At 72.9% G+C, this 227210-nt stretch carries 194 protein-coding genes, 1 tRNA gene and 2 pseudogenes (1 of these 197 running past the window's edge); 101 read left to right on the top strand and 96 right to left on the bottom strand.

Annotated elements, in window-relative coordinates; all coding sequences use genetic code 11:
• Positions 1–433, bottom strand: the 5' portion of a protein-coding gene (locus ACLIBK_RS06590; RefSeq protein WP_415386439.1) for a lysophospholipid acyltransferase family protein. 389 nt of this gene lie to the left of the window's left edge; the window shows 433 of its 822 coding nt (coding positions 1–433); its start codon is at positions 431–433; the stop codon falls past the left edge of the window.
• A gap of 212 nt (positions 434–645) precedes the next feature.
• Here ACLIBK_RS06590 and ACLIBK_RS06585 point away from each other — a divergent pair, with 212 nt between their 5' ends.
• The 15 genes from ACLIBK_RS06585 (at position 646) to fabG (ACLIBK_RS06515) (ending at position 13682) form a co-directional block, all read left to right on the top strand.
• Positions 646–1398 (top strand): class I SAM-dependent methyltransferase, encoded by a 753-nt coding sequence (locus ACLIBK_RS06585; protein ID WP_415386472.1) that lies wholly within the window; start codon positions 646–648, stop codon positions 1396–1398.
• 183 nt (positions 1399–1581) lie between these two features.
• Positions 1582–2262, top strand: coding sequence for a methyltransferase domain-containing protein (locus ACLIBK_RS06580; RefSeq protein WP_415386438.1), 681 nt, complete (start codon positions 1582–1584; stop codon positions 2260–2262).
• Between the two features lie 101 nt (positions 2263–2363).
• Entirely contained in the window at positions 2364–3203 is an 840-nt protein-coding gene (locus tag ACLIBK_RS06575) for a MipA/OmpV family protein (RefSeq protein WP_415386437.1), read from the top strand.
• 10 nt (positions 3204–3213) lie between these two features.
• Positions 3214–3474: a hypothetical protein gene (locus tag ACLIBK_RS06570; protein ID WP_415386436.1), complete on the top strand. Its 261-nt coding sequence runs from the start codon at positions 3214–3216 to the stop codon at positions 3472–3474.
• A gap of 29 nt (positions 3475–3503) precedes the next feature.
• Positions 3504–3665, top strand: a complete 162-nt coding sequence (locus ACLIBK_RS06565) for a hypothetical protein (protein WP_415386435.1) — start codon at positions 3504–3506, stop codon at positions 3663–3665.
• Positions 3666–3732: 67 nt separating this feature from the next.
• Positions 3733–3999 carry a phosphopantetheine-binding protein gene (locus tag ACLIBK_RS06560; protein WP_415386434.1) on the top strand — a complete coding sequence of 89 codons (267 nt, stop codon included), beginning with the start codon at positions 3733–3735 and terminating at the stop codon, positions 3997–3999.
• Positions 4000–4031: 32 nt separating this feature from the next.
• Positions 4032–4631 (top strand): hypothetical protein, encoded by a 600-nt coding sequence (locus ACLIBK_RS06555; RefSeq protein WP_415386433.1) that lies wholly within the window; start codon positions 4032–4034, stop codon positions 4629–4631.
• The gene (locus ACLIBK_RS06550; protein WP_415386432.1) at positions 4624–6009 is read left to right on the top strand and encodes an AMP-binding protein; all 1386 of its coding nucleotides are present in this window, start codon (positions 4624–4626) and stop codon (positions 6007–6009) included. Before ACLIBK_RS06555 ends, ACLIBK_RS06550 begins: the two co-directional genes overlap by 8 nt.
• Positions 6006–6323: a hypothetical protein gene (locus ACLIBK_RS06545; protein WP_415386431.1), complete on the top strand. Its 318-nt coding sequence runs from the start codon at positions 6006–6008 to the stop codon at positions 6321–6323. The genes ACLIBK_RS06550 and ACLIBK_RS06545 overlap by 4 nt, the downstream gene beginning before the upstream one ends.
• Positions 6320–7900 (top strand): LolA-related protein, encoded by a 1581-nt coding sequence (locus tag ACLIBK_RS06540; RefSeq protein ID WP_415386430.1) that lies wholly within the window; start codon positions 6320–6322, stop codon positions 7898–7900. The genes ACLIBK_RS06545 and ACLIBK_RS06540 overlap by 4 nt, the downstream gene beginning before the upstream one ends.
• Positions 7897–10263, top strand: a complete 2367-nt coding sequence (locus tag ACLIBK_RS06535; RefSeq protein WP_415386429.1) for an MMPL family transporter — start codon at positions 7897–7899, stop codon at positions 10261–10263. The genes ACLIBK_RS06540 and ACLIBK_RS06535 overlap by 4 nt, the downstream gene beginning before the upstream one ends.
• An 8-nt stretch (positions 10264–10271) precedes the next feature.
• Positions 10272–11504, top strand: a complete 1233-nt coding sequence (locus tag ACLIBK_RS06530; protein ID WP_415386428.1) for a beta-ketoacyl-[acyl-carrier-protein] synthase family protein — start codon at positions 10272–10274, stop codon at positions 11502–11504.
• A complete protein-coding gene (locus tag ACLIBK_RS06525) occupies positions 11497–12345 on the top strand; it encodes a beta-ketoacyl synthase chain length factor (protein WP_415386427.1) in 849 nt (282 codons plus the stop codon). The genes ACLIBK_RS06530 and ACLIBK_RS06525 overlap by 8 nt, the downstream gene beginning before the upstream one ends.
• A 61-nt stretch (positions 12346–12406) precedes the next feature.
• Positions 12407–12874 carry a phosphotransferase gene (locus ACLIBK_RS06520; RefSeq protein ID WP_415386426.1) on the top strand — a complete coding sequence of 156 codons (468 nt, stop codon included), beginning with the start codon at positions 12407–12409 and terminating at the stop codon, positions 12872–12874.
• Positions 12875–12962: 88 nt separating this feature from the next.
• Positions 12963–13682 (top strand): 3-oxoacyl-ACP reductase FabG, encoded by a 720-nt coding sequence (fabG, locus tag ACLIBK_RS06515; protein WP_415386425.1) that lies wholly within the window; start codon positions 12963–12965, stop codon positions 13680–13682.
• A 357-nt stretch (positions 13683–14039) separates the two neighbouring features.
• Here fabG (ACLIBK_RS06515) and ACLIBK_RS06510 read toward each other — a convergent pair whose 3' ends face one another.
• Positions 14040–16016 (bottom strand): caspase family protein, encoded by a 1977-nt coding sequence (locus ACLIBK_RS06510; protein ID WP_415386424.1) that lies wholly within the window; start codon positions 16014–16016, stop codon positions 14040–14042.
• Between the two features lie 305 nt (positions 16017–16321).
• On the opposite strand from ACLIBK_RS06510, the gene ACLIBK_RS06505 reads away from it, so the two are divergent.
• Positions 16322–16732 carry a hypothetical protein gene (locus ACLIBK_RS06505; RefSeq protein ID WP_415386423.1) on the top strand — a complete coding sequence of 137 codons (411 nt, stop codon included), beginning with the start codon at positions 16322–16324 and terminating at the stop codon, positions 16730–16732.
• 14 nt (positions 16733–16746) lie between these two features.
• Here the strand turns inward: ACLIBK_RS06505 and ACLIBK_RS06500 are convergent, their stop codons facing one another.
• The 5 genes from ACLIBK_RS06500 to xseA form a co-directional block, all read right to left on the bottom strand.
• On the bottom strand, positions 16747–17151 hold the full coding sequence (locus tag ACLIBK_RS06500) for a hypothetical protein (protein WP_415386422.1): 405 nt from the start codon (positions 17149–17151) through the stop codon (positions 16747–16749).
• Between the two features lie 243 nt (positions 17152–17394).
• On the bottom strand, positions 17395–18801 hold the full coding sequence (gene thrC / locus ACLIBK_RS06495) for a threonine synthase (RefSeq protein WP_415386421.1): 1407 nt from the start codon (positions 18799–18801) through the stop codon (positions 17395–17397).
• A gap of 171 nt (positions 18802–18972) precedes the next feature.
• Positions 18973–19668, bottom strand: coding sequence for an HAD family hydrolase (locus ACLIBK_RS06490; RefSeq protein ID WP_415386420.1), 696 nt, complete (start codon positions 19666–19668; stop codon positions 18973–18975).
• Positions 19669–19784: 116 nt separating this feature from the next.
• The gene (locus ACLIBK_RS06485; protein WP_415386419.1) at positions 19785–20648 is read right to left on the bottom strand and encodes a M23 family metallopeptidase; all 864 of its coding nucleotides are present in this window, start codon (positions 20646–20648) and stop codon (positions 19785–19787) included.
• Complete coding sequence (gene xseA, locus ACLIBK_RS06480; RefSeq protein WP_415386418.1) at positions 20645–22234, bottom strand: exodeoxyribonuclease VII large subunit; 1590 nt, start codon at positions 22232–22234, stop codon at positions 20645–20647. The genes ACLIBK_RS06485 and xseA overlap by 4 nt, the downstream gene beginning before the upstream one ends.
• Before the next feature lie 56 nt (positions 22235–22290).
• Between xseA and purD the strand changes: the two genes are divergently transcribed.
• Positions 22291–23562, top strand: coding sequence for a phosphoribosylamine--glycine ligase (gene purD, locus ACLIBK_RS06475; RefSeq protein WP_415386471.1), 1272 nt, complete (start codon positions 22291–22293; stop codon positions 23560–23562).
• A gap of 34 nt (positions 23563–23596) precedes the next feature.
• Here the strand turns inward: purD and ACLIBK_RS06470 are convergent, their stop codons facing one another.
• On the bottom strand, positions 23597–24253 hold the full coding sequence (locus tag ACLIBK_RS06470; protein WP_415386417.1) for a hypothetical protein: 657 nt from the start codon (positions 24251–24253) through the stop codon (positions 23597–23599).
• A gap of 91 nt (positions 24254–24344) precedes the next feature.
• Here ACLIBK_RS06470 and ACLIBK_RS06465 point away from each other — a divergent pair, with 91 nt between their 5' ends.
• From ACLIBK_RS06465 to ACLIBK_RS06450, 4 genes are all read left to right on the top strand, one after another.
• Positions 24345–24983, top strand: a complete 639-nt coding sequence (locus ACLIBK_RS06465; protein ID WP_415386416.1) for a LolA family protein — start codon at positions 24345–24347, stop codon at positions 24981–24983.
• 115 nt (positions 24984–25098) lie between these two features.
• On the top strand, positions 25099–25896 hold the full coding sequence (locus ACLIBK_RS06460) for a gamma-glutamyl-gamma-aminobutyrate hydrolase family protein (RefSeq protein ID WP_415386415.1): 798 nt from the start codon (positions 25099–25101) through the stop codon (positions 25894–25896).
• 380 nt (positions 25897–26276) lie between these two features.
• Complete coding sequence (locus ACLIBK_RS06455; RefSeq protein ID WP_415386414.1) at positions 26277–26960, top strand: fumarylacetoacetate hydrolase family protein; 684 nt, start codon at positions 26277–26279, stop codon at positions 26958–26960.
• A 10-nt stretch (positions 26961–26970) separates the two neighbouring features.
• Positions 26971–27771, top strand: coding sequence for an exodeoxyribonuclease III (locus ACLIBK_RS06450; protein ID WP_415386413.1), 801 nt, complete (start codon positions 26971–26973; stop codon positions 27769–27771).
• A 240-nt stretch (positions 27772–28011) separates the two neighbouring features.
• Here the strand turns inward: ACLIBK_RS06450 and ACLIBK_RS06445 are convergent, their stop codons facing one another.
• From ACLIBK_RS06445 to ACLIBK_RS06410, 8 genes are all read right to left on the bottom strand, one after another.
• A complete protein-coding gene (locus tag ACLIBK_RS06445; RefSeq protein ID WP_415386412.1) occupies positions 28012–28632 on the bottom strand; it encodes a hypothetical protein in 621 nt (206 codons plus the stop codon).
• Positions 28633–28747: 115 nt separating this feature from the next.
• On the bottom strand, positions 28748–29392 hold the full coding sequence (locus ACLIBK_RS06440) for a hypothetical protein (protein ID WP_415386411.1): 645 nt from the start codon (positions 29390–29392) through the stop codon (positions 28748–28750).
• A 198-nt stretch (positions 29393–29590) separates the two neighbouring features.
• Complete coding sequence (locus tag ACLIBK_RS06435) at positions 29591–32194, bottom strand: DNA translocase FtsK 4TM domain-containing protein (protein WP_415386410.1); 2604 nt, start codon at positions 32192–32194, stop codon at positions 29591–29593.
• Positions 32195–32376: 182 nt separating this feature from the next.
• On the bottom strand, positions 32377–33228 hold the full coding sequence (locus tag ACLIBK_RS06430) for an SMP-30/gluconolactonase/LRE family protein (RefSeq protein WP_415386409.1): 852 nt from the start codon (positions 33226–33228) through the stop codon (positions 32377–32379).
• Between the two features lie 138 nt (positions 33229–33366).
• Positions 33367–34551 (bottom strand): glycosyltransferase, encoded by a 1185-nt coding sequence (locus ACLIBK_RS06425; protein ID WP_415386408.1) that lies wholly within the window; start codon positions 34549–34551, stop codon positions 33367–33369.
• Positions 34552–34685: 134 nt separating this feature from the next.
• On the bottom strand, positions 34686–34973 hold the full coding sequence (locus ACLIBK_RS06420; RefSeq protein ID WP_415386407.1) for a hypothetical protein: 288 nt from the start codon (positions 34971–34973) through the stop codon (positions 34686–34688).
• Between the two features lie 58 nt (positions 34974–35031).
• Positions 35032–36525 (bottom strand): ATP-binding protein, encoded by a 1494-nt coding sequence (locus ACLIBK_RS06415; protein ID WP_415386406.1) that lies wholly within the window; start codon positions 36523–36525, stop codon positions 35032–35034.
• A gap of 5 nt (positions 36526–36530) precedes the next feature.
• On the bottom strand, positions 36531–37211 hold the full coding sequence (locus ACLIBK_RS06410; protein ID WP_415386405.1) for a winged helix-turn-helix domain-containing protein: 681 nt from the start codon (positions 37209–37211) through the stop codon (positions 36531–36533).
• A 287-nt stretch (positions 37212–37498) separates the two neighbouring features.
• Between ACLIBK_RS06410 and ACLIBK_RS06405 the strand changes: the two genes are divergently transcribed.
• The 3 genes from ACLIBK_RS06405 to ACLIBK_RS06395 are packed head-to-tail and all read left to right on the top strand — an operon-like array spanning position 37499 to position 39875.
• Positions 37499–38143 carry a CDP-alcohol phosphatidyltransferase family protein gene (locus tag ACLIBK_RS06405; protein WP_415386404.1) on the top strand — a complete coding sequence of 215 codons (645 nt, stop codon included), beginning with the start codon at positions 37499–37501 and terminating at the stop codon, positions 38141–38143.
• The gene (locus ACLIBK_RS06400) at positions 38140–39141 is read left to right on the top strand and encodes a phosphatidate cytidylyltransferase (RefSeq protein ID WP_415386403.1); all 1002 of its coding nucleotides are present in this window, start codon (positions 38140–38142) and stop codon (positions 39139–39141) included. Before ACLIBK_RS06405 ends, ACLIBK_RS06400 begins: the two co-directional genes overlap by 4 nt.
• The gene (locus ACLIBK_RS06395) at positions 39141–39875 is read left to right on the top strand and encodes a lysophospholipid acyltransferase family protein (protein WP_415386402.1); all 735 of its coding nucleotides are present in this window, start codon (positions 39141–39143) and stop codon (positions 39873–39875) included. The genes ACLIBK_RS06400 and ACLIBK_RS06395 overlap by 1 nt, the downstream gene beginning before the upstream one ends.
• A gap of 366 nt (positions 39876–40241) precedes the next feature.
• On the opposite strand, the gene ACLIBK_RS06390 is transcribed toward ACLIBK_RS06395, so the two are convergent.
• Both ACLIBK_RS06390 and ACLIBK_RS06385 read right to left on the bottom strand, forming a co-directional pair.
• A complete protein-coding gene (locus ACLIBK_RS06390; protein WP_415386401.1) occupies positions 40242–41747 on the bottom strand; it encodes an MDR family MFS transporter in 1506 nt (501 codons plus the stop codon).
• A gap of 218 nt (positions 41748–41965) precedes the next feature.
• Positions 41966–43015, bottom strand: coding sequence for a S1C family serine protease (locus ACLIBK_RS06385; protein ID WP_415386400.1), 1050 nt, complete (start codon positions 43013–43015; stop codon positions 41966–41968).
• A gap of 165 nt (positions 43016–43180) precedes the next feature.
• Here ACLIBK_RS06385 and ACLIBK_RS06380 point away from each other — a divergent pair, with 165 nt between their 5' ends.
• From ACLIBK_RS06380 to ACLIBK_RS06365, 4 genes are all read left to right on the top strand, one after another.
• Positions 43181–44371 (top strand): ABC transporter substrate-binding protein, encoded by a 1191-nt coding sequence (locus tag ACLIBK_RS06380; protein WP_415386399.1) that lies wholly within the window; start codon positions 43181–43183, stop codon positions 44369–44371.
• Between the two features lie 16 nt (positions 44372–44387).
• Complete coding sequence (locus ACLIBK_RS06375; protein WP_415386398.1) at positions 44388–45599, top strand: FecCD family ABC transporter permease; 1212 nt, start codon at positions 44388–44390, stop codon at positions 45597–45599.
• Positions 45599–46393, top strand: a complete 795-nt coding sequence (locus tag ACLIBK_RS06370; protein ID WP_415386397.1) for an ABC transporter ATP-binding protein — start codon at positions 45599–45601, stop codon at positions 46391–46393. The genes ACLIBK_RS06375 and ACLIBK_RS06370 overlap by 1 nt, the downstream gene beginning before the upstream one ends.
• A gap of 304 nt (positions 46394–46697) precedes the next feature.
• Entirely contained in the window at positions 46698–47720 is a 1023-nt protein-coding gene (locus tag ACLIBK_RS06365; RefSeq protein WP_415386396.1) for an LLM class flavin-dependent oxidoreductase, read from the top strand.
• A gap of 72 nt (positions 47721–47792) precedes the next feature.
• On the opposite strand, the gene ACLIBK_RS06360 is transcribed toward ACLIBK_RS06365, so the two are convergent.
• Positions 47793–48608 (bottom strand): PEP-CTERM sorting domain-containing protein, encoded by an 816-nt coding sequence (locus ACLIBK_RS06360; RefSeq protein WP_415386395.1) that lies wholly within the window; start codon positions 48606–48608, stop codon positions 47793–47795.
• Positions 48609–48993: 385 nt separating this feature from the next.
• Between ACLIBK_RS06360 and ACLIBK_RS06355 the strand changes: the two genes are divergently transcribed.
• The 8 genes from ACLIBK_RS06355 (at position 48994) to ACLIBK_RS06320 (ending at position 57514) form a co-directional block, all read left to right on the top strand.
• Entirely contained in the window at positions 48994–49575 is a 582-nt protein-coding gene (locus tag ACLIBK_RS06355; protein WP_415386394.1) for a F0F1 ATP synthase subunit delta, read from the top strand.
• A 1-nt stretch (position 49576) separates the two neighbouring features.
• Positions 49577–51109, top strand: coding sequence for a F0F1 ATP synthase subunit alpha (gene atpA, locus ACLIBK_RS06350; RefSeq protein WP_415386393.1), 1533 nt, complete (start codon positions 49577–49579; stop codon positions 51107–51109).
• Positions 51110–51136: 27 nt separating this feature from the next.
• Complete coding sequence (locus ACLIBK_RS06345) at positions 51137–52024, top strand: F0F1 ATP synthase subunit gamma (RefSeq protein ID WP_415386392.1); 888 nt, start codon at positions 51137–51139, stop codon at positions 52022–52024.
• A gap of 13 nt (positions 52025–52037) precedes the next feature.
• A complete protein-coding gene (gene atpD / locus ACLIBK_RS06340) occupies positions 52038–53468 on the top strand; it encodes a F0F1 ATP synthase subunit beta (RefSeq protein ID WP_415386391.1) in 1431 nt (476 codons plus the stop codon).
• 24 nt (positions 53469–53492) lie between these two features.
• Entirely contained in the window at positions 53493–53906 is a 414-nt protein-coding gene (locus ACLIBK_RS06335) for a F0F1 ATP synthase subunit epsilon (RefSeq protein WP_415386390.1), read from the top strand.
• A gap of 252 nt (positions 53907–54158) precedes the next feature.
• Complete coding sequence (locus ACLIBK_RS06330) at positions 54159–54629, top strand: MarR family winged helix-turn-helix transcriptional regulator (protein WP_415386389.1); 471 nt, start codon at positions 54159–54161, stop codon at positions 54627–54629.
• On the top strand, positions 54622–55896 hold the full coding sequence (locus ACLIBK_RS06325; protein WP_415386388.1) for an HlyD family secretion protein: 1275 nt from the start codon (positions 54622–54624) through the stop codon (positions 55894–55896). Before ACLIBK_RS06330 ends, ACLIBK_RS06325 begins: the two co-directional genes overlap by 8 nt.
• Positions 55897–55900: 4 nt before the next feature.
• Positions 55901–57514 carry a DHA2 family efflux MFS transporter permease subunit gene (locus ACLIBK_RS06320; RefSeq protein ID WP_415386387.1) on the top strand — a complete coding sequence of 538 codons (1614 nt, stop codon included), beginning with the start codon at positions 55901–55903 and terminating at the stop codon, positions 57512–57514.
• Positions 57515–57781: 267 nt separating this feature from the next.
• Here ACLIBK_RS06320 and ACLIBK_RS06315 read toward each other — a convergent pair whose 3' ends face one another.
• Genes ACLIBK_RS06315 through ACLIBK_RS06305 form a run of 3 tightly spaced genes read right to left on the bottom strand, consistent with a single transcriptional unit; the run spans position 57782 to position 61730 of the window.
• Positions 57782–60247, bottom strand: a complete 2466-nt coding sequence (locus ACLIBK_RS06315) for a molybdopterin cofactor-binding domain-containing protein (RefSeq protein WP_415386386.1) — start codon at positions 60245–60247, stop codon at positions 57782–57784.
• Between the two features lie 5 nt (positions 60248–60252).
• A complete protein-coding gene (locus ACLIBK_RS06310) occupies positions 60253–60744 on the bottom strand; it encodes a (2Fe-2S)-binding protein (protein ID WP_415386385.1) in 492 nt (163 codons plus the stop codon).
• The gene (locus ACLIBK_RS06305; RefSeq protein ID WP_415386384.1) at positions 60741–61730 is read right to left on the bottom strand and encodes an FAD binding domain-containing protein; all 990 of its coding nucleotides are present in this window, start codon (positions 61728–61730) and stop codon (positions 60741–60743) included. Before ACLIBK_RS06305 ends, ACLIBK_RS06310 begins: the two co-directional genes overlap by 4 nt.
• Positions 61731–62124: 394 nt before the next feature.
• Here ACLIBK_RS06305 and ACLIBK_RS06300 point away from each other — a divergent pair, with 394 nt between their 5' ends.
• Positions 62125–62631, top strand: a complete 507-nt coding sequence (locus ACLIBK_RS06300) for a VOC family protein (RefSeq protein ID WP_415386383.1) — start codon at positions 62125–62127, stop codon at positions 62629–62631.
• A 187-nt stretch (positions 62632–62818) separates the two neighbouring features.
• Here the strand turns inward: ACLIBK_RS06300 and ACLIBK_RS06295 are convergent, their stop codons facing one another.
• The 6 genes from ACLIBK_RS06295 to pnp all read right to left on the bottom strand — a co-directional run bounded on the left by ACLIBK_RS06295 (position 62819) and on the right by pnp (position 71551).
• Positions 62819–63997 carry a hypothetical protein gene (locus ACLIBK_RS06295; protein WP_415386382.1) on the bottom strand — a complete coding sequence of 393 codons (1179 nt, stop codon included), beginning with the start codon at positions 63995–63997 and terminating at the stop codon, positions 62819–62821.
• Positions 63994–65043 (bottom strand): ring-opening amidohydrolase, encoded by a 1050-nt coding sequence (locus tag ACLIBK_RS06290; RefSeq protein ID WP_415386381.1) that lies wholly within the window; start codon positions 65041–65043, stop codon positions 63994–63996. Before ACLIBK_RS06290 ends, ACLIBK_RS06295 begins: the two co-directional genes overlap by 4 nt.
• A 163-nt stretch (positions 65044–65206) precedes the next feature.
• Positions 65207–66655, bottom strand: coding sequence for an amidase (locus ACLIBK_RS06285; protein WP_415386380.1), 1449 nt, complete (start codon positions 66653–66655; stop codon positions 65207–65209).
• A gap of 105 nt (positions 66656–66760) precedes the next feature.
• On the bottom strand, positions 66761–67513 hold the full coding sequence (locus ACLIBK_RS06280; protein WP_415386379.1) for an SDR family NAD(P)-dependent oxidoreductase: 753 nt from the start codon (positions 67511–67513) through the stop codon (positions 66761–66763).
• 240 nt (positions 67514–67753) lie between these two features.
• The gene (locus ACLIBK_RS06275; protein ID WP_415386378.1) at positions 67754–69154 is read right to left on the bottom strand and encodes an NAD(P)H-dependent flavin oxidoreductase; all 1401 of its coding nucleotides are present in this window, start codon (positions 69152–69154) and stop codon (positions 67754–67756) included.
• A gap of 99 nt (positions 69155–69253) precedes the next feature.
• Positions 69254–71551 (bottom strand): polyribonucleotide nucleotidyltransferase, encoded by a 2298-nt coding sequence (gene pnp / locus ACLIBK_RS06270; protein ID WP_415386377.1) that lies wholly within the window; start codon positions 71549–71551, stop codon positions 69254–69256.
• 394 nt (positions 71552–71945) lie between these two features.
• On the opposite strand from pnp, the gene ACLIBK_RS06265 reads away from it, so the two are divergent.
• Positions 71946–72884, top strand: coding sequence for a DUF6454 family protein (locus ACLIBK_RS06265; protein ID WP_415386376.1), 939 nt, complete (start codon positions 71946–71948; stop codon positions 72882–72884).
• Between the two features lie 164 nt (positions 72885–73048).
• Here ACLIBK_RS06265 and ACLIBK_RS06260 read toward each other — a convergent pair whose 3' ends face one another.
• Positions 73049–73453, bottom strand: coding sequence for a ketosteroid isomerase-related protein (locus ACLIBK_RS06260; RefSeq protein ID WP_415386375.1), 405 nt, complete (start codon positions 73451–73453; stop codon positions 73049–73051).
• Positions 73454–73742: 289 nt separating this feature from the next.
• Here ACLIBK_RS06260 and ACLIBK_RS06255 point away from each other — a divergent pair, with 289 nt between their 5' ends.
• The 3 genes from ACLIBK_RS06255 (at position 73743) to ppdK (ending at position 79544) form a co-directional block, all read left to right on the top strand.
• Positions 73743–74624, top strand: coding sequence for a glycine--tRNA ligase subunit alpha (locus ACLIBK_RS06255; RefSeq protein ID WP_415386374.1), 882 nt, complete (start codon positions 73743–73745; stop codon positions 74622–74624).
• Positions 74624–76801, top strand: a complete 2178-nt coding sequence (gene glyS / locus ACLIBK_RS06250) for a glycine--tRNA ligase subunit beta (protein ID WP_415386373.1) — start codon at positions 74624–74626, stop codon at positions 76799–76801. Before ACLIBK_RS06255 ends, glyS begins: the two co-directional genes overlap by 1 nt.
• Before the next feature lie 70 nt (positions 76802–76871).
• Positions 76872–79544: a pyruvate, phosphate dikinase gene (gene ppdK, locus ACLIBK_RS06245; protein WP_415386372.1), complete on the top strand. Its 2673-nt coding sequence runs from the start codon at positions 76872–76874 to the stop codon at positions 79542–79544.
• A 374-nt stretch (positions 79545–79918) separates the two neighbouring features.
• On the opposite strand, the gene ACLIBK_RS06240 is transcribed toward ppdK, so the two are convergent.
• The 8 genes from ACLIBK_RS06240 to ACLIBK_RS06205 form a co-directional block, all read right to left on the bottom strand.
• Positions 79919–80923: an MBL fold metallo-hydrolase gene (locus tag ACLIBK_RS06240; protein ID WP_415386371.1), complete on the bottom strand. Its 1005-nt coding sequence runs from the start codon at positions 80921–80923 to the stop codon at positions 79919–79921.
• A 165-nt stretch (positions 80924–81088) separates the two neighbouring features.
• Positions 81089–81871, bottom strand: coding sequence for an ABC transporter permease (locus ACLIBK_RS06235; protein ID WP_415386370.1), 783 nt, complete (start codon positions 81869–81871; stop codon positions 81089–81091).
• On the bottom strand, positions 81868–83025 hold the full coding sequence (locus tag ACLIBK_RS06230) for an ABC transporter permease (RefSeq protein WP_415386369.1): 1158 nt from the start codon (positions 83023–83025) through the stop codon (positions 81868–81870). Before ACLIBK_RS06230 ends, ACLIBK_RS06235 begins: the two co-directional genes overlap by 4 nt.
• Before the next feature lie 32 nt (positions 83026–83057).
• Positions 83058–84107 (bottom strand): ABC transporter substrate-binding protein, encoded by a 1050-nt coding sequence (locus tag ACLIBK_RS06225; RefSeq protein WP_415386368.1) that lies wholly within the window; start codon positions 84105–84107, stop codon positions 83058–83060.
• A gap of 360 nt (positions 84108–84467) precedes the next feature.
• A complete protein-coding gene (locus ACLIBK_RS06220) occupies positions 84468–85613 on the bottom strand; it encodes an ABC transporter ATP-binding protein (RefSeq protein ID WP_415386367.1) in 1146 nt (381 codons plus the stop codon).
• A gap of 102 nt (positions 85614–85715) precedes the next feature.
• Entirely contained in the window at positions 85716–86228 is a 513-nt protein-coding gene (locus tag ACLIBK_RS06215; RefSeq protein WP_415386366.1) for a hypothetical protein, read from the bottom strand.
• A gap of 95 nt (positions 86229–86323) precedes the next feature.
• Positions 86324–86755, bottom strand: coding sequence for a tellurite resistance TerB family protein (locus tag ACLIBK_RS06210; protein WP_415386365.1), 432 nt, complete (start codon positions 86753–86755; stop codon positions 86324–86326).
• A gap of 455 nt (positions 86756–87210) precedes the next feature.
• Positions 87211–89997: an ATP-dependent DNA helicase gene (locus tag ACLIBK_RS06205; protein ID WP_415386364.1), complete on the bottom strand. Its 2787-nt coding sequence runs from the start codon at positions 89995–89997 to the stop codon at positions 87211–87213.
• Positions 89998–90314: 317 nt separating this feature from the next.
• Here ACLIBK_RS06205 and ACLIBK_RS06200 point away from each other — a divergent pair, with 317 nt between their 5' ends.
• From ACLIBK_RS06200 to ACLIBK_RS06190, 3 genes are all read left to right on the top strand, one after another.
• Positions 90315–91232: an NAD(P)/FAD-dependent oxidoreductase gene (locus ACLIBK_RS06200; protein WP_415386363.1), complete on the top strand. Its 918-nt coding sequence runs from the start codon at positions 90315–90317 to the stop codon at positions 91230–91232.
• Positions 91233–91582: 350 nt separating this feature from the next.
• Positions 91583–93208, top strand: coding sequence for a lysine--tRNA ligase (locus ACLIBK_RS06195; protein WP_415386362.1), 1626 nt, complete (start codon positions 91583–91585; stop codon positions 93206–93208).
• A 28-nt stretch (positions 93209–93236) separates the two neighbouring features.
• Entirely contained in the window at positions 93237–95210 is a 1974-nt protein-coding gene (locus ACLIBK_RS06190; RefSeq protein WP_415386361.1) for a phosphatidylglycerol lysyltransferase domain-containing protein, read from the top strand.
• A gap of 430 nt (positions 95211–95640) precedes the next feature.
• Here the strand turns inward: ACLIBK_RS06190 and ACLIBK_RS06185 are convergent, their stop codons facing one another.
• The 3 genes from ACLIBK_RS06185 to gloB all read right to left on the bottom strand — a co-directional run bounded on the left by ACLIBK_RS06185 (position 95641) and on the right by gloB (position 97559).
• Entirely contained in the window at positions 95641–96252 is a 612-nt protein-coding gene (locus tag ACLIBK_RS06185; RefSeq protein WP_415386360.1) for an SAM-dependent methyltransferase, read from the bottom strand.
• Between the two features lie 61 nt (positions 96253–96313).
• Positions 96314–96781 (bottom strand): cupin domain-containing protein, encoded by a 468-nt coding sequence (locus ACLIBK_RS06180; protein WP_415386359.1) that lies wholly within the window; start codon positions 96779–96781, stop codon positions 96314–96316.
• A 31-nt stretch (positions 96782–96812) separates the two neighbouring features.
• Positions 96813–97559: a hydroxyacylglutathione hydrolase gene (gene gloB / locus ACLIBK_RS06175; protein WP_415386358.1), complete on the bottom strand. Its 747-nt coding sequence runs from the start codon at positions 97557–97559 to the stop codon at positions 96813–96815.
• A gap of 41 nt (positions 97560–97600) precedes the next feature.
• On the opposite strand from gloB, the gene ACLIBK_RS06170 reads away from it, so the two are divergent.
• The gene (locus tag ACLIBK_RS06170) at positions 97601–98428 is read left to right on the top strand and encodes a class I SAM-dependent methyltransferase (protein ID WP_415386357.1); all 828 of its coding nucleotides are present in this window, start codon (positions 97601–97603) and stop codon (positions 98426–98428) included.
• 81 nt (positions 98429–98509) lie between these two features.
• On the opposite strand, the gene ACLIBK_RS06165 is transcribed toward ACLIBK_RS06170, so the two are convergent.
• Positions 98510–99502, bottom strand: a complete 993-nt coding sequence (locus ACLIBK_RS06165; RefSeq protein WP_415386356.1) for a tripartite tricarboxylate transporter substrate binding protein — start codon at positions 99500–99502, stop codon at positions 98510–98512.
• A 403-nt stretch (positions 99503–99905) separates the two neighbouring features.
• Entirely contained in the window at positions 99906–100409 is a 504-nt protein-coding gene (locus ACLIBK_RS06160) for a pyridoxamine 5'-phosphate oxidase family protein (protein WP_415386355.1), read from the bottom strand.
• A gap of 189 nt (positions 100410–100598) precedes the next feature.
• Here ACLIBK_RS06160 and ACLIBK_RS06155 point away from each other — a divergent pair, with 189 nt between their 5' ends.
• From ACLIBK_RS06155 to ACLIBK_RS06130, 6 genes are all read left to right on the top strand, one after another.
• Entirely contained in the window at positions 100599–101744 is a 1146-nt protein-coding gene (locus tag ACLIBK_RS06155) for a hypothetical protein (protein ID WP_415386354.1), read from the top strand.
• Positions 101741–102961: a hypothetical protein gene (locus tag ACLIBK_RS06150; RefSeq protein WP_415386353.1), complete on the top strand. Its 1221-nt coding sequence runs from the start codon at positions 101741–101743 to the stop codon at positions 102959–102961. Before ACLIBK_RS06155 ends, ACLIBK_RS06150 begins: the two co-directional genes overlap by 4 nt.
• A gap of 293 nt (positions 102962–103254) precedes the next feature.
• Entirely contained in the window at positions 103255–104262 is a 1008-nt protein-coding gene (locus ACLIBK_RS06145; protein WP_415386352.1) for an ABC transporter substrate-binding protein, read from the top strand.
• Positions 104262–105101 (top strand): ABC transporter ATP-binding protein, encoded by an 840-nt coding sequence (locus tag ACLIBK_RS06140; RefSeq protein ID WP_415386351.1) that lies wholly within the window; start codon positions 104262–104264, stop codon positions 105099–105101. The genes ACLIBK_RS06145 and ACLIBK_RS06140 overlap by 1 nt, the downstream gene beginning before the upstream one ends.
• 229 nt (positions 105102–105330) lie before the next feature.
• Complete coding sequence (locus tag ACLIBK_RS06135; RefSeq protein WP_415386470.1) at positions 105331–106095, top strand: ABC transporter permease; 765 nt, start codon at positions 105331–105333, stop codon at positions 106093–106095.
• 135 nt (positions 106096–106230) lie between these two features.
• Positions 106231–106653, top strand: coding sequence for a DUF2171 domain-containing protein (locus tag ACLIBK_RS06130; protein ID WP_415386350.1), 423 nt, complete (start codon positions 106231–106233; stop codon positions 106651–106653).
• A 49-nt stretch (positions 106654–106702) separates the two neighbouring features.
• Here ACLIBK_RS06130 and ACLIBK_RS06125 read toward each other — a convergent pair whose 3' ends face one another.
• Together ACLIBK_RS06125 and ACLIBK_RS06120 are read right to left on the bottom strand one after the other, a co-directional pair.
• On the bottom strand, positions 106703–107305 hold the full coding sequence (locus ACLIBK_RS06125; protein WP_415386349.1) for a thiamine pyrophosphate-dependent enzyme: 603 nt from the start codon (positions 107303–107305) through the stop codon (positions 106703–106705).
• A complete protein-coding gene (locus ACLIBK_RS06120) occupies positions 107302–109197 on the bottom strand; it encodes an FAD-binding protein (RefSeq protein WP_415386348.1) in 1896 nt (631 codons plus the stop codon). The genes ACLIBK_RS06125 and ACLIBK_RS06120 overlap by 4 nt, the downstream gene beginning before the upstream one ends.
• Positions 109198–109274: 77 nt before the next feature.
• Here ACLIBK_RS06120 and ACLIBK_RS06115 point away from each other — a divergent pair, with 77 nt between their 5' ends.
• From ACLIBK_RS06115 to ACLIBK_RS06100, 4 genes are all read left to right on the top strand, one after another.
• Positions 109275–110102 (top strand): alpha/beta hydrolase, encoded by an 828-nt coding sequence (locus tag ACLIBK_RS06115; protein ID WP_415386347.1) that lies wholly within the window; start codon positions 109275–109277, stop codon positions 110100–110102.
• Between the two features lie 275 nt (positions 110103–110377).
• Positions 110378–114241, top strand: coding sequence for a DUF4214 domain-containing protein (locus tag ACLIBK_RS06110; RefSeq protein WP_415386346.1), 3864 nt, complete (start codon positions 110378–110380; stop codon positions 114239–114241).
• A gap of 214 nt (positions 114242–114455) precedes the next feature.
• Entirely contained in the window at positions 114456–115799 is a 1344-nt protein-coding gene (locus tag ACLIBK_RS06105) for an NAD(P)/FAD-dependent oxidoreductase (RefSeq protein WP_415386345.1), read from the top strand.
• Between the two features lie 111 nt (positions 115800–115910).
• Positions 115911–116951: a Bug family tripartite tricarboxylate transporter substrate binding protein gene (locus ACLIBK_RS06100; protein WP_415386344.1), complete on the top strand. Its 1041-nt coding sequence runs from the start codon at positions 115911–115913 to the stop codon at positions 116949–116951.
• A gap of 132 nt (positions 116952–117083) precedes the next feature.
• Here ACLIBK_RS06100 and ACLIBK_RS06095 read toward each other — a convergent pair whose 3' ends face one another.
• A complete protein-coding gene (locus ACLIBK_RS06095; RefSeq protein WP_415386343.1) occupies positions 117084–118121 on the bottom strand; it encodes an alpha/beta fold hydrolase in 1038 nt (345 codons plus the stop codon).
• A 37-nt stretch (positions 118122–118158) separates the two neighbouring features.
• Positions 118159–119043, bottom strand: a pseudogene (locus ACLIBK_RS06090) (serine aminopeptidase domain-containing protein).
• Between the two features lie 319 nt (positions 119044–119362).
• Here ACLIBK_RS06090 and ACLIBK_RS06085 point away from each other — a divergent pair.
• The 4 genes from ACLIBK_RS06085 (at position 119363) to ACLIBK_RS06070 (ending at position 123715) form a co-directional block, all read left to right on the top strand.
• Complete coding sequence (locus tag ACLIBK_RS06085) at positions 119363–119587, top strand: zinc-finger domain-containing protein (protein ID WP_415386342.1); 225 nt, start codon at positions 119363–119365, stop codon at positions 119585–119587.
• Positions 119571–122441, top strand: a complete 2871-nt coding sequence (gene polA / locus ACLIBK_RS06080; RefSeq protein WP_415386341.1) for a DNA polymerase I — start codon at positions 119571–119573, stop codon at positions 122439–122441. Before ACLIBK_RS06085 ends, polA begins: the two co-directional genes overlap by 17 nt.
• A gap of 142 nt (positions 122442–122583) precedes the next feature.
• Positions 122584–123228: a DedA family protein gene (locus ACLIBK_RS06075; RefSeq protein WP_415386340.1), complete on the top strand. Its 645-nt coding sequence runs from the start codon at positions 122584–122586 to the stop codon at positions 123226–123228.
• A gap of 106 nt (positions 123229–123334) precedes the next feature.
• On the top strand, positions 123335–123715 hold the full coding sequence (locus ACLIBK_RS06070) for a hypothetical protein (protein ID WP_415386339.1): 381 nt from the start codon (positions 123335–123337) through the stop codon (positions 123713–123715).
• On the opposite strand, the gene ACLIBK_RS06065 is transcribed toward ACLIBK_RS06070, so the two are convergent.
• Together ACLIBK_RS06065 and ACLIBK_RS06060 are read right to left on the bottom strand one after the other, a co-directional pair.
• Positions 123688–124332: a CDP-alcohol phosphatidyltransferase family protein gene (locus ACLIBK_RS06065; protein ID WP_415386338.1), complete on the bottom strand. Its 645-nt coding sequence runs from the start codon at positions 124330–124332 to the stop codon at positions 123688–123690. The genes ACLIBK_RS06070 and ACLIBK_RS06065 overlap by 28 nt on opposite strands.
• A gap of 9 nt (positions 124333–124341) precedes the next feature.
• A complete protein-coding gene (locus ACLIBK_RS06060; RefSeq protein ID WP_415386337.1) occupies positions 124342–125277 on the bottom strand; it encodes a ferritin-like domain-containing protein in 936 nt (311 codons plus the stop codon).
• Positions 125278–125467: 190 nt separating this feature from the next.
• On the opposite strand from ACLIBK_RS06060, the gene ACLIBK_RS06055 reads away from it, so the two are divergent.
• Positions 125468–128104, top strand: a complete 2637-nt coding sequence (locus ACLIBK_RS06055) for an MMPL family transporter (RefSeq protein WP_415386336.1) — start codon at positions 125468–125470, stop codon at positions 128102–128104.
• 319 nt (positions 128105–128423) lie between these two features.
• Here ACLIBK_RS06055 and ACLIBK_RS06050 read toward each other — a convergent pair whose 3' ends face one another.
• From ACLIBK_RS06050 to ACLIBK_RS06040, 3 genes are read right to left on the bottom strand one after another with little or no spacing between them, the layout of a single operon-like run.
• Entirely contained in the window at positions 128424–129092 is a 669-nt protein-coding gene (locus tag ACLIBK_RS06050; protein ID WP_415386335.1) for an ABC transporter substrate-binding protein, read from the bottom strand.
• Between the two features lie 56 nt (positions 129093–129148).
• A complete protein-coding gene (locus ACLIBK_RS06045) occupies positions 129149–129946 on the bottom strand; it encodes a phytanoyl-CoA dioxygenase family protein (protein WP_415386334.1) in 798 nt (265 codons plus the stop codon).
• Positions 129943–130728 carry an NTP transferase domain-containing protein gene (locus tag ACLIBK_RS06040; protein ID WP_415386333.1) on the bottom strand — a complete coding sequence of 262 codons (786 nt, stop codon included), beginning with the start codon at positions 130726–130728 and terminating at the stop codon, positions 129943–129945. The genes ACLIBK_RS06045 and ACLIBK_RS06040 overlap by 4 nt, the downstream gene beginning before the upstream one ends.
• Positions 130729–130850: 122 nt before the next feature.
• On the opposite strand from ACLIBK_RS06040, the gene aepX reads away from it, so the two are divergent.
• The 17 genes from aepX to ACLIBK_RS05955 all read left to right on the top strand — a co-directional run bounded on the left by aepX (position 130851) and on the right by ACLIBK_RS05955 (position 153134).
• Positions 130851–132497: a phosphoenolpyruvate mutase gene (aepX, locus tag ACLIBK_RS06035; RefSeq protein WP_415386332.1), complete on the top strand. Its 1647-nt coding sequence runs from the start codon at positions 130851–130853 to the stop codon at positions 132495–132497.
• On the top strand, positions 132494–133699 hold the full coding sequence (gene aepY, locus ACLIBK_RS06030) for a phosphonopyruvate decarboxylase (protein ID WP_415386331.1): 1206 nt from the start codon (positions 132494–132496) through the stop codon (positions 133697–133699). Before aepX ends, aepY begins: the two co-directional genes overlap by 4 nt.
• Complete coding sequence (locus ACLIBK_RS06025; RefSeq protein WP_415386330.1) at positions 133696–134688, top strand: lysylphosphatidylglycerol synthase domain-containing protein; 993 nt, start codon at positions 133696–133698, stop codon at positions 134686–134688. Before aepY ends, ACLIBK_RS06025 begins: the two co-directional genes overlap by 4 nt.
• Positions 134685–135794: a 2-aminoethylphosphonate--pyruvate transaminase gene (locus ACLIBK_RS06020; RefSeq protein ID WP_415386329.1), complete on the top strand. Its 1110-nt coding sequence runs from the start codon at positions 134685–134687 to the stop codon at positions 135792–135794. The genes ACLIBK_RS06025 and ACLIBK_RS06020 overlap by 4 nt, the downstream gene beginning before the upstream one ends.
• Positions 135795–135990: 196 nt before the next feature.
• Positions 135991–136980, top strand: a complete 990-nt coding sequence (locus ACLIBK_RS06015) for a Bug family tripartite tricarboxylate transporter substrate binding protein (protein WP_415386328.1) — start codon at positions 135991–135993, stop codon at positions 136978–136980.
• Between the two features lie 177 nt (positions 136981–137157).
• A complete protein-coding gene (locus ACLIBK_RS06010; protein ID WP_415386327.1) occupies positions 137158–138333 on the top strand; it encodes an FAD-dependent monooxygenase in 1176 nt (391 codons plus the stop codon).
• 109 nt (positions 138334–138442) lie between these two features.
• A complete protein-coding gene (locus tag ACLIBK_RS06005; RefSeq protein WP_415386326.1) occupies positions 138443–139897 on the top strand; it encodes a PLP-dependent aminotransferase family protein in 1455 nt (484 codons plus the stop codon).
• A gap of 422 nt (positions 139898–140319) precedes the next feature.
• Positions 140320–141804 carry an ABC transporter substrate-binding protein gene (locus tag ACLIBK_RS06000; RefSeq protein WP_415386325.1) on the top strand — a complete coding sequence of 495 codons (1485 nt, stop codon included), beginning with the start codon at positions 140320–140322 and terminating at the stop codon, positions 141802–141804.
• A gap of 508 nt (positions 141805–142312) precedes the next feature.
• Positions 142313–143638 carry an aminotransferase class III-fold pyridoxal phosphate-dependent enzyme gene (locus ACLIBK_RS05995; RefSeq protein ID WP_415386324.1) on the top strand — a complete coding sequence of 442 codons (1326 nt, stop codon included), beginning with the start codon at positions 142313–142315 and terminating at the stop codon, positions 143636–143638.
• On the top strand, positions 143638–144879 hold the full coding sequence (locus ACLIBK_RS05990; protein ID WP_415386323.1) for a pyridoxal phosphate-dependent decarboxylase family protein: 1242 nt from the start codon (positions 143638–143640) through the stop codon (positions 144877–144879). The genes ACLIBK_RS05995 and ACLIBK_RS05990 overlap by 1 nt, the downstream gene beginning before the upstream one ends.
• A 10-nt stretch (positions 144880–144889) precedes the next feature.
• Positions 144890–146377, top strand: coding sequence for a M81 family metallopeptidase (locus ACLIBK_RS05985; protein WP_415386322.1), 1488 nt, complete (start codon positions 144890–144892; stop codon positions 146375–146377).
• Entirely contained in the window at positions 146374–147879 is a 1506-nt protein-coding gene (locus tag ACLIBK_RS05980) for a M81 family metallopeptidase (protein ID WP_415386321.1), read from the top strand. Before ACLIBK_RS05985 ends, ACLIBK_RS05980 begins: the two co-directional genes overlap by 4 nt.
• Entirely contained in the window at positions 147876–149519 is a 1644-nt protein-coding gene (locus ACLIBK_RS05975; RefSeq protein WP_415386320.1) for an ABC transporter substrate-binding protein, read from the top strand. The genes ACLIBK_RS05980 and ACLIBK_RS05975 overlap by 4 nt, the downstream gene beginning before the upstream one ends.
• Before the next feature lie 3 nt (positions 149520–149522).
• Positions 149523–150569 (top strand): ABC transporter permease, encoded by a 1047-nt coding sequence (locus ACLIBK_RS05970; RefSeq protein WP_415386319.1) that lies wholly within the window; start codon positions 149523–149525, stop codon positions 150567–150569.
• Entirely contained in the window at positions 150566–151501 is a 936-nt protein-coding gene (gene nikC, locus ACLIBK_RS05965; RefSeq protein ID WP_415386318.1) for a nickel transporter permease, read from the top strand. Before ACLIBK_RS05970 ends, nikC begins: the two co-directional genes overlap by 4 nt.
• Before the next feature lie 8 nt (positions 151502–151509).
• Entirely contained in the window at positions 151510–152355 is an 846-nt protein-coding gene (locus ACLIBK_RS05960) for an ABC transporter ATP-binding protein (protein ID WP_415386317.1), read from the top strand.
• Positions 152352–153134: an ABC transporter ATP-binding protein gene (locus ACLIBK_RS05955; RefSeq protein ID WP_415386316.1), complete on the top strand. Its 783-nt coding sequence runs from the start codon at positions 152352–152354 to the stop codon at positions 153132–153134. Before ACLIBK_RS05960 ends, ACLIBK_RS05955 begins: the two co-directional genes overlap by 4 nt.
• A 130-nt stretch (positions 153135–153264) precedes the next feature.
• On the opposite strand, the gene proB is transcribed toward ACLIBK_RS05955, so the two are convergent.
• Positions 153265–154380 (bottom strand): glutamate 5-kinase, encoded by a 1116-nt coding sequence (gene proB, locus ACLIBK_RS05950; RefSeq protein ID WP_415386315.1) that lies wholly within the window; start codon positions 154378–154380, stop codon positions 153265–153267.
• A gap of 249 nt (positions 154381–154629) precedes the next feature.
• Between proB and ACLIBK_RS05945 the strand changes: the two genes are divergently transcribed.
• From ACLIBK_RS05945 to ACLIBK_RS05925, 5 genes are read left to right on the top strand one after another with little or no spacing between them, the layout of a single operon-like run.
• Positions 154630–155118 carry a hypothetical protein gene (locus tag ACLIBK_RS05945; protein ID WP_415386314.1) on the top strand — a complete coding sequence of 163 codons (489 nt, stop codon included), beginning with the start codon at positions 154630–154632 and terminating at the stop codon, positions 155116–155118.
• A complete protein-coding gene (locus ACLIBK_RS05940) occupies positions 155115–155660 on the top strand; it encodes a hypothetical protein (protein WP_415386313.1) in 546 nt (181 codons plus the stop codon). The genes ACLIBK_RS05945 and ACLIBK_RS05940 overlap by 4 nt, the downstream gene beginning before the upstream one ends.
• Complete coding sequence (locus ACLIBK_RS05935; RefSeq protein ID WP_415386312.1) at positions 155657–156073, top strand: hypothetical protein; 417 nt, start codon at positions 155657–155659, stop codon at positions 156071–156073. The genes ACLIBK_RS05940 and ACLIBK_RS05935 overlap by 4 nt, the downstream gene beginning before the upstream one ends.
• Positions 156073–156618 carry a hypothetical protein gene (locus ACLIBK_RS05930; RefSeq protein ID WP_415386311.1) on the top strand — a complete coding sequence of 182 codons (546 nt, stop codon included), beginning with the start codon at positions 156073–156075 and terminating at the stop codon, positions 156616–156618. Before ACLIBK_RS05935 ends, ACLIBK_RS05930 begins: the two co-directional genes overlap by 1 nt.
• On the top strand, positions 156608–157039 hold the full coding sequence (locus tag ACLIBK_RS05925) for a hypothetical protein (protein WP_415386310.1): 432 nt from the start codon (positions 156608–156610) through the stop codon (positions 157037–157039). Before ACLIBK_RS05930 ends, ACLIBK_RS05925 begins: the two co-directional genes overlap by 11 nt.
• Positions 157040–157080: 41 nt before the next feature.
• On the opposite strand, the gene obgE is transcribed toward ACLIBK_RS05925, so the two are convergent.
• From obgE to rplU, 3 genes are all read right to left on the bottom strand, one after another.
• Positions 157081–158091, bottom strand: a complete 1011-nt coding sequence (gene obgE / locus ACLIBK_RS05920) for a GTPase ObgE (RefSeq protein WP_415386309.1) — start codon at positions 158089–158091, stop codon at positions 157081–157083.
• Positions 158092–158190: 99 nt separating this feature from the next.
• On the bottom strand, positions 158191–158460 hold the full coding sequence (rpmA, locus tag ACLIBK_RS05915) for a 50S ribosomal protein L27 (RefSeq protein WP_415386308.1): 270 nt from the start codon (positions 158458–158460) through the stop codon (positions 158191–158193).
• 24 nt (positions 158461–158484) lie between these two features.
• Positions 158485–158802: a 50S ribosomal protein L21 gene (gene rplU, locus ACLIBK_RS05910; RefSeq protein WP_415386307.1), complete on the bottom strand. Its 318-nt coding sequence runs from the start codon at positions 158800–158802 to the stop codon at positions 158485–158487.
• Positions 158803–158999: 197 nt separating this feature from the next.
• Between rplU and ACLIBK_RS05905 the strand changes: the two genes are divergently transcribed.
• Positions 159000–159089, top strand: a tRNA-Ser gene (locus ACLIBK_RS05905).
• A 302-nt stretch (positions 159090–159391) separates the two neighbouring features.
• On the opposite strand, the gene ACLIBK_RS05900 is transcribed toward ACLIBK_RS05905, so the two are convergent.
• Together ACLIBK_RS05900 and ACLIBK_RS05895 are read right to left on the bottom strand one after the other, a co-directional pair.
• Positions 159392–160543 (bottom strand): acyltransferase family protein, encoded by a 1152-nt coding sequence (locus ACLIBK_RS05900; protein WP_415386306.1) that lies wholly within the window; start codon positions 160541–160543, stop codon positions 159392–159394.
• Positions 160544–160768: 225 nt separating this feature from the next.
• Complete coding sequence (locus ACLIBK_RS05895) at positions 160769–162682, bottom strand: tetratricopeptide repeat protein (protein ID WP_415386305.1); 1914 nt, start codon at positions 162680–162682, stop codon at positions 160769–160771.
• Positions 162683–162912: 230 nt separating this feature from the next.
• Between ACLIBK_RS05895 and ACLIBK_RS05890 the strand changes: the two genes are divergently transcribed.
• Positions 162913–165087, top strand: coding sequence for a DUF4214 domain-containing protein (locus ACLIBK_RS05890; RefSeq protein WP_415386304.1), 2175 nt, complete (start codon positions 162913–162915; stop codon positions 165085–165087).
• Between the two features lie 44 nt (positions 165088–165131).
• Here the strand turns inward: ACLIBK_RS05890 and ACLIBK_RS05885 are convergent, their stop codons facing one another.
• The 5 genes from ACLIBK_RS05885 to ACLIBK_RS05865 form a co-directional block, all read right to left on the bottom strand.
• Positions 165132–165578 (bottom strand): hypothetical protein, encoded by a 447-nt coding sequence (locus ACLIBK_RS05885; protein ID WP_415386303.1) that lies wholly within the window; start codon positions 165576–165578, stop codon positions 165132–165134.
• Positions 165575–166021, bottom strand: coding sequence for a hypothetical protein (locus tag ACLIBK_RS05880; RefSeq protein ID WP_415386302.1), 447 nt, complete (start codon positions 166019–166021; stop codon positions 165575–165577). Before ACLIBK_RS05880 ends, ACLIBK_RS05885 begins: the two co-directional genes overlap by 4 nt.
• Positions 166018–166626, bottom strand: coding sequence for a hypothetical protein (locus tag ACLIBK_RS05875; RefSeq protein WP_415386301.1), 609 nt, complete (start codon positions 166624–166626; stop codon positions 166018–166020). Before ACLIBK_RS05875 ends, ACLIBK_RS05880 begins: the two co-directional genes overlap by 4 nt.
• Before the next feature lie 6 nt (positions 166627–166632).
• Positions 166633–167394: an SIMPL domain-containing protein gene (locus ACLIBK_RS05870; RefSeq protein ID WP_415386300.1), complete on the bottom strand. Its 762-nt coding sequence runs from the start codon at positions 167392–167394 to the stop codon at positions 166633–166635.
• Positions 167395–167551: 157 nt separating this feature from the next.
• Positions 167552–168727: a 5-methyltetrahydropteroyltriglutamate--homocysteine S-methyltransferase gene (locus tag ACLIBK_RS05865; protein WP_415386299.1), complete on the bottom strand. Its 1176-nt coding sequence runs from the start codon at positions 168725–168727 to the stop codon at positions 167552–167554.
• Positions 168728–168894: 167 nt separating this feature from the next.
• On the opposite strand from ACLIBK_RS05865, the gene ACLIBK_RS05860 reads away from it, so the two are divergent.
• Both ACLIBK_RS05860 and ACLIBK_RS05855 read left to right on the top strand, forming a co-directional pair.
• On the top strand, positions 168895–169320 hold the full coding sequence (locus ACLIBK_RS05860; protein WP_415386298.1) for a hypothetical protein: 426 nt from the start codon (positions 168895–168897) through the stop codon (positions 169318–169320).
• A gap of 204 nt (positions 169321–169524) precedes the next feature.
• Positions 169525–169776 carry a hypothetical protein gene (locus ACLIBK_RS05855; protein ID WP_415386297.1) on the top strand — a complete coding sequence of 84 codons (252 nt, stop codon included), beginning with the start codon at positions 169525–169527 and terminating at the stop codon, positions 169774–169776.
• A 38-nt stretch (positions 169777–169814) separates the two neighbouring features.
• Here the strand turns inward: ACLIBK_RS05855 and ACLIBK_RS05850 are convergent, their stop codons facing one another.
• Both ACLIBK_RS05850 and ACLIBK_RS05845 read right to left on the bottom strand, forming a co-directional pair.
• Positions 169815–173414 (bottom strand): hydantoinase B/oxoprolinase family protein, encoded by a 3600-nt coding sequence (locus ACLIBK_RS05850; RefSeq protein ID WP_415386296.1) that lies wholly within the window; start codon positions 173412–173414, stop codon positions 169815–169817.
• 500 nt (positions 173415–173914) lie between these two features.
• The gene (locus ACLIBK_RS05845; protein ID WP_415386295.1) at positions 173915–175102 is read right to left on the bottom strand and encodes a fatty acid desaturase; all 1188 of its coding nucleotides are present in this window, start codon (positions 175100–175102) and stop codon (positions 173915–173917) included.
• Positions 175103–175517: 415 nt separating this feature from the next.
• Between ACLIBK_RS05845 and ACLIBK_RS05840 the strand changes: the two genes are divergently transcribed.
• The gene (locus ACLIBK_RS05840; protein ID WP_415386469.1) at positions 175518–176942 is read left to right on the top strand and encodes a c-type cytochrome; all 1425 of its coding nucleotides are present in this window, start codon (positions 175518–175520) and stop codon (positions 176940–176942) included.
• 60 nt (positions 176943–177002) lie between these two features.
• Here the strand turns inward: ACLIBK_RS05840 and mltG are convergent, their stop codons facing one another.
• The 5 genes from mltG to fabD all read right to left on the bottom strand — a co-directional run bounded on the left by mltG (position 177003) and on the right by fabD (position 182199).
• Entirely contained in the window at positions 177003–178055 is a 1053-nt protein-coding gene (mltG, locus tag ACLIBK_RS05835; RefSeq protein WP_415386294.1) for an endolytic transglycosylase MltG, read from the bottom strand.
• Positions 178056–178331: 276 nt separating this feature from the next.
• Positions 178332–179615 (bottom strand): beta-ketoacyl-ACP synthase II, encoded by a 1284-nt coding sequence (gene fabF, locus ACLIBK_RS05830; RefSeq protein ID WP_415386293.1) that lies wholly within the window; start codon positions 179613–179615, stop codon positions 178332–178334.
• 50 nt (positions 179616–179665) lie between these two features.
• Complete coding sequence (locus ACLIBK_RS05825; RefSeq protein WP_415386292.1) at positions 179666–179905, bottom strand: acyl carrier protein; 240 nt, start codon at positions 179903–179905, stop codon at positions 179666–179668.
• A gap of 423 nt (positions 179906–180328) precedes the next feature.
• Positions 180329–181066 (bottom strand): 3-oxoacyl-[acyl-carrier-protein] reductase, encoded by a 738-nt coding sequence (gene fabG / locus ACLIBK_RS05820; protein ID WP_415386291.1) that lies wholly within the window; start codon positions 181064–181066, stop codon positions 180329–180331.
• A 173-nt stretch (positions 181067–181239) separates the two neighbouring features.
• Positions 181240–182199, bottom strand: a complete 960-nt coding sequence (gene fabD / locus ACLIBK_RS05815) for an ACP S-malonyltransferase (RefSeq protein ID WP_415386290.1) — start codon at positions 182197–182199, stop codon at positions 181240–181242.
• A gap of 200 nt (positions 182200–182399) precedes the next feature.
• Here fabD and ACLIBK_RS05810 point away from each other — a divergent pair, with 200 nt between their 5' ends.
• Entirely contained in the window at positions 182400–182660 is a 261-nt protein-coding gene (locus ACLIBK_RS05810) for a hypothetical protein (RefSeq protein WP_415386289.1), read from the top strand.
• Positions 182661–182847: 187 nt separating this feature from the next.
• Complete coding sequence (locus ACLIBK_RS05805; protein ID WP_415386288.1) at positions 182848–184026, top strand: zinc-dependent alcohol dehydrogenase; 1179 nt, start codon at positions 182848–182850, stop codon at positions 184024–184026.
• 49 nt (positions 184027–184075) lie between these two features.
• On the opposite strand, the gene ACLIBK_RS05800 is transcribed toward ACLIBK_RS05805, so the two are convergent.
• The 3 genes from ACLIBK_RS05800 to ACLIBK_RS05790 form a co-directional block, all read right to left on the bottom strand.
• Positions 184076–185203, bottom strand: coding sequence for an LLM class flavin-dependent oxidoreductase (locus tag ACLIBK_RS05800; protein WP_415386287.1), 1128 nt, complete (start codon positions 185201–185203; stop codon positions 184076–184078).
• Between the two features lie 293 nt (positions 185204–185496).
• On the bottom strand, positions 185497–186390 hold the full coding sequence (locus ACLIBK_RS05795) for an HpcH/HpaI aldolase/citrate lyase family protein (RefSeq protein ID WP_415386286.1): 894 nt from the start codon (positions 186388–186390) through the stop codon (positions 185497–185499).
• 5 nt (positions 186391–186395) lie between these two features.
• On the bottom strand, positions 186396–187448 hold the full coding sequence (locus ACLIBK_RS05790; RefSeq protein WP_415386285.1) for a Bug family tripartite tricarboxylate transporter substrate binding protein: 1053 nt from the start codon (positions 187446–187448) through the stop codon (positions 186396–186398).
• A gap of 100 nt (positions 187449–187548) precedes the next feature.
• Here ACLIBK_RS05790 and ACLIBK_RS05785 point away from each other — a divergent pair, with 100 nt between their 5' ends.
• The gene (locus ACLIBK_RS05785) at positions 187549–188517 is read left to right on the top strand and encodes a retroviral-like aspartic protease family protein (RefSeq protein WP_415386284.1); all 969 of its coding nucleotides are present in this window, start codon (positions 187549–187551) and stop codon (positions 188515–188517) included.
• Between the two features lie 518 nt (positions 188518–189035).
• Here ACLIBK_RS05785 and ACLIBK_RS05780 read toward each other — a convergent pair.
• Together ACLIBK_RS05780 and ACLIBK_RS05775 are read right to left on the bottom strand one after the other, a co-directional pair.
• Entirely contained in the window at positions 189036–190244 is a 1209-nt protein-coding gene (locus ACLIBK_RS05780; protein ID WP_415386283.1) for a CaiB/BaiF CoA transferase family protein, read from the bottom strand.
• Positions 190241–191128 (bottom strand): MaoC family dehydratase N-terminal domain-containing protein, encoded by an 888-nt coding sequence (locus ACLIBK_RS05775; RefSeq protein WP_415386282.1) that lies wholly within the window; start codon positions 191126–191128, stop codon positions 190241–190243. The genes ACLIBK_RS05780 and ACLIBK_RS05775 overlap by 4 nt, the downstream gene beginning before the upstream one ends.
• Before the next feature lie 688 nt (positions 191129–191816).
• On the opposite strand from ACLIBK_RS05775, the gene ACLIBK_RS05770 reads away from it, so the two are divergent.
• The 4 genes from ACLIBK_RS05770 (at position 191817) to ACLIBK_RS05755 (ending at position 196493) form a co-directional block, all read left to right on the top strand.
• Positions 191817–192518: a creatininase family protein gene (locus ACLIBK_RS05770; protein ID WP_415386281.1), complete on the top strand. Its 702-nt coding sequence runs from the start codon at positions 191817–191819 to the stop codon at positions 192516–192518.
• A 202-nt stretch (positions 192519–192720) separates the two neighbouring features.
• Positions 192721–194103, top strand: a complete 1383-nt coding sequence (locus ACLIBK_RS05765) for a dipeptidase (protein ID WP_415386280.1) — start codon at positions 192721–192723, stop codon at positions 194101–194103.
• 389 nt (positions 194104–194492) lie between these two features.
• Positions 194493–196019, top strand: a complete 1527-nt coding sequence (locus ACLIBK_RS05760) for an ABC transporter substrate-binding protein (protein WP_415386279.1) — start codon at positions 194493–194495, stop codon at positions 196017–196019.
• A 261-nt stretch (positions 196020–196280) separates the two neighbouring features.
• Positions 196281–196493, top strand: a complete 213-nt coding sequence (locus tag ACLIBK_RS05755) for an MmgE/PrpD family protein (protein WP_415386278.1) — start codon at positions 196281–196283, stop codon at positions 196491–196493.
• Between the two features lie 6 nt (positions 196494–196499).
• Here ACLIBK_RS05755 and ACLIBK_RS05750 read toward each other — a convergent pair.
• From ACLIBK_RS05750 to ACLIBK_RS05705, 10 genes and pseudogenes are all read right to left on the bottom strand, one after another.
• Positions 196500–196650 (bottom strand): annotated as a pseudogene (locus ACLIBK_RS05750) (IS701 family transposase); the annotation flags it as partial.
• Between the two features lie 295 nt (positions 196651–196945).
• The gene (locus ACLIBK_RS05745; RefSeq protein WP_415386277.1) at positions 196946–197869 is read right to left on the bottom strand and encodes a cysteine hydrolase family protein; all 924 of its coding nucleotides are present in this window, start codon (positions 197867–197869) and stop codon (positions 196946–196948) included.
• Between the two features lie 15 nt (positions 197870–197884).
• A complete protein-coding gene (locus ACLIBK_RS05740; protein ID WP_415386276.1) occupies positions 197885–198304 on the bottom strand; it encodes a cupin domain-containing protein in 420 nt (139 codons plus the stop codon).
• A complete protein-coding gene (locus ACLIBK_RS05735) occupies positions 198301–199692 on the bottom strand; it encodes an FAD-binding oxidoreductase (protein WP_415386275.1) in 1392 nt (463 codons plus the stop codon). The genes ACLIBK_RS05740 and ACLIBK_RS05735 overlap by 4 nt, the downstream gene beginning before the upstream one ends.
• Before the next feature lie 200 nt (positions 199693–199892).
• Positions 199893–200426 (bottom strand): DUF3833 family protein, encoded by a 534-nt coding sequence (locus tag ACLIBK_RS05730; RefSeq protein ID WP_415386274.1) that lies wholly within the window; start codon positions 200424–200426, stop codon positions 199893–199895.
• 97 nt (positions 200427–200523) lie between these two features.
• A complete protein-coding gene (locus tag ACLIBK_RS05725) occupies positions 200524–201237 on the bottom strand; it encodes a metallophosphoesterase (protein WP_415386273.1) in 714 nt (237 codons plus the stop codon).
• Positions 201234–202691 (bottom strand): cryptochrome/photolyase family protein, encoded by a 1458-nt coding sequence (locus ACLIBK_RS05720; protein ID WP_415386272.1) that lies wholly within the window; start codon positions 202689–202691, stop codon positions 201234–201236. Before ACLIBK_RS05720 ends, ACLIBK_RS05725 begins: the two co-directional genes overlap by 4 nt.
• The gene (pdeM, locus tag ACLIBK_RS05715) at positions 202688–203410 is read right to left on the bottom strand and encodes a ligase-associated DNA damage response endonuclease PdeM (RefSeq protein ID WP_415386271.1); all 723 of its coding nucleotides are present in this window, start codon (positions 203408–203410) and stop codon (positions 202688–202690) included. Before pdeM ends, ACLIBK_RS05720 begins: the two co-directional genes overlap by 4 nt.
• A complete protein-coding gene (locus tag ACLIBK_RS05710) occupies positions 203407–205956 on the bottom strand; it encodes a ligase-associated DNA damage response DEXH box helicase (protein WP_415386270.1) in 2550 nt (849 codons plus the stop codon). The genes pdeM and ACLIBK_RS05710 overlap by 4 nt, the downstream gene beginning before the upstream one ends.
• Before the next feature lie 505 nt (positions 205957–206461).
• Positions 206462–207421 carry an NmrA family NAD(P)-binding protein gene (locus ACLIBK_RS05705; protein ID WP_415386269.1) on the bottom strand — a complete coding sequence of 320 codons (960 nt, stop codon included), beginning with the start codon at positions 207419–207421 and terminating at the stop codon, positions 206462–206464.
• A gap of 56 nt (positions 207422–207477) precedes the next feature.
• Here ACLIBK_RS05705 and ACLIBK_RS05700 point away from each other — a divergent pair, with 56 nt between their 5' ends.
• Positions 207478–208281: an AraC family transcriptional regulator gene (locus ACLIBK_RS05700; protein ID WP_415386268.1), complete on the top strand. Its 804-nt coding sequence runs from the start codon at positions 207478–207480 to the stop codon at positions 208279–208281.
• A gap of 284 nt (positions 208282–208565) precedes the next feature.
• Here ACLIBK_RS05700 and ACLIBK_RS05695 read toward each other — a convergent pair whose 3' ends face one another.
• On the bottom strand, positions 208566–208967 hold the full coding sequence (locus ACLIBK_RS05695; protein WP_415386267.1) for a winged helix-turn-helix transcriptional regulator: 402 nt from the start codon (positions 208965–208967) through the stop codon (positions 208566–208568).
• A gap of 97 nt (positions 208968–209064) precedes the next feature.
• Between ACLIBK_RS05695 and ACLIBK_RS05690 the strand changes: the two genes are divergently transcribed.
• On the top strand, positions 209065–209682 hold the full coding sequence (locus ACLIBK_RS05690; protein ID WP_415386266.1) for an FMN-dependent NADH-azoreductase: 618 nt from the start codon (positions 209065–209067) through the stop codon (positions 209680–209682).
• Positions 209683–209815: 133 nt separating this feature from the next.
• On the opposite strand, the gene ACLIBK_RS05685 is transcribed toward ACLIBK_RS05690, so the two are convergent.
• Complete coding sequence (locus tag ACLIBK_RS05685) at positions 209816–210757, bottom strand: aldo/keto reductase family oxidoreductase (RefSeq protein ID WP_415386265.1); 942 nt, start codon at positions 210755–210757, stop codon at positions 209816–209818.
• 95 nt (positions 210758–210852) lie between these two features.
• Here ACLIBK_RS05685 and ACLIBK_RS05680 point away from each other — a divergent pair, with 95 nt between their 5' ends.
• The 3 genes from ACLIBK_RS05680 (at position 210853) to ACLIBK_RS05670 (ending at position 214154) form a co-directional block, all read left to right on the top strand.
• Positions 210853–211755 carry a LysR family transcriptional regulator gene (locus ACLIBK_RS05680; protein ID WP_415386264.1) on the top strand — a complete coding sequence of 301 codons (903 nt, stop codon included), beginning with the start codon at positions 210853–210855 and terminating at the stop codon, positions 211753–211755.
• A gap of 235 nt (positions 211756–211990) precedes the next feature.
• Complete coding sequence (locus ACLIBK_RS05675) at positions 211991–213001, top strand: Gfo/Idh/MocA family protein (RefSeq protein WP_415386263.1); 1011 nt, start codon at positions 211991–211993, stop codon at positions 212999–213001.
• Positions 213002–213137: 136 nt separating this feature from the next.
• Positions 213138–214154, top strand: a complete 1017-nt coding sequence (locus ACLIBK_RS05670; protein WP_415386262.1) for a tripartite tricarboxylate transporter substrate-binding protein — start codon at positions 213138–213140, stop codon at positions 214152–214154.
• Positions 214155–214217: 63 nt separating this feature from the next.
• Here the strand turns inward: ACLIBK_RS05670 and ACLIBK_RS05665 are convergent, their stop codons facing one another.
• A complete protein-coding gene (locus ACLIBK_RS05665; protein WP_415386261.1) occupies positions 214218–214637 on the bottom strand; it encodes a DUF805 domain-containing protein in 420 nt (139 codons plus the stop codon).
• A gap of 176 nt (positions 214638–214813) precedes the next feature.
• Positions 214814–215239 carry a MerR family transcriptional regulator gene (locus ACLIBK_RS05660; RefSeq protein WP_415386260.1) on the bottom strand — a complete coding sequence of 142 codons (426 nt, stop codon included), beginning with the start codon at positions 215237–215239 and terminating at the stop codon, positions 214814–214816.
• Positions 215240–215305: 66 nt separating this feature from the next.
• On the opposite strand from ACLIBK_RS05660, the gene ACLIBK_RS05655 reads away from it, so the two are divergent.
• Positions 215306–217666: a heavy metal translocating P-type ATPase gene (locus tag ACLIBK_RS05655; protein WP_415386259.1), complete on the top strand. Its 2361-nt coding sequence runs from the start codon at positions 215306–215308 to the stop codon at positions 217664–217666.
• A gap of 239 nt (positions 217667–217905) precedes the next feature.
• Positions 217906–218157: a helix-turn-helix domain-containing protein gene (locus ACLIBK_RS05650; protein ID WP_415386258.1), complete on the top strand. Its 252-nt coding sequence runs from the start codon at positions 217906–217908 to the stop codon at positions 218155–218157.
• Positions 218158–218511: 354 nt separating this feature from the next.
• Here the strand turns inward: ACLIBK_RS05650 and pcaB are convergent, their stop codons facing one another.
• The 8 genes from pcaB to ACLIBK_RS05610 form a co-directional block, all read right to left on the bottom strand.
• Positions 218512–219858, bottom strand: a complete 1347-nt coding sequence (pcaB, locus tag ACLIBK_RS05645) for a 3-carboxy-cis,cis-muconate cycloisomerase (RefSeq protein WP_415386257.1) — start codon at positions 219856–219858, stop codon at positions 218512–218514.
• A 4-nt stretch (positions 219859–219862) separates the two neighbouring features.
• The gene (gene pcaG / locus ACLIBK_RS05640) at positions 219863–220477 is read right to left on the bottom strand and encodes a protocatechuate 3,4-dioxygenase subunit alpha (RefSeq protein WP_415386256.1); all 615 of its coding nucleotides are present in this window, start codon (positions 220475–220477) and stop codon (positions 219863–219865) included.
• Entirely contained in the window at positions 220470–221189 is a 720-nt protein-coding gene (gene pcaH / locus ACLIBK_RS05635) for a protocatechuate 3,4-dioxygenase subunit beta (protein WP_415386255.1), read from the bottom strand. The genes pcaG and pcaH overlap by 8 nt, the downstream gene beginning before the upstream one ends.
• The gene (pcaC, locus tag ACLIBK_RS05630; protein ID WP_415386254.1) at positions 221186–222337 is read right to left on the bottom strand and encodes a 4-carboxymuconolactone decarboxylase; all 1152 of its coding nucleotides are present in this window, start codon (positions 222335–222337) and stop codon (positions 221186–221188) included. Before pcaC ends, pcaH begins: the two co-directional genes overlap by 4 nt.
• Positions 222338–222635: 298 nt before the next feature.
• Entirely contained in the window at positions 222636–224543 is a 1908-nt protein-coding gene (locus ACLIBK_RS05625) for a bifunctional sugar phosphate isomerase/epimerase/4-hydroxyphenylpyruvate dioxygenase family protein (protein ID WP_415386253.1), read from the bottom strand.
• Between the two features lie 374 nt (positions 224544–224917).
• Positions 224918–225931, bottom strand: a complete 1014-nt coding sequence (locus ACLIBK_RS05620) for a Bug family tripartite tricarboxylate transporter substrate binding protein (RefSeq protein WP_415386252.1) — start codon at positions 225929–225931, stop codon at positions 224918–224920.
• A 211-nt stretch (positions 225932–226142) separates the two neighbouring features.
• The gene (locus ACLIBK_RS05615) at positions 226143–226661 is read right to left on the bottom strand and encodes a hypothetical protein (protein WP_415386251.1); all 519 of its coding nucleotides are present in this window, start codon (positions 226659–226661) and stop codon (positions 226143–226145) included.
• Positions 226662–226864: 203 nt separating this feature from the next.
• On the bottom strand, positions 226865–227210 hold a 346-nt coding region (locus tag ACLIBK_RS05610; RefSeq protein ID WP_415386250.1), incomplete at its 5' end, for a transposase.

Genomic DNA, 227210 nt, shown 5'->3' with positions numbered 1-227210 from the left:
CCAGCAGCGGGTTGTCCCAGACCGAGGCCTTGGCGATGCAGGCGAGGTGCGGCAGGCGCGAGATCACCAGCACCGCGTCCAGCAGCGAGGGGTGGTTGCAGGCGATCACCAGCCCCCGCTCGCCGCGCAGCGCGTCCAGCGCGGACAGGTCGCAGCGCAGCATCCCCGTGCCGCGCATCAGCCCCAGATACAGCCGGAACCCCGCCGAGATGCCCCAGCGCCCGAGCCGCGTCCCCAGGGGCCGCGGCAGCAGTCGGTACAACAGCCCGGCCGGCAGGCTCCAGGCCAGGCAGATGGCCGCGAAGGACAGCAGCACGGGAAAGAACAGCAGTGTCCGGGCCGCGTGCCTGATCCGGCCGCGCAGCCCGGGGCGCGGGCTGCCCCGGTCCTGGTCCTGGCCCCGATCCCGGCGTTGATCACGCACACGAGGCACGGTGACGGTGTTTTCCTTCCCCAGAGCCGGACCCTTAGAGCAGATCGTGGCGGAGCGGAAACCGTTCGGAACCGTGACACCGCCCTTCAAACAAGTGGCTAGGCGGCGGCCTGCCGGTAGGGCTGGCGGGGAAATCGCTCTAGCCGGGCGGCGCGGAGCCGGTCTATCGCTCACCCCGCCGTGAAACGCCGGGAGGTTGCCGCGTGGCCGAGATGGAAGCGCCCGATCGCGTGGCGCCGCACCCGCCGCTGGCGGAATACTACGCCGGCACCGGCGAGCGGGTCGGCTTCGTGCGCCGGCTGTTCGACGACACCGCGCCGCAATACGACCGGATCAACGCCGTGTTCTCCCTGGGCACGGGGGCCTGGTACCGGCGGCAGGCGCTGCTGCGGGCCGGGCTGCGGCCGGGGATGCGGGTGCTGGACGTGGCGGTGGGCACCGGGCTGGTGGCGCGCGAGGCCGCCCGCGTGGTCGGCGATCCTGGAGCGGTGACCGGGCTGGACCCCAGCCGCGGCATGCTGGCGGAAGCGCGCCGGCAGCTGCCGGGGATCGGGCTGGTGCAGGGAAGGGCGGAAGCGCTGCCGCTGCCCGACGGCAGCGTGGACTTCCTCAGCATGGGCTACGCGCTGCGCCACGTGGCGGAACTGGGCGCCGCCTTTGCGGAATACCGCCGGGTGCTGCGGCCGGGCGGCACGGTGCTGCTGCTGGAGATCGGCCGGCCGGAGGGGCGGCGGGCACATGCGGCGGCGCGCTTCTACCTCGGGACGGTGGTGCCGGCGCTGTGCCGGCTGACGGCGCCGCGCGGCCGGGCGGGAACGCTGATGCAGTACTACTGGGACACCATCGAGGCCTGCGTGCCGGCGGACACCATCCTGCACCACCTCGCCGCCAGCGGCTTCGAGGCGGTGCGCTGCGACACCGCCCTGGGGATCTTCCGCGCCTACACGGCGCGCCGCCCGGGCTGAGGCGCGGGCCACGCTTCCAGCCGGCGGGAAGCGCGTGGTTCTCGCGGGGCACGAGCCGTGCGGTTCTGGCCCTGCGGACACCGTACGGTTCCGGCCCGACGGGAACCGTGCCGCTGGCGGATTGTCCGTGCCCGGACGAGCCGGCATAATGGCCGCTCACGATTTCGGGAGCAGCCGAGCACCGTGCCCAGCCTCGCCGCCGCTGGCCAGCATGCCCCCTTGTTCGCCGCCGTGGCCGGCCGCTACGCCGGCGGCTCGCGCTTCGGGCAGGGCTATGTCCGCTCCAAGCTGCGCCGCGACCCCGCCACCTCGGCCATCCTGGAGCTGGCGGCGCGGCGCGGCGGCTTCGGGCAGGTGGCCGATCTCGGCTGCGGCCGCGGCCAGCTCTCGCTCGCCCTGCTGCTGGCCGGCCTGGCGGAGGCGGTGAGCGGCCTGGACGGGGATGCGGCCAAGCTGGCGGAAGCGCGCGCAGCAGCGGCCGGGCTGCCGGCCCGCTACGCGGCCGCCGACCTGACGGAAGCGCCGGTGGCGGCCTGCGACACCGTGCTGCTGGTGGACGTGCTGTACCAGCTGCCCGCGGTGGCGCAGCGGGACCTGCTGAACCGCGCCGCGGCGGCCGCGCGCCGGCGGGTGGTGATCCGCGCCTTCGACCCGCAGGCCGGCTGGCGCAGCCGGGTGGGCATGTTCACCGAACTGGCCAACCGCGCCCTGCGCGGCGACTGGCAGGCGGCCATCGAGCCGCTGCCGGTCGCGGCGCTGGCGGCGCCGCTGGAAGCGGCGGGGTTTCGCGCCACCGTGTCGCCCTGCTGGGCCGGCACGCCGCTGCCCAACGTGCTGATCCTGGCCGAGCGGGACGCGGCGTGAGCGCGCCGCGCGCCTGGGCGGCCTGCCGGAGGCTCCGCCGCACCGCGCCCCGAGCGGCCCTGCGGACGCCTTGTCGCACCACGCCGCGGGTGGCGGCCGCGGTGACGGCGGGCGCCCTCGGCCTGTTCGCCGCCGCGTCGCCCGCGCCGGCGCAGGAGGTGCGGCTGCCCGTGCTGGAGGCCGGGATCGGCGGCGGCGGCGGCTGGCTGCCGGACTATCCCGCGGCCGGGCAGAACCACGTCCAGGGGATCGGCTTCCCCTACGTGATCTATCGCGGCGAGATCCTGCGCTCCGACGACCAAGGGGTGCGCGGCCGGGTGTACCGCTCCGGCGGGGTGGGGATCGACCTCAGCCTGGGCGGCGCCTTTCCCTCATCCTCCAGCAAGAACGACGCGCGCCGGGGCATGCCGGACCTGGACTGGCAGGGGGAGGTCGGGCCGGCCCTGCGCCTGACCCTGTGGCGCGACCCCGCCGCGCCGCGCCGGGTCAACCTGGAACTGCCGGTGCGGGCGGTGTTCTCCTCCGACCTGACCTCCGTGCATTACCGCGGCGTGGTGTTCTCGCCCGAGCTGGCCTTCGAGCAGTACGGGCTGGGCTTTCCCGGCGCCCGGCTGCGGGCGGGGATCGGGCCAATCGTCGCCACCGGGCGGCTGATGGATTATTTCTACCGGGTGGAGCCGCGCTTCGTCCGGCCCGACCGCCCGGCCTTCGATGCGGAGGGCGGCTATCTCGGCACCCGGCTGCAATTCTCCTATCGCGTGCCGGTGACCGATCGCCTGTCCGTGGTGGGCGGCGGCCGGGTGGAGAATTTCAGCGGCGCCACCAACAGCGACAGCCCGCTGTTCCGGCGCGACTGGAACCTCAGCCTGGCGCTGGGCGTCGCCTTCTCCTTCTACCGGTCGGAGGCCACGGTGGCCTCCTCCGCCGACCCGCTGGACTGAGCGCCGCTCCATGCATTCCGCCCGCCTCGCGCTGCTGCTGATCGCGCTCGCCCTGGTGCTGCTGCCCTGGCTGGTGTGGCGCCTGCCGGCGGTGCGCGCGGTGGCGCCGCTGGCGGTGGTGCGGATCCTGGCCGGGGTGCTGCTGGGGCCTTCCGCGCTGGGGCGCGTCGCGCCGGACTGGTACGCGGCGCTGTTTCCGCCGAGGCGCTGGGCCGGCTCTCGACGGCGGGGGTGGTGCTCTGCGTGTTCTGCTCCGGGCTCAGCGCCATGATGCGGCCGGATTCCGCGGGTTTCCTGGGGATGCTCCCGCTGCTCACCGCCGCCACGGTGCTGGGCACGGTGGCGGCCACGCCGCTGTGCCAGTTGTGCTTGCGCGCCGGTGCGGCCGGCAGCGCCCGGCGGGCGGGGGCGGCGACGCGGCCCGGACCCGGCGCCGTGGTTGATTCCGCGGCGCGTTTCTGAGACGTTCCGCTTTGGGCAACAGTTTTTTCTGCAACCTGCGGATGAGCCGTTCGAGGGGGGATTGCCGGTGAGTTCCACGCTGCCCATGGAGGCGGAGGTGGCGGCGCTGATCGTGGAAGCCCTGCACCTCGAAGTGAGCCCCGAGGAGATCGAGCTGGACGCGCCGCTCTTCGGCGAAGGGCTGGGCCTGGATTCCATCGACGCGCTGGAGATCGCCCTGGCGATCTCGCGCCGCTACGGCTTCCAGCTGCGCTCGGACGACGAGCGCAACGGCCGCATCTTCGCCTCGCTCCGCTCCCTCGCCGCCCATATCGAGAAGCACCGGACCCGCTGATCCCCATGCCGTTGTCCTCCGGACTCCGGCGCATGGTGGGGCGGTTCGCCTTCGTGGCGCCGCTCTCGGCCGGCGCGATCCTGTGCCGTGCCGCCGACCGGCCCGGGCCGGCCCTGGCGCTGGCCGCGGCCGCGCTGGCGGCGGCCGTGGCGCCGGGGCTGCGCGGCCTCGGCCGGGCGCTGGTGCTGGCGGTGCCGGCGGCGCTGGCCTTCGCCCTGTGGGAATGGCCGGAACTGGCCGCGAACGGGCTGCGCGTGCTGCCGGCGGTGGCGGACCTGCTGCTGTGCTGGCATTTCGGCCGCACCCTGCTGCCCGGGCGGGAACCGCTGATCAGCTTCTACACCCGCCACGACTTCGGCCACCTGCCCCCCGAATGCGCCGGCTACACCCGCGGGCTGACGGCGCTGTGGACGGCGGTCTTCGCCGCCCTGGCCGGGCTGCACGCGGCGATCGGCCTGGGCGCTTTCGGCGCGGCCGGCTGGACCGTGCTGGCGGCCAGCCTGGGCGGCATGGCGGCCCTGTTCCTGGGCGAGCACGTGGTGCGCAGCCTGCGCTTCCCGCAGCACGGGATGGCCACCCCCGCCCGCACCTGGCGCGCCATGCTGGCCGCCAATGCCGCGCCCCATGGCTGAGCCCGCCGCCATCCTTCGCCCCGCCGCCGGGGTGCCCACGGCCGGCGGGGCGGCGGCCACCGCGCCGCTGGTGGGCCGCCCGCGAAACGCGGTGATCTTTCGCCGTGGCGGGGAGGCGGTCACCGTCGGGCGCTTCCTGGCCGACGTCGCCGCCCTGGCCGCCCGGCTGCCGGCGCGCGGCCACGTGCTGAACCTGTGCGGCGACCGCTACCTCGCGCTGCTGGGCTTTGCCGCGGCGCTGAGCCGGGGGCAGGTGACGCTGCTCTCCAGCGACGGCTCGGCCCGCCGGCAGGCGGAGATCGCCGCGCGCTTCCCCGACAGCTACGCCCTGGTGGACGGCGAGGATGCGGGCGTGCTGCCGGTGGTCCGCGTCGCGGCGGACGGCCCGGGCGAGGACGCCCCCAACCCGGAAATTCCGCTGGCGGCGGTGGCGGCGATCGGCTTCACCTCCGGCAGCACGGGGGAGCCGGCGGCGCACGGCAAGCCCTGGGGCGCGCTGGTGGCCGGGGCGCGGGCGGCGGCGGAGCGCTTCGGGCTGGACCGGGCGGACACCGCCACCGTCGTGGCCACCGTGCCGCCGCAGCACATGTACGGCTTCGAGACCACGATCCTGCTGCCGCTGCACGGCAACGGCGCCGCCCATGCCGGGCCGCATTTCTTTCCCGTCGAGGTCGCCGAGGCCCTGCGCGCCGCCCCCGGCCGCCGCGTGCTGGTGACCACGCCGCTGCAACTGCGCGCCGTGCTCGGTTCCGGCGAGGCGCTGCCGCCGCTGGACGCCGTGATCTCCGCCACCGCGCCGCTGTCGCCCGAACTGGCGGCCGCGGCGGAGCGGGCCTGGAACACCCGGGTGCTGGAAATCTACGGCGCCACCGAGGTCGGCTCGGTTGCTTCCCGCCGCACGGTGGAGGGGGAAGGCTGGACTCCCTACCGCGGCACGGTCCTGCACCGGCAGGGCGAGGACGGCGCGCTGGTGAGCGTGCCCGGCCTGCCCGCGCCGGTGCCGCTGGCCGATGCGGTCGCGATCGACGCCGCCGGGCGCTTCCGACTGCTGGGGCGGCGCACGGATGTGGTGAAGCTGGGCGGCAAGCGCGCCTCGCTGGCCGGGCTGAACCGCCTGCTGGCGGAGATCGAGGGGGTGCAGGACGGCGTTTTCGTGGCGCCGGACAACCTGGACCGCGACCCCTCCGCCCGGCTGGCGGCCTATGTCGTGGCGCCGGGCCGCACCCCACGCGACATCCTGGCCGCGCTGCGCCCCCGGCTGGAGCCGGTGTTCCTGCCGCGCCCGGTGGTGATGCTGCCCGCCCTGCCGCGCGACGCGGCGGGCAAGCTGACGCGGCGGGCTCTGGCCGAGCTGCGCCGGACGGAGGTGACGCCGTGAGCGGCGATGCGCCCGTCTCGGCCCGCTTCGCCGTGCCGGCCGACCATCCCTGCCTGGCCGGGCATTTTCCCGGCCGCCCGGTGGTGCCGGGGGTGGTGCTGCTGGACGAGGTCTTCGCCGCGGTCGCCGCCGCCGGGCTGGGCGAGGCGGACACGCTGCTGCGCGCCAAGTTCACCGCCCCGGTCGGGCCGGCGGAGGAGGTCGCGGTGACCCTGCGCCGCACCGCCGCCGGCGTGGCCTTCCAGGCGCGGGGCGCGGCCGGCCCGGCGCTGTCGGGCGAGGTGTCGCTGCGGCACGGGGGCGCCGGGGCGTGACCTGGTGCCGGCAGCGGGAACGGGGCAGCGCCGCGGCGCTGCGCCTGATGGGCTGGATCACGCTGCGGCTGGGCTGGGGCGTCGGCCACGCGCTGCTGTTTCCCATCACCGCCTATTTTCTGATCTCCGCCCCGCGGCAGCGCGCGGCGTCGCGCCGCTACCTGCGCCGTGCCCTGGGGCGGGAGCCCGGCTGGCGCGACCTATGGGGGCAGTTCTTCGCCTTTGCCGCCACCATCCTGGACCGCGTCTTCTTTCTGGGCGGCCGCACCGCGGGCTACGACATCCGCGTGCACGGGCTGGACGCGCTGGAGGAGCGCGTCGCGGCGGGGCAGGGCTGCATCCTGCTCGGCGCCCATCTCGGCTCCTTCGAGGCGATGCGCGTGCTGGCCGATCGCGGCTGCCCGGTGGAGGTGGTGGCCCTGATGCACGCGGAGAACGCGGCCCGCGTGTCCGCTTTCTTCGCTGCCCTCGGCCCGCGCCAGGCCGCGGCGGTGATCCCGCTGGGCCAGCCCGACGCCATGCTGCGGGCCAAGGAATGCCTGGAACGCGGCGGGCTGGTGGGCATCCTGGCCGACCGCAGCCCCGATCCCGGCAGCGACAAGGTGGCGCGGGTGCCCTTCCTCGGCGCGCCCGCCGCCTTTCCGCTCGGGCCGCACGTGCTGGCGGCGGTGCTGGGCGCGCCGGTGATGCTGTCCTTCGGGCTGTGGCGCGGCCCGCGGCGCTACGAGGTCCGCTTCGAGCCCTTCGCCGAGCGCATCGTGCTGGACCGCCGCGACCGGCAGAACAGCCTCGCCGCTTCCGCCGCGCGCTTCGCCGCCCGGCTGGAGGAAGTGGTGCGCGCCCATCCGCGCAATTGGTTCAACTTCTTCGACTTCTGGGAGGAGGAAGCGCCCGCCGCCGCGGCGGCCCCGCGCGCGCCGCTGCGCCGCGCCGCGCTGCGCGCCGGGGTGGCGGCCGGGCTGTTCTGGCGCCTGCGGGTCCGCACCGCCGCGGCGCAGCCGGTTGGCCCACTGGCCGCGCCGGGAACCGCACCAGGAGCGGCGGGCGCGGCGGCGGGCACGACGGAGGCGGCGCCCGGGCTGGACGCGGTGATGCGCGCGCTGGCCGCCGTGCGCGGCAGCCAAGCCAGCTTCGCGGAGGAAAAGGCGCTGCCCGGGCTGTTCCTGCCGCTGCCCTCTTCCGGCACGCTGAGCTGGACCACCCCGGACCGGCTGGAAAAGCACACGCTGGAACCCGTCGAGGAGATCCTGCGGGTGGAAGGCGAGCGGCTGCTCTTCGAGCGCCCCGGCCTGGGCATCCGGCGCGAGCTGAGCCTGGACGGCTCGCCGGAACTGCGGCCGCTGGTGGAAGCGGTGCGCTCCACCCTGGCCGGCGACCTCGCCACGCTGCGCCGCTTCTACCGGGTGGCCTTCAGCGGCGACCCGGCAGGGTGGGAGATGCGCCTCACCCCGCTCTCGCCGCGCGTGCAGGAGGCGGTGCGGCAGGTCACCGTGTCCGGCCGCGGCGGCGCCGTGCTGCTGGTGGAGAGCGAGGGCGCCGACGGCACCACCCGCCTGCGGATCACCCCGCGGCCGTGAGCCGTCCCGCCGTTGCGGCCGCGGTGATTCCGGCCTCGCGCGGGGTGTGGCGGCTGCTCGCCGTGCTGGTGCTGCTGGCGGCGCTGGCGGTGGCGATCTTCCGCCCGGTGCGGCTGGGCACGGACATGGCGGATTTCCTGCCCCCCGCCGGCAGCCCGGCCGCCGCTTTCCTGCTGCGTGAGCTGAGCTCGGGCGCCGCCACCACCCTGCTGCTGGCCGGGATCGAGGGCGCCCCCGAGGCGGAGCTGGCCCGGATCAGCCGCGCCCTGGGGGACGACCTGCGCCGCTCCGGCCGCTTCGCCTTCGTGGGCAACGGCACGGAGGAGCTGGGCGAGGCCGAGCGCGACCTGCTGTTCCGCTACCGCTACCTGCTCTCCCCCGACACCGCGCCGGCGGCCTTCGCCGTGCCGGCGCTGCGCGGGAAGCTGGCGGCGCTGCTGGACGGGCTGCGCTCCTCCGCCTCGCCGGTGCTGGCGCGCTTCGGCTTCGCCGATCCCGTGGGGGCCTTTCTGGACCTGCTGCGCGGCTGGCTCGGGGGCAGCCGGGTGGAAAGCCGCGCGGGGGTGTGGTTCGCCGGCGGCGAAGGGCCGCCGCGGGCGCTGGTGGTGGCGCGCAGCACCGCCTCCGGCCTGGACGTGGACGCCCAGGCGGCCGCCGCGGCCAGCGTCCGCGAAGCCTTTGCCGCCGCCAATCCCGGCGGCGCGCGGCTGCTGCTGTCCGGCCCCGGCGTGTTCGCGGCCGAGGCGGCGGCGGCGGTGCGGTCGGACGTGGAAATGATATCCGTGCTGTCGGGGCTGCTGATCGGCGGCTTCCTGCTGTGGCGCTTCCATTCCGTCCGGATGCTGTTCGTGTCGGCGGTGCCGCTGGCGGTGGCGACGCTGGCGGGGGCGGCGGCGGTGCTGATCGTGTTCGGCCGGCTGCACGGCGCCGCGCTGGGCTTCGGCATGACCATGCTGGGCGTGGCGGTGGATTATCCCATCCTGCTGGTGACGCAGCGCCGGCCGGAGGAAAGCCTGGCGACCGCGGCGCGGCGGATCTGGCCGACGCTGCGGCTGGCCGCGGCCGCCGCGGCGCTGGGGCTGGTGGCGATGCTCGCTTCGGGCTTTCCCGGCCTGGCGCAGCTGGGGCTGTTCGGCGCGGCCGGGCTGCTGGCCGGCGTGGCCGCGACGCGCTGGGTGCTGCCGGCCCTGGTGACCGGCGCCCCGATCCCCGCGCGGCCCTGGCCGGGGCCGATCGAGCGGGCCCTGCACGCCGCGCGCGGCCGGCGCGGGCCGGCGCTGCTGGCGGTGGCGGCGTCGGCGGGCTGGCTGCTGCTGACGGGCGGACCGGTCTGGGAGGACGACCTCGCCCGGCTCAGCCCCGTGCCGGAAGCGCAGCGCGAGCTGGACGGGGAATTGCGCGCGCAGCTCGGGGCCCCGGACGTGCGGGTGCTGATCGCCCTGCGTGGCGAGGATGCGGAGGCCGTGCTGCGCGCCTCCGAGCGGGTGGCGGCGGCGCTGGCGCCGCTGCTGCGCGACGGCACGATCGGCGGGCTGGACCTGCCCAGCCGCTTCCTGCCCAGCGCCGCCACCCAGCGTGCCCGGCAGGCGGCGCTGCCGCGCGCCGAGGAGCTGCGCGACCGGCTGGCCGAGGCCACCGCCGGCACCGCTTTCCGCCCCGATGCCTTCGAGCGCTTCGTCCTGGCGGTGGAGGAAAGCCGCGCCCTGCCGCCGCTGACCTTTGGCGGGCTGGACGCGGCGCCGCTGCTGCGCGCCCGGCTCGGGCCGCTGCTGGCGCCGCGCGACAGGGGCTGGCAGGGGCTGGCCGTGCCGGTGGACGTGCGCGACCTGGGCGCGCTGCGGGCGGCGCTGGACGCGCTGCGCGACCCCGCCATCCTGTTCGTGGACGTGAAGGGCGAAACCGGGCGCGCCATCGCCGGCACGGTGCGGCAGGCCAGCTTCTGGGTGGCCGTGGGGGCGGCGGGGGTGCTGCTGCTGCTAACGGCCGGTTTGCGCGGCGCGGGGGCGGCGCTGCGCGCGGCCACGCCCATCGCCGGGGCGCTGATCGTCACCCTGGCCGTGCTCTCGGCGATCGGGGAGCGGCTGACGCCCTTTCACCTCGCGGCGCTGCTGCTGCTGGCCGGGGTGGCGGTGGACTACGCCCTGTTTCTCGGCCGCAGCGCCGAGGCCGCCGCCGGGCGCGGCGCGGATTTCGTCCCCGGCGCCGTGCTGCACTGCACGATCACCACCCTGCTGACCTTCGGGCTGCTGGCCTTCTGCGGCACCCCCGTGCTGCGCGGCATCGGCCTGTGCGTGGCGATCGGGGTGGCGGTTGCCTTTATCCTCGCCCTGGCCCTGGCGCCCCGGCGCGGCGCCCATAGCTGAGACACGCGATGCTGCCTCCATCCCCCGACCTGCCCGCCTCGGCCGAGCCCGCCCCGCGCGGCTTTTCCCCCTTGGCGATCACCGCCGCCACCGCCGTCAGCGCCATGGGCGTGGGGGTGGCGGCGATGCGCGCGGCGCTGCATGGCCGCCGCGGCGGCCTGGGCGAAGGGGCGCCGGGCGATGGCTGGACCGGCAGCGTCGCCGGGCTGGAGGCGGTGGAGCTGCCGGCGGAACTGGCCCGCTACACCTGCCGCAACAACCGCCTGGCGGAACTGGCACTGCGCACCGACGGCTTCGCGGAGGCCGTGGCGGCGCTGCGCGACCGCCTCGGCGCCGAGCGGATCGCCGTGGTGCTGGGCACCAGCACGGCGGGCATCGCGGAAACCGAGGGTGCCTTCACCCGCCGCGACGGGGCGGGCGCCCTGCCGGCGGATTTTGACTACGCCGGCACGCATGACCTGTATTCCCTGCCGCGCTACGTCCGCACCCGTCTCGGGCTGCGCGGGCCGGCGCTGGCCATTTCCACCGCCTGCACTTCCGGCGCGCGTTCCTTCGCGGAAGCGGCGGCGCTGATCGCGGCGGGGGTCTGCGACGCGGCGGTGGTGGGCGGGGTGGACACGCTGTGCCGCATGACGCTGCGCGGCTTCGCCTCGCTGGAGCTGCTGGCGCACGGCCCATCGCGCCCCTGCGCCGCCGACCGCGACGGCATCTCCATCGGCGAGGCGGCGGGCTTCGCGATCCTGCAGCGGGCGGAGGACGCACCGGAGGGCACGGTGCTGCTGCTGGGCGCCGGCAGCAGCAGCGACGGGCACCACATGAGTTCGCCGCACCCCGAGGGGCTGGGGGCGGTGTCGGCGATGCGCGCGGCGCTGGAGGCCGCTGGCATCGGGCCGGGCGACGTGGACTACGTGAACCTGCACGGCACCGGCACCCGCGCCAACGATGCCATGGAGGACCGGGCGGTGTTCCACCTGTTCGGCGATCGGGTGCCCTGTTCCTCCACCAAGGGCTGGACCGGGCACACGCTGGGGGCCTCGGGGGCGCTGGAGGTGGTGGTCGCCGCGATCTGCGTGGCCGACGGGCTGGTGCCGGGCTGCCTGGGCGTGGAGCAGGTGGACCCCGGCTTCGCGTCGGACGTCGCCATCGCGAACCGCGCCGTGCCGGTGCGGCGGGTGCTGAGCAATTCCTTCGGCTTCGGCGGCAGCAACTGCGCCCTGGTGATCGGCCACCGGGATGGCTGAGCCGCGCCCCGGCCCGGGGGGAGACCCGACGGAGAAGGGCGTGCTGCGCTGCTGGGTGAGCGGCATCGGGCTGCTCGGCCCGGGCCTGCCGGGTTGGGAGGGCAGCGAGGCGGTGCTGGCTGGGCGCGAAGCCTGGCAGGATGCGCCCCTGGCCGTGCCGCCGCCGGCCCTGCTGGCACCCACGGAGCGCCGCCGCACCAGCCCGGCGGTGCGGCTGGCCCTGGCCGCGGCCGGCGCGGCGACCGCGGATTCCGGGCTGGACCCGGCCTCGCTGGACAGCGTCTTCGCGTCCTCCAATGGCGACGGGGCGGTGGTGGGGGCGATCCTGGACGCGCTGGCGACCCCGGACGGGGTGGTGTCGCCGACGCAGTTCCACAATTCCGTGCACAATGCCGCGGCCGGCTACTGGGGGATCGGCACCGGGTCGACGCGGCCCTCGGTCAGCCTGGGCTGCCACGACGACACCTTTGCCGCCGGGCTGCTGCAAGCGGCGGTGCAGGTGGCGACCCGCGGCGTGCCGGTGCTGCTCTGCGCCTATGACGCGCCGCTGGCCCCGCCGCTGGACGCGGTGCGGCCTACCGCGGTGAGCTTCGCCGTGGCCCTGGTGCTGGTGCCGCAACCGGATGCCGGATCGCGCGCCGCGCTGCGCCTGCGCTACGCCACCGCCGCGCCGGCGGTGGACGCGCCGCCGCCCGGCAGCGCCAGCCGCGCCCTGGCGGCGGGCAACCCGGCCGCGCGGGCGCTGCCGCTGCTGGAAGCCATCGCCGCCCGGCGCGCCGCGGCGCTGGCGATCCCGCTGCTGGACGATGCCTGGCTGGCGGTGGAGGTGACGCCGTGCTGAACGCGCCGCTGCGCCGCGGCCGCACCGCCCTGCGAGTGCTGCCACCCTGGAACGCAACGCTGTGCCGGATCATCGCCGCGCGGGTGCTGCCGTGCTGAGCCCGCCGCTGGGCCGCGACCGCATCGCGGCCCTGGTGCCGCATGCCGGCAGCATGTGCCTGCTGGACCGGGTGGAGTCCTGGGACGCGGAGTGCATCCTTTGCGCCGCCACCTCGCACCGCGATCCGGCCAATCCGCTGCGCCGGGCGGGGCGGCTGTCGGCGGTGTGCGGCGTGGAATACGCCCTGCAGGCCATGGCGCTGCACGGCGCGCTGACCGCGGCGGGCGAGGCGCAGCCGGCCGGCTTCCTGGCCAGCCTGCGCGAACTGACACTGGGCGCCGCCACGCTGGACGGGGTGGCGGGGGAACTGCGCGTTTCCGCCACCGCCCTGGCGCGCGAAAGCCGGGCCTTCGCCTACGACTTCGAGGTTTCGGCGGGGGAGGGCCGCCTGCTCTCCGGTCATGCCGTGATCATGCTGCCAGTGGCATGAGGTGGCGTCCGATGCAGCCGGAGCAGTGCGGCATGGCGCGGCCCCGGCATCCCCGAACGGCGCCCCGGCGCGTCGCGGGGACAGTGCGGTGAAGCGCGCGCTGGTGACGGGCGGCAACAGCCCGATCGGCGCCGCGGTGGCGGGGCACCTGGCCACGCAGGGGCTGCGCGTGATCGTGCACGCCCATGCCAACCGCGCCCGGGCGGAGGAGGTGGCGGCTGCCATCACCGCCGCCGGCGGGGCGGCGGAGGTCGCGGTGTTCGACCTGTGCGACGCCGCCGCCACCGCGGCCGCGACCGCCGCGCTGCTGGAGGCCGGGCCGGTGCAGGTGGTGGTGCACAATGCCGGCACCCATGACGACGTGCCGATGGCCGGCATGAGCGCGGCGCAGTGGCATTCCGTGCTGGACGTGTCGCTGAACGGCTTCTTCCGCGTGGTGCAACCGCTGCTGCTGCCGATGATCGGCACGCGCTGGGGACGCATCGTCGCGATGTCCTCCGTGTCCGCGATCATGGGCAATCGCGGCCAGGCGAACTACGCCGCCGCCAAGGCCGGGCTGATCGGCGCCGTGCGGTCCCTGAGCCTGGAATGCGCCCCGCGCGGCGTCACCGCCAACGTCGTGGCCCCCGGCGTCATCGAGAGCCCGGCCGTGGCCGCCGCCATGACGCGCGAACAGATCAGTAAGCTGGTGCCCGCCCGCCGCGCCGGCCGGCCGGACGAGGTGGCGGACCTGGTCGCCTTCCTGTGCTCCGACCGCGCCAGCTACATCACCGGCCAAACCATCTCCATCAACGGCGGCCTGGCCTGACGGCGATGCCCGGCCGGATGGCTCGTAGCGTCGGGACGCGGTGGGGCGGTTGGTCTGTGGTGGTCTGACGTTGGCCAGGAGGCTCTGCCTCCTGGACCTCCGCCGGGGAGTTACGAACTCCCCGGACCCCGCGTTGAGTGCCTCCGGCGGGGGCGGGATGATCCACGTCGGTCATGGCGGGCACCGTTGTCCAACCCGCCCCCGCCGGAGGCACTCAACGCGGGGTCCGGGGAGCCTAAGCTCCTCGCGGGGTGTCCAGAGGGGCAGAGCCCCTCTGGCCCCGGCCGGAACACCGAAGACCAACCGCCCCACCGCGCCCCGAAGCCACGAGCGACCCCGCCGAGGTCGCGGGCCGCGTCAGCTGCGCGGGCGGGTGGAGACCACGGTGCAGCTGCCCGGGGCGCCGCGGCCGGCCGCGACCCAGAGCGTGGTGGAGGAGCGCGGGCGGAGCGTCAGGTCGCCGCTGGCGACGTTGCGGTTGCCGGCGCACTGGGCGCGGTAGACCATTTCCACGTCGCAGCTGTTGTTGAAGCTGAAGCCGGCCAGGCCGGGCTCGCTGCGGCTGCCGGTGAAGGACACGCCGCAGGTGCCCCGGGCAGCGGGAACGGCGGCCGGGGCCCGGGGGGCGGTGACGGCGGCTTCGGGACGGCCGGCGGCAGGGCGCGGCGCGGCGAGGGCGGCGAGGCGCTCCGCCGCCGCACGGCCCAGCGGGCCATCGGGTTCCAGCCGGCGGGCGCGGCTCCAGGCGTTGCGCGCCTGCGTGGGGCTGCCAGCATCGCGGCGGGCATCGCCCAGCGCCAGCAGCGCCGGCCCGTTGTTGGGCGCCAGCCGCAGCGCGGCTTCCAGCAGGCGCACGGCTTCCGGCAGGTCGCGGGCTTCGCGCGCGGCGTTGCCGGCGGCCAGCAGGGCGCGGGACAGCTCGGCCGCGGGGGGCTGCGGGCCGTCGCGCAGCCGGGCCAGCAGGGCGGGCGAGGCGTCGCCGTCCGGCGGCAGTCCGGCCGCCACCTGGAAGGCGCGGATCGCGGCCTGGGTGCGCGGCCCGGCCTCGCCGTCCGCCAAGCCGGGATCGAGCCCCAGCCGCTCCAGCGCCCGCTGCGCCGCCAGCACCGCATCGGCGTCGGGGATTGCGGGGCCGGAAGCGGCACCGGCGGCCACTGGCGGGCTGGGGGAGGCGGCTGCCTCGGGCGCGGGCTGAGTGGCCGGGTTCTGCGCGACGGGCGGTGGTGCGGTTGGCGGCAGGGCGGGTGCCGTGGTCCAGCCCGGTGCGGTGGCGGGCGGCACGGCCGGGCTTGGCCCGGCGGTGGGCGGCGTGGCGGGACCGGTTCCGGCGGGCAGCGGCGTGCCGGGAAGGGGCCCGGCGGGAGAGGCCGCGGCGGCGAGGCGGCTGCGGGCCAGCGGGGCGAAGACCCCGTTCGGCCAGCGGGCCAGGTAGGCTTCCAGCTCGGCCGGCCGGCTGGTGTTCTGGATGGACTGCCAGAACACCAGCTCGAAGCCCGAAGCGTCCGCGGTGCCGCCGGGGGCTGACGCAGCCGCGGCGGGGCCGGGCTCGGGCGCGGCGGGGGCCAGGAACAGCTCGCCGGTGGCCTGGTCGTAGATGGCGGGGTTCTGCTGGTGGTGCACCGCCGCGGCCTCGGTGCGCACGCGTTCGCGCACCTGCTTCACCGCGCTGTCGAAGCTGATGCCGCGCTCGGACAGCACGGGCAGCAGGTTGCGGGTGAAGACGCTGTTGGGGTTCGGGTCGGCCGCCGACAGGCTGTCCAGCGCCGCCTCGCCGATGCCGGCGGAATACACCACATAGGTGCCGCGCGGGGCGCTGATCAGCCCCAGGCCGCGGCTGCGCCCGACCGAGCGCCCGGCCTGCCGCGGCAGCGGGTTGTCGCGGCAGGCATCGATCACCAGCACGGAGAAGCGCACGCCCGCATCCGACATCAGCTGCGACACCTCCGTCAGCAGCAGCCCTTCGCGCAGCACCACGCTTTCGGACAGGGTGGCGGGGGTGTCGGCGGCCAGCAGCACGTTGGTGCCGCGGATCTCGACGCCATGGCCGGCGAAGAAGAACAGCCCGACCTCGGCGCCGCGCAGCCGTTCCTCGAAGCGGCTCATCGCCTCGTTGACGCCGCGGCGGTCGGCATCGGTGCTGAGGATCACCTCGAAGCCCAGGGCTTCCAGCGACTGGCCCACCGACACGGCGTCGTTGCGCGCGCGCTGCAACGGCTGCACGGACTGGTAGCTGTTGATCCCCATCACCAGCGCGACGCGGCGGCCCTGCGCCCATGCCGGGGCGGCCGTCAGGGCGGACAGCAGCAGCAGGCAAGCGGCGAGCAGCAGGCGCAAGGCGGAGCGCATCCTTTTCGGGCGTGGCCGGACGCGCGGCGAACCGTCCGGCGAACGGGGGCCGCAGCGGCGGGGAGGTTCGGGCGAGGTGGGGCGGCCGGTCAAGCCGCCGGGGGCAAGGCGCCTGGGGTAAGCTGCCCAGGGCCAGCCGCCCAAGTCCGCTGCCGGGGCAAGCCGCCCGGGTCAGGCCACCTGGGGCGCAGCGGGGCGGGGAAGGCTGCGGGAGGACGCGGCCGGCTTGCGCCGCGGCGAGGCGGGCGGGAAAGATCGCGCATCCGCAACGAAACCCCGGAGAGTTCCACCCCATGCGCCACACCCGCCCTTTCCAGGCCCTGCCGCTGCCGGGCCGGTCGGGTCACCGGATGTCCGGGGGCGGCAGCCTCTGGCTGGCGGCGCTGCTGGTCTTCGGCCTGCCGGCCGCCGCGGCGGAACCCGCCGCGGGCGACGCGCCCGGGCGGTTCCAGGCCGTGGCGGCCGCCGGGGCACCGGGGGCGCCGGGAACGGTGGTGCTGCTGGACACCCACACCGGGCAGTCCTGGGTGCTGGTGCAAACCGCGGGGCCGCCGGTGCAATGGGCGCCGGTGCGCTACTGGACGCCCGGCACGCCGCCGGTGCTGCAGGCGCTGCCGCCGGCGCCCGCTACGGTGGGCAGCCGGCCGGCCACCTCCGAGGCCACCCCGCCGGGGAACGCCCGCGCGACGGCCCCGGGGCGTTGAGGCAGCGGGCCGCCTCAGGGCAGGGCGGATTGCGCCGTGATCGCCTGTTGCAGCTCCTGCACCCAGCCATTGTAGTTCCGGTGGATGCTGGCGCCGTCGTAGTTGAGGTTGGTGCTGCTCTCGTACTGGATCGAGAAGCTGTTCGTGTCGAAGAAGATCAGCACGATCGCCTGGTGGCTGCGGCGGTTCAGCGTGCCGCGGACGCGGCCGGGGCCCTCATCCTCCATGACCCAGTTCAGCCCGGCGCCGGCGCGCTTGATCTGGATCGAGCGCTGCGCCAGCGAGCCGCTGCCGGTGAAGCTGGAACTGGACACGTTGTACACCGGCGCCGCGCGGTTGCAGGCGGCGAGCCCGGCCGTGGCGAGGCCCAGCACCCCCAGCCGCACCGCGTTGCCGAGCAGGATCCTGCGCGTTGCCATCCCCGATCTCCCCCTTCGCGGCGGTGTCCCCGGCGGAACCGCGCGTCGTGGCGGACCCTAGGACGATTCCGCGCGGGCAGGGAACCGGGGGCGGATGCGACAGGGAAGGTCGGGGGAGTGAACTCCCCCGAGCCCCCTCCTTCTTTCGGGAGTTTGCGGGTGCCTCAAGGGCACCTGCAGACTCCCGAAAATAGAAGGGGGTCCGGGGGGATACTTCCCCCCGGCTTCCTAACCTGGCTCCCGTCAGGCGGCGTTGCGCAGGGCGTGGCCGCGCACGGCCGCCTCGATGGCCCCGAGATCGCGCGGCAGCACGGCGAAGCGCTCCTCGCGCTCGAACAGGTCCGCCAGGCGGGCGGGCAGGGCGGGGCGGAGGCCCACCGCCCGCTCGGCCGCGTCGGGGAACTTGGCCGGGTGCGCGGTGGCGGCGACGATCACGGGGATGCCGGGGTCCGCCGGGGCCAGGGCGCGCGCGGCGGCGGTGGCGGTGGCGGTGTGCGGGTCGGGCAGCCAGCCGGTGGCGGCGTGCACGCGGCGCATCTCCGCCAGGGTGGCGTCGTCGTCCAGCGCGGCGCCGCGGAACAGGGCGGCGGTGCTGCGCCAGGCGGCGTCGGGCACGGGCATGCGCCCGCTCTCGCGGAAGCCGCGCATCAGCGCCGCGGTGGCCGTGGCGTCGCGACCCAGCATCTCGAACAACAGGCGCTCGAAATTGGAGGACACCTGGATGTCCATCGACGGCGAGTGCGACGGCTCCACCGGCCGCGCGCTCATGTCGTTGGCCAGCAGGAAGCGCACCAGGATGTCGTTGCGGTTGGAGCCGATGATGAGGTGCTCGATCGGCAGGCCCATGCGGCGGGCAGCCCAGGCGGCGAGGACGTTGCCGAAATTGCCGGTGGGCACGGACACCGCCACGGGCCGGTCGGGCGCACCTAGCGCCAGGGCGGACACCACGTAATAGGGGATCTGCGCCGCGACGCGGGCCCAGTTGATGGAGTTCACCGCCGACAGGTGCATCTCGCGCCGGAAGGGGGCGTCGGCGAACATCGCCTTCACCAGGTCCTGGCAATCGTCGAAATCACCCTCGACGGCGATGTTGCACACGTTGCCCGACAGCACCGTGGTCATCTGCCGCCGCTGCACCGCCGAGGTGCGCCCCAGCGGATGCAGGATGGCGATGTCGAGGTTGGAGCGGTCGCGGCAGGCCTCGATGGCGGCGGAGCCGGTGTCGCCGGAGGTGGCGCCGACGATGGTGACGCGCTCGCCCCGCTTGGTCAGGGCGTGGTCGAACAGCCGCCCCAGCAGCTGCATCGCCATGTCTTTGAAGGCCAGTGTCGGGCCGTGGAACAGCTCCAGCGCGTGGGTGCGGGCATCCAGCTGCACCAGCGGCGCCACGGCGGCGTGGCCGAAGCCGGCATAGGCGTCGCGGCACATGGCCTCCAGCGCGTCGGGCGGGATGCTGCCGCCGGTGAACAGCCCGACGATCCGCGCCGCGACCTCCGCATAGGGCAGGCCGCGCAGGGCGCGCCATTCCGCCGGCGAGAGGCTGGGCCAGGTTTCCGGCACGAACAGCCCGCCATCCTCGGCGAGGCCGGCGAGCAGCACGCCCTCGAAGTCGCGGGGCGGGGCTTCGCCGCGGGTGGAGATGTAGCGCATGGGGCGGAGAATACCGGCTGCGCGCCGGGGGCGCCATGCGCCGCGGCGGCGGGGCAGGGGTGATCCGAATGGGCGGGGCAAGGCCGGAATGGCCGCGCGGGGCCGGGCTGCCTCGCGTGGCGTCCGATCAGGGCGAGGCCAGGCGGGCCGCCGGCCCGAGCCGTGCCCCGATCAGGCCAGGGTTTCGAGCCAGCCCGGCAGTTCTTCCAGCGAGCGCAGTTCGCAGAAGCGCGGGTGGCCGTCCGGTATCGCCGCCTCCTCATGCGCCCAGACCAGGGGATAGGGAATCAGCGCCGCGTAGCCGCCGGCTTCCAGCACCGGCAGCACGTCCGAGCGGACGGAGTTGCCGGCCATGACGGCGTCCTCCGGCGCTGCGCCGTGGCGGCGGAAGATGCGGCGATAGGTGTCGGCGTCCTTGCTGCTGACGATCTCCACCCCGGAGAAGAAGCTGCCCAGGCCGGAGGCGGCGAGCTTGGCTTCCTGGTGGAACAGGTCGCCCTTGGTGATCAGCACCAGCTTCGCCCGTTCCGCCAGGATTTCCAGCGCGGGCTGCACCCCGGGCAGGGGTTCCACGGGGTGGCGCATCATCTCGCGTCCCGCGGCCAGCAGCTCGCTCAGCACGGCGGTGGATACGCGGTTGCCGCTGACCTCCAGCGCGGTTTCCAGCATGCTCAGTGTGAAGCCCTTGGCGCCGTAGCCGTAAAGGCCGAGGTTGCGCCCTTCCACCTCCGCCAGCTTGGCTTCCAGGGTTTCGGAATTGGCGAATTCCGCCAGCAGCGCGTCGAAGCGCTGGTGGGTCAGGCGGAACACCGTTTCGTTGTGCCAAAGGGTGTCGTCGGCATCCAGGCCGACGAGGGAAACGGGCATGGCGGGAGGTCCGAAGGCCGTGTCAGGGAAGGTGGCATTCTGCCCGTCCCGGCCGCCCCGCCGCAATCGGGCGGCGGGCGGGGATCACGCCGGGGGTCGGGCGCGCCGCCCGCCGCTCAGCCCTCCAGCACCGGCTGCGGGTCCAGCGAGGTGGCGCCCCAGAACAGGCCGAGATGCAGGTGCGGCCCGGTGGCGCGGCCGGTGGCGCCCATCAGCGCGATCGGCTCGCCGCGCGACACCTCCTGCCCCGGCGACACGTCGATGCGCGACAGGTGGGCGTAGAGCGTGGTGACGCCGTGGCCGTGTTCCACCAGCAGCGTGTTGCCGGTGAAGTACAGATCCTCGGCCAGGGTCACCCGCCCGGCGGCGGCGGCGGCGATCGGCGTGCCCACCGGCCCGGCGATGTCCAGCCCGAGATGCGCGGCCCGCGGCTGGCCGTTCAGGATGCGCTGGCTGCCGTAGATGCCGCTGATCCGCCCGCGTGCCGGCCAGTGCAGCCCGGCGGCGTAGTGCGGCACGGCCGTGCTGGTGCGGCGGGCCTCGTTGAGGCGGCGCTGCTCGGCCTGGATGCGGGCCAGGGCGGGTGCGCCGGGCGTGACCTGCGCTTCCGGCAGGCCGTTGATGCGCTGCACATTCCAGTGCCGCGGCGCGATCGCCAGCCGGCGTTGTTCCGCCCGGCCGCCGGGAAAGGTGACGGCCAGCACCGCTTCCGCCGGCGCGTCGCGGCCGAAGCCCAGGGCGAAGATGCCCTCGGGCGACACGGGCACGGCGCGGCCGTCCAGGGTCAGGCGGGTGCCCGGCGCGGCGCGGCCCACGGCCAGGCCGCCCTGTGTCAGCCCGGAAGCGGGGATGTCCAGGGACGCGGCGGGGGTGGCGCCTGCCGCCGCCGGGGCACTGGCCGAAGGGGCGGCGCGGGAGGTTTCCCCGGCGCAGCCCAGCAGCAGCCCGGGCAGCGCCAGCGCCGCGCGACGGCCGATCACAGCAGCGATCCTTGCTGCCTGGCCGCGGGCGGGGCGGTCCGCTTCGTGCCGCGCGTGTCCTGCACCTCGATCCCTCCGTCGCTGAACTCGATCCGCAGCCGCGCCCCGGGGGCGACGGCCTCGGCGCGCGTCACCGGCGCGCCGCCGGCATCGCGCACCAGGGCGAAGCCGCGCGCCAGCAGCCCCTGGTAGGAGGCGCCTTCCAGCCGGGCCGAAAGACCCTCCAGCGCCAGCCGGGCTTCGCGCAGGCGGAATTCCAGCCGTGGCGCCGGGTCGGGCAGGCGGGCCAGTTGCCGCGCCGCCCGGTCCAGGCTGCGCGCCGCCGCGGCGCCGGACCGGGCCTGCAGCAGTTGCAGGGCCGCGCGATGCGCCGCCACGGTTTCGCGCGGATGCGGCAGCCGCGCGGCGGCGGCCCCCAGCGCGGCGCGCTTGCCGGCGATCAGCCCGCGCGGGGCGAGGCGCAGGCGCTCGCCGCGGTCGCGCAGCCGGTCGCCTTCCGCCCGCAGCAGCGCCGGCAGGTCGGGCAGGCCGGCGGTGGCGTCATTGACCCGCGCCCGGCGGTCGCGCAGCAGGGCGCGGGGGGCCAGCGCCAGCCGCTCGCCGCGGTCGTCCAGCCGCTGCCGGGCGTTGAGCAGCATCCCCGGCAGGTCCGGCAGGGCACCCGCCGCCTGGGCCAGCCGGTAGCGCACCCGGTCCAGGGCGGATTGCCCGGCGCGGGTCAGCCGCAGGGCGCGCTGCTGCACCTGTTCCAGCAGCTCGGCGCGCGAGGGCACGGCGAGTTCCGCCGCCGCGGTGGGGGTGGGGGCGCGGCGGTCGGAGGCGAAGTCGATCAGCGTGGTGTCGGTCTCGTGCCCCACCGCCGAGATCAGCGGGATCGGGCAGTTGGCGGCGGCGCGCACCACGATCTCCTCGTTGAAGGCCATCAGGTCCTCCAGCGAGCCGCCGCCGCGCGCCACGATCAGCACCTCGGGCCGCGGGAAATCCGCGCGCAGCGCCCCGAAGCCGGCAATGGCGGCGGCGATCTGTTCCGCCGCCCCCGTGCCCTGCACCGCCACGGGCCACAGGATGATGCGCGACGGGAAGCGCCGCAGCAGCGTGGTGCGGATGTCCTGGATCACCGCGCCCTGGGCGGAGGTCACCACGCCGATCACCCGCGGCAGGGTGGGCAGCGGGCGCTTGCGCTCCTCGGCGAACAGGCCTTCGGCGTCCAGCGCCTTGCGCAGCCGCTCCACCCGGGCCAGCAGCGCGCCTTCCCCGGCATAGTCCAGCCGGTCCACCACGATCTGGTAGGTGGAGCGGTCGCCATAAGCGGTGATCTTGCCGGTGGCGATCACCTCCGTGCCGTTCTCCGGCTTCACGCCCGAACGGCCGGGGCTCCAGGCCCAGATCACCGCGCGCAGCTGCCCGCCCTCGTCCTTGAGGGAGAAATAGAAGCGGTTGCTGCCGTAGGGGCGGCATTCCGTGACCTCGCCGCGCACGCGGACGCGGCCGAAGGTGGTTTCCAGCGTGCGCTTCACCGCGCCGGACAGTTCCGCCACGGTGAATTCGGGGACGTTGGAGGCCTTGGGGGCGGCGGCTTCGCTCATCGCGGCGCAGTATGCTACGCGCCGGCGCCTCGGACCAAACCGCGGGGTTGCCTGACATGAAGGTGCTGCTGGTGGGCGGCGGCGGGCGGGAGCACGCGCTGGCCCGGACGTTGTCGCGCTCGCCCCTGCTGACGCGGCTGTGGTGCGCGCCGGGCAATCCCGGCATTGCCGAGGTCGCGACCTGTGTGCCCATCCGCGCGGAGGATATAGGGGCGCTGGTCGCCTTCGCGCGGGACCAGGCGGTGGACCTCGTGGTGTGCGGCCCCGAGGCGCCGCTGACCCTGGGCCTGGCCGACCGTTGCGCCGAGGCCGGGCTGCGCTGCTTCGGGCCCTCGGCGGCTGCGGCGCGGCTGGAAGGCTCCAAGAGCTTCACCAAGGAGATCTGCGACGCCGCCGGCGTGCCCACGGCGCGCTGGGCCCGCTTCACCGACAGTGCCGCGGCGCGCGACCACCTGCGGGTCCAGGGTGCCCCGATCGTGGTCAAGGCGGACGGGCTGGCCGCCGGCAAGGGCGTGGTGGTGGCACAGAGCGTGGCCGAGGCGGAGGCCGCCGTGGCCGCCATGATGGACGACCGCGCGCATGGCGAGGCCGGCGCGGCGGTGGTGATCGAGGAATGCCTCCTCGGCGAGGAGATTTCCTTCTTCGCGCTCTGCGACGGCACCCAGGCCCTGCCCCTGGCCGCGGCGCAGGACCACAAGCGCGTCGGCGAGGGCGACACCGGCCCCAACACCGGCGGCATGGGCGCCTATTCCCCCGCCCCCGCCTTCACGGAAGCGCTGCGCGACGAGGTCATGGCCCGCATGATCCGCCCCACCCTGGCGGAGATGGCGAAGCGCGGCACCCCGTTCCGCGGCGTGCTCTTCGCCGGGCTGATGCTGACGGCCGAAGGGCCGAAGCTGATCGAGTACAACGTCCGCTTCGGCGACCCGGAATGCCAGGTCCTGTGCCTGCGGCTGCGCGGCGACCTGCTCGCGGCACTGCTGGCCGCCTGCGAGGGCGGGCTGGACGCGGTGGCGCTGGACTGGTCGCCCGACCCGGCCGTTGTGGTGGTGATGGCCGCCCGCGGCTATCCCGGCACCCCGCTGCGCGGCACCGCGATCGGCGGGCTGGACGCGGCGGCCGCCGTGCCGGGCGCCACCGTGTTCCAGGCCAGCACGGTGGCGGGGCCGGACGGCACCGTGCTGGCCGATGGCGGCCGCGTGCTGGGCATCGCCGCCACGGCCGGGAGCCTGCGCGAGGCCCGCGACGCCGCCTATGCCGCGGTGGACGCCCTGCGCTGGCCGGAAGGCTTCTGCCGCCGCGACATCGGCTGGCGCGCCCTGGGTTGAGCTGGGCTGGGTTGAGCCGGGCTGGGCTGGGCGCTCAGCCGGCGGGGCGCGGGCCGCGGTCCACCGCGGCGTCCGCCACGGGCGTGGTGCGCAGGCGGCACAGTTCCGCCAGCCCGGCGTGGCGCAGGGCGCGCGCGGTGCGGGCCTGCAGCCCCAGGCTGGACGGGTCGGCGCGGCGGCGCCAGTTCGCGAAGAAGCCCGGTGGCGGGGTGGCGCCGTGCACCGGGCCCTGCGCGGCCTCCGCACCGTCGCGCAGCGCTTCCGCCAGGGTATAGGCCCAGTCCGGGGCGACGCGGCTGCCGGCGGTGGTCAGCAGCACCGGGGCATCCGGTGCGCCCAGGGACTCCGCCCAGGCGGTGGCCGTGTCCAGCGGCCGGTCCGTGGCCGGCAGCACCGCCAGGGGAAAGCGCAGCTGCGGCGCCCAGGCCGCGGCCACCCGCGACGCCGCCGGCGAGTCCGCCAGCACCAGCACCGCCAGCCCGTGCGGCGCCAGGGGCAGCCCGGCCGGCCCCTGGGAGCGCGACAGGGCCAGCAGGCAGTTGGCCAGGCCGCGCGGCTGTTCCGGGTCGGGCAGCACGGCCACCACGGCGGCGGGCGGCGGGCTGGCCGCCCCATCCGCGGCGGCGCGCAGGGGCGTCGCGGCCCGCGCGGCGCGGGCGGGCGCGGCCGGGTCGCGGGTGGCGGTCTGCATCAGGTCCATGCCGTGCAGGAAGTGCGTGTCAGGGTTGCCGAAGCCTTAACGCGCCCTTTTCCCGGCCCCTGCGCCCCATCACATGGGCGGCATGATCCGACGCGCCCTGTTATCCGCCCTGCCGGCCCTGCTGGCCGCCCCCGCGCTGCACGCCCAGACCAGCCGCGGTCCCGGCCCGGCGCAGGCCGCCGACCTGCGGCGGATCGAGAACTACTTCAACACGCTGACCACGCTGAAGGCGCGCTTCCTGCAGCTGGCGCAGAACGGCGCCTCGGCCCAGGGCACCGCCTGGATCTGGCGGCCGGGGCGGATGCGCTTCGACTACGACCCGCCGGAGCCGCTGCTGCTGGTGGCCAGCAACGGCCAGTTCCTGCACTACGACCGGGAGCTCGGGCAGCCCTCCGTGGTGCCGGTGGGCTCCACCCCGCTGGGCTTCCTGCTGCGGCCCAACCTTCAGCTGTCGGGCGACGTGACCGTGACGGGGCAGGAACGCTCCGGCGGCTTCCTGCGCGTCACCCTGTTCCGCACGGACAACGCCGCCGAGGGCCGCCTGACCCTGGTGCTGGCGGAGGAGCCGACCGAGCTGCGGCAATGGGTGGTGACCGACGCCCAGGGCCGCAACACCCGCGTCACCCTGTCGCAGATCGAGACCGGCGGGCAGTTCGATCGCTCCCTGTTCGAGTTCAACGATCCCCGCTTCCAGGAGCTGGAGATGCAGCGGCGGCGCTGAGCCGCAGGCATCCTCCGTACGGCCGGCGACTAGCGGCCGGCACGGGAATTGCGTTGAATTGCCTCCGTCCCGCCACATCCGGCCCTCACATTCCACCCCGAGGCTGAGAAGAACCATGCGACCGCTGATCGGCATCTCCTGCTGCGTGAAGCCGTTCGGGACCTTCGGGATCCCCAACCACGCCGCGTCGGGACACTACGCCGAGGTGGTGCTGGGCCCGGTGGGCGGCGTACCGGTGCTGATCCCCGCCACCGGCGGGGACATCGTGGCGGAGCTGCTGCCGCACCTGGACGGCGTGCTGCTGACCGGCTCGCGCTCCAACGTGTGCCCGGACCTGTATGGCGGCCCCGCCCATTGCGCCGGCACGCCCGAGGATGCCGCGCGTGACGCCACCACCCTGCCGCTGATCCGCGCCGCGATCGCCGCCGGCGTGCCGATACTGGCGATATGCCGTGGCTTCCAGGAACTGAACGTGGCGCTGGGCGGCACGCTGGACCAGCGCATCCAGGACCTGCCGGGCCGGATGGACCATTCCACCCCCTCCGACCAGGCGATGCCGGGCGTGCGCACCGGCAAGGCGCATGCGGTGCGGGTGGACCCGGACTCCGCGCTGGCCCGGCTGTGGCAGGGGCTGGACGCGCGGCTGGACGCCGTGCCGGTGAACTCGCTGCACAACCAGGGCATCGCCCAGACCGCGGCGCGGCTGGTGCCCGAGGCCTGGGCGCCGGACGGCACGGTGGAGGCAGTGCGAGTCGGGGGTGCCTGCGGATTCGCGATGGGGGTGCAGTGGCATCCCGAGTTCGACTGGCAACAGGATGCGCTGTCGCGACGTTTATTCGATGTTTTCGGGCAGGAAGCCGCCGCGTACCGGCGAAAGCGAGAGGAGCAGGTGCCGCGGCTCGCGGCGGAGTAGAAGTTCACCAATCTCTACACTGTTCACGTGCCCGTGATGTATGCGGCCTGCCGAGTCCCTGGGCAGGTCCATAACTTCCTTTTGCGTTGTTCGTAAAAAGGGTTAGAGTTGCTTTGCCGGCACTGACTCATGCCGGCGGCAGCTGGTTACCCTGCCGGCTCGCCCGACACACGACTCCGATCGGAAGTAGTGCTTCTAGCAGTACCGGCGCCCGGTCACCCCCCGGCCGGGCGCCACCCTGCCTTTCCCCTGCGGGACGGCCAGCCTTGGCCGTCGCCCGTTCTTCCCATTTCCAGCTCCGGACCCCGGCCGCTCGCCTTTCGGGCCCGTGGCCGCACGGTGTATGATCGGGCCTTCCCGAACGCCGTTGAGGAGCATCCATGGCCGAGCTCGTGATCCCCGCGCCCGAACAGGTCACCATCCCCACCCGGGACGGCGGCGCCTTTCCGGTCCGGCGCATCTTCTGCGTCGGCCGCAACTACGCCGAGCATGCGCGCGAGATGGGCCACGACCCCGACCGCGAGCTGCCCTTCTACTTCACCAAGCCGGCCGACACGGTGGTGCTGAACGGCGCCGACATGCCCTATCCCACCGCCACCAAGGACCTGCACCACGAGATGGAGCTGGTGGTGGCGATCGGCACGGGTGGGTCCGACATCGCCGAGGCCGACGCGCTGACTCACGTCTGGGGCTATTGCGCCGGCCTGGATATGACGCGCCGCGACCTGCAGAACGAGGCCAAGAAGGCCGGCCGTCCCTGGGACATGGGCAAGGGCTTCGACCATTCCGCGCCGCTGGGCGTGCTGGTGCCGGCGCAGGGCGTGGACCCCTCGCGCGGGCGGATCGAGCTGAAGGTCAACGGCCAGGTGCGCCAAACCTCCGACCTCGGCAAGCTGATCTGGTCGGTGCCGGAGATCATCGCCAACCTGTCGCGGCTGGTGGCCCTGGCCCCCGGCGACCTGATCATGACCGGCACGCCCGAGGGCGTGGCCGCGGTGCAGCGCGGCGACGTGCTGGAAGGCATGATCGAGGGCGTGGGCGAGGTTCGCACGCGCATCGTTTGAGCGCTTGGCCGTGCGGATCGTCACCTGGAACATCAACAGCGTGCGCCTGCGGGCGCCGCTGCTGACGCAGCTCGTCGGGGATCTCGACCCCGACGTGCTGTGCCTGCAGGAAACCAAGACTCCCGACGAGCACTTCCCGCACGAAGCCGCCGACGCGCTGGGTTTCCGGCACCGGATCATCCGCGGCATGAAGGGCTACAACGGCGTCGCGGTGCTGAGCCGCCACGCCCTGTCGCTGCGCCCCGGTGAGCCGGACTGGTGCGGCAAGGGCGATTGCCGTCACCTCGGCGTGGACGTGGATGCGCCGGGCGGGCCGATCGAGCTGCACGACTTCTACGTCCCCGCTGGCGGCGACGTGCCGGACCGCGCGGTCAACGCGAAATTCGCCCACAAGCTGGACTTCCTGGCCGAGGTCACGGCCTGGCAGGCGGCGCGCGGCCCGGCGACGCGCGCCGTGCTGGTGGGCGACCTGAACATCGCGCCGCTGGAACACGATGTCTGGTCGCACCGGCAGATGCGCGACGTGGTGTCGCACACCCCCGTGGAGATCGAGGCGCTGGAAGCCTGGCAGCGCTCGGGCGGCTGGTACGACGCGCTGCGCCACTTCGTGCCGGCGGAGGAGAAGCTCTACACTTGGTGGAGCTACCGGGCGCGGGACTGGGAAGCGGCCGATCGCGGCCGTCGCCTGGACCATGTCTGGGTGTCGCAGGACCTCGCCGGCGCGCTGCGGCGGCACGTGGTGCTGAAGCCCGCGCGCAACTGGACCCAGTGTTCCGACCACGTGCCGGTGCTGGTGGAATTGCAGCCCTAGGCCGATCCGCACGCCGTCCGGCAAGGCCTGGTCCGGCCCCCCCCGGCCGGGGCGAGGTGCTGGACCGCGCCACCCAGCTGCTGGGTGTGTAGGAACAGCAAGCCGGGGGGAAGTATCCCCCCGGACCCCCTTCTATTTTCGGGAGTTTGGGGGTGCCTTCAGGGCACCCCCAAACTCCCGAAAGAAGGAGGGGGACTGGGGGAGTTCACTCCCCCAGCCTTCCTTGCCTCCCCGGCAACCTCAACCACCCCGCCCGCCGCCGAGCAGCCCGTTCATCAGCCCCGGCGGCAGGCCACGCGGCAGCTGCAACCCCTGCGAGCCGCTCGGCACCCGGAAGCGGGCCGGGTCCTGCGGGGCATAGGTCACCTGCACCGCCTCCACCCCGCCCCGGCCTTCGGGCGAGCGGCCCTCGCCGCGCAGCAGCACGCCGTCCGCGGTCAGGCAGGCTCGGCCGGAGCGGTTGCCGTCCTCGAAACGCCAGTTGGTGCAGGACAGGCCGGCGACGCGGTCCGTGCCCTCGCGGGTGAAGCGGGCATTGGGGCCGGGCTCGGCGGGGATGCCCATCTCGGCCAGCTCGCTGGCGGGCATCTCCACCACGGCGTTCATGCCCTCCACCACCACTTTCACCTTGCCGGTGCGGCGGTCCAGGATGCCCCAGCCGCGCTGCCGCGGCAGGTCCATGCGCAACAGCCGCTGCGAGGCGAGATAGGCCGCCTCGATCCGGCTTTCGCGCTGGCCGCCCGTGGTGCGGTAGGTCACGGCGACGTCGCGCGTGGGTTCCAGGACCGGCCGGTTCTGCGCCGCGGCCAGGGTGGGCAGGACGGCGCAGGCGGCCGCAAGGGCGAAGCTCGGCAGGCGCATGGTGTTCGGGTCCTCCGTCGGATGCGGCACGCTGGCCCGAGGGAAACGCCCGGGGGCGGCGGAAGGATGGCGTCGCCGGGGCATAGGCGGAACGGGGCGATCCCCCCCGCCCTCTTCAGCGGCGCGGGGCAGTGCCCGCCGTGCCGCCCGGCGCCGCGCTGTCCGGGGCCGTGCCACCCGGGCCCGGGCCGCCGGGGCGTGCGCCTTCGGGCAGCGACACGGCGCGATAGCCCGCGGGAGCGTGGAAGCGGGCGGCATCCTGCGCGGCATAGCTGACCGAGACGGCTTCCAGCCCGGCGGTGCGGCCGTTGTTGGCGCCTTCCGTGCGCAGCAGCACGCCGTCCGCGGTGAAGCAGCTCACCACCGCCGTGCCCTGGTCCTGGATGCGCCAGTTGGTGCAGGGCTGGCCGGCCACGGTGGCGGTGCCGGCCTGGGTGAAGCGGGCCGTGGGGCTGGCCTGCATGCCGGGGGTGGGCAGGGCGTTGCGGGGCATGGTCACCACGGTGCGGCGCGCCTCCATCACCACCCGCAAGGAACCGGTGTTGCGGTCGTTCAGCGCGTAGCCGGACCCGTCGGGCATGTCGGAGCGCAGGATCCGCTCGGCCGCCAGCCAGGACCAGCCGATCTGCTGCGACGGCGCGCCCTCCCCGAGCAGCCGATAGGTCACGGCGACATCCCGCTGCGGTTCCAGCAGCGGCCGGTCCTGGGCGAGGGCGGCCAGCGGGGAGGCGAGCAGGGCCGGGATCAGCAGGCGGCGCATGGGAAGGGGTTCTCGGCTCCGGTGAAGGGGACGCCCCGGAGGGTGGCTGGCCGGGCGCCACGGCCCCCGCGGGAGCGGGGCGTGCCTGCTGGGAAAACTCCCGGGCCGGCCATTGGTTCGGCCGCCCCGGGACCCGTCCCGCCACCGGCCGGTGCACCCGCCCGGCCGCGCCTGCCCGGGGCGGGTCGGGTGACGCGCTCAGTCCTCCGAGCGGCCGCCCAGCACCTCGCGCTTGCCGACATGGTTGGCCGGGCCGACCACGCCGTCCTTCTCCATCTGCTCGATCAGCTTGGCGGCGCGGTTGTAGCCGATGTTGAGGTGGCGCTGCACGAAGGAGGTCGACGCCTTGCCCTCGCGGGTGACCAGGGACACCGCCTGCTCGTAGAGGCCCTTCTCGGAATCCGAGCCGCCGCCGGGGGCGCCGGTCGGCCCTTCGGCGTCCTCGTCCACCTCGGTGACCTCCTCGATGTAGGCGGGCTCGCCCTGCTCGCGCAGGTATTCCACCACCGCCTCAACCTCGCCGTCCGAAACGAAGGGACCGTGCACGCGGTTCATGCGGCCGACGCCGGCCATGAACAGCATGTCGCCCTGGCCCAGCAGCTGCTCGGCGCCCTGCTCGCCCAGGATGGTGCGGCTGTCGATCTTGGAACTCACCTGGAAGGAGATGCGGGCGGGGAAGTTCGCCTTGATGACGCCGGTGATCACGTCCACCGAGGGACGCTGGGTGGCCATGATCACGTGGATGCCGGCGGCGCGCGCCATCTGCGCCAGCCGCTGCACCGAGGCCTCGATCTCCTTGCCGGCCACCACCATCAGGTCGGCCATCTCGTCAATCACCACCACGATCATCGGCAGGGGTTCCAGCGCCAGCGGCTGGTCCTCGAACACCGGCTTGCCGGTGTCGGGGTCGTAGCCGGTCTGCACGCGGCGGGTCAGCTGCTCGCCCCGCTCGCGCGCCGCCAGCACCTTCTTGTTGTAGCCGGCGATGTTGCGGACGCCGAGCTGGGACAGGGCGCGGTAGCGGCGCTCCATCTCGCGCACCGTCCACTTCAGCGCGCCGATCGCCTTGGGGCTTTCCGTCACCACCGGCGCCAGCAGGTGCGGGATGCGGTCGTAGGCCGACAGTTCCAGCATCTTGGGGTCGATCATGATGAAGCGGCACTCGTCCGGCCCGTAGCGGTACAGCAGGCTCAGGATCATGGTGTTGATCGCCACCGACTTGCCTGAGCCGGTGGTGCCGGCCACCAGCAGGTGCGGCATGCTGGCGAGGTCGGCGATCACGGGGGTGCCGCCGATATCCTTGCCCAGTGCCAGGCTCAGCCGCCCCTGGGCACGGTGCCAGTCCTCGTCGTCCAGCAGCTCGCGCAGGTAGACGGTTTCCCGCTTGGCGTTGGGCATCTCGATACCGATGACGTTGCGGCCCGGCACGGTGGCGATGCGCACGGCGGTGACGCACATGGAGCGCGCCACGTCGTCGGCCAGCCCGATCACCCGGGCCGACTTGGTGCCCGGCGCCGGTTCCAGCTCGTAGAGCGTGACCACCGGGCCGGGGCGCACCTCCACGATGCGGCCGCGCACGCCGTAGTCTTCCAGCACGCTTTCCAGCAGCTGGGCGGTGCTGCGCAGCGCGTCCTCCGACGGGCCGCTTTCCCGGCGGGGCGGTGCTTCCGTCAGCAGCGACAGCGAGGGCAGGCGGAAGCCCGCCGCCACCGGCGCGGGTTCGGGCGCCGGGCGGGTGGGGCGCGGCGGCGGCGGGGCGCTGGTTTTCGGGTTCAGGCGCGGTGGCGGCGGCGGGGAGAGCGGCCGTTCGCGGGCCTCCGGCGCGTCCTCCTCCTCCGGCTGCGGGCGCGGCTCGGGGCGGCGGTCGCGCTCGCCGGCGGGGGGGACATGCAGCTTGGGGGCGGTGCGCCCGGCGCGCGGGGGGCGGGGCGGGGCGGCGGCGGCGGCCTCGGCGCTGTCCAGCAGCTCGCGGATGCCGGGCGAGGGTTCCCGCCGCCGGCCGAGCAGCCCGCCCAACGAGCGGGTGAAGGCCACCATCCGCGATGGGCGCTCCGGCGCGGCCGGTGCCCGGGACGGCCGCTGCAGCGTCGGTGCCACGCGCTCCCGTCGCCGCGTCGCCTGGGCGGAAAGCTCCGCCCCCAGCGAGGCGCCCAGCAGCGCGCCGCGCTTGGCCGCGAGGCCGGCGCCCCGGCGCCAGGCGATCAGCGGGATGCCCAGGGCCAGCAGCCCCAGCAGCCAGCCCAGGCCCAGGGTGAAGGCATCGCCCGCCATGCCGCCGAAGGGGCCGAACCAGCCGCGCGCCACGCTGTCCACCGCGCCGCGCACCAGCGGCCCGGCGGCGCCGCCCGCCGGCACGGACGCCGCGGGAACAGGCAGGTTGCCGAAGGTGGCAGCGGCGGCCAGCAGCGGCAGCGCCGCCAGCAGCGCCGCGACTCGGCCGGCAAAGGGCTTCAGGCCGCGATGCATCCCCAGCCGCAGCGCCCAGCACAGCAGGCAGGCCGCCGGCAGCCAGCCGGCCCAGCCGAAGCCCTGCAGCAGCACGTCCGAGGCGATGGCGCCCGCCGGCCCCGCGAGGTTCTGCGGCAGCCGCGCCGTGGCAGTGGACAACGAGGGGTCGGCGGGGTCGTAGCTGGCCAGGGCCACGGCCAGGGCCAGCCCGGCCAGCCCCAGTACCACGCCCAGGAACTCCCCGCCGCGGCGGCGCATGGAGGTGCGCACGGCCGGCGAGGCGAAGCGCGCCATCGCCGCGGCCCAGCGGCCGGTGGAGGGAGGAGGCGAGCGGTCGGCGATGGCGCGCGGCATAACAACAACCCAGGCTTGAGACGACGCCTCAGCCTAGCACGGCAAGCGCTTGCCATGCATGCGTTCGTGCCGCCGCAACCGCGTCGGGCCCCGGCCGTGGCCCGCGGGTGACTCCCCGGCCGGGCCGCCCCCTGGCCGGACGCCCGGCCGCCGCCGCACCAGGGGACGCGTACCGTGCCGCTTCAGTCCGCGAAGCGGCCCACGGGCGTGCCGGCGATGCCGACATCCAGCTCCACCAGGCTGCCCTCGGCCGGGCCGTCGCCCTCCTTGCGCAGGCTGGTGAGGAAGAGCGTGCGCAGCCCCGGCCCGCCGAAGCAGGGCATGGTCGGCCATTTCACCGGCAGCTCGATCACCCGGTCGCGCGTGCCGTCGGGCAGCCAGCGGTTCAGCACCCCGGCGCCGACGCCGGCGGACCAGTAGCCGCCCTCCACGTCCACCGCGCCGCCGTCGCAGCGGCCCACCGCGCTGTCGGCCACGACCACCTCGTGCCGCTCGCCGATGCGGCCGGTCTCGGGGTCGTAGCTCGAAGTCCAGATGCGCTGCATTCGGCTGTCGGAATGCCACAGCGTCCGCCCGTCCGGGCTCCAGGCGAGGCCGTTGGAGATGATCAGCCCGTCCACCAGCCGCTCGCAGCCGCCGCCGGGGGAGATGGCGTAAAGGCCGGCCACCGCTTCCTTGTCCGCGCGGTCGTCCATGGAGCCGACCAGGAAGCGCCCTTCGGGGCTGGCCTTGCCGTCGTTGAGGCGGTTGGTCGGACGGTCGGGCTCGGGGGCGGCGATGCGGTCCAGGGCGCCGCTGCCGGGCTCGAAGCGGTACACGCCCGAGCGCAGCGCCACCAGCACCGCGCCGGAGCGGCACAGCGCCAGGCTGCCCACATCCTCCGGCAGGGTCCAGCTTTCCGTCTCGCCCGTGGCGGGCACCGATCGGTGCAGGGCGGGACGCTGGATATCCACCCACCACAGGCGGCCGGAGGCTTCGTCCCAGACGGGGCTCTCCCCCGTGGTGGTGGCGGCCGGGATGTCGAGCAGGCGCATGGGCGGGAGTATCCGCAACATTCCCCGGCCGCGCCAGGGCCGCGGCGCCCCCGGCCGGCACACGAGCCCGCGCCGGCCACCCGGCGCGGGCGGCCCCGTCGCTTCAGTCCGCCACCCGGCGCGGGCGGTCCCTGCGCTTCAGTCGGCCGCGAGGAGGTTGCCGGCCGGGATGCGCCGCGGCGCCGACCGCGCCCGCTGCAGTTCCCGCGCCAGGCGCCGTTCCGCGGCCCGGATCTCGGCGGCCAAGCGGTCGGGCGGGAAGCGGCGGTGCACCAGGCCGGGGCTCATCACCTCCAGCGCCGCCCAGCAGGCGCCGAAGACGCGCTGGAAGAGTTGGCCGATCAGGGCTTCCCGCCGCAGGCCGAGCTGGCGCGCCACGCGGTCGGCCAGCACCATCGGCACCGGCTCCGCATCGCGCACGGCCTGCCACAGCACCCGCGTCCGGGCGCGGGCGGTGATGCGGTGCAGGGCGTCGGGCAGCCGTTCCAGCCGCACGTCCACGAAGGCTTCCGGCCGCTCGATCCGGGCGCGGGTGGTTTCGCCCCAGCCGCCGGTGGCACGGCCTTCCAGCCGGCAGGACACCTGCACGGCCGCGTCCAGCACGTGCCGGATGCGGGCATCCTGCGCGCGCAGGTCGGTGAAGAGCTGCCGGTCCTCGCAAACATTGACCGGCCGCATGCCGTTGAGCCGGCGGTAGGCGGCCACCGTCAGGCCGAAGCTGGCGCCGGAATGGGTATCGTGCCGCGGCCAGGGGTCGTGCGGATCGGGGTCCAGCAGCGCCGCCAGCCGGTCCACCAGCCGCGCGTAGTGCTCCTCCTGCGCGTAGCGGGCCCGGGTCGCGGGGGGAAGGAAGCGCGCCTCTTCCTCGGGGTCGGCCACGAAGGTGCCGGCCACGGCATCCGCGCCGCCTTCCAGCGCCGCCAGCAGGGCGGACACCCAGCCCGGCTCGGCCCGGCCATCGGCATCGGTGCCCAGGATCGCCAGGGCGCCGGCGGCCTCGGCCCAGTCGGCGGCGGCGTCCAGCGCCAGGCGCCGGGCCCAGCCGACATGGGCGCGCGGGGGCGGGAGGTGCTCGTCCAGCACCCGCAGCGGAAAGGGCAGGCGCGGTTCCAGGGCCCGGGCCGCGGCGGCGGTGCCGTCGCTGGTGTTGTTCACCAGCAGCACCACGCCGAAGCTGCCGGAAGGCAGGGGTCGCTCGCCGGGGCCCCGCTGCTGCGCCAGGGCAAGCAGGCAGGGGATGATCCTGTCGGCTTCGTCGCGGGCGGGGATGGCCACCACGGCCCGCAGGGGTTGCGAGCCGGGGAAAGATGTCTTGAGCAACATACCTCGTCCCAGGTGGGGGCGGTCGCGATCCTTGCCAGATGCGTGATCGGAACGCGCCTCAGAATTTCGGCAAGATCTTCTTAGAGCGTCCCCCGCGCCGAAAATGTGGCACCGCCGCGGAGGGTTCCGGGCGCCTAGCTGCCCTGCGCTTCCCGGATGGCGCGGCGCAGCTTGGCCACGCCGGTGCGGACATGGCCCGCTTGGCACAGGCGCGCGCCTTCCGCCCCCAGGCTGCGGGCCGGCTCCTGCCCGCCGCCCGGCAGCACGGACAGCCGGTCGGCCAGTTCGCGGCAATACTCGATGCTGTCGGGGCGGACGCGCCAGCCGTTCTCGGCCGGGGCCGTGGCCACCGTCGCGGGGGACGAAGCCGCGGCCAGCCCCCCGGTCAGGAGCAGCAGAAACGGCAGCACGGGCGCTGGCATGGGGCACAGGCTGCGCTTTCCGCCGCTTCGGGAGGGTGAGCGTGGCATGAAAGCGCCGTCATGCCGTCGCGTCCCGCTCCGCCGGGGCGGCCAGGAGCGGGGTGGTGGCAGCGGCGGCCGGCGGGCCGGCCAGCGGCAGGGCCAGCACGGCGCGCAGCCCCGGCCGTTCCGTGCCCGGCCGGGCGTCGGACAGCAACAGGCGGCCGCCATGCAGGGTCGCCACCGCCCGCACCAGCGACAGGCCCAGGCCGGAACCGGGGGTGGCGCGCGCCCGGTCGGCCCGGAAGAAGCGCTCGCCGGCCCTTTCGCGCTCGGCCGGGGTCAGGCCCGGGCCGTCATCGGTCACCGCCACCTCGGCCAGGATCTCCCCGGCCGGGCCCGGCGCCGTGCGGGCTTCGAGCCGCACCGTGCCGCCGGGCGGGGTGAACTTCACCGCATTGTCCAGCAGGTTGGCCACCGCCTGCAGGATCAGGTCGCGGTCGCCCACCAGGACCAGCTCGCCGGCGATGTCGGTGCTCAGCACCTGCTCGCGCTCCTCGGCCGAGGCACCGTAGAGCTCGGCGGCGTCGGCCAGCACCGGGCCCAGCGCGAAGCGGGCAAAGGCGGCGCGGCGGGCGCCGGCCTCCACCTCGGCGATGCGCAGCACCGCCTGGAACACCCGGGCGATGCCGTCCAGGTCGGCGATGCCGCGCTCCACGGCCTGCCGCAGCACCGGTGCCTCGCAGCCCTCGGGGGTGTCGGGGGCGCTGGCCAGGGCTTCCTCCAGCTTGGCGCGGGCCCGGGCGATGGGGGTGCGCAGGTCGTGGGCGATGGCGTCCGACACGCCGCGCACCCCGGCCATCAGGGCGGCGATGCGGTCCAGCATGGCGTTCATGGTCAGGCCGAGCCGGTCGAACTCGTCGTCCCGGCCCGATAGCGGCACGCGGTGGTTCAGGTCGCCCTGGGCGATGGCCACGGCGGTCTCCGCGGCCGGGCGGAGGCGGTCTTCCAGCGCCCGGCGCAGCAGCCAGGCGCCGATCAGCGCCAGCAGCACGGCGGCGGTGGCGGACCAGGCGATGCCCTCGGTCAGCAGCTCGCGCAGCTGCAGCTTGTCCTCCACGTCGCGGCCCACCACCAGCAGGTCGCCGCCGGGCAGGTCGAGGCGGAACACCCGCGCCTCGGTGCGCACGCCCTCGCGCAGCAGGGACAGGGTCTGCCAGCGCTGCAGGGGGTCGAAGCCGCCGCGCGGCACTTCCAGGTTGCCGGCCAGCCGCTGCCCGGCGGCATCCGTCAGCAGGTAGAGCGCCTGGTCCTCCACATCCTCGGCCAGGTGCTCGGCGATCGTCTCCGTCACCGCGGCGCGGCCGTTCTCGCGCCAGCGCTCGAACAGGGTGCCGGCATCGGCGCGGATGGCGGCGTCGGTGCGGCGGTCCAGCGTGCCGGCGGTGCCCCACCACAGCACCGCGCCGAAGGCGAGGCCGGCCAGCAGGAACACGGCGGCGAAAAAGGCGGCGATGCGGAAGCCGGCACCGCCCAGCAGCCGCGCCAGGGCCCGGCGGCGCGGCGTCGGCACCGCGGTCAGGGTTCCGCGCGCAGCATGTAGCCGGCGTTGCGCACCGTGTGGATCAGCGGCTTCTCGAAGCCCTTGTCCAGCTTCTGCCGCAGCCGCGACACGTGCACGTCGATGACGTTGGTCTGCGGGTCGAAGTGGTAGTCCCAGACCTTCTCCAGCAGCATGGTGCGGGTCACCACCTGGCCGGCATGGCGCATCAGGTGTTCCAGCAGGCGGAACTCGCGCGGCTGCACGTCGATGCGCTGGCCCGCCCGCGTCACGGTGCGGCTGAGCAGGTCCAGCTCCAGGTCCGCGACCTTCAGCCGCGTGGCCGGCGCGTCCACCGCCGGGCGGCGGCCCAGCGCTTCCACCCGCGCCAGCAGCTCCGCGAAGGCGAAGGGCTTGGTCAGGTAGTCGTCGCCGCCGGCCTTGAGGCCCTTCACCTTCTCGTCCACCGCGCTCAGCGCCGACAGGAACAGCACCGGCGAGCGGTTGCCCTGGGCGCGCAGCGTTTCCACCAGCCGCACCCCGTCCACCCCGCCGGGCAGCATGCGGTCCAGCACCAGCATGTCGAAGGATTCCGACGCGGCGAGGAACAGCCCGTCCCGGCCGTTGGCGGAGTGTTCCACGGTGTGGCCGGCCTCGCGCAGGCCCTTGACGACGAAGCGGGCGACTTCCGCGTCGTCCTCCACCAGCAAAATGCGCATCCGTGATCCTCCGGGGCGGCGAGAGATTACAGCCGGGGGGCGGGATTGGGCCAGGGGGAGGGGCGGCGGCCACCCGGGCCCGGGTGGCAGCGCTGCGGACCACCGACGGCGCGGTTGCCGTGGCAGGCCGGTGCTCCCGGCGCCAGGGGAAGGTGCCGGCCAGCCTCCCGGGAGCTGGGGCCCGCGCCAGGCCGGTGCCGCCGCGCCGCGAAGCGCGCGGGGCCGCCGCCGGCATGGTAGGGATGCGGTCGCAACGAGTCGCGGAACGGGATGGGAATGGGCAGGGCATGAGCGGCGACCGGCGGCCCATCGCCGCCCGCAACCTCGCCGTGACCGGCCGGGTGGCTGGCTGGCTGATCCGGCGCGGCGCCTCGCCCGACGGCATTTCCCTGGCCGGGATGGCCGCGGGGACCCTGGCCGGGCTGTGCTTCGCCGGCACGGCGTGGTGGCCCGCGGAAGCCCGGCCGTTCTGGCTGCTGGGGGCGCTGCTGGTGCAGGCGCGGCTGCTGTGCAACCTGTTCGACGGCATGGTGGCGATCGGGCGCGGCATCGCCTCGCCGGTGGGCGAGCTGTTCAACGAGGTCCCCGACCGCGTGTCCGACACCGCCGTGCTGCTGGGGCTGGGCGTGGCGGCGGGCAACTGGGGCCTGGGCCTGCTGGCGGCGCTGCTGGCCATGGCCACCGCCTATGTCCGCGCCGTCGGCAAGGCGGCCGGCGCGCCCAGCGACTTCCGCGGCCCGATGGCCAAGCAGCAGCGCATGGCGCTGGCCACCGCGCTGGGCGTCTGGGGCGCGCTGGCGCCGGGGTCCTGGCAAGGGACGCTGCCGCTGCTGCCGGCGGCAACGCTGTGGGTGATCGCGGCGGGCAGCCTGTGGACGGCCGCGCGGCGGCTGGGGGGCACCGCCCGCGCGCTGCGGGGCGGCCGCGCATGATCCGCCCCACCGCGCCCGAGGGCTGGGGCCGCGCCTTCGAGCACCCCGTCACGGTCGGCATCGTTCTCGCCGCCCTGGGGGTGCTGCTGCTGGCGGCGGCGGTGATCGGCGCGCTGTCGCTGGCCGGCCGCCTGTCGCCCGCGCTGCGGCGGGAGCTGTGGCTGCGCCTGGGCGCCTGGGCGGTGCTGCTGCCGCTGATGCTGGGCCCGGTGCTGGCCGGGCGGGTGTGGACGATCGGCGCGGTGACGCTGCTGGGGCTGGTGTGCCTGCGCGAATACGACCGCGCCACCGGCCTGTTCCGGGACTACTGGACGGTGGCGATCGTGGTGGCCGGCATCCTGGCGGTGAACTTCGCCGCGCTGGACCACTGGTACGGGTTCTTCGTGGCGCTCTGGCCGCTGGCCACCATCGCCATCGCCGTGGGCACGATCCCGCAGGATCGGCCGGAGGGCTACATCCGCCGCACCGCGCTGGCGCTCTTCGCCTTCGTGCTGTTCGGCGCCGGGCTGGCGCATCTCGGCTACATGGCCAACGACCCCGGCTACCGCCCGCTGGTGCTGCTGCTGCTCTGCGCCGTGGCGCTGAACGACGTGGCGGCCTTCACCACGGGCAGGCTGCTCGGCGGGCCGAAGCTGCTGCCGCGCACCAGTCCCAACAAGACGGTGTCCGGCGCGCTGGGGGCGCTGGTCGTCACCACCGCCCTGGTGGCCTTCGTAGGGTCGCGCATCTTCGCCGGCACCCCGCTGGCCGCGCCGCACTGGCTGCTGCTGCTCGGCGTGCTGGTCAGCGTGGCCGGGCAGTGCGGCGACCTGATGCTGTCCTCGGTTAAGCGCGACCTCGGGATCAAGGACATGGGCGCCGCGGTGCCCGGCCACGGCGGCGTGCTGGACCGCTTCAACAGCCTGCTGCTGGTGGCCCCGGCGGTGTTCCACTTCGTCGGCTACTTCGTGGGCTTCGGGCTGGACCAGCCGACCCGCCTGCTCACCGGCGGACCGTGATGAACTGGGAGCTGAAGCCCGCCCGCGACCTCGGGCTGACGCCGGGCGAGCGGCTGCGCTCGCAGCTGCGGGAACCCGGGCTGGGCGGCGCGGCGCTGGGCTGGTGCTGGCGCCGGGCGGTGCGCGGCTATCTCGGGCTGTTCCACCGGCTGCAGGTGGTGGGGCGGGAACACCTGCCGGCCGAGCCGCCCTTCGTGCTGGTGGGCAACCATTCCTCCCACCTCGACGCGCTGTGCCTGGCCGCGGCCCTGCCGGGACCGGCGGCGCGGCGGGCCTATGCCCTGGCCGCCGGCGACCACTTCTTCGGCAGCACCCTGGGCGCCGCCTTAGCCGCCTACGCCGTGAACGCCCTGCCGGTGTGGCGCCGCCGCACCAGCCGCCGCGACCTCGACACGCTGCGCCAGCGCCTGGCCGAGGACGCCCCGGTGTTCATCCTGTTCCCCGAGGGCACCCGCTCCCGCGACGGCCGCATGGGCCGGTTCCAGCCCGGCCTCGGCGCCCTGGTGGCCGGCACCGACATCCCCGTCGTCCCCTGCTTCCTGGACGGCGCCTTCGCCGCCTGGCCCGCCACCCGCCGCTGGCCCCGCGCCGCCCCGCTGCAGCTGCGCCTCGGCCCGCCGCTGCACTTCGCGGACGAGAACAACGACCGCGCCGGCTGGACCCGCGTGGCCGAACGCTGCGAAGCCGCCGTGCGCGCCCTCGGCGGCCCGGCCGCGACGCCCCCGGCCGGCTGACGGGCCGGGCGGGGATCGCTCTGGCCCGGGCCAGGTCTCGGGACCGGGTGGAGACGGGTGGTCTTGGGTGTTCCGGCCGTGGCCAAGGGGGCTCTGCCCCCTTGGAGCCCCCGCGAGGAGCTTAGGCTCCTCGACCTCATGAGTGCCTCCGGCGGGGGCGGGTTGGCCGACGGCCGTCATAATGGACCACCCTGTCCGACCCGCCCCCGCCGGAGGCACTCAAGTGGGGTCCGGGGAGTTTAAACTCCCCGGCGGGGTCCAGGGGCAGCGCCCCTGGCCAACGCCCCGGCCACCCAGAACAACCCGCTCCACCCGCAACCCCGGCCCGGACCGCTGGGGCGCGGCGGGTCATACAGCCGGGCGCAGTCAGCGCCGCGGCGTGGCCGGGCCGGACAGGTGGCTCAGTTCGCGTTGCGGGATCATCAGGGCCAGCAGGAAGGTCACCACTGCCAGCGCGAGCACGGCCCAGAAGGCCAGGTGCAGCCCGTGCTGCATGGCCGCCTGCATGCCGGGGTCGGCGGCGGCGGTGCCGGCCTCGCCCAGGGCGGCGCGGATGCGCAGGGTGGCGGCGGCGTCGCTCTCCCCGGCATCGCGCAGGGCGGCGTGCAGGCCGAGGTTCAGGACGCCGCCCAGCACCGCCACCCCCAGCGTGCTGCCCAGGGTGCGGGCGAACAGGTTGGAGGCGGTGGCGGCACCGCGACGCGACCAGTCCACGCTGCCCTGGATCAGCACCAGGCAGGTGATGCTGAGCAGCCCCATGCCGAAGCCCACCACGAAGGAGGCGATGCAGGGCACCGCGAGGCCGCTCTCCACCCCCAGGGCGAGCAGCGGCGCCGCCCCCAGCACGATCAGCCCCGTGCCCAGCCGGGCCGTGCCCGCCGTGCCGAAGCGGCGGAAGAACCAGCCCGACACGGCCGAGGCCAGCGGCCAGCCCACCACCAGCGCGGTCAGGGTGAAGCCCGCCGCCAGGGCGGAGCGGCCCAGCGCGCCCTGCACGAAGATCGGCAGCAGCGAGGTCAGGCCGATCAGCGTCATCCCCGACAGGAAGGTGGCGCCGTTGCCGGCGGCGATGGTGCGCTGCGACCACAGGCTCAGATCCACCATCGGTGAGGCGGTGCGCGCTTCCTGCCACAGGAACAGCGGCAGGCTGAGGAGGAACAGCGCGCCGAAGATCAGGCTGCCGGTGCCGCGCCAATCGGACTCGCCGCCCAGCAGCGTCAGCACCATCAGCAGCGACACGATCGCCAGCGCGAACAGCGCGGCCCCGGGATAATCCAGCGAGGCCGGGCGGCGCTGCACGGTTTCGGGCAGGAACAGCAGCAGCCCGGCGATGGTGACGACGCCCAGGGGGATGTTGATCCAGAAGATCCAGGGCCAGCTCAGCTGCCCGATGATCACCCCGCCGGCCAGCGGCCCGATCACTGCCGCCACCGCCCAGACGCTGGACAGGTAGCCCTGGATCTGGGCGCGCTCCTCGGCGCTGTAGAGGTCGCCGACGATGGTGCTGGCCACCGGCTGGATCGCCCCGGCCCCCAGTCCCTGCAGCAGCCGGAACAGGATCAGCGACAGCATCGACCAGGCCAGGCCGCAGAGCAGCGAGCCCACCAGGAAGATGGCGATGCCGGCGATCAGCACCGGTTTGCGCCCGAACAGGTCGGCCAGCCGGCCGTAGATCACGGTGGTGGTGGCCTGCGACATCAGGAAGGCCGAGAACACCCAGGCATAGAGCGAGAAGTCGCCGAGATGGCGGACGATCTCGGGCATCGCGGTGGCCACGATGGTGATCTCGATGGCCACCATGAACATGGCGACCATGACGCAGGCCAGCACCAGGGGCCGGCGCAGGGTGCGGGTGGGGGCAGCGACCGACATGGACAGTTCCGGAAGGGAGTTGTGACGCTCGCCATTCCGGCCGTGCCGGGACGGGGCGATCCGAGGAAGTAGTTCGGGGCGGCGGTTCGGTCGGGCAGTTCGACCGCCGGGACACCGGCGACACCGGGCCGGACGGCGCGGCCACGCCGCGCGGAAAGGGCGCCCCGGCCGGGCCGGGACTGCGGCCGTCCCCGTGCCGCGGCCGGAAAAGGAGCGTGCTACCCCGTGCCGGCCGGGCGGCGGCCCACCTGCACCGTGATCTCCTGCGTGCGGCCGTCGCGCAGCAGGCCCAGCCGGATGGTCTGGCCCGGCGGCACGCCCGCCACGCTGCGGATCAGCGCGCGGGAAGTTTCCACCCGCTCGGCGTTGATGGCTACCACCACGTCGCCCTGGCGCAGGCCGGCGCGGGCGGCGGGGCTGTTGCGCTCCACCCCCTGCACCAGGGCGCCGGGGCGGTTCTCCGCCGGGTTGTCCTGCACCGCCACGCCCAGCCAGCCGCGCTCCACCCGGCCCTCGCGGCGCAGCTGCTCGATCACCCCGCGGGCGAGGTCGGAGGGCGTGGCGAAGCCGATCCCGGCCGAGCCGCCGGAGGGCGAGTAGATGGCGGTGTTGATGCCGATCACCTCGCCGGACAGGTTGAACAGCGGGCCGCCGGAATTGCCGGGGTTGATGGCGGCATCGGTCTGGATGAAGTCGTCGAAAGGGCCGGCGTTGATGTCGCGCTTGCGGGCGGACACGATGCCCGTGGTGACGGAACCGCCCAGGCCGAAGGGGTTGCCCGCCGCCATCACCCATTGCCCGACCCGCAGGCTGCCGCTGGACCCCCAGGGCACGGCGCGCAGGCTGGTGCCGCGCGGGTCCACCCGCAGCAGCGCGAGGTCGGTCAGCTCGTCCGTGCCGGCGACGCGGGCTTCCAGCTCCCGGCCGTCCTGCAGCGCCACCACCACCCGGTTGGCGTTGCCCACCACGTGGTTGTTGGTGACGATCAGCCCGGACGGGTCGATCACGAAGCCCGAGCCCGCGCCCTGCACCTGCTGCCGCCCGCGGCGTTCGCGGTACAGCCGCTCATAGGGGGTGCCGCGCAGCTCGGCCGGGATCTGCGCCGACTGCTCCCCGGTCACGGCGATGTTGACCACCGCGGGCAGCACCTGGTCGGCCAGGTCGGCGAAGTCGGGCAGGGCGGCGCGTTGCGCCTGGGCCGCGCAGCCGGACAGGACGAGTCCTGGCGCGGCGAGCAGCACGGCCCGTCGGCTGCTGGAAGCTGGCATACGGCGTGGGTGTCCCTCGGCGATCGGTGAAGGATATTCGCCGGGATGGGGCCGAGCACAAGCAGGGGCGGCGGAAGGCTCCCGCAGGCGTGTCGGCCGTTGCAATCCATTCGCATCTGCCGCAAGAGATGCGCCGCCGCGAGCCCCCTGGCAGGACCCCTCCCCATGCCGACCGTTTCCACGACGCTGTTGCGCGCGTTTCGCCGTTCCGCCACCCGGGCCGCGCTGCTGGGCGCCCTGCTGGCCGCGGCCCCGCTGCTGCCCGGCACGGCCCGCGCCACCCAGTACCCGCTGACGGTGACCGACCTCGCCGGCCGGCAGGTGGTGATCAGCAAGCGCCCGCAACGGGTGGTGCTGCAGGACGGGCGCAACATCGCCCTCCTCGCTCTGCTGGACCGCGAGAACCCCTTCGAGCGGGTGGTGATCTGGAACAACATCCCCAGCCGCGCCGACGTGGCGAACTGGGAGGTTCTGCGCGGCCGCTGGCCGGCGGCGGCTGCCATCCCCGACATGGGCTTCGGCGACAACGGCCAGGTGGATGCGGAACGCATCCTGGCACAGCGCCCCGACCTGGTGATCGCCGAGCGCCGCGCCATGACCTCCCTCACCGAGACCGGGGCGGACCAGCGCCTGGCCTCCCTGGGCATCCCGCTGCTGCTGGTGGATACCTTCAACGACCCCGCCGACAATGCCATACGCTCCGTGCGGCTGGCCGGTCAGGCGCTGGACCGCGAGGCGGAGGCCGCCGAATACGCCGACTTCGCCGAAGCCCGGCTGAAGCGCCTGCGCGACACGGTGGCGGCGCAGAGCCAGCACCCGCGGGTCTTCATCGAGGCCCGCGCCGGCATCGGCGGGCCGAACCAGTGCTGCAACACCCAGGCCCGCGTCGGCTGGGGCAGCCTGGTGGAAACCCTGGGCGGCCGCAACATCGGCGCCGAGCTGATCACCGGCACCGGCGGCGAGGTGACGCTGGAAACCGTGATCGCGCAGCGACCGGACGTTTACGTGATGACGACGGCGGGCTGGAACGGCGCCGGGGCGGTGAGCGTGCCCTTCGGCGTGCCCTCCGCCGAGGCGCCGGCCCAGGCGGCGCTGGGCCGGCTGGAAGGGAGGCCGGGCTTCGCCGCCACCCCGGCGGCGCAGAACAACCGGGTCTTCGGCATTTGGCACGGCTTCTACAACCACGCCTACAACATCGTCGGCCTCGAATACCTGGCGAAGTTCCTCTACCCCGACCAGTTCCGCGACCTCGACCCCGCCGCCACCTGGAACACCATCCTGTCCCGCTTCACCCGCGTGCCGCCCGAGCCCTTCCTGTTCGCGGCCCAGGCCCCGGCGGTGGGAAGCCTGCGTTGAAGACATGGTGCCGGGCATGAGCATGCCGGCCGGCACCGGTCCGGCCGCCGCCGTGCTGCCCGGCACCGTCCCGGGCGGTGCGGCCCTGGCTGCCGTGGTTCCGGGCGAAGCCGGCCCGGTCGGGAGCGTTCCGGCGACGGACGCCCGCGCCGTGCCGGGCCTGCCGGAAGCGCCGGGCGTCGCCGTCCGCACCTATCGTCGCTCGGTGGCGCGGCGCGTGCTGCTGCTGGTGGCGCTGGTGCTGGCCGGGCTGCTCGCCATGCTGGCCGACCTCGTGGTGGGGTCGGGCACGCTGACGCTGAAGCAGGTGCTGGCGGGGCTGGTTTCCCCCTCCTCCGTGGAGCCGGTGGTGCGGGTGGTGCTGTGGGACATCCGCATGCCCGTCACCTTCACCGCCGCCCTGGCCGGGATCGCCCTGGCCCTGTCGGGCTCGCTGATGCAGACGGTGCTGAACAACCCGCTGGCCGAGCCCTTCACGCTCGGCATCTCCTCGGCGGCAGGCTTCGGGGCGGCGCTGGCCATCGTGTTCCAGACCTCGCTGCTGGGGCTGGCGGCCTGGGTGCCGGCGGAGCTGATCGTGTCCGCCAACGCCTTCCTGTTCTCCCTGGTCACCGTGCTGGCGGTGGCCTTCCTGGCGCGGCGCACGGGGATGGGGGTGGAAACGGTGACGCTGCTGGGCATCGCCGTGCATTTCGTGTTCTCCGCCCTGCTGGCCTTCGCGCAGTACTTCGCCGACGCCAACCAGCTGCAGACCCTGGTGTTCTGGCTGCTCGGCTCGCTGCAGCGCGGCACCTGGACCAAGATCGCCATCAACGCCGCCATCCTGCTGGTGGTGGTGCCGCCGCTGCTGACGCGGGCCTGGGCGATGACGGCGCTGCGCGGCTTCGGCGACGGGGCGGTGGTGCTGGGCATCCCCGTGGAGCGGCTGCGGCTTCTGATGCTGGTGGCCGCCGCGGTCATGGCCGGCTCCGCCACCGCCACCATCGGCATCGTCGGCTTCATCGGGCTGGTGGGGCCGCACATGGCCCGGCTGCTGGTGGGTGAGGACCAGCGCTTCTCCCTGGCCGTCACGGCGGCCTGCGGGCTGCTGGTGCTGGTGCTGGCCTCGCTGGCCAGCAAGCTGATCCTGCCCGGGCTGATCCTGCCGATCGGCATGGTGACCTCCCTGCTGGGGGTGCCCTTCTTCCTGGCGCAGATCCTCTACGGCCGCCGGCGGGTGGCCCGCTGATGCTGCGGATCGAGGACCTGCACGTCCGCATCGGCCGCCACCCCGTGGTCAAGGGCGTCAGCGTCTCGCTGGAGGCCGGGCAGTGCCTGGCGGTGCTGGGCCGCAACGGTGCCGGCAAGACCACGCTGGTGCGCGGCCTGGCCGGGCTGCTGCCCGCCCGCGGCAAGGTGCTGCTGGACGGGCAGGACCTGACGGCGTTGAGCCCGGCCGACCGGTCCCGCCAGATCGGCTACGTCGCCCAGGGCGTGACGCAGGTCTCCGCCCAGCTCACCACCTTCGACCTGCTGCTGCTGGCGCAGAACGGCGGCCGCGCCGACTGGCGCGCCACCCCCGAGAGCCTTCGGCGCGCCGAGGCGATGCTGGACCTGCTGCACCTGCACCCCCTGGCACAGCGCGCCCCGGGCGAGATGTCGGGCGGGCAGCGGCAGATGGTGGCCCTCGCGCTGGCGCTGGTGCGGCAGCCCCGGCTGCTGCTGCTGGACGAGCCGACCTCGGCGCTGGACCTGGCCAACCAGTTGCACCTGCTGGAACTGGTGCGCGAGCACACCCGCCGCACCGGCATCGTCACCGTGATGGTGCTGCACGACCTCAACCTCGCCACCCGCTACGCCGATGCCGTGGCGATGCTGGAAAACGGGGTGCTGCTGCACGACGGCGACACCGCCGGAGCCATGACCCGCGAGCGGCTGGCCCGCGTCTACGGCGTGGACTGCCACATCCTGCCGGTGCAGGGCGGCCATACCGCCATCTATCCGCTGTCCCGGCTGGCGGAGCTGCCGCGCGCCGCGGAGTAAAGGAAGCCGGGGGGAGGTATCCCCCCGGACCCCCTTCTATTTCCGGGAGTTTTTCGGGTGCGCCCGTGGCCGGTGGCGCACTTTCGCTCCCGAAAAAAGGAGGGGGACCGGGGGAGTTCACTCCCCCGGCCTTGTTCTGCCCCCTCGACGCCGCGGGCGCGCTCCCGGGACCCAGCCCCGCGACGGTTCGGGGTGGCAGCGGGCGCCCCGCGTCGCCATCTGATACCGAACGGTCCCTTTCGGTGCGGCCCCGCGATGCGCGCGGTGCGGCGCCCGGGGCCATCCGCATCCCGGAGACTGCCCCGTGGTTCCCTTCTCCGTTCTCGACCTGTCCCCCATCCCCGCCGGCAGCGATGCCGGGCAGGCCCTGCGCAACACCCTCGACCTCGCCCGCCATGCCGAGCGGCTGGGCTTCAAGCGCTACTGGCTGGCCGAGCACCACAACATGACCGGCATTGCCAGCGCCGCCACGGCGGTGGTGATCGGCCACGTGGCGGCCGGCACCTCCACCATCCGGGTCGGCTCGGGCGGCATCATGCTGCCCAACCATTCGCCGCTGGTGATCGCCGAGCAGTTCGGCACGCTGGAAAGCCTCTTTCCCGGCCGCATCGACCTCGGGCTGGGCCGGGCGCCGGGCAGCGACATGCGCACAGCCCGCGCCCTGCGCCGCACCTCCGGCGGCGACGGCGACAGCTTCCCGCAGGACGTGATGGAGCTGCAGGGCTATTTCCAGCCGGCCCAGCCCGGCCAGGCCGTGCGCGCCGTGCCGGGGGCGGGGCTCCACGTGCCGATCTGGCTGCTGGGCTCCTCCCTGTTCAGCGCCCAGCTGGCGGCGCATCTGGGGCTGCCCTTCGCCTTCGCCTCCCACTTCGCGCCCGACCAGATGATGGCGGCGCTGCAGGTCTACCGCAGCCGCTTCCAGCCCTCCGAGGAACTGGCCAAGCCGCACGTCATGCTGGGGCTGAACGTGGTGGCCGCCGACACCGACGCCGAGGCGCGGCGGCTCTTCACCTCGCTGCAGCAGCAGTTCGTGAACCTGCGCCGCGGCACGCCGGGCATGCTGCCGCCGCCGGTGGACAGCATGGAAGGCCGCTGGTCGCCGATGGAGCGCGCCGGCACGGAGCACGCCCTGAGCTGCGCCGTGGTGGGCGCCCCGGATACGGTTCGGCAGGGGATCGAGAGCTTCCTGGCCGAAACCGGGGCCGACGAGCTGATGATCACGGCGCAGATCTTCGACCACGGGGCCCGGCTGCGCTCCTTCGGGATCGTGGCAGGGCTGCGCGACCAGCTCGCCCCTTCCCGGCCCGAGGCCGCCAGCGCCGCCTGACCCGGAGGCCGCCCCGAGCAAGCAGGGGAGGCAGGCCTCCTGGGCTCAGCCCGGCAGGCCCGCCCCGGTGGCTCAGGCCGCCTTGCGCCGGCGAACCAGGCCGAGAGCCGCGAGGCCGAGGCCGAACAGCGCCAGCGAGGCCGGCTCGGGCACGGCCGCCGCGGTGGTTTCGAAGTTGAAGGTCGTCACGGCGCCGCCGACGACGGAGTAGGAGATGTTGTCCACCCCGCCCGCGAAGGAACCGTTCCAGCCCGAGCCGATGCCCGTGCTCAGCGCGATGACGGTGAGGTTCGGCAGCAGCGCCGCCCAGTCGGCGGCCGTCTTGCCGTAGTCCAGGGTGGGGTTCAGGGAGCCGGTGTTCCAGATGAACTTGTCGGTCCCGCCGCCGACCACATTCACCGTGTTCCAGACGCCCTGCGTCGTGGGCGTGTTGTTGTAGATGCCCTCGTAGACCAGGTAGCCCATGTGGCCGTTGAAATCGCTGACGAGGAGGCGCAGCGAGGGATGCAGGTGCGCGGCGGCCGTGCTGGAAGGGTCACGGTACCAGTCAAAGGAAAGCAGGCCGAGCTGCGACAGCAGGAACTGACTGGCCGGCGAGAACCAATACTCGAAATCGGCCTTGGCGGTGATGGCGCCGGCGGGGCCGCGGAACTCGATGGACCCGTTGCCGCTGCGTGCGAAGGTCGAGGTGATGCCCGCGCTGCCATTGGCGCGGACGTTGTTGGCGAACCAGCTATCCAGCCCGGCACCGGGGCCTGCGGCGTTGGTGGGATCGGGATTGGTGAACAGGCCTTGGGGCGAGGTCACGATGGTGGCGGCAAAGGACGTCCCGGCCGAGAGCAGGGCGACCGAGAAGCTGGCAGCCCGCAGAAAATATCCGAGTCTCAACTGACGTTCCCCCGTGGACAATAATAGGACGCCAGGACAGCAAGCGCAGTGCCAGTTCAGGGAAGTGTTCTGCTTCAATATGTTGTCGGCGCGAAGGGTCGGCGGGCCAAGCAAACTGTAAAGACTTCCGATAAGGACCCCCTGTCTGCGTAAGATTTTCCGACAGGGGTTGCGGGTGGGCAAGCGAAGCCGCGGGCACGGTGCCCCGGCAACCTCGCGGGACAGGCAGGTTCCGCGCCCCCGGCCTGCGGATGACGAAACCGCCGCCCCCTCGGTTGCCGCCCCAGGTTACATCATGCTAAGGCGCGCCCGCCGTAGCGGGGTTGCCCCGCTTGCGCGCCCGGCCGCATGCCGCGGCCCACCCCACTGGATAACGGGAACCCTCGTGGCCTCCGAAGCGACCACCGTTTCTCCCGACGCGCCGGCCCCCACCGGCCTCGCGCAGCGCTACGCGCAGGCGCTCCTCGACTTGGCGCGCGAGCGCAAGCAGGTGGACGCGGTGGCGGCCGACATGGACACGCTCTTCGCCCTGTGGCGCGATGATGCTTCCTTTCAGGCTTTCGTGTCCGACCCGCGCCTGGACAGCACCGCCCAGCGCAACGGCGCCTTCGCCGTGCTGGAACGCGCCGGGCTGGGCGGCGACGTCCGCAACCTCGTCGGCGTGCTGGTGAACAACCGGCGCCTGGGCGTGCTGCCGCAGGTGGCGAGCGCCTTTGGCGCCCTGCTGGCGGAACAGCGCGGCCAGCAGACCGCCGAAGTCACCACCGCCCACCCGCTGACCGCCACGCAGCGCACGCAGATCGCGGCGCGCCTGACGGAGGCAGGGTATTCCAACGTCCGGCTGGTCGAGCATCTCGACCCGTCTCTCCTCGGTGGCCTGGTCCTCAAGATCGGGTCGCGCCTTTACGACACATCCATCAAGTCCAGGCTGCAGCGCCTGAGCTACGCCATGAAGGGGGCCGCCTGATATGGACATCCGTCCCGCCGAAATTTCCGACATCCTGAAGAAGCAGATCGCCGGCTTCGATTCGGATGCCAACGTGTCCGAGGTCGGCACCGTGCTGACCGTGGGTGACGGCATCGCCCGCTGCTACGGGCTGCAGAACGTCATGGCCGGCGAGCTGGTGGAGTTCCCCGGCGCCGGCGTGAAGGGCATGGCGCTCAACCTCGAATCCGACAATGTCGGCATCGTGGTGCTGGGCGACGACACCCGTATCCGCGAGGGCGACACGGTGTCGCGCACCGGCACCATCGTGGACGTGCCCGTGGGCAAGGGCCTGCTGGGCCGCGTCGTGGACGGCCTGGGCAACCCGATCGACGGCAAGGGCCCGATCGTTTCCACCGAGCGCCGCCAGGTCGAGGTCAAGGCGCCGGGCATCATCCCGCGCAAGTCCGTGCACGAGCCGATGCAGACCGGCGTCAAGGCGATCGACGCCCTGATCCCGATCGGTCGCGGCCAGCGCGAGCTGGTGATCGGCGACCGCCAGACCGGCAAGACGGCGGTGCTGATCGACACCATCCTCAACCAGAAGGCCGCCCACGCCGGCGAGGATGAGAACAAGAAGCTCTACTGCATCTACGTCGCCATCGGGCAGAAGCGCTCCACCGTCGCGCAGCTGGTGCGCACGCTGGAAGAGCGCGGCGCGCTGGAATACTCCATCATCGTCGCCGCCACCGCGTCCGACCCGGCGCCGATGCAGTTCCTGGCGCCCTACACCGGCTGCGCCATGGGCGAGTATTTCCGCGACAACGCGATGCACGCGCTGATCATCTATGACGATCTGTCCAAGCAGGCCGTGGCCTACCGCCAGATGTCGCTGCTGCTGCGCCGTCCGCCGGGCCGCGAAGCCTATCCGGGCGACGTGTTCTACCTGCACTCCCGCCTGCTGGAGCGGGCGGCGAAGATGAACGACGAGCTGGGCGCCGGCTCGCTCACGGCCCTGCCGGTCATCGAGACGCAGGCGGGCGACGTGTCGGCCTATATCCCGACCAACGTCATCTCCATCACCGACGGCCAGATCTTCCTGGAGACCGAGCTGTTCTACCGCGGCATCCGCCCGGCGGTGAATGTCGGCATCTCCGTGTCCCGCGTGGGCTCGGCGGCGCAGATCAAGGCGATGAAGCAGGTCGCCGGCAAGATCAAGGGCGAGCTGGCGCAGTACCGCGAGATGGCGGCCTTCGCGCAGTTCGCCTCCGACCTCGACGCTTCCACCCAGGCGCTGCTGGCCCGCGGCGCGCGGCTGACCGAGCTGCTGAAGCAGCCGCAGTTCGCGCCCGTGCCGGTGGAGGAGCAGGTGGTGTCGATCTTCGCCGGCACCCGCGGCTACACCGACAAGATCCCGGTGAACCAAGTCGTTTCCTTCGAGACGCGCATGCTGAGCGAGCTGCGCGCCGCGAACCCGGAGATCCTGACCGCGATCCGCACGGAGCAGACCATCTCCGGCGACACGGAGAAGAAGCTGGTCGGCTTCCTCGACAACTTCGCCAAGTCCTTCGCGTAAGGCCGCGGGGGCAAGGGGAGGGGGCCGATGGCGAACCTGAAGAGCCTGCGGGCGCGCATCACCTCGGTGAAGAGCACCCGCAAGATCACCCAGGCGATGAAGATGGTTGCCGCGGCCAAGCTGCGCCGCGCGCAGCAGCAGGCCGAGGCCGCCCGCCCCTATGCCGAGCGGATGGAGCGCATGCTCGCCTCCCTCGGCGCCGCGGTGGCGGGCAGCCCGGACGCGCCGCGCATGCTGGTGGGCACCGGGCGCGACCAGGTGCACCTGCTGATCGTGGTGACCGGCGAGCGCGGGCTGGCCGGTGCCTTCAACACCAATGCCGGCCGCTTCGCGCGCAACCGCATCCGCGCGCTGGAGGCCGAGGGCAAGACGGTCAAGGTGCTGACCGTGGGCCGCAAGGGCGCCGCCTACCTGAAGCGTGAGCTGGGCTCGCGCTTCGTGGGCGAGATCTCCTATGCCGCCGTCAAGCGCATGGGCTTCGAGCAGGCGCAGGCCGTGGCCGACCGCGTCACCGCGATGCTGGAGAATGGCGAGTTCGACGTCTGCTCGCTGATCTACAACCGCTTCCAGTCGGTGATCGCGCAGGTCCCGACCGAACAGCGGCTGATCCCCGCCGCCCTGCCGGCCAACGACACCGGCGCCGCCGCCGCGAATGGCGGCGCGCTCTACGAATACGAGCCGGGCGAGGAGGAGCTGCTCACCGCCCTGCTGCCCCGGAACCTGTCCATCCAGCTCTATCGCGCGCTGCTGGAGTCCGTCGCGGGCTTCTACGGCGCCCAGATGAACGCCATGGACAACGCCACGCGCAACGCGGGCGACATGATCAACAAGCTCACGCTCAACTACAACCGCACGCGACAGGCCAACATCACCACGGAGCTGATCGAGATCATCTCCGGTGCCTCGGCCGTCTGAGGGACGCAGATCCATGAAGAACAACGTCGGCAAGATCACCCAGGTGCTGGGCGCCGTGGTGGACGTGCAGTTCCCCTCCGAGCTGCCCTACATCCTCAACGCCCTGACCACCAAGGTCGGCGACCGCACCCTGGTGCTGGAAGTGGCGCAGGAGCTCGGTGAGCGCACCGTGCGCTGCATCGCCATGGACACCACCGACGGCCTGGTCCGCGGCACCGAGGTGGTGGACACCGGCGCGGGCATCTCCGTGCCCGTCGGCGCCGGCACGCTGGGCCGCATCCTGAACGTCATCGGCGAGCCGATCGACGAGCGCGGCCCGGTCACCGGCGACAAGCGCTACACCATCCACCGCGCCGCCCCGGCCTTCGAGGACCAGTCCACCTCGGCCGAGATCCTGGTCACCGGCATCAAGGTGGTGGACCTGCTGGCGCCCTATTCCAAGGGCGGCAAGATCGGCCTGTTCGGCGGCGCCGGCGTCGGCAAGACCGTCACCATCCAGGAGCTGATCAACAACATCGCCAAGGGCCACGGCGGCGTGTCGGTCTTCGCCGGCGTGGGTGAGCGCACCCGCGAAGGCAACGACCTGTACCACGAGATGATCGACGCCGGCGTCATCAAGCTCGGCGAGAACGGCTCCACCGAGGGTTCCAAGGTGGCGCTGGTCTACGGCCAGATGAACGAGCCGCCGGGCGCCCGCTCGCGCGTGGCGCTGTCCGGCCTGTCGATGGCGGAATACTTCCGCGACGAGCAGGGCCAGGACGTGCTGTTCTTCATCGACAACATCTTCCGCTTCACCCAGGCGGGTGCGGAAGTGTCGGCGCTGCTGGGCCGCATCCCCTCCGCCGTGGGCTACCAGCCGACGCTGGCCACCGACATGGGCGCGCTGCAGGAGCGCATCACCTCCACCAAGAAGGGCTCGATCACCTCGGTGCAGGCGATCTACGTGCCCGCCGACGACCTGACCGACCCGGCGCCCGCCACCTCCTTCGCCCACCTCGACGCCACCACCGTGCTGAGCCGCTCGATCGCCGAACTGGGCATCTTCCCGGCGGTGGACCCGCTGGACTCCACCTCCCGCGCCCTCGACCCTCGCGTGGTGGGCGAAGAGCACTACCGCGTGGCGCGCGAAGTGCAGCGCGTGCTGCAGAGCTACAAGTCGCTGCAGGACATCATCGCCATCCTGGGCATGGACGAGCTGTCGGAGGAGGACAAGCTCACCGTGAACCGGGCGCGCAAGATCCAGCGCTTCCTGAGCCAGCCCTTCCACGTGGCCGAGGTGTTCACCGGCACCCCCGGCGTCTTCGTGAAGCTGGAAGACACCATCCGCTCCTTCGCGGGCATCGTGGCCGGCGAGTACGACCACCTGCCCGAGGCCGCCTTCTACATGGTCGGCACCATCGAGGACGCGGTGAAGAAGGCCGACACGCTGAAGCAGGCGGCCTGATGCGCGGCGGGTCCGGAGAATAACATGGCCGATACCTTCGAGCTGGAACTGGTCAGCCCGGAACGCCTGCTCCTGTCCCGCCCCGTCGAGATGGTCACCGTCCCGGCGGCGGAAGGCGAGATGGGCGTGCTGCCCGGCCATGCCCCGATGATCGTCGCCCTGCGGGGCGGCGTGATCCGGGTGCGGGAGAACGGCGCGGACACGGAGAAGCTGTTCGTGATGGGCGGCTTCGCCGAGATCACGCCGACCCGCGTCACCGTGCTGGCCGACGACGCCAAGCCGGTGGCCAACCTGTCGCGGTCCGAGGCCGAGCAGATGGTCAGCCAGGCCGAGACCGACCTCGCCGTGGCCGCGGCCGAAACCCCCGCCGCGCGCGACCGCGCCATGGACCGCCTGCTGGCGGCCCGGGCGATGCTGGACTCCGCCACCGCGGCGTGATGCGGCCCTGAGCCGGGGCGCGCCGCTCGCGCGCGCTCCGGCAGTAACCCGCGGCGGCCGGATCGGCGCCGCGACGGCGAAGCGGCTCGGCTTCGCCCGGCCCCGGCCTGAGCGGACCGGCGGCACCCTTCCTCCTCCTTTCCGCCGAAGCATGTTCCGGCAGCGTTGCTCCGCCCAGGGCCGCGCATGGCCGTTCGGCTTGGCGGATCATAAGCAAGCTCATAGATTGCTCTGGCTATCGGAAGGCCAGCTATGGACTCGCCCGAACGAAACCTGGGTTTCCTGCTGCACGACACGGCCCGGCTGCTGCGCAAGCGCTTCGAGCAGAAGGCGCGCGGCCTCGGCCTGACCCGGGCGCAGTGGCAGGTGCTGGCGGTGCTGTGCCGCAACGAGGGGCTGCACCAGGGCGCCCTGGCGGAGATCCTGGAGCTGGAGCCGATCACCCTGGTGCGCATCCTGGACAAGCTCCAGGCCGCCGGGATGATCGAGCGCCGCCTGCACCCCACCGACCGCCGGCTGCGGCTGCTGCACCTGACCGAAGCGGCCCATCCCCTGCTGGACCGGATGCGCGAGATCGGCGCCGCCACGCGCGAGGAGGCCTTCGCCGGCATCTCCGCGGCTGAGCGCGAGCGGCTGGTGGAGATCCTGCTGACCACCCGGGCCAACCTGTCCGGGCGCAGCCCCAACACCGACGAGAGCGACGAGCAGGTGCGCTATGGATAGCGGCAAGGTCCTGGCCCAGGGCGAGGCGGTGGAGGCGGGCACCCCGCCGCGGCTGGAAACGCTGCCGCGCCCGGCCCGTCTGCGCGAAGTGACGGCGGAAGCGCCCACCAGCCGGGACGCGTCGGGCGAGGCGAGGCCGGAAGCGCCCGTGGCCCGTGACGCCCCGGCGGAAAGCCGCCCGGCCGCCGCGCCACCCCCGGCCGCCCCGCGCCCGCGCCGCCGCTGGCTGCGCCGCACGCTGCTGCTGCTCGGCCCCGTGCTGGTGCTGGCCGGCGGCGTGGCGCTGTACCTGACCGGCGGCCGCACCGTGTCCACCGACAACGCCTACGTCCGCGCCGACAAGCTCAACGTCGCCACCGACGTGTCCGGCATCGTGTCGGCCATCGCCGTGCGCGACAACCAGCGCGTGGAGCGCGGGCAGGTGCTGTTCCGCCTGGATCAGGAGCCCTTCCGCATCGCCCTGGCCGGCGCCGAGGCCGATCTCGGCAATGTCCGCAACGAGATCGCGACCCTGCAGGCGACCTATCGCCAGAGCCTCGCCCAGGTGGCGCAGGCGCGCACGGATATCGAGTTCACCACCACCAATTTCGGCCGCCAGCAGGAGCTGACCCGCCGCGGCATCGCCGCCCAGGCCACCTTCGACCAGGCGCGGCGCGAGTTGGACCAGGCGCGCGACCGCGTCACCGTGGCGCAGCGCCAGGCGGAAGCCACGCTGGCGCAGCTCGGCGGCCGGGCGGAAGGCACCGCGGAACAGAACCCGCGCTTCCTGGCCGCCCAGGCCCGGGTGGACAGCGCGCGGCGCGACCTCAACCGCACCGTGGTCACCGCGCCGATGGCGGGCATCGTCACCAACGTGAACGCCCTGCAGGTCGGGCAGTACCTGCCCGCGGCGCAGCCCGGCTTCTCCCTGGTCTCCACCGAGCACGCCTGGATCGAGGCCAACCCCAAGGAGACCGACCTCACCTACCTGCTGCCCGGCAACCCGGCGACCGTCACCGTGGACACCTATCCCGGGCGCGAATGGCACGCGCGGGTGGACAGCATCAGCCCCGCCACCGGGGCGGAGTTCTCCGTGCTGCCGGCGCAGAACAGCAGCGGCAACTGGGTCAAGGTGGTGCAGCGCATCCCCATCCGGCTGGAGATCGAAACGCCCCCCGACGCGCCGCCGCTGCGCGCGGGCATGAGCGTGGACGTGGCGGTGGACACCGGCCACACGCGCTCCCTGGCGGGGCTGATGCACGACCTTCGGCAGGCCGTGGGCTTCTGACGCGATGGCCGGGGCCAGCGCCTCCGCGGCCGGAAGCAACGGTGCCACCGGCGCGGCTTCCGGTGGCAGCACCAGTGCCGGCGGTGCGGCCGGCAGCCCGGCCGCCGGTGCCGCCGCCAACCGCGGGGTGATCACCGCCTGCGTGATGCTGGCCACCATCATGCAGGCGCTGGACACCACCATCGCCAACGTCGCGCTGCCCTACATGCAGGGCAGCTTGTCGGCGACGCAGGACCAGGTGAACTGGGTCCTGACCTCCTACATCGTGGCTGCCGCCATCATGACGCCGGTGACGGGCTTCCTGGCCGCGCGCTTCGGGCGCAAGCGGCTGTTCCTGTTCTCCGTGGCGGGCTTCACCGCGGCCTCCGTGCTGTGCGGCCTCGCCGGCTCGCTGGAACAGATGGTGGTGTTCCGGCTGCTGCAGGGCGTGTTCGGCGCGCCGCTGGTGCCGATGTCGCAATCCGTGCTGCTGGACAGCTATCCCAAGGAGAAGCACGGCTCCGCCATGGCGCTGTGGGGCGTCGGCGTGATGGTCGGCCCCATCCTGGGCCCCACGCTGGGCGGCTGGCTGACCGAGAGCTACGACTGGCGCTGGGTCTTCTACATCAACCTTCCCGTCGGCATCCTGACCTTCCTGGGCCTGTCCGCCTTCCTGACGGAGTCCAGGACCTCCCTCCTGCGCTTCGACTGGCTGGGCTTCCTGACGCTGAGCGTCGCCATCGGCGCCTTCCAGATGATGCTGGACCGCGGCGAGCAGGTGGACTGGTTCTCCTCCGTGGAGATCATGCTCGAAGCGGCGCTGGCGGGGCTCGCCTTCTACCTGTTCCTCGCCCACAGCTTCACCTCCGACCGGCCCTTCATCGACCCGCGCCTGTTCCGCGACCGCAATTTCAGTGTCGGGCTGCTGTTCATCTTCATCGTCGGCATCATCCTGCTGGCGACCCTCGCGCTGCTGACGCCCTACCTGCAGAACATGATGGGCTACCCCGTGATCACCGCCGGACTGATCCTGGCGCCGCGCGGCATGGGCACCATGGTGGCGATGGTGATCGTGGGCCGCCTGATCAACCGCGTGGACCCGCGCGCCCTGGTGCTGCTGGGGCTGGGCCTGACGATCTGGGTGCTGTGGGAGATGACCGGCTACACGCCGGACGTGTCGCAGCGCACGCTGATCCTCAACGGCGTGTTCCAGGGCATGGGGCTGGGCTTCATGTTCGTGCCCCTTTCCACCATCACCTTCGCCACCTTGCCGTCGGAATTCCGCACCCAGGGCACCGCCCTGTTCTCCCTGATGCGCAACCTCGGCTCCGCGATCGGCATCTCCTTCGTCACCTTCATGCTCGGCCGCAACACCCAGGCCCTGCACGCCGAACTCGCGGGCTTCGTCACCCCCTTCAACGACGCCCTGCACATGCCCGCCGCCCAGCATGCCTGGAACCTGGCCACATCAGGCGGACGCGCCGCGCTGAACGCCGAGATCACCCGTCAGGCCGTGATCATCGCCTACAACAACGACTTCAAGCTGATGATGCTGGTGTCCGCCGCCGCCATCCCCCTCCTCCTCCTGCTCCGCCGCGCCCGCACCCCGGGTGCCGCGGCCGAGGCCGTGCTGGACTGATCCGGGCGGTTCTTGGGGGCTCAGACGTTGGCCAGGGGGCGCTGCTCCCTGGACCCCCGCCGGGGAGTTACGAACTTCCCGGACCCCGCGTTGAGTGCCTCCGGCGGGGGCGGGATGGCCGACGGCAGTCATCAGGGACAACGTTGTCCGACCCGCCCCCGCCGGAGGCACTCATGAGGTCGAGGAGTCTAAGCTCCTCGCAGGGTGTCCAGAGGGGCAGAGCCCCTTTGGCCACGGCCCGAACACCAAGGAACCACCCCGATCCCGTCAGGACGCCCCGGACGCGAGTTCCCAGAGGCGGCACGGGCTGAGCGGGATTTCGCGGATCTCGACCCCGCGGGCCGGCAGGTCGAGGGCGTCCTCCACGGCCTGGGCGAAGAGCGGGCCGACGGGGATGGCGCCCGCCTCGCCGGCACCCTTCACGCCCATGGGGTTGAGCGGGGAAGGGGTGACGGTGTGTTCCAGCTGCATCCGCGGCACGTCGAGCGCGGTGGGCAGCAGGTAGTCGGCGAAGGAGGCGTTGAGGATCTGGCCCTCCGCGTCATAGGCGATCTTCTCGAAGAAGGCGTTGCCGATGCCCTGGGCCACGCCGCCATGGATCTGCCCGGCCAGGATCAGCGGGTTGATCACCGTGCCGCAGTCATGCACCACGACGTAGCGCCGGATGGAAACGGCCATGGTCAGCGGGTCCACCTCCACGATCATGGCGTGCACGCCCGAAGCAGTGGCGCCGCTGGCCGGGCCGAAATACTGCGTGGCCTCCAGCCCCGGCTCCGTGCCCGGCTGCACCGCGCCGCGCATCGGGTTGGCCAGCTGCGCCAGCGCGCCGAGGCGGATGGCATGCCCGGGCACGCCGAGGATCGAGACCTGGCCGTCGGCGATCACCAGGTCGGCCTCCGCGCACTCGAAGTGCTCGGCGGCGGCGCGCAGGATCTTCTGGCGGACCACCAGCGCGGCCTGCTGCACGGCGTTGCCGGCCACCACGGCGCCGCGGCTGGCGAAGGTGCCCGCACCCCAGGCGAACTGGTCGGTGTCGCCGGTCACCACCTCCACGTCGCGCAGGTCCACGCCGCACTGGTCGGCCACGATCTGCGCGAAGGCGGTGTAGTGGCCCTGGCCCTGGGTGCCGATGCCGGTGGCGACGCTGACCTTGCCGCTGTTCTGCACGTGCACGCGGGCGCCCTCGTAGGGGCCGATGCCGGTGCCCTCGACGTAGCAGACGATCCCGATCCCGAGGTGCCGCCCCTCGGCGCGGGCGCGCGGCTGCTCTTCGCGCAGGAACTGGGCGTAGCCGATGGCGTCCAGCGCCTTGTCCAGGATCGGCTCGTAGTCGCCGCTGTCGTACACCAGCGGCGCGAAGTCCTGGTAGATGATGCGGTTGTCGTAGGGGAAGGCATCGGGACGGATCAGGTTGCGCCGGCGGATCTCCGCGCGGTCGATCCCCAACTCGCGTGCGGCGGCGTCCAGCAGCCGCTCGATCACGAAGATGCCGTGCTGCCGCCCGGCGCCGCGATACGGCGTCACCAGCGTGCGGTTGGTGAACACGGCGGTGAAGGCGCTGTCGTAATGCGGCACGTCGTAGACGTTGAGCAGCGTGCACTGGCTGTTGATCGGCACGGTCAGCCCGTAGGGATCGTAGGCGCCGGTATCGTGCAGGAAGCGGTCCTGGATGCCCAGGATCCGGCCCTCCGCGTCCAGCGCCAGCTCGGCCTCGTGGATCTGACCGCGCTCATGGGTGGTGGCGAAGAAATGCTCCAGCCGGTCCTCGATCCACTTCACCGGCTGGTCGAGTTGCAGCGCCGCCCAGGGGATCAGCACTTCCTCCGGGTAGAACATCATGATCTTCGGGCCGAAGCCGCCGCCGATAAAGGGTGCGATCACCCGCACCTGCCGCTCGCTCAGCCCCAGCATGGCGGCCAAGCCGTTGCGGATCGCCACGGGGGCCTGGGTGGTGTCCCACACCGTCAGCTTGTCGGCCTTGCCGTCCCATTGCGCCACCACGCCGCGCGTTTCCATCGGCGCGGACAGCCCGTGCTCGTAGGAGTAGCGCCGGCGGATCACGTGCGCGGCGCGCCCTTTCGCCGCCGCGTAGTCGCCCTTGCGCTGGTGCACCCGCGCCGCGACGTTGTGGCCGAGATCGGCGTGCACGAGCGGCGCGCCGGGTTGCAGCGCGGCTTCCAGGTCGGCCACCACCGGCAGCGGCTCGTACTCCACCTCGATCTCACCCGCGGCATCCTCGGCCAGGTAGCGGCTCTCGGCGATCACCAGCGCCACCGGCTCGCCGACATGGCGCACCACGTCGCGCGCCAGCGGCACCTGGGTGCGCTGGTGGAATTCCAGCCCGGGGATGGTAGGCGGCGGCGGCACCAGCAGCGGGCCGGGCTGCCAGTAGTCCCCGAGATCGGCCGCGGTGAAGACTGCCACCACGCCGGGGCGCGCACGGGCGGCAGCCGCGTCGATGCCGGCGATGCGCGCGTGCGCGTGCGGCGAGCGCAGCAGGGCAGCGTGCAGCATCCCCGGCAGTTCCACGTCGTCCACGAACAGCGCGCGGCCGGTCAGCAGGCGCGGGTCCTCGTTGCGGGACACGGGGGCGCCGAAGAAGCGCGTTTCGCCGCCGGCGGGCGAAACCCGTGCCGTCGCGCTGCCGGGAGAAGCGGCGGGCGCAGCGGCCCGGTGCACGGCGTCGCCGGTGCTGGCGGGCGCCCCCGCGGGACGTCCGGGGAGGGGCGGCACGGCGTTCACGCCGCGGCCCCGCGCGGCCGGGCGGCGGCCAGCAGCACGGCGTCCACGATGTGCTGGTAGCCGGTGCAGCGGCACAGGTTGCCCGACAGCGCGTCGCGCACCGCGTGCTCGTCCGGGTCGGGGTTGTCGCGCAGAAAGGCCTGCACGGTCATCAGGATGCCCGGCGTGCAGTAGCCGCATTGCAGCGCGTGCGCGTCGCGGAAGGCCTGCTGGATCGGGTGCAGCGCGTCGCGCGACGGCGCCATGCCTTCCACGGTGGACACGGCGTGGCCGTCCACCTGCACCGCCAGGGTCAGGCAGGCGCGCGCCGGCTCGCCGTCCAGCAGGATCGTGCAGGCGCCGCACACGCCGTGCTCGCAGCCGACATGGGTGCCGCTCAGCCGCAGCTCGTGGCGCAGGAAGTCGGTCAGCAGCAGGCGCGGCTCCACCGCGCGTCGATAGGTGCGGCCGTTCACCGTGACGGAGATCGGGTGGGGCGCGTCGCTCATGCGGGAACCTCGGGCAGCGCGGCCGGGAGGGAGGTGACGGGAAACGGTGCGGCGGCGGGATGCGGGGCCGTGCCGGGGAGCGGCGCCGCCCAGTCCGGGGGCGGGAAGCCGGCGGCCGCGGCGGCCCGCGCGGTGGCGAGGCGCAGCGCACGCTCGGCCAGCACGCCCGCGAGGTGGCGGCCATAGGCGGGCGAGGCATGCAGGTTGCCGGCGGGCTGCACGGCGCCGCGCACCAGCGCCGCCGCGTCGCGGATCGCCGCCGCATCCGGCCGAGCCCCCGCCAGCGCGGCCGCGGCCTCCGCCGCCGCGAGGGGAGTATCCCCGGCATTGCAGCAGGCCAGCCGCGCCCGTTCCACCCTTCCATCGGCGCGCAGCGTAACCACGGCGGCGACGCCCATCATGGCGTAATCGCCGCGCCGCCGCGCCAGTTCCAGAAAGGCGGTGCCGCTGCGCGCGGGCAGGGCGGGCAGGGCGATCTCCAACAGCATCTCGTCCGGCCGCAGGGCGGTGTAGAGGGCGCCCAGGAAGAAATCCTGCGCGTCCAGCCAGCGCTCGCCGGCGGCGCTGCGCAGGTGCAGGCGGCCTTCCAGCGCCAGCACCACGGCCGGCATCTCGGAAGCCGGGTCGGCATGGCACAGGTTGCCGGCCAGCGTGCCGCGGGTGCGGATCTGCGGGTGCGCGACCTCGGCCAGCGCTTCGGGGATGATAGGGAAACGGGCGGCCACCGCCGGGTCGCGTTCCAGCCGGCGGTAGCGGCACAGCGCGCCGACCCGCAGCGTGCCGGCCTCGTCCACCGCCAGCCGGTCCAGTTCCGCGACGCGGTTCAGGTCGATCAGCACGGCGGGCTGCGCGACGCGGAAGTTCATCGCCGGGATCAGGCTCTGCCCGCCAGCGAGGAAGCGCGCTTCCTCACCATGCCCGGCCTTCAGCGCCAGGGCTTCGGCCAGCGTGGTGGGAGCGTGGTAGCGGAAGGGGGCCGGCTTCATGCCCGCCCTGCGTCGTCCAACAAGCGTCGGGGCTCCGTGTGGCCAAGCCTGGGGCCGTGCAACATCAGGGCCAGGGGAAAGGCCGGGGGGGTGAACTCCCCCAGACCCCCTCCTTCTTTCGGGAGCAGAAGTGCTGCGCCAGCCACCGGGGTGCGCGAAAATTCCCGAAAATCGCAGGGGGTCCGGGGGATGCCTCCCCCGGCTCGACCTTGTTCCCCTGCCTCGGGACCAGGGCGCGGCGGCCGGGCGCGCCACGGCCAGGGCTGCCGCCGGGACGGGCAGACTGCTCTCCAGCGTGCCGGGGCCGTGGAACCCGGCTGCGACGCGGCGTGGCGGCGGCCGTTGGCACATCCCTTGCCCCCGGCGGATGCAACCTGCTGGAAGAACACCCCCCATGCCCGATGCCGCAGAGCCGCTCGTCGCCGGCCTGTTCCATGTCGCCGTGAAAACCAACGATCTCGCCGCGACGCGCGCCTTCTATGTCGGGCTGCTCGGCCTGCGCGACGTGCAGCGGCCGGATTTCGGCTATCCCGGCGCTTGGCTGGCGGTGCCGCTGCCGGGCGGGCCGGCGCTGCTGCACGTTTATGCCGGCGGCCCGGCGATGGGCCCGGACGGCGCCGCGCCGCAGGGCACGGCGGCGATCGACCATGTTTCCCTGGCCTGCCGCGGCTACCATGCCTTCCGGCAGCGTTTCGTGGCGGCCGGGCTGGACTGGCGGGAATTCCTGGTGCCAGGCACCACCCTGTGGCAGCTCTTCGTCTACGACCCCTCCGGCGTGCAGCTGGAACTGACCTTCGACGGTGCCTGCGAGGACGGCGCCCCGCCTGACATGTCCGAGGCGCGCCGCTACCGCGCCGGGGAAAGCTTCTTCGACCCGGCGCGCTACCCCAGGCTGGGCTGAATCCCGGCGGTGGTCCCCGTCAGGGCTGAGTGACAGCCAGCAAGCCGGGGGGAAGTATCCCCCGGACCCCCTTCTATTTTCGGGAGTTTTCGCGTGCGCCCGTGGCCGCCAGAGCTCTTTTACTCCCGAAAGAAGGAGGGGGTCTGGGGGAGTTCACTCCCCCGGCCTTCCGGGCCACTCCGCTGCATCAGGCAGCGAGGAGCTCTTCCGGCCCGGGCACGTCGCGGTACAGGCGGCGCAGCTCGGCCCGGAAGGCTTCGCCGTTCTTCTTGCGGGTGCCGGCCACCGAATCGACCCCGGGCAGCAGCGTGTCGCTGGCGGCCCAGCTGAGGTCGCGCACGAACCCCACCCGCGGGTCGCGCAGCGCCGCCACCGCGCGCACGTCGCCGCCGGCGCGCAGCACGGCGCCGGCCAGCACGCCGTCCTCCACCGCCTGGGTGGCGCCCTGGCCCAGCGTCGGCACCATCGCCTGCGCCGCGTCGCCCAGGAACAGCGCCCGGCCGTCCGGGCTGTGCCGCAGCATCGGCGCGTCGGCCGAGCGCGCCCAGTGGATCTCCCCGAAGCGGGCGGCGATCTGCGCCAGCATCCAGGCCACGTCGGCGCTGGGCTCCGCGTCCGGCGGCAGGAACAGCCGGCGCTGGTAGTCCAGGCCGCGATGCTCCGCGGTGATCTGCCCGTCCTCGCCCAGCGGAAAGGTGCCGGCGACGTAGACGGCGTTGCCCGGCACGCGGAAGGCCAGCAGCCGCGCGTTGCCGTTGAACCATTGCCCGTAGTCGTCGAAGGGGCAGTCCGTCGCGTCGGGCACCAGCAGCCGCCAGATGCAGACGCCGAGCTGCCGCGGCTCCGGCACCCCGGCCGTCAACGCGCGCAGCTGGCTGTAGCGCCCGTCGCCGCCCACCAGCAGGTCGAAGCCGCCGTGCCGCGCCAGTTCGCCGTCGGCGCGGCGGAACACCGGCACCAGCCGCCCGGCCGCGTCCTCCTCGACCGCTTCCAGCGCGTGGCCGTGCCGCGTGATCCCGGCCACCGGCGCGCGCAGCACGCGGTACAGTTCCGACCAGCGGATGCGCACGCCCGGCTCGTCGGCCACCTCCAGCAGGTCGAGGTCCAGCAGCCGCGTGCCGTCGGCCAGGTCCACGAACCAGCGCCGCCAGGGCAGCGAGGCTTCGCGCAGCGCCGCGTGGCGTTCCGGCAGGTGCAGGCGCAGCGCCTTGGCCGCGTTGGGCCCGAGGTTGAGCCCGGTGCCGGCCTCGGCATGCTCGCCGGGCCGCACGCGCTCGAACACCGCCGTCTCGATGCCCGGCGCACCGTCCAGGCGTTCCGCCAGCAGGCTGCCCGCCACGCCGGTGCCGATGATGCCGATCCTCACGCGCCCACTCCCTCATCCCGCGCGATCACCGCCACCAGCCCGCCCCCCGGCGGTCCCTGGTGCGCCGCGCCCCCCGACACGAAGATCCGCCCGTCCCCCGCCACGGCGGCGATCACCGCCCCCAGCGCGCCGCGCAGGTGCCGCTGCGCCTCCAGGTCGGTGTCGCCCAGCATGGTGTGGCGCTGCCCGCGCACCCGGCCGGAGCGGTCCGGCTCGCCCTTGGCCAGCACCGCCGCGATGCGCCCGCGCTGGTCCGGCGGCACGTCCGGGTCGGGCGCCAGCCCGACGTCGCGAAAGGCGGCCTGCACGGCGCCGAGGTCCAGCGCGTCGGCCATCGGCCGCACCGCCAGGCGCAAGCCGCCGCCCCAGCCCGCGGCCGTGCCGAACAGCACCACCTCGTCGCGCAGCACCTCCACCCCGGCCGACGCACTGGCGCGCTCGGAGAACACGGACGGGTCTTCCAGCAGCGCGGCCTCCGCCGCCGCCGCCGAAATCTCGCCCAGGCCCACCGCCACGCCCAGCGCCCCGGCCGCCACCGAGCACAGCAGCTGCCCCGGCCCGCCGGCGGGCGACTTCACCTGGGCCAGCCGCACGCGCGCGGGGTCCGCGATCCCCGCATCCCGCATCGCCGCCCGCAGCGTGGCCGCGACGCGGCGGATCTGCGCGCCGTGGCCGACATCGCCGGGCGCCACCGGCGGCCCGAAAGCGGTGCCGATCGCCAGGCCCTCGCCCGCCGCGTCGCCGGGCTGCACCGCGAAGACGCAGTAATGCGGTGACAGCACGCCCTCCGTGCCGCCCGACAGCACGCAGGGGATGCGTTCGGCCAGGGTCTCGGGCGCTTCCCCCGTCCGGCGCGACAGCAGCAGCAGCAGGGATTGGGTGAAGTAGCCGCGGGTGAAGTCGTTCAGCCCGCCATTGCCCTCGGTCTTGCCGATCACCGCGCGAATCTCGGACGCGCGCAGCGTGCCGGCCTCCAGCAGCGCGGCCAGGGCGGACACGTCGCCCGGATGCGCCATGGGCAGGCGGTGCACCCTCAGTTCGGGCATGAACCGCCGCAGGCCGTGCTGGCCGACATGGAAAGGGCGCCTCCTCGCGCTACGCCGGAACCCCCGAGGGCACCGGCGCCGTCCCGGCCGGAGGCAAGCGCCGGGCCAGGAGCACCCCGGACCCGCCGGATGCCGGACGGCTGCCGCGGCGGGAACGCCCGCGCTATGCCGCGGCGGTGAAGGCCAGCGGCGCTAGGCCGGTCCAGGGCGCGGCGCGTTCCAGCACCCCGGCCAGGGCCAGCAGCGCGGGCTCGCCCCCCGTGCGCCCCAGCAGCTGCACGGAAAGCGGCCGTCCCGCGGTATCCAGCCCGTGCGGCACGGCGATCGCCGGCAGCCCGGCGGCATTGGCCAGGGCGGCAAAGGGCGCCAGGGCGGCGAAGCGGCCGAAATGCGCCGCCACGTCGTCGCCATCCGTGCGCAGCGTGCCGACCGGGGGCGGCGGGCCGGACAGGGCCGGAGTCAGCAGCGCCGTCGCCCCGCGCAGCAGCCCGGCCATGCCGTGCGCCAGCCGGGCCAGGGCGATTTCCAGCGCGCCGAAATCGGCGGCACGCAGCGCCTCGCCCCGCCGGGCGGTGGCCCAGGAGATCGGCTCCATGTCCTCCGGCGCCGGACGCAGGGCGCGCACCGCGCCGGCCAGGTTGCGGCAGGCCAGGGTGACGAAGGCCTGCGCCGCTGCCTCGCAGAAGGGCGCGAGGGCGGCGGGGTCGAGCGGCACCACCTCCTGCCCCGCGGCTTCCAGGATAGCGGCCGCGGAACGGGCGGCATCCGCCCATTCCGGCGCCAGCGGGCTGCCATCCGGCGCCGCACACAGCAGCAGGATGCGCCCAGGCGCCGGGTCGCGCGCGTGCAGGTCGGGCGGCAGCCCTTCCGGGAAGGGAGAGGGGAAGGGGCCGTCGATCGGCGGCGCGGCCAGCAGCGACAGGGCGCGGGCGGTGTCGCGCAGGCTGCGGCTGACCACCAGCTCGCTGGCCAGACCGTGCATGAGGTTGCCGAAATCCGGCCCCTGCGGGATCACCCCGCGCCCGGGCTTCAGCCCCACCAGCCCGCAGGCCGCCGCCGGCACCCGGATGGAACCGCCGGCATCGGTGGCATGCGCCATCGGCACGATCCCCGCCGCCACCGCCGCGGCCGAGCCGCCGGAGGACCCGCCCACCCCGCGCCCGAGGTCCCAGGGGTTGCGGCAGATCGGGCCGATGGCGGGTTCCGTGGCCAGGTTCAGCCCGAATTCCGGCACGGCCGTCTTGCCGAAGGTGACCAGACCGGCCGCCTTGAACCGGGCGATCAGTTCGCCATCCCGCGGCGCGGGGGTGGCGTGGCGTTGCAGGTGCCGGTTGCCCGCCACGGTCGGCACCCCCGCCAAGGGGGCACCGAGGTCCTTCACCAGGAAGGGCACGCCGGCAAAGGGCAGGGCGGCGCCCGACGGCAACCGTGCCAGGGCTTCGGCGGCCACGTCCGGGGTGAAGCGGCAGATCGCGCCGACCGCCAGGTTCAGCGCTTCCGCCTGCCGCTGCGCCGCGGCCAGCAGCTCGGCCGGCGACACATCCCGCGCGGCGACGCGGGCCGCCCATCCCGTGGCATCCGTGCCGAGGTAGTCGGCGCGCGACAGGGTCACGGGATCAGCCCCGCCACGACGGCGCCGGGACACCGGGTGGGCCGCCGCGACGGCGCCATCGGGCCCGGGATGCCCGGCGGCCCGTGCAGGGCGGGCCGCGGCGCGTCAGGTGCGGATGGAGTTGCCGCCATCCACCGTCAGCACCGCCCCGGTGACGTAGGACGCCTTTTCCGAGCACAGGTAGAGCACCGCGCCCGAAGCATCCTCCGGCCCGCTGCTGCGGCCCAGCGGGATGCGGGTCAGCATGTTGGCCACGTATTCGTCGGTCAGCGGGCTGACCTCGCTGCCCGGCGCGAAGCCCGGCTCCACCGCGTTCACCCGGATGCCGCGCGGCGCGAAGTCCAGCGCCAGCCCCTTGGTCAGCCGCTCCAGCGTGGTCTTGGAGGCGCAATAGGCCACCCGCCCCGGATTCATCTTGCGCGAGGCGCCGGAGGAGATGTTGACGATGCTGCCCTTGATGCCCTTGCCCACCATCAGCCGCGCCGCCTCGCGCGACAGGATGAACACGGCGCGGACGTTGATGTCGAACATCCGGTCCCACTCGTCCGTGGGCAGGTCGAACAGGTCGCCGCCGGGATAGATGCCGGCATTGTTCACCAGGATGTCCGGGGCGCCCCAGCTATCGCGCACCGTGTTCGCGAGGTCGAGGATGGAGCTCTCCTCCCGCAGTTCCGTGGTGTGCAGCAGCGTGTGGGCGGGATCGAGGCCGAGATCCGCCGCCGTTCGTTCCAGCGCGTCGCGCCGGTTGTCCGACAGGCAGAGCCGCGCCCCTTCCCGGGCAAAGGCCGCGGCGATCCAGCGGCCATAGATGCCGGCGGCACCGGTGACGATGACGCCCTTGTCTTGGAATTCGCTCATGGCGGCGAGGATGCGCTCATGGTGGCTGCACCGGAAGGGCAGGGAAGGCCGGGGGAGTGAACTCCCCCGGACCCCCTCCTTCTTTCGGGAGTTTGGGGGTGCCGCAAGCACCCCCGCAAACTCCCGAAAATAGAAGAGGGGCCGGGGGATACTTCCCCCCGGCTTCCTGTTCCCCCGTGCCAAAAACAACAACGGCCGCGCGGGAGGCCTCCCACGCGGCCGTTCCGGAAAGGGCGGCGCTCAGCGCCCCGTCAGGATGCGCCCCACCAGTTCCTTCACCGTCGGGATGTAGCCGTTGGAATAGAACGGGTCCGAGGCGAAACGATAGGCATTGTGCCCGGCGAACATCAGGTTGTTCTCCACGTCGCCGCCATGGGCGATGTCCTGCAGCGTCTTCTGGATGCAGAAGCTGCGCGGATCGGCCTTCTTGCCGTTGGAGAAATCGGCCGAGTGCTGCGACCAGTTGGAGAAGCGGCACTGGCTGAGGCAGCCCATGCAGGCCACCTGGTCGGCCAGGATCTGCCGCGACGCCTCGGGCGTCACGAAGACCAGCGTGTCGTCGGGGGTGCGCAGCGCCTCGGTGAAGCCGGCTGCTTCCCATTGCCGCACGCGGGCCAGGTCGCCCGGCACCAGCCAGGCCGCCCGCTTGCGCGGACCGACGCCGTACTGGGCGGAATGCTCGCCGATCGGCTCGGAGGTATAGGCCACCTGCCGCTCGGAACGGCCCTCCAGGTCGCGCAGGTAGTCGTTGCGCACGGCGGATGAATAGAAGCCGGTGGGCGAGAAGTTCTGCAGGCTCACGTCGCCAGCCTTGAGCGTCAGCAAGCGCTGCTTCCAGGCATCGGGGATCGGGCTCTCGCGCGTCACCAGCGGGCGGGTGCCGAACTGGAAGGCGATCGGACCCAGCTCGGGGTTGTCGATCCAGTCCTGCCATTCCTCGAGCCACCAGACGCCGCCGGCCATGATGATCGGCACGTCGCCCAGCCCGGCTTCGCGCATGGTCTTGCGCAGGTTCAGCACGCGCGGGAAGGGGTCTTCCGGCTTGCGCGGGTTCTCGCTGTTGCTCAGGCCGTTGTGGCCGCCGGCCAGCCAGGGGTCCTCGTACACCACGCCGCCCAGCCATTCCTGGGCCTTGTGGTAGGCGCGCTTCCACAGCGCGTTGAAGGCGCGGCCGGAGGAAACGATGGGATAGTAGTGCACGCGGTACTCGCGCGCGATCTCGCTGAGCTTGTAGGGCATCCCCGCGCCGCAGGTGACGCCGTGGATCAGGCCCTTGGCCCCTTCCAGCACGCCGCGCAGCACCCGCTCCGCGCCGCCCATCTCCCACAGCACGTTGATGTGCACGCGGCCATGGCCGTTGGAGCGCTCATGCGCCTCGCGGGCCTGGGTGATGCCGCCGGAAATGCCGTAGGCCACCAGCTCCTCGTGCCGCTCGCGGCGCGTCTTGCCGTGGTAGACCTGGGGAATGGGATTGCCCGCCGCGTCGTAGCTGTCGGCATTGACGCCCGAGAAGGTGCCGACGCCGCCGGCTTCCGCCCAGCCGCCGCAGGAGGCGCCGTTGGAGGCAGCGACTCCCTTGCCGCCCTCGACGAGGGGGAGGACGTCGACGCCCCCCATACGAATCGCGTTGATGGCCTTCACGGCAGGCTCGTCCTGTTTTCCCGAGGGGAAGCCGAGATATGGCCCGGCCGGGCCCCGAGTCGAGGGGCGCCGGCCGGATCCGTCACATCTGGGTGACGCTTACTCGGCGTTGTCGCGGGGGCCGCGGTCGCCACCCTCGCGGAAGTCGCCGCGGTCGCGGCGGGGGCCGCGGTCACGGTCGCCGCCGCGGAAGCCGCCCCGGTCACCCCGGTCGCTGCGCTCCCGGCGCTCGCCGCCGCCACCATTCTCGCCGCCTTCGCCACCCTCGCGCGGGCGGCGGGCGCCGACCTGCTCGGAAATGTCGGCGCCGCTGGCCTGGTCCACCACCCGCATGGACAGCTTGACCTTGCCGCGGTCGTCGAAGCCGATGACCTTGACCTTCACCTTGTCGCCCACGTTGACGACGTCGGTGGTCTTGTTCACCCGCTCCTGGCCCAGCTCGGAGATGTGGACGAGGCCGTCCTTGGCGCCGAGGAAGTTCACGAAGGCGCCGAAATCGGCGGTCTTCACCACGGTGCCGTTGTAGATCGTGCCGATCTCGGCCTCGGCGGTGATGCCCTTGATGCGGTCGATCGCGGCCTGGGTCGCCTCGGGGGAGGACGACGCGATCTTGATCGTGCCGTCATCCTCGATGTCGATCTTGGTGCCGGTCTGCTCCACGATCTCGCGGATCACCTTGCCGCCCGTGCCGATCACTTCGCGGATCTTGTCCTTGGGGACGTTGATCACGGTGATCTTCGGGGCGTTGGCGGCCACGTCGGTGCGCGCGCCCGTCAGGCCCTTGGCCATCTCGCCCAGGATGTGGATGCGGCCGTCCTTGGCCTGCTCCAGCGCCGTGCGCATGATGTCGAAGGTGATGGACGTGATCTTGATGTCCATCTGGAGCGAGGTGATGCCCTGCTCCGTGCCGGCCACCTTGAAGTCCATGTCGCCGAGGTGGTCCTCGTCGCCCAGGATGTCGCTGAGCACCGCGAAGCCGCGATCCTCCTTGATCAGGCCCATGGCGATGCCGGCGCAGGGACGCTTCAGCGGCACGCCCGCATCCATCAGCGCCAGCGAGGTGCCGCAGACGGTGGCCATGGAGGAGGAGCCGTTGCTCTCCGTGATCTCACTCACCACACGCAGCGTGTAGGGGAACTTCTCCTTTTCCGGCAGCAGCGGGTGGATGGCGCGCCAGGCCAGCTTGCCGTGGCCCACCTCGCGCCGCCCGGGCGAGCCCATGCGGCCGGTCTCGTTCACGCTGTACGGAGGGAAGTTGTAGTGCAGCAGGAAGTTCTCGCGGTACTCGCCCGCGAGGGCGTCGATGATCTGCTCGTCCTGCCCGGTGCCCAGCGTCGCCACGCAGAAGGCCTGCGTCTCACCGCGGGTGAACAGCGCCGAACCGTGGGCGCGCGGCAGCACGCCGACCTCGGCCACGATCGGGCGCACGGTCTTGGTGTCGCGGCCGTCGATGCGCAGGCCGGTGTCCAGGATGGCGTTGCGGACCACGTCCGCTTCCAGCTCCTTGAGCAGGCCCTTGGCGGCGCCGGCATCCAGGCCCTCGGCGGTCAGCGCCTCGGCCACCGCCTTCTTCACCGCGCCCACCTTGTTCTGGCGCAGCAGCTTCTGGGTTTCCTTGTAGGCCTCGGCCATCTGGGCGCGGCCGAGCTCGGAAATGCGGTTCTTCAGCGCCACCTCGGCCTCGGACACCTCGGCCAGCGGCCAGGGCTCCTTGGCGGCGCGCTCGGCCAGCTCGATGATGCCGGCGATCACGGGCTGGAAGCCCTTGTGGCCGAACTCCACGGCGCCGAGCATGACCTCCTCGGTCAGCTCCTGCGCCTCGGACTCCACCATCAGCACGCCCTCGGCGGTGCCGGCGAGCACGAGGTCGAGCACCGAGCGCTTCCGCTCCTCGGCGGTCGGGTTCAGCACGTACTGGCCGTCGATATAGCCGACGCGGGTGCCGGCGATCGGGCCGAAGAAGGGGATGCCGGACAGCGTCAGCGCGGCGGAGCAGCCGACCATCGCGACGATGTCGGGATCGTTCTCCAGGTCATGCGACAGCACGGTCGCGACCACTTGGACCTCGTTGCGGAACCCGTCGGGGAACAGCGGGCGGATCGGCCGGTCGATCAGGCGGGAGGTGAGGGTCTCGAACTCGGAGGGACGGCCCTCACGCTTGAAGAAGCCGCCGGGGATCTTGCCCGCGGCGAAGGCCTTCTCCTGGTAATTCACGGTCAGCGGGAAGAAGTCCTGGCCCGGCTTCACCGAGCGGGAGCCTACCGCCGTGCAGAGCACGATGGTGTCGCCCAGGCGGGCCATCACGGCGCCATCGGCCTGGCGGGCGACCTTGCCCGTCTCAAGCGTCAGGGTCTTGCCACCCCAGGCGATATCCTTGCGGTAGTAGTTCTCGAACATGCGTGCATCCTGTCGGCCCCGCATCCCGGCGGTGCCGGGATCGGGGGTGGGGTGCGACGCGACGGGGATGAAGAACAACTCGCCCCGGCGGCCCGCCCCGGATCGAAAAGGGGGAGGGTGCCCGGCGTCTCGGGTGGCATGGGGGCCGCGTAGCCAGGGCGGCGGGAAACCATGTGACCGGAAACGCCGCGGCGCGGCGCGCGTCCTGCAGCCCACCGCGTGCGCGGAAGGGAGCGCGGCCTCGCGGCCACGCCCGAACGGCCGTTATATGCCCCCGCACCCGCGGGATTGCCAGCGGAAAAGCGGTGCGGGGCGTTCCCGCACCGCGCGGCCGTCATCGCCGCGCAACGTTTCTGCAACCCTGCCGTCGCGAACCGGGTGCATGCTGGCCGGCATGCCCAAGCTCCCCACCGCCCTGCTGCTGTTGTTCGGACTGGCCGCGATCGCCCCGCCCGCCCTGGCGCAGGACGGGTTGGCCGACCGCTTCCGCACCCTGGGCCGCGGCGCGGCCTGGGAACCGGTGGCCACGATCGACCTGCCCTTTCCCAGCTTCCACCCGCAGGGCATGGCGCGGGTGGGCGACCGCTTCCTGCTCTCCTCCGTGGAGATCCTGCAGCCCACCCGGCGCTATGACGCCCCGCGCGACGGGCTGGACCGCGACGCCGGCCGCGGCACCGGCCACCTGTTCGAGGTCGGGCCGGACGGCGCCCTCCTGCGCTCCGCGACGCTGGGCGAGGGCGACATCTACCACCCCGGCGGCGTGGATTTCGACGGCACCCATCTCTGGGTGCCGGTGGCGGAATACCGGCCCAACAGCCGCTCGATCATCTACCGCGTCGATCCCGCCACCCTGCGGGCGGAGGAGATGTTCCGCGCCCCCGACCACATCGGCGGGCTGGTGTTCGACCGCGCCTCGGGCACGCTGCACGGCGTGTCCTGGGGCTCGCGCCGCTTCTATGCCTGGAAGCTGGGCGCCGACGGCCGCCCCGAGGGCGACCCCGCCGCGGCGCGGCCGCGCGCCAACCCGGCGCAGTACGTGGACTACCAGGACTGCCATTCCGTCGGCGACGGAATGGCCCTGTGCGGCGGGCTGAACCAGTACCGGCCGCAGGGTCCGCAAGGCCCCGTGCTGGCCCTGGGCGGGCTGGAACTGGTGGACCTCGCCCGCGGGGCCCCGGTGCACCAGTTGCCGGTGGAGCTGTGGACGGGCGGCGGCCTGCCGATGACGCAGAACCCCTTCGCCGTGGCCACCCAGGGCGCCGGGCTGCGTTTCTGGTTCGCCCCCGAGGACGACCACACGCGCATCTTCGTCTACGACGTGCGGCCGCGCTGAAGGGGCAGAAAGCCGGGGGGAGGTATCCCCCCGGACCCCCTTCTATTTTCGGGAGTCTTGGGGCGCGCAGGTGGCCGAGGGCGCTCTTCTACTCCCGAAAGAAGGAGGGGGTCCGGGGGAGTTCACTCCCCCGGCCTTCCGCAGCTCATCCGCCCCGGCGCCGTTCAGCCACCGACCTGCCGCATCCAGTCCCGCAGGTTGTAGGCCATGGAAAGCCGGGCGATCCGCCCGTCCCGCACCTCCAGGAACGCGCCCGCGGGCAGGGTGTAGCGCTGCCCGGCGGCCTCCGGCAGGCCCTCGTCGGTGTGGAGGTACTCGCCCTCCACCACGAACTCCGCCGCGGCGCGGGTACCGGTGGCGTCCACCATCACGACGATGTCGCGCAGCTGCTCGCGGTAGCACTGCTCCATGTGCCGCAGAAAGGCGGCAAAGGCGTCGCGCCCGACCTGCCGGTCGCCCTGGTTGACGTCATGCGCCACATCCTCGGCCAGGCAGGCGAGCATGCCGTCCCAGTTCCCGGCATTGAAGGCGTCGTAGTAGCGGCGGATCAGCGCTTCGGTGGGGTGCATGCGGGTGTCTCCTGGCGGGAAGACCGGATGGCGCGCAGCCGTTCCGGCCGTCGTCAATGGTGCGGGGCGCAGCCGGTCCGCGCCGCAGCATCGGGGCCCGGCGCAACCCGCCATGCCTGGCAACCGGCCCGGGCGAGTCGGCCAGTTCCCGGACCGGGAAACGGGCGTGATGCCCCGCGCTCCGCGGCGGCACGCCCGGGCATCCCGCCGCTTCGCCGCGCCACCCTTGCCGCAGTGCAGCACCGGCTTCCTTGCCGCTGGCGCGGCGCCGCCGTAAGGGTGCGGCACGATGGTGGACACCCCCCGCGCCGACGACCGACCGCCCTCCTTCCAGGAGATGATCCTGCGCCTGCACGGCTACTGGAGCCGGCAAGGCTGCGTGATCCTGCAGCCCTACGACATGTCGGTGGGCGCCGGCACCTTCCACCCCGCCACCACCCTGCGGGCGCTGGGCCCCAAGCCCTGGCGCGCCGCCTACGTGCAGCCCTCGCGCCGCCCCTCGGACGGCCGCTACGGCGAGAACCCGAACCGCCTGCAGCACTACTACCAGTACCAGGTCATCATGAAGCCCAGCCCGGCCGACGCGCAGGACCTGCTGCTGGCCTCCTACCGGGAGATCGGGCTGGACCCGCTGAAGCACGATTTCCGCTTCGTGGAGGATGACTGGGAAAGCCCGACGCTGGGCGCCTGGGGCCTGGGCTGGGAAGTCTGGTGCGACGGCATGGAAGTCGGCCAGTTCACCTACTTCCAGCAGGTCGGCGGCATCCCGGTGGTGCTGCCCTCCTTCGAAATGACCTACGGCCTGGAACGCCTCGCGATGTACGTGCAGGACGTGGAGAACGTGTACGACCTGGACTTCAACGGCGCTGGGGTGACCTACGGCGACGTGTTCCTGCGCGCCGAACGGGAGTTCAGCGCCTACAATTTCGAGCATGCCGACGTCGCCAGGCTGTTCCAGCACTTCGCCGACGCGGAAGCCGAGTGCAACGCCCTGGCCGACCGGAACCTGCCGCTGCCGGCCTACGACCAGTGCATCGCCGCCAGCCACCTGTTCAACCTGCTCGACGCCCGCGGCGCCATCTCGGTCACGGAACGCGCGGCCTTCATCGGCCGCGTCCGGGCCCTGGCGAAACGCTGCTGCGAAGGCTGGGTGGCGGGGGAGGCGGCCTGATGCCCGAACTCCTGCTCGAACTCTTCTCCGAGGAGATCCCGGCGCGCATGCAGGCGCGGGCGGCCGAGGACCTGTCCCGCCTGCTGACCGAGGCGCTGAAGCCCGCCGGCCTCACACCCTCCGACCTGCGGAGCTTCCACGGCCCGCGCCGCATCGCCCTCTCGGCCCAACTGCCCGCCGCCACCGCCGCCACGGAGGAAGAGCGCCGCGGCCCGCGCGCCGACGCCACCGGCCCGGCGCTGGACGGCTTCCTGCGCGCCACGGGAATGACGCGGGACCAGCTGGAAGCCCGCGACACCGGCAAGGGCAGCTACCTTTACGCCGTGATCCGCCGCCCCGGCCGCCCCACGGCCGAGCTGGTCGCCGAGGCGCTGCCCGGCATCCTCCGCCGCTTTCCCTGGCCCAAATCCATGCGCTGGGGCGGCACCTCGGCCTTCACCTGGGTGCGCCCGCTCAAGCGCATCCTCTGCGTCTTCGACGGCGCCGTGGTGCCCTTCGACCTCCGCCAGGGCGAGGATGACGGCCACGGCCTCGCTTCCGGCGACCTGACCGAGGGGCACCGCCTGCTCGCCCCCGGCGCCTTCGCCGCCCACACCGTCAAGGAATGGGCCGCGGGCCTGCGCGAGCGCGGTGTGATCCCCGACGCCCACGAGCGCGAGCGGATCATCGAGGAGGGCATCGCCCAGCTCCTCGCCGCCGAGGGGCTGGAGGTGGTGCCCGACCGCGGCCTCCTGGCCGAGGTGGCCGGGCTGGTGGAATGGCCGGTGCCGCTGCTCGGCCGCATCGACGACGAATTCATGGACCTGCCGCCCGAGGTGATGCGCACCACCATGCGGGTGAACCAGCGCTACTTCGCCACCCGCACCCCGGACGGCGCCGCCGCCAACCGCTTCGCCCTGGCCGCCAACATCGAGGCCGAGGACGGCGGCGCGGCGATCATCGCCGGCAACGAGCGCGTCCTCCGCGCCCGCCTCAGCGACGCCCGCTTCTTCTGGGACGGTGACCGCCAGGAACGGCTGGAAAGCCGCCTGCCCAAGCTGGATTCCGTGGTGTTCCACGCCAAGCTCGGCACCCAGGGCGAGCGCATCCGCCGCCTGGAACGCCTGGCCCGCCACCTCGCCCCCGCCGTCGGCGCCGACCCCGCGCTCGCCGCCCGCGCCGCGAAGCTGGCCAAGGCCGACCTCGCCTCCGGCATGGTGGGCGAGTTCCCCGAACTGCAGGGCGTGATGGGCCGCTACTACGCCGCCCATGACGGTGAGCCGCCGGAGGTTGCCGCCGCGATCGGCGAGCATTACCGCCCGCTCGGCCCCACCGACGAGGTACCGCGCGCCCCCGTCTCGGTCGCCGTGGCGCTGGCCGACAAGCTGGACCAGCTGGCCGGCTTCTTCGCCGCCGACGAGCGCCCCACCGGCTCCGGCGACCCCTTCGCCCTGCGCCGCGCCGCCCTGGGCGTGATCCGCATCGTCCGGGAGAACGGCCTCCGCCTGCCGCTGGCCGACGCCGTGGCGGAAGCCTTCTTCGGCTTCCCCGGCGCCCAGGGCGCCACCGCCCGGCCGGAATTCGGCATGGCCGTGGCCACCGAGGCGATGGAGGCCGGCTTCCAGCCCGACCGCCGCTCCGCCCACCCGCCGATGGTGGCCGCCTTCGCCGCCGGGGTGCTGAACTTCCTGGCCGACCGCCTGCGCGTGCAGCTGCGCGCCGAGGGCGCCCGGCACGACGTCCTCGCCGCCGCCTTCGGCGCCCGCGGCGGGGCGGAGGACGACCTCAACCGCCTGCTGTCCCGCGCTGCGGCGCTGCGCGACTTCCTCGCCACCCCCGAAGGCGCCGACCTGCTGGCCGCCGGCCGCCGCGCCGCCAACATCCTCCGCATCGAGGATCGCAAGGACGGCCCGCACGCCGCCGCGGTGGACAGCGCCCTGCTGAGCGCCCCCGAGGAGCGGGCCCTGGCCGCCGCCCTGGACGCCGCCGCCCCCGCGGCACGCGACGCCCTGGCGCGGGAAGACTTCACCGCCGCCATGGCCGCGCTGGCCACGCTGCGCGCCCCCGTGGACAGCTTCTTCGAGGCGGTCACGGTGAACGACCCCGACCCGGCCACCCGGCGCAACCGCCTCGGGCTGCTGGCGACGCTGCGCGCGGCCCTGGACCAGGTCGCGGATTTCTCGAAAATCGAGGGCTAGGATTGGCCCGCGCGGCGACGGGCCGGCGGCCCGCGCCCGACCCCGGTGCCGAGCACGAGAGGACGAACGGATGACCCAGTGGGTGTACGGCTTCGGCGCCGGCCGCAACGACGGCAAGGCCGAGATGCGCAACCTGCTCGGCGGCAAGGGGGCCAACCTCGCGGAGATGGCCTCCATCGGCCTGCCCGTGCCCCCGGGCTTCACCGTGACCACGGAGGTCTGCACCTACTACTACGCGCACGACAACCAGTACCCCGCCGACCTCACGGCCCAGGTGGACGCCGCCCTGGCGCGCATCGAGGAGGCCGTGGGCGCCAAGTTCGGTGACCCCAGCAACCCGCTGCTGGTGAGCGTGCGCTCCGGCGCCCGGGTGTCCATGCCGGGCATGATGGACACGGTGCTCAACCTCGGCCTCAACGACGCCACCGTGCTGGGCCTCGCCACCGGCTCGGGCGACGAGCGCTTCGCCTGGGACAGCTACCGCCGCTTCATCCAGATGTACGGCTCCGTGGTGCTGGGCGTGGACCATCACCGCTTCGAGGAGGTGATCGAGGAAGCCAAGCACGTCACCGGCGCCGTCGAGGACACCCAGCTTTCCGCCGCCGACTGGAAGCGCGTCGTCGAGGGCTACAAGGAGATGGTGGCCGAGGCCACCGGCAAGCCCTTCCCGCAGGACCCGCAGGCGCAGCTCTGGGGCGCCATCGGCGCCGTGTTCGGCTCCTGGATGAACCCGCGCGCCAACACCTACCGTCGCCTGCATGACATCCCGGCCGATTGGGGCACGGCGGTGAACGTGCAGGCCATGGTGTTCGGCAACATGGGCGACGACTGCGCCACCGGCGTCTGCTTCACCCGCGACCCCTCCACCGGCGAGAACATCTTCTACGGCGAGTACCTGATCAACGCGCAGGGCGAGGACGTGGTGGCCGGCATCCGCACGCCGCAGCCGATGTCCTCGCTGCGCGCCAAGCCGGGCGAGCGCTCCATGGAGGAGGCCATGCCCGCCGCCTACGCGGAACTCTGCGAGGTGCGCGAGCGGCTGGAACGCCACTACAGCGACATGCAGGACATCGAGTTCACCGTGCAGCGCAACAAGCTGTACATGCTGCAAACGCGCAACGGGAAGCGCACCGCCGCCGCCAGCCTCAAGATCGCGGTGGACATGGCCGAGGCCGGGCTGATCGACCGCACCGAGGCGGTGAAGCGCGTCGCCCCCGGCTCGCTCGACCAGCTGCTGCACCCCACCCTGGACCCCAAGGCCGCCCGCCGCGTGCTGACCAAGGGCCTGCCCGCGTCCCCCGGCGCCGCCTCCGGCGCCGTGGTGTTTTCCGCCGAAGAGGCCGAGGCGCGTTCGTCCAAGGGCGAGAGCGTCATCCTGGTGCGGATCGAAACCTCGCCCGAGGACATCGCGGGCATGCACGCGGCCAAGGGCATCCTCACCACCCGCGGCGGCATGACCTCCCACGCGGCGGTGGTGGCGCGCGGCATGGGCCGCCCCTGCGTCGCCGGCGCCGGCGGCATCGTGGTGGACTACGCCTCCCAGATGCTCTCGGCCGGCGGCCAGGTGGTGCAGATGGGCGAGACCATCACCCTCGACGGCGCCACCGGCGAGGTCTTCCTGGGCTCCGTGCCGATGATCGAGCCGCAGATGTCGGGCGACTTCGCCACGCTGATGGGCTGGGCCGACCAGGTCCGCCGCCTCAAGGTGCGCGCCAACGCCGAAACCCCGCTGGACGCCGACACCGCCCGCAAGTTCGGCGCCGAGGGCATCGGCCTGTGTCGCACCGAGCACATGTTCTTCGACGCCGACCGCATCGGCTCCGTGCGCCAGATGATCATGAGCGAGACCGAGCGCGGCCGCCGCGACGCGCTGGCCAAGCTGCTGCCCTTCCAACGCTCCGACTTCGTGGAGCTGTTCCGCATCATGGCCGGGCTGCCCGTCACAATCCGCCTGCTCGACCCGCCGCTGCACGAGTTCCTGCCCCACAAGGACGAGGAGCTGGCGGAGGTGGCGGCGAGCCTGGGCACCGACCTCGCCACCATGAAGCGCCGCGCCGCCGACCTGTCGGAGGCCAACCCGATGCTGGGCCACCGCGGCTGCCGCCTGGGCGTCACCTTCCCCGAGATCTACGAGATGCAGGCCCGCGCCATCTTCGAGGCCGCCATCGAGATCGCCGAAACCGGCGCCGAGGCCCCGGTCCCCGAGATCATGATCCCGCTGGTGGGCATGAAGAAGGAGCTGGAGATCACCCGCGCCCAGGTGGACAAGGTCGCGCAGGAGGTCTTCGCCGCGAAGGGCCGCACGCTGGAATACTCCGTCGGCACCATGATCGAGCTGCCGCGCGCTGCCATCACCGCCGACAAGATCGCCGAGAGCGCCGACTTCTTCTCCTTCGGCACCAACGACCTGACCCAGACCACCTTTGGCCTGTCCCGCGACGACGCCGGCAAGTTCCTGCCCACCTACGTCGAGAAGGACATCCTGCCCAAGGACCCCTTCGTGTCCATCGACGTCGAGGGCGTCGGCGCCCTGGTGGAGATCGCCGCCGAGAAGGGCCGCAGGACCAAGCCCGGCCTCAAGCTGGGCATCTGCGGCGAGCACGGCGGCGACCCGGCCTCCATCCAGTTCTGCGAGAGCGTCGGCCTCGACTACGTCTCCTGCTCCCCCTACCGCGTCCCGGTGGCGCGCCTAGCCGCCGCCCAGGCCGCCCTGGCCGGCGCCGGCGGCGACCGCACGGCCTGACGCCTCGCCCGACGCCCCGGCCGGTCGCCGTTCGCGCCGGCTTGCGGGGCGGCGTTTCGGTGCGGGTGGCGGCGGTTGGGCTTGGATCTGGCCGACGTTGGCCAGGGGCGCTGCCCCTGGACCCCGCCGGGGAGTTTAAACTCCCCGGACCCCACGTTTAGCGCTCCGCAGGAGGGGCTCAGGGGAACGGTAGCCCCGTGGCGCAACGTTGGTCGTGAGCCCCTCCTCGCGGAGCGCTCATGAGGTCGAGGAGCCTAAGCTCCTCGCGGGGGCTCCAAGGGGGCAGAGCCCCCTTGGCCACGGCCAGCAAACCCAGGATCAACCGCCAGCCACCCGCCCCCGGAACACCGCCCGCAGGACCGGTGCGAACTGCGTCAGGCCGCGAAGGCTTCGGCGACCTCGGCCAGCAGGCGGGCTTCCTCGCCGTCGTAGCGGGGGGAGAAGTGGAAGGCCTCCACGCGGCGGACGCCGGCGGCGCGGGCCATCTCGCCCGCCGCGCGGGTGGTCAGATGGCCGCGCGCGGCGGCAAGTTCCGCATCCGCCGCGGCGAAGGCGGATTCCAGGAACAGCAGGTCGGCGCCCCGCACCAGGGCCTGCACCGCGGCGCGGTTGCCCGGCGTGTCGGCCAGGTCGGTGCAGTAGCCGATGCGCTGCCCCGGCGTCAGGCTCACCGCTTCGCGCAGCCCGCCCAGCGGCAGCACCTCGGGCGCGTCCCCCGCGCGGGCGAAGACGGGGATGGGGTGGTCGTCCCCGCGCTCGGCCAGCACCGCCTGCTTGAGGCCGTTCAGCCAGGGGCCCACCGGCAGGCCGCGCGCCTCCAGCACCGGGCGCCAAACGTTGACGTGCGCGACCTCCGCCAGCAGGTAGCCCAGGCAGGCGGCGCGGTGGTGCTGCAAGGGGGCGGCGCGCACCTCCAGCCCGGGCAGCCGCAGCACCACGCCGTCGGCGGGCGGCGGCGCCGCGCCCAGGGGTTCGGCCGCGAAGCCGGTGGCCAGGCGGAAGCGCACCCGGCGGGAGGACAGGTCGGGCGCCAGTTCCACCACCTCGAAGCACAGCTCGGCGGCGTAGGAACCGGCGAGGTCCCAGCCGTAGCCCTGCAGCTTGTGGCCGATCCGCACCGCGATCTCCGCCGGTCCCACCAGCGTCACGCGCCGTTCGCGCCCGATCAGGTGGCGCAGCAGCGTGTCGAAGCCGATCAGGTGGTCGAGATGGGCGTGGCTGATCAGCGCCGCCTCCACCCGCAGCAGCTGCCGCGCCGGCAGGGCGTGCAGGGAGCCGAGGTCGAACAGCAGCGCCCGCCGCTCGTGCAGCGAGTCGACGAGTACGGCGGGGTCGCCGAAGCGGCCGTTCACCAGCGTGGCGTGCAGGGCAGGGCGCATCGGTCGCGTGCTTACAGCGTCGGGCCGTCCTGTTCGAGCGAAGGAGGAACAGGAAGCCGGGGGGAAGTATCCCCCCGGACCCCCTTCTATTTTCGGCAGTTCAGGAGCGCTTCCCTGGCCGATCGCGCACCCGCAAACTCCCGAAAGGAGGGGGCCCGGGGGAGTTCACTCCCCCGGCCTTGCGCCCGCCCGCCGCAGCAGCGTCACCGCCACCAACAGCACCGCCGCCAGCCCGATCATCAGCGTCGCCGCCGCCGCCACCGTCAGGCTGATCTGGTCGTTCAGCCCGGCAAACATCTGCCGCGGCAGGGTGCGCTGCGCCGGTCCCGCGATGAACAGCGCCACCACCACCTCGTCGAGCGAGGTCGCGAAGGCGAACACCGCCCCCGCCGCCACCCCGGGCGCGATCTGCGGCAGTACCACCCGCCGGAACGCCCGGGCGGGCGAGGCGCCGCAGGCCGCGGCCGCGCGCAGCTGCACCCCGTCGAAGGCGGACAGCGCCGCCAGCACGGTGGTCACCACGAAGGGCGCCCCCAGCGCGGCGTGCGCCAGGATCATCCCGGTGAAGCTGCTGGTCAGCCCCAGCGGCCCGAAGAACAGCAGCAGCGACACCGCCACGATGATGGACGGCACCACCAGCGGCGCCAGCAGCACCGCCATCACCAGCCCGCGCCCGGGAAACCGCGCCCGCCACAGCCCGAACGCCGCCAGCGTGCCCAGCACGGTCGCCACGGCCGAGGCCGCCGCGCCGATGAGGAGGCTGTTGCGCAGCGCCGGCATCCAGAAGTCGGAGCCGAAGAAATCCGCGTACCACCGCCCCGACAGCCCCGGCAGCGGGTAGTGCAGGAAGGACCCGGCCGACACCGACAGCGGCATGATCGCCAGCAGCGGCGCCAGCAGGAACAGGATCACGGTGAGCCCGAAAGCCCAGAGCAGCGCGCGGCTCATGCCGGCTGCCGCCGCTCGAAGCCCACCAGCCGGGCGTACAGCCCCGCCACCACCAGCACCGCCGCCAGCAGGATCACCGCCAGCGCCGCCGCCAAGCCCCAGTTCACCGTGCGGTTGGCGTAGAAGCCGATCAGCGAGGAGATCATCTGCTCGTTGGGCCCGCCCAGAAGCGCCGGCGTCACGTAGAAGCCCAGCGCCTGGATGAACACCAGCAGGCAGCCCGCCCCCACCCCGGGCAGCGACAGCGGCAGCACCACCCGCCGGAAGCTCTGCCACGGCGTGGCGCCCAGCGAGGCCGCGGCGCGCACCAGCCGCCAGTCCAGCCCGCGCAGGCTGGCGAAGATCGGCAGCACCATGAAGGGCAGCAGCAGGTTCACCGTGGCCGCCAGCACCGTGCCGCGGGTGAACAGGAAGCTGCCCGGCGCGTCGAATAGCCCCAACCCCAGCAGCGTCGCGTTGAGCACCCCGTCGCGCTGCAGCAGCACGATCCAGGCGGCGATGCGCGGCACGTCGCTGACCCACAGCGGCAGCGTGGTCAGCCCCAGCAGCCACAGCGAGGCCCGCGGCGGCGCCGTGGCGATCAGCGCCGCCAGCGGATAGCCCAGCAGCAAGGCGATAACCGTGGCCAGCAGGCTGATCCACAGCGTCCGCAGCATCACCGTGCGAAACACCGCCTCCTCCGGCGGCACGGCCACCACCGCGCCGCGCGCATCCTGCCGCAGATCCAGCGCCGCCAGCAGGTTGCCCGCCGACACCGGCCCGCCCAGCCGCCGGATCACCGCCCAAGTGTCGGGCGAGTCCCATTCCGCGCTGACCGCCAGCGCGGTTTCACGCGGCGGCGCGGCGGGGTCGGCCAGGCGGCGGGCGGTGGCGGGCAGGGTGCTCCGGAAGCCCGGCAGCGCCGCGTTCAGCCGCGCCGCGGCCCGCGCCACGCCCCCCGAACCGTCCTGCTGGTCGCGGGCACGGGCCTCGCGCAGGTCCTCCGCCAACGCGGCGAAGGCGGCGTCCGGCACTGCGCCGCCGTCCCAGCCCGCCAGGGCGGACAGGGTGCGCGGCAGCACGGGCGCGACCTCGCTTTCCGCCACGGCGCGCCACAGGAAGGTGCCGATCGGCGCCAGGAAGGCGAAGCCGAGAAACAGCAGCAGCGGCGCCACCAGCAGCGCCGCCGCCAGGCGGGGACGGGTGCTCAGCGCGACAGCCAGTTGGTGAAGCGCTGGTTCAGCCGGTCCAGGTTGTCCAGCCAGAAGCGGTCGTTGATCTCCAGCGCGCCCTCTGCGTTCGCCGGGGCAGTGGGCAGGTTGTTCAGCACCTCCGGCGGCAGCCGGTCATTGGCGCCGCGCGCGGTGACGCCGTAGGGGATGCGCGGCGGCAAGCCGGCCTGCACCTCCGGCTGGCCGGCGAAGCGCAGGAAGTCCAGCGCCTGCGCCCGGTTCGGCGTGCCGCGCATCACCACCCAGGAATCCAGGGTGAACAGGTTGCCGGGCCAGGAGATGCCGAAATTCTGTCCGTCCGCGCGGTTGGCCGCGTCCAGCCGGCCGTTATACGCCACCACCATCGCCGCCTCGCCGGAAGCCAGCAGCTGCGGCGGCTGCGACCCGCGTTCCCACCACACGACGTCGTTGCGGATGCTGTCCAGCTTGCGGAAGGCGCGGTCCACCCCGGCGGGAGTGCCCAGCACGCGGTACACCTCGCCGGCCGGCACGCCGTCGGCCAGCAGCGCGATTTCCAGCGTGGTCTTGGGGCCGCGGCGCAATCCGCGCTTACCGGGAAAGCGGGCGGTGTCGAAGAACTCGGTCCAGTTGGCCGGGCCGGTGGGGGTGCGGTTGCGATCATACCCGATCACGAAGGAATACAGGATCGTGCCCACGCCGCAGTCGTTCACGGCCTGCGGGATGTAGTGCTCGCGCCCGCCGATGGCGGCCCAGTCGATGCGCTCGAACAGCCCTTCCTCGCAGCCCAGCAGCAGCTCCTCGCTCTCGACCTGCACGACGTCCCAGTTGTTGGCGCCGGACTGGATCTTGGCGCGCAGCGTGCCGACGCCACCGTCCCAGGTTTCCTCCAGCAGGCGGCGGTTGCTGGCCTGCTGGAAGGGGCGGAAATACACCTCCCGCTGCGCGTCCTGGTAGGCGCCGCCCCAGGACACCACGGTCAGGTCGCGCTGCTGCGCCCGCGCGGTGCCGCCCCACGCCAACGCCAACAGCGCCGCCGCGGCGACGCCCATTCCCCTGCGCAGCATCCCGTTCCGTTCCCCATGCCGATCCCTCCCGCAGGCTAGACCCGCGCAGGGGCGAGGCGAAAGGGATCGCGGCACGGAGTCTGCCCCAGCGTGGCGGAAAGCGGGGCCGTGTTGCCAGAAAGGGCGGCAGGGAAGGCCGGGGGAGTGAACTCCCCCAGGCCCCGTCCTTCTTTCGGGAGTTTTCAGGTGTGCCGGTGGCCACGAGGGCACCCAGAAACTCCTGAAAATAGAAGGGGGTCCGGGGGGATACCTCCCCCCGGCTTCCTGTTCTCATCACAGCAGGACCAACGCGCGACGGCATCACGGGACCATGGTGGGCGACCCCGGAAACGGCTCGCGGCCTGCTCCGACCCGGATGCGTCAGACCCCCGCGTCCTCCTCCAGAAACGCGATGCCGTGCCCGACATCCCAGGCCAGCGCCGCCGGTCCCCCGGGCTCCGGCAAGGCGCCGCCGCCGGCCGGCCGCTTGGCCACCACCTCGCCACTGCCCAGCGACAGCCGCAGCCGGATATGGTCGCCTTGGAAGATCGCCTCGATCAGCCGCGCCGGCAGTGCGTCCTCGCCCAGGTCTTCCGCCGCCACCGGCGCCACGGCGACCCGCTCGGGCCGGACCATGACCACGCAGCGCCCGCCCGCCGCCACCCCCGCCGCGGCGGTCGCGAAGACCTCCGCCCCGGCATCCAGCCGGACGCGGCACTCGCCCTCATCCAATCGCAGCACCGTGCCGGGCAGGCGGTTGTTCTCGCCCACGAAGCCGGCGACGAAGCTGTCCGCCGGGCGCTCATACAGCTGGCGCGGCGCTGCGAGCTGCCGGATGCGGCCGGCGCGAAACACCGCCACCCGGTCGGACAGGGTCAGCGCCTCGCCCTGGTCGTGCGTGACGTAGAGCATGGTCACGCCCAGCTCGCGGTGCAGGCGGCGGATCTCGAACTGCATCTCCTCGCGCAGGTTCTTGTCCAGCGCCCCCAGCGGCTCGTCCAGCAGCACGATCGGCGGCTCGAACACCAGGGCGCGGGCCAGGGCGACGCGCTGCTGCTGCCCGCCCGAGAGCTGCGAGGGCCGGCGGTCGCCGAAGCCCGCCAGCCGCACCATGTCCAGCGCCCGCCGCGCGCGGCCTTCCCGCTCGCGCCGCGACACGCCGCGCACTTCCAGCGGAAAGGCGATGTTGTCGGCCACGCTCATGTGCGGAAACAGCGCGTAGGACTGGAACACCACGCCGATGCCACGCCGGTGCGGCGGCGTGCGGGCGATGTCGCGGCCTTCCAGCAGGATGCGGCCGCGCGTCGGCTGCTCGAAGCCCGCCAGCATCATCAGGGTGGTGGTCTTGCCGGAACCGGAAGGGCCCAGCAGCGACAGCAGCTCGCCGCGCTCCACCGTCAGGTGCAGGTCGCGCACCGCCACGGCCGAGGCGCCGTAGGATTTCTCCACGCTCTCGAAGCGCACGAGCCCGGTGTCTGGAGGAACGGCCATGCCGGCCAGGGTGTTGGCGCCGGCCGAAACCGTCAATCGCGCCGGCGGCTGCACGCTGCAGGGCGCCGGCCGCGGGGCGCAGCGCCGTCGCGGGAGAGCGCGGCTGGCGCGCTTTCCCGAAACGGGGAGGGAGTTTGTTCAGGCGGTCGCCGGCTCTTCCCAGACCCGCACCGTGGCAACCTTGCGCAGGATGCCACGGGCGCGCTCGGCCTGGTCCGTGTTGGCGGGGGACACCACCAGGATCAGCTCGGCGTGTTCGGAGGCCGCGGTGGATTCCGTGCCCGTGGCCTGCGCCGCGAGTTCGCTCAAGCCCCCCGCGCCGATGCCGGCCGCCGCGGCCGCCGCCACGGCCGGCAGCGCCGCGCCGCCGGTGGCCACCACGGCCCCGGCCGCGGCAAAGGCGCCGATCACGCCGGCGGTGCTGGTGCGCAGGGTGCGGAGGTTGCGGTGCTCATCCTCGCGCAGCGGCTCGGAACCGGTGTGGTCCGGCATCTCGGCCGCGGATTCGGCGTGGCGGACGGACAGCTGGGCGCGGGAGATGGCCTCTCCCTCCAGGTAGGACAGGGCGCTTTCCAGCGTTTCCTTGTCCCGGAAGCTGGCCAGGATGTTGGGCTGGCCGGTGGTGGCGGTGGTGTTGGGCGAGTCGCTCACGTCGGTTATTTCCCCGAATGCATGGGAGCGAACGCGCCCGGACCCATGCCGTTGCGCGTCCCGCCCTCAGGACGCGCCCGAATCGGAGAGGCCGGTCAAAGGACCTGGAAGCGCGCCTTGGCCGCCCGCTCGATGGCGCCGGCCACCAGGCGGTCGATGTCCAGGCCGATGCGGAAATCCTGCAGGAACTGCAGCTCCTCCTGCGTGGCATCGCCGTCGGCGGCCGCGACCTCGCAGGCCAGCAGATAGGCGGTTTCGCGCAGGCGCGGCGGCAGGGCGTCGCTGATCATGGTGATCGCGTTGTCCAGCCCTTCCGTGTCGTCCAGCAGCCCGAGCACGATCTCCGTCACCGTCTCGATCTCGCCGGCGTGGAAGTCGCTGAACACGGGCAACTCGCGCACCAGCCGCGACATGGTGGCCAGCTCGGCATCCGACATCTGCCGGTCGCAGGCGCTCATCATCACCATGGACCCCACCAGGGCTTCCTGCGCGGTGAAGCGCGTCGGGACGTTCGGGGGAGAGCTCATGTCGAAGGGCATGTCCGTGGGATAACTCCTGCCCCCCGGGTCTCGCAGCCCATCCCCCGGCCCGTCAATGCCGCCGCCCTCAGCCCCCGATCACCGGCGCGCGATCGTCCGCCCGCCACCCCTTGCCGGATGACGTTGCTCGGTCCTGGGGGCGGGGGTTGGTCCGCTGTTGGGGGAGCGCCTGGGTGGGCTGGCGTTGGCCAGGGGCGCTGCCCCTGGACCCCGCCGGGGAGCTTAGGCTCCCCGGACCCCACGTTTAGCGCTCCGCGAGGAGGGGCTTGGTCCGACGTTGCGCCACAGGGGCCACCGTTCCCCTGAGCCCCTCCTCGCGGAGCGCTCATGAGACACGAGGAGCCTAAGCTCCTCGCGGGGGCTCCGAGGGGGCAGAGCCCCCTTGGCCGCGGCCAGCCTACCCAGGCGCTCCCCCGAACAGCGGACCAGCACCCGCGTCCGGATCAGGCGGCGCTGTCGGGAGGAGCGCTGGCCAGGAAGCCGCGCACCTGGCGGACGGCTTCGGCCAGGCCGACGCGGCGGGCGGCGACGCCTTCGGGCAGGCCGGCCAGCAGGCGGGACGGGGCGCGGGCGTCCAGCAGCACGAAGACGCCGCGGTCATCGGCCCGGCGCACCAGGCGGCCGAAGGCCTGGCGCAGGCGGTGGCGGGCGATGGCGTCGTCCCAGTCCTTGGGGCGGCCGCCCGACAGGTGCAGACGGCGTTCCCGGTGCAGGATGGTGGGGCGCGGCCAGGGCACGCGGTCGAACACCAGCAGCCGCAGGGAACGGCCCGGCACGTCCACGCCGTCGCGCAGCGCGTCGGTGCCTAGCAGGCAGCTGTCCTCCTCCGCCCGGAACACGTCCACAAGGGTGGCGTTGTCCATGGCATCGACGTGCTGGGCGTAGAGGGGGATGCCGGCCGCCTCCAACCCCCGCGCCATGCGGGCATGGGCGTCGCGCAGCCGGCGCACGGCGGTGAACAAGCCCAGCGCGCCGCCGCCGGAGGCGCGGAACAGCGCCTCCATCGCCCCCGCCGCCTGGCCGCCGTCGCGGCCGACATCCGTGACCACCAGCGCCAGGGTCTGCGCCGCATAATCGAAGGAGGACGGCACCGCCGCCCGCACAGCCGGGATCGGCAGGTGCGAGGCCCCGGTGCGCGCCTCGGCGGTGGTCCAGGCCACCTCCGGGTCCGACTCGCCGCTGTCGCGCAGGGTGGCGGAGGTGATCAGCAGGCCGTGCGCCGGCGCCGCCACCGTCAGCGCGAAGGGCTGCGTCGGGTCCAGGTGGTGGCGGTGCATGGCGGCATCCACCTCCCGCCCTTCGCGCCGGGTGATGGCCAGCCAGTCCACCGAGGCCGGCCGGGTGCCAGGCTCGGACGGGGCGTCCTGCACCCGGCGCAGCATGGCCACCCAGGCGGCCAGCGGCACCACCGCCCGGCGGTCGAGGTTGCGGCGCGCGGTGTCCAGGCGGATGCGGTCGCCGACCTCCAGCTCCGCTTCCGGGTCCTCCAGCAGCGCACACAGCCGGTCGTGCAGGCTGCGCAGCGGCGCTTCCAGGCGGCTCAACCCGTCCTGCAGCGCGGCCGCCGCTTCGGGCAGGCCGGGATTGGCCGGCAGCAGGTCGCATTCCGCGTCATACAGCGGGTCAGCATCGGCGGTGCGGGCCAGGACCTGGGTGCGGATCTCGGCCAGGAAGCGCTCGGCGGCGTTGCGTGGCTCCTCCTCCCCGCCCAGCCGGTTGGGCCAGCCCAGGGCGGGTAGCACGCCGCCGGCCTCGATCGCCGCGTCCACCAGGGGCGACAGGGCAGGGTGGTCGGACAGCACCTCCTCCAACCGCCGGCGTAGGCCCCGCGCGCGGCCGCGCCCGGCCTCGGCGCCCAGCAGCCAGCGGCGCAGCTCCGCCATCTCGGCGCCCGAAATCTCGGCAGAAAAGGCGCTGTCGGCGGCGTCGAAGACGTGGTGCCCCTCGTCGAAGACGTAGCGCAGGGCGGGGCCGTCCTCGCCGCCGCCCAGGGCTGCCTGCACCATCACCAGCGCGTGGTTGGCGATCACCAGCCGGGCGCCGGCGGCGCGGCGGATGGAATGCTCCACGAAGCAGCGGCGCCAGTGCGGGCAGCCGGAATGGATGCACTCGCCGCGCCGGTCGGTCAGGTTGGCCACCGCGCCGAAGGGAAACAGCTCGGCGATCCAGCCGGGAAAGTCGCCGCCCTGCATGTCGCCGTCGCGCGTCGCCAGCGCCCAGCGCGACACCAGCGCCAGCGCCAGCAGCCGCGAGGGCATCAGCCCGGCGGTGGCTTCCTCGTAGTTCAGCAGGCACAGGTAGTTCTCGCGCCCCTTGCGGATCACCACGCGCAGCTTGCGCTCGGCGGGGTCGGGGAACAGCCGGGCCAGCTCGCCGTCGATCTGGCGCTGCAGGTTGCGGGTGAAGGTGGCGATCCACACCGGCGCGCCGTTGCGCTCCGCCCACAGGGAGGCCGGGGCGATGTAGCCCAGGGTCTTGCCGGTGCCGGTGCCGGCCTCGGCCAGCACCACGCGGGGCGCGCCGGGCAGCTCGCGCGGGGCAAAGGCCAGGGCGGCGGCGGAGGCGAAATCCGCCTGCGCCGGCCGCTGCTCGGCATCGGGGCCGAGGATCTCGGCCAACCGGGCGCGGGCCTCGCCGGGGGAAACCGGCAGGGAGGCGGGCGGGGTGGCAGGGGCCACGTCCTCCCAGTCCGGCAGGCGGCGCCACACCTTCAGCGGGTCGTTGGACGGCTTGCTGTCGTCCCGGCCCAGCGCGGCCAGTACCGGCGCGGTCCAGGGCCAGTCGATCGCCTCCCGCAGCCGGGCCGCCAGCACCCCGGCGTCGCGGTTCATCGGCGCGTTGCGCCCGGCGGCGAGCCGGCGCAGCAGCAGCGTCGCCAACTCGGGCAGCAGGATCGCCGCCGTCTCGTCGTCGCGCGGCATCTCCTGCCCCAGCGCCAGGGCCAGGCCGCGCGGCGTCGGCGCCGCCAGCTGCGCCGGCAGGGCGAAGGCGAACAGCTCCAGCAGGTCATAGGCCACCGGAAAGGGCGGCAGGCCCAGGCGACGCGCCGTGGCGGGGGCATGCACCAGCAGCGGCGGCGGCAGCTCGGCCAGCCGCGCCGGCAGCGCGGAAGCCGCCAGGGTTTCGATTTCCCCATCGGGGGTCAGCAGGGTGGCGCGGCCCAGCCCGGCCACCAGCGCGGGGGCTTCGGGCAGCAGGAGGCGAGGCGCGCCCGAGCGGGAAGAAGACACGGGCGGGAATATAGTGCGGCCGGGCGGGCGAGTCTGCGCGGGCCGGTGCGCCGGTTCCGCGGCCGAGCCACCACCCTTCCGCGGGGCGCACCGGGGGTGCGGGGCGCGCGGAAGGTGGGGCACGGCGCGGGCGGGCGCAGGGGAGGCACGGCTCGTGCAGGCGCACGGACGCACCGGGCGGCAGGGCGCGCGAAACGCCGGTCGGCCGGAACTTCACGCCGACGTGCAGCCCGCCCTGGCCTTCCGGGTGACGCCACCGCGCCGGGCGGCGGTTAAAGGAACCCCGGGACAGCGCGTTCCACCAGGAGCCCTGAACCTTGCCCGACGCCACCGCAGACTGCCTGATCGTGGGCGCCGGCCCGGCCGGGCTGACCGCCGCGATCTACCTGGCCCGCTTCCGGCTGAGCGTGTCCATCCACGACGGCGGCCGCAGCCGTGCCGCCACCATTCCCCGCACCCACAACCACGCGGGCTTCCCCGAAGGCATCCCCGGCGCCGAGCTGCTGGCGCGGATGCGGCAGCAGGCCGCACGCTACGGCGTGCAGGTGCAACCCGGGCAGGTTTCGGCCCTGCGGCGGGATGCGGAGGGCTTCGTCGCCCGCACCGCCGGGGGCGAGCTGCGGTCCCGCACCGTGCTGCTGGCCACCGGCGTGACCAACCACCGCCCGGCCATGCCGGAAGCGCTGCACGACGCCGCCCTGGCCTCCGGCCGGCTGCGCTATTGCCCGGTCTGCGACGGTTTCGAGGTGACGGACCAGCGGGTCGCGGTGATCGGCACGGGGGAGCGGGGGGCAAAGGAGGCGCGCTTCCTGCGCTCCTTCACCGCCCAGGTGACGCTGGTGGCCCCAAACGGGCCGCACGCCCTGGATGCGGGGTGGCGGCAAGGGCTGGCGGAGATCGGCGTGGCCCTGCTGGACGGCCCCGTGCGCGACTTCGCCCTGGAGGGGGAGGAGCTGGGCTTTTCCGTGCCGGCGGGGCGGCACCGCTTCGATACCGCCTATCCGGCCCTGGGGTCGGAGATCCATTCTGGCCTGGCGGCGGCGGTGGGCGCGGACTGCACGGAGGAAGGCTGCCTGGTGGTGGACACGCACCAGCGGACCAGCATCCCCGGCCTTTACGCGGCAGGCGACGTGGTGCTCGGGCTCGACCAGATCAGCCACGCCATGGGCGAGGCCGGGGTGGCCGCCACGACCATCCGCAACGACCTCGCGAGCCTCGCGCCCCTGCTGCGCTGAGAGCGGCGGGAAAGGCCGGGGGAGTGAACTCCCCCGGTCCCCCTCCTTTTCTCAGGAGTTAAGGGCGCGGGTGGCCACCGGCACACCCGCAAACTCCCGAAAATAGAAGGGGGACCGGGGGGATACTTCCCCCCGGCTTGCTTCCTTCCCCGGATCAAGCCGCCAAGACCCGCAATGGCGGAGCGGGACAGGGGGCTCCCGGGTTCCGGGCGCCGCCGCTCCGCGCGGCGGACCGGCCGGACGGCGCCCGCGGCCGCCCGGCGGCGCGCGAGCCTGCTAGGCGCGGCGCGCCGCCCCGCCTAAACCCTTCCCGTGACCCGCATTCCCAACGCTGGCTGATCCTTCGAACCATGCCCCCATCCGCCGACCCCTCGCTCCGCACCGTGCGCGCCTGGCCCTTCGAGGAAGCGGCCAAGGTGGCCGACCGCCTGGCCGCGTCCGGCAAAGGGACGGCGCTGTTCGAAACCGGCTACGGCCCGTCCGGCCTGCCGCATATCGGCACCTTCGGCGAGGTGGCGCGCACCTCCTGGGTGCGGCGCGCCTTTGAGCGGATCACCGGCCTGCCCTCCCGCCTGCTGGCCTTCAGCGACGACATGGACGGGTTGCGCAAGGTCCCCGACAACGTCCCCGACGGCGAGATGCTGCGCCAGTACCTCGGCCAGCCGCTGACCCGGGTCCCCGACCCTTTCGGCACGCATCCCAGCTTCGGGGCGCACAACAACGCCCGGCTGCGCGCCTTCCTGGACGCCTTCGGCTTCGACTACGAGTTCGCCTCCTCCACCGACTATTACAGCTCCGGCCGCTTCGACGCCGCGCTGATCCGCATGGCCGAAGCCCATGAGGAAGTGCTGCGGGTGATCCTGCCCACGCTGGGCCCCGACCGCCGCGCCACCTATTCCCCCTTCCTGCCGATCCATCCCCGCACCGGCGTGGTGATGCAGGTGCCGATGGAGGAGGTCCGCCCCACCGACGGCACGCTGGTCTGGCGCGACCCCGACAGCGGCGAGCGCTTCGAGACGCCTGTCACCGGCGGCCACTGCAAGGCGCAGTGGAAGGCCGACTGGGCGCTGCGCTGGTTCGCCCTGGGCGTGGACTACGAGATGTCCGGCAAGGACCTGACCGACAGCGTGAAGCTTTCGGGACAGATCTGCCGCATCCTCGGCGCCGAGCCGCCGGTGGGCTTCACCTACGAGCTGTTCCTGGATGCGGGCGGGCAGAAGATCAGCAAGTCCAAGGGCAACGGCCTGACCATCGAGCAGTGGCTGGAATACGGGCCGCCGGAATCCCTCTCCCTGTTCATGTTCGGCTCGCCGCGCAGTGCCAAGCGGCTGCATTTCGACGTGATCCCGCGCGCGACCGACGACTACCTGACCCAGCTGGACAAGTTGCGCGCGGCGCCCGATCCGGCCAATCCCGCCTGGCATATCCATGGCGGGGCCGTGCCGGAGGCGGCGAGCAGCCCGATCCCCTTCTCCATGCTGCTCAACCTCGCGGTGGTCGCCAACGCCGAGACGCCGGAGATGCTCTGGGGCTTCGTGCGCCGCTACCTGCCCGAGGCCACGCCGGAAAACGCGCCCACCCTGGCGCGGCTGGTGGAGCACGCGCTGCACTACTACCGGGACTTCGTGAAGCCGGCGAAGCGCTACCGCGCCGCCACGTCAGGCGAGCGCGGAGCGATGACCGCCCTGGCCGAACTGCTGCGCGACCATGCCGCGCGGCTGGAAGCCCTGCCCGCAACGGAACGCGGCGCCGCGATCCAGGACCTCGTCTACGATGCCGGCCGGCGGGAACCCTTCCTGCAGCCGGGCAAGGACGGCCGCCCCGGCGTGTCCATCGCCTGGTTCGAGGCGCTGTACCAGGTGCTGCTCGGCCAGGAGAAGGGGCCGCGCTTCGGTGGCTTCGTGGCGCTCTACGGCATTCCCGAAACGGTGGCGCTGATCGAGGGCGCCCTGGCCCGCGCAGAGGCCGCGGCGTGAGCGGAACCGCGGGCACGGGGACGGCGCTGTGAAGCTTCCCGCCGGGCTGAAGAAGCACGCCGCCACCGCCTTCGGGCTGATCCTGCTGGTGGTCGCGATCTACGTCGTGCAGCGCGAGTTCCGCGAGCTGCGCCTGTCGGACGTGACGGCGGCGCTGCACGACACGCCGGCGCACCAGATCTGGCTGGCGCTGGGCTGGACGCTGCTGGCCTATGCCGTGCTGACGATCTACGACCGGCTGGGCAGCGTCTATGCCGGCAAGCCGATCTCCTATTCGCGCACCGCGCTGGCCTCCTTCTGCTCCTATACCATGGCGCACAACCTGGGCTTCGCGGCGGTGTCGGGCGCGGCGGTGCGCTACCGCTTCTACGCCGCCTGGGGGCTGACCCCGGTGGAAATCGCCAAGGTCATCGCCTTCACCTCGCTCACCTTCGGCCTGGGCGGCTTCGCCCTGGGCGGCATCGTGCTGATGACGCACCCGGAGGTGCTGCCCTGGGTCGGCGACGGCGAGCTGATCCCGAACTGGGCGGCGCGGCTGGTGGCGCTGGTCATGTGGGTGATCGTGGCGGTCTACGTGGTGCTGGCGCGCTTCGTGCCGCACCTGAAGCTGTTCGGCCACCAGGTGGACCTGCCGGGGTTCCGCATGGCCGTGGCGCAGGTGGTGCTGGCCAGCGTGGACGTCGCGGTGACCGCGACCATCTTCTACGTGCTGCTGCCGGCCACGCCGCCGGGCGCCCCGGAACTGACCTTCCTGATGTTCCTGGGCATCTACGTGGCCGGCTACACCGCGGGCCTCGCCGCCTCCGTCCCCGGGGGCCTGGGCGTCTTCGACGGCTTCATGATGCTCAGCCTCAGCCCCTGGATTCCCGCGCCGCAGGTGGTGGGCGCGCTGCTGCTGTTCCGCCTGTTCTACTACATCGCGCCGCTCTTCGTGGCGGGCGCCCTGTTCGTGGGCTTCGAGCTGAGCCAGCGCCGCTCCCTGCTGCGCCGCCTGCGGGCCGAGGCGCGGGTGGCCGACGCGCTGGAAGTGCCGGCGGTGGCGGGGCTGACCGGGCTGGCCGGGGTGACGCTGCTGGTAATTGGCGCGCTGCCCGGGCGCGGCACCGTGCTGGCCGCCTGGGCCGGCGAATGGGCCTCGCTGTTCAGCCAGTTCGCCTCCTCCGTGGTGGGGTCGCTGCTGCTGGTGGTGGCCTGGGGCATGCTGCGGCGCCTGCGCATCGCCTGGTATGCCGGGCTGTTCCTGCTGCTCAACGGTGCCGCGATCCTGCTGGTGCGCTCCGACCCCTGGCTGATCATCGGCGCGCTGCTGGCCATCGCCGTGCTGCTGGCCTTCATGCGCCAGGCCTTCTACCGCGACGCCCGCCTGACCGCCGAGCCGATGACCGAGGGCCGCCTCCTCTCGCTGGCGGCGGGGGTGATCTGCGGGTTGACGCTGGCCACCGTGGCCTATCACGGGCGGGTGTCGGACGTGGCCTGGTGGGAGGTGGTGTTTTCCTCCCAGGCGCCGGCCTCGCTGCGCTTCGCGGTGGGGCTGGCGGCGGTGCTGCTGCTGCTGGCCGGGTTCCGCCTGCTGCGGCCGGCCAAGCTGGTGGCCACGCCCTTCGACGCCGCCACGCGCGAACAGCTGCGCAGCCTCGGCGCCCGCGCCGCGGCGCTGACGCCGCCGGCTGGCGCGGCCCCGGACAGCATGGGCACGCTCTTCGCCGAGGGCGGCCGCGCCGGCATCGCCTTCCGGCGCTTCGACGGGGTGTGGATGGCGCTGGGCGACCCGGCCGGCGAGCCGCAGGCGCGGGTGTCCACCATCTGGCGCTTCCGCGACCTGTGCGACGCCGCCGGGGTGGAGCCGGCCTTCGCCGATATCGGCCGCGGCATGCAGCGCACCTACGAGGATGCCGGGCTGACCGCCATTCCCCTGCCCAGCGGCCGCACGATCGCCTGCCGGGCCGAGCGCGACCCGCAGCGGGTGATCGCGCTGCTGGAAGGCGACGCCGCCGCGGCCTGACGCGACGGGGGGCTGTTCCGGGGTGATGGCGGCAGAAAGCCGGGGGGAAGTATCCCCCCGGACTTCCTGACGCCCCAGGCCGCAGGCCCCACCCTCCAGCCGCCATTCTCCCGGCGCGACGCGTCGGCCGCCGCCTCGCGCCACGGTCCCTGGCCCGCGTCCCGCCAGCGGCAGGCAGGCGCCCCGTAGTGGCAGATTTCCCCGAAAATGGCAGGATTGGCCCGAAGTGACAGAATCCGCGGATTCTGCCACGGATGCCGAAACGCTTGACCACCAAGCCCTTGTTGTATTAGGATTATTTTCTGAAAACCGGCTTGCCGGAGCGGTCGGCGGTAAGGAAGTAAGAGAGTAAGGAAGTAAGGCGAACACCGGCCGCACCCCGGCCAGGCAGGCCCCGGCGCGCCACCCCGGATCGCGGCGCCCACTGTCTCTAGGCGGCCGGCCGGCGGAACAGGGCCCGCACCACCTCGGCCTCGCCCTGATGGCGCGGCCCCTCGTCCAGCCGCACCGTGCCTTCCAGGCATTCCAGCAGTTCCAGCCCGGCAAACAGGCGCCGCGCTTCCGCCCCGGTCCAGAGCAGCGAGGGCTCGCGCGGCCCGCCGGAGCGACGGCCTTCCTGCGCCGGCGAGAAGCCCTCGATCGCCAGCAGCCCGCCCGGCGCCAGCGTCGCCGCGGCGCGCGCCGCCACCGTTTCGCGATCCGCAGGCGGCAGGTGGACGAAGATCCAGGCCACGAGGTCGAAGGCCCCCACCGGCCAGTTCCAGGCCGTGAGGTCCGCGACCTCCGCCCGCAGCGCCACGCCGCGACGCTCGGCCAGGGCCGCCGCCTTGCGCAGCCCCGTGGCGGACCAGTCGAGGCTGGTCACCTCCAGCCCCTGCCCGGCCAGCCAAACGCCGTTGCGGCCCTCGCCGTCGCCCAGGGCCAGGGCGCGCATCCCCGGCCGCAGCCGCGGGGCGAGGCTTTCCAGGTACAGGTTGGGCGCCTCGCCGAAGGTGAAGCCGCCCCCGGCGTAACGCGCGTCCCAGGCGCCGGCCTCGCTCATCGGCCGGCCGGCTGCGACGGGACCGGGCTGTCCGGCCGGCCCGGGGAGGGGGAGCGCATCGTCACGCCGAAGGCGACGCGGCACCGCCCGGCGACCAGCCCGGGGGCGCCAGTTCGAAGCCCTCGAAGCGGAAGGCGGGGCTGACGGTGCAGGCCACCAGGCTCCAGCCGCCGGCGGGGGTGGCCGCCTGCCACCAGCCCTTCGGCACCGTCGCGACAAGGCGCTGGCCAGCCGACAGGTCGGGGCCGAGGCGCAGTTCCAACGGGTCCGAACCCTCCCAGCACATCGACAGCACCAGCGGCGCCCCGGCCTGCCAGAGCCAGGTTTCCGCCGCGTCCACCCGGTGCCAGTGCGACCGTTCCCCGGCGGCCAGCAGGAACTGGATGGCGGTGCCGGCGCCGCGCGAGCCGTCGCCGGGCTCGTCGCGCCACACCTCGCGGAATCGCCCGCCCTCGGGGTGGGGGCGCAGTTCCAGCGTGGCGGCCACGGCATCGGCCGGCAGGCTCGGGTCGCGCAGGTCCAGCGTCATGGCAGCGGCCTCCCCCGCCCGGCGCGGCGCGTCACCGGAAGCTGTCCTTGGCCAGGCGGCGCGCCGCCAGCGTCGCCACGTCGGGGGCGCGCAGGAAGGGGTTGGTGGCCAGCTCCTCCGCGATGGTGGTGGGCACGGTGGGCTTGCCGTCCGCACGCAGGGCCCGGACGGCGGCGGCGCGGGCGCGCAGGGCCTCGTTGTCCGGCTCCACGGTCAGGGCGAAGCGGGCATTGCTCTCGGTGTATTCGTGGCCGCAGCAGACCAGCGTGTCGGGGGGCAGCACGCGCAGGCGTTGCAGCGACAGGAACATCTCCTCCGCCGTGCCTTCCAGCAGCTTGCCGCAGCCCAGCGAGAACAGCGTGTCGCCGCACAGCAGCGCGTCGGGCTCGGCGGCGGGCGCCTGCACGTGAAAGGCGATGTGGCCGCGAGTGTGCCCGGGGGTGTCGATCACCACGGCGCGCGCCTTGCCCAGGGCCAGGCCGTCGCCCGGCGCCAGCGCGTGGTCCAGCGGCGGCAGGCGATGCGCGTCGGCCGCGGCGCCCACCACCTTGGCGCCGGTGGCCGCCACCACGGCCGCCACGCCCTCGACATGGTCGGCATGGTGGTGGGTCAGCAGCACGAAGTCGCAGCGGCCGGGCTCGGGCAGGGCCTGCAGCGCCGCCAGGGCAGGCGCGGCCTCGCCGGGGTCGCAGAGCGCCACCGTGCCGGTGTCCGTGTCGACCAGCAGCCAGGCGTAGTTGTCCTGCCGGCAGGGTACGGCCTGGACCTTGATCGTCATCGCTGTGTGTCTCCGCGCTCCGGGCGCCCTATATCGGTTCCATGCACGCCGAGGTCCACGGGCTCGACGCCTTCTACGCATCCCCCACCGGCGTGGTGGCCAAGCGCCTGCTGCGGCTGCGGCTGCGCGCCATCTGGCCGGAACTGGCCGGGCAGGAGGTGCTGGGGATCGGCCATGCCGGCCCCTACCTGCGGCTGTGGCGGCGCCGCGCGGCGCGGCTGGTCTCCGCGGTGCCGGCGCAACTGGGCACGGCCACCGGCGGGCCGATGCTGCCCTGGCCGCCCGACGGCCCCTGCGCCGCCACGCTGGTCGAGGAGGACGCGCTGCCCTTTCCCGACCTGAGCTTCGACGCCGTGCTGATGGTGCACGGGCTGGAGAATGCCGGCGACACCCGCCGCCTGCTGCGCGACGCCTGGCGCGTGCTGCGCGACGAGGGCCGGCTGCTGGCCGTGGTGCCCAACCGCCGTTCCGTCTGGGCGCACCTGGAGCGCACGCCGCTGGGCCATGGCCAGCCCTACAGCCCCGGCCAGCTGGCGCGGCTGCTGGAGCGCAGCCTGTTCCGGGTGGAGCGCCGCGAGGGCGCGCTGTTCATCCCGCCCTTTCGCGCCCGTGCCCTGCTGGGCGGGGCGCGGGCTTGGGAAGCGGTGGGGCGCGCGGTGGCGCCGAACCTCGCCGGCGTCACCATCATCGAGGCGCGCAAGGAGGTGTTCGGCGCCATGCCGGCCGCACCGGTGCGGGCGCGGCGCGTCACCCGGCCGGTGGCGGCCTTCGCCGCGGGGCAGGTCGGAGCCTTGGCGCCGGGACAGGATCGCCGGCCGGCGAAGCGCGCGCCGCCGTGCCGCGCCTCACCGGCTGCTTCCCCGCCGTAACCGGGATGGGGAGGCTGGCCGGCCCGGCCGCGACGCGACCGGGACGCCGCGCCGGGAGCCTCGGGTGACTGGCGGCTTCCGCTACCGCACCAGCGGCACCCCGGCCTGTTCCGCCACGTCGCGCCAAACCTGGGCATCGTGCTGGATCAGCTGCCGGAAGGGCGCCGCGCCCATGCCCTCGGCGGACATGGCGACCCCGGCCAGGCGCTCGCGCAGGTCGGCGGCGCGCGACGCTTCGGCCACCGCGCCGGACAGCTTCGCCACCACCTCCGGCGGCGTGCCGGCCGGCGCGAAGAGGCCGATCCAGAACCGCACGTCGATGCCGGGATAGCCTGCCTCGGCGGTGGTGGGCACCTCCGGCAACAGGGACAGGCGCTGCGGCGCCACGACGGCGAGGGCACGCACGCGCTTGCCCTCCAGCGCCGCGATGGCCGGCCCGGTATCCGCCACGGCCAGGGTGGTGTCGCGGCTGGCGGCGGCATTGATCGCTTCCACGCTGGACCGGTAGGCGATGTACTCGAAGCTGGTGCCGGCGCGCTGGTTCAGCATCTCCATGGCGAAGCGCAGGTCGGCGCCGCCGGTGCCGAAGTTGCCCTTGCCCTTGTTGCTCTTTTCCCAGGCGATCAGGTCGGCCAGGGTCCGGAAGGGCGCGTCGGCCGCCACCAGCAGCAGCACGGCGAAGGAGCCCAGCATGGCCACGGGCACGAGGTCCTCGGCCAGGTCGTAGGGCGGCTTCTCGGCGCCGCGGTCCATCAGGATGGGGCCGCTGGGATGGACGCCCAGCGTGTAGCCGTCGGGGCGGGAATGCATCACCGCCTCGATGCCGACGCGGCCGAAGGCGCCGGGGCGGTTCTCCACCACGAAGGTCTGCCCGAACTGTGCCCCGAGCTTCTGGCCATAGGTGCGGGCCAGGATGTCGTTGCCGCCGCCCGCGCCGAAGGGAACGATGATCCGCACCGAGCGGTCGGGATAGTTCGCGGCGGCGCCCGCGGATTGTGCCCGCGCGCCGAAGCCGCCCAGTGTTCCCAAGGCCGCGGCCCCCGCCGCGCCGATCACGCCTCGCCTGGTCCGCATCGTTCTCGTTCCCCCTGGTGGCGGGCCGGTTCTGCGACCGGCCCGATCGACGACCTGGCCAGCACGCCGGCAGCGGAACGGGGCGGGCGGTGCGGATGCGGGGCGACGGCGGCACCAGCCTGCACGGCCGAGCACGATTGCCGGAAATCGATACGTCCCCCCGCCCGCGTCCTGTTTCCGGCGCGTGGCACTGGCTTTGCCGGAACAACCCGCATCCCGGCACAGCATGTATCACGATACGGTGGCGGTACGGCCCAGGCCTGTCAACGCGAATTGCCGACCGGCATCGGGGGAGGATAGGGCACGTAGCGGCCAGGCGGGCCGCGGAAGAAGGCTGCCCCGCGGGAAAGCCGGGGCGCCGCCGGGTGCCGGGAGCGGCGGCTGCCACCCCCGGCCGGCGGCGTCAGGTAAAGGACACCTTGGCGTTCTCGCCGGGCTTGGGCGGCTCGCCGGTGGTCACGGCCTTCACGTAGCCATAGGCGTGCAGCACGGTCGAGGAGGGCGCGTCCCAGTATTCCGCGCCTTCCACCTCGACGGCCAGCAGCGCGATCTTGGGGTCCTCGGCGCCGGCCGGAAACCAGACGCGCATGCCCTCGGTCCAGAGTTCCTTCTGCTTGCCCACGTCGTGCACGACCTTGGCGCGGCCGAACAGGCTGACGTAATCCTGGCTGCTGGGCGAGGCGTAGGAGAGCAGCACGCGGCCGTCGCGGCCGATCTCCTCCACCACCGGGGCGTCGTTGTTGGTGAAGAACCACAGGGTCGTGTCGAAGCTCTTCTGCTGCGCCCGCATCGGGCGGCCGTGGAAGCGGCCTTCGGCATCCAGGGTCACCAGGGTCGCGACCTCGATGTCCTTGATCATCTCCCAGACCTTGTTCTGGGCATCGCGGTCGCTACGCGTTTCCACCATGGGCTCATTCCTCGCTGTCGTACCGCCGGGCTAACGTCGCTTCCGCGGGCAGGTTGTGTGCGCCCGGCGCCATTGCTGTTGCCACCCGCCGCCGGGGCGAGGACGGAAAGGGAACATCCCGCCGCCGCGACCCGTCCCGCCCGGCGCCGTTGACCCCTCGTTCACCCGCCCGCGGCCATACTCCGGGCGATGGACGATGATGGCTTCCTGTCACGGCTGGAGCGCTACGGGGCGTCCCGTTGGCAGCCCGTGACCTTTCTGGAACGCGGCACCAGCATGGGCTTCACCACGCCGCTGCTGCTGGGCGCGCGCGCCCGGCCGCTGGAAAAGCCTTCGGGCGGCAGCAGCCTGGAACTGATCGTGCTCAACCCCTCCGGCGGGGAAGGGGTTTACGTCCTGCCCTGGGTGGCCATGCCGGATCTCTGCACCCCCTCGCTGCATGACCGGCAACTCTGGACCCGGGTGGCGGACCTGCGCGCGCCCTCGCCGCACCGGGTGCGCGGCATCACGCGGGCGCTGGCCGCGGAAGGCTATGCCGGGCGGGAAGCGGCGCGCGCCGCGGCCCTGGCACTGGCCCAAGCCAAGCAGTCCCGGCTGGCCACCCATTACGTGCTGCTGCTGCGCCTGATCCGCCAGAGCGAGAGCCCCGGGGCCGGCCTGCCGCCGCCGGAGCAGGAGGACCCGGAACGGCTCGCCCGCCGCGCGCGGGCGGTGCTGGCGGACAAGCTGGCCGATGCCGCCGGCGGGCCGGAAGCCGCTTATCGCGCCATCGAGGAGGTGGCGGAAATCCTCGACCCCGTGGGGCTGCCGGGCGACCCGACCCAGGCCGTGCTGCCGCGCCTGTTGCCGGAGCTGGAGGCGCTGGAACGCGCCCTGGACGGCTTCGTCGAGACCAGCGACGAGGTGGACCGTGCCTGCGCCCGGCTGGTGGCCGGCGCCATCCGCGTCACCCTGGGCATGGCGCGCGCCGCCCTGGCGGAGGTGCTGGCCCTGGCCGAGGACGTGCCCGCCCTGCTGCGCTGCTGGCTGGTGAACCCGCAGGAGGTGCAACGCCTGGCGGGCCGGCCGGACTGGCTGCTGGACGGCTGGGAAATGATCCTCGGCCTGTGGCGGGAGGCCGGGGGCGAGGCCGTGCGCGACATGGCCGTGCTGGTGCCCCTGGTGCCCACGGAAGCGCATGGCTGGGCCGGCTTCGACCCGAGCTGGGAACAGGAGCGGGCGCAGGGCCTGCGCGGCCGCACCGTGCGGGCCAACCAGGACTGGCGCACCGGGCGGATGCTGGACCTGCAGCGGCGCAACGAGCGCGCCCTGGCGCGGATGGGCGGGGCGCCATGAGCCGCCTGTCCCGCACGGAGCTGGCGCATCTCTCGGCCGCCATCGCCGTCAGCACCGCGGCCCAGCTGGAACGCATCGTGGCCATGCTGGACGCCCTGCCCGACCGCGGCGAGGCGGACCGGGTGCTGGACGCGGCGCGCGGGCGCCTGCGCGCCCTGCGGCCGGTGCGGCCGCTGAACCTCACCCGGCTGATCTTCCTGCCGCTGGACGGCGCCATCGTCGCCCCCGGCAGCTGGCGGCCGGAGGACGGGCGGGTGCCGCGCAACGCGCTCACGCCGCTGGCAGGCGCGGTGGCGGCCGGGCTGGGCGCGCGCTGCCGGGAGGTGACGGCGCAGCTGAGCGGCCTGTCGCTGGACGATCAGCCGGCGGTGATCGGCCTCGGCGCCCAGATCTGGGAGGACGGCGCCGCGGTGCTGGCCCTGCTGGCGGGAACCGGACGCGTTCCCCCGGGCTGGACGGAAGCCGGGCTGCGGCCCGAACAGTTCCAGCCCCTGGCCGCCCTTTGCGCCGCCGTGCTGGCGCATGGCGTGGCGATCCAGCGCGCCGTGGCCGCCGGGCGGGACGGCCCGCCGGAAGCGCTGGCGCGGCAGGCGCTGCGGCTGGTCGCCCCCGCCGGGCGCGAAGCCTTCGGGGCCGTGCTGGCGACGCTGCTGCGCACGGCGTCGCGCCCCGGGGCGCTGAGCGCCCTGGCCACCGCGATCTCGCCCGCCGCCGGGCGGATGGCGGATTCGGCGCTGGAAGCGGCGCTGGAAGCGCGGCTGCCGGACATCCCCAGCCTCAGCCCGCAGGCGCTGCCCGCCAGCATCGAGAATCTGCGCGACCTGCTGGACGATGCGGCCAGCGCCACCGCCGGGCGCGGCCCGGACTGGCGCAAGCGGCTGGAAGGCTGGCGGCACGGCGCCGACCTGGCCTGCCGCGCGGCCTATGCCGCGCATGGCCGGGAACAGGTGCTGGCCCCGGCGGAACGGCTGGCGCGGGGCGCCGTGTCCGACGGCGAGGCCGCGCTGCTGGAGGAACAGGCCCTGGCGCTGCGCCGCTTCGAGCTGGCGGCGCGCACGCTGGGCGGCGAGGGCGCCTATGACGCCTCGCGTCGCGCCCTGCTGGACCGGCTGCGCCAGCTGGCCCGGGAAGGCGGCCCCGCCACCCGCGTGGAGATGTCGCGGCTGGCCGAGATCCTGGGCGGGGCGGAAGCAGGAATGGCGCTGCTGGCGGACTAGCGCGGCTCCTGCCGGTCGCCTCCGGGCCGGTGCCTCGCGCTGCGCCGTGCCGGCCCGTTGCGGCCCGGGTGCCACAGGCGCCCGCGCATAGCGCGGCCGCAGCTTGCCGCGACCGCCTTTTGGGCTTCTCAACGCCCGGTGCGGCAGTTTAACTGGGCGGACCGGCGGGAAGCCGGCCCGAACCGCGCCAGCGGTGCGGCGCCGGGCCACCGAGGCAGAACACTGCCCGCGCCGCCGAACGCCAGGGAATCCGCACGGCTCCGTTCACCAATTCCACGGGGTCGAGAAGCTCTATGTCCAGGATGATGCTGCCGCGCCGCAGCTTCGCGGCAGCGCTCGCCGGCACGGCCGCGGCGGGCAGCTTCGGGCGCCGCGCCCGCGCCGCCGGCCCCACCAAGATCCGCCTGATCACCAGCTGGTTCGCCCAGGCGGAGCATGGTGGCCATTACCAGGCCAAGGCCACCGGGCTGTACGAGCGGGCCGGGCTGGATGTCGAGATCAAGATGGGCGGGCCGCAGGTGAACCCGACCCAGCTGATGCTGGGCGGCGAGGCCGACATCATCATGGGCTACCCGCTGCAGGTGCTGAAGGCGCAGGAGCAGAACCTGCCCGTGGTGGCGATCGGCACCAGCTTCCAGTTCGACCTGGTGGGGCTGATGACGCATGACGACGTGCCGAACATCGCCGCGCTGAAGAACCACCGCATCCTGATCGCCAACAGCACGCGCACGACCTGGTGGCCCTGGCTGAAGAACCGCTTCGGCTTCACCGACGGCAGCGCCGCCCCCTACACCTTCAACCTGCAGCCCTTCCTGGTGGACCGCAACACGGCGGTGCAGTCCTACGTCACCTCCGAGCCGTTCGAGGCGGCGCAGCAGGGCGCCAAGGTGAAGTTCTTCCTGCTGGCCGATGACGGCTACCCGCCCTACGGCAACACGCTGATGACCACGCGGCCCTTCCTGCAGAACAACGCGGAGGCGCTGCGCCGCTTCCTGCAGGTCACTGCCGAGGGCTGGAAGAGCTACGTCACCGGCGATCCCGCGCCGGGCAACGCGCTGATCCAGGCCGACAACCCGCGCATGACGAGCGACCGCATCGCCTACGCGATCGGCAAGCTGCGCGAGATCAAGGCGCTGGAAGGCCACGGGCCCGATGCCGCGGCGATCTGCACCATGAATGAGGCAAGCTGGGAAAAGACTCGCGACTTCATGGTGGGCGCCGACCTGCTGAAGGCCTCCGCCCCCTGGCGCAACGCTTTCACGCTGGACCTCGTGCGCGACATGCGGGTGACGCTGAGCTGATGGACGCTGCCACCTTGCCGCGGCCCGCTGCCGCCGGCGCTCCCCCGCGCGCCGGGGTGGTGCCGGCGGTGGAGCTGCTCTCGGCCGAGAAGGTCTTCGCCAACGGCGTGCGCGGGCTGGACCCGATCCAGCTGCGCGTCGCCGGCGGCGAGTTCGTCAGCCTGATCGGCCCTTCCGGCTGCGGCAAGTCCACGCTGCTGAAGCTGGTGGCCAAGCTGATCGAGCCCAGCGACGGCCGGATCCTGTGGTGGCGTGGCGGCTTCGAGGGTGTCGGGCAGCCCGGCCGGCGCTTGGCCTTCGTGTTCCAGGACCCGACGCTGATGCCCTGGAGCCGCGTGTCCACCAATGTCCGCCTGCCGTTGGACTTCGTGGGCACGCCGCGCGCGGAAGCGAAGCAGCGCGTGGAGGCGGCGCTGGCGCAGGTGGAGTTGGGCCCCTATGCCCGCCACTTCCCGCGCCAGCTCTCGGGCGGCATGCGGATGCGCGTGTCCATCGCCCGCGCCATGGTCACCGAGCCCGACCTGCTGCTGATGGACGAGCCCTTCGGCGCGCTGGACGAGTTCAGCCGCAACCGGCTGGACGAGGACTTGGCGCGGCTGAGCTGGGAGCGCGGGCTGACCACCATCTTCGTCACCCATTCCATCTACGAGGCGGTGTTCCTGTCATCCCGGATCGTGGTGATGGCGGCCCATCCCGGCCGCATCTTCGGCGAGTTCCGCGTGGACGAGCCGATGCCGCGCACCGCCGAATTCCGCAGCAGCGACCGCTTCGCCCAGGCGTGCCGCGACCTGTCGGCGATGCTGTCCGACGCCGCCCTGGCCAGCCGCAGGACGGCGTGAGCGCATGAGCAGCACCGAATCCGTCCGCGATACCCTGCCTACGGCCGGCACCCCCGCCGTGGCAGACACGCCGGCGCAGCCCGGCATCGGCCTGGCGGCTGTGGCCGCCACCTCACCCGGGCTGGGGGTCACCGCGCCGCTGGCCGCCTCGCCCGAGGATGGGCAAGGCCGGGCCGCGGTGCGACCCACGGCCAAGGGACCCTGGGCCGCGCAGTCCTGGTTTCCGCGCCTGCTCGCGCCCGCCGCGGTGGGCGTGTTGCTGCTGATCCTGTGGGAAGGCTTCTGCCGCTGGCAGCAGGTTCCGGTCTACCTGTTTCCCGCCCCCACCGACATCGCGGCCAGCCTGGCGGAGAACTGGCGCGAACTGCTGCCGGCGTTGTGGAGCACGCTGCGCATCACGCTGACCGCCTTTGCCACCGCGACGATCATCGGCACCGCGATCGCCTTCCTGTTCGTGCAGAGCCGCTGGATCGAGATGAGCCTGCTGCCCTACGCGGTGCTGCTGCAGGTCACGCCCATCGTGGCGATCGCGCCGCTGATCATCATCCTGGTGAAGAACACGCCCGTGGCGCTGGTGGTCTGCGCCACCGTGATCGCGATCTTCCCGATCATCTCCAACACCACGCTCGGCTTGCGCAGCGTCGATCCGGGCCTGCTGAGCTATTTCCGCATGAACAAGGTCGGGCGGCGGACCATGCTGCTGCGGCTGCGCATCCCCTCGGCCCTGCCGCTGTTCCTGGCGGGGCTGCGCATCTCCTCCGGACTGGCGCTGATCGGGGCCGTGGTGGCGGAGTTCGTGGCCGGCACCGGCGGCCGTTCCGCCGGGCTGGCCTACGAGATCCTGCAATCCGGCTTCCAGCTGGACATCCCCCGCATGTTCGCGGCACTGTTCCTGATCACGGTCAGCGGGTTGATCCTGTTCGGGATCATGCTGGGGCTGCAGCAACTGCTGCTCGGCCAGTGGCACGAGAGCACCTTCGAGGGCGAGCGCTGAGGGCCGCGGGCCGGGGTCCTGCCCCGGCCCCGGTCGGTCGCTTCGACGTGTGGTTTGCCCGACGCATCCCGTCGCGACGCGTCCCGTTGCTAGCGGCAGCCGCCCCCGGGGCGCGCCAGCAAGGAGGGAACCCGCATGGTCAATGCAGCGAAGATCCAGCAGGGTGAGATTCAGGACCACATGCCGGTGGTGGGCAGCGACGGGCAGCCCTTCGGCGTCGTGGATTCCGTGCGGGGCGAATACATCAAGCTGACCAGGACCGATCCGCTCTCGGGTGGGGAACACCGCTACATCCCGCTCACCACCGTGGCCGGGCTGGATGGCGGCATGGTCCGCCTGTCCATGCCGGCGGAGCAGATGAAGCAGGCCTGCCTGGGCGAGACGGAAATGCAGCAGATCCTGTCCCTCGACCCCGACGCCAAGACCCGCCTCGGCGAGGAACAGGACGGGCCGCATGGCAGCCGCGCCAAGGCCCAGGGCGGGAAGGGCGAGCGCGAGCACGGCACGGAGGGCAAGTCGCCCGACCGCGCGCCCTTCGGCTTCAACGGCATCGCCTGACGCCGCGGCTTCCGCTGCGCCTGCTGGCCGGCCCCGGGACGGGGCCGGTTCAGTAGCCCTGTGGCCCGAACACCGTGACGCCCAGCCTGGCTTCCAGCGCGCGGCCGAAGCGGTACTTCATCTCCGGCCCCTCGTAGGTCATGGGCGGGGTGCCGAGAAAGCTGCTCTCCGGCTCGACCCGCAGCACGCACAGCACCGGACCGGGGGTCGCGAGGATGCCGGGCAGTGCCGCCTCCAGCGCCTCGGCACTGTCCAGCGTATGGGCGGCGCGGAAGCCTGCGGCCAGCGCCAGGGCGGCGTAGTCGGCGCGGCCGCGGTTCACCATCGGGACGGCGCCCACGGTCTGGTACACGCCGTTGTCCACCACGAAGTGGTGCAGGTTCCCCGCGCCCTGCGCCGCCTCGGTCAGCAGGCAGCCGAGATTCATGCACAGCGAGCCGTCGGCGTTCAGTGCCCAGACCGGCGCCGTGGGTACGGCCAGCGCCAGGCCGAGCGCGAAGGAGGCGGCGAAGCCCATGGCGCCGTGCATGTAGAAACTGTCCTCGGCGCGGGTGGCGGCCCACCACTCGTTGGCCGCCATGCCGAGGGCGCAGACCACCACGGCCTCGCCGCGGTGCCGCGCCAGTACCTGAATCGCCTCCGCCGTCCTCATGCCGCGGCGCTCCCCTTCACCAGCTTGCGCGACAGGAACAGGAAGAAGGGGCGCTTCTGCAGGCGCCCGGCATGGTAGGCGTCGGGAATCTCGGCCACCTGTTCCGGGCGTTCCAGGATGTGGAAGGGGAAGTCGTAGGTGCGCAGCACGTCCAGCGTGCGGCGGCCCTGCACCTCCTGGTAGACGCGGTGGTCGTCGATCGAGCCGCGCAGGCTGACGATGCAGAAAACGGGGATGGCGTGCCGCAGGTTCAGCGTCGCCAGCTCGCCCGTGCAGGTCAGCAGCCCCGTGGCACCCATCACGGCAACCGAGTTCACGCCGCCGAAGAAGGCGCCGGAGCAGATCGCCACGGCTTCCGCCTCGCGCGCCACGGGGACGTGGCGGATGGCGGGATCGGCGTCGATGCGGCGGATCAGCGGCGCCACCCAGTCGTCCGGCAAGGTCGCCGCCAGCGTCACGTTGCAGCGCCGCAGCTGCGCGTGCACGGCCTCGTGCAGGTCCATGGCGCGCTCAGCCCGCCCGCAGCCCGGCCCAGCCGGCGGTGGGCAGGGCGATTCCAGGACTGGCGCGGCGCTCTCAGCCTGGCCGGGGTTGAGCAGCCCGTGCGGGTCCATGGCGCGGCGGAACTCGCGGTCGCGCGCGGCCAGCGCCTTGATGCCCACACCGCTGAGGCCGGTGGTGTGGGAATTGGCGATGCTGGCGCCCTCCTCCTGCATCGCACGCACCAGCGCGGCCATCTGCGCCACGCTCTCGAAGGTGACGTAGGGGGAGCCCATCCCGACCAACTCGCCGCGGCTGAAGAAGATTTCGGTGCGCATCGGGCCGGCGTCGTGCAGGCGGTCGCGCACCCGCTCCAGCGTCTCCACCAGCCGGTCGGCGGGAAACATCCCCTGCAGCACGGCCGTGCGGGGATGGCTCTTCTGGATCTGCCGCAGGCCGTGGCCGTAGGCGAATTCGTAGAGCGGGCCGCCATAGGGGCCCTGGCCTTCCGCGTGGTCGGCCAGGACCTCGCCGCCGTGTTCGGCCAGCAGATCGTCGAAGGCGGGACGGGACGATTCCGCCACCATGGTGAACACGGCGGAGCGATCGGGCGGCACCAGCCCGCCCAGGGCGCGCATCATGGCCGGGGCCGGTCCCTCGTGGATGGAGATCAGCTTCTTCAGGATGCCCAGTTCGCGGCCCAGCTGCACGCCGAAGCGCAGCGCGCGGCCGTAATCGGGGAAGCCCAGCACCAGTTCCCGCCAGGGCCAGGCGGGGGCCAGGGGCAGCTCCACCTCCGTGATGATGCCGTTGGTGCCGTAGGCATGCTGCGCCAGGACCACGGCCTCCCCGCGCAGCTCCACGGTGCGGGGCTCAGCCTCCATGCTGAGCAGTTGCAGCGCGGTGATGTTGCCGCGGTCTGCCAGCATGCCCCAGGCGCAGCTGCCCATGCCGCCGCTGCCGCCGGCGATGAAGCCTGCCACCGTGCTGCTCTTGCGGGTGGAAGGGTGGATGCGCAGCTCCCAGCCGGTGGCGCGGGCTTCCTCGTCCAGCCGGTCCATGCGGGTGCCGGAATGGCAGCGCAGGGCGCCGGGGCGGCACCAGATCATCCCGGACAGCTCGCGCAGGTCCAGCAGCGCGCCGCCCTGCAACGGCACGCTCTGGCCGTAATTGGCCGTGCCGCCGCCGCGCGGGATCAGCGGCACGCGGTGCTGCACGGCGGCGCGCACGGTGCGCAGCAGCTCCGCCCGATCGCGCGGCACCACCACCACGTCGGCGGCCTTGCCGGCCAGCGCCTTGCGCAGCAGCGGGCTGACGGCGAACCCGTCGCGCGAGCGCAGCCGGACCTCGGCGGGGTCCTGGATGCAGGGCACGCCCTCGAGGCCTGCGACGAATTCGGCGATGGGGTACATGGGGCGAGGGTCCTGGCACGCACGTTGCTGATCCGCGGTTGCACGGCGCGTGCCACGGAACGGGAAACGGCAGCAGCATGCGGATCGAGGACGTGGCCTTCGGCCATCACGCGGCGGCGCCGCTGCTCGCCCGGATCTATCGGCCGGAGGGGGAAGGGCCCTTTCCCGCGGTGGTGTCCGTGCATGGCGGCGCCTGGACCTTTGGTGACCGGCTGATGAACGAGCCGCTCGACCGTGCGCTGGCCGAGAACGGCATCCTGGTCATGGCGGTTGATTTCCGCATGCCGCCCGAGGCGCCTTATCCGGCTTCCGTGCAGGACGTGCAGCTGGCGGTGCGTTGGCTGAAGCGGCACGGTGCCGCGCACGGGGCGCGTACCGACGGGATCGGGGCGCTGGGCACGTCCAGCGGCGGGCATCAGGCGATGCTGGCGGCGCTGCGGCCTAACCACCCCAGCCTGCCGCCGCTCGCCCTGGACGAGGGTGAGGCGTTGGATGCCAGCCTCGCCTGGGTGGTGGTCGGCTGGGGCGTGCTGGACCCGCTGGGGCGCTACCGCATGGCGCGGGAGCGCGGGATGGAGAAGACGCTCGACGCGCATCACGCCTGGTGGCCGGACGAGGCCGCGATGGAGGATGCCAGCCCGCAGCACATCCTGGACCGCGGCGAGGCCGGGGCATTGCCGCCGGTGCTGCTGCTGCAGGGCACGGCGGACGGCAACCTCACCCCCGACATGGCCCAGCGATTCGCGGAAAGCTACCGTCGTGCCGGTGGTGACGCGGAACTGCGCTGCTTCGAGGGGCAGGGACACGCCTTTGTCACGAGCGACCCGGAGTCGGAGGCTTCCCGCGCGGCGGTCGCGGCAGCGGTGCGCTTCATCCACGAACAGGTGCGTTCGGCGCTGCCCTGAGTGCGGCGGACGCGTGCCATCGGCCGACCCGGATTCAGGGGCAGCTCTTGGGCGGCAGTTCCGCTTTTTCGTGACACCACCGATGCCTTTTCACCACAGGGTAATCCCTGGGTCTGCAAGGTCCTGCTCAGGCGATTTCTGGTCAGTTGTCAGTCTGTCTGCAGGACCACCCTCGGCTCGGCCCAGCCCATCTTGGGGCAGTGCGGGCACCGCTGAGATGCAGGTGCGGCAGGAGGGTTCCAGGCACTGAAGGCTGATCCGTGGAAGACGGAAACATGAGCCAGGAACCGAACTTCTCCCTGCTGCGTCCGGCAGACGGTCTGTTCCGGATGGGGCGTGACCTGAACGACGTGCTGCTGGGCACGGCGGGGTCGGACAGCATCGATGGCGCGGGCGGGGACGACAAGCTGTCGGGCGGCGAGGGCGACGATTTGCTGCGGGGTGGGTTGGGGGCTGACCGTGTGTTCGGGGAGGCCGAGGATGACCGGCTGGGCGGCGACGCGGGCAACGACCAGCTCAGCGGTGGGGCCGGGCAGGATCTGATCTTCGGCGACGAGGGCGACGACAAGCTGTTCGGCGAGGATGGCGCGGACACGCTGCTGGGCGGCGTGGGCAGCGACCTGCTGAACGGGGGTGCGGGCGGCGACCTGGCCTATGGCGGCGAGGGTGCCGATACCCTGGTGGGGGAGGCGGGCAACGACCGGGCCTATGGCGGGCTGGGCAACGACACGCTGCTGGGCGGCGAGGGCGATGACGCGCTGTTCGGCGAGGAAGGCGACGACCGCATCGATGGCGGCGATGGGCAGGACACGCTGCGGGGGGGTGGTGGCGACGACACGCTGCTGGGCGGTGGCGGGGGGGACGTGCTGGAGGGCGGCGAGGGGGCGAACGTGCTGGACGGCGGGGCGGGCGACGACACGCTGTTGGGCGGCGCGGGCAATGAGGCGCTGAGCGGTGGGCTGGGCGACGACGTGGTGCGGGCGGGTGCGGGCGACGACAAGCTGTATGGCGAGGCGGGCAATGACGCGCTGTTCGGCGGGCTGGGCCAGGACCGGCTGGATGGTGGCGGGGGCGACGACCTGCTCGACGGGGGTGAGGGCGACGACGGGCTTTACGGGCGCGAGGGCGACGACACGATCATCGGCGGCGACGGCCATAACCTGATCGAGTGCGGGGAGGGCGACGACCAGGCGATCGGTGGCGAGGGCTACGACCACATCGTGGGCGCGGCGGGGCGCGACACGCTCTGGGGTGGCGGGGGCGACGACGCGATCTACGGCGACGTGCGGGGCAAGCCGGAGGGCGGCGACGCCGACCGGATCTATGGCGGCGACGGCAACGACCAGGTCTGGGCGCTGGAGGGCGACGACCTGGTTGCGGGCGGCGCGGGCAGCGACAGCCTGGGCGGCGGTGACGGCAACGACCAGCTGCTGGGCAATGCCGGCCATGACTGGGTGTGGGGCGACGCCGGCGACGACACGATCTGGGGCGGTGCGGGCAGCGACCGGCTGTTCGGCCACGACGGCAACGACCTGCTGGTGGGCGGCTACGGCGCGGACGTGCTGCTGGGCTTCGACGGCGACGACGTGCTGCTCAGCCGCTCCGACGCGGGCGAGCCGGTGATCGCGCAGGACCCCACGCGGCGGACCGTGACCTGGGGCGAGCAGCTGGCGGGCAACGACGTGCTGGTGGGCGACCAGGGCGCGGACACCTTCCGCTTCGAGCTGCTGCTGAATGCCCGGGCCGAGGTGATGGCGCGCAACCTGCGGGCGGACGGCACGATCGACTGGGCCCGGATCGCGGCCACCGAGAACGGGGCGCTGCACGACCACTGGGTGGAGAGCATCGGCAACGACATCGTCGGCGATTTCCGCCGCGACCAGGGCGACCGGATCGTGATTGCCGGCGACGACGTGCGGATCACGGTCACGCAGATGGACCGCAACTTCGACGGGCGCAGCGACTACAGCGTGATCACGCTGATCAGCGAGGGCCCGCCGGGGGGGGCGCACGGCGGCGACCTGCTGGGCACGATCACCGTCTACGGCAACCTCATCACCGCGGCCGACGTGACCCTGACGGGCGGGCGGCTGGGCGTGGTCGACACGGTGCCCGCGATGGGGCGGCCGCTGGAGGATGCGGGCGTGCTGCCGGGCGGCGGCCGGGTGGTGCTGGACCAGACCGGCCATGGCGGCGCCGAGGCGCAGGCCATGCCGGCCATGGCCGGGAGCGCGAGCCGGATGGGTGGCATGGGGGCCGACCACATCGGCGGCGGCGCGAGCCACGACACCATCTCCGGCATGGCCGGCGACGACATGCTCTGGGGCGGGCAGGGCAATGACCGCCTGCTGGGCGAGGCGGGCGACGACCTGCTGGTGGGCGGCCTGGGCTCGGACGTCATGCTGGGGGGCGCGGGCAACGACGTGCTGCTCAGCCGCTCCGACGCGGGGGAAACGGCCTCGGCGCTGCTGGTGAGCCAGCAGATCGCCAACTGGGGCGAGGAGCTGGTGGGCAACGACGTGCTCACCGGCGGGGCGGGGGCGGACCGGTTCCGCTTCGAGTTCCTGATGAATGCCAAGGCGGAGATCGCGGCGCGCAACCTGATGGCGGACGGCACGATCGACTGGGAAAAGATCGGGCTGGTGGAGAACGACCTGATCCACGACCACTGGGTGGACAGCATCGGCGACGACGTGATCACCGACTTCCGCCGCGCCGAGGGCGACCGGATCGAGCTGCTGGGCCACACCGTGCGCTACAGCATCACCTACCTGGACGGCAACGGCGACGGGCGCGACGACATCAGCCGCATCGACCTGATCAGCCTCAAGACCTCGGGGGCTGCGGCGCACAACTACGACCAGATCGGCACCATCACGGTCTATGGCGACCTGGTGACGGATGCCGACATCACGCTGAGCCGGGCGCATTACGGCGACTTCGACACCCCCGGCGAGTTCCCCCACCGTCTCGACGATGTCGGCGTCCTGCCAGGGGGCACCTTCTACGACGGCGATGTCGCCACCATCGATGGACAGCCCTATGTGCCTCCCATGGTGGGCGGGGGGCATGATCACGAACCGTCAATGCCGGGGGACGGCACGGGGAGCACGCAGCCGGTACCTCCGGTCAGGCCCGCTCCCATGCCGATGCCGCCGGTCACGGCGCCGCCGCAAACGCCCGGGACGGAGAACCCGGCGCCCGTTCTCGTGGTGGGCACCGCATCCTACGACGTGGTGTGGCACGAGACGCTCGGCCGGCGTGACATGCAGGTCGTGTCCGTCGGAGATGACGGGGTGACGCTGTCGCTGCCCAGCGGCAAGCAGATCCTGCAGGATGTGGAGGAGGTGCGCCTGGCGGATGGGCGGCTGGTGTTCGACACGGCCGATCCCGCGGCGCAGACCCTTCGCCTTTACCAGGCAGCGCTCGGGCGGACACCGGAGCCGGAGGGGCTGAGCTTCCACAGCAGCGCCTTGCAGGCCGGGATTTCCCTCGGTGCCCTGGCCACGAACTTCCTGAGCAGCCCGGAGTTCAGCAGCCGCTACGGTGGCCTCGATGACCCGGGTTTCGTGACCAAGCTTTATGCGAATGTCCTGGACCGGGTTCCCTCCGCCGCCGAGCTTCAGTACCACCTGGGCCGCCTGGCCCAGGGTGCCACGCGCCAGGATCTCCTCCTGGGCTTCTCGGAAAGCCCCGAGAACATCGCCCGCACGGCCCACACGGTGCGGGCCGGTCTGTGGGACGCCAACCCGCTCGCCGCGCAGATCGCGCGCCTGTACGACACCATGCTCGACCGTGCGCCCGATGTGGGTGGGCTCAACTACCACAAGGCGCAGATCGCCTCGGGCCAGAGCAACCTGCTCGAACTGAGCCGCGCCTTCAGTGCCAGCCCGGAGTTCCAGGCCCGCTACGGTGTGAACGTGAGCGACGTCGATTTCGTGCACCTGCTTTACCGCAACAGCCTCGATCGTGAGCCGGGCGCGGGGGAGGTGAGCTACTACGTCGATCGCCTCGCCACGCATCAGCTCGACCGCACCGGCGTCGTGATCGCCTTTTCCGAAAGCCCCGAGCACCAGGCGCTCACCCATGACGGCATCGTCGGCAACGGCATGGGGCAGTACGGGATCGTCTTCGCCTGAAGGCACCCCCATGCCGGAACAATGGCGTCCCGGCGGAACGGCAGCGCTCGACGTCTTGGCCTGGGTCGGTCGGGGAGCGTGGCGCGACCACGAAGCCGGGGAGCGGCCGGTCCGCCGGCAGGAGGGGGCGGATGGTTCCGTGCCATTCCGTTCTGGGCTAGGATCGTCTTCAAACGTCCCGTTACCGGTTTCTCCAGCCCAGGGTCACCGCCCGATGCCTCTCGATGCCTTGCACGCGCCCGTTCCCACCACGCCGGAAGAGGCCGGTTTCGAACGCTGCGACGTGCTGGTGATCGGCGGCGGGCCGGGTGGCTCCACCGCCGCGGCACTCCTGGCCGAGCGGGGCCGCAAGGTGGTGCTGCTGGAAAAGGACGCGCACCCGCGCTTCCACATCGGCGAGTCCCTGCTGCCGCAGAATCTGCGGCTGTTCGAGCGTCTCGGCATCGCCGAGGAAGTCCGGGCGCTGGGCGTCTACAAGCCCGGTGCCTCCTTTATCTCGGACGAGCATGGCAAGCGGGTGTCCTTCACCTTCGCCAATGCGCTCAACGCCACCTACGACCACAGCTACCAGGTGCGCCGCGCCGAGTTCGACGCGCTGCTGTTCCGCACCGCGGCGGCGCGCGGGGCGGAAGCGCTGGACGGCTGGCGGGTGATGGAGGTGGCGGTCGACCCCGTGCGGGGATCGCGCGTGGTGGCGCGCAACGCGGCATGCGAGGAGCGGCGCTGGCTCGCGCGCTACGTGGTGGATGCCTCGGGACGCGACACGGTGCTGGCCACGCAGATGGGCGGCAAGCAGCGCAACCCGCACAACAACACCGCCGCCCTTTACGCGCATTTCCGCGGCGTCGCCCCCTGCGAGGGCTGCCACGAGGGCAACATCACCGTCCACCTGCTGGAAGAAGGGTGGTGCTGGATGATCCCGCTGCCCGACGGCATCACCAGCATCGGCATCGTCAGCACCCCGGAATTCTTCAAGCGCCGCAAGGGCAGCCCGGAGGAATACCTGCTGGCCAGCCTGTTCCGCGCCCCCTCCGCCCGGGCGCGCCTGGCCAATGCCACCCTGGCCTCGCCGGTGACCACCACGGGGAACTACTCCTACCGGTCCCGCACCATGCGCGGCGAGGGCTGGCTCATGGTGGGCGACGCCTTCGCCTTCGTGGACCCGGTCTTCTCCTCCGGGGTGATGCTGGCCATGGCCAGCGCCGAGCTGGGGGCCGAGGCGGTGGATGCCTGGCTGGACGATCCCCGGCGTGCCGAGCCCTTGCTGCGGACCTTCGAGCGCAAGGTGTCGCGCGCCGTGGGGTCACTGTCCTGGCTGATCTACCGCATCAACCGGCCCGTGCTGCGCGATATGTTCATGCAGCCCTCCAACCGCTTCCGGATGCGCGACGGGCTGGTCAGCCTGCTGGCCGGCGACGTGCACGCCAACACCGACCGTCAGCTGCCCGTGCTGGCCTTCAAGGCGACCTATGCGCTGCTGTCGCTGGCGCATCGCCTCGGCGGCTATCGGTTGCGGCCGGAAGGGCTGGTGAAGCTGCCGGCGGCCGCCCCGGGCTGAACGCTTCCGCACCGCCCGCGTCCGGGCGGGCGCTTTCCGGGCCGGGTGGCGAAGCGCGCCCGGCTCCTGCACCATCCTCCCAAGGGCCGCGAAGGCCGAAGGGGGATGTCCATGCGTGATGCGTTTCCGTTGGTCCCGGAAAGGGGCGCGATCGCGGCCGGGGAAGGGAATGCCATCCGCATCCGGCCCGGCCGCCGGGCCCTGCTGCTCGGGGCCCTGGGCGCAGCGGCCGCGCGGCCGGCCCTGGCGGCCTTCCCCGAACGCTCGGTGCGCTGGCTGGTGGGCTACGCGGCCGGCGGCGGCACGGACATCCTGGCGCGGCTGATCGGCGGCGCCATGGCGCCCCGGCTCGGGCAGCCCGTGGTGGTGGACAACCGGCCGGGTGCCGCGGCGACGCTGGCGGCCGAGGCCGCGGCCAAGGCCACGCCGGACGGGCACACCGTGTTCAGCGCCGACAACGGTGCCCTGGTCAACAACATCGCGCTGTTCCGCCGCCTGTCCTACGACCCCGTGCGGGAGCTGCGCCCCGTCGGCCTTTTCGCGGATTACGCGCTGGTGCTGGCGGTGAAGCGCGACAGCGCCATCCGCGACGGCCAGGGCTACCTGGAAGCAGCGCGGCGGGAACCGGGGACCCTGGCCTGCGGCTCCTCGGGCGTGGGGTCGCCGCAGCACCTGGCGATGGAGCGCTTTGCCAAGGAGATGGGCGTCCGGCTCAGCCACGTGCCCTATCGCGGCGGCGCCCCGGCGGTCAGCGACATGCTGGCCGGCAATCTGGAATCGGTGATGATCGACCTCGCCTCGGTGGGGGACGCCGTGCGCACGGGTGCCATACGCCCGGTGGCGGCCGCCACGCCGCAGCGCATCCCCTCCTTGCCGGAGGTGCCGACCATCCGCGAGCTCGGCCTGCCGAATTATTCCGCGCCCTGCTGGCAGGGGATGGTGGTGGCTTCGGCCACGCCGGACGCGGTTGTGTCCCGGCTCTGGACCGACCTGCGCTGGGCGATGGAGCAGCCGGCGGTGCGCGACCGCATGACCGCCATCGGGGTGGAACCGCTGGCCCAGGGCCCGGACGAGTTCGCGGCGCAGATCGCGGCGGATCGCGCCGTCTGGGTGCCGCTGATCCGGGAACTCGGCATCACCCTGGACGGCTGAGCGCGTCCCGCAGCATCGCGGCCAGGGCGGGCTGGCGGCAGCGACCAGGCGGTTGCCGGTCCCGCCGGGCCGTGCACCGCTCAAGGGCAGGGGGCGTGCCGCGCCCGGTTCTGTCCGGGGCGGAAGGGGGCTTCAGCCCCCCGCCGGCGCCGCGGGCACGGCCGCCACCGCCCCGGCCTCGCCGGCCCGCCAGGCGGCACCCGCGCGATCCGCCCCCGACGGTAGTGGTGCTTCGGGCGCCGGGATCCAGGCGATGATGTCGCGCGTCACGGCCGCGCCGTTCAGGTCGCGCAACAGGAAGTGGTGGCTCCGCTCGTAATAGGCGAGGCGCAGCGGCGCGCCGGGGGGCAGTTCCTCCAGCATCCGCCGCGTCGCGCTCGGCGGTACCAGCTGGTCGCGGGCGCCGTAGACCAGCAGGGTGGGCGGCGTGCCCGGCCCCAGGCGGGACGCGGCCGCCTCGGCCTCGTCCATCAAGCCCAGCAGCCCCCAGGTCGTGTCCACCCGCGTGTCGCGGATGGTCAGCGGGTCGCGCGCCCAGCGACGCAGCGCCTCGGGGTTGTCGGTGGGGCTGACGCCCGGGACGCTGCTGCTGAAGGCGACGCGCGGGATGGTGTGGGCGGCGATCTCCATGGTCCAGCGCATGAAGCCGGGCATGGTGGCCCGGCCCCAGACGGCCGGGGCCAGCAGCACGATCCCCTGCACCGGCGGCGGATCCTCCGAGGCGGCGGCCACCATCGCCACCGCGCCGCCCATGCTCTCGCCCATCAGGATCAGCGGCACGCCGGGGTGCCGGGCCGAGACCAGCCGCGCCGCCCGCGAAACATCGGCCGCCATGGTTTCGCTGCCCGCCCAGACGCCGCGGTTCGGGGCGCCGCCGAAGCCGCGCTGGTCGAAGGCGTAGACGGCCATGCCCGCCGCGGTGAAGAGCGGGGCGGGCTCCTCCATGAAGTTGCGGCTGTCGTTGAAGCCGTGCAGCGCCAGCACCACGGCGCGGGGCGGCTGCGGCGGCAGCCAGGACCGGAAGGGCAGAAAGGCCCCGTCGGGCATCACCAGCCAGTTGTCGCCCATCCGGGTCAGGCGCTCGACCGGCCCTGCCGGGATCAGCTGTGGCGTGCAGGCGGCCAGGGGCAGTGCCGCCAGGGCCGCGCCGAGCAGCCCGCGGCGGGTCACCCCGGACCCGGGGGCGGCCCCGCCGCCCGCCCGGCCGTCACGGAGGCGAGGCGAGCCAGGCTGCACCATCGGCCTCGGCGCCGGAGGGAAGGGGAGCGCGGGGGTCGTTGATGAAGGCCTGGATGTCACGCGCCACCACCTCACGCTGCCGGTCGCGCAGCAGGATGTGCCACCCATTGCGGTACAGCGCCACGCGGGCATTGCCGTCCGCCGGCAGGGTGCGCAGCGTCCGCTTGGTGGGCGCCTGCTCGATCACCCCGTCGCGGCCGCCGAACATCAGCACCGTGGGCGCGGCGCAGCAGCGGGCCACCACGGGCAGCACGTTTTCCGTCATGTCCAGCAGGCCCGACACCACGTCCACCCGGGTTTCCTTGACCGTCAGCGGGTCGTTGTTGAAGCGTTCCAGCGCTTCCTAATTGTCCGTGGGCACCATGGAGGGTGAGCCGGAGCCCACCGCCAGCGAGGGGAAGGAGCGCAGCGCCAGCCGGAAGGAGGCCACGGTGACGGGGTTCATGTCGTCCAGCGCCCAGAGGCCGGGGGTCAGCAGGATCCAGCCGCTCACCCGCGGCGCGTCGGGTTGGTTGCGCAGCGCGTCCTCGGCCAGCAGTGCGACGTCGGAGCCCATGCTCTCGCCCAGCACGAAGAAGGGCAGGTCGGGATTCTCGGCGTGCAGCAGCCGGATGGCGGACACCGCGTCCGACACCAGGGCTTCCTGCCCGGGCCAGATGCCCTTGTTCGGGTTGCGGCCGTGGCCGCGCTGGTCATAGGCCTGCACCAGCAGCCCGCCCGAGGCCAGGGCGGGGGCGGATTCCGCCATGAAGCTGGCGGCGTGGTCGTTCAGCCCGTGCAGCGCCAGCAGCACCGCCCGGGGCGGGCCGGGCGGACGGACGGTGTGCAGCGGCAGCCGGGCACCGTCGGCCATGCGCAGCGTGTCGCCCTGCACGGCGGGGGTGGTGATCACCGGGCCGAGCCCTTCCACGCGCGGGGAGCAGGCCGTGGCCAGGAGCAGCAGGGCCAGGCCCGCCGCACGCAGGGAGAAGGACATCATGCGTGAGGAATTCCGGTTGCAGCAGGGGCGGCGCGGGAGGGACGCAACCGGGCCCGGCCGGCCCGTTTTCCGGCCCCCGTCTAACAAACGACACAATCCGCGTCAAAGCACGGGCACGGCCTGCCCTGGTCGCTGCGGCCTGCCCGCGGTATGAGCGCGGGTCCTGGTTCTCCCCTCGGTGCGAGTGTTTCCCATGCGCGACGGCAGTTTCACCGGCTATGCCCCCCGCCTGATCCCCGGCGTGACGGCGGAGGAACGCATCGTGGCCCATGCCCGCGTGGTGGCCTGCGACGGCGGTGGGGGTGTTGCCGGCCATCCCACCATCTATCTGCGTATCGATGAAGCGCAGGTCACCTGTCCCTACTGCTCCCGCACCTTTGTCCTCGCCGAGGGCGCCGGGGATGACGGACATCACTGACGTCCCGCCGGCCGGTTCCGAGGGGGAGGTGCCGGATGGCACGCCGCTGGACGCACCTCCTGCGGCAGGCACGGCCCGGGACGGCCGCCACCTGATCCTGGTGGACGGCGCCGGCTATATCTTCCGCGCCTTCCACGCCATGCCGCCGATGACCAACCCCGCCGGGGTGCCGGTCAACGCGGTGTTCGGCTTTTCCGGCATGCTGGCCAATTTCCTGGCCCGCCACGCCGGCACCCACCTGGCGGTGGTGTTCGACGCCTCCCGCACTACCTTCCGCAACGAGATCTACCCGCAATACAAGGCGCACCGCCCGGAACCGCCACCCGAGCTGGTGCCGCAATTCGCCCTGATCCGCGACGCCACGGCGGCCTTCGGCGTCGCCTGCGTGGAACAGGAAGGCTTCGAGGCGGACGACGTGATCGCCACCTACGCCACCGCCTTCGCGCGCGACGGCGGGCAGGTGACGATCGTGTCCTCCGACAAGGACCTGATGCAGCTGGTGGGCGACGGCATCGAACTGCTGGACCCCATCAAGCAGAAGCCGATCCGCGCCGCCGAGGTGATGGAGAAGTTCGGCGTTGCCCCAAACAAGGTGGTGGAGGTGCAGGCCCTGGCCGGCGACCCCACGGACAATGTCCCGGGCGTGCCGGGCATCGGCATCAAGACCGCGGCGCAGCTGATCGAGACCTTCGGCGACGTCGAGACGCTGCTGTCCCGCACGGCCGAGATCAAGCAGCCCAAACGCCGCCAGGCCCTGGAAGACAATGCCGAGGCCGCCCGCATCAGCCGCAGGCTGGTGGAACTGGACCGCGCCGTGCCGGTGGTGGAGCCGGTGGAAAGCTTCCTGGCCCGGCCGCCGGAGGCCGCGACGCTGAGCGCCTTTCTGGAAGGGCAGGGCTTCCGCTCGCTGCTGCACCGGCTCGGGCTGAAGGGTGCGCCGGGCGAGAACGGATTGCCGCCGCCCCGCCCGGTCAACGCGCCGGCCCCGGTGGCCGAACCCATCGCCCTGCCGGCCGACGCCACGCCCTTCGGCCCCTACGAGACGATCACCACCCTGCCGGCGCTGGAAAGCTGGATCGCCCGTGCCCGGCTGGCCGGGGTGATGGCGCTGGACACCGAGACCAGCAGCCTCGACGCCCTGGCGGCCGACCTCGTGGGCGTCTGCCTCGCGCTCGGCCCGGGGGATGCGGCCTACGTGCCGCTGCGGCACGAGGGCGGCGACATGCTGACCCCGGCGCCGGAACAGATCCCCTTCGACGCGGCCATCGCCGCGCTGCGGCCGCTGCTGGTCGACCCCGGCGTGCTCAAGGTGCTGCACAACGCCAAGTACGACCTGGAAGTGCTGGGCCGCGAGGCCAACGGCGCGGTGGAGGTGTCGCCGGTGGACGACACCATGCTGATTTCCTACAGCCTCGATGCCGGGCGGCACGGGCACGGCATGGACGAGCTGTCGCGCCGGCACCTCGCCCACCTGCCGATGACCTACGACGAGGTCACCGGCACCGGCCGGGCCCGCAAGCGCTGGGCCGAGATCCCGCTGGACCAGGCCACCGCCTATGCCGCCGAGGACGCCGACGTGACGCTGCGCCTGTGGCACGCGCTGCGGCCGAAGCTGCGCGAGAACAAGGCGCTGGCGCTCTACGAGCAGGTCGAGCGCCGCATGATCACCGTGCTGCGCGACATGGAGGTCGCCGGCATCAAGGTGGACGGCGCCGAGCTGCGTCGCATCGGCGAGGATTTCTCGGGGCGCATGGCGGCGCTGGAAGGGGAGATCCACGCGCTGGTGGGACGGCCCTTCAACGTCGGCTCGCCCAAGCAGCTCGGCGACATCCTGTTCGGCGAGATGGGCCTGCCGGGCGGGCGCAAGGGCAAGACCGGCGCCTATTCCACCGACGTCTTCGTGCTGGAGGAGCTGGCGGCCGGGGGCCACGAGCTGCCGCGCAAGGTGCTGGACTGGCGTCAGCTTTCCAAGCTGAAGTCCACCTACGTGGACGGCTTGCAGCAGCAGATGGCGGCGGATGGCCGGGTCCATACCGACTTCTCCATGGCCATCACCTCCACGGGGCGGCTGAGCTCCACCGAACCCAACCTGCAGAACATCCCGATCCGCACGGAGGAGGGCGCCAAGATCCGCCGCGCCTTCGTGGCGGAGCCCGGGCACCTGCTGGTGGCGGCCGATTATTCCCAGATCGAGCTGCGGCTGCTGGCCCACATGGCCGATGTGCCGACGCTGCGCGACGCCTTCTCCAAGGGCGAGGACGTCCACAGCCGCACCGCCCGCGACATCTTTCGCCTGCCGGAGGACGCCCCGGTGGACCGCGAGCTTCGCCGCCGAGCCAAGACAGTGAATTTCGGCATCATCTACGGCATCTCCGCCTTCGGGCTGGCGCCGCGCCTGGGCATCACCGTGGGCGAGGCGCGGGGCATCATCGACGCCTATTTCGCCCAGTACCCCGGCATCCGCGATGCCATGGAGCGGATCAAGGAGGATGCCCGCATCAGCGGCCACGTCCGCACCCCCTTCGGCCGGGCACTCTGGATCCCCGAGATCGGCGCCCGCGAAGCGCAGCGCCGCGCCAATGCCGAGCGCCAGGCGATCAACGCCCCCTTCCAGGGCGGTGCCGCCGAGATCATCAAGCGCGCCATGGTCCGCTTGCCCGGCGCCCTGGCCGAGGCCGGGCTGAAGGGCCGCATGCTGCTGCAGGTGCATGACGAGCTGCTCTTCGAGGTACCGGAGGCGGAGGTGGAGCAGACCGCCGCGCTGGCGCGCGAGGTGATGGAGGGCGTCGCCACCCTGCGCGTGCCGCTGGGCGTGGAGGTCGGCTGGGGTCATTCCTGGGCGGAGGCGCACTAGCCCGCCCCATGCGCAGCACGGCTTCGGGAATCCCGGGTTCCGGTGCGGCGGCACCGGCCGCGCCCTTGCCGGGCCCGCCCCCTCCGGGCGGGGCGGGGCGCCGCGCCGGGGCGGGCGGCACGGTGCCGGACCGGGACGCGCCGTGATCGCCGAACTGGTTTCCGCCTTCAACGACTGGATCGCCGCCAACGCCGCCTGGGCGCCCCTGGTGATGCTGATCTTCGCCTTCCTGGAATCCCTGCCGGTGCTGGGCGCCATCATCCCCGCCACGCCGATGCTGCTGGGCATCGGGGCGCTGATCGGCGCCGGCACGCTGGAGCCGGTACCCATGCTGGGCTCCGCCATCGTCGGCGCGATCCTGGGGGATGCGGTCAGCTACTGGGGCGCGCGGGCGATCGGCGGCCGGGCGCTGCGCCGCCGCCTGCCGCCGAAATACCGCACCACCTATGCCCGGGGCGTGCTGATGTTTCGCCGCTGGGGCGTGGCCGCCATCTTCATCGGCCGCTTCTTCGGGCCGCTGCGGGCCATGGTGCCCGCCATCGCCGGCATCGTCGGCATGCGCGAGCGCCGCTTCCAGGCGGCCAATATCGGCTCCGCCCTGGTCTGGGCGCCGGCGGTGCTGCTGCCCGGCTACCTGCTGGGCTGGGTCACCGACCTGCTGGCCCATTCCAACCCGGAGGTGATGATGGCGGCAGGCGCGGCGGCGGCGCTGCTGCTCGCCGCCGCCTGGTATTACCGCTGCCGCCTGAGCGCCACCTTCCGGCGGCTGGTCGGCCCGGTGCGCTGAGGCGCCGCGACGGACCGCAAACCTCTCGTTTCCGTGTGGGATGGCCGTTGCCGCGGTGCGGCGACCCGCCTAGCGTTGCGCAAAGAAAACGGAGGATTCGGTTTCGATGCGACGACGCACCCTGGCAGCCCGGCTGGCGGTTCTGCCCCTGCTCACCCTTCTCGCCGCCTGCGTGCAGCCGGTCGCCGTGCCGGTCTACGGCCAGGGCCCCACGGGCTGCGACACCTCCTTCCGCGTCAGCAACGCCTCGGGCGCCACCATCCGGGAATTCTACTTCAGCCATGCCAGCCTGGGCGGCTGGGGCAGCGACCAGCTCGGCCGGGACGTGCTGTCGCCCGGTGAGTCCCGCGGCTACCGCGCGGCCAATACCGGGCTCTACGACTTCCGCACGGTGTGGACGGACGGCAGTGCCGCCGAGATCCGGCAGGTGGATATCTGCCGCGCCAGCCAGATCACCGCCTATCGCGGCCGCCTGACCGCGTCCTGAGAGGGCTGGGGCGGCCGCCGTTCCGCGGTGGCTGCCCCGCCCCGCCGGCCGCTGCGCAGGCCCAGCCACAGCGCCGCCAGGGGTGTGACCACCGCCGCCAGGATCAGCATCGGCAGGGCCGCGCCGCACCAGACCAGCACCGGCACGAAGGCCATGGCGTCGTCGGGGTCCACCGTGACCCCGGGGGCCAGGCTGTAGCCGCGCACCTCCTCCAGCTTCAGCACGTTGATCTGCCAGAACAGCACCCCGATGCCGCACCCCGCCAGGGCGCCCAGCAGCGGCCCGAGCAGCCCGAGCGTGCCGAACAGCCCCACCCCGATGCCCAGAAAGGCGACGGCATTGGCGGAACAGTCGCTGACCAGGTCGTAGCGGTGCCCGAAGGCGCTGAACTGCCGGGTCTGCCGCGCCAGCTCGCCATCGGCGCGGTCCAGCATCATGGAAAACAGGAACACCGCACCGCCGATTGCCGGCCAGGAGCCGGGGCCGGCGAAGCAGGCGGCCGCGGCGGCGCCGGCAAGCACCCGCAGGGTGGTGACCTGGTTGGGCGTGATGCCGGTGGGCGCCACCGCCCGGACAACGGGCCGGACGATGCGGTGGATCAGCGTGTCGTGGCTCACGGGCGGTGGTCAGGGCGTCGCGGGCTTCGGGTCGCGCATGAAGCGGCGGGCCAGGCGGATCATGAAGGGCACGGTGGTCGGGCGCAGCAGCCGCGGGTCGTAGCCGGAAAGGCGGCGGTCATTCTCGGCCAGGCAGATGTCGATCAGCGCCGCGGGGCTCAGCGTCACGCCGATGGAGCCAGAGGAGGCGGTGAAGTTGGTGTCCTTGGACGCGCCGCTCATGTCGCGCGCCAGAACCAGCCGGTCCCACACCAGCACCGCCCAGACCGCGGCGATCTTGGCCAGGAAGTAGGGCTTGCGCCACCAGGGCTGCTGCCGGCGCGCCCAGGCCGCCCAGTTGGCGAAGAACAGGATGTGGCGGCTTTCCTCCTGGATCACCGGCTCGAAGGTGTCCACGAGGTCGGGCGGGAAGAAGCCGGAGCGCTTGGCGGCCTCGAACAGGCCGAAGGCGAAGAAGCTGTCGATGCACTCGCTGTAGCCGGTGCGCATCCAGCCCCATTCCACGTCGCGGAAGCCCGTGTATTCCGGCTCCGGCTCCAGCGTGACGCCGTAGGCTTCCACGAGGTTGCTCAGCACCTTCTTGTGCCGTGCTTCCTCGTTGCCATCCATCACCAGCGCCTCGTGCAGCAGCGGGTGGGTCACGGTGGCGGCATAGTCCAGCACGCGCAGCGAAGCGCGGCCTTCCGTCTGCACGGCGATGTCCCAGATCGGCAGTCCCGTGAGCCGGGCATGCGCCTCCGGCGACAGCTTCGGCCAGTCCAGCACCCGCGGCTTGTAGGGGTTGTGGGTTTCCAGCAGCATCCGGGCGAACATGTCGCGGTGCGCGTCGCTGCCGATGCGGATGCGCCCGGGCACGTCGAAGACCCAGTGGCGCGCCGTGTGGTCGGCGGCCCGGACCAGGGAACTGTCGAGGGGAACCGCTTCCGCGGCGGGACTTGACGACATCCGGGAACCCCGATGGATATGGCCGGCGGGCTCCCCGCCCGGGCGGAATGGAAGCGCCTGTGCCCGCGAAGCGCAACCCGTGGCATGGGCCGCGACGCGCGCAACGCCGTGAGAACGGTTGCCCGGCCGGTTCGTGCCGAACCGGGCGCGGGCGTCCCGTGTTGTTCCAACGAGCTGAGCCGAGGCCCCCTTGCCGCCGTCCGAAACCACCCTGACCGGCCGCGTCGTGGCCGCCAGCTGCCGCCATCCCTGGTGGCTGCTGCTGCTCGGCCTGCTCCTGGCGTCGGGGTCCGTGCTCTACACCGTGCGGCACTTCGCCATGACCACGGACACGGTGCAGCTGCTGTCGCTGGACCTGCCCTGGCGGCAGCGCGAACTGGCGCTCGACGCGGCCTTTCCCGCCAATGCCGGGCTGACCGTCGTCGTGGTGGACGCCGCCACGCCGGAACTGGCGGAGGACGCGGCTGCCCGCCTGTTCGCCCGCCTGCAGGAAACCTCTGGCCTGTTCCGCAGCCTGCGGCGCCCGGACGGCGGCCCCTTCTTCGCGCGCAACGGGCTGATGCTGCTGCCGCTGGAGGAGGTGACGCGCAACACCGACCAGCTGATCCAGGCGCAGCCCTTCCTGGGCCCGCTGGCCGCCGATCCCAGCCTGCGCGGCGTGATGGGCGCGCTGGGCACGGTGCTGCTGGGGGTGGAGCGCGGGCAGGCGGCCCTGGCCGACATCGGGCGCCCCGTGACCGCCCTGGCCGACAGCTTCACCGCCCTGCTGGACGGGCGGCCGGCCTTCTTTTCCTGGCGCAACCTGTTCTCCGGCGAGGCGGCAGGCACGCGGGAAACCCGGCGCTTCATCCTGGTGCAGCCGGTGCTGGACTACGGCGCCCTGCAGCCGGGCGCCCCGGCCGACCGCGCTATCCGGGAAGCGGCGCGGGCGCTGCAACTCGACCCCGCGCACGGCGTGACGATGCGGCTGACCGGCTCCGTTCCCCTGGCCGACGAGGAATTCGCCACCCTGGCCGAAGGCGTCGGCCTAATGGCGGGCGTCATGCTGGGGGCGCTGCTGCTGATGGTGTGGCTGGCCGTGCGCTCGGCCCGCACCACCGCGGCGATCCTGTTCGTGACGATCCTGGGGCTGCTGGTCACGGCCGGGCTGGGACTGCTGGCAGTGGGCCGCTTCAACATGATCTCCGTGGCATTCATCCCGCTCTTCGTCGGGCTGGGGGTGGATTTCGGCATCCAGGTCTGCGTGCGCTGCCGGGCCGAGCGCCTGACCCACCCGACGCTGCCCGCCGCGCTGGCGGCCGCGGGGGATGCGGTGGGCGGCGCCCTGGCCCTGGCGGCGGCGGCCATCGCCGTGGGCTTCTTCGCCTTCCTCCCCACCGACTATGTCGGCGTGTCCGAGCTGGGCGCCATCGCCGGGGTGGGCATGGTGGTGGCCTTCCTGCTGAGCATCACCCTGCTGCCGGCGGTGCTGGTGATCCTGCGCCCGGCCGGCGAAACGGCCGAGGTCGGCTATGCCGCGCTGGGCCCGGTGGATAACTGGCTGCGCCGGCACCATCGCGCCGTGCTGGCGGCCGCCGCGGCGCTGGCCCTGGCATCCGCCGCGGCGCTGCCCTGGCTGAGCTTCGACTTCAACCCGCTGCACCTGCGCGACCCGAAGGTGGAATCCATGGCGACGCTGGAGGACCTGATGCGGGACCCCGACCGTTCGCCCAACACCATCGGCGTGCTGGCACCCACCCTGGCGGAGGCCGACGCCCTGGCCCGGCGGCTGTCCGCCCTGCCGGAAGTGTCGCAGGTCGTGACCCTGAGCAGCTTCATCCCCGCCCAGCAGGAGGAGAAGGTGGCCGCCATCCGCGACGCCGCCGACCTGCTGGCCCTGACCCTGGACCCCGTGGACCCGCGGCCGGCGCCCTCGGACGCCGAGGTGGCGGCCAGCCTGGGCAGCACCGCCGCCGCCCTGCGGCGCGCGGCGGGCGAGAGCGGCGACCCCGCCGCGGCTGCCGCGCGCCGCTTGGCCGGGGCGCTGGAACGCCTGGCCACCGGGACGTCGGAAGGGCGCGCCGCGGCCGCCGCGGCGGTGGTCGCGCCGCTGCAAACGCTGCTGGCCCAGATCCGGGAGTTGCTGCAGGCCGCCCCGGTCACGGCCGAAAACCTGCCCCCCGACCTCGCCAGGGAATGGCGCACCCCCGACGGCCGCGCCCGGGTGCAGGTCTTCCCGCGCGGCGGCGCCGAGGACAACCAGGCGCTGCGTCGCTTCTCAGCCGCGGTGCAGGCCGTGGCGCCGGACGCCACCGGCGCCCCCATCACCATCCAGGCGGCGGGCAACAGCATCGTGCGCGCCTTTGCCCAGGCGGGGGCGCTGTCAGCGGTGGCCATCACCGCCCTGCTGTTCCTGGTGCTGCGACGCCCGCGCGACGTGTTGCGGACCATGCTGCCCGTGCTGCTGAGCGGCATCCTGACCCTGGGCTCCTGCGTGCTGCTGCGCGAGCCGCTGAACTTCGCCAACATCATCGCCCTGCCGCTGCTGTTCGGCATCGGCGTGGCCTTCAACATCTACTTCGTGATGGCGGCGCGGCACGGGGAGGTGGTGCTGCTGCCCACCAGCCTGACCCGCGCCGTGATCTTCAGCGCCCTGACCACCGGCACCGCCTTTGGCGGGCTGTGGCTGTCCACCCATCCCGGCACGGCCAGCATGGGGCGGCTGCTGATGCTGTCGCTGTTCTGGGTGCTGGCGGTGACGCTGTTCTTCGAGCCGGCGCTGCTGGCGTGGCGGCGGGGTGGCCCGCGGGGCAAAGGCGTGCCGTCGTCCCGGCTGCCAGGACACTGATACAGACGGCGACGTGGCTTGGCCTTCGGCAGGGCAGGTCGCGCCCGCGGTTTCCGGGAGGGAGAAGGAATTCTCCCTCCCGGACCTACCCTCATCTTTTTTCGGGGGCTGCCGGGGCCGGGTGGACACCTTCGCCCTGCGACGCAGAAACAGAGTTTTGCACGGCGCGGGCTGACGCCGCAGTTGCCGGAGGGCTGGGCCCTCCGGCGCGCTCCACGTCACCGCCAGCACTGCGGCAGCGAACCCGGAAAAAGATGAAAGGGAGGGTTCGGGAGGGGGAGAATTCCTTCTCCTCCTCCCGAGGGGCACGGCCGAGCTGTCAGCCTTGCATCAGCCGGTTCGACAACTCGTTCAGCCGCTGCAGCAGCAGGGCCGCCCCGCCCTCGCGCACCGAGGCGGAGAACTCCGAGCGGCGGATCGCCATCTCGCTGATGTTGTCGTGCGTCACGTCCACGATCTTCCAGGCACCGCCGGACTGCTGCATCCGGTAGGTCAGGTCCACCGGCGAGGAGCCGGGGTTGTTCAGCCGGGTGACCACGATCCGCTCCTCGCCGCGCGGCTCCACCCGCTGGGTCTGGAAGCTCTGGCCGCTGAAGCCGTCGAAGTTCTTGGCGTAGCTCGCCACGCTGTAGCGGGTGAAGGCCGCCACCAGCGTTTCCTGCTCCTGCGCCGAGAAGCTGGCCCAGCGGGATCCCACGGCGAAGCGCGTCATGGCCGGGAAGTCGAAGGCCTGCCCCACGGCCGGGGTCAGCTGGCGGTAGCGCCCTTCCACGCCCAGGGCGGTGGCCTGCTGCATGGCCGCCAGCAGCGCGGCGTGCAGCCGTTCCACCGTGGCCGCGGCGGGGTCCCCGGCCTGGGCCAGCACCCGGGGCGCGGAAGCCAGGGAAGCGACGATCCCCAGCGTGGGAAGCCGAAGGGCGAGGCACAGGCCGTGCCGGCGGGACAGGGTCATGCCCGCGGTTTTGAGCGAGCCGCGGCGGGCGGACAAGGGCGCTTCGCTCCGTCCGGGCGCCGCTCGCGGCCTCGTGGTGCCTGGCCGGCGGATCAAACGCGGAAGCGGTATTCCACCCCCGGCAGCCGCTCGACGTCGGGGGGGAAGCTGGCGCGCTTGTCGGCGAAGTAGCGGTACCGGTGGTCGCCCGCCTCGGCGCGGTTGAAGGTCAGGTACAGGATGCGGCGCGCCTCGGCCGTCAGGTTGGGGGCGGAAGCGTGCGGGACGTAGCTGTCGAAGAACAGCACGTCGCCGGGTTCCGTGGGCACGGGCACCAGCGGGAAGCCCGCCATCTGCTCGGCCGTCAGCGGGTGCCATTCTTCCCCGATCAGCCCGGCGAAGCGGGGCGCCTGCGCCATCTCCAGGCAGCCATTCGTCGTGTCGGCGCGGTCGATGCAGACCAGGGCGGTGACGAAGAGCGGCGCGTAGACGGACCAGCCGGCCTGCTGGTCCTGGTGCGGCTCGAAGCCGGCGCCGCCCGGCATCTTGAAGTTGATCTTGTCCTTGAACAGCACCACCGGCCCGCCCATCAGCTGTGCCACGGCGTCACGCAAGCGGCCGTGGTTCACCAGCGCCTCGAAGCGCGGGTGGTGCGGGCAGAAGTTCTCGATGCGCTGGATCACCCGCTCCCCCGTGCCGAGCAGGCTGTTCTCGCGGTACACCATCGGCCCGCCCGGCACCTCCGGCATGGCCGTCAGCTCATTCGTCCAGGCCGAGATGGCGGCGGCCTCGGCAACGGTGAAGAAGCCGCGCGCCGCCAGCCAGCCGCTGTCTTCATATTGCGCGACATCCGCAGCGGCCAGCGGCCCTTCCGGCGCGGCGTCGCGCTGTTGCAGCAGGCTTCGGCTCATGCGGAAACACCGGGCTGTGCGAGGGAGGGTCGCAGGGCAGGGAGGATGTCGCGGCGGGCGCGCAGCACGTCCGCCTCGAAGTCGATCTCCGTCCAGGGCAGGTCGGAAACATCGGCCGCGGCGAAGCGCTCGGGCTCGGCGAGGAGGAGGTCGCGGATCGCTTCCTCGTATTCCAGCCCCGTGCGCCCGGCAGCGACATGCGCGGCGCAGCGATCGGCCAGCGCGACCGCCATGGCCGGGGAAAAGCGGAAGAAGCCCACGGATTCGCCGTGCCGGTCGTGCGCGTGCTCCGGGATCTTGCGGAAATCCACGATCCGGTCGCCGCGGAAGCAGATCTTCACCGGCTCGTCCCCCGGCTCGATGTTGCGGTCCACCAGCAGCACGTTCTCGCCGGGCGCGCGGAGCAGGGTGCGCAGCATGCGCGCGTCGTAGAGCACGTCCCCGTCCATCAGCACCACGGTGGAGCCCCGCCGCAGCCGCGCCGCCTGCGCGTGCAGCGACACGAGGCTTCCTTCACGGAAGCGCGAATTCTCGACCAGGGTGATCTCGCCGTCCCAGTGCAGGCGCGACAGTTCGGCCTCGATCGCCGCGCGCTGGAAGCCCACGGTGATGGACAGCTCGCGCACGCCCTCGGCGGCCAGGTTTTCCAGGTGACGCGCGAGCAGGCTGCGCCCCCCCATGTCCAACAGGACCTTGGGCCCGTCATGCATCCCGCCCAATCGCCGGCCCACCCCTGCGGCGAGCAGGATCGCGATGCTGGGAGAACTCGATGTGGACGGCAATTCAGAAATCCTGAGACTGGTCTCTGTTAAAGGGAAGGTTAAAAGGGCCGCCCAGTTCCGGGCAAGGGCCGTTCCCGCCGCTTCCGGTCCAGCCGTTTGCCCACACCAGGGAGGACAGCATTGTGAAGGATGCCGCAACCGCCGGTGTTGCCGTCAGCGCCTCTGCCGCGCGTTCGCCCACGCGCTGCGCCGCGCTGCGCCGCGAGATCACGTCGACGTCACTGTCCTTCCTGATGGAGGCGCATGACGGGCTCTCGGCCAAGATCGTGGAGGAGGCGGGCTTCCGCGGCGTCTGGGCTTCGGGGCTGACCACCTCCGCCGCGCTGGGCCTGCGCGACAGCAACGAGGCGTCCTGGACCCAGGTGCTGGACGTGCTGGAATACATGGCCGACGCGACGCGGCTGCCGATCCTGGTGGATGGCGACACCGGCTACGGAAACTTCAACAATGTGCGACGCCTGGTGCGCAAGCTGTGCGAGCGCGGCGTCGCCGGCGTCTGCATCGAGGACAAGCTTTTCCCCAAGACCAATTCCTTCATCGGGGAAGCCCAGCCGCTGGCGGAGATCGACGAGTTCTGCGGCCGCATCAAGGCCGGCAAGGACAGCCAGACCGACGATGACTTCGTGCTGGTGGCGCGCGTGGAGGCGCTGATCTCCGGCCGCAGCATGGAGGAAGCGCTGCGGCGCGCCGAGAGCTATCACCGGGCCGGCGCCGACGCGATCCTGATCCATTCCAAGAAGAACACGGCCGACGAGATCTTCACCTTCGCCGAGCGCTGGGCCAACCGCTGCCCGCTGGTGATCGTGCCGACCATGTACTACGCCACGCCGACGGAGCTGTTCCGCCAGGCCGGCATCTCCACGGTTATCTGGGCCAACCACCTGCTGCGCGCCGCCATCGCCGCCATGCGGGACACGGCGGCGCGCATCCACGAGGATGAGTCCCTGGTGCGGGTCGAGGGCAGCGTCGCCACCGTGAAGGACATCTTCCGCCTGGTCGGCAACGACGAGCTGGAAGAGGCGGAGAAGCGCTACCTGCCCGCCAAGCCGGCGGCCTCCGCCGTGGTGCTGGCGGCCTCGGGCGGCGACCTCGGCAAGCTGACGCGCGACCAGCCGAAATGCATGGTGGACGTGCGCGGGCAATCGCTGTTGCAGCGACTGGTCGGCACGCTGCGGGAAAGCGGTGTGCGCGACGTCACGGTGGTGCGCGGCTATCGCAAGGAAGCGGTGGCGCTGCAGGGCATTCGCACGCTGGACAACGACCGCTTCGCCGAGACCGGCGAGGCCTGGTCACTGTTCTGCGCGCGCGAGGCGATCCGCGGCGAAACCGTGGTGTCCTACGGCGACGTGCTGTTCCGCCGCTACATCCTGGACAGCCTGCTGACCAGCAGCGCCGACATCGCCGTGGCGGTGGACACGCTGGGCCGCGGCAAGGCGAGCGCGCGCGACCGCGTGCTGGCCGACCACGGCTTTTCCGGCGACTATCTGGACGACACGCCGGCGGTGCTGCAACGCGTGTCGCACGAGATCACGCCGGCCGAGGCGCATGGCGAATGGATCGGCCTCGCCCGGTTCAGCGCGAGGGGCGCGGCCTGGCTGCGGGAGGAGATCGACGCGATGGAGGCGGAAGGCTTGCTGGAGAGCGGGGACATGCCGATGCTGCTCACGCGGCTGGCGGCGAAGCACCCGGTGCGGGTGAAGTTCTTCGCCGGGCACTGGCTGGACGTGAACAGCCTGACCGACCTCGCGGAGGCGCGGAACTTCCCGTGATCACCGCCGACGACTTCCTCGCCGAGGCCGGCCGGGCCGGCTTCGACTTCTACGCGGGCGTGCCCTGCTCCTTCCTGACGCCGCTGATCAACGGCGTGCTGAACGCCTCCGCGCGGGGCGCACAAGGCGCGCCCGGGGGCACGCCCGGGGGTGCGGCGGGCCTACGCTACGTCGGGGCGGCCAGCGAGGGCGAGGCGGTGGCCATCGCCGCCGGCGCCTGGCTGGCGGGGCGGCGCACGGTGGTGATGTGCCAGAACTCCGGCCTGGGCAACGCGGTGAATCCGCTGACCTCGCTCAACGCGCCCTTTCGCATCCCGACGCTGTTTCTGACCACCTGGCGCGGCGAGCCCGGCATCCCCGACGAGCCGCAGCACGCGGTGATGGGGCGGATCACCCAGGAGCTGATCGCCCTGATGGGGCTGGAACAGGGACCCTTCCCGGCGGAGCGCGACGCCCTGGCCCCGGCGCTGGACCACGCCGTGGCGCGCATGGCGGCCACCGGGCTGCCCTTCGCCATGGTGGTGCGCAAGGACGACGTGGCGGAAGCGGCGCTGGACCCGGCGCCGCGCGACCTGCCGCCGCCGGGCCGCCGGGCCGATTTTCCCGCCGCCGGCGAGCGGCCGTCGCGAGCGGCGGTGCTGGAACGCTTCCTGGCGGTCGTGCCAGAGGAAGCGGCGGTGATCGCCACCACGGGCAAGTGCGGGCGGGAACTCTTCACCCTCGCGGATCGGGAACAGCACCTTTACCAGGTCGGCTCCATGGGCGGCGCCAGCGGCATGGGGCTGGGCGTGGCGCTGAACACCGAACGCCCGGTGGTGGTGCTGGACGGCGACGGCGCGGCGCTGATGAAGCTGGGCAGCCTGGCCACGATCGGCGCCTATGCCCCCGCGCGGCTGGTGCACGTGGTGCTGGACAATGGCGTGCATGACTCCACCGGCGGACAGGCCACCGTCTCGGCCTCGGTGGACTTCGCCGCCGTGGCGCTGGCCTGCGGCTACCGCTTCGCCGCCGCGGCCGCCTCGCTGGACGGGTTCGAGGCGGCCTTCCGCGAAGCCCTGGCGGCGGGCGGCCCAGCGCTGATCCACCTGCGCATCGCTCCCGGCTCCATGAAGGTGCTGGGACGCCCGACCGTGACGCCGGAAGCGGTGGCACGGCGCTTCCAGGCTTTCCTGGCCTCCGGGCGGGGCACGGCAAGGGCGTGACCTGGCCCACGGCGCTCGGCCTGCTGGTCGGGCTGGGCGGCGCCGCCTTCCTGGTGCTGTCCAATGACCCTGCGGAGATCCTGCGGCTGTTGCTGGGGGCCGGCTGGGGGCTGGGATTGGTGCTGCTGCTGCATCTGCTGCAGGTGGTGCTCTCGGCCCTGGGCTGGGCGCCGCTGATCCGCGACGGGAGGCGCCCGGGCTGGCTGGCGCTGACGCGGATGCGCTGGGCGCGGGAATCCGTCAACGCGCTGTTGCCGGTGGTGCAGGCGATCGGCGAGATCGTGCGGGCGCAGCTGCTGCTGCGGGCGGGGGTGAGCAAGCTGGCGGTGATCAGCAGCACGGCCGTGGACCTCGCCACCGAGATGGCGTCGCAGATCGTGTTCTCGCTGCTCGGACTGGCGGTGCTGCTGGTGCTGCCGCACCAGGGCGGCACGGAAGGCTGGGTGCTGGCTGCCACCGCCCTCTTCGCGGGCATGACGGGCGTGTTCATGGCCGCGCAGCGCTGGGGCCTGTTCCGGCTGGCTGAGCGGCTGTTGCCGCGGGTGGCCGAGCGCGTCGGCTGGTTCTCCCTGGGCGACCTGTCCGGGCTGCACGAGGCGGTGGTGGCGCTGTACCGGCAGCCCCGTCGCCTCTGGCTCAGCGGCGCCGCGCATCTCGCCTCCTGGCTGGTGGGCGTCGCCGAAACCTGGGTGGCGCTGCGGCTGCTGGGCGTCGAGGCGAGCCTGGCCGAGGCGCTGGTGATCGAGAGCCTCGGCCAGGCCGTGCGCAGCGCCGGCTTCTTTATCCCCGGCGCGCTGGGCGTGCAGGAAGGCGGCTCCGTGCTGATCTGCGCCATCTTCGGCATCCCGTCGGACCGCGCCGTGGCGCTGGCGCTGATCCGCCGCCTGCGCGACGTGGCGCTGGGCCTGCCGGGCATCGCCGCCTGGCGCTGGGAAATGGCACGCGGCCGCGCACCCGCGATGGAGAAAGGGCTGAGGACCACGCCATGACCGACACCCCCATCCTGCTGACGCCCGGCCCGCTGACCACGCGGATCGAGACCCGCCGCGCCATGCTGCGCGACTGGGGCTCGCGCGACCCCGCCTTCATCGCCCTGACCGCCGAACTGCGCGAGCGGCTGCTGGCGGTGGCGAAGGGGGAGGGGACCCACGTCGCGGTGCCGCTGCAGGGTTCCGGCACCTTTATCGTGGAAGCCGCCCTCGCCACCCTGCTGGGGAGGGGCAGCAAGCTGCTGGTGCTGTGCAACGGTGCCTATGGCGAGCGCATGGTGGCGATCGCGCGCCGCCTCGGCCACGCGGCCGAAGCGCTGCGCTGGCCGGAACACCGGCCGGTGGAGCCGGAGCGCGTCGCCGCGGCGCTGCGGGAGGATCCCGCGATCACCCATGTCGCGCTGGTGCATTGCGAAACCACCACGGGGCTGCTGAACCCGCTGCCCGCCGTCGCGGCGGTCGTGGCCGAAGCCGGACGGCACCTGCTGCTGGACGCCATGAGCAGCTTCGGGGCGATCGCCATCGACTTGTCGGTTCTGCCCGTGGCGGCCGTGCTGGCTTCCTCCAACAAGTGCCTGGAAGGGGTGCCGGGGATCGGCTTCGCGCTGATCGAACGGCGGCTGCTGGACGCGGCAGCGGGCAACGGCCCCTCCACCAGCCTGGACCTGCACGCGCAGTGGCACGGGTTCGAGAAGGACGGGCAATGGCGCTTCACCCCGCCGGTGCAGGTGGTGGCCGCCCTGGTGGAGGCGCTGCGGCTGCTGGATGCGGAAGGCGGCCCGCCGGCCCGGCTGGCGCGCTACGCCGACAACCTTGCCGTGCTGCTGGCCGGGATGCGCCGGCTGGGCTTCGAACTCTTCCTGGAGGAGGCGGTGCAGGCGCCGGTCATCGCCACCTTTCGCCTTCCCGCCGACGGCTCGCTGCCCTTCGGGCGCTTCTACGACGCACTGGCGGCGCGTGGCTTCCTGATCTACCCGGGCAAGCTGACCCAGGCGGAAACCTTCCGCATCGGCTGCATCGGCGCGCTGGACCGGCAGGACTTCGCCCGGCTGATCGAGGCCGTGGCGGCGGTGCTGGGTGAGGTGCGATCCGCGTCGGCAGCCTGAGCAGGGGCATCCCGCCCCACTCGACTCCTGTCGCTCCGGGTGGTCAGGATCGCGGCGGAGCGGCGCGCCCCGGCACGCCGCGATGGCCGCCGGGCCGATGGTCCCGGTGGAAGAAACGAGGTCCCCGGCGCGGGGCGGCAGGGCGGCCCGAACCGCCCCCTCGCCGCGCGGGACCCGATGGAGGAATGCAGGAACCATGTCGCCCATGTCTCGCCGGGGGCTGCTCGGCCTCGCCGCCGCGCTGCCCGCCGCGTCCGGCACGGTTCGGGCGCAAACCGTCGCGGCGGGGTGGCCCCGGCGCCCCGTGCGGGTGATCGTGCCCTTCTCGCCGGGCTCCACCGTGGACATCGCCGCCCGCGCCGTGACCGCGCCGCTGCAGGCCGGTTTCGGCCAGCCCTTCGTGGCGGAGAACCGCACCGGCGCCGGCGGGATCGTGGGCGTGGATGCGATCGCCAAGTCCACGGACGGGCACACGCTGGGGGTCGCCACCAACGGCCCGATCGCCCTGGCCAAGGCGCTCTACCGCAACCTGCCCTACGACCCCGCGCGCGACCTGCAGCCGGTGTCGCTGCTGATGCAGGCACCGCAGATCCTGACCGTGCATCCCTCGCTGGACGTGCACGACGCGGCCGGGCTGGTGCGCCTGGCCAGGGAACGGCCGGGCGCGCTGAGCTATGGCAGCGTGGGACCGGGTGCCAGCGGCCAGCTGGCGATGGAGGCCTTCAAGACGATGAACGGCGTGGACCTCGTCCACGTGCCCTATCGCGGCTTCCCGGAAGCGGTGCTGGACCAGGTCGCCGGGCGGATCGACGCCATGTTCGCCGTGGCCGCCGCGGTGCTGGAACAGGTGCGCGACGGCCGGCTGCGGGCATTGGCGGTCACGGCCACGGAGCGCTTCACCCAGGCGCCGGACATCCCCACCCTGGCGGAACAGGGCATGCCCGGGCTCGTTTCCGTGTCCTGGGTCGGCCTGGTGGCGCCCGCCGCCCTGCCGCGCGACATCGTGGCCCGGCTGGCGCGCACGGCGCATGAGGGGCTGGCCGAGCCGACCTCCCGCCGGGCGCTGGAGCGGGCGGGGTTCGAGGTGGTCGGGTCCACCCCCGAAGCCTTCCAGACCACGATCGACGCGGAAGCCCGCGACTTCGGCGGGCTGATCGAGCGGCTGGGGATCAGGCTGGACGTGTGAGCGCGCTGCCGGCGCGGCGACCGGCACGCCCGGCAGGAAGGGCGGCGGCCGGACCGGCGGCTGCCGGGGAAACGAGGTGGCGAAGGTCAGCGGCGGCGAGGGCCGCAGTCCGGTCTGGCCGGGAGGTCGGCCAGTGCTGAGACCGTCGCCGGTTTTATCGAAGGGAAGGAATTGCGCATGAACCGTCCAACGCGCGTCGCCGTGATCGGCGCGGGCATCGGCGGGCTGGCCGCCGCGGCCGCCCTGCGGCAGCACGGCTTCGCCGTATCCGTGCACGAGCGCGCCAACAGCCTGGGCGAGGTCGGGGCCGGGCTGCAGCTGGGGCCCAACGCGGTGAAGGTGCTGCGTGCCCTCGGGCTGGAGGAGGCGCTGCTGCGCGTCACCTCGGCGCCGGAGAACTGGCTGTCGGTGCGCTGGAACGACGGCGGGCTGCGCTTCCGCGACCCGATCCTGAAGCCCGGCCGCGACTTCGGCGCGCCCTACCTGACGGCACATCGCGCCGACCTGCACCGGCTGCTGCTGGGCCTGGTGCCGGAGGAGGATATCCGCCTCGGGGTGCGCTGCCTCGGTGCGGAACCCACCGCCGAGGGCGCGGTGGCGCGCTTCGCCGACGGCAGCACGGTGGAAGCGGACGTGGTGGTCGGCGCCGACGGCATCCATTCCGCCGTGCGCGAAAGCCTGTTCGGCCGCGACCAGCCGCGCTTCACGCACCAGATCTGCTGGCGCGCCATGATCCCCATCGACCAGGTGCCCGCGGCGATCGGACCGGGTGGTTCGGTGCCGCTGGGCCCGGAGGAATATGTCGGCTGGCTCGGCCCCAATGGCCACGTGCTGTGCTACCCGATCCGCGCCGGCCAGACCTTCAACATCTTCGCCGGCCGCGTGTCGGACACCTGGGTGGATGATTCCTGGGCCGTGCCCAGCAGCCGCGAGGAGTTGCTCGAGGCCTATGCCGGTTGGGACGAGGCGCTGCTCGACATGTTCCGCGTCGCCTCCGACTGCCACAAATGGGGCATCCACGACCGCGACCCGCTGGAAACCTGGACGCGCGGCCGGGTGACGCTGCTGGGCGACGCCGCCCACCCGATGATGCCCACCCTGGCGCAGGGCGCGGCGATCTCCATCGAGGACGGCTACGCCCTGGCCCGCAACCTCGCGGCCTATCCGGGCGATCCCTCGCGCGGGTTGGCGGCCTATGACGCCGAGCGCGTGCCGCGCGCCAGCCGCGTGCAGCTGCAGGCGCGGCAGCAGTTCGAGAACAACCGCAAGGTCCCGGCGCCGCCGCCCACCGACCGCGACTGGATCTTCGCCCACGACGCCACGCGCGGCGAGGTCCCGGCCGCAACCGGCTGAGCGCCCTCCAACGGGCAGCGCGCGCTGCCCGGGCCAGGGCCGCACCCCCGCTGGACCTGCCGCGCCGAACCGTCGCACCCTGGCGGCCACCCCCGCCGGGAGGGCGAGCATGACCGATCTCGGCCGGCCCCTGGCCGGCGGCACCGAGGAGCCGCTGCAGGCGCAGCTGCGGCAGCGCATCGTGGCGGCGATCGGCGAAGGGCGGCTGGCGCGCGGGCATCCCCTGCCGCCCTCGCGCCGTCTGGCCAAGCAGCTGGGCGTCGCCCGCAACACCGTGGCCGCGGTGTATGACGAGCTGCGCGAGCGCGGGCTGCTCGCCTCCGCGCCGCGCCAGGGCATCTTCGTGGCCGCCGATGCGCCATCGCTGCCGCCGCTGCGCGCGCCCGCGGCGGCGGTGCTGCGCCTGCGGCTGCGCCCTTCCGAGCAGCGCAACATCGCCAAGCCCGCGGACTGGCAGAGCTTTCCCTTTCCCTTCGTTTACGGCCAGGTGGACCCCGAGCTCTTCCCGCTGGCGGATTGGCGCGCCTGCTCGCGTGAGGCGCTGGGCCGCTCGGCGGTGAACTGGTGGGCGGCCGACCACGCCACCGCCGACGACCCGCTGCTGATCGAGCAGATCCGCCGCCACATCTTGCCCGCCCGCGGGCTGCACGCCCGGCCGGAGGAGGTGCTGGTCACGCTGGGCTCGCAGCACGGGCTGTTCCTGCTGCTGCAATTGCTGGGCGGGCCCGGGGTCACCGTGGGGCTGGAGGACCCGGGCTATCCGGACGCGCGCAACATGGCGGCGCTGGGCGGCAGCGCGACGCGGCTGCTGCCGGTGGACGGGGAGGGGCTAATGGTGGGCCCGGCGCTGGAGGGCGTGGGCCTCGCCGTGGTCACCCCCGGTCACCATTGCCCGAGCATGGTCACGCTTCCCCCCGCCCGACGCGCCGCCCTGCTGCGCTGGGCGCGCGACAGCGGCGCCGTGCTGATCGAGGACGACTACGAGAGCGAGACCGCGCAGCCCGGCGCGCCGCCCTGCCTCGCGGCGGATGACACGGAAGGGCGCGTGCTGCACCTCGGCACCTTCTCCAAGGTACTGGCGCCGGGGATGCGGCTGGGCTTCCTGGTCGGCCCCGCCGCGGTGATCGCCGAGGCCCGCGCGCTGCGCCGGCTGATGCACCGCAGCGTGCCGCTCAACAACCAGCGCACCGCCGCCCTGTTCATCGCCGAAGGGCATTACGGCCGCTTGCGCCGCAGCCTGGCCGCCACGGCCGAGAAGCGCCGCATCGCCGTGCTGGCTGCGCTGCGCCGCGAATTGCCGCACTTCACCCCCAGCCCCGCCGCCGCGGGCAGCAGCCTGTGGCTGCGCGGCCCCGCGGGGCTGGATGGCGTGGTGCTGGCCGAGGCAGCGCGTGCCCGCGGCGTCATCATCGAACCGGGCGAGCCCTTCTTCGCCGACCCCGCCGCCGGCCGGAACTTCCTCCGCCTCGGCCTCTCCTCCATCCCCACGGAGCGCATCGCCCCCGGCATCGCCGCCCTCGCCGCCGCCGTGCGCGACGTACCGGGTCCCCGCGAACCGCCGTAATCGTCGGGCTCGGGCCGGGATGGCGGGCGCGGGTGGTGGTTGGTTGGTCTTTGGTGTTCGGGCCGTGGCCAGGGGCGCTGCCCCTGGACCCCGCCGGGGAGTTACGAACTCCCCGGACCCCGCGTTGAGTGCCTCCGGCGGGGGCGGGCTGGGCAACGTTGTCCGCCGCGACCGACGTGGATCATCCCGCCCCCGCCGGAGGCACTCATGAGGTCGAGGAGCCTAAGCTCCTCGCGGGGGCTCCAAGGGGGCAGAGCCCCTTTGGCCGCGGCCTGAACACCAGAGGCCGGCCGCCCCACTCGCGCCCATCCCCCCGCGCCGAGCCGAGCGATGACGGCCGCTTCGCCCGGCCGCGGCATCGTGCGTGCATGCGGGTGGCGTGGCGGCCATGATCCGCCGGATCGTTCTGGGGGAGACCTGTGATGCGCCTGCCTGCTCTCGTTCTGCTCGCGGCCAGCTTGGCCGGGCCTGCGCTGGCGCAAACGCTGCGCGTCGGCATCGCCTCCGACCCGAACGTGCTCGATCCCGCGCAGTCCACGGCCTATGTCGAGCGGGTGGTGTTCACCGCGCTGTGCGACCGGCTGGTGGATGTCGGCCCCGACCTGAACTTCCGCCCGGAACTGGCCACGGCCTGGGAATGGTCCGACGAGGGCCGCACGCTGACGCTGCGGCTGCGCGAGGATGGGCGCTTCCACGACGGCACGGTGCTGGATGCGGCGGCGGTGAAGGTCAACCTGGACCGCTACCGCACCGCGCGGGAGTCGCGCCGGCGGTCCGAGTTGGCGCCGGTGACGGCGGTGGAGGCGCCGGACGCGCGGACGGTGGTGATCCGCCTCAGCGAGCCCTACGCGCCGCTGCTGTCGGTGCTGTCGGACCGCTCCGGCATGATCATGTCGCCGACGGCGCTGGCGCGGCTGGGCGAGCGCATCCGCGACGAGCCGGTGTGTTCCGGCCCCTTCCGCCTGGTGCGGCGCGTGGCGCAGGACCGCATCGAGATGGAGAAGTTCCCGCAGCACTGGAACGCCGCCAACATCCACGTGCAGCGGCTGACCTTGCTGCCGATCCCCGACAGCAACGTGCGGCTGCTCAACCTGCGCTCCGGCCAGCTCGACCTGATCGAGCGCGTGACGCCGTCCGACGTGGCAGATGCGCGGCGCGACGCGCGGCTGCGCGTGGCGGAGGCGACCTCCATCGCCTACCAGCTCTTCTATATCCGGGTGAATGGCGGCGCCCTGCAGGACCCGCGGCTGCGCGAGGCGCTGGAGCTGAGCCTGGACCGCGACATCATCAACCAGGTGGCGCTGGAAGGGATGTTCGTGGCCAACAACCAGCCCGAGGCGCCGGGCACGCCGTACCACTTCCCCGACCTCGCCGCGCCGAAGCGCGACCTGAACCGCGCGCGGGCGCTGCTGCGCGAGGCCGGGCAGCCCAACGCCGCCTTTTCCCTGCTGGTGCCCAACAGCCCGGTGGAAAGCCAGGTGGCGCAGATCATCCAGTCCCTGGCGGGGGAGGCCGGCTTCCAGGTGAAGCTGGAAACGCTGGAGCCCTCGGCGCTGGTGGCGCGGTCGGAGCGCGGGCAGGACTATGACGCGGCCTTCGGCATCTGGTCCGGGCGCCCCGATCCGGACGGCAACATCGCGCCCTGGGTGGCCTCGGACGGGTTCCTCAACCGCATGAGCTACCGCAACCCGGCGGTGGACGCGGCCTTCCTGGCGGGGCGGCGCACCACCGACCCGGCTACCCGGCGCGAGGCCTATCACGCCGCCGCGCAGCAATGGCTGGCCGACCGGCCGCTGCTGGTCCTCTACCATTACCGCTGGTTCTGGGGGCTGCGCGCGGGGGTGACGGGCTTCGAGCCCTCGGCCGACGGGCTGATCCGTTTCGCCGGACTGCGCCTGCCGGGGTGAGCGTTGCGCGGCGGGTGGGCCGGCGGGGAGTGCTCGGGCCGGACCCCTCGCGGCGGGAGGTCGGGACGGGCTGCGGCATGTCCCGGCCCGGGCGCGGTCGCGCTGCGTGAGCTGGGACGGATGGGGCTGCCGGTCCGGGGCGGCGCTTCGCCTTACTTCCTTACTCTCTTACTTCCTTACCGAAGCCGGCCCGGCAGAGCGGTTTTCAAGAAAGTTATCCTACAACAACAAGGCCTTGGCCGTCAATCTCCGCGGCGCATGTGGCAGATTTCGCGATTTCTGCCACTTCCGGCCTGTTGTGCCACTTTCGCCGGTTCGATGGTGGCTTCCGGGGCAGGCACGGCGCCGTGGTGGCCTGCGCGAACGGTCGGCACGTCGCGCCCGGCGTGCCGGGGCGGGGTTCGCGCCCTGCCCTGGCCCAACGGGTTCACCCGCCGTGGCCCTATCGCCCGCACCGGCCGCACCCGCATGCTGCGGCGCAACAGCAGTTCGAGGGGAGAACGGGGCGATGAGCGGAGCCGCGATCGGACGGAGCAACGAGCCCTTCGCCCACCATTGGATGCCCTTCACCGCCAACCGCGCCTTCAAGGCGGAGCCACGCGTGTTGGTGCGGGCGGAGGGCGTGCACTACTGGAACGACCGCGGCGAGCAGCTGCTGGACGGGTTGTCCGGCCTGTTCTGCACCCCCGCCGGGCATGGCCGTCGCGAGATCGCCGAGGCGGTGGCGCGGCAGATGACGGAGCTGGACTTCGCGCCCCCCTTCCAGTTCGGCACCCCCGGTGCGTTCCGGCTGGCTGCGGAGCTGGCCACGCTGACGCCGCCGGGGCTGGACCGGGTGTTCTTCACCGGCTCCGGCTCGGAGGCGGTGGAAACCGCGGTGAAGATCGCCATCCAGTATCACCGCCGACGCGGCGAGGGGCAGCGGCTGCGCGTGGTGGGGCGCGAGAAGGCCTATCACGGCGTCAACTTCGCCGGCTGGTCGCTGGGAGGCATGGTGCGCAACCGCGACCAGTTCGGCCTGGGCATGCCCGGCGCCCTGCACATGCGCCACACCCACCTGCCCGAGAACCGCTTCCGCATGGGCGAGGGCGAGACCGGCGCCGACCTCGCCGACGACCTGCAGCGCTTCGTGGACCTGCACGGCGGCGACACCATCGCCGCCTGCATCGTGGAGCCGGTGGCGGGCTCGGTGGGCGTGCTGGTGCCGCCGGCGGGCTACCTGCGCCGGTTGCGCGAGATCTGCGACCGGCACGGCATCCTGCTGATCTTCGACGAGGTGATCACCGGCTTCGGCCGCACCGGCGGCAATTTCGCGGCGCAGACCTTCGGCGTGACGCCGGATATGCTGACCATGGCCAAGGCCATCACCAACGGCGCCGTGCCGATGGCGGGCGTCGCCGTGTCGCGTGCCGTGCACGACGCCATCGTGGAGGCCGCGCCCGAGGGTGCCATCGAGTTCTTCCACGGCTACACTTGGTCGGCGCATCCCGCCGCCTGCGCCGCGGCGCTGGCCTCGCTGAAGCTGTACCGGGAGGAGGCGCTGTTCGACCGGGCGCGCGAGATCAGCCCGTATTTCCTGGAGGCGGTGGCGGGGCTGCGCGACTTGGCCGTGGTGCAGGACACGCGCGGCATCGGCATGCTGGCGGGGATCGACCTGGCGCCCGCCGGGGCGCCGGGGGCGCGCGGCTTCGCGGTGCTGAACAGCATGTTCCGCGCCGGCGCCGTGGTGCGGGTGACCATGGACACGGTGATCCTGGCGCCGCCCTTCACCTATGAGCGCGCCGAGGTGGACCGGCTGATCGGCACCCTGCGCGACGTGCTGGGCGCGCTGTGATGGACACCCGCTTCCCCGAGGGTGGCCGCCCCCGCGCCGAGATCGATGCCGCGCTGGACGCCATGGCCGCGGGCGACGTGGACTGGCGCGGCGGGCGCGTGCCGCTCTACGTCTTCGGCGCCACGGCGGAGGTGGGCGAGGTCGGCCGCGACGCCTTCATGCGCTTCTTCACGGAAAACGCGCTGGGCGCCAAGCGCGCCTTCACCAGCCTGCGCCGCATGGAGGAGGAGGTCGTGGCCATGGCGCTCGACCTGTTCCACGGGCCGGAAGGCGCGGTGGGCGGCATGACCTCCGGCGGCACGGAAAGCATCCTGCTGGCGGTCAAGGCCTGCCGCGACGGGGCGCGCGCCCGGCGCGGCGATCCGGCGCATCGCGGCAACCTCGTGCTGCCGGTGTCCGCGCATCCCGCCTTCGACAAGGCGGCGGCGCTGATGGACCTGCCGGTGCGCCGCATCCCCGTCCGCGCCGACCTGCGGGCGGACGTGGCCGCCATGGCGGGCGCGATCGACGCGGACACGATCCTGCTCGTGGGTTCCGTGCCCTGCTTCCCCTACGGCGTGGTGGACCCGCTGCCGGAACTGTCGGAGCTGGCGCTGTCGCGCGATCTCTGGCTGCACGTGGATGCCTGCGTCGGCGGCTATTTCGCTCCCTTCGCGCGCGAGCTGGGGCGGCCGATCCCGGAATTCGACTTCGCCCTGCCGGGCGTGGCCTCGATCTCGGCCGACCTGCACAAGTTCGGCTTCTGCCCCAAGCCCGCCTCCACCGTGTTCTTCCGCGACGCGGCGCGGGCGGCAGGGCGGGGCTTCGACCTCGATGTCTGGCCCAACGGGCGCTTCGCCACCGCGACCTTCGTGGGCACCCGCCCCGGCGGCGGCGTGGCCGGGGCCTGGGCGGTGCTGAATTTTCTCGGCCGCGAGGGCTACCGCGCGCTGGCGGCGCGTCTGCTGGCGATGCGCGACGACTACGTCGCGGGCATCCGGGCGATCCCGGGCATGCGCGTCTTCGGCGAGCCGGACCTGTCCATCCTGGCCTTCGGGGCGGAGGCGCTGGACATGGGCGCGGTGGCCGCGGGCATGGAAGCACGCGGCTGGGTGCCGGGCCTGGTGCGCGAGCCGCCGGGCCTGCACATCATGATGTCGCTGCTGCACGAGCCGGTGCGCGAGCGCTACCTCGGCGACCTGCGCGAGGCCGCTGCCGAAGCGGCGCCGGCACAGGGTGCCGCGGTGCAGGCCGTGTACTGAGGCGCGCGCCGTGCCCCGCATCCTGCTCGCCGCCATCAAGCACGAGAGCCACACCTTCAACCGCTTCCCCACCACGCTGGAACTGTTCCGGCGCCAGGGCTACCTCCGCGACGCGGCGGTGCCGGCGCGCTTCCGCGGCACCGGCTCGGAGATGGCGGGCTTCCTGGATGTCGCCGAGGCGCGGGGCTGGGAGGTGTCCACGCCCATCGCCGTGTCGGCCGGGTCCGGCGGGCGGGTGACGGCGGAAGCGCTGGGCGAGTTCCTGTCCGTGCTGGAGGAGGGGCTGCGCCGCGCAGCCCCCCTGGACGGCGTGCTGCTGGCGCTGCACGGCGCCATGGTGGCCGAGGATGAGGACGACCCGGACGGGCTGATCCTGGAACGCGTGCGGGCGATCGTGGGACCCGGTGTGCCGGTGGCGGCGACGCTGGACCCGCACGCCAACCTGTCGGACCGCATGGCGGCGCAGGCCAGCATCCTGGTCTCCTACCGCACCAACCCGCACGTCGATCACCGCGAAACCGGGCAGCGGGCGGCGGAGCTGCTGGCGCGCGCGATCGGGGAGGGCGCCCGTCCCGCCACGGTCGTGGCCCGCGCGCCCACCCTGGTCGGCTTCGACCGCGCCCGCACCCATACCGGCCACGGGCCGATGATCGACGCGCTGGCGGCGGCAGCCGCGGCGGAGCGGGATGTGCCGGGCGTGTGGCACGTCAGCATCAATGGCGGCTTCAGCCATGCCGACGTGCACGATGCCGGGCCCAGCGTCACCGTATCGGGCACCGCCGCGCCGGCCGTGCTGCACGAGGTGGCCGCGGGGCTGATGGCGGAAGGCTTCCGGCGCCGCGCGGAGGAAACCGTGCGGCTGGCCAGCGTGGCGGAGGCCGTCGCCGCGGCGCGCGAGGGCGCCCCCGGCGGGCCGGTGGTGATCGCCGACTACACCGACGCCCCCGGCGGCGGCGCCTGCGGCGACAACACCACCCTGCTGCGGGCCATGATCGAGGCCGGGCTGGAGGACGCCGCCTTCGGCGCGATCTGGGACCCGCGCGCGGCGGAGGCGGCCCGGGCGGCGGGCGTCGGCGCGCGGGTGGCGCTGCGCCTGGGCGGCTGGGTGGACCCGGATTTCTCCGGCACGCCGATCGAGGCGGTGGGCGAGGTGCGCCTGCTGTCCGGGGGCGACTACGTGCATGACGGCCCCTATGCGCCCGGCGCCCGCGGCAGCTTCGGCGCCAGCGCGCTGGTGCGCTTCGGGGGCGTGGACGTGATCGTGGCGACCGAGAACCGCAACATCCTCGACCTCCGGCAGTTCCGCATCTTCGGCATCGACCCGGCCCGCTGCCGCACGATCGGGCTGAAATGCATGCACGGCTTCCGCGCCGCCTTCGAGCCGATCGCCGGGCGCGTGCTGTCCTGCGACGCCGGCGGGCTGACCACCTACGACTACGCCCGCCTGCCCTTCACCAGGCTGCGACGGCCGATCTGGCCGCTGGAGAACGTGTCATGACGCACCGCGTGCTCGCCGCGATGATCAAGCACGAGACCAACGGCTTCAACCGCACCCCCACCACCCTGCGGGATTTCCGCGACCAGAACTTCCACCTGGGCGAGGCGATCCCGCGCGTCTATCGCGGCACCAACCTGGAGATGGGCGGCTTCCTGGCCGCCGCCGAGCGGGAAGGCTGGGAGCTGATCCCCGCCGTGGCCGCCTCCGCCACCTCCTCCGGCCCCTCCACCGACGAGGCCTTCGAGGCGCTCTGCATGCCGCTGACCAACACGATCCGCGCGGCCGGCCGGCTGGACGGGGTGCTGCTCGGGCTGCACGGTTCCATGGTGACGGCCAGCCACGACGACGCGGAGGGCGAGATCCTGCGCCGCGTGCGCGAGCTGGTGGGGTCGGACATCCCGGTGGTGGTCACGCTGGACCCGCATTCCAACGTCACGCCGGAGATGGCCGCGCGCGCCACCGCCATCGTCGCCTTCCGCACCAGCCCGCACACCGACCAGGCGGAAACCGCCGAACGCGCCGCCGCCATCCTGGCCCGCACCCTGCGCGGCGAGGTGCGGCCGCGCGTGGTGCTGGCCCGGCGTCCCATGCTGACCGGCTTCGACGGCGCCCGCACCCATCACGCGCACGGTCCCATGCCGGACGCGCTGCGCCGCGCCCGCGCGCTGGAGGCGGAGGACCCCGGCGTGCTGTGCGTGTCCATCCATTCCGGCTTCTCGCGCTCGGATTGCCGCGCGGTCGGGCCTTCCGTGGCGGTGACGGGCGACGGCGAGGACCCGCGTTTCCGCAGCATCGCCGAGAGCTTCATGGACGAGTGCTGGGCGCGGCGGGGCGAAACCACGGAGCGCGTTCTTTCCGTGGCCGAGGGCATCGCCGCGGCCCGGGAATGGCGCCCCGGCGAGAAGCCGGTGGTGCTGGGCGACTACGGCGACGCCCCCGGCGGCGGCGCCTATGGCGACGGCACGGCGATCCTGTCGGCGCTGATCGAGGCCGGCATTCCCGGCGCGGTGGTGGCCAATATCTGGGACCCGGCGGTGGCGGCCCAGGCCGTGGCCGCCGGTGCCGGCGCCACGATCCGCGTCAGCCTGGGCGGCAAGCACGACCCGGAACACGGCGGCGGGCCGGTGGAGGGCACCGCGCGGGTGGTCGCCGTGTCGGAGGGCAGCTTCGTGTTCAAGGGGCGCTACGGCACGGGGACGCGCGGGCATTACGGGCCTTCCGCCGCGCTGGAGATCGGCGGGGTCACGGCGATCGTGACCACGAAGAACAAGGGTATCTACGACCTGGAACAGCTCCGCATCTTCGGGATCGAGCCCACGGCGCAATCGGTGCTGGCGGTGAAGTGCATGCACGGGCATCGTGCGGAATACGAGCCGATCAGCAGCCGCTGCCTGGACGTGGATTCCGGGGGCATCACCAGCGGCGACCCGCTGCTGTTTCCCTGGCAGCGCGTGGTACGGCCGATCTGGCCGCTCGATCCGGTTGAAGGAGGAACGCCATGACGACCCTGACCCGCCGCGGCCTGGCCCCGCTCCTCGCTGCCCCGGCGCTGCTGGCGCTGCCCTTCGGGCGCGTGGCGCGGGCGGCCACGCCGCGGGATTCGCTGGTGATCGTGCGCGAGATTTCCTCCATCGCGGACTGGGACCCGGCGGTGTCGCAGATCCTGGACGTGCAGGAGATCAACGGCGACCTGTATGACCGGCTGGTGGGCTACGACCCGCGGGTGGCGAACGCGCCGCTGGGGCCGATGCTGGCGGAAAGCTGGACCGTGTCGCCCGACGGCAAGCAGTTCACCTTCCGGCTGCGGGAGGGGGCGAAGTTCCATTCCGGCAATCCCGTCACCGCCGAGGACGTGGCCTACAGCTTCCGCCGCTTGCTGCTGCTGGAACGCGAGCCCTCCTCCTCCATGCTGCAACTGGGCTTCACCAAGGAGAACATCGCGGAAGGGGCGCGTGCGGCCGATCCGCGCACCTTCGTGCTGACGCTGGGGGAGCAGTTCGCGCCTTCCTACGTGCTGGCGCTGCTCTCGGCCGCGCCGTTTTCCGTGCTGGACGCCAAGCTGCTGCAGGCGAACGAGCAGAACGGCGATTTCGGCTCGCGCTGGGTGTCGCGGCGCACGGGAACGGAGCCCTCGGCCGGGTCGGGGGCGTATCGCATCGCGACCTACCGGGCGTCGGACATCCTGATCCTGGAACGCAACGACGCGTGGTGGCGCTTCCGCCCGGCGCTGCGTCGGGTGATCTTCCGCCACGTGCCGGAGGCCGGGACGCAGCGGCTGCTGCTGGAGCGCGGCGACGCGGACGTGGCCTTCAACCTGACCGCGCCGGATGCGGAGGCGCTGGGCGCCGGCGTCGCCGGGGTGCGGGTGGAAAGCAAGCCGTCGCGGCGGCTGATGTATTTCGGCTTCAACACGCTGACCAAGCCCTTCGACGACCCGCGCGTGCGCGAGGCGATGAAGTGGCTGATCGACTACCAGGGGATGGAGCGCACGGTGATGCGCAACCTCGGCCGCGTGCACCAGAACTTCGTGGCCAGCGGCTGGCTCGGCGCGGTGCAGGACAACCCGTACAAGCTGGACGTGCCCCGCGCCAAGGCGCTGCTGGCGGAGGCCGGGCATGCGGACGGCTTCTCCTTCCGCTTCACCGCCTATAACAGCAAGCCGGAGATGGACCAGGCGACCTCCTTCCAGAGCACCGCGGCGCAGGCCGGGGTGCGGGTGGAGGTGCAGAACATGCCGCCCTCCCAGTCCATCCCGCTGTACCGCGACCGGCGGGTGGAGGCGCTGCAGCTGTCCTTCTACGGCGGCTACGGCGACCCGCACGCCACCGCCAGCAAGTTCGCCTATAACCCCGCCGCCCTGCCGGGCGCCGACCCCAATTCGCGCTGGCCGTCGGAGCTGGCCTGGCGGCTGGGCTGGGCGCCGGCCGACCTGTCGCGCCGCGTGCTGGAAGCGACGCGGGAGCTGGACGAGGCGAAGCGCGGCGCGCTCTACGAGAGCCTGCAGCGCGACGCGCGGGCGCAGAGCCCCTTCGCCTTCCTGTTCCAGGCGACGCTGGCGATGGGGATGCGCAGCGAGGTCAAGGATTACCGCTACGGCACGCGCGGCACCGACACCAGCTTCGCCGCCGTGTCCAAGGGCTGAGGGGTGTCGGCCACCACCCGCGACGGGCGGCTCCCCGGGCTCGGCGTTGCCGGGCTGCTGGGGCGCGAGGCCGGCATGCTGCTGGCCACCTTCCTGGGGCTGCTGCTGGTCACCTTCCTGATCGGGCGGGTGATGCCGTCCGACCCGGTGATCGCGGCGCTGGGGGCCGACGTGCCGGAGGCGACCTACCAGCGCGTGCGGGCGGAGATGGGGCTGGACGACCCGATCTGGCAGCAGTTCGGCCGCTACGTCGGCGCCGTGGCGCGGCTGGATTTCGGCACCTCCATCCTGACCGGGCAGCCCGTGGTGTCCGACATCGCGCGGGTGTTTCCCGCCACGCTGGAACTGGCCACGGCGGGGGTGCTGATCGGCACGCTGCTCGGCGTGCCGCTGGGGCTGCTGGCGGCGGTGTTCCGCGGCACGGCGGTGGACGGCGCAGTGCGGGCGGTGACGCTGGTGGGCTATTCGGCGCCGGTGTTCTGGAAGGGGCTGATGCTGCTGCTGGTGTTCTACGCGCTGCTGGGCTGGACGGAAGGGCCGGGCCGCGTGTCCATCGCCTATGAGGGGCTGGTGGAGCCGCGCACCGGGCTGATGCTGGTGGACGCGGCGCTGGCCGGGGAATGGGACGCCTTTCACGACGCGCTGAGCCATCTGGTGCTGCCGGCGATCAGCCTGGGCTACGGGGCGGCGGCCTATATCGGGCGCATGACGCGCTCCTTCGCGCTGGACCAGCTGCGGCAGGAATACGTCACCGCGGCGCGGGTGAAGGGGCTGCCGGAATGGCGCGTGGTGCTGGGCCACGTGCTGCCCAACTGCGCGGTGCAGCTGGTGACCGCGATCGCCCTGACCTACGGGCTGCTGCTGGAGGGCGCGGTGCTGACCGAGACGGTGTTCGCCTGGCCGGGGCTGGGGCAGTACATGACCAAGGCGATGTTCAACGCCGACATGAACGCGGTGCTGGGCGGCACCTTCGTGATCGGGGTGGTGTTCGTGGCGCTGAACCTGCTGTCGGACGTGCTGTACCGCCTGCTGGACCCGCGCGCCCGATGAGCGCCGCCGCCGGACCGCCGCCGCTCGATCCCGCCGTGGCCGGGGACGTGCTGGCCGGCGCCGCCGAGCCGGGTTCGGCCCGGGCCGCGGCGCTGGGGCGGATCAGGCTGGGCTGGCTGCGCTTTTCCGCCAGCCCGGCGGCGATGATCGGCCTGGGGATCATCGCGGTGCTGGTGCTATCAGGGATCTTCGCGCCGTGGATCGTGCCGCAGGACCCCTACGCGCAGTCGCTGCCGGACCAGTTGCGGCCGCCCTCGGCGCAGCACTGGTTCGGCACGGACGAGTTCGGGCGCGACATCTTCAGCCGCGTGGTGCAGGGCACGCGCGTCACGCTGCTGATCGTGCTGCTGGTGGCGGCGCTGGCGGCGCCGATCGGCCTGGCGATCGGCTGCGCCGCGGGCTACCTGGGCGGGCGGGTGGACGCGGTGCTGATGCGGCTGACCGACATCGCCCTGGCCTTTCCGCGGCTGGTGCTGGCCCTGGCCTTCGTGGCCGCCCTGGGGCCGGGGCTGGACCACGCCATCCTGGCCATCGCGCTGACGGGCTGGCCGCCCTATGCGCGGCTGGCGCGGGCCGAGGCACTGACGCTCCGCCGGAGCGATTACATCGCGGCAGTGCGGCTGCTGGGGGCCTCGCCGGCGCGGATCATCCTGCGCCACGTGCTGCCGCTCTGCCTGCCCTCGCTGCTGGTGCGGGCGACGCTGGACATGGCGGGGGTGATCCTGATCGCGGCCGGCCTGGGCTTCCTGGGGCTGGGGGCGCAGCCGCCCACGGCGGAATGGGGGGCGATGCTGTCGGCGGGGCGGGAATACCTGCTGACGGCCTGGTGGGTGGCCACCATCCCGGGGCTGGCGATCTTCTTCACCAGCATGGGCTTCAACCTGCTGGGCGACGGGTTGCGCGACCTGCTCGACCCCCGGCAGGCCGGGTGAGGCGCGGCATGCTGTCCGGCACGCCGCTGGTGGAGGTCGAGGACCTCCGCATCCGCTTTCCGTCCCGCAGCGGCACCACCGAGGCGCTGCGCGGCGTGAGCTTCAGCATGGGGCGGGAAAAGCTGGGCATCGTGGGGGAATCCGGCTCGGGCAAGTCGCTGACCGGGCGGGCGCTGCTGGGGCTGGTGCCGCAGCCCGGGATCGTCTCCGCCACGGCGCTGCGCTTCGACGGGGCGGACCTGCTGCGGGCCTCCACGCGGGCGCTGCGGCAGCTGCGCGGGCGACGGATCGGGCTGATCATGCAGGACCCGAAATACTCGCTGAACCCGGTGAAGACGGTGGGGAACCAGATCGCGGAAGCGGCGCGGCTGCACGGCGGCGCCGACCGCGCCGCGGCGCGGCGGCAAACGCTGGAGATGCTGGCCGCGGTGCAGATCCGCGACCCCGAGCGCGTCTGGGGCGCTTACCCGCACGAGATGTCGGGCGGCATGGCGCAGCGCGCGATGATCGCGATGATGCTGGTGGCCGGGCCCGACCTGCTGATCGCGGACGAGCCGACCTCCGCACTCGATGTCACCGTGCAGGGTGAGGTGCTGGCGCTGATGGAGGGGCTGATCCGGCAGCGCGGCATGGGGCTGATCCTGATCAGCCACGACCTGCGGCTGGTGTCGCGCTTCTGCGACCGCATCGCCGTGATGTATGCCGGGCGGGTGATGGAAACGCTGGACGCGTCCGGGCTGGAAGCGGCGCGGCACCCCTACACGCAGGGGCTGCTGGCCTGCCTGCCGGCGATCGACCGGCCGCCCGGTCCCTTGCCGGTGCTGCGGCGCGACCCCGCCTGGATGGGCGCGTGAGCGCCGCCATGGCCAGCGTGGTGGCGGCCAACGACCAGCGCCCGGCCGTGCCGCTGCTGGAGGTGCGGGACCTTTCGGTCGCCTTCGGCCGGGTGCGGGCGGTGCGCGGGGTGGGCTTCGCCGTGCCGCGCGGCGGCGCCTTCGGGTTGGTGGGGGAATCCGGTTCGGGCAAGTCCACGGTGCTGCGCGCCCTGGCCGGGCTGAACCCGAACTGGGCGGGGGAAATCCTGCTGGACGGGCGGCCGGTGGCGCCGGTGCGCGACCGCGCCTTTCACCGCCGGGTGCAGATGGTGTTCCAGGACCCCTACGGGTCGCTGCATCCGCGCCAGACCGTTTTGCGGCAGCTGCGGGAGCCGGTGGCGATCCACCGCCTGCCGGACGGCGAGGCGCGCATCGCCCGGGCGCTGGACCAGGTCGGGCTGCCGGCGGCGATGCGCTTCCGCTATCCGCACCAGCTCTCGGGCGGGCAGCGGCAGCGCGTGGCCATCGCCCGCGCGCTGATCCTGGAGCCGGAGCTGCTGCTGCTGGACGAGCCGACCTCGGCGCTGGACGTGTCTGTGCAGGCGGAAATCCTGAACCTGCTGATGGCGCTGCGGCGCGATGCCGGGCTGACCTTCGTGCTGGTCAGCCACGACCTGGCCGTGGTGGCGACGCTGTGCGAGCGGCTGGCGGTGATGCAGGACGGGCGCATCCTGGAACAGCTCTCGGCCGCCGACCTGCGGGCGCGGCGCACGGCGACGGAGTACGCGGCGAAGCTGCTGGCGGCGGCGGGGGGCTGAGAAGAAAGCCGGGGGAAGGTATTCCCCCGGACCCCCATCTATTTTCGGGAGTTTGGGGGTGCCTCAAAAGGCACCCCCAAACTCCCGAAAGAAGGAGGGGGCTCGGGGGAGTTCACTCCCTCGACCTTCCCTACAGCAGCACCAGGTCGTCGCGGTGCACCAGCTCGTCGCGGCCGCGCCAGCCCAGGATCGCCTCGATCTCCTCCGAGCGGCGGCCGGCGATGCGGGCGGCGGCCTCGGCGTCGTAGGCGGAGAGGCCGCGGGCGATCTCGCGGCCGGTTTCGTCGCGGACCGAGAGCGGGTCGCCGCGGCTGAACTCGCCGGACACGCCGCGCACGCCGGCGGGCAGCAGGGAACTGCCGCGACCCAGGGCGCGCACGGCGCCGGCATCCACGGACACGCTGCCCAGGGGGGCGAGGCTGCCGGCGATCCAGCGCTTGCGGGCGCTGCGGCCCTCGGGGGCGGGGGAGAACCAGGTGCAGCGGGCGCCTTCGGCCAGGGCCTGCAGGGGGTGCAGTCCCGTGCCCAGCGTGATGGCCATGGCGCAGCCGGCACCGGTGGCGATGCGCGCCGCCAGCAGCTTGGTGCGCATGCCGCCGGAGGAATAGCCGGGGGGCGGTTCGCCGCCCAGCGCCATCACCTCGTCGGTCACCGCGGCGACCTCGGGCAGGTGGCGGGCCTGCGGGTCGCGGCGCGGGTCGGCGGTGTAGAGCCCGTCCACGTCGCTCAGCAGCACCAGCGCATCGGCCTGCACCATCTCGGCGACGCGGGCGGCGAGGCGGTCATTGTCGCCGAAGCGGATTTCCGCCGTGGCCACCGTGTCGTTCTCGTTGATGACCGGCACGGCGCCCAGCGAGAGCAGCGTGGCCAGCGTGGCGCGGGCGTTGAGGTAGCGGCGGCGGTCCTCGCTGTCCTCCAGCGTCAGCAGCAGCTGGGCGGCGTTCAGCCCCTGGGCGGCGAAGGCGGCCTGCCAGGCACCGGCGAGGCGGATCTGCCCCACCGCCGCGGCGGCCTGCTTCTCCTCCAGCCGCAGGCGGGGCTGGGTGAGGCCGAGGGCGCGGCGGGCCAGGGCGATGGCGCCGGAGGAGACCAGGATGACCTCCGCCCCGCCGGCGCGCAGGGCGGCGAGGTCGGCGGCGACGGAAAACAGCCAGGGCTCGCGCGGGGTCGCCGTCTCGGGGTCCACCACCAGGGCGGAGCCGACCTTGACGACGATGCGGCGTAATTTGGTCAGATCGTGAAGCACGGCCGGACTTACCTCGCGTGCTGAGCACGCGAAAGGAGGAACGCACCGTCATGCAGGGAAGCGTCCAGTCCACCTCGGAAATGCCGTTTTATCGCCTGAGAATGTAACTCATGGTTGCGAAACTGCCCAAAATATGAGACGGTCGATAACGAAATCGGGAGCGTAGTAGCTTTGCGGAACCTTCGAGTCTCGCGTCGTCAAGTCAGCAGATTAGGAATATTGTCGGTTTCAGGGTTGCTGATCGGGTGTGTGAACCACAATGACGCAGCGATGCGCATCGGAGCCGCACCGGCCAACGCAGCCGCACTCCGCGCCATGCAGATCGCACGTTTCTCCACCCGCGATGAAATTCTGCTGCTGACGGAAGCCACTCAGGTCCTCCAGGACCTTGGCTTCACCGTGGAAGAAAGCACGCCCGATGCGGGTTTTCTGGGTGGGAGCAAGAGCCGCGACGCCACCGAAGCCGGACAGGTTGCGGCGGCCGTCGCGCTCTCCATCGCTGCCGCGTTCTTTCTCGTGGTCGTTGCCCCTACCTGGGATGCCAACCAGACGATCCGGGTCGTGCTCACCTCCCGTCCCGTTCCCGATCGAGGGGGTACGGAGATGCGTGCCTCCTTCGAGCGTTCCGTGACGAACAACCAGGGCCAGTCCCGGTACGAAAATCTGGAGGAGCCCGGCATCTACGAGGAGTTCTTCCGTCTCCTGCGAAGCGGCCTTTCCCAGAGAGGGATCGCATGATGCGAAAGATCGCGGTCGCACTGCTGCTGGTCGGCCCAGCTGCCTGCGCGCCACAACAGAGGGATATGCAACTCATTCCCAGCGCCCGCAGCGCTGTTGAACTGAGGGCGATGCAGTCCAGGACCATCGATGGTGACAGGAGCACCATTTACCGCGGGACCATCGCCACGCTGCACGACCTTGGCTACCGCGTCACACGCGCGGAGCCTTCCGCCGGCACGGTCAGTGCCGTGAAGCTGAACCGACTCTACATGACCGTTGTTGTGCAGCCCCGTACGCCTTCGGCGATGGTCGTGCGGGCCAATGCCGCGGTGGCCATGTCGATCAGCACGCAGCAACAGGTCGATGTGCCGGAGTTCTATCAGCAGAACTTCTTTGCCCCGCTTGCCGGTACCCTGGGGACGCAGGCCTTTGCTCTGCCCGCCGGAACGGATGCGCCGGAGCAGCCGGCACTGCCGACGTCCGCATCGCCCACCCCGCAAGCAGCTCCGCCCGTTTCCCAGCCTTCATCGTCCAACCGACAACAGGAACCCGTTCGATGAGCATGCGACGCGCACTCCGATGCGTGCCGATCCTTGCCCTGATCCTCGCCGGCTGTCAGAGCGCGTCGGATCACGCTGCCCAGGTCGGCGCTGGCGGCACCGGTGACCGGCTGACAGTCGGCACGGTCCAGCGGGAGATCCGTGTGGGCATGCCCAGCAGCGATGTCGTGGCCGTTCTCGGCTCTCCAAACATGGTCACGACGGATGAGCGGCGTCGTGAGGTGTGGGTCTACGATCGCGTCGGAACCGAGTCGGTCAGTTCCGGTAGCGCGGGTGGCGCGAACATCCTGTTCCTGGGCGCCGTTTCCTCGGCCAGTGCGACCCGGCAGTCGCAGCGCACGCTGACGATCATCATCCGCCTGGATGAGCAGAGCCGCGTGAGGGATTTCTCCTATCGGTCGACCAGCTTCTGATGAGGTGGCTGGCTTTCAGCGCTGGACCGCTGCTCGCTCTCTCGGCGTGCCAGAACCTCCCGCAACAGCAGGCCGCCTACTTCACGACGACCGAGGCTGTTACAGGGCAGCGCGCCCGTCAGACGCGCCGCTTCGATACGCGCGATGAAACGCTCCTGCTGCAATCCACCGTGAGCGTGCTGCAGGATCTGGGCTTCACGATCGATGAAACCCGTCCCGGGGCCGGGCTGGTCACGGGATTCAAGGACCGGGATGCCGTTGAGGCGGGGCAGGCGGCGACGCAGTTGCTTCTGGTGATGCTGGCTGCCGCCAGCCGGACCCAGCATCGCATGGTCATGGACTCCAATCAGCGCATCCGAGTCCTGGTCGTGGTGCGTCCCGTGCCGGACGGGCGGGCATCCACGGCGCGCGTGACCTTTCAGCGGGTGGTCATCAACACGGACCGGCAGATAAGCCAGACCGAGACACTCGATGATCCAGCTTTGTACCAGGCCTTCTTCCGGCAGCTCGAACAATCAGCGTTCCTGACGTCCCATGAAATCTGATCGCGCTTTCCGCCTGTGTTTCGTCCTCCTGACGGTTCTGCATACGGCCGGATGTCAGCTGGACAGTCGTGACCAGGTGCTGGCAACCACCAACTCACAACTGGCCCAGCGAGCCATTTCGACGCGGGCCTTCGACACGCCCGACGTGTCCACCGTATTTCGTGCCACGATCTCTGCCCTGCAGGATCTCGGCTTCGTTGTGGACAGGGCCGACGATCGGCTGGGGACCATCAGTGCAACGCGCCTATCCAACGGCATAGTGCGTATCACGGTAACGATGCGTCCGCTGTCCGGGGGGCGGACTGCCGTGCGGGCGTCGGGACAACACAATTTGCAGGCGCTGACCGACCCGGCTCCTTTTCAGGCCTTCTTCAACACGCTCTCACAGGCGTTGTTCCTGGCGGCAAACGAGATCGACTGAGCAGGCCGGGTGGCTTCCTGTGTCGCGATGGGCACCCTCCGTCACCCAGCGCGCCTCGCCCGGTCGGCGGTGACCGCGTCCATCAAGGTGCGCAGCGCCTCCGGCACGCCCTCGCCCGAGGCGCCGCTGATCAGCAGCACGCGGTTGCCGGTGGCGCGTTCCAGTGCCTTGAGGCGGGAGGTGCGGGCCTGCGGCGTCATGGCGTCGGTCTTGTTCAGCGCCACGATCTCCGGCTTGTCGGCCAGGCCGCCGCCGTAGCCTTCCAGCTCGCCCTGCACGGTGCGCCAGGCGGCGACGGGGTCGGCCTGGGTGCCATCGATCAGGTGCAGCAGCACGGCGCAGCGCTCGACATGGCCCAGGAAGCGGTCGCCCAGGCCGGCGCCCTCGTGCGCGCCCTCGATCAGGCCGGGGATGTCGGCGAGGACGAACTCCTCCGAGGCGTTGAGGCGCACCACGCCGAGCTGCGGGTGCAGGGTGGTGAAGGGGTAGTCGGCGATCTTGGGGCGCGCGGCGGAGGCGGCCGCCAGGAAGGTGGACTTGCCGGCATTGGGCAGGCCGAGCAGCCCGGCATCGGCGATCAGCTTGAGGCGCAGCCAGACCCAGCGCTCCTCGCCCGGCCAGCCCGGGTCGGCGCGGCGGGGCGCGCGGTTGGTGGAGGTCTTGAAGTGTGCGTTGCCGTGGCCGCCGTCGCCGCCGCGGCACAGGGTGGCGCGCTGGCCGGGCTCCGTGAGGTCGGCGAGCACGGTTTCCTTGTCCTCGTCCAGCACCACCGTACCGACGGGGACCTTGATCACCACGTCCTCGCTGCCGGCGCCGGTGCGGTCGGAGCCGGCGCCGTTGCCACCCTTGCGAGCGCGGAAGTGCTGCGTGTAGCGGAAGTCGATTAGGGTGTTCAGCCCGTCCACCGCTTCCACGATCACGTCGCCGCCCTTGCCGCCGTTGCCGCCGTCGGGGCCACCGAATTCGATGAACTTCTCGCGCCGGAAGGCGATCACGCCGTCGCCGCCGTCACCCGCCTTCAGATAAACCTTGGCTTCGTCGAGGAACTTCATGGGCGGGTACTCGGGGGAGGGCGGAAACGCAAACGGGGGCCTTTCGGCCCCCGCTCATAGAAACGCGCCGCGGCGCGGGCAGAAATGCGGGGAGCGCGCTTACTCGGCGGCGACCGGCAGGGTGTCCACGGACACCTGCACCCGGCCCTCGGCCTTGCGCTCGAACTTCACCACGCCGTCGGCTACGGCCTGGATGGAATGGTCGCGCGACACCAGCACGTTGCGCCCGGGCAGCATCTTGGTGCCGCGCTGGGTGACGATGATGTTGCCCGACAGCACGCGCTCACCGCCGAACTTCTTCACGCCCAGCCGCTTGCCGGCGGAGTCGCGACCGTTGCGGGAGGAACCGCCAGCCTTTTTATGTGCCATGGTTGCTGTTTCCTGTGGTCTGGATCAGGCCGCGGCGATGTCGCCGATGCGCAGCACGGTCATGTGCTGGCGGTGGCCGTTCTTGCGGCGGCTGTTCTGCCGGCGGCGCTTCTTGAAGATGATGACCTTGTCGCCGCGCTTCTGTTCCAGCACGGTCGCGGTGACGGAAGCGCCGGGCACCACGGGGGCGCCGAGGGTCACGCCGGCCTCACCGCCGATGGCCAGGACGTCCTGGAAGGTCACGGTCTGACCGGGCTCGGCTTCGAGCTTCTCCACGACGAGCACGGCGTTCGGGGTAACGCGGTACTGCTTGCCGCCGGTGCGGATCACTGCGTAGGTCATCGGTACGCCTGCTGGTAGGACAAGGGGGCCGCGAGCGGCCATCGGCCGCACCAGGGGTGCCACCGCGAGGGGCCGCATATAGCGACCCTGCCGCCTGCGCGTCAACGGGCCAAGGGGGATTGCGCGCGTGGTTGCGCGCGGGGGCTGCCGCCCTTATACGCGCCCGGCCCGGCTGCGGAAGCGCAACCGGGCGGCGCGGAGAGGTGCCAGAGTGGCCGATTGGGCCGGTCTCGAAAACCGGAGTAGGGGCAACCCTACCGTGGGTTCGAATCCCACCCTCTCCGCCAGCAAGCCCGTCGCGGGCTTTCCCCGAACGTCCCAGCCACCGGTGGCCGAGCGCAGCCGTGGCATTCCATGGCCGCAATCCTGCGCCCATCGGCCGTGGTGCTTTGGCCGGACCGGGTAGCATCCCGGGTATGCGGCCGGGAAAGCCGGGTATTCCGGCCGGGCGCCGGACCTGGCGCTGACGGACCAGGAAGCGCGCATCGGCAGGAAGCTGGGCCGGTTCGCCGCCGCGGGAAGGACGGCCGGCACTGCCGGGTGGGGTGGGGCGAAGGGCCGGTGACCCTTCCCGGACGGAAATCCGCGGTCACCCTTCCGGAGCCAGGCGGATCGCGTCGTGCCCCGGGGAGGCTCCCACCGATGCGGGAGCGGTGCTTCCGGGCTGGCGCGGCCTGCGGGCGAGCACGGGGGCCTCGATGAACCGCCAGGACAGTTCGGCCAGCAGGAACGTGACCAGCAGGATTTCCAGCAGCCACACCACCAGCGGGAAGCCGGGGGTGAGCAGGGGAGCCACGAGCTCCAGCAAGCTGAAATGCACCAGGTACAAGCCGTAGGACCGCGTGCTCAGCCAAAGGATGACGTGGCGCAAGGCTCCCTGGGCCGTGGACCACCGCAGCGCCGCCGGGAAGAACAGCGCGAAACCCAGGGAGGTGAGGTTGAAGACCACGCTCCGCCACACTTCGTCCTTGAGGTCGAAGGCGTCCTGCCGCAGCCACCCGGCACACAGCGCCAGCAGCAGCCCGAGCCCGAGGCCGCCGGCCAGCGCCGCCACCCGGCGCGACACCGCCCGCCCGCGCAGCAGCCAAGCCAGCAGCACCCCGTAGGCGATGGCGTCCAGCCGCAGCGCGGCGACCTTTCGCACCGCCGTGTCCCAGGGCAGGTCGGCGGGCACGGCGGCGCGCGCGAGCAGCGGCAACAGCAGAAAGGCCGCCAGGACGATCCAGGGCCCCCGGCGGGGCAGCAGCGCCGCGCCGGCCAGGAACGCCGTTCCGAAGAGCAGGTAGAACCATTCCTCCACGGTCAGGGACCACGACACGGCGAACCAGTTATCCGCCGGCATCGGCCAGGCGAGGTTCTGCGTGACGGTGGCGAAGGCCAGCAGGTGGCCGGGCAGGTTTGCCGCCGGGGGCATCACCACCGCCAGCACCGCCAGCCAGGTCAGGTAGGCGGGCGCCGTCCGCATCACCCGGCGCAGCAGGAAGATGCCCCAGTCGCGCAGGTTCGGCCCGCGCCCGGCGATCCGCAGCAGCAGGTTGCCGATCAGAAAGCCGCTGAGGACGAAGAACAGCTCCACGCCGAAGAAGCCGGACAGCAGGGAAACGAGGGGCACGCTGCCCGTTTGCACGGAGGCGGCGTAAAGGCCGAAATGGCTGGCCAGCACCAGCAGGATGGCAACAGCCCGCAGGAGGTCGAGGCCCTGGTTGCGGTCCGGGCCGCCACTCTCCGATCTGGGTTGCATCCGCCACTCTCTGGCCAAGCTCCGAAGCGGGCGCAAGGTGGGCGGCTGCTGCCCTTCGGAAGGGCCGGGAATGGGGTGACGCGCCCCGCACCCGCAGGCCCGGCCACGAGGGGGAGGCGGGACACCGCCGTGGGAAAGTGCTTCGCCTCCCTGGCGGTCTGGCGGTCTGGCGGTCTGGCGGTCTGGCGGTCTGGCGGTCTGGCGGTCTGGCGACGCGATGCGGCGTCAGGCGCCGGGCCCGTCGGCTGGCCCCGCCCCGCCGGCCGCACGCCGTGCTTCCCGCTCCAGCGTGGCCCGCAGTTCCTGCACCACCGCCGGCCAGTCGCCGGGCCGCGGCTGCCGGAACTGGCGCAGCGTGGGGTACCAGGGGCTGTCGTCGCGCCCGTGCTGCCAGCGCCAGCAGGCATCGTGCCGGTTCAGCAGCCACACCGGCCGGCCGAGCGCGCCGGCGAGGTGCAGCACCGCCGTGTCCACGCTGATCACCAGGTCCAGCGCCGCCACCAGCGCGGCGGTGTCGTCGAAGCTGTCGCCGCGCATCGCCGGGCGCTCGAGGCGCAGCCGTGACGCCTGCTCCGCGGCGGGGCCGCGCTGCAGCGACACGAAGCTCACCCCGCAAAGCCCGGCCAGCGGGTCGAGCAGTTCCAGGCCGATCGAGCGGCGCGCATCCGCCGCCAGGGTGGGGCTGCCCGCCCAGCTCAGCCCCACCCGCAGGCCGGGCAGCGCGGCCAGCCGTTCCCGCCACTGCGCCGTTCGCCCCGGATCCGCGGCGAGATAGGGCGGCGCCGGGATGCCGGCCTGGGCGAAGTGGTGCGGCAGGCTGAGCAGCGAGCAATGCCAGGCCACGGCCGGCGCGGGGTCGTCCTCCGCGAGCACGGCATGCAGGCCGGGCAGGTCGCGCGCCAGCGGCAGCAGCGGCCGCGGCACCTGCAGGTGCACCCGGACATCGGCAGGAAACAGCGGCGCGTAGCGCAGGAACTGCAGCGTGTCGCCCAGGCCCTGCTCGGCGTGCAGCAGGATCGCCTGCCCGGACAGCGGCTCGCCCCCCCAGCGCTGGCCCGGAAAGCGGCGGGGCGTGGCCGCCCAGGGCATCGCCTGCCAGCGGTGCTCATAGGCCGCCCAGCCTTCCGCGTGGCGGCCGGTCTGCAGCAGCGTGAAGGCGAGGTTGACCTGCGCCTCGGCCAGGTCCGGCGCCAGATGCAGCGCCCGCCGCAGGCTGTTCTCGGCCTCCGCGAAGCGCCCGAGGTTGCGCAGCGCGTCGCCCAGCGAGTTGTGCGCCGCCGCCATCGCGGGATCGCGGTCCAGCGCGGCGCCGAACTGCGCGGCGGCGGCCTCGTAATGGCCGGCAGTGGCCGCGGCGATGCCCAGCCCCAGGCGCGGCCGCGCGTCGTGCGGGCCGATCTCCGCGGCGCGGCGGAAGCAGGACGCGGCCTCCGCGGGCCGGAGGGCATCGAGCAGCAGGTTGCCGAGCTCCAGCCAGGCGTCGAGCAGCTGCGGCTGCGCGCGCAGGGCGTTGCGCAGGCAGGTTTCCGCCTCGGCGCGGCGGCCGTTTCGGCGCAGCACCTCGCCCAGCCCGGTCCAGGCCGCCGCGTCGCCGGGATCGGCGCTCAGCACGGCGCGGAAATGCTCCGCGGCCTCCGGGCGCCGCCCCTGCGCCGCCAGGCAGCGGGCGAGGTTGCCGCGCGCGGGCAGGAAGTCCGGCCGCTGTTGCAGCGAGGCGCGGAAGCACTCCTCCGCCTGCGCCACCTCGCCGAGGTCGCGCAGCACGGCACCCAGGTTGTTCAGCGCTTCCGGGTAGTCCGGGCGCAGCTGCAGTGCCCGTCCCAGGCAGTCGCGCGCTTCCGCCGGCCGCCCGAGGTCGCGCAGCAGGTTGCCCAGGTTGCCCCAGCCATCCGCCCCCAGCGGCCGCAGCGCCACGGCGCGCCGCAGCAGGGGCTCGGCCTCGGCCAGGCGGCCCAGCGCGCCGAGAACGGAGCCCAGCGTACCCAGCGCCTCGGCGAAGTCCGGTTGCAGGGACAGGGCCGCGCGCAGCAGCGGCTCGGCCTGCGGGAGCTGGTTCTGCCGGAGCAGCCTCAGGCTGTTCTGGAACAGCTCCGCGGCCGCGGCGGGTGGGGCGGGCAGCGGCGGGGTGGTGGCCGTCATCCGGGCCGGCCTGTCACGGCGCAGCCGGCCCTGGATGACGTAATGTTATACTGTATGTATCCAAACGGTAACACTCCGGTGAGATAGGAGCGCCGCTGCCTTTGGGCGTCCCGCGGCGCTGGACCGCACGCGAGGTCGGGGGCCAGGATGCCCCGGTTTGGCGAATGCCATTCGCCGGACGGAGGGCAAAAGCCTCCCCCGCTGATGGATGAGTATCGGAGAAAAAAGCCTTGGCTCTGACAGCCGTGTCGCCCGAGAGCGGCAACGAATTCGTCGACGCGTTCATCAACAATGGACGCCATTATGTGAACGCTCCCAACCCGGACGGCACGCCGAACACTGCGCCCTTCGTCATCAACTACTACTTCGACGTGCTGAGTGGTACGGACGCCAACGGCAGGAACACGGCCTATACTTGGCGCCCCTTCGAGACCGCAGCGTGGGAAAAGGCCGTCCAGGGCTGGGAGCACGTCGCCAACGTCGACTTCGTGCGGGTCAACACCGCCGCCGATGCGCTGTTCCTCGAGCGCCTGGAAGACCAGGCCACCGCCGGCGGCACGGTTTCCGCCTCGCACAACCTGCCCAGCAACAGCACCACGGCGCAGTCGCGCGGCACCTACAACTTCGAGGCGGTGAACGTCCGCCAGTGGTCCCCGGACCAGCTGGAGCCGGGCGGCAACTTCTACCGCACCTTTATCCACGAGACCGGCCACGGGCTGGGCCTGAAGCACCCGCATGACAGCGGCAGCGGCGCCTTCGCGCCGAACTACTTCCCGGGCATCACCTCGGACGACACCTCGGCGGAGCGGCAGCGCTCGCTCGGCGTGCTCGAGCTGAACCACATGTTCGGCTCGGTGATGTCCTATATCCACGGCTACGAGTTCGACGAGCAGGGCCACGTGGACGTGGTGCCGACGCGGCAGCGCCCGGTGGCCGACGACTTCTTCCTCGACCACGGCTTCGCGGCCACGCCGATGGCCTACGACATCGCGGCCATCCAGTACCTGTACGGCGCCAACATGTCGTACCGGACGGAAGACAACGTCTACATCCTGCCCGATTCCAACGACCCACATCCCTTCGTGCGCGGCGAGCCCAACGAGGCGGGCGTGCCGGAGTCGATCATCTACCAGCCCGACACCGCCTACTGGGAAAGCATCTGGGACGCCGGCGGCATCGACGAGATCCGCTATGACGTGATGGACGCGGACGGCAACGCCATCGCCGGCAGCCGCAACGTCATCATCGACCTCACCGCCGCGACGCTGGACTATTCCGAGACCGGCTACGGCGTGCTGAGCTACGCGGCCTTTATCGGCGGCGGCTACACCATCGCCAACGGCGTGGTGATCGAGAACGCCACGGGCGGTGACGGCAACGACACGCTGCGCGGCAACGGGGCCGCCAACGTGATCCTGGGCCGCGGCGGCGACGATGTGATCACGGCCACCGGCGGGCTGGACACCGTGGACGGCGGCGCGGGCATCGACCGGCTGGTCTTCGCGAATTACGGGCGCGGCGACGTTTCCGTGTCCTTCGGCCTGCCCGAGGGCGCCAGCTCCATCGGCCGCGGCGCCGCGGACGTGACCACCTTCACCAACATCGAGCGCGCCGAACTGGTGGACGGCCGGGTCGAGTTCACCGCGGCCAGCGACGCGGCCTTCGTGGACCGGCTCTACAACACCGTGCTGGGCCGCGAAGGCGATGCCCCCGGCCTGGCGCTGTGGACCAGCCAGCTGGAGCAGGGAACGGCGCGGGCCACGGTGGCACAGGGCTTCCTGGACGCTGCCGCGGCGGGCGGCGCCCCGGGCGGGCTGGGCGGCCTGGACGATGCGGGCTTCGTGCGGGCGGCCTATTCCGCCCTGCTCGGGCGCGAAGCCACCGAGGAGGAGGTCGCGGTTCGCGTGCAGTCCTTCGGCGAGGGGCAGACCCGGGCCGACGTGCTGGCGCAGGTGGCCAGCGCGCCCGAGGCGATCGCCGCGGATGTCGGCGGCGCGGCGGCCGGGCTGGTGGTGGCGGACTACAACGTGCTGCTGGCGGAGCGGGCCTATCTGACCGCGCTCGGCCGGTCGGGCGAGGCGGCGGGCCTGCAGTTCCAGGCCGGCAGCATCGCCAACGGCACCATCACCGCGGGGCAGCTGGGCGAGACCTTTGCCGGCAGCGCCGAGTTCGCCCAGCGGCACGGCAGCCAGAGCGACGCCGACTTCGTCACGTCGCTCTACGGCGATGCCTTCGGGCGCGCCGGCACCACGGAGGAGATCGACTACTACACCAGCGTCCTCAGCGGCGGCGGCAGCCGCGGCCAGGTGGTGCAGTCCTTCCTCGACTCTCCCGAGAGCCAGGGCTACGTGCAGCAGCTGGCGGTGAACGGCCTTTCGCTGCAGCCGGACGCGCTGCTCGGCTAAGGCCCGACCCGGTACCGGCGCGCCGCCTGCGGGCGGCGTGCCGGCTACCCCCCGGAAACGCTCGCCGTCAGGGCCCAGAGCACCAGGGCGGTGACCTCCACCCAGACCGGCAGTGCCACCAGGCACCCCGCCCAGCCCGAGTTGCGCCGCGGGGCGTTTCGCGCGGCCAGCCGGTAGGCGGCGGCCCGATCGGCGGGCAGGGAAAGAAAGGCCAGCCAGCGTCCGAGCGGCGGCAGCACGCCTTCCAGGATCAGCGGCGGCCAGTCCAACAGCTCCACGGCCTCGCGCAGCGGGGACCGGTTATAGGCCCAGGCCAGCCAGGCCAGGCCGCGCGCCGCGAACCCGTTGCGGCGGTCAGCGGCCGCCAGGGCGAGCGCCTCGTCCGCCGCCCAGGACGGTGGAGCCGGCGCCATGCCGCGCCGCGCGGCGGCGATGGCACGCAGGGCGCAGCGGTCGTCCTCCGTCGGCCCGTGCAGCCCTTCCGGCCTCACCGGTCCGGCCCCGGTGGGGCGACGGCCAGGGCGCGCAGCGCGGCGCAGGTCGCGAACCAGAACAGGACGGCCAGCAGCACGGGCCAGGACGCCGCGACCGGCAGCAGCAGCAGCGCCCAGACCTGCCCCGGCAAGGGCGCCCCGAGCAGCAGGAGCAGCAGCACCGACAGCGCCGTCCAGCCCGGCGCCGAGGCGGGGGCGAGCAGGCCGCGCCAGGGCCGGCGGCGGCGCAGGATCCACCGGAGCAGCACCAGCAGGGGCAGCGCCAGCACCGCCAGCAGCAGCGCGTCGCCCAGCAGGCCGAAGCCGTGCGGGTCGAAGCGGTCCGCACCGACGCGCGCCAGCACCAGCCAGGAGGCGGCGAAGCGCAGGCCGTAGAACAGCACCGCCAGCAGGGCGAGCCCGAGGCGGCCGGGCCGCGCGGCCGGGGCGGGACGGGTCACGGCAGGGCGACGTGCCGGCGCAGCAATGCCTCGATCCCCGGCCGGTCGGGATGCCCTGCCAGCAGTGCCTCGGGCAGCCAGAAGGCGCTGATCCGGTCGGCCAGCAGGAACAGCATCCCGTCCTTCCGCGCCGCGCCGGTCAGGCGCGACCAGGGCACGAACAGCGTCCGGCTCGGGTTGCGCCACAGCAGCCCGGCCTCGCCGAGCAGCAGCTCATGGGCGCCGAAGATCTCGCCGCCCGCCGCGTGCAGAGCCCGCAGTGCCCGCCGCTGCCGGCCGCGCAGCAACAGCGCCATGCCCAGCAGCGTGGCCGCCACCAGGCCCAGCGCGGCCAGGAAAGCGCCCAGACCATCCAGCTCCCAGTTCCAGCCCGCGTGCCGGGTGCTGACCACCCAGAGCCCGGCCTGCAGGTCCCAGGCGGCGGCGAGATAGCCGCCCAGGCCGCCCACGACGCTGCCGCCGAGGAGCCCGGCGAGGTTGCTGCCCCAGCCCCGCCGGGGACCGGTCGCGGCGCGCAGCAGCAGGCCCTGCAGCCGGAGGTGATCCGCCGGCCCGAGCGCCGGCACCGCCAGGGCGTAGTGGACCGGGCCGAGTGCCGCCTCCACGCGCGCTCAGTTCCCCGCGCCGCCCCCGCCGCTGCCCGGGGCCAGCCGGACGGTGACCAGCACCCGCACGGAAACCTCCGCTTCCCCGGCCGCGGAGGCCATGGCCGGCACCGGCGCCCGGGCGCGCTCCATCCGCATCGCCACCGGGTCGCCGAAGGGCGACGGCAGGCCGGAGGGATCGACCTCGATCCGGCCCACGCCCGCCACGCGCGCGTCCGCCGCAGCGGCCACCGCGCGGGCCCGGGCCAGGGCGGTGCGGGTCGCCTCCGCCGCCAGTTCCTGCCGTGCGGCCTCCACTTCTTCCTCCCGCGGCAGGGAGCCGGATTGCGACAGGCCGGTGGCGCCGTTCTCCAGGCTGCCGGACAGCAGGATGGGCAGGCGGTCCGGCAGGGTACGGAAGGACACCGTGCCGCGGCCGGTGTAGCCCTTGATGCGGTCGGGCTGGCCGCGCACCTCCTGCAGCTCCGGCTCGAAGCCGGTTTCCTCCGTGCGCAGCCGCTCCGCCCCCTGGGCGCGCAGGAAGGTCAGCAGGGTCTGCGAGCGCTGCGCCAGGGCGGTGGCGGTGGCGCGGATGTCGCGCCCGTGCACCTCGATCGTGACGGCCGCGTCCGACACGGTGGCGGGCAGCCGGCGGCGGGCTTCCGCCCCCACGGCGATCACCCCGCCCGCCTCGGTGGGGGAGGGCGTCTGGCCCAGGGCGGGAAGGCTGGCGGGAAAGGCGGCCAGCAGGGCGAGCAGGCCCCAGGTCGAACGGCATGGCGCGCGCATCGGTTGATCTCCTCCGGCGCGGCGCATGGTCGCCCAGCGGCGGGGCAACGCCAAGCCGCGGCCTTCGCGGGGAGGCGGGGGGCCGGGGACGTTCCGGTGCAAGGGGCGGCCGCTCCCGGCCGCGGGGCTGCGGTGCGGATGGCGACGTGCCGGCCGTTCAGCCGCCCCAGACCTCCCGCGCCGTTTCCACCACCAGCCGCAGCTTGGCGAGCTGGTCCGCCGGGCCGATCGCGTTGCCCTCCACCACGCTGGCGAAGCCGCATTGCGGGCTGATCGCCATCTGCTCGGGGTCGAGGAAGCGCGCGGCCTCGTCGATGCGGCGCTTCAGCGCGTCCTTGCTTTCCAGCCCGGGATGCTTGGTGGTGACCAGGCCGAGCACGACCTCCTTGCCTCGCGGGATCAGCCGCAGCGGCTCGAAGCCACCGGAGCGCGGGTCGTCGTATTCCAGCAGGAAGCGGTCGGCCGCCAACTCGCCGAAGCAGGCTTCCGCCAGGCCGTCATAGGGCCCTTCGGACAAGGCGAGGCTGCGCGCATTGCCGCGGCAGATATGGATGCCGACCCGCGTGTCCGGGGCGCGGTCGCGGATGCAGTCGTTGACCAGCCGGACGTAGCGCCGCAGCCGCGCGTCCGGATCGTCGCCTTCCGCGCGCACGCCGTCGCGCATGCGGGGGCTGAGGAAATAGGCCAGGATCGGGTCATCGATCTGGATGTAGCGGCAGCCCGCGGCTTCCAGCGCCGCGATCTCGCGCCGGTACAGCGCGGCGACCTCGGCGAAGAATTCCTCGATGTCCGGATAGGCGTCGCGCGACACCGCGCCGCGCCCGCCGTGGAAGTGCAGCCGGGTGGGCGAGGGCAGGGTGACCTTGGCCAGCCGGTCCGTCGCCGCGGCCAGAAAGGCGTAGTCCGCCACGGTGACCGGGCCGTCCGCGCCGATGCGCGACACCGTCAGCACCTGCTTGGGCACGTAGCCTTGGGCATGACCATGGTCATGCCCGTGGTCGTGGTCGTGGCCGTGCTCGTCCGTGGCCGGGCCGCTCCCGGCGGAGGGGCTGGCGCCGTCGCGGATCTCGACGCCGCGGAGCCGGGACACGAAGTCGATCCACCAGTTTTCCCGCCGGAACTCGCCATCCGTCACCACGGGGAGGCCGACCTCCTCCTGCAGCCGCACGACCTCGCGGATCGCCGCGTCCTCGACCTGCCGCAGGGCCGCGGCATCGATCTCGCCGGCGGCGAAGCGGTGCCGCGCCTGGTGCAGCACCGCCGGGCGCAGCAGGCTGCCCACGGTGTCCGCGCGGGGCATCGGGCCCCGCGCCGGGCTGGTTTGGCTGGCCATGGCGGCTTCCTCCGTTTCGCGAGCCCCGCCGGGGGGGCGCCGGCAGCTTAGAACGCCGTCCCGCGGCCGGGGAGGCGTCCCGCGGCGCACCCCTGGCCGCGGGTGCTGGGGGTCCCGAGGACAGATTGATGTTCCCTTAATGTTCCAGTCTGCGCTAGCCTTCGCCCATGGCCAGCGACACCCTTCCTCCCCCCGATTCGCTCGACGTGCTGGCGGCCCGCGCGGCCGCCGCGCTGTTCCGCCGGGAACTGGCACGAGGCGCCCCCGAGGGCCTCGCCTGGGCCGCCGCGGTGGAACTGTTCCGCGACCATCACCCGGCTTGGCCGCTGCCCCTGGTGGAGCGCGAGGCGGCCCGCACCGTGGGTGCGCTGGTGGCGCAGCGGCCGCCCGGGTCGCGGGACGCGCCCGAGGCATGTGGGCCGCGCGACGCGCGCCGGCCGGTCGCCGTGCCACCGCGCGGGCTGCTGCGCGCCCTGGCTTGGCCGGTGCTGCCCGAGGGCGGCGCGGACGAGGAGCCGGACGAAGTGCCGGGACAATTGGCGATGCCGTTGCCGGTGTCCGGCCCGGCGCAGCCGGCGGGGAGCTACCGCTAAAAACCGGCTCCGGGCTGAACGTGCCGGCCCGGGAACCGTTCCGGCTCGGGGGCCGCGGACCCGCTTCGCCCTTGCGGCGGCTTCCGGCCGGCGCGGGTCCGGTCCGGTGCCCGTGCGGTCGCGGCAAACTCCGGCCGCGGCATGCCGTTCTGGGCAGGTCCCCCCGGGCCGGCTCCGCCGCCCGACTGCAGAGGCGTTTCCCCGATGATCCGATGGCAGACCATCGACACCGTCCCGAAATTCTCCCCCGATCCGGTCTGGCTGTTTGACGACGGCGAAGGGGTGGTGCTGGGCTACACCCGCTTCGTGGCCACGGAGGCCGGACCGCAGCCCGGGCAGGTCGCCGGCTACGACACCTGGGTCACGGCGGAGGACCCGCCGCGGGAGGTACGCCCGTCCCACTGGTCGCCGCACACGCCCGGCGAGCCCGTGCCGGAAGAGCCCGACGTGTGGTGACCCCGCTGCCGCGCGTCTGACGCGGGCGGCGCGGGCGCTCAGCCGTAGCCGCCGCCGCCGGGCGTCTGGATGCCGAAGACCTCGCCCGGCGCGAGTTCCGCCCGGTCGGTGCCACCCAGCGCCTCGCGCGAGCCGTCGGCGCGTTCCACCCATTGCAGTCCCACCGCGCCGGCCGAGCCGCCCGCCAGGCCGAAGGGTCCTTCGCGGCGGCGGGAGGCCACGATCACCGCCGTCATGGGTTCCAGGAAGCGCAGCCGCCGCGTCGCGCCGTCGCCGCCCTGCCAACGGCCAGCACCGCCCGAGCCGCGGCGGATGGAGAATTCCTCCAGCCGCACGGGAAAGCGCAGCTCCAGGATTTCCGGGTCGGTCATGCGAGTGTTGGTCATGTGCGTCTGCACCGCGGCGGTGCCGGGGAAGCCGGGACCGGCGCCGGTGCCGCCGCAGATGGTCTCGTAGTATTGGCGCGTGGCGTCGCCGAATAGGAAGTTGTTCATGGTGGCCTGGGCGGAGGCCACGGCGCCCAGCGCCCCGAACAGCGCGTTGCACACGGCCTGCGACACTTCCGTATTGCCCGCCACCACCGCCGCCCCGGACCGCGGCGCCAGGAAACTGCCGGGCGGGATGATCAGGTGCAGCGGCTTCAGGCACCCCTCGTTCAACGGGATGTCGCTGCCCACCAGGCAGCGGAAGGCGTAGAGCGTGGCGGCATAGGTCACGGCCAGCGGCGCGTTGAAGTTGTTGGGCCGCTGCGGCCCGGTGCCGGAGAAATCCACCGTGGCGCTGCGGGCAGCGCGGTCCACGGAAACGCGCACGCGCAGCGGCGTGCCGTCATCCATGGTGTAGCTGAAGGCGCCGTCCTCCAGCCGGTCGATGACGCGGCGGACGCTCTCCTCGGCATTGTCCATGACGTGCTGCATGTAGCGCCGCACCGTGTCCCAGCCGTAGCGCTCCACGACGCGGGCCAGTTCCGCCGCGCCCTTCTCGTTGGCCGCGACCTGCGCCTTGATGTCCGCCACGTTCACGTCCGGGCTGCGCGCGGGATAGCGCGCCGATAGCAGCAGCGCGCGGAACTCGGCTTCCCGGAACACGCCGCCATCCACCAGCAGGAAGTCGTCGATCACCACGCCCTCCTCCTCCAGCGTGCGGGAGTTCGGCGGGGTGGAGCCGGGGGTGAGGCCGCCGATATCGGCGTGGTGGCCGCGGCTGCCCAGGAAGAAGCGGATCTCCCGCCCGTCGGGGGCGAAAACCGGGGTGATCACGGTGACGTCGGGCAGGTGGGTGCCACCGTTGGAGGGGTCGTTCAGCGCCACCACGTCGCCGGGTTTCAGCGTGTCGCCGCGGCGGCGCAGCACCGTCCGCACGCTCTCCCCCATGGCGCCGAGATGCACGGGCACGTGCGGCGCATTGGCCACGAGGTTGCCTGCGCCGTCGAACACCGCGCAGGAGAAATCCAGCCGTTCCTTGATGTTGACGCTGAGCGAGGTGTTCTGCAGCACCACCCCGGCCTGCTCGGCGACGTTCATGAAGAGGTTGTTGAACAGTTCCAGCAGCACGGGATCGGCGCGCCCGCCCTCCGCCGCGACGGCGGTGGCACGCGGTTCCGCCCGGCGCAGGATCATGTGGTCGCGGGGCGTCACCTCGGCGCGCCAGCCGGGCTCCACCACGGTGGTGGCGGTGCTTTCGCGGATCAGCGCCGGGCCGGGGATGCTGTCGCCGGGGCGCAGGGTTTCGCGGGCCAGCACGGGGGTGTCGTGCTCGCGCCCGCCGCTCCAGACGCGGACGCGGTCGATGACCGTCGGCGTGCCCTCGCTGCGCGGGGGCGGGGCGGCTTCGGTGACGGGCTCGCCGCGGGCCGTGACCTCCACGGCGACAGCGCCGGCAGTGACGGGGCGTTCCGGCGTGGCGAAGCCGAAGCGGGCGCGGTGCGCGGCGGTGAACTGCGCCAGCACCGCGTCCAACTCGCCGAGCTCCACGGCCAGCGAGGCTTCCGTGCCGGCGTAGCGCAGGTGCAGCAGGTGGCGCCGTTCCACCCGGGCCGGGTCGGCGCCCTGTTCGGCCAGCACCCGCGCGGCGTCCTCGGCCAGGGCTTCGGCCTGTTCGCGCAGGGTAGGGATCGCCGCGGCGTCCAGCGGCACCTCCACCGCCTGCTCGCGTAGCACGGTCTGGTCCGCCAGCCCCATGCCGTAGGCCGAGAGCACGCCGGCGAAGGGATGCAGGAACACGGTGTCCATGCCCAGCTCGTCGGCCACCAGGCAGGCGTGCTGCCCGCCGGCGCCGCCGAAGCATTGCAGCGCGAAGCGGGACAGGTCGTGGCCCTTCTGCGTGGACACCTGCCGGATGGCGTTGGCCATGTTGTTCACGGCGATGCGCAGGAAGCCTTCCGCGACCTCGCGGGGATCCTGGGGGCGGCCGGTGGTGCGCGACACGTCCGCCGCCAGGGCGGCGAAGCCGTGCCGCACCGCGTCCGCGTCCAGCGGCTGGTCGCCGGCGGGGCCGAAGATCGCCGGGAAATGCGCCGGCTGCACCTTGCCGACGCAGATGTTGGCGTCCGTCACCGTGAGCGGCCCGCCGCGCCGGTAGCCGGCCGGGCCGGGATCGGCGCCGGCGCTTTCCGGGCCGACGCGGAAGCGGGCGCCGTCGAAGCGCAGGATCGAGCCGCCGCCGGCGGCCACCGTGTTGATCGCCATCATCGGCGCGCGGATGCGAACGCCCGCGACGGCGGTGTCGAAGGCGCGCTCGAAGCCGCCGGCGTAGAGGGCGACGTCGGTGGAGGTGCCGCCCATGTCGAAGCCGATGATGTCGTGCAGCCCCGCCATCGCCGCGGTGCGCGCGGCGCCGACGATGCCGCCCGCCGGGCCGGACAGGATGGCGTCCTTGCCGCCGAAGCGCGCGGCCTCCGTCAGCCCGCCGTGGGACTGCATGAAGAACAGCCGCGTGTCGCCCAGCTCCGCCGCCACGCCTTCCACGTAGCGGCGCAGGATCGGCGAGAGATAGGCGTCCACCACGGCCGTGTCGGCGCGCGGGATCAGGCCCAGCAGCGGGCTGACCGCGTGGCTGGCCGAAACCTGCGGGAAGCCTGCCTCGCGCGCCAGTTCCGCCAGCCGGGCTTCCTGGGCCGGGTATTTCCAGGCGTGGATCAGCGCGATGGCGCAGGACTCGATGCCCGCGGCGCGAGCGTCGCGCAGGGCGGCGCGGGCGGCGTCCTCGTCCAGCGCTTCCACCTCCGCGCCGTCCGCCGCCACGCGGCCGCCGATCTCCGCCACGCGTTCGTAGAGCAGGCTGGGCAGCGTCACCTGCAGGTCGAAGAGCCGCGGCCGCGCCTGGTTGCCGATGCGCAGCGCGTCGGCGAAGCCGCGGTTCACCAGCAGCAGGCAGCGCGCGCCCTTGCGCTCCAGCAGCGCGTTGGTGGCCACCGTAGTGCCCATCTTCACCGCGTCGATCAGGCCCCGCGGGATCGGCTGGCCGGGCGGCACGCCCAGCACCTGCCGGATGCCGGCCACCGCGGCGTCGCGGTAACGGCCGGGGTTCTCGCTGAGCAGCTTGTGCGTGGTGAGCGTGCCGTCCGGGGCGCGCGCCACGATGTCGGTGAAGGTGCCGCCGCGGTCGATCCAGAACTGCCAGCCGCTGCCATTCACCATCGCATCCCCCGCGGCCGGGACGCGCGCACACCCGATTGCCCAGCCAGGCCGGCTGGATACCAACCAATCAGCGCCCGCCCGTCAACGTGCCGCCCTCCCGTCCGGCCGTGGCGCGCGAGGGCGGCAGCCGGTGCCGGGAGGGCGGCGGGTTTCCCGGAAGGGCTGGTGATGCGGTTGCTCTCTGGCGGTCTGGCGTTGGCCAGGGGCGCTGCCCCTGGACCCCAGGGCAAAGGCGAAGCCTTTGTCCCGAGCCGGGGAGTTACGAACTCCCCGGACCCCACGTTGAGTGCCTCCGGCGGGGGCGGGTTGGACAGCGCGGTCCATTATGACGGCCGCCTGTCATCCCGCCCCCGCCGGAGGCACTCATGAGGTCGAGGAGCCTAAGCTCCTCGCGGGGTGTCCAGAGGGGCAGAGCCCCTCTGGTCCAGGCCCGAACACCAGGGAGCAACGGCCCCACCCGCCCCCGGACTCCGCCCGCCCACCGGCGAAGGCTCGCGCGCTCAGGCGACCATGCCCGGCGGGGTGGCGGCGAGGGTGGCGAGGTTGCGGTCCACGGCGCGCAACAGGCCCCAGTTCTCCGTGTAGCCGGCCGGGAAGCCGGGCGAGCCGGCGTCGGAGTCCTGCTGGCGGGCGTGGGCGTAGCTGGTCCATTTGCGGTTGGCGGGGCGGCGGTGGTGGTAGTCGTGGCAGGGCGCGTCGCCCACCATCACGAAGACCCGCGAGAACATCGTGATCGTCAGCGTGTTCAGCCACCAGCCGGCCCAGAGCACGGCGCCGCGCAGGCTGGCCGCGGATTCGTCGGGCGGCATGGCGCCGGGAAACACGCCGGTGGTGGAGGCGCAGACGAAGGCCTTGCCGCGGGCGGCGATCAGCTCGACCTCGGGGAAGCGGTGCTCGCAGAGGATGCGGAACACGGTGGCGATCTGCAGCAGCACGGTCACCGGCAGCACCCAGGCCACCAGGAACTCCGTCATCGTGCCGGTGACGGCGGCGAGGGCGAAGGCGCCGCCCCAGGCCAAGCGGCTGGTCCAGTCGTGCCGGCGGTCACCGCCGAACATCGCGGACTTGATGCGCTTGAACAGGAAGCGGCCGTGGAAAGCGGGGGAGACGAGGTTGATTGCCACGCGGCGCCACAGCTCGGACTTCGAGACGCCGGGTTCCAACTTGCAGATGCCGAACACGAAGCCGGTGAACTCGTCTTCCTCCGTCAGCAGCTTGTTGGCGCTGTGATGCAGCATGTGCTCGCGCTGATAATCCTCAAAACGCTTGAACAGGAGCAGAGATGAGACGAGACGGCCGACGCTGCGGTTGCGCTCGCGCGACTTGAATACGGTGCCGTGCGAGCAGTGGTGGAAGATCACGACCTGGAACACGCCGAGGCCCGAGGAGGTGGCGGTGAGGCCCAGGAACAGCAGTAGCCCGGCAACCGGCAGCGGCATCTGCAGGCGCAGCGCCAGGGCGCTGATGAGGGCGCCGGCCAGCGTCCAGACCAGCGCTTCGGTGACGAAGCGCGTGGCGGGACGTTCCGGCATCTCCTCGCCCGGGGCGGGCTTCGCGGTGAGCCAGGTCAGGAAGGGCTGGAGGAATTGCGGCAGGCGTTCCTCCATCACGCTGCGCGGATCGCGGCGGGACGTGGACAGAAAAAGATTGTCGGGCGATTCGGGTGCCAGTGTGGGCAGAAAAGACATTCTCAATCCTCGTGTTGCGGGGCGGGATGGTCCGGCTTCGGCGATATTTCGCAAAGCACCACGCCATCTCCGCGCAAAGGGAGGGCGGCGTGAACGCCTTGCGAGAATTACCCGGCGCCGAAACCATTGGGAGATGAAACTAACCCAGTCGGCGGGATGATGGGGGCCGGGCCGGGTCGCGCAATCTCCTGGGCGGCGTGTCGACGGCGTTGTGGCTATGCACCGAGCATTTCGAAACGCTAACGCCGCGAAAGCCGGAGGGACTCCGCGCGCGCGGAGTCCCTCCGGTGCGGCAATTGCGCGGGCGGGTGCGGCCCACAGGGCACCGCGTCGTGCCGGTGCCAGGCCCGGTTCGTCTAGATGCCCGGCGCTGGCGGAGGAGCGGGGACGGGCAGGAACTGGCAAGGTGCCGGCGATGCGGATCGCCCTGACCATCCTGCTGCTGGCACTCGCCTGGCCCACCTGGGCGCAGCCCGTCCTGCATGGCGGCCCCGTGCGGGTCCTGGCGCTGTCCGCGGATGGTGCGTGGCTGCTGTCGGGCGGCTTCGATGGCCGGCTGGTGGTGCAGGAGGCGGTGCCGGCCGGGGCGGAAGCCGCGCCGGCGCCGCGACGTGCCTTCCCGGACGGTGTTCCCGGAAACGGCCCGGAGGCGCCGCCGCGCGGTCCAGGCGGTCCGCCGCGCGCCGTCCTGGCGCATTCCGGCGGCGTGACGGCGGCGCTTCCCCTGCCGGATGGCGGCTGGGCCAGCGGCGGCGAGGATGGTCAGGTGATCCTCTGGCCCGCCATCGGGCCGGAGGCGCCGCCGCGGCGGCTGGAGGCCGCCGGCGCCCCGGTGGCCGCCCTGGCGTTGCGCGGGGCCACCCTGTTCTCGGGCGGGCGGGACGGCGAGCTGCGGCTGCGGAACCTCGGCACGGGTGAGGTGCGGCGGCTGGTTCCGGGCGCGGCCACGGCGCTGGCCCTGCGCGACGACGGTCAGCCGGTGGCGGCCGGGGCGGAGGGGATGGTGCGGCTCTGGCGGCCGGAGGGCGGGGTGGAGGTGCTGGCGCAGTTCGGCCTGCCGGTCACGGCGCTGCTGCCGCTGCCGGGAGACCTGCTGGTGGTCGGCACCGCCGGTGGGGGTTTGGTGCTGCTGGACCCGGACGGCCGGCGGCGCGAGCTGGCCGCCGGGACGCGGCCGGTGACGGCGCTGGCGGCCACGCCGGACGGGAGGCTGCTGGCGGCGGCCTCGCTGCCGGGGGTGGTGACGCTCTGGTCCCTGCCGGACGGGCGGTTGCGGCAAACCCTGGCGGGCGAGGGCGGGCCGGTCTGGTCCGTGGCGCTGTCGCCCGATGGCGGCACGGCCTGGACCGGCGGCAGCGACGGGCGGGTGCGCCGCTGGGCGGTGCGCGGCGGCCAGGCGCTGGACGGGCCCGGGCCGGTGGCGGGCGCCTCGGCGGAAGCGCGGATCCTGGCGGCGGACCCGCGCGGCGCCCGGGCCTTTCGCGCCTGCGCCGTGTGCCACGCGCTGGACGCGGCGGAGGTCCCCCGCGCGGGGCCGCACCTGGGGGGCGTGTTCGGCCGCCGCATGGGCAGCCTGCCGGGCTACGCGTATTCCGAGCGGCTGGCGCGGGGCGACATCCTGTGGACGCCCGACACGGTGGCGGACCTGTTCACCCGTGGCCCCGACGTGGTGACCCCCGGCACCCGCATGCCGACGCAGCGGGTCACCGATCCGGAGGAGATGGCGGCGCTGCTGCGGCTGCTGGGCGCCGCCAGCCCGGGGGCCGCGAGTGCGGCCCCGGGGGCCGCGGGTGCGGCGGCCACCAGCCCCGCGCTGCCGGCCGCGCCGCCGCCACGCTAGGCACCAGCGCTGCGCCGGGGCACGCCGCCGCGCTAGGGGCGCTGCGGGCGGCTAGGGGCGCTAGGGCGCTGCTGGTGCTGCCGGCACGGCGGAGGCCGCGGGCGTTCCGGGGGTGGCAGGCGGCGCGGGGGCTCCGGGGGCGGCAGGACCGGCGGCGGCGTTGCGGGCGCGCCAGCGGGCGACGTTGCGGTTGTGCTCGTCTAGTGTGCGGGCAAAGGCGTGGCCGCCGCTGCCGTCGGCCACGAAGTACAGCTCCTCCGTGACGTCGGGCCGGGTGGCCGCGCGGAGGCTGTTGCGGCCGGGAGCAGCGATGGGGGCGGGGGGCAGGCCGCGGTTGCGGTAGGTGTTGAACGGGTGGTCGCGGTCCAGGTCGGCCCGCGTCAGGGCGCGTTCCAGCACGCCGCCATCGGCGGCGGCATAGGCCACGGTGGGATCGGATTGCAGCGGCATGTTGCGGCGCAGGCGGTTGATGAAGACCCCCGCCACGCGCGGCCGCTCCTCGGGCTTGCCGGTTTCGCGCTCGATGATGCTGGCCAGGATCAGCGCCTCGCGCGGCGAGGCCAGGGGCAGGTCGGGGGCGCGGCCTTCCCAGGCTTCCGCCAGGGCGGCGTCCATGGCGCGCTCGGCCCGGCGCAGCAGCGGGGTGCGCGCGTCGCCCCATTGGTAGCTGTAGGTGTCGGGCAGCACCGCACCCTCGTCCAGGGCGGGGGTTTCGCCGGTCAGGCCCTCGGCGCGGTCCAGGAGGGCGGCGATCTGGCGGGCGTTCAGCCCTTCGGGGATGGTCAGCCGGCGCTGCACGGGGCGGGCGCGGCGCAGCACCTCCAGCACGTCGCGCAGCGAGGCGTGCGCGGGGAACAGGTATTCGCCCGCCCGCAGCGGGCCTTCCGCGCGGGTGACCCAGGCGGCCAGGGAAAAGGCGCGCGCGTCATCGATCACGTTGCGCTCACGCAGGGCGTCGGTGATGGCGCCGGTGCCGCCGCGCGGCACCACGACGGGGGTGGGTTCGGCCAGCGGGCCGGGGGCGCCGAAGCGCTGCCACCCCCACCAGGCGGCACCGCCCGCGCCCAGCGCGAGCAGGAGCAGGAGGAGCAGCAGGCTTCGCAGGAGGCGCATCCGCTGCCGTCTAGAGCAGAAGCCCGGCGCCCGGAACCGTCCGGCGAGGGCGGAGCGCGCCGCCGCCACACGGCGGGGTTGCGGCCGCCGCGCAGCCGTGCCGGCGCGTCACGGGCGACGCCGCATCGGGCGGCAGGTCGGCCATCGCGTGGGGAAGGTCGCAGGGCGGCCACCGCGAGGCGGGGGCGGAGGCGGTGCCGGGGCAGCGCCGCCGCGGGCCGGGTGGCGCCGCGGGGAGTAGCGGAGGCCAGGCGACGGGCGCCCGGCCGCCCCGGTTCAGGGGGCGCCGCGGAACAGAATGGACGCGTTGGTGCCGCCGAAGCCGAAGGAATTGCTCAGCACCACCTCGATCGGACGCTCCTGGGCCACCAGGGGCACGCGGTCCACCGCGGAGGGGCGCGAGGGCTCTTCGAGGTTCAGCGTCGGCGGCGCCACGTTGTCGCGGATCGCGAGCAGCGAGAAGATCGCCTCCACCGCGCCGGCCGCGCCCAGCAGGTGGCCGATGGCCGACTTGGTGGAGCTCATCGCCACCTTGTCGGCGTCGCCGTTCCACAGCTTCTCCACCGCTTCCAGCTCCAGGTCGTCGCCCATTGGCGTCGAGGTGCCGTGGGCGTTGATGTACTGGATATCGGTCGGGGCGATGCCGGCGGAGCGCAGGCAGGCCTTCATGGCGCGATAGGCGCCGTCATGGCCCTCGGCCGGGGCGGTGATGTGATAGGCATCGCCGGACATGCCGTAGCCGATCACCTCGCCGTAGATCTTGGCGCCGCGGGCCTTGGCGTGTTCCAGCTCCTCCAGCACCACGACGCCGGCGCCTTCGCCCATCACGAAGCCGTCGCGGTCCTTGTCCCAGGGGCGCGAGCCCTTGGCGGGGTCGTCGTTGAAGCCGGTGGACAACGCGCGGGAGGCGGCGAAGCCGGCCATGCCGATCTCGCTGACCGCGGCTTCCGTGCCGCCGGCCACCATCACGTCGGCATCGCCGAAGGAGATCAGCCGCGCCGCGTCGCCCAGCGCATGGACGCCGGTGGCGCAGGCCGTGACCACGGCGTGGTTGGGCCCCTTGAAGCCGTAGCGGATCGAGATGTGGCCGGAGGCCAGGTTGATCAGCGCGGAAGGGATGAAGAAGGGCGAGAGCCGCTTGGAGCGGCCCTGGCTGACGGTGACCGCCGCGTCGTAGATGGCGGGCAGGCCGCCGATGCCGGAGCCGATCATGACCCCGGTGACGTTGCGGTCTTCCTCGGTCTGCGGCACCCAGCCGCTGTCTTCCACGGCTTCCGCCGCGGCGACCATGGCAAGATGGATGAAGCGGTCCATCTTCTTCTGGTCCTTGACCGGGATCCACTCGTTCAGGTCCAGCCCGCCGCTTTCGCGCGTGCCGGCCGGGATCTGCCCCGCGATCTTGGAGGGCAGATCCTTCACGTCGAAGGACTGGATGGCGCGGATGCCGCTCTCGCCGGCCAGCAGCCGGCGCCAGACATTCTCCACGCCCAGACCCAGCGGGCAGGCGATGCCCATGCCGGTGACCACCACCCGCCTGGGCGTCGTGAGCTGACCGAACACTTCCTGTTTCCCCCAGTGGGCTTAGCCGTGGACCTGGAAAGACGGCCGGATCAGGCCGCCTTGTGCTCCTCGATGTACTTCACCGCGTCGCCGACGGTGGTGATCTTCTCGGCCGCGTCGTCGGGGATCTCGACGCCGAAGGCCTCCTCGAAGGCCATCACCAGCTCGACGGTGTCGAGGCTGTCGGCGCCCAGGTCGTCGATAAAGGACGCGCCCTCGGTGACCTTGGACTCTTCGACGCCGAGATGCTCGACGACGATCTTCTTCACCTTGTCAGCCGTGTCGCTCATGCGCGGTTCTCTTCTCCTGCGGCAGGGCCGAAGCCCACCTGAAACCCGGATCGGGCAGGGGTGCACCCACAGGGGCAGCCTGCACGGGCGGCGGGCCTTATCACGTAAGCTTCGGGTGGCCTAGGGGAAGAGGGGTGCTGGTGCCACGGAAATGCCACGGTTGCGGCCGGGGGCGGAGCTGCTGCCGGGCCGGGTCGCAAAGCATGGATTCGCCTCGTTTCCTCGCCGTCCGGCGGCCTCGCGGGGGCGGGCCGGCCGTGTCCGGCACGATGTTCGGGCGGCGGTGGGCGTGGCGGCGAAGCCACACCGGGGCGGCCCCGTCCGGCGCGGGGGCTTCGCGGCAGGGTCCGGGGCAGCGCCCCTGGCCTCGGCCGCGTCATCAGGGAGCAACCGTGTCCCAGCCCGCCGAAGCAGGCCGGCCGGTCAGATCATCGCCATGCCGCCATTGACGTGCAGGGTGACGCCGGTGACCCAGGCGGCCTCGTCGGAGGCCAGGTAGGCGACGGCGGCGGCGATGTCCTCGGGGCTGCCCATGCGCTGGGTGGGGATGCGGCCCATGATGGCGGCCTTCTGGGCGTCGTTCAGGGCGTCGGTCATGGCGGACTTCACGAATCCGGGGGCCACCACGTTCACCGTGACACCGCGGGTCGCGACTTCCTGGGCCAGGGCCTTGCTCATGCCGATCAGCCCGGCCTTGGCGGCGGCGTAGTTGCTCTGACCGGGATTGCCGGTGACGCCGACGATGGAGGCGATGGAGACGATCCGTCCGGCGCGGCGCTTCATCATGCCGCGCAGGGCGGCGCGGGCCAGGCGGAAGGGGGCGGAGAGGTCCACCTCCAGCACGTCGTTCCAGTCCTTGTCGCCCATGCGCAGCGCCAGGCCGTCGCGGGTGAGGCCGGCATTGTTGACCAGGATGTCCAACCCGCCGAGCTCGCTCTCCACCTTTTCCACCAGCGCGGCGGGGGCGGCGGGGTCGGACAGGTCGGCGGGGAGGACGATGACGCGCTCGCCGAGTTCGGTGGCGAGGGCGGAGAGTTCCGCCTCGCGGCGGCCGGTGACCGCGACCTCGGCGCCCTGGGCGTGCAGGGCGCGGGCGATGGCGGCGCCGATGTTGCCGGTGGCGCCGGTGACCAGCGCCGATTTGCCGTCCAGTCGGAACATGGGGTGGGGTCTCCTTGGGCGTGCCGGGGAAAAAGGAAGCCGGGGGGAGGTATCCCCCCGGGACCCCCTTCTATTTTCAGGAGTCTTGGGGAGCGCGGGTGGCCGGCGGCGCACCCGCAAACTCCCCGAAAAAAGGAGGGGGTCCGGGGGAGTTCACTCCCCCGGCCTTCCCATCAGAGCGACTTGAGCACCGCCTCGATCTCGGCGGGGGTGCCGCAGGCCAGGGCGGTGGCGTCGGGCGCGTTGCGCTTCATCAGCCCGGTCAGCACCTTGCCGGCGCCGAGTTCCACGAAGCGGTCCACGCCCATGGCGGTCATGGCGGCGATGCTCTCGCGCCAGCGCACCGTGCCGGTGACCTGCTGCACGAGGAGGTCGCGGATCGCTGCCGGGTCGGTGGCCTTGGCGGCGGACACGTTGGCCACCACGGGAACCGCCGGAACGGCGAGCTCGGTGTCGCCCAGCGCCTCGGCCATCGCCTCGGCGGCCGGGGCCATCAGGGAGCAATGAAACGGGGCGGAGACGGGCAGGGGCAGGGCGCGCTTGACCCCCTCTGCCTTGGCCAGCTCCATGGCGCGCTCCACGGCCGCCTTGTGGCCGGAGATCACCACCTGGCCGCCGCCATTGTCGTTGGCGACCTCCACCACCTCGCGTTGGCCGGTCTCGGGTTCCGGCGCGGCGCGGGCGCAGATGTCGCGGGCCTGCTCGGCTTCGGCGCCCAGCAGCGCCGCCATGGCGCCCAGGCCGGGGGCCACGGCGGCCTGCATGGCATCGCCGCGCAGGCGCAGCAGGCGGGCGGCGGTGGCGATGTCGAAGGAGCCGGCGGCGGCCAGGGCGGCGTATTCGCCCAGCGAATGGCCGGCCACCAGGGACACCTTGTCGCGCAGCGCGAAGCCGCCCTCGCGTTCCAGCACCCGCAGCACGGCCAGCGACACGGCCATCAGCGCCGGCTGGGCGTTGCTGGTCAGCGTCAGCTCCTCGGCCGGGCCTTCGAACATCAGGCGCGACAGGTGCTGCTTGAGGGTCTCGTCCACCGCCTCAAACACCTCGCGGGCGGGGGCAAAGGCGGCGGCGAGGTCGCGGCCCATGCCGACGACCTGGCTCCCCTGGCCGGGAAATACGAAGGCAAGGGCCATGGCGGGGAGGTTTTCCTGCAGGTTGCGCGTGGGCGGGCGGGGTAGCGGCGCGCTCCCGCCCCTGTCAACCGGGCGTATGGCCGGCAGGGTTGCCGGAGTCCGGCCGCCAAATCGCCCTGGAATTGCCGGGAACCCACAGCAGCATCCGGGAGTTGTGCCGCAGCGACCGGCGTTTCCGGCGCTTTCTGAGGAGACTTCTGATGCAGCGTGGAGCTTCCATCGCCCTGGTTCTGGCGCTCGCCCTGGGCGGCGCCGGCCTGTCCGCCACCGGCGCGGCTGCCGCCCCGGTTCCGGGCGCCGTGCTGGGCCTTTCCACCGCCACCGCCGAGGAGGGCAACGGCCTGCTGCAGGACGTGCGCTGGGTGACGCGCTGCCGGCGCGTGGTGGTGCAGCGCCGTGGCCCCGACCGCGTGCGCGAAGTGTGCCGCCGCGTGTGGGTGGAAGGCCGCGGCCGGTACTGAGTTCAGCCCCAGCCTGGGAAAGCCGCCGCGGTTCGGGCCGCGGCGGCCCTTTGCCGTCCGGCGGGTGGCCGGGCATATCGGCGGCGCCGTCCCGACAATCGCGTGATCGGCCGTCCCTGCCGCAACGGCGGGGTGCCGCCGTCGCTAACCCTCCGCGTTTTTTGTTTCACCACGCGGAGCGAACCCCATGAAGGCACTGACTTGGCACGGCCGCGGCGATATCCGCTGCGACACGGTTCCCGACCCCACGATCCAGCACGGGCGGGACGCCATCATCAAGGTCACTGCCTGCGCCATCTGCGGTTCCGACCTGCACCTGATGGGCGGCTTCGTGCCGACCATGCAGAGCGGCGACGTGATGGGCCACGAGACCATGGGCGAGGTGGTCGAGGTCGGGAAGGACAACAAGAAGCTCAAGGTCGGCGACCGCGTGGTGGTGCCCTTCACCATCTGCTGCGGCGAATGCCGGCAGTGCAAATGGGGCAACTGGAGCTGCTGCGAGCGCACCAACCCCAACGGCGCGATGCAGGCGGAGCAGTACGGCTATCCGCTGGCGGCGCTGTTCGGCTTCTCGCACATCACCGGCGGCATTCCCGGCGGGCAGGCGGAATACCTGCGCGTGCCCTATGCCGATGTCGGGCCGCTGAAGATCCCCGAGGGGCTGAGCGACGAGCAGGTGCTGTTCCTCAGCGACATCTTCCCCACCGCCTACATGGCCGCCGAGCATTGCGAGATCAAACCCACCGACACCATCGCCATCTGGGGCTGCGGCCCGGTGGGCGTGCTGGCGGTGAAGTCCTGCTTCCTGCTGGGCGCTAAGCGCGTGATCTCCATCGACACCGTGCCGGAGCGGCTGGCGCTGGCGCGCCAAGCGGGCGCCGAGACGATCGACTTCGCCGAGGGCAAGGTCCAGGAAACCCTGATGGAGATGACCCAGGGCCAGGGTCCGGACGCGGTGATCGAGGCGGTGGGCCTGGAAAGCCACGGCGCCGACACGCTGATACAGAAGGTCGCGTCCAGCGTGATGAGCCACACCGTCAGCCTGGAGCGGCCCTTCGCGCTGAATCAGGCGATCCTGGCCTGCCGCCCCGGCGGCATCGTGTCCATGCCGGGCGTCTTTGCCGGGCAGGTCGGGCCGGTGGCGCTGGGCGCCTTCATGCAGAAGGGCCTGACCTGGAAGACCGGCCAGACCCACATGATCCGCTACATGCAGCCGCTGCTGGAGCGTATCCAGAAAGGCGAGATCGACCCGTCCTTCATCATCAGCCACCGCACCACCAAGCTGGAAGACGGGCCGGAACTGTACAACACCTTCCGCGACAAGAAGGACCATTGCACCAAGGTCGTGATGCGCCCGCACGGGTGAGGGCGAGCGGGGCGGGGCGCGCGGTGCGTCCCGCTTCCCGCCGCTGGGTTCAGCGCAGCCCGGCCTGCACCACCAGCGGCAGGGTTTCCGCCTGGAAGCGGCGCATGTCCTCCAGGTAGCGCGGCCAGCTCAGCAGCGTGCCGTCGAAGCCGGCGCGGGCCAGCGTCTGCAAGCCGTCCACGATCTGGTCGGAGGTGCCGATCAGCGGGAAGCCGACCCAGCCGGCGATGAAGTGCTCCTTCAGGTTTTGCAGCGCCGGCGCCGGGATGGACTGCGAGTTGATGCCCATGATGGAGACGAGGTTTTCCACGCCTTCCCAGTCGCCGCGCTCGTGCACGGTGTGATGGTAGTAGCGGCGGGCATCGGCTTCGGTGTCGCCGTGGAAGATGTAGGAATTGGTCCAGACCTGGATCTCGCGCCCGTATTCCTTGCGCGCCAGCTCGCGGAAGCTGTCCACCTTGGCACGCAGGCTGTCGAGGTCGTGGGCGTCGAGGTTGGTGAAGCCGACATCGGCGTATTTCGCGGCGAAGTGCCGGCCCTTGGTGGAGGCGCCGGCGCTCATCACCGCCGGGTGCGGCTTCTGGATCGGCTTGGGGCGCACCACCGCCTGCTTGAGGTGGTAGAACTCGCCGTCGAAGTCGAAGGGCTCGTCCTCCGTCCACAGGCGCTTGATGACGTGCAGCCATTCGGCGGCGCTGTCGTAGCGCCGGTCGTGCTCCATCATCGCCGCGCCGAACATCTCGATCTCCGGCTGGTACCAGCCGGTAACGACGTTGAGCGTGAAGCGGCCGTTGCTGACATGGTCGATGGTGGTGGCCTGCTTGGCCGCCATCAGCGGGTGGATGGTGGGCACGTGCGAGGTCGCGAAGATGCCGGAGTGCTTGGTGGAAGCGGCCATCGCCGAGGCCCAGGAGAAGCACTCGAAGCCGGCGCCGTTGAAGTCGGTGCTGCCGCCGAAGCCCTTCCAGCGGCCCACCGGCACGATCGCCTCGAACTCCATCGCGTCGGCGAGCTGCGCGAGCGCCAGGCTGCTGGGCCAGTCGGCCTGCAGGATGCCGGGGATGTCCGACATGGTGCAGCCGCCGCTGAGGTTGGTGCAGAAGGTGCCGAGCTTCAGCTTGCGATCGTTGAACAGAGGGTTGCGCGCGGTGCGCAGGGCTTCGACCCGCTGGTCCATGGTCCCTCCCGGTGGTGCCCGTTTCCCGGGAGCCTGCCGGGGGCGGGCAGGGTTGTCGAGGGTGCGTGGCCGATGCGCGGGGCGGCGTATCGATCGCCGGGCTGTGGCGCGGTTGGTTCCGGGGGAACTGGCGTCGGCCAGGGGCAGCGCTCCTGGCCGACGCCGGAACATTCCGGGCCAAACCCCCACCAGCCCCCCGAACACCGCGCTTGTCGAGAAGCCGGACCGAGCCGCCGGAACGCGAAACCCGGTGGAGCGGGAAGGGGCCGGCCGGCGGCGCCGCGCGGTGAAGGTCAGGCGGGCGTGCGGGCGGCGTCGCGCTGGGCGGCGGCTTCGGCGCGGCGGAGGACGCGCTGGGCGCGCTGCACCACGGGTTCGTCCACCATGCGGCCGTCCACGGTGACGGAGCCGCGGCCCTGGGCTGCGGCATCGGCGGCGCCGTCCACCACGCGGCGGGCGGCGGCGACCTCCTCCGCGTCGGGGGTGAAGGCGGCGTTGAGGATGGGCACCAGCTTGGGGTGGATGCAGGTGGCGCCGCCGAAGCCGAAGCGGCGGGCGCGGCGGGCCATGGCGGCGACGTGCGCCTCGTCGCCGAAGGTGGCGACGGTGCCGGGCAGGCCCAGCGCGGTGATGCCGGCCGCGGCGGCGGCCACCACCATGCGGTGCTTCAGCGGCAGCATGACCTCCTCGTCGGGTTCGCAGCCGATATCGGCGGCGAGGTCCTCCGTGCCCAACAGCAGGGCCACGACGCGCGGATCGGCGGTGGCCATCTCGTCGAAGCGGGACAGGGCACGGGCGCTCTCCGCCACCGGGACGAGGCGGGTGGTGCCGGGGGTCTTTTCTAGGGAAGCGACGGCTTCGGCGACGAGGCGCAGGTGCTGCGCCCCTTCGCACTTGGTAACCAGTAGGCCGTGGGCGCCGGCGGCCATCGAGGCCTCGATGTCGCCCACGGCTAGGCGCAGCGGCTGGTTGATGCGCACCAGCACTTCCGCACCGCCGGCCGCGATCGCCGGCACGGCCTCGGCCAGGGCGGCGCGGGCTTCGAGCTTGCGGTCGGGTGGGACGCTGTCCTCCAGGTCCAGGATCACCGCGTCGGCCCCGGCGCCGGCCGCTTTCGCGACGAAGCGGGGGACGTTGGCGGGAACGTAGAGGAGGGAGCGCCAGGTAACGGCGGTGCGGGGGATCATGCGGCCTAGTCTGCCTTGACGGCGGCCCGGCGCACCAGGGCGGTCCAGCGTTCGCGCTCCGTGCGGATGAACTCGCCGAAGGCTTCGGGCGTGCCGGGATCGGCGTCGGCGCCCTCGGCTTCCAGCCGGGCCTTGAGGGCGGGCTCGCGCAGGATGCGGATGGATTCCGCGTTCAGCTTGTCGATGATGGCGCGCGGCGTGTTGGCCGGGGCGACCAGCCCGTACCACTGCACCGCGTCGAAGCCGGGCACGCCGGATTCCGCGATGGTGGGGATGTCGGGCGCGCTGCTGAGGCGCTGCAGGCTGCTGACGCCCAGCGCCTTGAGCTGCCCGGCGCGCACGGGCGGCAGGGCGGGCGGGCCGCCGGTCAGGGTCATGGACACCTGCCCCGCGATCACGTCCGTCATCATCGGCGCCGTGCCGCGATAAGGCACGTGGGTCATCTGCGTGCCCGTGGCCTCGTTGAAGGCGACCATGGCGATATGCGCGGCGCTGCCATTGCCGCCCGAGCCGTAGGTGAAGCGGCCGGGTTCGCGCTTGGCCAGGGCGACCAGCTCCCCGACATTGGCGGCGGGCACGACGCGCGGGTTCACCGCCAGCACGTTGGGCACCACCGCCACCAGCACCACGGGAGCGAAGGCGGTGGCGGTGTCGAAGCTGAGGTTGGGATAAAGGCCCGGGTTCACCGCCAGCGTGCCGATATGGCCCATCATCAGCGTGTAGCCGTCGGGGGCGGAGCGGGCGACGTTCTCCGACCCCAGCGTGCCGCCGGCGCCGCCGCGGTTTTCCACCACGAAGGTCTGCTTCAGCTCCTCGCCCAGGCGCTGGGCCATGGCGCGGGCCAGGATGTCGGTGGAGCCGCCGGGGGTGAAGGGCACCACGATGCGCACGGGCCGGTCATCGGGCCAAGCGGCGCGGGCGAGGCGCGGGGCGGCGAGCAGGCCCGCGGCGCCGAGGCTGGCGGCGAGGAGGTGGCGGCGGGGCAGGGGTGGAGTCGCCGCGGCGGGGCTGCCGGCCTGCGGGTCGGGGGCAGGGTGCTGCCAGGGTTGCTCGACCATCTCGTATTCCTCCCATTGCGGCCGGGCCTGCCTGGGGCCCGGTTCCCTGCTGCTGCGTCCTGCTGGCCGGCGGGGCGCTTCCGTGCCACGGAAACATCTCATGCCGGCCCGTCGTCCCGCCCGATTCCGCCTGCTCCTGCTGTTGCCAGCGCTGGCGGCCGGCTGCGCCGTGGTGCCGGAATGCGGCCCCGGGCAGGGCGACGTGGTGCCCGTTACCTTGGACCGAGGGCTGCCGGTTGTGCCAGCCCGCTTCAACGGGCAGGACGCGCGGCTGCTGCTGGACACCGGGGCGGCCGGGCTCTTCCTGACGGCGCCGGGTGCGGCGCGGCTGCAGCTTCCGGCTGTGCCGGGGATGTTCGCGCAGGCCCGCGGCTCGGCCGGCGAGGTGCGGGCGTCCGTGGTCGCCGTGGCGCGGTTCGAGTTCGCCAGTCTGCGGCGCGACGCCCTTTCCTTGCCGGCATTACCGGTGCCGCTGATGGAAAACGTCTTCGAGGCTCCGGTGGACGGCTTCCTCGGCGTGGACGGGCTCGGGCCAGGCGCGGTGGAACTGGACTTCTCCCAGCGCCGCGCCGTGCTGTTCCCCGCCGATCGCTGCCGCCTGGAACGGCCCGCCTGGGAAGGGGGCGCCACGCAGCTGCCGTCCTGGCAATCCGCCAACGGACGGCTGGGCGTGCGGGTGCTGCTGAACGGCCAGAGCCTTCCGGCCCTGCTGGACACCGGCGCCCAGCGCACCCGGATTTCCCGTCGCGCGGCGAGCCTGCTGGGCGTGCCCCTGCCACCCGCGACGGCGCGGCCCAGCCGCGTGGTCGGCATCGGCGACACCCCGCCCAACAGCTACGGCTTCCGCTTCCGCGAGCTGCGGATCGGCGACGAGGTCCTACGCGGGCCGGTGCTCAGCATCGTGGACGGGTTGCCCCAAGCGGCCGAGATGGTGATCGGCGCGGATCTCCTGAACGGGCGGCGCGTGCTGCTGTCCTACGCCACGGGCCAGGTCTTCATGCAGCCGCCCCGGACAAAGCCGGTTCCGCCGACGGCGGTGCCGGTGCCGCCGGCCGCGTCCGGGCACTGACGGACTGACGGGCAGCGCCGGCGCGAGACCGGCGGAGGCCATGTCGCCCGGCCGCGGCGTGCGGGCTGCGGGGGCCCGAAACCTGTTGCGATGGGCGGGCGGATCATGGAGGCGGCATGACCCTGCTCGAACGGCTCGGGGTAGCGATCCCCGTTGTCCAGACGCCGGCGGGTTCGGGTGGGTTCGGTCGGTTCTTTGGTGTTCAGGCGTTGGCCAGGGGCGCTGCCCCTGGACCCCAGGGCAAAGGCGAAGCCTTTGTCCCGAGCCGGGGAGTTACGAACTCCCCGGACCCCGCGTTGAGTGCCTCCGGCGGGGGCGGGTTGGCCAACGTCGTCAGTGATGACCGACGTGGATCATCCCGCCCCCGCCGGAGGCACTCATGAGGTCGAGGAGCCTAAGCTCCTCGCGGGGGCTCCAAGGGGGCAGAGCCCCCTTGGCCTCGGTCAGAGCACCAAAGGACCAACCGGCTCCACCCGATCTCGCCCCCGTGAGACCATGCGGAGGGCGGCCCGAGCGGATCAGTGCGGCTCGGCCGGTTCCCGCAGCGCGCCGCTCTCGCGCAGGGCGGCGACTTCGGCCTCGGTGAAGCCGGCGTCGCGCAGCACGGCGGGGCCGTCCTCGCCCAGGCGGGGGGCGGCGCGGCCGGCAGGGGCTTCGCCGCCGGACAGGCGGTTGGGCGAGCCGATGGCCCAGGTGTCGCCCTGGGTGGGATGGCGTTCTTCCCGCAACATGCCGGTGGCGCGCAGCTGCGGGTCGGTGAGCAGGCTTTCCAGCGTGTTGTAGGGCGTGGCGGGCACGTCCAGCCGGTCGAAGATCTCCAGCCATTCCGCGCTGGTCTTGCCGCGCAGCGCGGTGGCGCGGAGGGCGAAGTAGTCCTTGGTGTTGGCCGTGCGGGCCGAGAGGGTGCTGAAGCGCGGGTCCTCCTTCAGCTCGGGGCGGCCCACCGCGTCCAGGAAGGCGAAGGCCTGGGCGTCGGTGTTGGCGGAGACGCAGATATGGCCATCGGCGGTGGGCAGGGGGCGGGCCTCGGGGCTGAGGACGCGCTGGTCGCCGGGCGGGCCCAGGGGCGGGCGGAAGGTCATGGCGCCCAGGTGCTCCATCAGCACGAAGGCGGCCATGTTCTCGAACATCGGCACCTCGATGGCTTCGCCGGCGCCGGTCTTCTCGCGGCGATACAGGGCGAAGCCGATCAACTGTGCCGCGATCAGGCCGCAGATGTGGTCGGCCATCACCATGGGCACGTAGCGCGGCTCGCCGGTGGAGGCCTCGAAGCAGGCAGCGACGCCGGAGATGCCCTGGATCACCGTGTCGTAGGCGGGGCGGCCGGCATAAGGGCCGCCGGTGCCGAAGCCGACGATGGAGCAGTGGATCAGCCGCGGCGCCGCCTCGCGCAGGGCGGCGGCGTCGATGCCCAGGCGGGCCTGGGCCTCGGGGCGGATGTTGGTGGCCAGCACGTCCACCCCGGCCGCCAGGCGCAGCAGCGCCGCCTTGCCCTCGGGGCGCTTGAGGTCGAGGCAGAGCGAGCGGCGGCCGCGGTTGAAGTTGAGGAACTTGCCGGACATGCCGGGCTCGCGCCCCTTGCCGCCGAGGCGGCGCAGGAGGTCGCCGTCGGGACCCTCGATCTTGATGACCTCCGCCCCGTGCTCGGCCAGCACGCCCGTGCAGGTCGGGCCCACCACCACGGAGGTGAGGTCGAGGACCCGCAGGCCGGAAAGCGGGCCACTCATGCGCCGTACTCCGCGTCGATTCGCAATGCCGTGGCGCCGCCGGCGTCCACCACCCGCAGCGCGGCGCGGCCCTCTGCGTCGGGAGCGGTGCCGCGCAGCAGGGCGCGGCGCCCGGCAAAGAGCGGCTTGGCGGTGCGGGCGGCGTAGCCGCGCAGGGGCAGCGAGCCGGCGCGGCGGGCGGCGGCTTCCAGCAGCATCATGGTGCTCAGCCCCCCGTTCACCACCAGTGCGGGATAGCCTTCCACGTCGCGGGCATAGTCGGCGTCGTAGTGGATGCGGTGGCCGTTGAAGGTGAGGGCGGAATAGCGGAACAGCAGCACGGGGTCGGGGTCGAAGCCTTCTTCCCATTCGCCCGGGGCGGGGTCCGGCTCGGGGACGGGAGGCGGCGGGGCGGCGCCGTCGCGCACCGCCTCGCGATAGGCGATGTCCTGTTCCTCCACCGCCACCACGCCGCGCGGGCCGGTGGTGGTGTGGCGCAGGGACACGAAGATCAGCCGGCCGCTGCGGCCGTGCTTGGGCACGATGGCCGTGATCTCCGACCGGCGGGTCAGGCGGTCGCCGATGCGGGCCGGCTGCTGGAAGGCCATGCGGCGGCCGGCCAGCATGCGGCGCGGCAGCGGCACGGGGGGCAGGAAGTCGCCCTTTTCCGCGTGGCCGTCAGGCCCGAGCCGGGATTGCGGCGCGGCGTCGTCGAACAGCACGGCCAGCCAATGCGGCGGCACGGGGGAGCCGTGTTCCAGCGGCAGGCCGGGGCGGTCCAGGGTGGCGGCCAGGCGGCGCATGGCCGGGGCGGTGAGCTCGTCCATGCTCTCGCGCGCACGGCCGATCCAGCCGTCCAGCCCCATGCCCACCAGGGTTTCCGCCTCCTCCCGCGTATCCGCCATGCCGTCGCGCGCTCCGTTTTCCCGTGGCGGCGGATCATTCTGCCCGCTGCGAGCCGGCGTCAAATCCGCCCCTGTGCCGCGGCGGGCAGCCGCGCGGTCCGGGCGGTGCGATGCCCCGGGGCGGGCGCTTGCGGCATCGCGCTCTTCGAGCAAAGCAGGAACATGCGACCTCAGGACCGACGACCCGGCCAGCCGCGCCTGGCCCTGGGCGCAGTGGGGCACCACGCGGGCGCTGCGCCGGGTCGGCACGCTGGCCGGGTCGCTGAACGGGCGGCATCGGGCGGACGGAGGAACTGGCGGCCGAGTTCTGGTCGGCGGATTGGTCGCCCTGGCGGGCCCTGCTGTGACGGAACTGGCCGGCGCTGCATCTCGAGCTGGTGCCGCACCACGGCGATGGCTGGGCTGGGCACGGCCGCGGAGGCGGACGAGCCCCAGGCCGCCGCTGCCAGCGCAGGCGGGCAGGGGACACCGCAGCTGAGTGTGGCGGGGTTCGAGGGCCCGCTGGACTTCCTGCTGGAGATGGGGATGTCGTCATATGTGGCACCAAGCCGGATGCATTTCCGAGCGGCTGGCGCCCGCCGGCAATGCACCAGATTCCCTTCGCCTCCTGATTCCTGTTTGATCCGCAACAACCCGTTGTCCGTAGTGGTTGGCCGGCACGCCAACCTCCGGCACTGAAGGAGATCCGATGAAAATTTCCGAGATGAACTGGATGCAGGTCGAGGAATGGCTCCGGTCCGACAACCGCGCGGTGGTGCCGGTCGGCAGCACCGAGCAGCACGCCTATCTCAGCCTCGGCGTGGACAGCATCCTGTCCGAGAACGTGTCGCTGGAAGCGGCAGCGCCGCTCGGCGTGCCGGTCTTCCCCGTCCTGCCCTACGGCATCACGCCGGCATTCGCCGCCTATCCCGGCACCGTGTCGCTGCGGACGGAGACGCATCTGCGGGTCGTGCGCGACGTGCTGGATAGCCTTTATCGTTCCGGATTCCGCCGGATCCTGCTGGTCAATGGCCATGGTGGCAACCAGCCCGCGGCGGCGGCTGCGCTGGAATTCATGGTCGACCATCCGGACGCCCGCGTCCGCTTTCACAACTGGTGGAACGCGCCGCGCACCATCGCGCGGGTGAAGCAGTACGACACGGTGGCCTCGCACGCCTCCTGGATGGAGAACTTCCCATGGACGCGGCTGCAGAATCTGCGGCAACCCGAAATCCAGAAGCCCATGGTGGACCTGGACCACCTGCGCAGCCTGGCGCCGGCGGAAGCCCGGGCGCTCCTGGGCGACGGCAATTTCGGCGGCTTTTATCAGCGGCCGGATGAGGAGATGCTCGATATCTGGAACGTCGCGGTCGAGGAGACCCGCGAGATCCTGCAGGATGGCTGGGCATGAGCCGTGACACCCTGCCGATTGGGTGGGCGGGCGCGTCGTGGTGGGGAAACTCTGATGACGAAGGCAAGGCCCGGATGATGCAGAACATTCACCGGCGCCGGCTGGGCGAGGTCGGAGACCCCGCCGACGCAGCGCCGTTTTGCGCCCCGCCCGCCTCTGCCCGGGGCCCGGGCCGGACCCTCCCGGTGGATGGGAGGCGCTCGTGACGCTCGACCTCGCCGCCGTGGAAGCGCGGCTGCTGCGGCGGCTCGATGGCCTGCTGCGGATTCCCTCGGTCAGCACCGACCCCGCCTATGCCGGGGCGATGCGCGACGCTCAGCGATACCTGCTGGCCTGGCTGGGCGACTTAGGCTTCGCCGACATGCAGGTGCTGGAAGGCGGCGGCCATGCTGCGGTTTTCGCGCAGCGGTTGGAGGCGCCGGGTCTGCCTACCCTGCTGGTCTACGGCCATTACGACGTGCAGCCGCCGGACCCGCTCGACCTTTGGAAGTCACCGCCTTTTGAGCCGACGCTGCGGAACGGTCGCCTCTACGCGCGCGGGGCGGCCGATGACAAGGGGCCCGTCGCCATTGCCCTGGAGGCGATCGGGGCGCTGCTTGAGCGCGATGGCAAGCTGCCCGTCAACCTGAAGGTGCTGCTGGAGGGCGAGGAGGAAGTCGGCAGCAGGACGCTGCCGGTCATCGTGCAGCAGAATGCAACGCTGCTGGCCGCCGATGTGGTGCTCTCGGCCGATGGCGCCCGCTGGCGCGCCGACCTGCCGACGGTGACGGTGGCCACACGCGGCAATACCGGCTTCGGGTTCACCGTCCGCACGGCGGCAAAAGATCTGCATTCCGGCCGGTATGGCGGCACCGTGCGCAACGCGCTGCATGTCGTCGCCGAGCTGGTCGCCGCGCTGCACGATGCCGAGGGACGCATCGCCGTGCCGGGCTTCTACGACGGCATCGTCGACCCCGATCCGACAGAACGCGCAGCGGCCACCGGCGCCATTCCCTTCGACGAAGCGGCGCTGTTCGAGAGCATCGGCGCCGCGCCTTACGGCGAGGCCGGGCATGGCACGCTGGAGCGGCTCTGGTTCCGTCCGACGCTGGACGCGAACGGCCTGTGGGGCGGCTACCAGGGGCCGGGCTCCAAGACCGTCATCCCCTGCGAGGCGCATGCCAAGCTGACCATGCGGCTGGTCCCAGGGCAGGAGCCGGAGGCGGTGAAGGCCAAGGTCATGGCCCATCTGCGCTCGCTCTGCCCGGCCGGCGTGTCGCTGGAGATCGGGGAAACCCGTGCTGGTGCCCCGGCCTACCAGGTGCCGGGCGACCACCCTGTGTTGCTCGCCATCGAGGAAACCCTGGCGGAAGTGCACGGCGTGCGCCCGCTGCGGGTGCGCATGGGCGCAACCCTGCCGGTAAACGCCCTGTTCCGGGACGCGCTGGGGGCGGAAACGCTGATGCTCTCCTACGCCACGGCGGACGAGGATTTCCACGCGCCGAACGAGTTCATCCGGCTCTCGGCCATCGGCGAAGGCCTGCGGGCCTGGACCCTGCTGCTGCAGCGCCTCGGCACCGCTGGCCGGCTTCGTAGCCAACCGTGAGTGCTGCATCGCTGCATATTCGATGACGTCACCTGCGGGCCGCCTTGGGCTTTCCGCCGAAACAGCGGCTCTGCGATGGTCCCGACGCGGTGCAGGGCGACCTGGGACAAACGTCGGCTCGTTCCTGGAGCGGTGGATGCACGAGAGGCTGCTCCTTCGCACCCGCAGGGACAAGGCGGTAACAGCGCCGGCCAGCCGGATGGACCGGTGCAAAGGCGGACGGGCAGAGATCTGGATTGGCCGTCTGCCTTCTTGAACAGTGGGGAACTCGGAACGGTCGCGCAGTGTGGCCTGCGCGTCCCAGCCATCGCCGGTTGCCAAGTGGGGAATGCTGCCGGACTATCGGGCCAGCTGCCGGACCTACCGGCCCATGCCGAAGGGGCTTTTCAATGCGATCCCGGTCAAGCCTGCTCATCCCCGCCCTGCTCGCCATCGGCCTCGTTTCCGGGGCTGCCGGGGCGCGAGGCGCAACGGTGCTGACGGTCGGTCTCGCGGGTGATCCGGGCGTGCTCGATCCGGCCCAGAGCGGCAACTTCATCGATCGCAACGTCTTCGCCGCCCTCTGCGACAAGCTGATCGATACCGATGCCGAGATGAACTACGTGCCCCAGCTCGCGACGAGCTGGGAATGGTCGGAGGACCGTCGCACGCTCACCCTGCGCCTGCGCGACGGCGTGCAGTTCCAGGACGGCACGCGCTTCGATGCCGCAGCGGTGAAGGTGAACCTCGACCGCTTCAAGACCATGCCGCGAAGCGTGCGAAGGGCGGAGCTGGCGGCGCTGGAGCGGGTGGAGGTGGTGGACCCCCTGACCGTGCGGCTCCAACTCTCCGTGCCCTACGGGCCGCTGCTGGCGGTACTGGCCGATCGATCCGGCATGATGCTCTCGCCCACCGCGATTCAGCAGCAGGGCGAGGCCATCGCGCAGCGTCCGGTCTGTGCGGGACCCTTCGCCTTCACCGAGCGCGTAGCGCAGGATCGCATCGTGGTAGACCGGTTTCCGGGCTATTGGAACGCTGCTGCGATCACCATCGATCGGATCATCTACCGCCCGATCACCGACAGCACGGTCCGGCTGGTCAATCTGCAATCCGGCCAGTTGCAGATTGCTGACCAGCTTGCCCCGACCGACGTGCCGGCCGTGCAAGCCAATCCTAGGCTGCATTTCGCCCGTCACGTTGCGGCTGCCTACCGCACCCTGCAGTTCAACGTTGCCCATGGCCCACGTGCTGACACGCCGCTGGGGCGCGACCCGCGCCTGCGCCAGGCACTGGAGAAAGCGATCGACCGCGAGGCCATCAACCAGGTCGTGTTCAACGGCTTGTTTGTGCCGAGCAACCAGACGGAAGCGCCTGGGAGCCGATACTGGAACCCCGACCATCCCGTGCGTGGCGTTGACCTGGCTGGCGCCAGGGCGCTGCTGCAGCAAGCTGGCGTGAGCCGGAGCAGCTTCACCCTGTCACTGGCTAATAGCCCGATCGACGCACAGATCGGCGAGGTCATCCAGGCCATGGCGCGGGAGGCCGGTTTCGAGGTCAAGCTGCAGCAAATAGAGTCCAATGCGGGAAACCAGCAGAACCTCGCCGGGGAGTTCGACGCGGCACTCCTGACATGGAGCGGACGGTCCGATCCGGACGCCAACCTGTCCATCTGGATGGCCTGCAACGGACCCTTCAACTTCGGCCACTACTGCAATCCCAGGATGGATGCTCTGCTGACCGAGGCCCGCTCTTTGAGCGAACCATCAAGCCGCATTCCACTCTACCGGCAGGTGGTCGACCTCTATCGTGCCGACATGCCCCAGATCATCCTCTACCATTACACCTGGCTTTGGGGACTGAGCGAGCGCGTGGAAGGGTTTGTGCCCAATGCGGACGGTCTGATCCGTCCCCAAGGGCTGAAGCTGCGGCCTCAGTAGGCTCGCCAAGCTGCTGTCAGGATGGCGATGATGGCGACTTCGAGAGGCCAGATCAGTCGGCTCAGGACGCTGAGGCGCGCCCTGTATGGCCGCGCCGGGGCGGAGGCCAGTCTGCTCTCCCTCTGCTCCAGCCCGCAGCACCGAGACTCATGAACGCTTCCTCGTTCGTCTGGACCCCTACAGGGTCCTCTGGTCACCCAGGCACGGCGTCGGTTCCGGAGCAAACGGCATTGCGGTCTGATTGTCCTGCCTCTTGCGAAGATGGATCGTGGCAGAGGCGGCGACTTACTCTGCCTTGATCTGCGCCGCGTCGGGCCCGGCCATTACCACCGCGGCTGGCACGGCACCGGCACCATCGGCGCCTTTGCCGCCGCCGCGTCCCGCCTGCTGCGGCTGGACGAGGCGCAGATCGCGCAGGCCCTCGCCCTGGCCGCGGCGCAGTCCGGCGGGCTGCCGCGTGGTGCCGCGGACTGAGGGGCGCTGCCTCGGCCAGGCGACGGTGCTGCAGGACCGCGAGGGCGGCCATGGTCATCGGCGCGTGTCGGTGCAGCCCGGTCCGGGACCGTCCCTCGAAGTGGTCGAGGCCGAACTCTTCCTTCAGATGCTGGTGCGCCTGCTCACAGGTCCAGCGCCCCGGCCAAAGGATCTTGATGACAGGGCGTCTTCTGCTCTGGGCACGGCTCCCATGCCACCGCACGGAACGGGCACTCCGAAGGCGTTCGCGGCGGCGCGTTCCACCTGGCCGCCGTGGCACAGCGGCGAGGCAACGGAAGAAACGGATAGCACGGTCATAGAGTCCTCCGATCCCGATTACGTCACGGCATTTGCCCGCGGGCTTGCCGTCATCCGCAGCTTCGGACGGGGTTCTGATAACGCGTGATCCGCCGCCGCGCGAACCGCGGGCCCGGCGCGGGCCCGCGTGCCGGTCAGGGGCGGGGCGTGCCGCCCAGCGCCGCCAGCAGCGCCGCGGAATCCGCCACGAAGCCGAAGCACTGGCGGATGTTGTACAGCGTGGCGTCCGTGCAGAAGGACGGCGAGGTGGTGGCGGCGCAGTCCTCCACCAGCACGCAGTCGTAGCCCAGGAAGTTGGCATCCTGCAGCGTGCACAGCACGCACTGGTCCAGGTTCACCCCGGCGAAGAGCAGCGTCGTCACCCCGAGGTTGCGCAGGATGCTGTCCAGCGGCGTGTCCGGGAAGCCGGACATCCGGTACTTCGAGACGTGGATGTCGCCGGGGGCGGCGGGCAGCTCATCGACCACCGCGGCGGCCCAGCTGCCGTGCTGCAGCACCGGCGCGCCGCGCCCCGGCAGCGGGTCGCCCAGGCCGACCCCGGTGCCCTGCGGCTTGTAGACGTGCAGCAGCGAGGGGCTGAGGTTCAGCAGGTCCGGCCGGTTGCCCCAGTTGAGCCAGACCACCGGCACGCCCGCCGCGCGCAGCGCCGGCAGCAGGGCGCGCAGCGGTTCGATCGGGCGGCGGGCGGGGGCGATGTCCACGCCGATGCCGGCCAGCCAGCCCTCGGGGTGGCAGAAGTCGTTCTGCATGTCGACCACCACCATCGCCGTGCGCGCGAGGTCGAGGGTGACGTGCTGCGGCGTGGCGGCAAAGGCGAGCGGGCGCGGCGAAACGGGCGGGCGCACCATGTTCACCCGCGCGGCGTCCACGCGCCAGCGGTTGCCCGGCGCGCTGCCCAACGGGTTCAGGGCAGCGCCCGGCGCTGCTGTGCCGCCGGTGGGTACCGCGGTGCCGATCGGCGAGGCGACGCCAGCCGCGGAAGGAATGTCGCTGCCGGCGAGGCTCGCGGCATCCGCCGCGGAGAGGCCGGGTGGGGCGGGGATCGGCGTATCGGGCACCGCGGCGCGCTCCCCTCAGCCGCCCAGCACGGCGCGGTCCTCGTCGTCCAGCTCCACGGGCTGGCCGGCGCGGATCAGCTCGGCGAAGCCCTCGTTGGGGCACATCACCGTCAGGGTGTAGAGCTTGTTGGGGCCGGTGTTCTCCACCACGTGCTCGGCACCCGGGCGCACCAGCAGCGCGTCGCCCTGGCGCAGCGGCGTGGACTCGCCGTTGCACCAGGCCATGCCCTCGCCGGACAGGACGAAGAACAACTCGTCCGCCGCGACGTGGGAATTGGGCGGGGTGCGGCCGCCCACGGTGAAGATCTCCACCACGCAGACCTGCTGCGTGCCCTCGCCGGCCTCGTCGAACAGCAGGACGAAGTAGTTCGTGTCGTTGGGGGCGATGCGGAAGGCTCGCGCCTCGCGCGCAGATTTCTTGAAGAAGGCGCTCACGCCGCGTCCTCCACCGTGAAGCTGCGCATCTTGCCGGGGTTGAGCAGGCCCCGCGGGTCCACCTGCCGCTTGAAGCCGGCCTGGTCGCCGGGCAGGCGCTTGTAGCGGGTGCCGTCCTCCAGCGTGTAGGCGTGCGGGTTGGAGATCATCACGCCGTGCGCCTCGTGCAGCGCCATGATCTCGTTCAGCCGCGCCTCCGTGGTGTAGCGGATCACCTGCAGGGCGGAGCAGGTGACGCGGCCTTCCACGCGCACGAACTCGACGTGCAGCAGCACCTCGTCGCCGAACAGGGCGCGCATCTCGGCCAGCTTGTCGATCGTGCCGTCGGCGGGAAACAGGCTCTGGATATAGGTGACGGAGCGGTCCTGCTTGAGCACCTGGAGCGTGGTGTGGTTCCAGGTGAACTCGTAGATCGGGGTGCGCGCCGGGTCGGCCTCGGCCTCCGCCGTGTCCTCCTCGTGCACGATGCGCCCGCCGTGTTCCGCGGCCAGGGCGGCGGTGGCTTCCAGCCCGGCGGGGGCGATCATCAGCAGCGCCGCGGCGTGGCCGTCGGGGATGGCCTCGCGCAGCGGCTTGAAGAAGGGCGTCAGCCCGCCCTCCACCACGGAGCAGAGCTTCTTCTCGATCGCCGGCAGCTTGGCCAGGGCATGGGCGAAGCGGGCGGCGTCCAGCACGTCCGCGAAGGCCACGGCCAGGCCGCGCCAGCGCACCGCCGGCTGCACGGGGATCTCCACCTCGTCCACCAGCCCGGTGGTGCCGTAGGTGTGGTTGACCAGGTTGCAGTCCGCGCCGCGCAGTTCCAGCACCCGGGGTGCTGCTTCCGCCGTGACGATGCTCAGGGCGAGGAGGTTGCCCGGCTCCTTCAGGCTGCCCCAGGAGATCGAGCCGACGCCGGCGAAGCCGCCGCACACGTAGCCGCCGATCGTCGCGGTGCGCTTGGTGGAGGGGTAGATCCGCAGCTCCCAGCCCTGCTGCCGCAGGGCGGCGTCCAGCTCGCCCATCTTGGTGCCGGCCTGCACGCGGGCCACGCCGTCGCGCACCCAGAGCAGCCGGTCCAGCGCGGTCATATCGACCACCACGCCGCCGTCCATCGGCACCGCCTGGCCGTAATTGCCGGTGCCGCCGCCGCGCGCGGTCAGCGGCACGCGGTGCCGGTGGGCCGCCGCCGCCAGCCGGAGGAGGTCGTCGCGGCCGCGCGGCGTCACCACGGCCTCGGCCACCTTGCCGTCCAGCAGGGGCTTGAGCACCGGGCTGTACCAGTAGAAGTCGCGGCTCTTGCGCTTCAGCGTCGCGGGGTCGCGCGCCACGGGCATGTCCCCCAGCGCCGCCAGGAAGCCGCCGAGGCCGTCCTGCTCCGCCGCCGGTGCGAGGTCGCGGGCGGCGCTCACGCCGCGCATCCCCGGCCGGCAAGCGAGATGATCCTGATCATGGCAATCCGAGCCCGTGCTGGTGTCGATCCCCGATACCCCAGCAAGAACCCGGCCGCGCCGGGCCATCGCGGCGGCCCGCCCCGGCCCTGCGGCTCCCACTCTGCAGCCCCCGGCGCGAGAGGGCCGGGGGCTGCAGGGTGGGGGCTGGCTGCCCCGGATCAGGCCAGCTTGCGGAAGGAAACCTGGGCGGTGCCGACCTGAAGACCGTGAAAGGACACGGCGGCGCGGGACAGGGCATTGGTTTCGTCCAGCCGGACAAACCACTGGTCGAAGCTGAGGCGGCGGGTGCCGCCGCCCGGGCGAGGCATGTCCAGCGTGTGCAGCAGGTGGAAGCCGTTGCCGCTTTCGGTGGCGGTGACCTCGCCCACCGCGTCGGTGGCGGTGCCGCGCCAGCGGTCCGGGGCGTCGCGGCGCAGCTCCCAGGAGCGGCGGTCGACGAAGCCGTTCTCGTAGTGGAAGACCTCGTGGAAGCGCAGCATTGTGCCGTCCCAGGAACCGTCCAGCTCGGCGGTGAACCAGCTGTCCAGCGCGCCCAGCCGGGTCACGAACAGGCCCTGGCTGCGCAGGCGGCCGCTGAAGAACTCCTCCGGCCGGAAGGGCGGGCCGTGCCCGGCAAAGGTCTGGGCGGAGATGCTGCCGCAACCCGCCAGGGGCAGCGCCGCGGCGCCCAGCAGCAGGGCGCGGCGGCGCAACGGTGTGGGCGCCCGGCGGGGCGAGCCGGCTGCGGGGGAGGCGGTTGTCGGGAAGGGAAAGGTCATCGGGAAGGGGCGACCGCCCAGGATGGCGCGGTCACCAGGGCAGGTCCACCCAGGACAGGTGCCCGCCCTTGCCGGCGCCGGTGTCCATGAACACCGCAGCCCCCCCGAGCGCCCCGACATGGGTCAGCGGCCGCCCGTCGGAGGAACGGACCTCGTGGCCGCAATACACGGTGATGCCGGGGGGGATGCGGTCCACCCAGTCGTGCAGCCGCTCGGGGAAGCCGTCCTCGCGCATGCGGCTGGTGACCTGGCCGAACAGGGCGCGGGGCACCAGGCCCTCGGGGCGATGGGCGCCGGCATCGGGCGGCGGCAGGGCGTGCAGCATGCGCGGGTGGAAGCCGGCATGAACGAAGACCCGCTGCTCGATCCGCAGCCAGGCCGGGGCGCGGCCGACTTCCAGCAAGGTGCGCTCCCGCAGGGCAGGGCCATCGGGGGCAGCGTCCAGCTGCGCCAGGGTGGAACCGAGGCCGGCGGGTTCCATCCGCACCTTGGCCCCGGCCAGGGCGCGGCGCAGCTTGTGGTCGTGGTTGCCCAGCAGGAACAGCCCGGCGCGGTCATCCAGCATGGCGAAGGTGCGGCGCAGCACTGCCGGGGCATCGGGCCCGTGGTCGGTGAGGTCGCCGAGCTGGATCACGAACAGCTTCTCGGCCACCGCGCCGTCCAGCGCGGCCTGCAGGGCCTGGGCGTCGCCGTGCACGTCGCCCACCACGCGCAGCCCCTCGAAGCGGGAGCGCGGCGGCGTCACGGGGCCTCCGCTTCCGCCGGCGGCAGGCGCAGCGTGCGCAGCGCGGCCAGGGCGCGGGCGCGGCCGGTGGCGTGGTCGACGATGGGGCGCGGATAGGTGTCGCCCAGGCGCACGCCGGCGGCGCGCAGCGCGGGTTCCGGCGCTTCCCAGGGCGCATGGATGAAGGCGGTGGGCAGCTTCCGCAGTTCGGGCACCCAGCGGCGGACATAGGTGCCTTCGGGGTCGAACTTGCGGGCCTGGGTGGCCGGGTTGAACACGCGGAAATAGGGCGCGGCATCCGTGCCGGCGCCGGCGATCCACTGCCAGGAGGCGCTGTTGTTGCCGAGATCGGCATCCACCAGCGTGTCCCAGAACCAGGCGGCACCGTCCTGCCAGGGCTGCAGCAGGTGCTTCACCAGCAGCGAGGCCGCGATCAGCCGCACCCGGTTGTGCATCCAGCCGACCCGCCAGAGCTGGTGCAGCCCGGCATCCACGATGGGATAGCCGGTGCGGCCGCGCTGCCAAGCCGCCAGCAGCGTGGCGTCGGGGGCGAAGGGGAAGCGCTCGAAACTCGGGCGCAGGGCATGCTCCGGCATCTCCGGGCGGTGCCACAGCAGGTAGCCGGAGAATTCGCGCCAGATCACCTCGCGCAGGAAGGGTTCGGCGCGGGTGCGGTCGCCGCCCATGGCCGCCACCGCGGCGTGCCAGACCTGGCGCGGCGACACCTCGCCCCAGCGCAGGTGCGGCGACAGGCCGGAGGAGCCCTCGATCGCCGGGTCGTTGCGGCGCTGGGCGTAGTGGCCCAGGCCGGTGCCGACGAAGCGGTGCAGCCGCTCCTGCGCCCCGGCCTCGCCGGGGGTCCAGACGGTGCCGAACTCCGCCGCCCAGTCCGGCACGGGCGGGCGGGGCAGCAGATCCAGGGCCGCCAGCGGCAGGGAGGAGATGGGGGAGGGAGCGCCGTGCAGCCGCGCCGGTGCGGGGATCGGCGGCGCGGGGTCGCCACCCGCCAGCAGCTTGCGCGCGAAGGGGGCGAAGACGCTGTAGGGGTTGCCGCTGCCGGCGCGCAGCTCCTTCGGGTCACGCAAGGTGGTGGACCGGTGCAGGTGCAGCGCCCGGCCGTCGCGCGCCAGGGCGGCGGCCACGGCGTCGGCCTGGCGGCGCGCCCAGGGTTCGGGCAGCTGGCCGGCCTGCACCGCAGCGGCGCCGCTGCGGGCGGCGAGCTCGGGCAGCAGCGTCGTAGTGTCGCCGCGCAGCAGGATCAGCGGGGCGCCGCGTTCCGCCAGCGCCCGGCCCAGCGCGTCCAGCGAATGGTGCAGCCACCAGCGCGCCGCGCCGCCGGTGGCCCAGCGCCCGGCCGCGGCGTCGTCCAGCACGAAGACCGGCAGCACCGGCGCGTCGCCGGCCGCGGCCAGGGCGGGGTTGTCGGACAGGCGGAGGTCCTGCCGGAACCAGACGATGTGCGCGGCGGTGGTCATGGCAGGGAGGTAAGAAGGGCGTCGGAATGCGCCAGCCGTTTCGCCGGGCCCATCGGCGCGGCGTAGAGCCGGTCGCGGCCCAGCAGGAAGGCGCGACCGCCGCGCGGGAACAGCGTGGCGATGGCCGGGTCGCGCACGTCCAGCCCGCCCGTATAGGTGCCGAAGGAGGGCAGGATCACCCGGCGCGGGTCGGCGGCGAAGCAGGGGCGCGTCACCCCGCCGGCCCGGGTGGCCATCGTGGCCTTGGGGTGGAAATGGCCGCTGAGCTCGCCGCTGCCGTTCGGCAAGGCCGGGGCGGCCTGGTGGCGGAAGGTGAGGGGGCCGTCGCGGAACTCGTCGCAGTTCTCGCCCGGCAGGCCCTCGGGCGGCACGGGGTCGTGGTTGCCCAGCACCCAGACGGTGCGCTCCACCGCGTCCAGCGCGTGGCGCAGCGCCGCCGCATCGGCCGGCAGCATGCGGGAGAAACCCTCGGCGTCGTGGAAGGAATCCCCCAGCAGCACCAGCACCCGCGGCGAGTGCCGCCGGATCGCGGAGGCCAGCCGGGCGATCGTGTCGCGCGTGTCGTAGGGCGGCAGGAAGGCGCCGCGGCGGGCGAAGTGGCTGCCCTTTTCCAGATGGAGGTCGGACACCGCCAGCAGCCGCCGCGCCGGCCAGGCCAGCACGCCCGCCGGGTCCAGCAGCAGCCGCTCGCCCGCGAGGTGGAAGGGCGCGGGCGTCATGGCTCGCGCGATGCGCCGCGGGGGGCCGTGCGGTTGAAGCGGGGGTGACGGGGTCTGTCACGGTGTCTGGGGCGGTCCACCACACCGGAACGCACGCGGATGCCTTCCGTCACCTCCGAGAGTACGTCGGCGAAGTGATCGGTGCCGTCGGTGGCGTCCTCCACCAGGGCGGCGGCCTCGGCCAGCAGGGCGTCCTCGGCGCCGCCGGCGACCCATTCGCGGCCTTCCTCGATCAGCGCCGGCACCGCCAGCGGCGACACGCGGTCGAGGCGGCGGTGGCGGATGCGCCCCTGCACGCGCGCCAGCAGGGTGGCGATGCGGCGCACGTCGGTCAGGCCGAAGGCGGCTTCCTGGCGGGTGGCGCGCAGCAGGATGTGCTCGGGGTCGTGCTTGCGCAGCACGTCGTAGATCAGGTCGGCGTTGACGGTCATGGCGCGGCCGGACGTCTCGGCGCCGGGGTGGTTCTTTTCCAGCAGCCCCGCGATGGTGGCGATGCTGCGGAAGGTGCGGCGGAGCATGGAGCTTTCGGCGATCCATTCCTCCAGCTCCTCGCCCAGGATGTCCTCCTCGAAGAGCTGGGCGGGGTTTGTGGGCTCGAAGGCGCTCCAGGCGGCCAGGACGTAGTCGGTGGCGAGGTAGCCCAGCGGGCCGAAGCCCAGCCGTTCCATCCGCTTGGTCACCAGCATGCCCAGCGTCTGGTGCGCCAGCCGCCCCTCGAAGCAATAGGCCACCAGGAACCAGCGGCCGCCGCGGGGAAAGGTCTCGATCAGCAGCCCGTCGCGGGAGGGGAGTTCCGAGCGCTTCGCCTGCAGCCGCAGCCAGTCGCGCACTGGCGGCGGCAGGGCGGCCCAGCGCTTCGGGTCTTCCAGGATGCCGCGCACCCGCAGCGACAGGTTGGTGGAAAGCGGCAGCCGGGCGCCGGCATAGGTGGGGACACGCGGCTCGCCCTCGCCGCCGCGCGACACCACCGCGGCCAGGGCATCCATGCCTTCGTAGCGCAGACACTGCCCGGCGAAGATGAAGCACTGGCCGGGTTCCAGGGTGGAGATGAACCATTCCTCCACCTCGCCCAGCACCGGGCCGCCGCGGATGCGGACCTTGAGCATCGGCGTGTCCACGATGGTGCCGAGGTTCATCCGGGCGGTGCGGGCCACGCGCTCGTCGCGGACGTGGATCAGGCCCTCGCTGTCGCGGAACAGCTTGCGGAAGCGCTCATAAGCGCGCAGCGCGTAGCCGCCATCCTCTACGAAGCGGATCACGTCGTCGAAGTCGCGGCGGGTCAGGGCGGCGTAGGGGGCCGCCTTGGTGACCTCGGCGTAAAGGTCGTCGGGGTGGAAGGGGGCGTGGCAGGCGGTGGCCAGGACGTGCTGGGCGAGGACGTCCAGCCCGCCGGCGCGCGGCGGCTCGCCGTCCAGCTCCTGCGCCGCGACCGCCTCCGTGGCGGCGACGCACTCGATCACCTCGAAGCGGTTGGCCGGCACCAGCACGGCGCGGGAGGGTTCGTCCATGCGGTGGTTGGAGCGGCCGATGCGCTGCATCAGGCGGCTCACGCCCTTGGGCGCGCCGACCTGGATCACCTGGTCCACCGCGCCCCAGTCGATGCCGAGGTCCAGCGAGGCGGTGGCCACCACCGCGCGCAGCTTGCCCGCGGCCATGGCGGCTTCCACCTTGCGCCGCTGCTCGATCTGCAGGGAGCCGTGGTGCAGGCCGATCGGCAGGGTGTCGTCGTTGAGGCGCCACAACGCCTGGAACACCAGCTCGCTCTGCGCCCGGGTGTTGACGAAAACGATGGTGACGCCCGCGCCGCGGATGCGGCGGTAGATCTCGGGGGCCGAGGCGAGGCCCATATGGCCGCCCCAGGGCAGGTGCCCCTCGGGCAGCACGAGGTCCAGCTGCGGCGACGCACCCCCCTGGCCCACCACGAGGCGCACATCCTCCGCCCGCGCGCTGGGGGACACCCAGGCGCGCAGCGCGTCGGGGTGCGCCACGGTGGCGGAAAGCCCGGTGCGGCGCAGGCCGGGCGCCAGGGTTTGCAGGCGGCTAAGGCAGAGGGCCAGCTGGTCGCCGCGCTTGGAGCCGGCCAGGGCGTGCGCCTCGTCCAGCACGGCCTCGCGCAGGTTGCCGAACAGCGCATCCGCCTCGGGGGAGGAGAGCAGCACGGCCAGGCTCTCGGGCGTGGTGAGCAGGATCTGCGGCGGGTCCTGGCGCTGCCGGGCGCGGCGGTTGGCGGGGGTGTCGCCGGTGCGGGTTTCCACCCGGATCGGCAGCCCCATCGCCTCGATCGGGTCGAGCAGGTTGCGCGCGATGTCCACCGCCAGCGCCTTGAGGGGCGAAACGTAGATCGTGTGCAGCCCCGGCCGGGGTGCCGCCGCCAGGGCGGTGAGCGTGGGCAGGAAGCCGCCCAGCGTCTTGCCGCCGCCGGTGGGCGCCACCAGCAGGGCGCTGTGCCCGTCGCGGGCGGCGTCGAGGAGTGCCAGCTGGTGCGGGCGCGGCGTCCAGCCGCGGGCGGCGAACCAGCCCGCGAAAGGTTCCGGCAATGTTCCCATGCGGCGGGATATAGGGCGGTCCGGCGGGATTGGCACGGGGCGGGAAGGCGGGTCCGCCTTACTTCCTTACCATCTTACTTCCTTACCGCGGCCCCCGGACGGCCGCCCGTTTTCAGAATATATTCCTATCATTCCAGGGGTTTGGCCGTCAAGCCCGGCGCGGGATGTGGCACGAACGGGCCAATCTGACACTTTTCAGGGTTTTGGGCATTGGGGGGACTGGACTGCCCGGGTTGCACCAGTCCCCGAACCGTTCGGGCGCCCCCGCCAGGATGATGGGGGGTTCCCTTGCGCCTGGAGCGTGTTCCGGACCTGGCCAGTGGTTGTGAGTGAGAAGAGGGGCGCTTTGCCTGCCCCGGCTGGTGTCACCCAGTGCAGACTATCGTCGCCCTCCCAACCGGACCCCGGCTTTCCCAGAAAGGATGGTCGTCCGGGAAATATGGCATTGCAGTCGGGAAAGATCATGATGTCAGAAGCGTCGCTCCCGACTGAGCTTTTGCCTCACTCAAGTCGTCGTGAGATCGTCCCGTGCGGTCCATTCGAAGAATTGCTCGGGTCTGTTTGATCGCTGCGTCGTCGCCTTGCTGTAACGCGGCATGAACGATGTCCGCATAAAGGCCTTCATGGTCGTCGGCATCGCCGGACGATCGTCGTGGAAGCGGACCCTGCCGTCGTTCAACGCTTCAAGCGTCTGCGTATCGTCCAGCCATCGCTCCAATGAACCGAACCGCTGCAGGAACCCCTGTTCGACCTCTGGTCGGTTCCTGTCGATAAAGCGGTAGTCCACCGGATGGCCTATTTCCTGGGTCATGATGTCGGCGATTTTCGACATCGAGTAGTCGGCGCCCAATTCATGCACGATGCGATGCTGGCCGGTCGGATTCAGCAACTGACCGACGGCGAAATCGGCGATGTCATCCGTGGCGACCCACGGTGTTTCGACGTCGGGGCCCAACGACCAGGCGATCCGGCCATGCTCCACAACGGCGTCGATGAAGCCGAACAGATTCTCCATGAACCAGCCGGCTTGCAAATGCACCAGATCGATGTCGCTCAGGCGGTTGAGAATCTGATCGAGCTGGTAGAACGGCTGGAAGTGGCCGGTGCTTCCTCTGACCTCCGACCCCATGGCCGTCAGACTTACCGCGTGCTTGACCGGGGAGTGGCGCAGAGCATCGAAGAACCGGAGAGCGACCTCCGAGTAGTGGCCGTGGATGTTGTTCCAGTCCGTCTTGACCATGAGGAACGCGGCATCGGCATCCTGGAAAAAGTGATCGAGGTTTCCTGTCCCGGCGTCGAAGCTCCCGATGAACGGCTCGGCACCGATCTCGACCAGGGCGTCGAGGGCCGGACCGCCTCTCGACAGGGCCCTGACCTGATGGCCGGCGTCGAGCAGGCTTCGCGTGAGCTTCGCACCGATCCGTCCGGTTGCACCGACAACAGCAATTCGCATGGCCTTCTCCATCACTCGCGATGGACCTTACCGAGTTGCCGCGTGGGTGAAATTCGCGATAATGCCATATGATCGTCAGATTAGGCCAACTTGCTGGGCGTGACGCATCTTGCCATACGGCGGTCGTGCCGGACGGGCCGGACCGGCCGGCGACCGCCTTTCATCTCGACTTCGCCGACTACGGAGCGGAGATGCCCCACCATCATCATCGGCAGGGCCAGCTTATTCTGGCCTTGCATGGCGCCGTGACCTGCACGGCCGCCGATGGCCTGTGGATCGTGCCGCCAACATGCGGGGTGTGGATCCCGGGCGGCGTGCCGCACAGCAACCACCCCACCCCCAATGCTCGGCTTGCGTACCTTTTCGTGGAACCCGGCGCAGCGCGCATGCCGCAGAACTGCTGCACGCTCTCGATCTCGCCGATGGTCCGCGAGATGATTCTGCGCCTGGCGGACGCGCCGGCGGCGTCCGTGGCGGACGACCATTTCGGCCGCCTCGCACGGGTGCTCCTCGACGAGTTGATGCTGATGCCGGCAAGCGGTCTCAGGCTACCCACGTCTGCGCATCCCAAGATCGCCCTGGTGACCGCGCTGCTTGCCGCAACGCCGGCAGATTGGCGCCCATTGGGTGAATGGGCGAAACACGTCGCCATGAGTGAGCGTTCCTTTAAGCGGCTCATGGTTCAGGAGACGGGGCTCAGCTTCGGGCGATGGCGACGACAGCTCCACCTTCTCGTCGCGCTACGGGAACTCGCGAGCGGCGCGAGTGTGCAGCATGTGTCCGGCATCCTCGGATACGAGTCACCCACCGCCTTCATCGTCATGTTCAAGAAGGCGATGGGCATGACGCCAGCACGGTATCTCGCACCGTGATCCGTGGTACGGCGCGTCACGAAGGATCCGCCATACTCGTTCCCGATTAGAAAAGGTGTAGCGGGACGGCCGCTGGGCGAGGCAGCACAGTCGCAGTCTGTGCCGCTTTCCCGAAACCTGTCCCCAAATCACCTTTCCTAAAATTTCCGATTGAGATGGAAAAACGGGAAACGGCCCAGATACGGCCAGGGCTCTTTCCCCGGACAGAGGCTATGAACGCCTTGCACCCGAGCGACCCTCTCGCTTGCCCTGCGCAGAACCTTTGATCAGACCCGCAACACCCCCTAGCGCGGGGCGGTGCCGTCCCCCTTGGCATCGAACTGCGCCCGCGCCGCGCCGATCTGGTCGAGGTTGGCGAAGGCCCAGTCGCCCAGCAGCTTCACCGGCCCCGCCAGCGAGTGCCCGATTTCCGTCAGCTCGTAGTCCACGCGCGGCGGGATGGAGGGGGTGACGGTGCGCGTCACCAGCCCGTCGCGCTCCATGTTGCGCAGCGTCAGGGTCAGCATGCGCTGCGAGATGCCGCCGATGCCGCGCTTGAGCTCGTTGAAGCGGTAGCCGCGCTCGCGCAGCAGGATGATCACCAGCACCGCCCACTTGTCACCGATGCGCCCGATCACCTGCGTGACCCGCAGGCAGGCGGCGGTCTGGTGCCGGACGGGCGGGGTCGCGGGGGCGAGGTCGGTCACATCCGTGTGCCTTTGATATCAAGCCTGTGCGTTCTTGCGCGGCGTTGCGGGGCAGGCAGATACCACGACCGAGGCACAAATCGGAACCTGGATCACCATGAAGCTCCTCCACGTCGACAGCAGCATCACCGGCGGGCGCTCCGTCACGCGCGAACTCACCGCGCTCATCGTCCGCCGTCTGGCCGGCGAGGGCGCGGCGGCCGTGACCTATCGCGACCTGGTCGCGGAGGAACTGCCGCACTTCACCGCGGCCACGGCACCCACCGCGCACCCGATGTCCAAGGCGGCGCCGGTGCTGGACGCGGCGCAGCAGGCGCGGCGCACCAACAGCGACGCCATCCTGCAGGAGTTCCTGGACGCGGACGTCGTGGTGATCGGGGTGCCGATGTACAATTTCAGCATCCCCTCCGAACTCAAGGCCTGGTTCGACCGCCTCGCCGTGCCGGGCGTGACCTTCCGCTACGGCGCCGCGGGGCCCGAAGGGCTGGCCGGCAACAAGCGCGTGATCCTGGCCATCGCGCGCGGCGGCTTCTACGGGGCGGACACCGCCCGCTTCTCCGCCGAGCACGCGGAGTCCTTCCTGCGCGCCGGCTTCGGCTTTCTCGGCGTCCGGGATATCGAGGTGGTGCTGGCCGAGGGGCTCAACATCGACGAGCACACCAAGGGGCGGGCGATCGCCTCGGCGCGGGACGCGATCGGGCAGTTGGCGGCGTAGCAAGGTTGGGAGAGTGAACTCCCCCGATCCCCCTCCTTCTTTCGGGAGTGTGGGGGTGCCCAGAGGGCACTCCCAAAACTCCCGAAAATAGATGGGGGTCCGGGGGAATACTTTCCCCCGGCTTGCTTCCGCGTCAGCCCGCCGCCCCGATGCCGTTCAGCGCCGCCATCGCCTCCGCCGGCAGGTCCAGCTCCGCCGCGGCGAGGTTTTCCCGCAGGTGCGCCACGGAGGAGGTGCCGGGGATCAGCAGGATGTTGGGCGAGCGGCGCAGCAGCCAGGCCAGCGCCACCTGCATCGGCGTGGCGCCCAGCTGCGCCGCGACCTCCGACAGGGTGGAGGATTGCAGCGGCGAGAAGCCGCCCAGCGGAAAGAACGGCACGTAGGGGATGCCGTCGCGGTTCAGCGCGTCGATCAGCGCGTCATCGCCGCGATGCGCCAGGTTGTACTGGTTCTGCACGCAGGCCACCGCGCAGATGCCGCGGCCCTGCGCTACCTGCGTGGGCGTGACGTTGCTCAGCCCGATGTGGCGCACCAGGCCGCGGCGCTGCAGCTCGGCCAGGGCGGTCAGCGGTTCCTCGATGGAGCCCTCGGCGGGACCGTGCACGTCCAGCATGATGCGCAGGTTCACCACCTCCAGCACGTCGAGGCCGAGGTTGCGCAGATTGTCGTGCACCGCCCGCTCCAGCGCCTCGGCCGAGAAGGCCGGCAGCCAGGCGCCCTTCTCGTCGCGCCGCGCGCCGATCTTGGTGACGAGGGTGAGGTCGGCGGGATAGGGCGCCAGGGCTTCGCGGATCAGCTGGTTGGTGACGTGCGGGCCGTAGAAGTCGCTGGTGTCGATGTGGTCCACCCCGGCCGCCACCGCCGCGCGCAGCACGGCCAGGGCGGCGTCGCGGTCGCTCGGCGGGCCGAACACCCCCGGTCCCGCCAGCTGCATGGCGCCGTAGCCCAGCCGCCGCACGCGGCGGCTGCCGAGGCGGAAGCTGCCGGCCCGGGCGATGCCGCGGGCGACGGGATCGGCAGCCTCGGCGGTGCCGGTGGCGGGGGTGGTGCGGCCGAGGGTGTCGCTGCTGGTCATGGGGAAATGCTCCGTGCTGATGACCCCTAGCTAGGCCGTGTCGCGCTGCGCGATAATCAGGCACAATCCGCACGCCCTGTGCGGGAAAACGAACGATGCGGGCGGATCTCGGCGACCTCCATGCTTTCCTCGCGGTGGCGCGCGCCGGCGGGTTCCGCGACGGGGCGCGCGCGGCGGGCAGCAGTGCCTCGGGGCTGAGCGAGGCGGTGCGGCGGCTGGAAGCGCGGCTCGGCGTGCGGCTGCTGCACCGGACCACCCGCAGCGTGGTGCCCACCGAAGCCGGGGCGCGGCTGATCGAGCGGCTCGGCCCGGCGCTGGGGGAGGTGGAGGCGGCGCTGGACGTGGTGAACGGCTTCCGCGACCGGCCGGCGGGCACGCTGCGGCTGAACGTGCCGGTCAGCGCGGCGCGGCTGGTGCTGCCGCGCATCGTGCCGCCCTTCCTGGCCGCGTTTCCCGAGATCCGGCTGGAGGTGACGGTCGAGGACAGCTTCGTGGACCTGCTGGCCGCCGGCTGCGACGCCGGCATCCGCTACGACGAGCGGCTGGAAGGGGACATGATCGCGGTGCCGATCGGGCCGCGGGTGCAGCGCTTCGCCACCGCCGCCGCGCCGGACTACCTGCGCCGCCGCGGCCGTCCCGCGCACCCGCGCGAGCTGCTGGACCACGCCTGCCTGCGCGGCCGCTTCAGCAGCGGCGCGATGATCGTGTGGGAATACGAGCGCGACGGCGAGGTGGTGCGGGTGGAGCCGGCGGGGCCGCTGCTGGTCAGCGTCGGCGCGGGCACCGACCTAGCGGTGGAAGCGGCGGTGGCCGGCACCGGCATCATCACCCTGTTCGAGGACTGGCTGCGGCCCTACCTCGACAGCGGGGCGCTGGAGCCGGTGCTGGAAGACTGGTGGCCGGCCTTTTCCGGGCCCTTCCTGTACTACCCCGGGCGGCGGCTGGTGCCGGCGCCGCTGCGGGCCTTTATCGAGTTCGTGCGGGGGCTGGGCGGTTAGGCAGTGGCCTCAGGGGCGGCCTCGGGGGCGGAGGAGCGCAGGGCTGCCGGACCCGTGGTGCCGGCGCGCGGCGCAGCGGCCCGGGACCCGTGCCGCGATGGGCCGGCCGATCTGGCGCAATGCGGGTGGAATGTTACGCTCGGCCAGTCGGGCGCGGCACGGCCGCCGTGCCGCCCGCCCGGATGGCGCCGCATGCCGGCCGCGTCACCCACCACCGCCGAGGACACACGCACGCATGATCCGCGCCGCCATGATCGGGCTGGGCACCTGGGGACAGAACCTCGTCCGCAGCGTACAGGGCCGCAGCCCGGCCATCCGGTTCACCACCGCCGCCACCCGCACCCCCGACAAGGCGCGCGACTTCGCCGCCGCGCAGGGCATGCGGCTGCTGCCGCGCTTCGAGGACGTGCTGGCCGACCCGGAGGTGGACGCGGTGGTGCTGGCCACGCCGCACTCCCTGCACACCGAACAGATCGTGGCTGCCGCCGCGGCGGGCAAGCACGTGTTCAGCGAGAAGCCGCTGGGCGTGGATGCCGCCAGCGCCGAGCGCGCCGCGCGCGCCTGCGCCGAGGCCGGGGTGACTCTGGGGGTGGGCTACAACTGGCGCTACCAGCCGGCGCTGCAGCGCATCCGCCAGCTGATCGACGACGGCACGCTGGGCCGGGTGCTGCATATCGAGGGCAATTTCTGCGGCCCCAGCGCCTACCGTTTCCCCAAGGGCCACTGGCGCCACGACCGCGAGGAGGTGCCGGCGGGCGGCATGACCGGGCGCGGCGTCCATGTTGTGGACGCCATGCTGTTCCTGGCCGGCCATGTCGAGCAGGTGACGGCGCAGAGCGTCCGGCTGGTGCAGGATTTCGGCGTGGACGACACGACCTCGATGCTGTTCCGCTTCGCCGGCGGGGCCACGGGCACCCTCGCCACGGTGATCGCCACGGCGGAAACCTGGCGGATGCAGGTCTTCGGCAGCGAGGCCTGGGTGGAGGTGGGCGATGTCGAGCACCTGACCACCTGGGAGCTGCGCCTGTGCCGGCTCGACCGGAACGCCATCACGGTCAAGCAGCGGCCGGAGGTGATCCGCTTCCCCGAAACCAGCACGGAACGCGCGGAGCTGGAGCATTTCGCCGAAGCCGTGGCCGCGCGCCGCCCGCTGGTGCTGCCGGGCGGCGACGCCGTGCACAACGTGGCGCTGCTGGAGGCCATCCTGGAATCCGTCCGCTCGCAGGGGCCGGTGCGCCTGGGCTGAGCACGCCGACCGCGGCGGGGCGCGAAACCGGTCCGCCGCGTGCATGCGCTTTACAGAACACCGGGCCGGCGCGGGCGGGGGCTGGCCCGCCGGGAACCGCGTTCCGGCCGATGCGAAAAGGGAAAGCTGCGTGAACATGCCGCGATGGAGCCGACGGAACTGGATGCTGGGGGCGGCCGGGCTGGGCGCCGCCAAGCTGGGGCTCGCCGGGCCGGGCTGGGGCGCCGGGGCCTGGGCGCAGGGCGCCGCGGAGTTCCCCAACAAGCCGATCCGGGTGGTGGTGCCCTCGCCGCCCGGCGGGCCGCCGGACCTGATCCTGCGCGCCATCCTGCCCCGGCTGACGGCCACGCTGGGCCAGCCGGTGGTGATGGACAACCGCGCCGGCGGCGGCGGGCTGGTGGGCACGGCCTTTGTCGCGCGGCAGCCGGCCGATGGCTACACCTGGCTGTTCACCACGGCCTCGCACACCAACATCGTGCCGTTCAACGACAACGTGTCCTACGACCCCGTGCGCGACTTCACCCACGTCACGCTGGCCGCGCAGAATTTCGGCCAGGCGCTGGTGGTGCATCCCGCCGTGCCGGCCCGCAGCGTGGCCGAGCTGGTCGCGCTGGCGAAGCGCGAGCCGGGCAAGCTGACCTACGGCAATGCCGGCAACGGCACCGCCAGCCACATCCCCGCCGAGGTGATGAAGACCATGACGGGGACGGACATCCTGTCCGTGCCCTATCGCGGCGTGGCGGAGGCCACCACGGATCTCCTCGCCGGGCGGATCGACATGTTCTTCGTGGGCACGCAGATCGCCCTGCAGCACGTGCAGAGCGGCGCGCTGCGCGCCCTGGCGATCACCGGGAGCAAGCGCTGGAAGGGCATGCCCGATACCCCCACCATGGACGAGGCCGGGCTGCCGGGCTTCGAGGTGGTGAACTGGTTCGGCCTGTGGATGCCGGCCGGCGCGCCGCCCGCCGTGGTGCGCAAGGTGCAGGCCGCCGTGGCCGCTGCGGTGGGCGAGCCGGAGGTGAAGGCGCAGTTCGACACGCTGGGCCTGGAGGGCGTGGCCATGCCGCCGGACGACTTCGCCCGCTTCGTGGCGGACCAGGCCCGCATCGCCCAGGAGATCGGCCGCCGCGTGAACGCTGCGCCGAAGCCCTGATCCGGCGGGGCATCGCGCGGGGGTGGCTGCGTCCCGGTCAGGCCGGATCGTTGCGGGGAATTCCTAGGCTGGCCGTTCCAGCGGGTCGGGTCCGTAGCGGTTCGGCCCGCGCGTGCCGTCGCGGCAGCCCAGGCTGATGAACAGCCAGATCCAGCCGATCACCGGCACCAGCACGAGAAGGTTCCACCACCCGCTGCGTCCCCGGTCGTGCCAACGCCTGGTCATGCCGGCCAGTCCCGGCAGCCCGGAGGCCCAGGACCACACGGCCGTGACTGGGCCGCCCAGGTGCAGGGTGTACTGCGCCGGGGCCGCCTGGACCGTGGGCACGGGCGTGGGAACCCTGATCCAGGTGGGCGCGCCGAACAGGGCCAGGTCGATGCCGAAGGCGATCCAGTAAAGGGCGAAGAGCGGCAGCACGTAGGTCAGCCAGTAGGCCCCCAGGGAGATCCGCCCCCCGAAGCTGATCCAGCGCAGCAGGAACAAGCCGGTCTCCCCGTGATGAGTCGCGGGCGCATCGTAGCGGGCAAACACTGTGCCCGGAATGAACGGAACCGTTGCCCCGGCCATTGGGTTGCCGGGCAGGGTCCGGCCCGGGCCGGTCCCGCCACGGTCGGCGTGTCCGCCAGGAGGGGGGCGCGGCGCGCCGGCCGGTACGCGCATCAGGCCAGGCGCCCGTGGCCGTGACTGGTGTCGGCCAGGGTCTCGATCACCCGGCAATTCGACACCTGGCCGGAGGCGCACTGGCTGAGCATGCGCTCCAGCTCGGCCTTCAGGGCCTGCAGGCGGGCGATGCGCGCTTCCACCTCGCCCAGGCGGGCGCGGGCGATCTCGTCCGCGGCGGCGCAGGAGTGCTGCGGGTCGTCCTGCAGGGACAATAAGGTGCGGATCGCCTCCACCGCGAAGCCCAGCTCGCGCGCGTGGCGGATAAAGGCCAGGCGGCGGAGGTCGGCGGCGTCGAACAGCCGGCGCTGGCTGTCGGTGCGGGCGGGGGCGGGAAGGAGGCCGATCTCCTCGTAGTAGCGGATCGTGGGGACCTTCACGCCGCTGTGGCGGGCGGCCTCGCCGATGGGAACGGGCGGCAACATCGGGGCTTGCTCCTCGAGTGGCTAGAGGATGTAGCTCTCGCGGCACTGCAGGAAAGGGGTGCCGCCATGACCGCCACGACGACGCGGAGCCGCTACCGGATCGGCGGGATGGATTGCGCCGGCTGTGCCGCCAAGATCGACACGGCGGTGCGGCGCATCCCCGGCGTGGAGGAGGCGGCAGTTTCCGTCACGGCCGGCACGCTGAACCTGCGGCACAGCGGCGACACCGACCTGGCCGCGCTGGAACGGCGCGTGGCGGGGCTGGGCTACAGCATCACCCCCATCCCTGCGGCGGGCGAACAGGGCCGCGGGCACGACCAGGGACGCGCCCATGCCTGCGGGCATGACCAGGCGCAGGCTGATGGCCAGGGGCATCGCCATGACCACGCCGATGGCCACGGACACCACCATGACCACGCCGATGGTCATGGCCACGACCATGCCAGCGGTCACGATCACGGCGCGCGACCTGGGGGCGCGGCGAAGAACGGCCATGACCATGCCGCGGGCGGCCTGAGCGGGCTGCACGGGCACGACCACGGCCCGACCACCGGCCCCTGGTGGCGCAGCGGCAAGGGCCTGCTGACCATCGCCAGCGGCGTGGCGCTGGTGGCCGCCTATCTCGCCGGCCAGGTGCTGCCGGGCGCGGGCGAATGGTTCTTCCTGGCGGCGATGCTGGTGGGGCTGGTGCCCATCGCGCGGCGGGCGGCCACCGCGGCGCTGGCGGGCACGCCCTTCTCCATCGAGATGCTGATGACGATCGCCGCGATCGGCGCCGCGATCATCGGCGCCGGCGAGGAAGGCGCCGCCGTGGTGTTCCTGTTCCTGGTGGGCGAGCTGCTGGAAGGCGTGGCCGCCGGCCGCGCCCGCGCCAGCATCCAGGCGCTGACCGGGCTGGTGCCGGCGGTTGCCCTGCTGGAACGCGACGGCCGCCTGGAGGAGGTGCCGGTCGCCACCCTGCCGGTGGGCGCCACGATCCTGGTGCGCCCGGGCGACCGCATCGGCGCCGACGGGGTGGTGCTGGAGGGCGAGAGCGCGGTGAACGAGGCCCCCGTGACCGGCGAGAGCGTGCCGCGCCGCAAGGTGCCGGGCGACGGCGTCTTCGCCGGCACGGTGAACGGCGACGCGGTGCTGCGGCTACGGGTTTCCGCGGCGGCGGCCGACAACACCATCGCCCGCGTGGTGCGGCTGGTGGAGGAGGCGCAGGAAAGCAAGGCGCCCACCGAGCGGCTGATCGACCGCTTCTCGCGCTGGTACACGCCGGCGGTGGTGGCCGTCGCCGTGCTGGTGGCGGTGCTGCCGCCGCTGCTGTGGGACGGCGACTGGAACGGCTGGGTCTACAAGGGCCTGGCAATCCTGCTGATCGGCTGCCCCTGCGCGCTGGTGATCTCCACCCCCGCGGCCATCGCCGCCGCGCTGTCGGCGGGGGCGCGGCGCGGGCTGCTGGTCAAGGGCGGGGCGGTGCTGGAACGGCTGGGCTCCGTCACCGCGGCCGCCTTCGACAAGACCGGCACGCTGACCCCCGGCCGCCCGGTGGTGACGGAGATCCGCGGCTACGGCCGCGACGAGGACGCGGTGCTGCGGCTGGCCGCGGCGCTGGAGAATGGGTCGAGCCATCCCCTGGCCGTGGCCATCCTGGCGCAGGCGGCGGCGCGGGGCGTGGCGGTGCCGGCGGCGGTGGGCAGCCGGGCGCTGGCCGGGCAGGGCGTGGCCGGCACGGCGGAGGGCGAGGCGCTATTCCTGGGCTCGGCGCGCGCTGCGGCCGCGCGCGTGCCGCTGGATCAGGCGCAGGAGGCCGAGGTCGCGGCGCTGCACGCGGCGGGGGCGACGGTGTCCGTGCTGCTGGCGGGCCACGCCGTGGCCGGGCTGATCGCCCTGCGCGACGAGCCGCGGCCGGACGCGGCGGCGGGGATCGCGGCACTGCAGGCGGCGGGGATCACGCCGGTGATGCTGACCGGCGACAACCCCCGCACCGCCGCGGCGCTGGGCGGCCTGCTGGGGCTGGAGGTGCGGGCGGAACTGCTGCCGGAGGACAAGCAGCGCCTGGTGCGCGAGATGCAGGCGCGCGGGCAGGTGGTGGCGGTGATCGGCGACGGCATCAACGACGCCCCCGCGCTGGCAGCGGCCGATGTGGGCATCGCCATGGGCGGCGGCACCGACGTGGCGCTGGAAACCGCCGATGCCGCGGTGCTGCACGGGCGGGTGGGGGACGTGGCCGGGCTGGTGCGGCTGTCGCGCGCGGCGATGGCCAATATCCGGCAGAACATCGCGCTGTCGCTGGGGCTGAAGCTGGTGTTCCTGGTGACCACCGTGCTGGGGGTGACGGGGCTGTGGCCGGCCATCCTGGCCGACACCGGCGCCACCGTGCTGGTGACCGCCAATGCCATGCGGCTGCTGGCCTGGCGGGGCGAGCCGCGGGGCGCGTAAGCGCCGCGCCGGCAGGCCCCGGCGGGGCGCCGCCGGAACCGTGGCGCCGTTCCCGAACGGCGCCGCGACGGCGGTGGCCAGTGCTTGCCCGGCCTTCCGCGCCGCGTGCCGCCGTGGCGCGGAACAGGGGCCGGATCGGGGCGGAAAGCCCTGCCGCTTCCGTGGGTTAGCGCTGTTCGGGAATTGAAACGGAAGTGCCGGATCACCATCTTCCACCCACGGGAAAATCGGAGATCCACATGCAGTTCAGTCCCCTCATCGCGCGGGGCCGGGTGATCGCGGCCGCACGCATGCTGGCCGGGCTCGACCAGCATCAGCTGGCCGAAGCGGCGGGCCTGTCACCTTCCACCATTTCCAGGATCGAGCTGGGCCGGCGCAACGTGCGCCAGGACACGCTGCGTGCCGTCAGCACGGCGCTGGAGCGCCTGGGCATCGACCTGACCCAGAACAACCGCACCGGCCACCACGCGGTCGGCACCAGCTACGCCTGATCCGGCCGCGGCTGCGCCGGTTTCGGCGGCTGCAGTTCTCTGTCCGGGTTGTCTCGGTTGGTCTTTGGTGTTCGGGCGTCGGCCAGGGGCGCTGCCCCTGGACCCCGCCGGGGAGTTTAAACTCCCCGGACCCCACGTTGAGTGCCTCCGGCGGGGGCGGGATGGCCAACGTTGGCCCCCCGGATAAACCTGTCCGAGCCCGCCCCCGCCGGAGGCACTCATGAGGTCGAGGAGCCTAAGCTCCTCGCGGGGGCTCCAAGGGGGCAGAGCCCCCTTGGCCCAGGCCCGAACACCAAAGACCAACCGAAGCCACCCGGGCGAGGGAACCGCGCCACCGCACCGACGCGGCCAGGATCAGCCGGCGCGGGCCAGGACGCGGTCCACGAAGGCGCCGGCGCTGCCGAGGTAGCCGGCGGGGTCGGTGAGGCGGGCGATGGCGGCGGGGTCGAGCCGGGAGGACACGGTGTCGTCGCGGCCCAGGGCTTCTGCCAGGGGCAGGCCTTCGGCCAGGGCGACGTCGCAGGCGTGGTGCACGGCGTCGTGGGCGGCGCCGCGGCCCAGCACGGGGGCGAGGCCCATCATCACGGCCTCCGCCACGATCAGCCCGCCGGTGCTGTCGAGGTTGCGGCGCATCCGGGCGGCGTCCACGGTCATGCCCTCGGCCACCAGCACGGCCTGGCTCAGGGCGCCGTGGGTGAGGAGGAGGGCCTGGGGCAGGGCCAGCGGCTCGGCTTGCCAGGGACCGGTGCCGCGTTCCTGGTCGTGCGCCACGGCGGCCAGCATCTGCGGCACCAGGGCGTGCACGCCGCGGGCCTGGGCCAGGACGTACTCGCAGGCGATCGGGTTGCGCTTCTGCGGCATGGTGGAGGAACCGCCGCGGCCGGGGGCGTGCGGCTCGGCCACCTCGGCGATCTCGGTCTGCATCAGCAGCATGATGTCGGTGGCGATCTTGCTCAGGCTGCCGCAGAGCAGGCCGCACCAGCACACCGCCTCGGCCAGGCTGTCATGGGCGACGTGCCAGGGGATCTCGGGCTCGCCGAGGTCCAGTTCGCGCGCCAGCTCGCGCAGCACCTCCAGCCCGCGGTCGCCCAGCGAGGCCAGGGTGCCGACGGCGCCGCCGAACTGCACGCGCAGCGCGCGGGGGCGCAGCTCGCGCAAGCGTTCGCGGGCGGTGAGCAGCGGCGAGAGCCAGACGGCGACCTTGTAGCCGAAGGTCACGGGCAGGGCGTGCTGCAGGTGGGTGCGCCCGGCCATCACCGTGTCGCGGTGCTCGAGGGCGCGGGCGGCCAGGGCGGCGCAGAGGCGGTCGAGTTCCGTGCCCAGCAGGTCCAGCGCGTCGCGCAGCATCAGCACCGTGGCGCTGTCCACGATGTCCTGGGTGGTGGCGCCCCAGTGCGTCCAGCGGCCGGATTCCGCGCCGGCGGCGGCGGTCAGCTGCTTCACCAGCCCCACCACGGGATAGCCGGTGTTGCGGGTGGACACGGCCAGCGCGGGCAGGTCCAGAATGTCAAAGCGGGCGGCGGCGGTGATGGCGGCACCGGCCTCCGCGGGGATGATGCCCAGGCGGGATTCGGCGCGGGCCAGGGCCGCTTCCACGTCCAGCATGCGGGACAGCAGGGCGCGCTCCCCCACCGCGGCGCGCATGGCGTCGGTGCCGTAGAGCGCGCCCAGCACGGCGCCGTCGGCGGGGTTCACGCTCATCGGGTCACACCGCCATCCAGACGGTCTCGTTCTCGCCCTGCAGCCGCAGGTCGAGGTTCCAGGTGCCGGGCTCCACCTGCTTGGCGATCAGCGTGCCGCGCCGCGCCGGGGGCACGGAGGAGAGCACGGGGTCGCTGTCGTTCAGCGCCTCGCCCTCGAAGTACAGGCGGGAGGAGAGGTGGGTCAGCAGGCCGCGGGCGAAGACCGCCAGGGCGATGTGCGGCGCCTGCTTCGCGTTCTCGCCGGGCCGGCCGCTGACCGGCACCGGGCCGGGCTTGAGCGTCACGAAGCGGAAGGAGCCGTCGCGGTTGGTGGCGCAGCGGCCGTAGCCCTGGAACTCGCCCGGCGGGCCCTCGGGGTCGGGGTATTCGCCCTTGGGGTCGGCGTGCCAGATCTCGATCATGGCGTCGCCCACCGGCTCGCCGGCGCCGTCGGTGACGCGGCCGGTGAGGGTGATCTTCTCGCCCGGCGGCACCTGCCCCGCGAAGTGGCGGGTGGTGTCGGCCCATTCCGGGAAGTCCACCAGGTGCCAGTAGGGCCCCGCGGTCTGCGCGGCAGAGGCGATGGGAACCTGGGTGGCGCCCTGTTCGGGGGTGGTGGTCTCGGTGGCGTCAGCCATGGTCGTGGTTGTCCTCCATCGGCGTGGCGTCGCGGCCGCGCAGCACCACGTCGAAGCGGTAGCCCAGGGCCCATTCCGGCTCGGTCAGGTCGAGGTCGAACTTGGACACCAGCCGGTCGCGCGCGGCCTTGTCGGGCACGGTGTTGAAGATCGGGTCGATCGGCAGCAGCGGGTCGCCGGGGAAGTACATCTGCGTCACCAGCCGCTGCGCGAAGCCGGCGCCGAACAGGCTGTAGTGGATGTGGTTCGGGCGCCAGGCGTTGTGGTGGTTGCGCCAGGGATAGGCGCCCGGCTTGATCGTGACGTAGCGGTACCAGCCCTCGGCATCGGTGAAGACGCGGCCGCGGCCGTCGAAGTTCACGTCCAGCGGGGCGTCGTGCTGGTCGCCCTCGTGGTTGTAGCGGCCGGCGGCGTTGGCCTGCCAGACTTCCACCATGGCGTTGCGGATCGGGCGCCCGTCCTCGTCCAGCACGCGGCCGGCGACGATGATGCGCTCGCCCATGGCGTGGGAGCCGTCCTTCTGCACCGTCATGTCCACCCGTTCCGGGTAGCGCTCGGGCGAGAAGCGGGGGGAGCTGGTTTCCGTCAGTGTATGCGGCAGTTCCAGCAGGCCCGCCTGCGGGTGGCGGTACCGGGTGGAGCCGTATTCCGGCGAGTTGTAGGCCGGCTGCGTGCCCGCCTTGGGCTGGCGGTAGCCGAGGATGTCGCTCATGCGCCTTGCTCCATCTGCTTGAGGGTGTCCTTGGCGATTTTCAGCGCGTGGTTGGCGGCTGGCACGCCGGCGTAGGCGCCGACCTGCAGCAGCACCTCCGCGATCTCTTCCGGCGACACGCCGGTGTTGCGGGTCGCGCGGACATGCAGCGCGAACTCGCCCTCCCGCCCCAGCGCCGCGGTGACGGCCAGCGTCAGCAGGGAGCGGGTGTGGCGCGGCAGTCCGGGGCGGGTCCAGATAGAGCCCCAGACGCTGCGGGTGATGTAGTCCTGGAAGGCTTGGTCCAGCGGCGTGATGCCGGCGGAAGCGCGGGCGACGTGCGCTTCGCCCAGCACCGCCTTGCGGACCGCCATGCCGGCCTCGAAGGGGTCGCTGCCGACCAGCCCGGCGAAATGCGCCAGCAGGGCGGCGTTCACAGCCTCCGCCGCCTCGAAGGTCGGGATGTGCGAGGCGCGGGGGATCACCACCAGCTTGGCGCCGGGAATGGCGTCGCGGATGGCCTCTGCCTTGTCCGGCGGGCTGGCCGGGTCGTCGGCGCCGACGATCACGGTGGTGGGGGTGCTGATGCGGCCCAGCAGCGGCGCGGCGCGGGCGTCGCGCAGGGCGGCGGCGCAGGCGGCGTAGCCGTCCACGGAGGTCGCCAGCAGCATCCGGCGCAACCCCTGCGAGGACGCGGAGGACTGGTCCAGCACCCAGCGCGGCATGACGCCGTCCACGATGGCGGCCATGCCGCCGGCACGGATGGCGTCGATGCGGGCCTGCCAGGATTCCGGCGGCAGGAATTCCAGCGCGGTGTCGCAGGCCACCAGGGACAGCACGCGGTCCGGCGCGGTGGCCGCGATCTCCAGCGCCACGCGGCCGCCGATGCTGAGGCCCACGACGTGCGCGGCGTGGACGCCCAGCGCGTCCAGCACCGCCAGCGCGTCGGCGGCGAGGTCGGCCATGCCCGCCTCGCCCGGCAGGGTGCCGGACAACCCGTGGCCGCGCAGGTCGGGGCGGATCACGCGGTGGGTGCGGGCGAGGGCGGCGGCCTGCGGGTCCCAGACGCGGCCGTCGGTGCCGATGCTGTGCAGCATCAGCACGGCGGGGGCGCCGGGCGGGCCTTCCACCTGCAGGTGCGTTTCGAGATCGCCGGCTTTCAGGAACATGCGCGGAACCATTCCCCCCGTTTCGGCGCGAACCTAGTCCCGGCTGCCCCGGCGAGCCATGCCCGCGACGGCGCCCCTGATATCGCGCCGCGTCGGGAATGCAACGCGCGCGGGGGCTCGGGGGCTGCGCCGGGCGGCGCGGGGCGCCCGGCGGGCGGGGGCGGCAGCGGGGCGATGGCCGGAGCCGAGGGCGGCGGGGCGGAGGCCGAGGCCGCCGGCCGCGCCTCGGCCGGCGCCCACCGCGGCGCGGCGGCCGGGGCCGCTGACGCTGCCGGGGCCGCGGACGCCGCCGACACCGTCACCCTTCCGCGCCCATCCCGGCCAGGTGGTAGCGCGCCTGGGCGGCCAGGCGGACGCCAGCATTGGCGGCGCCGAACTGGCGGTAGCCGTTGCGGCGCTCCACCACCTCCAGGAAGAAGCGGTCGGCGAAGGAGGCGGTGAAGGCGTGCAGGAACTCGCCCCCCGCGGCGTCGCGGTCGTAGAGCAGTTCCAGGCGGCGCAGCTCCTCCAGCGCGGCGTCGTCCAGGCCGAAGCGGGCGGCGAGGTCGTCGCGGTAGTTCTCGGGAATGTGCAGCAGGGCGGCGCCGCGCGCCCGGGCGGCGGCCACCGCGGCGGCCGCGTCGGTGCTGCGGAACGCGATGTGATGCACGCCCGCGCCGGAAGAGGCGGACACGAAGCGGCCGGTGGCGGTGCGGCGGCTCTCGCTCACGTTGAGCGGCAGGCGCACCGCGTCGTCGGCGCTGACCATCGCGCGGGAGCGGACGATGCCGTAGGGGTCGGGCAGTTCCAGCAGCGGCTCCGCCTGCAGGCCGAGGATGGCGCGGTAGAACAGCACGAAGCGGTCCATCTGCCCGGGCTCCAGCGCCTGCGCCACGTGGTCCACCGCGGTGAAGGCGCCGGGGCCTGCGGGCGGGGCGGGGTCGAGGCGGAAGTCGTCCTCCCAGATCGAGCGGCCGGACGGGTCGGGCTGCACCAGGTGCACCAGCGTGCCGTCGGGGGCGCGCAGGGCGGGGATGGCGCGCTCGCCCTCGCCCAGGCGCTCGCGCCAGCTGGGCGCTAGCAGCGCTTCGGCGCGGCTGAGGGCGCGGGACGCGTCGTCCACCCGCAGCGCCATGGCGCAGATGGAGGGGCCGTGCATGGCGAAGCGTTCCGCCGCGGCGCTGTCGGGCTCGGCGTTGAGCACGAGGTTCACCGCGCCGGAGCGCCACAGCTCCACCGCCTTGGAGCGGTGCGTGCCGGCGTGGTGAAAGCCCAGGCGCCCGAGGAAGCCGGAGAGGGACTTGCCGCTGGGCTCGTCCACCGCGAATTCCAGGAACTCGATGCCGTCCAGGGCGGGGGGCGGCGGCAGGGCGGCGGCGGCCACGGCCGGCACGGGGTCGGGTGCGGCGGCCAGCCCGGCGGTGAGCCAGCGCAGCGAGCGCAGGCCGTCGCGGGCATGGGCGCGGGCGGGGGCGGCGCGGAACTCGTCGTTGAAAATTTCCAGCGACAGCGGGCCGCGGTAGCCCGACGCCAGCACGGCGCGGGTGAAGCCGGCCACGTCCAGGTCGCCCTGGCCGGGGAAGCAGCGGTGGTGGCGGCTCCAGGACAGCACGTCCATGTCCAGCTTGGGCGCGTCGGCCAGCTGCACGAAGGCGATGCGGTCGCCGGGGATGTCCGCGATGCCGCGGAAGTCGTCGTTCAGGCACAGGGTGTGGAAGCTGTCCACGATCAGCCCCAGCGCCGGGTGGTCGGCCCGCTGCACGATGTCCCAGGCCTGACGCCAGCGGTTCACATGGCGGCCCCACGCCAGCGCCTCGTAGCCCACGCGCAACCCGCGGCGGGCGGCGCGCTCGGCCATCTCGCGCAGGTCGGCGGCGGCGCGGGCGGGATCGTCCAGCGCCGCGGGCTGGGTGTTGGAGCAGACCAGCACGAGGTCGGTGCCCAGCGCCTGCATCACGTCGAACTTGCGCTCCGCCCGGTCCAGCGCCTGGGCGCGGCGGGGCTCGGGCAGCGCCTCGAAGTCGCGGAAGGGCTGGTAGATCGTCACCGCCAGCCCGAGGTCGCGCACCATCCGCCCGACCTCGGCCGGGGTGCCGTCGAAGGTCAGCAGGTCGTTCTCGAAGATCTCCACCCCCGCGAAGCCCGCCGCGGCGGCCGCCTGCAGCTTGTCCGGCAGGTTGCCGCCCAGGCACACCGTGGCGATGGAGAGCGGAAGCGGATCCGTCATGAACGACACCCTGCACGCGCATGGCCCGCCGCGGAGCGACGCACCGGAGGACGGGAGCCCGCGCCCCGCGGTGGCAGCGGGGTGGGCCTGGTGGTTCGGGCCGGGGCCAGAGGGGCTCTGCCCCTCTGGACACCCCGCGAGGAGCTTAGGCTCCTCGACCTCATGAGCGCTCCGCGAGGAGGGGCCATGACCGACGTTACGCCACGGGCGAACCGTATCCCACAGCCCCTCCTCGCGGAGCGCTAAACGTGGGGTCCGGGGAGTTTAAACTCCCCGGCGGAGGTCCAGGAGGCAGAGCCTCCTGGCCACGGTCGAACCATCGAGCACCCACCCCACAGCGGCCGAGGGAGCGAGCCCCCGGCCGCCCGGCGGTGTCACTCCGCGGTGATGCCGCGGGTGCGGATGACTTCGCCCCACTTGCTGCTCTCGGTCGCGAGGTAGGCCGGGAACTCGGCGGGGCTGCCGGGGGTGGGGAAGTTGGAGGCCTGGCGCAGGCGTTCCAGCGTGTCGGGGTCGCGCAGCGTGGCGAGCATGGCGGTGCTGAGGCGGCCGATGATCGGCTCGGGCGTGCCGGCGGGGGCGAGCAGCGCGAACTGCGAGGAGCACTCGAAGCCCGGCAGGCCGGATTCCGCCACGGTGGGGATCTCGGGCACCAGCGGGTTGCGCTGGAGGGAGGACACGCCGAGCGGCACCACGGACTTGGCGGCGATCAGCGGCAGGGCGGTGACGGCGTCCACGAAGGCCATCTGCACCTCGCCGGTCAGCAGCGCCTGCACGGCGGGCGCGCCGCCGCGGTAGGTGACGTTGAGCACGTCGATCTCGGCCATCTTCAGGAACAGCTCGGTGGCGAGGTGCGCGGAGGAGCCGGCGCCGGAGGAAGCGTAGCTCAGCTTGCCCGGCTGGCGCTTGGCGGCGGCGATCAGACCCTGGACGTCGCGCACGCCCAGCTGGTTGGAGGCGCAGAGGAAGATCGGGGTTTCCGCAACGCGGCCGACCGGCGCGAAGGAGCGGGCGTCGTCGTAGCCCTTCTGCGGGAACAGGTGGGTGGCCATGGCGTAGGTGGAGTTCACGCCCATCAGCAGCGTGTAGCCGTCCGGCCGGGCGCGGGCGACAAAGACGTGGCCGATGGTGCCCGAGGCGCCGGCGCGGTTTTCCACCACCACCTGCTGGCCGAGTTCCTTGCTCATGCCCTGGGCGAGCAGGCGGGCGACGAAGTCCGTGGAGCCGCCGGGGGCCCAGCCGACCACCAGGGTCACGGGGCGGTTGGGGAAGGGGGCGTTGCTGGCCGCCGGCGCGGGGGTACCCTGGGCCAGGGCGGCGCGGGCCAGCGGGGTAGCGAGCACGGCGCCGAGGGCCGCACGGCCGAGGTCGCGGCGATTCAGGGACATGGGTTTCCTCCTGTTCCGGTGGCCGGTTGGGACGCCCGTAGCGCCTTCCGTGCCGTGATTGCGGACGTACTAGTTCGTACATTACGTGGCAAGAAGATTTTCGGGCGGGTGGAAGCCCGCCTTGGCCCAAGGCAGCTGCCGGAAGGACACGGGCCCGGCGCCCTGCGGGACCCCGGACCGGCCGGTCCGGAGCCGACCGGGGGATTCCTACTCAGGCCGGGCCGGCGCTGTCCACCGCGGCGCGCAGGCGCTGCAGGGATTGCAGCATGTCGCGGCCGGCCTCGGTGACCTCGGACTGTTCCATGCGGCCGCGGTTCAGGTTGGCGAAACGCTCCCGCATGTGGCGCGACACTTCGCCGAAGGTCGGGTTGTTCTCGAAGCTGGCGGGGGCGCGGCCGACGGCTTCGCGGGCGTTGATCACCGACTGCATCAGCTGGATGGCGTCGGGCGACATGGCGCCGGTCTGGGTCGGGCGGGCGCCGCCTTCCACCTTGGCCAGGGAGTCGCGCACCTGCTGTTCCACGGTCTGCAGCATGCCGCGATAGGCGCCGAGGTCGGCGGCCTTGGGGTTGGGCGTTTGCAGGTTGGGCTCGCCGGCGCTGGGCGGCCGGGCCGGGCCGGCCCCCGGTTCGGTGGTGGGCGGCACCACCGCCTGGGCCAGGGCAACGGAGGCGAGGGGGCCGAGGCTGAGTGCCAGGGCGGCGACGAGGATCCGTGACGTTCCGGGCATCGGCTGGGTTCCGTGGTTTTGGGGTCCGCTTCGAACGCCCGGCCGGGCGCGCCAGTTGCGGGCGCCGCCCGGCACGCCTCGGGGAGAACCGGGGTGGCGGTTCGCCGGCGGGCGCGTCCGGCGGGACGGTCCGTGCCGCCGGCCAGCCGCGCCAACGGCCCGCTGCCCAGGCCGCCAGCCGCGCGACGGGCCGGGTCAGCCCGCTAGAGGCTGTTGTGGACCTGCTCCAGGTTGAGGAGGTTCTTGAGCATGAGGCAGGCGAAGGCGACGAGATGCAGGCCCGCGAGGGTTTCGGGGAGGCGCTCGTAGTCACGGACGAGGCGGCGAAAGCGGGTGGCCCAGGCGAAGGAACGCTCGACCACCCAGCGGCGGGGCAGGAGCACGAAGCCGCGCTTGGCCTCGTGGTGGCGGATGACCTCGAGTTGGATGCCGTGCTCGGCGGCGGCCAGGGCGGGGCGCTCGCCGGTGTAGCCCTGGTCCACGAAGGCGACCTCGACGTGGTCACCGGTGGCCTGCTGGACGGCATCCGCCAGGTGGCCGACCTCGGCG

Origin of the sequence: Roseomonas sp. BN140053 (assembly GCF_047690175.1) — a bacterium.
Lineage (GTDB): Bacteria > Pseudomonadota > Alphaproteobacteria > Acetobacterales > Acetobacteraceae > Roseomonas.
Note: the sequence above shows the minus strand (reverse complement) of the source record. Positions and strands in the feature narration are given on the sequence as shown.

Excerpts from the sequence above, each read along its gene's own strand:
- ACLIBK_RS05650 (WP_415386258.1), top strand. The coding sequence starts at position 217,906 with ATGCAGTTCAGTCCCCTCATCGCGCGGGGCCGGGTGATCGCGGCCGCA.
- ACLIBK_RS05780 (WP_415386283.1), bottom strand. The coding sequence starts at position 190,244 with ATGAGTGGCCCGCTTTCCGGCCTGCGGGTCCTCGACCTCACCTCCGTG.
- ACLIBK_RS06110 (WP_415386346.1), top strand. The coding sequence starts at position 110,378 with ATGAGCCAGGAACCGAACTTCTCCCTGCTGCGTCCGGCAGACGGTCTG.
- ACLIBK_RS05995 (WP_415386324.1), top strand. The coding sequence starts at position 142,313 with ATGAGCGGAGCCGCGATCGGACGGAGCAACGAGCCCTTCGCCCACCAT.
- rpmA (WP_415386308.1), bottom strand. The coding sequence starts at position 158,460 with ATGGCACATAAAAAGGCTGGCGGTTCCTCCCGCAACGGTCGCGACTCC.
- ACLIBK_RS06185 (WP_415386360.1), bottom strand. The coding sequence starts at position 96,252 with ATGAGCGAGGCCGGCGCCTGGGACGCGCGTTACGCCGGGGGCGGCTTC.
- ACLIBK_RS06005 (WP_415386326.1), top strand. The coding sequence starts at position 138,443 with ATGACCGATCTCGGCCGGCCCCTGGCCGGCGGCACCGAGGAGCCGCTG.
- ACLIBK_RS06115 (WP_415386347.1), top strand. The coding sequence starts at position 109,275 with ATGCGGATCGAGGACGTGGCCTTCGGCCATCACGCGGCGGCGCCGCTG.
- ACLIBK_RS06130 (WP_415386350.1), top strand. The coding sequence starts at position 106,231 with ATGGTCAATGCAGCGAAGATCCAGCAGGGTGAGATTCAGGACCACATG.
- ACLIBK_RS06565 (WP_415386435.1), top strand. The coding sequence starts at position 3,504 with ATGCTCCCGCTGCTCACCGCCGCCACGGTGCTGGGCACGGTGGCGGCC.
- ACLIBK_RS06550 (WP_415386432.1), top strand. The coding sequence starts at position 4,624 with ATGGCTGAGCCCGCCGCCATCCTTCGCCCCGCCGCCGGGGTGCCCACG.
- ACLIBK_RS06325 (WP_415386388.1), top strand. The coding sequence starts at position 54,622 with ATGGATAGCGGCAAGGTCCTGGCCCAGGGCGAGGCGGTGGAGGCGGGC.
- ACLIBK_RS05770 (WP_415386281.1), top strand. The coding sequence starts at position 191,817 with ATGAAAATTTCCGAGATGAACTGGATGCAGGTCGAGGAATGGCTCCGG.
- ACLIBK_RS06255 (WP_415386374.1), top strand. The coding sequence starts at position 73,743 with ATGGTGGACACCCCCCGCGCCGACGACCGACCGCCCTCCTTCCAGGAG.
- ACLIBK_RS06455 (WP_415386414.1), top strand. The coding sequence starts at position 26,277 with ATGGCCGAGCTCGTGATCCCCGCGCCCGAACAGGTCACCATCCCCACC.
- ACLIBK_RS06300 (WP_415386383.1), top strand. The coding sequence starts at position 62,125 with ATGCCCGATGCCGCAGAGCCGCTCGTCGCCGGCCTGTTCCATGTCGCC.
- ACLIBK_RS06460 (WP_415386415.1), top strand. The coding sequence starts at position 25,099 with ATGCGACCGCTGATCGGCATCTCCTGCTGCGTGAAGCCGTTCGGGACC.
- ACLIBK_RS05930 (WP_415386311.1), top strand. The coding sequence starts at position 156,073 with ATGAGGTGGCTGGCTTTCAGCGCTGGACCGCTGCTCGCTCTCTCGGCG.
- ACLIBK_RS06505 (WP_415386423.1), top strand. The coding sequence starts at position 16,322 with ATGCGCCACACCCGCCCTTTCCAGGCCCTGCCGCTGCCGGGCCGGTCG.
- pcaH (WP_415386255.1), bottom strand. The coding sequence starts at position 221,189 with ATGAGCGACATCCTCGGCTACCGCCAGCCCAAGGCGGGCACGCAGCCG.
- ACLIBK_RS05855 (WP_415386297.1), top strand. The coding sequence starts at position 169,525 with ATGATCCGATGGCAGACCATCGACACCGTCCCGAAATTCTCCCCCGAT.
- ACLIBK_RS05860 (WP_415386298.1), top strand. The coding sequence starts at position 168,895 with ATGGCCAGCGACACCCTTCCTCCCCCCGATTCGCTCGACGTGCTGGCG.
- ACLIBK_RS06345 (WP_415386392.1), top strand. The coding sequence starts at position 51,137 with ATGGCGAACCTGAAGAGCCTGCGGGCGCGCATCACCTCGGTGAAGAGC.
- ACLIBK_RS06410 (WP_415386405.1), bottom strand. The coding sequence starts at position 37,211 with ATGCGCATTTTGCTGGTGGAGGACGACGCGGAAGTCGCCCGCTTCGTC.
- ACLIBK_RS06140 (WP_415386351.1), top strand. The coding sequence starts at position 104,262 with ATGGACGCTGCCACCTTGCCGCGGCCCGCTGCCGCCGGCGCTCCCCCG.
- ACLIBK_RS06390 (WP_415386401.1), bottom strand. The coding sequence starts at position 41,747 with ATGTCGGTCGCTGCCCCCACCCGCACCCTGCGCCGGCCCCTGGTGCTG.
- ACLIBK_RS06010 (WP_415386327.1), top strand. The coding sequence starts at position 137,158 with ATGAACCGTCCAACGCGCGTCGCCGTGATCGGCGCGGGCATCGGCGGG.
- ACLIBK_RS05980 (WP_415386321.1), top strand. The coding sequence starts at position 146,374 with ATGACGCACCGCGTGCTCGCCGCGATGATCAAGCACGAGACCAACGGC.
- ACLIBK_RS05870 (WP_415386300.1), bottom strand. The coding sequence starts at position 167,394 with ATGCGCGCGCCATGCCGTTCGACCTGGGGCCTGCTCGCCCTGCTGGCC.
- ACLIBK_RS05960 (WP_415386317.1), top strand. The coding sequence starts at position 151,510 with ATGCTGTCCGGCACGCCGCTGGTGGAGGTCGAGGACCTCCGCATCCGC.
- ACLIBK_RS05700 (WP_415386268.1), top strand. The coding sequence starts at position 207,478 with ATGATCGTCAGATTAGGCCAACTTGCTGGGCGTGACGCATCTTGCCAT.
- ACLIBK_RS05670 (WP_415386262.1), top strand. The coding sequence starts at position 213,138 with ATGCCGCGATGGAGCCGACGGAACTGGATGCTGGGGGCGGCCGGGCTG.
- ACLIBK_RS06445 (WP_415386412.1), bottom strand. The coding sequence starts at position 28,632 with ATGCGCCTGCCGAGCTTCGCCCTTGCGGCCGCCTGCGCCGTCCTGCCC.
- ACLIBK_RS05705 (WP_415386269.1), bottom strand. The coding sequence starts at position 207,421 with ATGGAGAAGGCCATGCGAATTGCTGTTGTCGGTGCAACCGGACGGATC.
- polA (WP_415386341.1), top strand. The coding sequence starts at position 119,571 with ATGACGGACATCACTGACGTCCCGCCGGCCGGTTCCGAGGGGGAGGTG.
- ACLIBK_RS06260 (WP_415386375.1), bottom strand. The coding sequence starts at position 73,453 with ATGCACCCCACCGAAGCGCTGATCCGCCGCTACTACGACGCCTTCAAT.
- ACLIBK_RS06330 (WP_415386389.1), top strand. The coding sequence starts at position 54,159 with ATGGACTCGCCCGAACGAAACCTGGGTTTCCTGCTGCACGACACGGCC.
- ACLIBK_RS06420 (WP_415386407.1), bottom strand. The coding sequence starts at position 34,973 with ATGCCAGCGCCCGTGCTGCCGTTTCTGCTGCTCCTGACCGGGGGGCTG.
- ACLIBK_RS05850 (WP_415386296.1), bottom strand. The coding sequence starts at position 173,414 with ATGGTGAATGGCAGCGGCTGGCAGTTCTGGATCGACCGCGGCGGCACC.
- fabG (WP_415386291.1), bottom strand. The coding sequence starts at position 181,066 with ATGTTCCGACTGGACGGCAAATCGGCGCTGGTCACCGGCGCCACCGGC.
- fabD (WP_415386290.1), bottom strand. The coding sequence starts at position 182,199 with ATGGCCCTTGCCTTCGTATTTCCCGGCCAGGGGAGCCAGGTCGTCGGC.
- ACLIBK_RS06240 (WP_415386371.1), bottom strand. The coding sequence starts at position 80,923 with ATGCGCCCTGCCCTGCACGCCACGCTGGTGAACGGCCGCTTCGGCGAC.
- ACLIBK_RS06525 (WP_415386427.1), top strand. The coding sequence starts at position 11,497 with ATGGCTGAGCCGCGCCCCGGCCCGGGGGGAGACCCGACGGAGAAGGGC.
- ACLIBK_RS06020 (WP_415386329.1), top strand. The coding sequence starts at position 134,685 with ATGACCGACACCCCCATCCTGCTGACGCCCGGCCCGCTGACCACGCGG.
- xseA (WP_415386418.1), bottom strand. The coding sequence starts at position 22,234 with ATGAGCGAAGCCGCCGCCCCCAAGGCCTCCAACGTCCCCGAATTCACC.
- ACLIBK_RS05975 (WP_415386320.1), top strand. The coding sequence starts at position 147,876 with ATGACGACCCTGACCCGCCGCGGCCTGGCCCCGCTCCTCGCTGCCCCG.
- ACLIBK_RS05940 (WP_415386313.1), top strand. The coding sequence starts at position 155,115 with ATGATGCGAAAGATCGCGGTCGCACTGCTGCTGGTCGGCCCAGCTGCC.
- ACLIBK_RS06425 (WP_415386408.1), bottom strand. The coding sequence starts at position 34,551 with ATGTTGCTCAAGACATCTTTCCCCGGCTCGCAACCCCTGCGGGCCGTG.
- ACLIBK_RS05690 (WP_415386266.1), top strand. The coding sequence starts at position 209,065 with ATGAAGCTCCTCCACGTCGACAGCAGCATCACCGGCGGGCGCTCCGTC.
- ACLIBK_RS06125 (WP_415386349.1), bottom strand. The coding sequence starts at position 107,305 with ATGAGGACGGCGGAGGCGATTCAGGTACTGGCGCGGCACCGCGGCGAG.
- ACLIBK_RS06320 (WP_415386387.1), top strand. The coding sequence starts at position 55,901 with ATGGCCGGGGCCAGCGCCTCCGCGGCCGGAAGCAACGGTGCCACCGGC.
- pcaC (WP_415386254.1), bottom strand. The coding sequence starts at position 222,337 with ATGTTCCTGAAAGCCGGCGATCTCGAAACGCACCTGCAGGTGGAAGGC.
- ACLIBK_RS05660 (WP_415386260.1), bottom strand. The coding sequence starts at position 215,239 with ATGTTGCCGCCCGTTCCCATCGGCGAGGCCGCCCGCCACAGCGGCGTG.
- thrC (WP_415386421.1), bottom strand. The coding sequence starts at position 18,801 with ATGCGCTACATCTCCACCCGCGGCGAAGCCCCGCCCCGCGACTTCGAG.
- ACLIBK_RS06305 (WP_415386384.1), bottom strand. The coding sequence starts at position 61,730 with ATGAAGCCGGCCCCCTTCCGCTACCACGCTCCCACCACGCTGGCCGAA.
- gloB (WP_415386358.1), bottom strand. The coding sequence starts at position 97,559 with ATGACGATCAAGGTCCAGGCCGTACCCTGCCGGCAGGACAACTACGCC.
- atpA (WP_415386393.1), top strand. The coding sequence starts at position 49,577 with ATGGACATCCGTCCCGCCGAAATTTCCGACATCCTGAAGAAGCAGATC.
- ACLIBK_RS06435 (WP_415386410.1), bottom strand. The coding sequence starts at position 32,194 with ATGCCGCGCGCCATCGCCGACCGCTCGCCTCCTCCCTCCACCGGCCGC.
- ACLIBK_RS05710 (WP_415386270.1), bottom strand. The coding sequence starts at position 205,956 with ATGGGAACATTGCCGGAACCTTTCGCGGGCTGGTTCGCCGCCCGCGGC.
- ACLIBK_RS05845 (WP_415386295.1), bottom strand. The coding sequence starts at position 175,102 with ATGTCTTTTCTGCCCACACTGGCACCCGAATCGCCCGACAATCTTTTT.
- ACLIBK_RS06585 (WP_415386472.1), top strand. The coding sequence starts at position 646 with ATGGAAGCGCCCGATCGCGTGGCGCCGCACCCGCCGCTGGCGGAATAC.
- ACLIBK_RS06290 (WP_415386381.1), bottom strand. The coding sequence starts at position 65,043 with ATGCCCGAACTGAGGGTGCACCGCCTGCCCATGGCGCATCCGGGCGAC.
- mltG (WP_415386294.1), bottom strand. The coding sequence starts at position 178,055 with ATGCGCCTCCTGCGAAGCCTGCTGCTCCTCCTGCTCCTGCTCGCGCTG.
- ACLIBK_RS06150 (WP_415386353.1), top strand. The coding sequence starts at position 101,741 with ATGAGCCGCCTGTCCCGCACGGAGCTGGCGCATCTCTCGGCCGCCATC.
- obgE (WP_415386309.1), bottom strand. The coding sequence starts at position 158,091 with ATGAAGTTCCTCGACGAAGCCAAGGTTTATCTGAAGGCGGGTGACGGC.
- ppdK (WP_415386372.1), top strand. The coding sequence starts at position 76,872 with ATGACCCAGTGGGTGTACGGCTTCGGCGCCGGCCGCAACGACGGCAAG.
- ACLIBK_RS06430 (WP_415386409.1), bottom strand. The coding sequence starts at position 33,228 with ATGCGCCTGCTCGACATCCCGGCCGCCACCACCACGGGGGAGAGCCCC.
- ACLIBK_RS06070 (WP_415386339.1), top strand. The coding sequence starts at position 123,335 with ATGCGACGACGCACCCTGGCAGCCCGGCTGGCGGTTCTGCCCCTGCTC.
- ACLIBK_RS05825 (WP_415386292.1), bottom strand. The coding sequence starts at position 179,905 with ATGAGCGACACGGCTGACAAGGTGAAGAAGATCGTCGTCGAGCATCTC.
- ACLIBK_RS06470 (WP_415386417.1), bottom strand. The coding sequence starts at position 24,253 with ATGCAGACCGCCACCCGCGACCCGGCCGCGCCCGCCCGCGCCGCGCGG.
- ACLIBK_RS06120 (WP_415386348.1), bottom strand. The coding sequence starts at position 109,197 with ATGTACCCCATCGCCGAATTCGTCGCAGGCCTCGAGGGCGTGCCCTGC.
- ACLIBK_RS06170 (WP_415386357.1), top strand. The coding sequence starts at position 97,601 with ATGCACGCCGAGGTCCACGGGCTCGACGCCTTCTACGCATCCCCCACC.
- ACLIBK_RS06155 (WP_415386354.1), top strand. The coding sequence starts at position 100,599 with ATGGACGATGATGGCTTCCTGTCACGGCTGGAGCGCTACGGGGCGTCC.
- purD (WP_415386471.1), top strand. The coding sequence starts at position 22,291 with ATGAAGGTGCTGCTGGTGGGCGGCGGCGGGCGGGAGCACGCGCTGGCC.
- ACLIBK_RS06570 (WP_415386436.1), top strand. The coding sequence starts at position 3,214 with ATGCATTCCGCCCGCCTCGCGCTGCTGCTGATCGCGCTCGCCCTGGTG.
- ACLIBK_RS06375 (WP_415386398.1), top strand. The coding sequence starts at position 44,388 with ATGAGCATGCCGGCCGGCACCGGTCCGGCCGCCGCCGTGCTGCCCGGC.
- ACLIBK_RS06335 (WP_415386390.1), top strand. The coding sequence starts at position 53,493 with ATGGCCGATACCTTCGAGCTGGAACTGGTCAGCCCGGAACGCCTGCTC.
- ACLIBK_RS05795 (WP_415386286.1), bottom strand. The coding sequence starts at position 186,390 with ATGATCCCCCGCACCGCCGTTACCTGGCGCTCCCTCCTCTACGTTCCC.
- glyS (WP_415386373.1), top strand. The coding sequence starts at position 74,624 with ATGCCCGAACTCCTGCTCGAACTCTTCTCCGAGGAGATCCCGGCGCGC.
- ACLIBK_RS06530 (WP_415386428.1), top strand. The coding sequence starts at position 10,272 with ATGCTGCCTCCATCCCCCGACCTGCCCGCCTCGGCCGAGCCCGCCCCG.
- ACLIBK_RS06500 (WP_415386422.1), bottom strand. The coding sequence starts at position 17,151 with ATGGCAACGCGCAGGATCCTGCTCGGCAACGCGGTGCGGCTGGGGGTG.
- ACLIBK_RS06180 (WP_415386359.1), bottom strand. The coding sequence starts at position 96,781 with ATGACGCTGGACCTGCGCGACCCGAGCCTGCCGGCCGATGCCGTGGCC.
- ACLIBK_RS05775 (WP_415386282.1), bottom strand. The coding sequence starts at position 191,128 with ATGGCGGATACGCGGGAGGAGGCGGAAACCCTGGTGGGCATGGGGCTG.
- atpD (WP_415386391.1), top strand. The coding sequence starts at position 52,038 with ATGAAGAACAACGTCGGCAAGATCACCCAGGTGCTGGGCGCCGTGGTG.
- ACLIBK_RS06105 (WP_415386345.1), top strand. The coding sequence starts at position 114,456 with ATGCCTCTCGATGCCTTGCACGCGCCCGTTCCCACCACGCCGGAAGAG.
- ACLIBK_RS06100 (WP_415386344.1), top strand. The coding sequence starts at position 115,911 with ATGCGTGATGCGTTTCCGTTGGTCCCGGAAAGGGGCGCGATCGCGGCC.
- ACLIBK_RS06085 (WP_415386342.1), top strand. The coding sequence starts at position 119,363 with ATGCGCGACGGCAGTTTCACCGGCTATGCCCCCCGCCTGATCCCCGGC.
- ACLIBK_RS05680 (WP_415386264.1), top strand. The coding sequence starts at position 210,853 with ATGCGGGCGGATCTCGGCGACCTCCATGCTTTCCTCGCGGTGGCGCGC.
- ACLIBK_RS06000 (WP_415386325.1), top strand. The coding sequence starts at position 140,320 with ATGCGCCTGCCTGCTCTCGTTCTGCTCGCGGCCAGCTTGGCCGGGCCT.
- ACLIBK_RS05760 (WP_415386279.1), top strand. The coding sequence starts at position 194,493 with ATGCGATCCCGGTCAAGCCTGCTCATCCCCGCCCTGCTCGCCATCGGC.
- ACLIBK_RS06400 (WP_415386403.1), top strand. The coding sequence starts at position 38,140 with ATGATCCGCCCCACCGCGCCCGAGGGCTGGGGCCGCGCCTTCGAGCAC.
- ACLIBK_RS06555 (WP_415386433.1), top strand. The coding sequence starts at position 4,032 with ATGGTGGGGCGGTTCGCCTTCGTGGCGCCGCTCTCGGCCGGCGCGATC.
- ACLIBK_RS05785 (WP_415386284.1), top strand. The coding sequence starts at position 187,549 with ATGCCGGCCCGTCGTCCCGCCCGATTCCGCCTGCTCCTGCTGTTGCCA.
- ACLIBK_RS06145 (WP_415386352.1), top strand. The coding sequence starts at position 103,255 with ATGTCCAGGATGATGCTGCCGCGCCGCAGCTTCGCGGCAGCGCTCGCC.
- ACLIBK_RS05990 (WP_415386323.1), top strand. The coding sequence starts at position 143,638 with ATGGACACCCGCTTCCCCGAGGGTGGCCGCCCCCGCGCCGAGATCGAT.
- ACLIBK_RS05900 (WP_415386306.1), bottom strand. The coding sequence starts at position 160,543 with ATGCAACCCAGATCGGAGAGTGGCGGCCCGGACCGCAACCAGGGCCTC.
- ACLIBK_RS05865 (WP_415386299.1), bottom strand. The coding sequence starts at position 168,727 with ATGGCCAGCCAAACCAGCCCGGCGCGGGGCCCGATGCCCCGCGCGGAC.
- pcaB (WP_415386257.1), bottom strand. The coding sequence starts at position 219,858 with ATGAGCGTGAACCCCGCCGACGGCGCCGTGCTGGGCGCGCTCTACGGC.
- ACLIBK_RS05805 (WP_415386288.1), top strand. The coding sequence starts at position 182,848 with ATGAAGGCACTGACTTGGCACGGCCGCGGCGATATCCGCTGCGACACG.
- ACLIBK_RS05685 (WP_415386265.1), bottom strand. The coding sequence starts at position 210,757 with ATGACCAGCAGCGACACCCTCGGCCGCACCACCCCCGCCACCGGCACC.
- nikC (WP_415386318.1), top strand. The coding sequence starts at position 150,566 with ATGAGCGCCGCCGCCGGACCGCCGCCGCTCGATCCCGCCGTGGCCGGG.
- ACLIBK_RS05675 (WP_415386263.1), top strand. The coding sequence starts at position 211,991 with ATGATCCGCGCCGCCATGATCGGGCTGGGCACCTGGGGACAGAACCTC.
- ACLIBK_RS06395 (WP_415386402.1), top strand. The coding sequence starts at position 39,141 with ATGAACTGGGAGCTGAAGCCCGCCCGCGACCTCGGGCTGACGCCGGGC.
- ACLIBK_RS06210 (WP_415386365.1), bottom strand. The coding sequence starts at position 86,755 with ATGAGCTCTCCCCCGAACGTCCCGACGCGCTTCACCGCGCAGGAAGCC.
- ACLIBK_RS06490 (WP_415386420.1), bottom strand. The coding sequence starts at position 19,668 with ATGCCCGTTTCCCTCGTCGGCCTGGATGCCGACGACACCCTTTGGCAC.
- ACLIBK_RS05810 (WP_415386289.1), top strand. The coding sequence starts at position 182,400 with ATGCAGCGTGGAGCTTCCATCGCCCTGGTTCTGGCGCTCGCCCTGGGC.
- ACLIBK_RS05620 (WP_415386252.1), bottom strand. The coding sequence starts at position 225,931 with ATGTCCCTGAATCGCCGCGACCTCGGCCGTGCGGCCCTCGGCGCCGTG.
- ACLIBK_RS05720 (WP_415386272.1), bottom strand. The coding sequence starts at position 202,691 with ATGACCACCGCCGCGCACATCGTCTGGTTCCGGCAGGACCTCCGCCTG.
- ACLIBK_RS06060 (WP_415386337.1), bottom strand. The coding sequence starts at position 125,277 with ATGTCGTCAAGTCCCGCCGCGGAAGCGGTTCCCCTCGACAGTTCCCTG.
- pnp (WP_415386377.1), bottom strand. The coding sequence starts at position 71,551 with ATGTTCGAGAACTACTACCGCAAGGATATCGCCTGGGGTGGCAAGACC.
- ACLIBK_RS05615 (WP_415386251.1), bottom strand. The coding sequence starts at position 226,661 with ATGCCCGGAACGTCACGGATCCTCGTCGCCGCCCTGGCACTCAGCCTC.
- pdeM (WP_415386271.1), bottom strand. The coding sequence starts at position 203,410 with ATGACGCCCGCGCCCTTCCACCTCGCGGGCGAGCGGCTGCTGCTGGAC.
- ACLIBK_RS06165 (WP_415386356.1), bottom strand. The coding sequence starts at position 99,502 with ATGCGGACCAGGCGAGGCGTGATCGGCGCGGCGGGGGCCGCGGCCTTG.
- ACLIBK_RS05935 (WP_415386312.1), top strand. The coding sequence starts at position 155,657 with ATGAGCATGCGACGCGCACTCCGATGCGTGCCGATCCTTGCCCTGATC.
- pcaG (WP_415386256.1), bottom strand. The coding sequence starts at position 220,477 with ATGGCTGACGCCACCGAGACCACCACCCCCGAACAGGGCGCCACCCAG.
- ACLIBK_RS06045 (WP_415386334.1), bottom strand. The coding sequence starts at position 129,946 with ATGAGCCGAAGCCTGCTGCAACAGCGCGACGCCGCGCCGGAAGGGCCG.
- ACLIBK_RS06265 (WP_415386376.1), top strand. The coding sequence starts at position 71,946 with ATGCCCAAGCTCCCCACCGCCCTGCTGCTGTTGTTCGGACTGGCCGCG.
- ACLIBK_RS06440 (WP_415386411.1), bottom strand. The coding sequence starts at position 29,392 with ATGCGCCGCCTGCTGATCCCGGCCCTGCTCGCCTCCCCGCTGGCCGCC.
- rplU (WP_415386307.1), bottom strand. The coding sequence starts at position 158,802 with ATGACCTACGCAGTGATCCGCACCGGCGGCAAGCAGTACCGCGTTACC.
- ACLIBK_RS06195 (WP_415386362.1), top strand. The coding sequence starts at position 91,583 with ATGCCCCCATCCGCCGACCCCTCGCTCCGCACCGTGCGCGCCTGGCCC.
- ACLIBK_RS06385 (WP_415386400.1), bottom strand. The coding sequence starts at position 43,015 with ATGCCAGCTTCCAGCAGCCGACGGGCCGTGCTGCTCGCCGCGCCAGGA.
- ACLIBK_RS05755 (WP_415386278.1), top strand. The coding sequence starts at position 196,281 with ATGGATCGTGGCAGAGGCGGCGACTTACTCTGCCTTGATCTGCGCCGC.
- ACLIBK_RS05800 (WP_415386287.1), bottom strand. The coding sequence starts at position 185,203 with ATGGACCAGCGGGTCGAAGCCCTGCGCACCGCGCGCAACCCTCTGTTC.
- ACLIBK_RS06225 (WP_415386368.1), bottom strand. The coding sequence starts at position 84,107 with ATGCTGCGCAGGGGAATGGGCGTCGCCGCGGCGGCGCTGTTGGCGTTG.
- ACLIBK_RS06015 (WP_415386328.1), top strand. The coding sequence starts at position 135,991 with ATGTCGCCCATGTCTCGCCGGGGGCTGCTCGGCCTCGCCGCCGCGCTG.
- ACLIBK_RS06160 (WP_415386355.1), bottom strand. The coding sequence starts at position 100,409 with ATGGTGGAAACGCGTAGCGACCGCGATGCCCAGAACAAGGTCTGGGAG.
- ACLIBK_RS06235 (WP_415386370.1), bottom strand. The coding sequence starts at position 81,871 with ATGAGCCGCGCGCTGCTCTGGGCTTTCGGGCTCACCGTGATCCTGTTC.
- ACLIBK_RS05925 (WP_415386310.1), top strand. The coding sequence starts at position 156,608 with ATGAAATCTGATCGCGCTTTCCGCCTGTGTTTCGTCCTCCTGACGGTT.
- ACLIBK_RS05790 (WP_415386285.1), bottom strand. The coding sequence starts at position 187,448 with ATGGTCGAGCAACCCTGGCAGCACCCTGCCCCCGACCCGCAGGCCGGC.
- ACLIBK_RS06465 (WP_415386416.1), top strand. The coding sequence starts at position 24,345 with ATGATCCGACGCGCCCTGTTATCCGCCCTGCCGGCCCTGCTGGCCGCC.
- ACLIBK_RS05840 (WP_415386469.1), top strand. The coding sequence starts at position 175,518 with ATGCGGATCGCCCTGACCATCCTGCTGCTGGCACTCGCCTGGCCCACC.
- ACLIBK_RS06380 (WP_415386399.1), top strand. The coding sequence starts at position 43,181 with ATGCCGACCGTTTCCACGACGCTGTTGCGCGCGTTTCGCCGTTCCGCC.
- ACLIBK_RS06280 (WP_415386379.1), bottom strand. The coding sequence starts at position 67,513 with ATGAGCGAATTCCAAGACAAGGGCGTCATCGTCACCGGTGCCGCCGGC.
- ACLIBK_RS06405 (WP_415386404.1), top strand. The coding sequence starts at position 37,499 with ATGAGCGGCGACCGGCGGCCCATCGCCGCCCGCAACCTCGCCGTGACC.
- ACLIBK_RS06370 (WP_415386397.1), top strand. The coding sequence starts at position 45,599 with ATGCTGCGGATCGAGGACCTGCACGTCCGCATCGGCCGCCACCCCGTG.
- ACLIBK_RS06310 (WP_415386385.1), bottom strand. The coding sequence starts at position 60,744 with ATGAGCGACGCGCCCCACCCGATCTCCGTCACGGTGAACGGCCGCACC.
- ACLIBK_RS05655 (WP_415386259.1), top strand. The coding sequence starts at position 215,306 with ATGACCGCCACGACGACGCGGAGCCGCTACCGGATCGGCGGGATGGAT.
- ACLIBK_RS05625 (WP_415386253.1), bottom strand. The coding sequence starts at position 224,543 with ATGACGGATCCGCTTCCGCTCTCCATCGCCACGGTGTGCCTGGGCGGC.
- ACLIBK_RS05895 (WP_415386305.1), bottom strand. The coding sequence starts at position 162,682 with ATGACGGCCACCACCCCGCCGCTGCCCGCCCCACCCGCCGCGGCCGCG.